A 227650-nucleotide genomic window follows, 5' to 3' on the forward strand; every position below is an offset into this window, starting at 1 on the left:
CGGCATAGGCCTGCACGCGCACTTCATCGAGGGCGTTAACAACATTGCCGGAGCGGGAGCGGCGCGATGGCTGGGTTTCGACGGGGTCGTCAGGAACGTCTGGCTTACGTTGGAAGGGTTGGTTGCCATGCTGGGCGGCACTTTGCCCAAGGACTATCCCGTATTTACGGCGGGGGGCGTCTACTACGCGCTACGCTTTTCTGCTGCGTTGGTCCTGATCGCGCTGATACCCGTACAGGGACTTGCTTTGCTGCGAGGCCAGGATCGCGATGCAAGGATGTACGCTGCCTTCGTCCTCAGCAGTTTCGCTTTGTTCCTGTTCGTGCAGGGCACGACCACCACGCCCGATATGAGCGACCCGGTAGTGAGCGGGCGATATCTCGTGCCCGCTATGGTTCTGGGGATCATCATGGTGGTCTCCCGCATCCAGGCGCTTGATCTAACCCGATGGGCGCCCATGCTGGCGTTGTTCGTTGCCGTGATGCTGGTGAGCAGCCCGGTGTCCTCTTTGAATCCCATGTCACGCGCTTACACGCCCTCGTCGATCGATCAGCGTATGGGCATGATCAAGGAGCTTGAGCGGCGCGGCCTCCGTTATGGGTACGCAAGCTACTGGAACGCCAGCGCACTGACCGTACTCAGTGGGCAACGGGTGAAGATCCGGCCAGTGGAGGTGCATAGAAAGCTACCTCAACCGCGGCGGCATCTGTCTTCCAATCATTGGTATCGGGACGATGCTTGGAAGGGTCCCGTCTTCCTTCTTCTGACTCCGGAAGAGTCCAGGGCGATGGATTGGGAAGCCATCTCAAGCCTGGCTGGTCCGCCGCTACAGCAGTTCCAGGTGGCGGGACTGGAAGTCCATACTTTCGCGACGAATTTTCCGGCGACAGAGTTGCCGGGCTGGCAGACGTCGGACACCGATGAGATCAGCGATTTAACGATCCGGATGAACCTAGCGACCGCCCATACCGCCGGCAAGCTTGAACAGGCTGGTCAGTCGAGGCGGATGGTTGCGCAGCAGGGAGAGTCGGGATACCTGCATTTCGGCCCTTATCTGCGCGTGTCGCCCGGCACCTACAGAGCTACCTTCAACATTGAGACCGGCTCGCAAGGCGAGGTAGGGGATGCCGACGCGGCTGCCTTGCAGGGCAGCAGGATCTTCGCTGCAACCAAGTTGAAGGCGGGCCCCAATACCATCGAGTTCGCTATCGATAAGGCTGTCGGAGATCTGGAATTGAGGGTGATCTCCAACGGCAGCGCCAAAGTTGCGCTATCGACTATCGAGATCCACAAACTGCCTCCGAAGTGAGGCAGTTTGTGGTTGGGATTGCGCGACTGAGCCTGGATCGCGGAGCGGTTCCAAGCCGAGAATGGTCATCAGTCGAGGCTGGCGAGCGCGCTGTCAGCGGCTGCCAAGACCTCTTCTAACCGCTCTTCGAGGCCGAGCCAAAGGGGTAAACGGACCAGCTGAGAACTGACCCGGTCTGTAACCTCCATGCTCCCGCTGGTGCGGGCACAAGCGATCCCCTGCGGTGCGGAATGCAGAGGGATGTAATGGAATACGGTGCCGATACCGGCGGCTCGCATCGCGTCGATGAACCGGGTTCTCGCGTCCAAGTCGGCCAACAGAAGGTAGTACATATGAGCGTTGTGCGAGCAATCGAGCGGCACGATGGGCCTGCGCAGTCGCCCGGCGCGCTCATGTGCTTCGGCCCAGGCGTGGTAACGATCCCATATCGCAAGACGACGGCGCGTAATCGCCTCGCCGTGCTCCATCTGTGCCTTGAGGAACGCGGCGATCAACTCGCTGGGCAGATAGGACGAGCCCACGTCGACCCATGTGTACTTGTCCACCTGGCCGCGCAAGAAGCGACTTCGGTTCGTACCCTTCTCACGAATGATCTCCGCGCGCGCTGACAGTTCAGCGTCGCGGACCAGCAGTGCGCCGCCTTCGCCCGAAATGATGTTCTTGGTCTCATGGAAGCTGAGGCAGCCGAAGTCGCCGATCGCGCCCAGCGGCCGCCCTTTGTAGCTCGAGAACACTGCTTGCGCTGCATCTTCCACAACCTTCAGGCTGTGGCGGCGCGCGATGGCCATGATTGCGTCCATCTCGCAGGCCACGCCCGCGTAGTGCACCACGCAGATCGCTTTGGTGCGCGAGGTGATCGCCGGCTCGATCAGTGATTCGTCGATATTCAGCGTGTCCGGCCGGATATCCACGAATACAGGCACGGCCCCGCGTAGCGCGAACGCATTGGCAGTGGAGACGAAGGTAAAGGAGGGCATGATCACCTCGTCGCCCGGCACGAGGTCAAGCAACAGAGCACTCATTTCCAGTGCCGCCGTGCAAGAGTGCGTCAGCAGAGCCTTGGCGCAACCCGTGTTGGCTTCCAGCCAGTTATGGCAAAACTTGGTGAAAGGCCCATCGCCGGACAGATGCCCGTTGCCATGGGCTTCGGCAATGTAGCCGAGTTCGTCGCCGGTCATGTAAGGCTTATTGAAGGGGATCGCCAAATCGGTGCTCGGATGGAGAGGCGGCGCGTCAGCGCGTGCACTCAAGGATGCAATGGGTATAGGGCACGAACAGCATGTCTTCGCGGACTGTCATCTGCACGTGATCGAAGCGGCGCTCCGCAATGGTTCGGTACCCCGCCGGTGAGCGGATGTTCTGCCCGCGATCCCGCAGGATCAACGAGCGCGCGGCCTTGGACTGCGTGTGGGTGAGCGTACCGTCGATCGTAATCAACCGCCCGCCCGGCTTGAGCTTGTCGTGCGCCGTCGAGATCAAAGCTTCCGCCAGGTCATCGTCGAGGTGGTGCAGGATGCCGATCGCCAGCACGATATCGGCACCCTGTACCGATGGGTCCTCGAAATGGGCCACGTCCATGCACTCGAAGCGTCCTCGATCGCCGTACCTTCTTCGAGCGGCGTCGATGTAGGGCTGCGAGAGGTCAAAGCCGACGTAATGGAGGCCGCGGGGAAGGTAGGGCAGCAACTCGGCGGTACCGCAACCTATGTCCAATAGCTGATCGCCATCCTTCGGCCGAATATACTCGCGCACCAGCTTCTGGCGAGACCTTCCAGCCCCGAGAATCTTCTGGGTGAGATCGTAGAAGTAAGGATGGGAAAGAATCGACCGAATCCCGTGAGTTACCTGGCTCATCAGACCCCCGACCTAGACAGTACCAACACGCCGACGATGACGATGGCCGTGCCCGCAATCTTGTACATATCAATGCGCTCGTGGAAGAGGAACGTAGCGGCCAGCGCGACCAGCGGAAAGCTCAATGCGGTGAAGGGATAAGCCTTGCTCAGCGGCATCCTGCTCAGCGCCGCCATCCAGAACAGCGAGGCCCCGAAGGCGGCGGCGAAAGCGCTAATGATCCAGGGGTTGGTCAGTAACCATGCGACAACCCGGACACTGAAGCCGTCGACAGCCATCTCCGGCTTCAGGCCGACCTGCCACTTGATGACGATCTGGCCGTAGACGGTCAGCAAGATCGTGCAGGCGATGAAGATGTAGCTCATTGACTACGTTTCCCTAAGATGCCGCCAGCGCTACCGCGCTAGCGGAGGAGGATATCGGTATTTGCGTAAACGCATACTCGCGACTCATCGTCGCGTATGTCGAAAACCGCGCGCATATGCCCGTTGGGCTTCACATCGCCGGCGATTCGCAGGCTGGCGCGATACTCCTTGCCGGCCAGGATGGGACGCAGGAATGCCATGTTCAGGTTGCCGAAAATAGTTCCAGGACCGGGAACCTCGGTGCCCAGAATGCGTGAGAGCTCGGCAGCAGCGAGCACGCCGTGCGAGATGCGGCCGGGGAAGCCCGCGGCCTTGGCAGCATCATCATCGAGATGGATCGGATTGACGTCGCCTGAGGCGGCAGCGAAGGCGCCGACCTGATCCTTGCTGAAGAGAAGGCCGCGTTCGTAGACGCTGTGCTTTCCTGAAAGCAGTGCATTGATATGATAGGTATCCCATGCCTCAAACAGATGGAAACCCTCTCGTGCCCATACCTTCTGCACGGCGAAGTTGTTGACCTGGGTGGAAACGCGCATGGACGAGAAACCGCGCGCGGCAAAATCGGCCTGCGTATGCCGGATCAAGTCGCCGTAAATGCCACCACCTGACTCACGTGGGGACACGCCGTAGAGGACGCCTTCGCCGGTAAGGCCATCGGCCGACTCCGAACATGCCGCGAACGCAGCGAGGCGCCCATTACGTTCGCCGATCCACAAAATGCGCCCAGGAGCGAGTGCATGGCCTTCGGCCCACTCTTGGTAGCCGGCGAGGATCCGCACGGGATCGAGCAGTGGGTTGGCGTGGTAATGACTCCTGTAGTGGCGAAACGTCTCAGAAATGAGTTCGCGCAGCGCCTCCATGTCTCCGGGCGCGGCCTTGCGGAACGTCAAGTCGGGGTTGCGCAATGGAGCCGGTGAGTATTTGCGTAGGTCACAGGTGTAATACACCAAGGTATCGGCATGGATCAGCGGTAGCGACCAGCGCGAAATGCCATGGATGCCGTTTGCGGCGCTAGGCACGCGGATGATGGCCAGGTCGCAGTCGTTCTCGAAGATGGCCTTCGCGATAGCCTTGCTGTCGGGTTCAAGCTGCTTGCCGCGGACCACGTCGAGATCGAAGCGCGCCGAGTCCAGCGGCGAAGGCGAAAGTAGATCACCGTCCATCAAGTTCCTCCGGCGCGTTTACTTGTTCGGAAACTAGGTAATAGGGCCTGCGCTTGGCATCGACGAAAAGCCTGCCCAAATACAGGCCGAGTATGCCCAAGCACGATATCACCACGCCTCCTACCAACCAGATGGAGGCGATGATGCTGGTAAAACCGGCGACTTGTGTGTCGCCCTCAAAGAAGCGCAAGAGCGTCCAGCCGACCATGCCAAAGGCGATTGCTGCGAATGCCAAGCCTACCTTGACTACCAGGCGTAACGGCTTATCGGAATAAGAGAGAACGATCTCAAGCGCCAGCCGTAGAAGCTTGCCGAAGTTGTAGCCACTCTCTCCGTCCTTGCGTGCTGTGTGGTTGACTGCGACAAACTCGGTAGCGAATCCCGTCCATTTGACCATCAGCGGAAAGCAGCGGTCGCGCTCGGGCATGCTGTTGACCACGTCGATGACCTTGCGGCTGTAAGCGCCGAAGTTGGCTGTGCTGTGGTCCTGCTTGACGCCGGTGAGCCAAGAGAGCAATCGAAAGAACATCCAAGAGAAAAAGCGCTTTGGGATGCTGTCTTGCCGCGCCGCTCTTTGCGCAAAGACCACATCCACGCCGTTGGCCAAGTGCGATACAAGTAAGGGTATCTCCTCAGGCGGATCCTGGAGGTCGCAATCCATGACCACCACGGTATCGCCGCGAGATTGTTCAATGCCGGCAGCGATCGCATAGTGCTGGCCGAAGTTGCGGGAAAGTCTGACGCCGCGCAGCCACGGACGGCTCTGCGCAAGTTCGACGATGCGAGACCATGAGCCATCCGGGCTGCTATCGTCCACCAGGATAACTTCGAAAGTGTGGTTCGAATGACGCAGCGCCGAGGAAATCCTATCAACCAGCTCCTCCAAGCAGCTTCTGCAGCCGTAGACCGGCGATACGATCGACAGCGAAATCCCATGTCCACCCCAGTCGGCTCGGGCCGATGCTCTTGGCTCGGGGCGTGCTGACGCTGTTGTCATCGTGTCATCCATTGGTGCGGCCGTACACGTCTTCGAGCCGGACAATGTCGTCCTCGCCCAGGTAGCTTCCGGATTGAACCTCGATGAGCTCCAGCGGCAGCTTGCCCGGATTCCTCAGGCGATGGGTTACGCCAAGTGGGATGTAGGTACTCTGATTCTCCGTAAGCAGAATTGTCTCTTCGCCGCGGGTCACTTCCGCCGTTCCGCTGACGACGATCCAGTGTTCGGCGCGGTGGTGGTGCATCTGCAGACTGAGCACTGCGCCGGGTTTCACGGTGATCCGCTTCACCTGAAAGCGTGCACCATTGTCTATGGAATCGTAAGCACCCCAAGGGCGATAGACCTTCCGGTGCGCGGCAGCCTCGCTCCGACCTTCACGCTTGATCCGATTAACCACTTCTTTGATGTCCTGTACGCGATCGCGACGGCCCACCATGACGGCATCGTCGGTTTCGACCACGACAACGTCTTCAAGGCCAACCATCGCAATCAGTCGCGATCCGTAAGCATAGGTATTGCGGCAATCGAGTTCGATGACGTCCCCGTGATGGGCATTGCCTTTGGCGTCCTTGTCGGAAACATCCCAAAGGGCGGACCAAGAGCCAACGTCGCTCCATCCCGCGTCAAGGGGTACCACGACCGCGTCTTGGGTCTTCTCCATCACTGCATAGTCGATAGAGTTGCTCGGACATTCAGCGAACGCTTCAGGGCTTAGTCGGATGAAATCCTGGTCGACGGATGCCCGCTGCAGTGCCTGCTCGCACGCTGACATCATCGAGGGGTCGAACTTGCGCAACTCGTCCAGATAGCGCGAAGCCTTGAAGAGGAACATACCGCTGTTCCAGAAGTACTCCCCGGATGCAACGTACTCCCGCGCGGTGGCCAGATCGGGCTTCTCGATAAAGCGTTCCACCGCACGCACGCCGTCGCCCGCTTGTGCCTTGACGTAGCCGTAGCCTGTTTCTGGCCCGGACGGGACGATGCCGAAGGTCACCAGCTTATCGGCTTGCGCGGCGGAGGCGCCTATTCCGACGGCGCGCTGAAACGCGCGCTCATCACGGATCTCGTGATCCGAGGGCAGGACAAGTAGCAGGGCATCCTCGCCCGAGCGCAGGGCCTGCAGCGCGGCGATGGCGATCGCTGGCGCAGTGTTGCGGCCCATAGGCTCAAGGATCAAGGCTTCAGGTTCCGCATTCGACTCCCGCAGTTGTTCCGCCGCCATGAACCGGTGCTCTTGATTGGCCACCACGATCGGCTTCCGTCCGGCGATGGGCGCGACGCGCAACCACGTCGCTTGCAGCATCGTGTTGTCGCCAACAAGCGGAAGAAACTGTTTTGGATAGGCCTCGCGCGAGAGCGGCCAGAGACGGCTGCCGGAACCCCCGGACAGGATGACGGGAAGAATGGGGAGCATCGGAGACTGTCCTTGAATCAATGGGATGGGGTCCCGCCGCCGATGAGAGCTGTCAACTCTCTGGTGCGTTCGGCGAGCAAATCGGCATTTCCACGCGTTTCAACGTTGAGTCGCAGCAGCGGTTCAGTGTTCGAACTACGCAGATTGAACCGCCAGTCGCCGAAGTCCGCGCTGACGCCATCTGTGTGGTCCAGCTGAGGATGGAGGGACGCATAGTGATCTAACACGCGTCGGATCTTAGCGGGTACATCTTCGACCCTGAAGTTGATCTCTCCACTGCAGGGGAAGGCGCGCATTCGATCAGCGACCAGCCCCGCCAGAGACTGGCCGGTGACCGACACCAGGCCTGCGATCAGTAGCCAAGGGATCATTCCCGAATCGCAGTAAGCGAAATCTCGGAAATAGTGATGCGCGCTCATCTCTCCACCGTAGATCGCGTCTTCGGCGCGCATGCGTTCCTTGATGAAGGCGTGGCCGGTCTTGCTCATCACAGGCGTGCCGCCGGATGCCAACACCATTTCGACGGTGTTCCAAGTCAAGCGCGGATCGTGAATGATCCGTCCGTGCGGGTTGCCTGCGAGCAGGGCCTGCGCCAGCAAGCCCACGAGGTAATAGCCCTCGATGAAGACGCCCTCGGCATCAAAGAAGAAGCAGCGATCGAAATCACCATCCCAAGCGATACCGAAATCGGCGCCGTGCTGCGTGACGGCGTCTGCCGTAGCGCTTCGGCTGTCGGGTAGGAGGGGATTGGGAATACCATTCGGGAAGCTCCCATCCGGTTCGTGCTGGATGCGGATGAACTCAAACGGCAGGTGCGGCGCCAAGAGGTCGATGATCAGTCCCGCGCCGCCATTGCCTGCGTTCACGACGATCTTCAAGGGCTTCAGCGCGCTGCAGTCTACGTAACCCAGCAGATGTTCGATGTAGGCCGACTTGTCCGGTGCATCGATTCTTCGCGCGCCAGTCAGCGCTGCAGTCTCCTGCGCGCTGGTGGCGAAGTCGCGGATGGCGAACAGGCCGCTGTCCCCGCTGATTGGGCGCGCACCCTTCCGGACCAACTTCATGCCGTTGTAGTCCATGGGGTTGTGGCTGGCCGTCACCATGACGCCGCCGGCAGCATCGCGATGAAATGTCTGGAAATACACTTCTTCCGTACCGCATAGCCCGATATCGATCACATCGCGCCCGGCATGACGGAAGCCGGCTTCCAGCGCTTGCTGCAAAGCGGGGCTGCTGAGGCGGACATCGCGGCCCAGCACGACGGGGCCTGGGTCGAGCAGCGCTGCCATTCCTATTCCGATCCTACGAGCGAGCGCCTCGTTCAGCTCTTCCGGAACGCGACCGCGAATGTCGTAGGCTTTGAAACACTTCTGCGACTGCATGTGATGGCTTCTGATTGACGAGAAACGATCGCTTCACGACGCCGAATCGCGACGAACATGCCCAGCCGGAATAGAATTGGAGCCTTCCCTGCCGCGAATGGTCGAAGCGCTTTCCCGCGCCGCGAAGCGATTCTGGGTGATACTTACTGGGACTGTACGCGATAACCGCTCACGCTGACGCGCGCTGTTTCCGACACAATCACGCGGACTTCGACGTCCGTAGCGTTTGCAGGAACAGTGGCCACGAAGGTCGCCAGCGGCGCACCGGCGGCCGGCGCTCCCGTGATTTCCGCGCTACCCAGCTTGCTGTTGCCCTGGTTGGAGACCATGTCCACGGTCGCATGCGCGCCCTCCGGCAGCGCTTCAACGGTACCGTCGAGGACGACCTGGTAGGTACCAGCATCCAGCGCGGCGTACGGGCCGTAAACCAAGTAGCCGGCCTTGCCGGTGCTGCTGATCTTGCCATCGGCCACGATACCAACACCTGGCTCCGACGGTAGTTCATCCTGGCCAATCACTCGGATGAGCGATGCAGAGGAGGTCACGGGCGCAGGTATTTCAGCGGGCGCAGGAACCGCTGCGGTGGTGTCCGCCGCTGCCGCATCGGCGTCAGCGGATTTGTCCTGGCAACCGACTAGGGTGAGGGTTGCGGCGAGAATGAGCGCGACAGGGGTCTTCATGGGCTGGTCGGTGTGGAGTGAGGGGGGCGGACTGGCATGCGTCAGATCGAGTGGAGGTACAACAAAAGCCACTTAGAGAGCAGCTTGGAGGTCTGGAAGCAGCGTAAACAAATCCCCCACCAGCCCGATATCCGCGATCTCGAAGATCGGCGCTTCGCCGTCCTTGTTGATGGCCACGATGGTGCCGGCGTCCTTGATGCCGGTCAGGTGCTGGATGGCGCCGGAAATGCCGACGGCCACGTAAAGCTCGGGGGCGATGATCTTGCCGGTCTGCCCGACCTGCAGCTCGTTCGGCACGTAGCCGGCGTCCACGGCGGCGCGCGAAGCGCCGACGGCGGCGCCCAGCTTGTCGGCCAGCGCATAGATGACCTTGAAGTTCTCGGCCGATCCCACGCCGCGACCGCCGGAGACGACGCGCTTGGCGCTCTGCAGGTCGGGGCGGTCGGACTTGCCGGCGGCCAGGCCGACGTAGCGGGTGTGCGTGGGCAGGGCAGCGTCCACGCTGGCGGCTTCGACTGTCGCGCTACCGCCCTTGGCGGCTTCCGGCCAGGAAGCAGTGCGCACGGTCGCGACCACGGTCTGGTCGGCCGGGGTTTCAACGGTGATGATCGCGTTGCCGGCGTAGATCGGGCGCTTGAAGGTGTGCGTGCCTTCCACGGCCATCAGGTCGGAGACCTGGTTGACGCCGAGCAGGGCGGCGACGCAGGGCAGCAGGTCCTTGCCGAACGTGGTGGACGGCGCGAACACGTGCGTGTAGCCCGCGGCGAGTTTGGCGATCTGCGGGGCCAGTACCTGGGCGATGGCGTTCGCATTGGCGGCATGGGCGACGGTCAGCACCTTGGCGACGCCGGCGATCTGCGCGGCGTCGGTGGCGATGGCGGTTGGGTCGGCCGCCAGCACGACCACGTCGATGGCGTCGGCGTTCACGGCGGCGGCGGCGCTGACGGTCTTGGCGGTGGAAGCGTTGAGCTTGCCGTCCAGGTGTTCGGCGATTACGAGAACCTTGGCCATTACAGCAACCCCTTCTGCTTGAGTGCGGCGACCAGTTCGGCCGCGTCCTTCACCATGACGCCCTTGCTGCGCTTGGCAGGCGGCGCGTAGTGCGTGGTCTTGTGCGTATCGGCGGATTCGACGCCGAGGTCGGCCAGCTGCAGCGTTTCCAGCGGCTTGCTCTTGGCCTTCATGATGTCGGGCAGCTTGATGAAGCGCGGTTCGTTGAGGCGCAGGTCGGTGGTGACGACCGCGGGCAGGTCGACCTCGAGCGTTTCCAGGCCGGCATCGACCTCGCGGACCACCGTGGCCTTGCCGTCGGCGATGTCGAGCCTGCCGGCGAACGTCGCTTGCGGACGGCCCCACAGCGTGGCCAGCATCTGGCCGGTCTGGTTGGCGTCGTCGTCGATGGCCTGCTTGCCGAGGATCACCAGGTCCGGGGATTCCTTTTCGACCAGCTTCAGCAGGGTGCGGGCGGCGGTCAGCGGCTGGATGGCCTGGTCGGTAACCACGTGGATGGCGCGGTTGGCGCCCATGGCCAAGCCGTTGCGCAGGTGGGCTTGGGCGTCGGCGGGGGCGATGGTGGCGACCACGACTTCCGTGGCGATGCCCTTGTCGCGCAAGCGCAGGGCTTCTTCCAGCGCGATCTCGTCGAAGGGGTTGGGGGACAGCTTGACGCCGTCGGTGACAACGCCGGACCCGTCCGGCTTGACCTGGATGCGGACGTTGTAGTCCACCACGCGCTTGTAAGCGACGAGAATCTTCATCCTGCGGGAATTCCTGTATGCGACGGTGAGGCCCGGCCGCGGCGGCTGGCCGAGGGCAGAACGCCGATTTTAGCCGTCAGGCCCTGTCCATGCGAGCCCGTACGGTGGCGTCTGCAAGCGGATCCGCCAGCAGCGCGGCAAACCGTGCGGCGCTGCCGGGAGCCTGGTCGAAGAACAGCGAGGGTTCGGTCAGTTCCAGCTCGAGCAGGCAGGGATGTCCGTCCGGACCGGGGAGCAGGTCGACGCGTGCATACGCCAGCGGGGCATCCAACTGTCGCAGGCGGGCCGTCGCTGCCAGGATGCGCTCGGCGAGGGCGAGTTCCGACGGCAGGGCATCGCGCGCGGTGATGTCGCCTGCGGCCATGGGGGCCTGTCGCGCCGATTCCCCGGGTGGCAGCTGTGCGCCCTTGCGAAGCGCATGGCTGAACCGTCCGGCGAAATAGACCAGGGCGGTTTCGCCAGCCGCGTCCACCGTGGCCACATAGGGCTGCAGCATGACGCTGCGATCCTGGTCGAGCAGGCGGGCGATATGGTTGCCGGCGGCGAACTGCTGATCGCGACGGTACCGCTGGGTGTCGCGCGCGCCCGCGCTGACCGCAGGCTTGACCACGAACTCCCCACTGTCCGGGAACGCCCCGAGGAAGCGCGCCAGGGCGTCCATCGGTTCGGCGTCCGGCTCCACGAATGACGTCGGCACCGTGGGGATGCCGATCGCGGCCAGGTCGGCCAAGTAATGCTTGTCGGTGTTCCAGCGCACCACGTTCAGCGGGTTCAGCAGCGCGCTCACGCGATCCACCTGTTCTGCCCATGCGAGAAATTCGGGCAGCCGTTCGGTGTAGTCCCAGGGCGAGCGCAGCAGCACCGTGTCGAAGCGTCCCCAATGCACGGTGGGATCGTCCCAGGCCACGGCGCGGGCATGCAGGCCGGCGTCGGCGCAGGCGTCCAGCAGGGGAGCGAGGTCATCGTCATGCCCGGTGGCAGCGACGGCGGTGACGAGGGCGATGGTTCTCATCCCGGAAGTGTACGCGCACGTCCCACAGGGGATTCCCATTGCCCGAAAGTACCTGTGTCGCCTCAGGGCGGCTGGGTAGAATGCGGGCTTTCCTCAATAATGGATCGCGCCATGGCGGGTACACCAGCCTCCGGAGGCAAGCAAAAGCTCTACCCCAGCGCAGCGGCCGCGCTGGAGGGCGTCGTGGCGGACGGGCAGACCCTGGCCGTCGGCGGCTTCGGCCTGTGCGGCATTCCCGAAGCGCTGATCGGCGCGCTCCGGGACAGCGGCGCGAAAGGGCTGACGGCGATCTCCAACAACGCAGGCGTCGACGGCTTTGGCCTGGGCCTGCTGCTGGAGACCCGGCAAATCAAGAAGATGATTTCGTCCTACGTGGGCGAGAACAAGGAATTCGAGCGCCAGTTCCTCTCGGGTGAACTGGAGTTGGAATTCAATCCGCAGGGCACGCTGGCCGAGCGCCTGCGCGCCGGCGGCGCAGGTATCCCCGCGTTCTTCACCCGCACCGGCTACGGCACGGTGGTGGCCGAAGGCAAGGAAACCCGCCAGTTCGGCGAGCACTGGTACGTCATGGAAACCGCGCTGGCCGCCGACGTGTCGCTGGTCAAGGCATGGAAGGCCGACAAGGCCGGCAACCTGGTGTTCCGCAAGACGGCGCGCAACTTCAACCCGGCCTGCGCCATGGCCGGCAAGGTCTGCATCGCCGAGGTCGAGGAGGTGGTGGAAGTCGGCCAGATCGATCCCGACCACGTCCATCTGCCCGGCATCTACGTGGACCGCATCGTCCATAACCCGACCCCCGAGAAGCGCATCGAGCAGCGCACCGTCCGCCAAGGAGACAAGTGATGCCCTGGACCCGCGATGAGATGGCGCAGCGCGCCGCGCGCGAACTGACCGATGGCGCGTATGTGAACCTGGGCATCGGCCTGCCGACGCTGGTCGCCAATCACATTCCCGCCGGCGTGGACGTCTGGCTGCAGTCCGAGAATGGCCTGCTCGGGATCGGCCCGTTCCCGAAAGAGGACGAAGTCGACGCCGACCTCATCAATGCCGGCAAGCAGACCGTCACCGCCCGCGCGGGTGCCAGCTACTTTGGCAGCCACGACTCCTTCGCCATGATCCGCGGCGGCCACATCGACCTGGCGGTGCTGGGTGCCATGCAGGTCACCGACAAGGGCGACCTGGCGAACTGGATGGTCCCGGGAAAGATGGTCAAGGGCATGGGCGGCGCCATGGACCTGGTCGCCGGCGTCAAGCGCATCGTCGTGCTGATGGAGCACGTGGCCAAGGATGGCAGCCACAAGATCCTGCCGCAGTGCGACCTGCCCCTCACCGGCGTGGGCGTGGTCGACCGGATCATCACCGATCTGGCGGTGTTCGACGTGACCCCGCAGGGCCTGGTGCTGGTTGAGGCGGCGGATGGTGTGACGGAGGCCGAACTGCAGGCCAAGACAGGCGTCACTTTCTCCGCCACAGTTTGACCGACTGCCTGAGCGTTGCGTGACGCACGTCAATTCCCGGTTCGTCACGGGGCCTGGACGCTTCTGACTTTCAGCTGTACGTCCTGCTGCCGATAAACAGCCAAGTAGACCGACTTGGCTGTTTTCATTTCCTCGGCCTGGGATATAGTGTCGTTTCAGGGGCTCCAACTGTTTTTTCTTGAGGGTACGTATGAAACTCCGCATTGGCGCTTGCGCCTTGGTATTGGCTTTGGCCGGGTGCAGTGGAGAAAGCCCCGATTCAGGGGTTGCAGGGATGCGGGGTGTCGCAGCGAGCAAGGCGACCGGCAAGCTGCCCATGGCGTTGCCGCTGGCCCGCGCAATTGGCGCATCCATCGCCAACGCTCCCGACAGGGGTGCACTGCTGTCCTATCCCAACAAGGCGACGCCTGCCAAGCAGGAAGGCGCCTATACGTGGTACCCGACCTCGATCAGTGAGGCGCACGCATTCAAGGGCATCGCCGACGGCGAAATGACCGTCCCGGCCCCGGACGGGAGCCAGGTGAAGCTGCGCTACGAGCGCCACGTGGAAGAGATCGATGGCAACTGGACGTGGATCGGCCGTGTGGTCGGCGGCGACCAGATGCAGGAAGCCATCATCACCTTCGGCGAGAAGGCGGTCTTCGGTTCCATTCCCCAGGCCAACGGCAAGCCGGCGCTGAGCCTGCAGACGCGCAACGGCACCGTATTCGCTGTCCAGACCGACCCGTCCAAGGTCGTCTCGGCCACGAAGGGCCATGTTGACGTCATGGTGCCGGAAGCGGCGGCGCTCCGTTCCTCGATGGGCGCAGCGGTGTCGCAGTCGGCGCAGGTGAGCCAAGGTGCGACCGCCGTCGCGCAGGGAGCGCCCCAGACGGCCGCAAACACGATCGACGTCGCCATCGGCTATACGCCCGAGTTCGCTACCGCCAATGGCGGCGCATCGGGCGCGGCGACGCGCCTGATCTATCTGATCCAGGTGGGCAACCAGGCGTTCGTCAACAGCGACATCAACGGCTACCTGCGCATCGTCAATGCGGTGCAGGTCAGCTACACCAACACCAACACCAACCAGACGGCGCTGTCCGAGCTGACGGGCAGCAATGGCCAGTCCGCGGTGACGGTCCCCGCGAGTCTTGCCCCGCTGCGGACTGCGCGCGACCAGTACGGCGCCGACATTGCCGTGTTGGTCCGCAAGTTCAACACTCCCGAGAACGAGGGCTGCGGTATCGCGTGGCTGAATGGCGCGAACCAGACGGCGATCACGGCCGCGGACGCCTCGTGGGGCTACGCCGTCATCAGCGACGGTTACGACCAGGGCACGGACGGGAAGACCTACTATTGCGCGGACGAAACACTGGTCCATGAGGCCGCGCACCTGATGGGTTCGGCACATGATCGTGCCAACTCGTTGAACTCTTCCAATGGCTTGCTGTATGGCCGTTACCCGTACTCCTTCGGTTACAAGACCGCCGCGAATGCTGGCAACTTCTACACCGTGATGGCGTATGGCGATACCGGTCAGCTCGCGCACCGCATCTTCTCTACCCCCTTAAAGAGTACCTGTGGCGCCAGTGCTAATCTGGCGTGCGGCGTGGCGAATAGCGAAGACAATGCGCGCAGCCTGAACCAGACAATCCCGATCGTCGCGCAATTCCGAGCCACGATTGTCCCCTTCACTGGCGGACTCAAAAATGACGCGAACGGAGACGGTCGCTCCGATCTCTTCTGGCACAGCACTACCGCGCAGTATCAGCAGACCTGGCTGATGAATGGGACGAGTTGGTCCTACGGGACTGCAAATGCGGTGAGCAGCGCCTACCGCGTCGGAGGGGTGGGTGATTTCAACGGCGATGGCTTGGCAGACGTGCTGTGGTACGACCAGGCGAAAACCTCTCTCTACGCGTGGCTGTCTGGTTCCACGGGTCAGTACTCCATCGTATTCCTGCGTAGCTACCCTGCGGGTTGGGACATCGCGGGTATCGAGGATGCCAACGGTGACGGGCGCTCGGATATCTTCTGGCATAACCCGACGGCGGGTGCGCTCGAGTATTGGCTGATGAACGGCTCTGCCTGGACTTACGGCGGGGCACGTTCGATCTCGAACATCTACCGTGTGTCGGCGATTGCGGATATCAACGGCGATAGCTACGCGGACATCGTCTGGCGCGACAGTGGCAACACGCAGCTCTGGGCGTGGATGGGTTCTTCGACTGGCGTTTTCGCGGCTCCCGTCCTACTGCGAAGCTACCCCCAAGGGTGGCAGGTGGTGGGCGCGGCCGATGTGAACAACGACGGTCGCGATGATCTTTTCTGGCACAACGCGACCACGGGCTCACTGGAATATTGGCTGATGAATGGCACGACGTGGACGTACGGCGGAGCTCGACCTGTTCCGACGAAATACGTGGTCGCGGCGCTCGGCGATTACAACGGCGACGGGTATGCGGACGTCATTTGGCGCGATAACGCCAAGACCGAGCTCTGGATTTGGCAGGGGCAGCAGAGTGGCGTGTTCACTTCCATCCAGCTTCCATTCCCTGGTGGATATCCCGCGGGTTGGGATATCGTCAAATAAGGTGTGACACGACATGCGTGAAAAAGCGCCGCGGGGGACCGCGGCGTTTTTTTTTGCGCGAGCTGGCGCAAGACTGTTGCTGGGACCCAAGAGGGGGATTTCTGGAGGCCACGGTTGCAGGGGCGGCTTCCGGGACGCGCCTCTCGATATCCCTTCTCCTACACCACCTTGTAGCCAGCGCCTCGAACGACTGCTGCGAACAGTCGCTCGACGGCATGTGCAGTGGTCCCGTCAATTTGCCCAGCCTCGGCTTCAAATTCTGACGGAACCAGGTCGCTTTCGATAAGGGGTGCCAATGAAGGAAGGCGGACCCAGAACATGCTGCCCGCCGCGAAGTGCGCATCGTAGTTAGAAATATCGACGCCGATGCGGATCGCCAGATCATTTGTTGCACGATCATTGCCGCCCATGCGGGCCTTAAGAGGCAAGAGGCTGTCTTCGGGTGCGATCATGCCCATGATCGGGTCGGCCCGCATGCGTGAGATGGCGCTGGCATAGGCGCCGTCGTCAATCAGGCTGCGAAGGAGACTCTCTCTCCACAGGTCGCCGTTGGAGAGATGCGGTGACCGTTTGGTATGTAGCTTGAGTACGAGATCCTCGCCTTCCAGCAAGAGACGGGATGCGGTCTTCAGAAAAGGAAGGATGTCGCGCCCACGATTTTCATGAAGATGCAGTTCGGCGGTAAGCGAAGCGTGTTCGATGACTTGCCTGACCTCTGCTTCGAGGTGATGGGCCGTCGTGACAACGAGCCGGCATCGGGGCGCGACGTTGGCGAGCCTCTCTAATATGTCTGCCAGTATCGATGGATACCATGCGTGGATCACAACGCAGGGCCGTTGCATCTTCCGGGCTTCTTCCTTCAGCCGTAGACTTTCGCGTGTTGCATGAAGCCACGCGTGACCCCAACGGAGGTCCGGCTCAAGCACCGCGCCTTCTGCCCACTCATTCCACGCGTTGATGAATATTGGCGGCTGAATCGCGTCGCTGGACGCACATCTCGTGAGTGCATGGCTGAGCCATCGGCCGTAGCCGTAAGGCGTAGCGCCAATGTATGCAACCCCTGAGCCAGGTCTCCTCCCTTGATTGTCCCAGGAAGGATTGATGCCCGGGTAGCGGGTATACCGCTGGCTCGGTCTTTCCATGAACGAATCTGCCATGGCCCTCCAGCTTTTCACTGAACCCGAGAATGCCGGATTAAGTAGCGACAATTGATCTGTTACAGCAGGGACGCCGCTGGAGTTAGGCGGAAATTCGATGGCAGAATCCAATCCGAAAGACGCAGGCGCTACATTGTCGAAGCTCTGTACGTATGCAAGTTCTATTGCACCCACGCCGTTCTCGAGACACCAGTTACGCCATCTCTCGGCGGTGGCTAGCATGTCGGGAAGCAGGCCCGGCCGGTAGATCACCAGGAGTGGGCGCCCATCCACCCGCAGATAACGCGGATCCCGCATGTACTCCGCCACGTACTCGATGAACGCGATATCGTCCTCGGGGGAGTGCTGCTGGTCGATCAGGATTTCATTGCCGCGGCCATCCCAGGTGCGGGTCCACTTCTCGTTCGCCCAGCACAGGCAGAACTTCAGGTCGATGGTCTTGTCGTTGAGCCAGTTGCGCAGCGGTGTTTCCAGTAGCGTCTTGCCGCCGAACCAGTAGAAGTAGAAGCAGAATGCGCTGATGCCGTACTCGCGTGCCAGGCGTGCCTGCTCGTGCATCACCTCGACATTGCGCAGATCGTAGAACCCGAGATCGCCGGGGAGTTTGGGCTGGTAGTGGCCCTCGAACTGGGGCAGGGCGCGGGTGACGTTGCGCCATTCGGTGAAGCCCTTGCCCCACCATGCGTCGTTCTCGGGAATGGTGTGGAACTGCGGCAGATAAAACGCGACCAGCGTGGCAGGCAAGGGATCCGGCAGTTCGCCCTTCTCGTAGGCCACGTAACCGATGGCGCGCTCATCCGAGCGGACATAGGGCCTGCGCGGCTGGGCGCCACTTTGCGCTTTGCCCTTCGGGCCTTCCGGGACCCAATCGCCGCGCGTGTCGAGGAAGCGCTGCCGCAACCGGTCACGCGTCGCTTCCGGCATCGGCGTGAGACGGAACGCGGCCCGCAGTGCGTAGAACAGGGTGGTGCGCACGCGGCGTGACAGGGGATTCGCCACAGGCTTCCTAGAGGTTCTGGTAGTTCGGCCCCGAACCGCCTTCCGGCGTCACCCAGTCGATGATCTGGTAGGGGTCCTTGATGTCGCAGGTCTTGCAGTGCACGCAATTGGCGGCGTTGATCTGCAGGCGCTTGCCGTCGCCGTCATCGACGATTTCGTAGACCCCGGCAGGGCAGAAGCGCGTGCAGGGGTTGTCGTACTCGGTGGCACAACGGCTGACGCACACCGACGTGTCGTGCACGCGCAGGTGCACGGGCTGGTCTTCGTCGTGTTCGGTGGCGGCGAAGTAGACGCCCTGCAGGCGATCGCGTGGCGCCAGCGAACGGTCCACGTAGTCGCGCTTGGGTTCTTCGTGTTCGCCGACCTTATCGAGCGAGGACCAGTCGGGCTTCACCTTCAGCGTCCACGGCGAGAGGCCGCCGGTGATGGTTTCCCAGGCCGCGTTGGCCATGCCGAACCACAGGCCCTTCTTGAAGCCCGGCTTGATGTTGCGCACGGACTTCAGCTCGGCCATCGCCTCGGAATCGCGCAGCTTCGCGTCGAACCCTTCCGGCGCCAACTGCGAGGCCACCAGATGTTCGGCCGCCAGCATGCCGCTGCGGATCGCCTGGTGCGTGCCCTTGATCTTCGGCACGTTGAGCAGGCCCGCGGTGTCGCCGATCAACAATGCGCCCGGCATCTCGACCTTCGGCAGCGATTGCCAGCCGCCGGTGACGATGGCGCGCGCGCCGGCGGACAGGATGCTGCCGCCTTCCAGGACCGGTTTGATCAGCGGGTGGTTCTTCCATTGCTGGAAGGCCTCCCACGGTTTGTATTCCGGATCCTTGTAGTCCAGCCCGCTGACGTAGCCCAGTGCGATCTGGTTGTTGTCCAGGTGGTACAGGAAGCTGCCGCCGTAAATGTCGTTGCTGGCCGGCCAGCCCAGGGTGTGCACGATCTTGCCCGGCGTGACGCGCCCTTCCGGCACCTGCCAGAGTTCCTTGATGCCGATCGAATACGCCTGCGGATCGCTGTCCTTGTCCAGGGCGAAGCGCTTCACCAGCCGCTTGGTCAGATGGCCGCGCGCGCCCTCGGCCAGCACGGTGACTTTGGCACGGATGTCGATGCCCTGCGTGTAGCCGGGCTTGTGGCTGCCATCCTTCGCGATGCCCATGTCGCCGATGCGCACGCCAAGGACCTTGCCGTCGTCATCGTGCAGCGTTTCGGATGCGGCGAAGCCCGGGTAAATCTCCACGCCCAGCGCTTCGGCCTGCGGCGCCAGCCAAGCGCACAGCGCGCCCAGCGATACGATGAAGTTGCCATGGTTGCGCATGCCCGGCGGCACCATGGGGAACTTGCGGCCGCCGTCCTTGCTGAAGTACCAGAACTCATCGTCCGCGGCCGGCACGCAGATCGGCGGCGGGTTGTCGCGCCAGCCGGGCAGCAGCGCGTCGAGTGGCTGGGGTTCGATCACGGCGCCGGACAGGATGTGCGCACCGATGGTGCTCGCCTTCTCGATCACGCAGACCGAGATGTCGGGGTTCAGCTGTTTCAGCCGGATCGCGAAGGCTAGGCCCGCGGGGCCTGCGCCGACGGTCACGACGTCGTATTCCATTACATCGCGTTCGACATCGGACATCGGTGCGGCTCCGGCATGGCATTAGGCTGCCGGTATTTTCGGCGTTTGCGCGGGAGGGGGCAAATCCGCGAGCATCGCCGGCATGACCATACCCTTGCCGCTGCCTGCGGATGGCATCGCCGCAGGGCTACCCGGCGCCACCTTGCGGTTCCAGCCCGCCTGGCTGGCGGGGGATGCCGCGGATGGCCTGTTCGAAGCGCTGACCGATGCCTTGCCGTGGAGCGTGCACCGCATCCGGCTATTCGGACGCGACGTGGATTCGCCCCGGCTCAGCGCGTGGATCGGCGACGCGGACGCGGTGTATCGCTACTCGGGCACGGCCTTCACGCCACTCGCCTGGACGGAGGCATTGTCCGCGTTACGGCTGCGGTTGCAGGCCGAGTTGGGCGTGCCGTTCAACAGCGTGCTGGCGAATCTCTACCGCGACGGGCGCGACGCGATGGGCTGGCACAGCGACGACGAACCGGAACTGGGGCCGCAACCGGTCATCGCGTCGGTCAGCCTGGGGGCGCCACGGCGGTTCCTGCTGAAACACCGGAAGGAGCCGACGCTGCGCGGGGCGATCGAGTTGCCGCACGGGAGCCTGCTGGTGATGTCGGGCGATACCCAGCGCCTCTATCGGCACGCCCTGCCGCGTACGGCGCGGCCGCTGGGGCCGCGGATCAACCTGACGTTCCGCTACGTGGATCCTGCTCGACGCCGCTGACGTTTCAGCGGCGCAGGGGCGCGTCGTCCCGGCCCGCCACCAACAACCAACCTACCAGGTCCGCGGTGGCGGCGGTCAGCGCGCCATCGAACGCCTGCGCCACCTGGGCCACCTCGACGGATGTGGCCGGCTGCTGCTGGAGGAAGGTGCGCGATGCCACCACGCGTTGGTCGCGACTGCTGACGAGCTTGGCGTTGATCTCCACCACCGCCGACGGCAGGGCGGCGCCGGCGTAATCGGCTTCGAAGCGGCGCACATCCATCACCAGCTTGTAGTCGCCGAGGATGCCGGCGTCGGCGCTGGCCACGGCGGGGATGCGGCCGGAATCCTCCAGCGTGCGCTGTACCGCGTCCTGCACCAATTCGGTCGCCGGTTGCGCCCACGACACGCCGCGGTAGACCTGCAACTCGCCGGGCGCGGGGCGCACCGAGATGCGCGGACTGTCGACCACGCGCGCGGCGGTGGGCTTGGCGATCACCAGGGACCAGCCGACCGTCGGCCATTCGGCCCGCGCGGGTACGCGGATGTCGGGTGCGTAGATCGTCACCGGGTCGCGCTGTTCGCTGCCGAGGATCGAGCAGCCGGCCAGCGCGAACGCCGCCAGGGAAGCACACAGGGAGATGCGCAGCGCTTTCATTTCGGTTCGAACTCCTTGGGTGCGTCGCGGCCCAGCAGGTAGCGCGCGGGATTGCCTTCGAGGCGGTCGCTGACGCGGCGCAGGTCGCGCACCAGTCCGCGCAGTTCGGTGAGCGTCGGGCCCAATTGGCCCAGTCCGTCGTTGGCGAAGCTGTTGATGGCCGCGCGGTTCTCGCCAATGATCGCGTCGGCGTTGCCGGCGGCGGAGTCCAGCTTGCCCAGCGTGCTTTCCAGCTTGGCCAGGATGTCGGGCAGCTCGCGTACCAGGTTCTGGTCCAGGCGCTCGATGGTGCCGTTGGTGGTGGTCAGCGTCTTGTCGAGGTTCTGCGCGGCGTCGCGCGCGCTGACGATCAGCGACTCCAGCCCGTCTTCGCGGCTGGCCAGCGAGTTGCTCATCGATTCCAGGTTCTCGAGCGTGGCGGTGATGCTGGCGACGTTCTTGTCGCTGAGCACCTGGTCGAGCCGCTCGACGATCCGGTTGGCGGTGTCGGTGATGTTCTGCAGCGCAGAGGGCGCTGTCTGGATCACCGGCGCTTCGCGCGTGTCCACGGTGGTCAACGCCGGCGCCTGCGGCGTGCCGCCGCTCAGTTGGATGATGGTGGGGCCGGTCAGGCTGGTGATGGCCAGCTTGGCGCGGGTATCGGTCTTCACCGGCGTGTACGACTCCACGCGGATGCGCGCGATCACCTGGCGCGGGTCGTTGGGCGCCAGCGACAACTTGGTGATCGAGCCCACTGCGATGCCGTTGTACTGCACCGGGCTGCCGACCGACAGGCCGGTGACGGCCTCGCGGAACACCACCTGGTACTCCTGCCAGGTGCGTTCGGACGAATACTTGGCCGCCCACAGCCCGAACAGCAGCAGCGCGGCCGCGATGATCAGCGTGAAGGCGCCGATGAGCACGTAGTTGGCACGGGTTTCCATCGATCAGACCGCCGTTTGCGTGTGGGGTGGCCGGTAGGCCGATTGTCCGTCGCGCGCGGCGCGTGCGCGCGGACCATGGAAATATTCCTGCACCCAGGGATGGTCGAAGCGTTCGACCTCGCTGAGCGGCGCCACGGTGACGACCTGCTGGTCGGCCAGCACAGCGACGCGGTCGCAGATCGCGTACAGCGTATCCAGATCATGGGTGATCAGGAACACCGTCAGTCCCAGCGCTTCCTGCAACGTCTTGATCAGCCGGTCGAACGCGGCCGCGCCGATGGGGTCCAGGCCGGCGGTGGGTTCGTCGAGGAAGAGCAGGGGCGGGTCCAGTGCGAGCGCGCGCGCCAGTCCTGCGCGCTTGCGCATGCCGCCCGACAACTGCGAAGGCAACTTGTTGAGCGCATCGGCAGGCAGGCCCGCGAGCTTGACCTTGAGCAGCGCCAGTTCGTAACGCCAGCTGTCGGGCAGTTCGGGATGATGCTCCTTCAACGGCACCTGCACGTTCTCGCCCACGGTCAGCGAGGAGAACAGCGCGCCGTCCTGGAACAGTACGCCGGTGTTGCGCTCGATGTGCTGGCGCGCGGCAGGGTCTTCGGAGCGTGCATCCTCGCCGAGCACCGTGATCTGCCCTTCATCGGGCTGGCGCAGGCCGAGGATCGAACGCATCAGCACCGATTTGCCGGTGCCCGAGCCGCCGACCACGCCGAGGATCTCGCCCCGGCGCACATCCAGGTCCAGGGCTTCGTGCACGGTCTGTTCGCCGAAGCGGTTGACCAGGCCACGCACGCGGATGATGGGACTGTCGTCGGTCATCGCCTCACCAGTCCATGTGCATGAACCACAACGCGGCGAGCGCGTCGATGATGATGACGAGCGAAATGGTCTGCACGACGCTGGAGGTGGTGCGTTCGCCCACCGATTGCGCGGTGCCTTCCACGCGCAGGCCCTCCAGGCAACCGATCAGGCCGATCACCAACGCGAACACCGGCGCCTTGGACAGGCCCACGAGGAAGTGCTTCACCTCGATGGTGTCGTGCATGCGCGCGATGTACATCTGCGGCGGAATGCCCAGGTCGAACGCGCCGACGGTGACGCCACCGGCCAGGCCCGCCATCATCGAGATGAAGGTCAGCAGCGGCAGCATGACGAGTAGGGCGAGCAGGCGCGGAATGACCAGCAGGTCGATCGGGTCCAGGCCGAGCGTGCGGATCGCGTCGATTTCCTCGCGGCTCTTCATCGCGCCGATCTGCGCGGTGAACGCGGAGGCGGTGCGGCCCGCCAGCACGATGGCGGTCATCAACACGGCGAACTCGCGCAGGAACGCGATGCTCACCAGTTCCACCACGTAGATTTCCGCGCCGAAGTCGCGCAGTACCGTGGAGCCGAGGAACGCGATCACCGCGCCCACCATGTACGACAGCAGGATCACCAGCGGCACGGCGTCCAGGCCGACGGCCTCCATGTGCGCCACGGTGGCCGTGGGGCGGAAGCGGCGCGGTTCCTTCACCATGCGCACCAGCTTGACCAGGTTCTCGCCGGTGAAGCTCAGCAGGGCGACGATCTCCTGCTTGTTCTCGTGCACGCGATAGCCCAGGCGCGACAGCGCGGCGAGCACGCCGTAGTCGCGCTTGCGCGGCGGGCGGTCATCGGCGACATCCTCGATGGTGCTGACCAGCGCCTGGTGGTCCTGGCGGAAGGCGATGTCGGACAGTTCCATGCCGCGGCGCTTGGCGAAGCGCAGCAGCTGCAGCACGCCGGCCGAATCGATGCGGTCGATGGCCGTCGCGTCGATGCGCGTCACCGCCTCGGGGAGGCCGCGCAATTCCTCGGCCACGACCAGCGCGCTCGAAAGCGTCCAGTCGCCGCCCAGCCGCACCTGGCCAGGCTCGGCGGGGTCGGCTTCGCAGTGCGGGCGGGCAAGGGTGGGGGTCATGGCATCGCTCGGCCAAGGAGCATACAGGCTATCCCGCTGAACGTGAGGACCACGCCGATGAACGCCCGCTTGCCCAGCGGCTCGCGCAACCACAGCGCCGCAAGCACCACCAGGAATACCGAAGCGGACTCGTTGAGGATCGCCGCGACCGAGGCCGAGGTGAACTTATAGCCGCCCAGCCATAACACCATGGACAGTCCCTGGCCGATCAGCGCGGCCAGCAGCAGGCGACGCCACGGGACATCCGCCGCGACGAAGCGCATGCGCGCGCGCATCGCGGGCAGGGTGGCGACCACCAGCAGGCCGACGACGGCGCCGGCCAGTCGCAGCAGGGTCACCCACAACAATGGTTGCGTTTCGAGCGTGCGCTTCACCATCACGATGGCGATGGCCATCAGCGCGATCGCAGAGAGTCCGATCATGATGCCGCGCGCCGTGTGCTGCGGATGGGTCTTCCATTCGCCCGGCGGTCGACTGACCAGCAGGACGCCCAGGCCCACCAGAGCGAAGCCGACCCATTGTCCGGCGCCGAGGCGTTCATCCAGGAACACGAATCCGAGCAGCAGTACCAGTGGGCTGTAGAGATTGCCGATCACGCCCATCCGGCCCGCGCCCAGTTCGTTGAGGGCGCGGAAATACAGCGTGTCCGCCAGCGCGATGCCGATCACGCCGCTGGCGACGACGATGGCGAGTTCGGCGGCCGGCAACGTGGGCCAGGCGTCGGCATGGACCACCAGCGCCACCGGCGCGAGCACCGCCAGCACCAGTCCGTTCTTGAGCAGGTTGAGCGAGAGCGGCGGCAGGTGCGCACCCAGCTGGCGCGCCAGGATCACGCCCACCGCCCACGTCGCTGCGCTGCCCAGCGCCATGGCTTCGCCGATACCCACCCGTCCCCCTGCCTGTCGTCGAGCTGCGTAGTGTAAGAGGGCCTCGATGAAGGCGACGACCCGCCGCTTCGGCGATACTGTGCCGATGCCTGACGAGACGCTCACCACTGCCACCTACGCCCAGCGGATCGCCTTCGTCTGCGAGATCGCGGGGCGCCTGCACAGCTACGGCACGACGGCGCAGCGCCTGGAGGGCACGGTCGTCGGCCTGTCCCAGCGACTGGGGCTGGATTGCGAACCGTGGTCGAATCCCACCGGGCTGATCCTGAGTTTCAGCGACCCGGCGCGGCCGCTCGGCGCCAGCGACAGCACCCGGGTGATCCGGCTCGCACCCGGCGAAACCGACCTGCACAAACTGAGTGAAGCCGACCGCATCGCCGATGCCGTGTCCGCCGGGGAGATGAGCATCGCCCAGGGCCACACCGCGCTGCGGGCGCTGGATCGCGCGCGCAGCGTGCGCTGGCGAGCGATGCAGATCTTCGCCTCCGGCCTGGCGGCGGCGGCCGTCGCCGGCCTGTGGCGGCTGCCATGGCTCGACATGGCGACCGCGGGACTGATCGGCGTGATCATCGGCGTGCTCGGCGAATTGATCGCGCGCCGTCCGCAGATGAAGGAAGCCAGCGATGCGATTTCGGCGCTGGTGGCGGGCTTCGTCGCGATCCTGATCGCGAATTTCATCGCGCCGCTGAACCTCAACACGGTGATCATCGCCTCGCTGATCGTGCTGCTGCCCGGCATGGCGCTGACCAATGCGGTGAACGAGCTCACCAGCCAGCACCTGGTCTCGGGCGTGGCCCGTTTTGCGGGCGCGCTGGCCACCGTGCTGAAGCTCACCGTCGGCAGCATGATCGCCGTGACGCTGGCCCAGCTGTTGGGGCTGTATCCGGAGGTGCGCGCCTTGCGTCCGCAACCGGAGTGGGTCGAATGGGCTTCGATGGTGGTGGCGGCCTACGCCTTCGCGGTGCTGTTCAAGGCGCACCGGCGCGACTACTTCTGGGTGATGGCGGCCGCCATCGCCGGCTACAGCATTTCGCGGTATGCGGGCGCGGCCTGGGGCAGCCCGGTGGGCATCTTCCTGTCCGCGCTGACGCTCACGGCCGCGGGCAATGCGTTCGCACGCTGGGCCAACCGGCCGGGCGCGCTGATCCGCGTGCCGGGCATCCTGATGCTGGTGCCGGGCAGCACCAGCCTGCGCGGCCTGCTCACGCTGGTGCAGCAGCAGGACGTGGGCGTCGGGCAATCCGCGCTGTTGGCCGTCACCAACGTGGTGATGGCGCTGATTGCGGGGCTGCTGTTCGGCAACCTGCTGATCTCCTCGCGCAAGAACCTCTGACGCGATCCACGCAAACGAAAAACGGGAGGCCAAGCCTCCCGTTCGTATTCGCTTCCAGTGCCGCTTACTTCTTCTTGATGAGGAAGTCTTCGGCCTTCTTGCCCTTGGCGATCAGGGCGGCCATCCAGCGTGGGTGCTTGCCGCGGCCGGTCCAGGTTTCCTTGGGGTTGGCCGGGTTGCGGTACTTCGGTGCCACCTTGCCCAGCTTGCGGCCGGCGCGTGAGGCGGCAGGCTTCGCGGGCGCCTTCGTGGTCGCGCGTCCGGAAGCGCCGAACAGTTCCTCCAGCGTGTAGCCCTCGGCCTTCGCGAACTTGGTGATCTTGCCGCGCACTGTGGCGATGGGCGTGCGCTTGGCCAGCTTGGTCTGTTGTTCCTTGGCCTTGGCGATCAGGGCGCCAAGTTCCTTGGCGGACAGGTTACGCAGGTCGATCGACATCAACTATCTCCAATCAGGAAGGGAAGGCCCGTCCATGGCGGTCGCCCGATCATAAGCGAGCGGGCGAGCGCGGTTCAAACCGCGCCGCCGCCGATGCTTACCCGCGCAGGCGGGCGAGCAGTTCGTCGCGTCCGATGTTCTCCGCGTCGGTCGCACGGCGTGCGCGGTACTCGAACGTGCCTGCCGCGAGGCCACGTTCGGACACCACCACGCGATGCGGGATGCCGATCAGCTCGATGTCGGCGAACATCGCACCGGGGCGCAGGCCACGGTCGTCGAGGACGGCTTCGATGCCGCTCGCCTGCAGGTCCGTCAAGAGTTGCTCGGCCGCCGTGTTCACTGCGGCGTCGTTCTTCGGATTGATCACGCAGACGGCCACGGCCCAAGGCGCCATCGGCACGGGCCAGATGATGCCGTTGGCGTCGTGGTTCTGCTCGATCGCGGCGGCGACGATGCGCGACACGCCGATGCCATAGCAGCCCATGGCGGGCGCGGCGGCCTTGCCGGCATCGTCCAGCACGGTGAACTTCATCGCTTCGCTGTACTTGCGGCCGAGCTGGAACACGTGGCCGACTTCAATGCCGCGCACGAGGCGGATCTCGCCGCCATCGGCAGCCTTGTCGCCTTCCACCACGTTGCGGATATCGGCGACGGTTTCCGGTTCGCCCAGGTCGCGGCCCCAGTTGACGCCTGCCAAGTGGTAGCCGGCTTCGTTCGCGCCGACGACGAAGTCCGCCATCGCGGCGACGTCGCGATCGGCCACCACGCGGATCGCCTGGCGTGCGTTCACCGGGCCGAGGAAGCCGGGCTCGCTGCCGAGGTGGGCGGCGATCTCCGCCTCGCTGGCCATGCGGTACTCGGCCAGGCCGGCGACCTTGCCCAGCTTGATCTCGTTGACGGCGTGGTCACCGCGCACCAGCGCCAGCACGAAGCCGTCGTCGGTCATCACCGCGATCGACTTCACCGTCCGCTGCAGCGGGATGCCGAGCAGCGCGGCGACGTCCTCGCAGGTCTTCTGCGTGGGCGTGGCGACCTTGTTCATCGTTTCCGATGCGGCCGCGCGCGGGCCGGGCTCCGCGGCCTGCGCCTTCTCGACGTTCGCCGCGTAGTCCGAGCCGGTGGAGAACGCGATGGAATCTTCGCCGGACTCTGCCAGCACGTGGAATTCCTGCGACGCGTCGCCGCCGATGGCACCGCTGTCCGCCTGCACGGCGCGGAAATCCAGGCCCAAACGGGTGAAGATGCGCGTGTACGCCGCATGCATGTTGCGGTACTCGCGCACCAGGTCCTCGTCGGTGATGTGGAAGGAGTACGCGTCCTTCATCACGAACTCGCGCGCACGCATCACGCCGAAGCGCGGGCGGATCTCGTCGCGGAACTTGGTCTGTATCTGGTAGAAATTGACCGGCAGCTGCTTGTAGCTCGACAGTTCCTGGCGCGCGAAGTCGGTGACCGCTTCCTCCGCCGTCGGGCTGTAGCAGAAGTGCTGTTCCTTGCGATCGGTGATCTTGAGCAACTGGCCGCCGAACTTCTCCCACCGCCCGGTCTCCTCCCACAGCTCGCGCGGCTGGATGGTCGGCATGATCATCTCGATCGCGCCCGCGCGGTCCATTTCCTCGCGCACGACGGTCTCCACCTTGCGCAGCACGCGCAGGCCCAACGGCGACCAGGTGTACAGGCCGGCGGCCAGCTTGCGGATCATGCCGGCGCGCAGCATCAGCTGGTGGCTGACCAGTTCGGCGTCGGCCGGGGTTTCCTTGGTGGTGCGGAGGTGGAACTGCGACAGGCGCATCGGCATCGGCGTTCAGGGGGACGAATCGCCTATTTTGCCAGCCTTGGCCGCGTGCGGGGCGCTATTCGTGTGTGTCCGTGCCGTCGCCGCTCACCCGGATGCCGGCGGGCGTGTCGCGCTCGATGCGCTCGTAACGCCGGCCCTTCGGTGGTTGTTCGGTGATCTGGAGGACGCCTGCGTCGTCACGCCAGCGGTGCAGCGAAGGGCGCGCTTCCACGGGAGCGCACCCTTGCCTCCCACCTCACGCAGGGCCTCGGATCCGTCGGCTTCATCCCGCGACAGCCACCAGGCCACGCCCCCGCCCACGGCCAGGCCCGCCACGATGGCCAGCCAGGCCCGCATGCAGGCTCAACCGCCGGCGGGCTTGCAGTACGCCTGGACACCTGCCTCGGCGAGCGCACGCTGGGTGGCGCGGCCGGCATCATCCAGCGTGGTGTCGGGCTTGCCGTCCCCGTCCGTGTCCTGTTGCACGGGCGCCTTGTTGCCCAGCACTTCCAGGTTCCGGCGCGCGGTGGCGCACTGCGGGTTCTCCACCGGCTTGCCGGCAGGTTGCGTTTCGCTGGTCGGCGCGCCGTACTGGTTGATGCGGCGGTTCTGGACCTGCTGGCTGGGCGGCGGCGTGTCCGAATAGTGGGTGACGCCGTTCTTGTCCTTCCACTGGTAGACCTGCTGGGCCTTCGTGGTGGCGACAACGGCGAGGCACAGCGCCAGCGCGGCGAGGCAGGGGACGAGGCGCATGGCCGGCTCCGGGATCGAGGAGCCCCGATTGCAGCACCCCTAGGGCGTGCAGGCAAGCCGGGGCGCGGACCGCTTGGGCTAAACTGCGACCCATGAACGAAATCAAGCCGCCCCCGCGCTCGCGCGGGATCTACCTGTTGCCCAACCTGTTCACCACCGCGGGCCTGTTCGCCGGGTTCTTCGCGATCATCGCCGCCGCCAACGGTCAGTTCGTCAATGCGGCCATCGCCGTGTTCGTGGCCGGCCTGATGGACGGCATCGACGGCCGCGTGGCGCGCCTGACCGGCACCAGCAGCGACTTCGGCGTGCAATACGACTCGCTGGCCGACCTGGTCAGCTTCGGTCTGGCGCCGGCGCTGGTGATGTACCACTGGTCGCTGTCGGCGCTGAAGTTCGATGGCGGCGTGATGGGACGGGTCGGCTGGGTGGTGGCGTTCCTGTATGCCGCGTGCGCGGCGCTGCGGCTGGCCCGCTTCAATACGCAGGTGGGCACGGTGGACAAGCGCTGGTTCATCGGCCTGGCCAGTCCGGCGGCGGCGGGACTGATGATGTCCTTTGTCTGGGCGTTCGCCGATGGCGAACTCGGCTGGACCGGCGAGGAACTGCGCTACGTGGCGCTGGCGGTGACGTTGGTGGCCGCGCTGTTGATGGTCAGCCGGATCCGCTTCTGGAGTTTCAAGGGCACGGGCGAAGGCGGTGCGAAAGCGGACCGCATTCCCTTCGTGGTGCTTGCCCTGGTGCCGTTGGTGTTGGCGATCCTCTTCATCGACCTGCCGCGCACACTGTTCGCGGTGGGCGTGGTCTACGCGCTGTCCGGGCCGGCCTATTGGCTGTGGCAGCGTAGCCGTCGCACGCGGGACGGCGCCGCATGATGCTGGCGGCGGACCGCTTGTGGTCGGCCGAGCAGCAGGGCTGGCTCGGCGCCCTCGGGCATACGGTCTACCTGCCGGCCGACTGGCCGACCGAAGCTGGCGCGCCGACGCAGGTTGCGGAGCCACCCGTTGAGCGCACCGAGCGCGCGCCCGTGGCGGCGCCATCGCGCGCCCGGCCACCGGCACACGACGCGGTGGAACGTCCGGCCCCTGCGCGCCCCGCGCCCGCGCCGCGCGCGCCCGGCTCGCGCGTGCCGGATCGCCTGCATTTCGCGCTGATCCGCGCGTCGGGCTGCAATCCGAACGCGCCCGGTGCGGCGGAGTTGTTCGCGCAATGGCCTTCTTCCGCGGAATTGCGCGGTAATCCGGCGGCCAAGCGGGCGTTGTGGCCCACCCTGCGCCGACTGCGGCGGGGTACGTCGGCATGAGTGCATTGGGCGTCGAGGCTTCACCGGCGTCCACCCCCAGCCTGCGGCCGATGCGCGAGGCCGATCTGGACGCCGTGCTGGCGATCGAGCAACGCGGTTATCCGTTTCCGTGGACGCGCGGCATCTTCCGCGACTGCCTCAAGGCGGGCTATCCGTCCTGGGTGCTCACCGAGCACAGCCTGGTCATCGGCTACGGCCTGTTGAGCATTGCCGCGGATGAGGCCCATGTATTGAACATCTGCATCGCGCCGGAGCGGCAGGGGCGCGGGCTGGGCCGCTACCTGTTGCGCGCGTTGGTGAAGATCGCCCGCGACCACCGCGCACAGCGCGTCTTCCTGGAAGTGCGTCCATCCAATCCGGGCGCGATCGCGCTGTACCACAGCGAAGGCTTCAACGAGATCGGCCGCCGGCCCCGCTACTATCCGGCCCGCGATGGTCGCGAGGACGCATTGGTGATGGCGATCGAACTGGTCGCCGACGACATCACCACGATGCCGCCGCTGTAGGGCGGGCCCTGGCCCGCCATCGCGATTACAGCTTCGCGCGCTGCCCGTGCAGGGCGGCGAGCTGGTTGCTCCAGTCGGCCAGGCGCTGGCGTTCCTGGTCGACCACCGCCGGCGGCACCTTGTCGGTGAACTTGGCCAGCTTGGCCTCGCTCTTCTCCTTCTCGCTGGCGACGCGGGCGATTTCCTTGTCCAGGCGCGCGCGTTCGGCATCGAGGTCGACCAGGCCCTCCAGCGGCACCAGCAGCTTCAGCTCACCGACGACCGCGGCGGCCGAGGCGGGCGCATCGGCGCTGGCGTCCAGCCACGCGATGTCTTCGAGCTTCAGCAGGAACGACAGCGACGACGCGAAGCGCGAGATGCGCGCACGGTCGTTGTCCTGGCCGTCCTGCAGCAGCAGGCGGACGGTTTTGCCCGGCGAGACGTTGAGCTCGCTGCGCACGCGGCGCAGCGTGGACACCATCGTCTTCAGCCATTCCACGTCGGCATCGGCCTGCGCGTAATCCTGGCCGGCGACATCGCTGGCGGCCGGGTAGGGACGCAACGACACGGTGCCGCCGTCGATGCCCAGCTTCGGCGCGACCTGCTGCCACAGCTCCTCGGTGACGAACGGGGTGAGCGGGTGCAGCAGGCGCAGCAGCGATTCCAGCACGTACAGCAGCGTGTGGCGGGTACTGTCGGCCGCGTCCTTGTCGCCGCCATTGAGCGCGGGCTTGGCGAGTTCGACGAACCAGTCGCAGAACTCGTTCCAGGCGAACTCGTACAGCGCCTGCGACAGCAGGTCGAAGCGGTAGGCGGCGAACTGCGTTCCGGCTTCGGCGACGACCTTGGCCAGGCGCGAGAGAATCCACTTTTCCGCATCGGTCTTTGGCTGCGGCGCGCCGCTGGCGGTGAAGCCGTCGGTGTTCATCAGCACGAAACGCGTGGCGTTCCAGAGCTTGTTGCAGAAGTTCTTGTAGCCCTCGGCGCGGCCCATGTCGAACTTGATGTCGCGACCGTGGGTCGCCAGCGCGGCGATGGTGAAGCGCAGCGCGTCGGCGCCGTGCGGCACGATGCCGTCCGGGAATTCCTTGCGCGTGGCCCTCTCGATCTTCGGCGCGTCACTGGGCTTCATCAGGTTCGTCGTGCGCTTCGTGACCAGATCTTCCAGCGAGATGCCGTCGATGATGTCCAGCGGGTCGAGCACGTTGCCCTTCGACTTGGACATCTTCTGGCCGTCCTTGTCGCGGATCAGGCCGGTCATGTAGACGTCGCGGAACGGCACCTGGCCGACGAAGCTGTCGGTGGCCATCACCATGCGCGCCACCCAGAAGAAGATGATGTCGAAGCCGGTGACCAGCACCGACGACGGCAGATAGCGGTCGAAGCCGCGCGCGGCCATCGCCTGCGTGTCCGGCCAGCCCATCGTGCTGAACGGCCACAGCTGCGAGGAGAACCAGGTCTCCAGCACGTCGCTGTCCTGGGTCAGCGCGACATCGGCGGAGAGACCGGCCTTGGCGCGCGCTTCGGCCTCGTCGCGGCCGACGTAGCAATTGCCCGCGCCATCGAACCACGCCGGGATGCGGTGTCCCCACCAGAGCTGGCGGCTGATGCACCAGTCCTGGATGTTCTCCATCCAGTGACGGTAGGTATTGATCCAGTTCGGGGGCACGAACTTCACCTCGCCGGACTCGACGAGTTCCAGGCCGCGCTTGGCCAGGCCGTCCATCTTCACGAACCATTGGTCGGTCAGGTAGGGCTCGATCACCTGGTTGGTACGGTCGCCGCGCGGCACCTGCAGCTTGTGCGGCTTGGTCTCGACCAGCAGGCCGAGATCCTCGAGATCCGCCAACACGACCTTGCGCGCTTCGTAACGGTCCAGGCCGCGGTATTTCTCCGGCGCGTTCTCGTTGATCGCCGCCGTCGGCGTCAGCAGGTTGATCAGCGGCAGGTCGTGGCGCAAACCCACCTGGTAATCGTTGAAGTCGTGCGCCGGCGTGACCTTCACCACGCCCGTGCCGAACTCGCGGTCGACATAGTCGTCGGCGATGACGGGAATTTCACGGTCGGTCAGCGGCAGCTTCACCGCCTTGCCGATCAGGTGCGCGTAACGCTCGTCTTCCGGGTGCACCATCACGGCGGTGTCGCCGAGCATGGTTTCCGGACGCGTGGTGGCCACGACCAGCGTACCGCTGCCGTCGGCCAGCGGGTATTCGATGGACCACAGGAAGCCGTCTTCCTCGACGTTCTCCACTTCCAGGTCGGAGATCGCGGTCTTCAGCACGGGGTCCCAGTTGACCAGGCGCTGGCCGCGGTAGATCAGGCCCTGCTCGTGCCAGCGCACGAAGGCTTCGATGACGGCCTTCGAGGCGTCCTCGTCCATGGTGAACGTGCTGCGCGACCAGTCGCCCGACGCGCCCATGCGGCGCATCTGCCGCTCGATGGTGTCGCCGGACTGCGCCTTCCATTCCCACACCTTGGCGATGAAGCCGTCGCGTCCCAGCGAGTCGCGCGTTTCGCCTTTGCCTTCCTGCGCCAGGTTGCGGCTGACAACCATTTCCGTCGCGATGCCGGCATGGTCGGTGCCCATCTGCCACAGCGTGTCGAAGCCGCGCATGCGGTGGTAGCGCACCAGCGCGTCCATCAGCGTGTGCTGGAACGCGTGGCCCATGTGCAACGTGCCGGTGACGTTCGGCGGCGGCAGCAGCACCGTGTAGGGCTGGCCCGTGCCACTGGGCGTGAAGTAGCCGGCGGCTTCCCACTGTGCGTACAGGCGGGATTCGAAGGATTTCGGGTCGTAGCTGGAGGCGAGGTCGGTCATCGTGTCGGTGTGGTTGCTGCGATCGCGCGAACGCGGATCGCGTGGCCGGCGGCAGCGCCGCCGAGGGCATTACATGTCGTGCTTGTTCACGTCGTAGCCGCGCGCCTTGTACTGCTTCCAGCGTTCGCGCAGCGGCTCGCGCGCGGACGGGTCGGCGGGCACCACTTCCAGCACGCGCTCGCAGGCGCCGGCGAAGGCGTCGTCGCGCAGGTTGATGACCAGCGCGCGGGCGGGCACGTCGACATCGGGCGTGGCGATCAGCACGGGCGTCAGCTCGTCCTCTTCATCGCCGGCGATCTGGTGCGGGATGTAGGCGTCCGGATCGAACTCCCACAACAGTTCGTCGAGCGCTTCGGCCTGCGCGGCATCGCGCGCCAGCACCAGCGTCCACTGGTTGCTGTCGTAAGCCTTGCGGGCCAGCTCGCAGACCAGTTTGAGGGGTTCCTCAAGGAAGCGCGGCTTTGCGATCAGGTAGAAATCCGCGCGGGCCATCAAGCAGTCGCACCGTTGTTGGGGTAAACGAAATCCAGGTCGAATTCTTCGTCGGTGTCGCTGAAGAGAATCTTCGCGTCTTGTTCCAACTCTTGCTCTAGGGCGAGCCGCGCGAACGCCATGGAGAGCGTCATTGCTTGCCAGCCATCTGAGCCATAGAGAGTGTGGGTTCCGTTAAAACGGGATCCACTCAGCCCGTTGATTTCAAGCTCGCACGACCAGCCAAGCTCGCCAAGCACAGGAACACTGATCCTGAGCAGGAAAGTATGGATGTCCCCTGCCAAACTCGCTTTCCTCAACGGGCGTTCGATGGCCAGCATTTAGGCGACGCGGTCCAGCAGCCACTGGCTCAGCAAGCCGACCGGTCGGCCGGTGGCCATGCCGCGCTTGCCTTCGTCGTTGGCCACGCCGGCGATGTCCAGGTGCGCCCAGCGCTGGCCTTCGGTGAAGCGCGCGAGGAAGCAGCCAGCGGTGATCGCGCCCGCCCAGCGACCGCCGATGTTGTAGACGTCGGCGAAGCTGGATTCCAGCTGGGTCTGGTACTCGTCCCACAGCGGGAGGCGCCAGGCGCGGTCGAACACGGTCTCGCCGGCACCCTGCAATTCGTTGCTGAGGTCGTCGTGCTTGCTCATCAGGCCGCTGGCGTAGCGGCCCAGCGCCACGATGCAGGCACCGGTCAGCGTGGCGACGTCGACCAGCGCGGCGGGCTTGAAGCGCTCGGCGTAGGTCAGGGCGTCGCACAGAATCAGGCGGCCCTCGGCGTCGGTGTTGCCGACTTCGATCGTCTTGCCAGACATGCTGGTGATGACATCGGAAGGCCGGTAGGCATTGCCGTCGATGGCGTTCTCGACCGCCGGCACCACTACCACCAGGTTCAGCGCCAGCTTCATTTTCGCCGCGGCCACGAACGTGCCGATGACGCTGCCCGCGCCCAGCATGTCGTACTTCATCTCCTCGATGCCGCCCTGGGTCTTCAGGTTCACGCCACCGGTGTCGAAGGTGATGCCCTTGCCGACCAGCACGTACGGCTTGGCGTCGCCGCCCCCGTTCCACTTCAGCACGATCAGGCGCGGGCGGTTGGCCGAACCGCGCGCCACCGCCAGCAGCGAGCCCATGCCGAGCGCTTCCATCTGCGTCTCGTCGAGGATCTCGGCTTCGGCGCCGTTCTCGCCCGCGTACGTCTGCGCCTGCTCGGCCAGGTAAGCCGGGGTGCAGATGTTCGGCGGCAGGTTGCCGAGCTCGCGGGTGGTCTGCACGCCGGCGGCGATGGCCACGCCCTGCGCCAAGGCCTGCGCGTCGTCGCCGCTGACGGCGAAGTGGGCCAGGCCCGGGTCATCGTTCTTCTTCTTGCCCAGCGTCGCGGTGTAGCGGTAGCAGGCGTGGTCGGCGGCGATCACGGCCTGGCGGATCTTCCACGCGGCATCGCGTTCCTTCACGTCCACTTCGGACAGGGTGAACAGCGCGGTCTTCACGGGGCCGATCTTCAGGGTGCGGGCAGCATCGCCCACGGCCTTCAGGTATTGCGCCACGCCGAACTTGGCGGCTTCGCCCAAGCCCACGACCAGCACGCGCGGCGCGGTCACGCCCGGCAGGTCGTGCAGCAGGGTGGTCTTGCCGGTCTTGCCGCCCACGTCGCCGCGCTGGACCAGGGCCGAGAGCTTGCCGCCACTGGCCGCGTCCACGGCCTGGGCCGCCGGCGTCAGGCTCTTGTCGGCGTAGGCGCCGACCACGACGCAATCGACGCCGGCCTGGGCGGGGGCTTCGTGGTTCAGGGTGAATTCCAGCGTCATTGATCAGATTCCCGGTTCAGTTACGTACAATCGCGGGCCGGATGAACGATGGCAGGCGCCATCCCGGACCGCAGAGACCGCCGCCGCAGGCGCGGCGCACAAGCCCGAGATTGTAAATCAAGCCCTCCTGATGCCGAAGCTGGACCGCTACCTCTTCCGGGAATTCACCCAGAGCTTCCTGGCCACCCTGATCATCTTGCTGATGGTCAGCGTGGGCGGCGTGATGGCGGACCTGCTGGGCGACGTGGCCGACGGCAAGGTGCCGGCCCGCCTGTTGCTGTCCCAGTTGGGCCTGCAGTTCCTCAACTACATGCCCTACATCATCCCGCTGGCCCTGATGCTGGGCCTGCTGCTGGCGTTCTCGCGCCTGTACCGGGATTCGGAAATGGCCGTGCTGACCGCGGCGGGCATCGGCCCGCGCCGGCTGCTGCGCCCGCTGATGATGCTGGTGGTGCCCGTGGTCCTCCTGGTGGCGACCTGTTCGCTGTGGCTTGGCCCCTGGGCGCTGCGCACGGCCCATCAGATGCTTGACCATGCCAACCGGAGCCTGGTCGTTTCCGGGCTGGACGCCGGCAAGTTCACCGTGCTGTCGAGTGGCGCGGTGGTCTACGTCAGCGCGCTCTCCCCCGACGGTACCGGGCTGAGCAAGGTCTTCATGCACCGGGCGAAGGACGGCCGGATCGACGTCGTGACGGCCAAATCCGGGCAGATGTTCTTCGAGGGCGAACGCAACCGCTATCTGCGCCTGGACGATGGTTTCCGGGTCGAAGGTCCCGATGGCGGCGGCCTGGATTACCGACTGATCCGCTACAAGTCGAATGAAGTCGCCTTGCCGGACCGCGCCGACACGCTGGACAAGGATGACCCCGAACTGCTCCCCACCCCGCAATTGCTGGCGGATCAGCGACCGGAAGCCAACGCCCAGATCCATGCGCGGCTCACGCCGCCGCTGCTGGCGCTCGCGTTCGCCCTGCTGACCCTGCCGCTCTCGCGCAGTTCGCCGCGGCAGGCCCGCTACGGGCGGGTGATGCTCGGCTTCCTCGCCTACCTCGTGGGCGTCAGCCTGATGTTCAACGGCACCCAGCTGCTGGCCGACGGCAAGCTGCCCGGGTTGGTCGGCCTGTGGTGGCTTACCCTGCCGTTGCTTGCCTTCGCCATCTGGTTCTACCTGCGCGATGGCCACCTGTCCCGTCCGCGGAGGCGCGCATGAGGCTCACGCCGCGCTTGCACGATGTCTACGTCGGCCAGGTGGTTCTGGTCACCGTGCTGCTCACCTGGGCAGTGCTGGTGGGGCTGGACGTGGTGATGGCGCTGTCGGGCGAGGTCAGCGACCTGGGGCAGGGCAACTACACCTTCGGCCATGCGGTCGCTTGGGTGCTGTACACCGTGCCGCGCCGTGCCTACACGATGTTCCCGACGGCCGCGGTGATCGGCTCGCTGATGGGTCTGGGCCAGCTGGCGGCCAGTTCCGAGCTGACCGCATTGCGCGCACTGGGTCTTTCGCGCCGGCGCCTGAGCATTTCCGTGGCGGCGGCCCTGGCCATCCTGACCGCGCTGATGGTGTTCAGCGGCGAGACCCTGGGCCCGTGGGGCCAGCGGCAGGCCGACGTGCTGAAGATGAGCGCCCGCACCGGCAACGTGGCGATGGACCGCTACTCGGGCCTGTGGGCGCGCGAGGGCAATACCTTCCTGTACGCGCAGAGCGGCGAGGAAAAAGACCAGGGCGGCGGCAAGATCGCACTGCAGTTGCGCGATGTACGCATGTACGAACTCGCCGAAGACGGCCGCCTGGCCTCGATCGCGCACGCCGCCACCGCCGAACACCTCGACGGCTATTGGCTGCTGAAGAACGTGCGCCGCACCACCTTCAACGAGCGCTCGGCCACCCAGACCACGGTGCTGGGCGAGCGTTGGGAGTCGGAATTGGACGCCGCCGTGCTGTCCTCCAGCCTGGTGCGCGCGCGCAACATGCCCAGCACCGAACTGAGCCAGAACATCGAGTACCGCAAGCGCAACGGCCTGGATGCGCGCGACTACGAAGACCAGTACTGGGGCCGGTGGTTCTATCCGCTCAACGTGCTGGCGCTGTGCCTGGCGGCGATCCCCTTCGCCTTCGGCAGCCTGCGCAGCGGCGGCATGGGCAAGCGCCTGTTCCTCGGCATCGTGTTCGCGGTCGGGTTCTGGGCGTTGCAGACGATGTTCGTGCGGTTGGCTGGCGCGTTCCGCCTGGATTACCGGATCGCCTACGCCGTTCCGCCGTTGGCGCTGCTCGCGATCTCGTGGGTCATGTTCGGCCGGCGAAGCCGTTAGCGCCCCAGGTCAGCGGCGCTTGGGCAGCCGGATCATGCGGGTGCTGCTGAAGCGGTCGTGGAAAGTCAGCCGGTCGCGATCGATCCAGGCCCACCAGAAGCCCAGCCCGCCCGCGAGCGTGGACAGCGTGGCCAGCGCATAACGGCGCCACAGCGCGCCCGTCGTGGGGGCCGCGCCATCGGCGGCCACCACTTTCAACCGCCACGGACGCATGCCCAGCGTCTGCCCGCCGCGCCGCCAGCTGAGTACGGCGTACAAGCCGGTGACCAGCCAGCAGCAACCCCATTGCAGCCACGCCAGCAGACTGAAGGGCTCGACGTTGTGGCGCACGTTGCCGCTGGCGGCGACGTCCACCAGCACGAACGGGATGGCGACGACGAACCACATGGCCAGCACGGGCCAGACGTCGTACAGCAGCGACAGCAGGCGCCATACGATCAGCGCGCGGGGTTTTTCGGCAACGGAAGCGGCATCGGTCATCCGCACAGGATAGCGTTCCGGCCATGCACTAAGCTTGCGACATGAGTGCACGCACCCCCGCCGAACGTCGCCAGCAGGCGAACGCGCTGCCGCCCGTTCCGGCGGACGACGCGCAGGCGATCGCCGCGTTCCTCGATGCGATCTGGGCAGAGAGCGGTCTGGCGCGCCCCACGCTGGAAAGCTACCGGCGCGACCTGGAGGGCTTCGCGCGCTGGCGGGACGGTCGTCAGGGCGGCCTGTGCGCGGCCGACCGCGCGGGCCTGTTCGACTACCTCGCTTGGCGCACGCGGGAGGGCTATTCGCCTCGAAGCAATGCGCGCCTGCTGTCCGCGTTGCGTGCGTTCTTCGCCCATCGCCTGCGCCTGGGCGAGCGCCGCGACGACCCCACCGCACTGCTCGACCCGCCGCGATTGCCGCGCTCGCTGCCCAAGGCGTTGTCGGAAACCGAGATCGACGCCTTGCTGGCCGCGCCCGACACCGACGCGCCGCTGGGCCTGCGCGACCGCGCGATGCTGGAGTTGATGTATGCCGCGGGGCTGCGCGTCAGCGAGCTGGTGAACCTGCCTGCGAATGCCGTGAACCTCCGCCAGGGCGTGCTGCGGGTGACCGGCAAGGGCAGCAAGGAACGACTGGTACCGCTGGGCGAAGAATCCCAGCATTGGCTGGAGACCTACCTGGCGCGGTCGCGCCCGGTGCTGGCGGGCAAGCGCAGCGTGCCGGCGCTGTTTCTGGAGCCGGAGGGCGAGGCGCCCACGCGGCAGCGCTTCTGGTCGCTGGTGAAGCGGTATGCGGGCACGGCCGGCATCGACCCGGTGCGGATCAGCCCGCACGGCTTGCGCCATAGTTTCGCCACCCACCTGCTGAACCACGGCGCCGACCTGCGTGCCCTCCAGCTGCTTCTGGGGCACAGCTCGCTGTCGACCACGCAGATCTACACGCTGGTGGCGCGCGAGCACCTCAAGCAGCTGCACGGACGCCACCACCCCCGGGCTTGAGCGGCATCACACTTGCGGACGGTTAAGCCGCCCGGCGCACCCGCTGTGCCAGAATTCCAGCCCTCGCCCCATGAAGTGGCTGCTGTCCGGATGCTGATGATGACCCGCCTGATTACCGCCGCCCTGCTGGGTGCCCTCAGCCTGACCGCCTGCGCGCAGGCGCCGCAGACGCCCGCCACCGAGAAGCCGGCCGCGGCCAAGCCCACCCCGGCATCGGCGGCCGCCAGCGGCTCGGCGGAAGACCGCGCCCGCGCGGCGATCGCCAAGCTCAACCCGCGCGCCAAGGTGGAGTACGTCGGCGCAGCCCCGCTGCCCGGCTTCCGCGAAGTCATCGCCGGTGGGCAGCTGCTGTACGTCAGCGACGATGGCCGCTACCTGATGCAGGGTGCCGTGCTGGACCTGGATCAACAGGAAGACCTGATGCAGAACAGCGTCGCGCTGGCGGGCTACCGCAGCAAGCTGATCGCCACCATTCCCAAGTCCGAGCGCATCGTATTCGCCCCGCCGAATGCGAAGTACACGATCACGGTCTTCACCGACATCGAGTGCGGCTATTGCCGCAAGCTGCATGGCGAGATCGGCGAACTGAACCGCCAGGGCATCGCCGTCGAGTACCTCGCGTTCCCGCGCATGGGTCTCGGCAGCCAGGACCACAAGGACATGATCTCGGTGTGGTGCTCGCCGGACCGCAAGCGCGCGCTGACCGACGCCAAGGCCGGCAAGCCGGTCGCCTCCCGCGACTGCAAGAACCCGGTGACGATGGAGTTCGACGTGGGCCAGCGCATCGGCGTCAGCGGCACTCCGGCGATCTATTCGGCCGAAGGCGTGCAGTTGGGCGGCTACCTCCCCCCGGCTGCCCTGCGGGCGAAGTTGGACGAGCTGGCGGCCCGGAAAGCCCCGTCGGCCGCCGGTGGCGCCGCCCCGTGAACCCAGGAAGCCGGCCTGGCGCCGGCTTCGCTACAATAGCGGGCCCCGTCCTGACGGCACGCCCCCACGGTTCCCGGACATGATCGTCCTCGAAGGCCAGCCGGCCTTGTCGCATTTCCGCCGCGCGCGGCTCGAATCCAAGCTCCAGTCCCTCGTTCCCGACGTCCGCGTCCTTGGCGCCTGGCACGTCTATTTCGTCGAAGCCGACCCGGGGACGACGCCAGACATGGCCACCCTGCGCCGCGTGTTGCAAGCGAGCGAAGGGGATGCGTCGCTAGCCGCCGGCGCCGTCTCCCGTTTCGTCACCCCGCGCCTGGGCACGCTGTCTCCGTGGGCCAGCAAGGCCACGGAGCTTCTGCGCGGGGCCGGCCAGCCGGTCAAGCGCGTCGAGCGCGGCTTGCGGATCGATCTCGCAGGCTGGGATGACGCATCGCCTGCGCTGGCCAAGGCGCTGCACGACCCGATGACGCAATCGCTGCTCGCGACCCGTGAGCAGGCGCAGGCGCTGTTCACCGCACCGACGCGCGGCACGCTGGAGCGCATCCCGCTGGCGCAGTTGGAAGCCGCCAACGCCCGCCTCGGCCTGGCGCTCGCCGACGACGAGATCGAGTACCTGCGCACGCGTTACACCGAGCTGGGCCGCGACCCGTCCGACGTCGAACTGATGATGTTCGCGCAGGCCAATTCCGAGCATTGCCGCCACAAGATCTTCAACGCCAGCTGGACCATCGACGGCAAGGAGCAGGATCGCTCCCTGTTCCGGATGATCAAACATACCCATGCGCAGACGCCCGAGCACACGCTCAGCGCCTACAGCGACAACGCGGCGGTGCTGGAAGGGTATCCGGCCGCGCGTTTCCGCCCGGACGGCGATGGACAGTATCGGATCGAGGCCACCGTCGATTCGGCGTTCTGCATCAAGGTCGAAACCCACAACCACCCGACCGCGATCGCGCCGTTCCCCGGCGCCAGCACGGGCGCCGGCGGTGAGATCCGCGACGAAGGCGCCACCGGTCGCGGTGGCAAGCCCAAGGCCGGCCTGACCGGCTTCTCGGTCTCGCACCTGCGCATCCCCACGCTGCCGCAGCCGTGGGAGGCGCCGCGCGCGCTGAATCCGCGCATGGCGCCGGCGCTGGAAATCATGCTCGACGGCCCTCTGGGCGGCGCCGCGTTCAACAACGAATTCGGTCGCCCGAACCTGCTGGGCTACTTCCGCAGCTTCGAACTGCCGGAGGGCGACGCACTGACGCGCGCCTATGACAAGCCGATCATGCTGGCCGGCGGCCTGGGTGCGATCGACCGCATCCAGGTGGAGAAGAAGACGCTGTCGGCGGGCGATGCCGTCATCGTGCTGGGCGGCCCGGCGATGCTGATCGGCCTGGGCGGCGGCGCCGCCAGTTCGGTGGCTTCCGGCGAGAGCGCCGAGGACCTCGATTTCGCCAGCGTGCAGCGCGACAACCCGGAGATGGAACGCCGCTGCCAGGAAGTCATCGACCGCTGCGTCGCGATGGGCGAGGACAATCCGATCCTGTGGTTCCACGACGTGGGCGCGGGCGGCCTGTCGAATGCGATTCCCGAATTGCTGCACGACTCCGGCGTCGGTGGCGTGATCGATCTGGGCAAGGTGCCCAGCGACGATCCATCGCTGTCGCCGATGCAGCTGTGGTGCAACGAATCGCAGGAGCGTTACGTGCTCGGCGTGCCGCAGGCGCGCCTGGCGGAATTCGCCGCGTTGTGCGAGCGCGAGCGTTGCCCGTTCGCCGCCGTCGGTGTGGCGACGAAAGAAGAACACCTGGTGGTCGCCTACGGTGCTACGCCCGGCAATGTTCCCGCCGATGCGCCGATCGACCTGCCGATGGACGTGCTGTTCGGCAAGCCGCCGAAGATGCATCGCGACACCGCGCACCCGGCGCCGCCGATGTGGCCGGCGCTGCAGACCGACGCGCTGGACCTGCATGAAGCCGGCCTGCGCGTGCTGGCGCACCCGACCGTGGCGGCCAAGCAGTTCCTGATCACCATCGGCGATCGCAGCGTCGGCGGTCTTACCGCGCGCGACCAACTGGTCGGCCCGTGGCAGATGCCGGTCGCCGATTGCGCGATCACGCTGAGCGGTTACGAAGGCTTCGTCGGCGAAGCGATGGCGATCGGCGAGCGCACGCCGCTGGCGCTGCTCGATGCCGCCGCGGCCGCCCGCATGGCGGTGGGCGAAGCGATCACCAACCTGTGCGCCGCACCGGTCGAGTCGCTGCATCGCGTGAAGCTGTCCGCCAACTGGATGGCCGCCTGCGGCCACCCGGGCGAAGATGCGCTGCTGTTCGACGCGGTGAAGGCTGTCGGCATGGAATTGTGTCCGGAGCTGGATATCAGCATTCCGGTCGGCAAGGACTCGCTGTCGATGCAGGCGCAGTGGCACGACCAGGGCGAGGCGCACAAATCGGTGTCGCCGGTCTCGCTCGTCATCAGCGCGTTCGCGCCGGTCACCGACGTGCGCCAACAGCTCACGCCGCTGCTGGCGCGCGAGGAAGACAGCGATCTGTGGCTGATCGGCCTGGGCGCCGGCAAGAAGCGCCTCGGTGGTTCGGTGCTGGCGCAGGTCTATCCGCAGTCCGGCGGGAACGCGGCGTGGCCGGCGTTCGCGGGCGAGGGCGTGCCCGACCTGGACGACCCCGAGCGCTTGCGCGACTTCTTCCACCTGATCGCCGATGCGCGCGAGTCTGGCGTGTTGCTCGCGTACCACGATCGTAGCGATGGTGGTGCTTTTGCCGCGCTTTGCGAAATGGCTTTCACCTCGCATGTCGGCCTGGACATCAATCTCGATGGATGGGGCGACGATCCGTTCCGCACGCTGTTCGCCGAAGAACTCGGCGCCGTCGTGCAGGTGGCGGCGGAAGATCGTGCCGCGTTCGCCGACCTGGTCGAGCGCCATGCGCTCACCGAATGCGCCCAGCGCATCGCGAAGCCGACCACTGCTGCGTCCATCCGCGTGCAGCAGGATGGCGAGGTGCTGGCTGACTGGCGCTGGGAAGACCTGTTCGATGCCTGGTGGTCGGTGACGCACGCCATGCAGACGTTGCGCGACAACCCCGATGCGGCCGACCAGGAGCGCGACGTCGCCCGCCAGTTCGGCCGCACCGGGCTGAAGCCAAAGCTGTCGTTCGATGCCGCCGAGGATGTCGCGGCGCCGTTCATCGCCACGGGCAAGCGCCCGAAGGTCGCGATCCTGCGCGAACAGGGCGTCAACGGTCAGATCGAGATGGCGTCGGCATTCACCCGCGCCGGCTTCGACGCGTTCGATGTGCACATGAGTGACCTGATCGCCGGTCGTGTCGCGCTGTCGGACTTCAGCGGTATCGCGGCCTGTGGCGGCTTCAGCTACGGCGACGTGCTGGGCGCGGGCCGCGGCTGGGCGACTTCGATCCTGGAGCGCAACGACCTGCGCGATGCGTTCGCGGCATTCTTCGCGCGCGACAACACGTTCTCGCTGGGTGTCTGCAACGGCTGCCAGATGATGAGCCAGCTGAAGGACATCATTCCCGGCGCGCAGCACTGGCCCAAGTTCCTGCGCAACCAGAGCGAGCAGTTCGAGGCGCGCGTCGCCTTGCTGGAAGTGCAGGAATCGCCATCGGTGTTCTTCCGCGGCATGGCCGGCTCGCGCATCCCGGTGGCGGTGGCGCATGGCGAGGGCCGCGCGGAGTTCGGCGGAGCGGTCGACCAGGCCGCGGCGCGCGTTGCGCTGCGCTATGTGGACGGCGATGGCCAGGTGGCCACGCTGTATCCGCAGAATCCCAACGGCTCGCCCGACGGCATCACCGGCCTGACCAGCGACGACGGTCGTGCCACGATCCTGATGCCGCACCCGGAACGCACGCCGCGTAGCGCCAACCATAGCTGGCATCCGGCCGGCTGGCCGGATGATTCGCCGTGGCTGCGCATGTTCCGCAACGCGCGGGTGTGGGTGGGCTGATCCTGCGCGCCCGCCGGCGACGGCGGGCCACGCCGGGGCAACGCGGCACCTGATAAAGTCCGGGCCTTCCAGGAGGCCCCCGTGAACGCAGCCGTGTCCGACCCCTCGCTTTCCGCCGACGAGCGCATCGTCGCCGCGCTGCTCGCGCGCGGACGGTTGAAGGAGACCGACCTGGCGCGCGCGCGCCGTCTGCAGGAAGAGACCGGCGGCAGCCTGCTCGCGCTGCTCTCGCGCCTGGGCCTGGTGTCCGAGCGCGACCACGCCGAGACCACGGCCGAGGTGCTCGACCTGCCGCTGGTCAGCGCGAAGGACGCACCGGATGCGCCGCCCGAATCGGTGGTGCTGTCGCAGCGCTTCATGAAGCAGTTCCACGTGTGCCCGGTGGGCGAGGGCGAATACCACGTGGACGTGCTGATGGCCGATCCGCAGGATGCGTATGCGCTCGATGCCGTGCGCCTGGCCACCGGTCGCGCCGTGCGCCCGCGCGTGGCGTTGCGCTCGGAGATCGATGACCTGGTCGAGCGCTACTACGGCCAGGGCCGCAGCGCGATGGGTGCCATCGTCGAGAACGCCGACGGCGATGCCACCGCCGACCTCGACGACGTGGAGCACCTGCGCGACCTCGCCTCCGAGGCCCCGGTCATCCGCCTGGTCAATCTGGTGATCCAGCGTGCGGTCGAACTGCGCGCGTCTGACATCCACATCGAACCGTTCGAAAACCGCTTGAAGGTGCGCTATCGCATCGACGGCGTGCTCGAAGAAGGCGAGAGCCCGCCGGCCAACCTCACCGCGGCGGTGATCAGTCGCGTGAAGATCATGGCCAAGCTCAACATCGCCGAGCGCCGCCTGCCACAGGACGGTCGCATCATGCTGCGCGTGCAGGGCAAGGAACTCGACCTGCGCGTATCCACCATGCCCACCGCGCATGGCGAGAGCGTGGTGATGCGCCTGCTCGACCGCGAAACCGTGGTCTTCGACTTCAAGCGCTTGGGCTTCACCGACGCGTTCCTGCCCCAGTTCCAGAAAGTGCTGGAGCAGCCGCACGGCATCCTGCTGGTCACCGGTCCTACCGGCTCGGGCAAGACGACCACGCTGTACACGGCGCTGAGCAAGCTCAACACCAGCGACGTGAAGATCATCACCGTCGAGGATCCGGTTGAATACCAGATCGAGGGCATCAACCAGATCCAGGCCAAGCCGCAGATCGGCCTGGATTTCGCCAGCGCATTGCGCAGCATCGTCCGCCAGGACCCGGACATCATCATGATCGGCGAAATGCGCGACCTGGAAACCGCGCGCATCGCCATCCAGTCCGCACTGACGGGGCATCTGGTGCTCTCGACGCTGCATACGAACAACGCATCGGGCGGCATCACCCGCCTGCTCGACATGGGCGTTGAGGACTACCTGCTCACCTCCACGGTCAACGGCATCCTCGCCCAGCGCCTGGTGCGCCGGCTGGAGCTCTCGCATGCCGAGCGCTATGCCGCTTCGCCGGAGGAAATCGAGAAATTCGGCCTGCGCCGCTACCAGCCCGAGGGCGAGATCTTCCTGTTCCGTCCACGTGCTTCGGCCGCGGCGCCCACGGGGTATCTGGGCCGCACGACGATCATGGAGTTCCTCGTGATGAACGACGAGATCCGTCGCGCCGTGATGCGACACGCGGGCATGGGCGAGATCGAACAGCTCGCGCGCGAGGCCGGCATGCGCACGATGTACGAGGACGGCATCGCGAAGGCGTTGGCGGGCGAGACGACCATCGAGGAAGTGCTGCGCGTTACCGAGGAGGGATGAGCCATGACGCATGCGTTGTTGCGTGTTTGTGTGCTGGGGGTGCTGCTGGCGAGCTTGCCTGTCGCTGCGAAGGACAAGGCCCCGCGTACCGTGACGCGGGCCGAACTTCCCTCTGGCTTCGCGATTGGCAGCGGCGCACCGGTGCTGGCGCTGCAGGTCGAGGTCGCCGATGGCAAGGTCGCGGCATGGGCGCCGGCGGGCGAGGGTGGCGGCAACCTGCGCGGCACCCGCAGCGGCGATGCGACGCAGACCACGCTGATGGTCTCCAGCGCGTTGCCGGACGCGATCAAGTTCGACCTGTATGTCTCTACCGACGGGGAGCGCTTCGAATACGCCAGTACCTGCGGCGTCACGCCCGGCGTGTCCTCGTTCGAGATGTGGGAGCGGCCGATCACGCTGTTCGCGATGGGCAATCCGCGGGTGCTGCCGAAAGGGCGCATGGACTGCGACTGAGCAGCCGGCCCTCCCGTCGCTGAATCCAGAAGCCCGGCCCATGCCGGGCTTTTCGCATGTGGGCGAAGCGTTCGCTGCAGTGCGGCTTTCCTGTGCTCCCCGCCTCGGGAACACTAGCGCCATGTAAACGGTTACACGGGGGCGGGATGGACGGGTTCCGACAGGCCGGCAAGGCTTGGCTGGCATGTGCGCTGCTGGGGATGACCGGCCTGGCCGCGGGCGCGGAACAGCGCACCTACGCCAACCCCATCGACATCGACTACCGCTACAACTTCGAACAGGAAAGCCGCGGCATTTCCTACCGCACCGGTGCCGATCCGGTCGTGGTCCGGCACGGCGATGCGTACTACCTGTTCCAGACGCTGGCCGACGGCTACTGGCGCTCCACCAACCTGGTGGACTGGGCGTTCATCTCGCCGAGCCGTTGGCCGTTCGACAGCATGGTGGCGCCGGCGGTGATCTCCGATGGCGACCGCCTGATCCTCATGCGTTCGCTGTTTTCGCCGGGCGCGGTGCTGGTCTCGCGCGATCCGGCGAAGGGCCGCTTCGATTTCCTCACCCGCATGCTGCCGGAACTGCCGCATGCGGTGCCACCGGGCCGCGACGTCGGTCTGCCCGGCTGGCGCAACGGCGATCCGCAGCCGGACAAGATCCCGCCCGGGCCATGGGACCCCGCGTTCTTCAAGGACGACGATGGCCGCTGGTATCTCTACTGGGGATCGTCGGACACGTTTCCGCTGTACGGCATCGAGCTCGACATGTCGAAGGGCATGCGCTACCTCGGCACGCCGCGCGCGTTGCTCGCACTCGATCCCGGGAAGCATGGCTGGGAGCGCTTCGGCCAGGATCATCGCGGCGCGTTCTTCCCCGACGGCGAACCCGTGGGCAACTACATGGAAGGCGCGTGGATGACGAAGGTGGGCGGGCGCTACTACCTGCAATACGGCGCGCCCGGTACCGAGCACAACGCCTACGCCACCGGCACCTACGTGGGCGACAGTCCGCTGGGGCCTTTCGAGTACGCGCCGTACAACCCGGTGGGCTACAAGCCCGGCGGCTTCGTGCAGGGAGCAGGCCATGGCTCCACGTTCCAGGATGCGCACGGCAACTGGTGGAATACCGGCACGCCGTGGCTGGGCCGCAACTGGACGTTCGAACGACGCATCGCGATGTTCCCGGCCGCCTTCAGCGCCGACGGGCAGATGTCGGTCAGTACGCGCTTCGGCGATTTTCCGCATTACGTGCCGGACGGTCCGAACGCGGATCCGGAGGCGCTGTTCACCGGTTGGATGCTGCTTTCCTATCGCAAGCGCGCGATGGCTTCGAGCACGCGCGAGGGTTTCCCCGCCGGCAACGTCACCGACGAAAATCCGCGCACGCTGTGGGTGGCGGGGAAGAACGAGGCCGGGCAGGCACTGGACGTGGACCTCGGTGCCGTGAAGACGGTGCGCGCGGTGCAGGTGAATTTCGGCGACTACGAATCCGGACGCTTCGGCGACGCCGACGACATCTACACCGAGTTCACGCTGGAGCATTCACTGGATGGCCGGCATTGGCAGCCGCTCGCCGCCACGCCGGTGCCGCGCCGCGACCGTCCCAACGCCTACATCGAGCTCCCCGCGCCGGTGCGGACGCGCCATGTGCGCTACGTGCACGGTCACGTGGGGGCCGCGCACCTGGCCATCAGCGACCTGCGGGTGTTCGGCAACGCAGACGGTCGCGTGCCGGCGACGCCGCGGCACGTCGCAGCGCGACGCGATACGGACCCGCGTAATGCCTTCGTGCGCTGGCGGCCGGTGAAAGGCGCAGTGGGCTACAACGTGCGCTGGGGCATCGCGCCGGACCGGCTGAACTCCACCTACCAAGTGTTCGCCGACCAGCCCACGCAGCTCGAGTTGCGCGCGTTGAGCGTCGGTGTGGGCTATCACGTGGCGGTGGAAGCCTTCGACGAGAACGGTGTGTCCCTGCCCAGTCCGGTGGTGGCGCTGCGGTAACTCGTCCACACGCTCGTCACGCTGCAGTCCGCGCATGACGCTGGCCGGGCGAATGCGGTAAGTTGGTGCATTCCCGGTCACCCCGTCCCGCATGCCGCTCTACCGCTACAAGGCCCTGAATGCGCATGGCGAAATGCTGGAGGGCCAGATGGAGGCCGCCAGCGACGCCGAGGTGGTGCTGCGTCTCCAGGAGCAGGGGCATCTGCCGGTGGAAGCGGCGCTCGCGGTCGCAGGCGCTGGCCGCAGCTGGGCGCAACTGTGGCGGCCGAATGCGTTTGCCGGGGATCGGTTGGTGCAGTTCACCCAGCAACTCGCGACGCTGTTGGGCGCGGGGCAGCCGCTGGATCGCGCGCTCGGCATCTTGCTCGACCTGCCCGAAGACGAGAAGGCGCGCCGGGTGATCACCGACATCCGCGACAGCGTACGCGGCGGTGCGCCGTTGTCGGCCGCACTGGAGCGGCAGCACGGCCTCTTCTCGCGGCTGTACGTCAACATGGTGCGTGCCGGCGAGGCGGGCGGCAGCCTGCACGAAACGCTGCAGCGGTTGGGCGACTACCTGGAGCGCACGCGTGCGTTGAAGGGTCGCGTGATCAATGCGCTGGTCTACCCGGCGATCCTGCTGGTGGTGGTGGGGCTGGCGCTGTTGTTCCTGCTGGGCTACGTGGTGCCGCAGTTCGCGGTGATGTACGAGAGCCTGGATGTGACGTTGCCTTGGTTCACCCGCGGCGTGCTGTGGGTCGGCAGCGTCGTCCGCGATTTCTGGTTCGTGCTGATCGCCGTGCCGGCGCTCGCGGTGCTGTGGTTCGACCGCCGTCGCCGCGACCCCGGCTTCCGCTCTCGGCTGGATGCCTGGCTGCTGGGTCGTCCGCTCGCCGGTCCGCTGCTGGCCCGCCTGGAGACGGCTCGCCTGGCCCGCACGTTGGGCACGCTGCTGAAGAATGGCGTGCCGCTGCTGACGGCGTTGGGCATCGCCCGCAACGTGCTGGGCAACCGCGCCCTGGCCGCCGATGTCGACGCCGCGGCCGACGACGTGAAGAACGGCCATGGTCTGTCCGCCTCGCTGGGCAAGGGCAAGCGCTTTCCGCGCCTGGCGCTGCAGATGATCCAGGTGGGCGAGGAATCGGGCGCCCTGGACAGCATGCTGCTGAAGACGGCCGAGACCTTCGAGCAGGAAACCGCTCAGGTGCTGGACCGTATGCTGGCCGCCCTGGTGCCTGCCATCACCCTGATCCTGGCCGCGGTGGTGGGCGTCGTCATCATCGCCGTGCTGGTCCCTCTGTACGATCTGACCGGCGCCATCAACTGAGTACACCGGAGAGCCCGAGACCATGTCCCGCACGCGTCCCAATCCCGCCTTCCGTTCCCCCCGTTCGCAGCAGGGTTTCAGCCTGCTGGAGATCATCATCGTGCTGGTCTTGATCGGCGGCATCCTGGTGCTTGTCGGCAGCCGCGTGATGGGCGGCGCGGACAGCGGCAAGGTCAAGCTGGCGCAGTCGCAGCTGCAGACGCTCTCCGGCAAGATCGAGACCTACCAGCTCGACACCGGCAGCTATCCCGCGCAGCTCTCCGACCTGGTCACCCAGCCCGACAATGCGACCGGCTGGCTGGGCCCGTATGCGAAGGAAAGCGAACTGAAGGATCCGTGGAAGAACGCCATCGAGTACCGGATCCCCGGCGAGTCGCAGCGCTTCGACCTGATCAGCCTCGGCGCCGATGGCAAGGCCGGCGGCGACAGTGTGAACGCCGACATCAAGAACGAGTAAGCGTCCACGTCCGCCGCCATGGCTGCCTGCGCCCCGCCATCGCGTCCTTCCGCGCGTGCCGTTGCAGGACATGTCATCGCAGGACGTGCCTCGCTGGCGGGTTTCACGCTGCTTGAAACGCTGCTCGTCCTGGCCCTGATGGCGGCTGCGGCCCTGCTGGCGGCGATGGCGTTCACCGGTGGCCTCGAGGGCATCAAGCTGCGTTCCGAATCCAAGGAGATCGCCGCGCAACTGCGCTATACCCGCGCGCGGGCGATCGCCACCGGCGAGCCGCAGCGCTTTCGCATCGATCCGCGCGGTCATCGCTGGGAGGCCGCCGGCGACCATCGCGGCCGCATCGATCCGGCGCTAGCGGTGAGCTTCACCGGTGCGCGGCAAGCGCAGGCGCGCGCCGGCGAAGGCGCGATCCTGTTCTTCCCCGATGGCGGCGCCACGGGTGGCCGGGTGACGCTGACGGCGGAACGCGCGGCATGGAGCGTCGATGTCGCCTGGCTCACCGGCGAGGTGCGAGTGTCGCGCGAGACGATCGGAGCAGCGCAGTGATGCCAGCGTCGCGCGCGCGCCAACAGGGCTTCACCCTGCTCGAAGTGCTCGTCGCTTTCGCGTTGCTGGCATTGGCGCTGACGCTCGTGCTCGGCGCGCTGTCCGGCGCGGCGCGGCAGGTCAGGCAGTCCGCCGACAGCAGTCGCGCCACCTTGCACGCGCAGTCGTTGCTGGCGCAGCTGGGTTCCGGCGAGGCGCTCAAGCCCGGACAGCGCGAAGGTGATTTCGACCGTGGGCGCTTCCAGTGGACGCTGGAGGTGTCGCCGTTTGCCGATCCCCTCGCGTCGCGCGCACAGCTGGATCCCGGCGCGCCTCAGCTCCTCGACGTGAGACTGCTCGTGCGCTGGGGCGCGGAACGCGGTCAGTCCCTGCAATGGCGCACGTTGCGGCTCGCGCCGCGCGACATCAACCAGGCGGCGCCACCATGATGCGACGGCATGCGGGCGGATTCACGCTGATCGAGGTGCTGGTCGCGCTGGTGCTGATGGCGGCCGGCCTCGCGCTCGCGTTCGCCACGCTGCGTTCGTCCACGGCCGTGGCGGCGCGCGGTGAAGACATGGCGCAGGCCAGCGAGCGCATGCGCGCCGTGCATGGCTACCTGCGCGCGCGACTCACCTCGGCGCAGCCGATCGTGTTCGCCACCGACCGCAGCACGCTGCGGCAGGCACGCTTCATCGGCACGCCGCAGCGCATGCGCTTCGTGACCGACCTGCCGGACTACCTCGGACACGGTGGCCCGTACCTTCATGACGTGGTGGCCGATGCCGACGGGCGGCTGCTCGTCGGCTTCTCGGTGGCGCAGCCGGACGCGTCGCTGGACGACCTCGAGCAGCGTGCCGAAGCGCAGCGCCCCGAGCGTCTGGCCGATGGCCTGCGGACGGTGCGCTTCCGCTACCGCGGACTGGATGCGGACAACCGCCTGGGTCCGTGGCAGGACCGCTGGGAAACCTCCGAGATGCTGCCGCTGCAGGTCAAGGTGGAAGTGGAGGCGGTGCGCGGCGGACGTTGGCCGGACCTTATCGTCACGCTTGCGCGCAGCGAAGGCGGCGCCGGTGGCGGCTTGCTGCCCGGCGACTCGAATCCGGTGCTGCCATGAAGCCCCAACGAGGCGCGGCCCTGTTGCTGGTGTTGTGGCTGGTGGCTTTGCTCACGGCGCTGGTCGGTGCCTTTGCATTGACCGCACGCATGGAGGCCATGCAGGGACAGGTGGGAAGCCGCGGCGCTGTCGCACAGGAGGTCGCGCGTGCCGGACTCGAGTACGCGCTGGTCCGCGTGGCCGATCGCAACCCGCAAACGCATTGGCAGCCCAACGGAAGGCCTTACGCATGGTCGTTCGATGGCCATGCGGTCGAAGTCCGCATCATCGACGAAACCGGCAAGGTCGACCTCAATCAGGCCGACGCGGGCTTGCTGTCCCGCCTCATGCAGGCGCTGGGCGAGGCGCCGGACGTTGCCGATGCGCTCTCGGGCGCCATCGTCGACTGGCGCGACGCTGACAACCTGAGCCAGCCGTCCGGCGGTGCCGAGGATGACGATTACGCTTCCGAAGGTCGCGATTACGGCGCGAAGGACGCACCGTTCGAGACGGTCGCCGAAGTCGAGCAGGTGCTGGGCATGACACCCGCGTTGTACGCACGGCTGGTGCCCTTCCTCACGCTGTATTCCGGGCGTGGCCAGCCTGACGCAACCTATGCGCAGGGTCCGGTGCTGGTCGCGATGGGCATGGATGCCGCCACCTGGCTGGCGCAGCGCAACGCCATCGGCGCAAGCGGGGACGCCCAACTCGTCGGCACCGGCAGCGGCACGTATAGTATCGAGAGCCGTGCGCGGCTGACCGATGGCCGCGAGGCGTCACTAAGGACGGTGGTGCGCGCAGGCGCCAATCCCGTGCCGGGATCGGCCTACACCTTGTTGCGCTGGGAGGAGGGAGCGTCACCACAATGAGCGGCGTACGCGACACCTTGCAGCAGTTCCGGGCGCGCCTGGGGCCGGGACCGAAGAGCTTCCTCGCCTGGTGGGGCCAGGCGTTGGCCAGTTGCCTGCCTGCGCGCTGGCGCGTGCTGCTCGGCCTGACCCGGGAGCGCCTGTTCTTCCAGCGCGAAGGCAACGAGATCGCCATGAGCTGGATGGAAGGGGCGACGCGCCGCGAACTGGCGCGCTTGCCTTCCACCGTGACCCCCGATGAACTCGCTGCCGTGCTGGGCAGCCGCCTGGCGGGGCTGCCTCGCTGGTGGCTGGTACCGGCGGGCATGACGCTGCGTCGGCGCCTGCCGTTGCCGGCCGCTGCCGCGGATCGCCTGCGGGATGTTGTGCGCTTCGAGCTGGACCGCCAGACACCTTTCACCGCGCAGGACGCCTGCTTCGATGCGCGGGTGGTCGGCGTGCGCGAGGACGGCCAACTGGACGTCGAACTCGCCGTGGTGCCGAAGCCCGCGTTCGACACTGCACTCGCCCAGCTGGGCGCACTCGCGCGTGTCCTCGCCGGTGCCGACGTGGAGGATGCCGCCGGCCTGCCCGCAGGCGTGAACCTGTTGCCGGAGAACGTCCGGACCGCGAGCCTGGCACCGAATCGCGGCTTGCACCTGGCCCTGGCGGCCGTGGCGGTGGTGGCCTTGGTGTTGGGTGCCTGGCTGGTGCTCGACAACCGGCGCGCGGCGGCCGACGCCTTCGCGACGCAGGTGGAAAGCCGTGCCGACGAAGCCCGCCGCGTGGCGGCCGGACGGCAGCAGCTCGTCGACCTGGTCGCCGGCATCACTACGTTGAACACCACGAGTGCGCGACGTCCCACCGCGTTGGAGGTCATGGCCGACGTGACCCAGCGGCTGCCCGACAACACCTATCTGGAAAAACTCGCCATCGAAGGCGACCGGCTGACCCTGATCGGCTTCAGTCCGGAAGCCTCCGGCCTGGTCGCACGGCTGCAGGGTTCGAAGCTGTGGCGCAATCCCGCCTTGAGCGGCGCGCTGCAGCCCGATCCGCGGACGCGCATGGACCGCTTCACGCTGACCGCCGAACTGCTGGGCAAGCAGGAGCCCGCCGCAGCAGGTGCCAACGGAGGGCCCAATGCCGCCGGCAACGACTGACCGCGATCGTGCGCTAGCCCTTGTGCTGCTCCTGGCGGCGCTGCTGCTGGGTTACTTCGTGCTGGTACACCCCTGGTGGACCGTGCCGATGCAAGAGGTGAACACGCGCGTCGGCGAGCTGCGCGATCGCGAATTGCGTATCCGCACCCAGCTGGCGCAGGCGCCGCAGGTGCAGCGCGAACTTGCCGCGGCGCTGGCACAGCAGGCGCAGCGCCCTGGCTTCCTGCCGGAAGCGACGGTGGAGCTGGCGACCGCCGGCTTGGTCCAGCGCCTCGAAGCCATCGTCAAGCAGGCCAGCCCCGGCAATCGCAGCTGCGCCATCGCCAACCAGTCGCCGCTGGCGCTCCCCGGGCGCGAAGTCTATCCGCGCGTGGTCGTGCAGGTGCGCCTGCGTTGCGGTGCGCCGGAACTCGCCTCGGTACTGCACCAGATCGAATCCGGCAGCCCGCGCCTGTTCGTCGAGAACCTCAACATCCTGGCCCAGCGCTACGCGTTCCAGGCCAGTGAGAGCGGCGCAGGCGGTCTGGATGTGAACTTCGACCTCTACGGCTACCTCAAGCCCGCGCCGGCGGCTCCCCGGGAGGCGCCCGATGCGCCGTGAAGCGTGGACCGCGCGCACATGGATCCTGGCGACAGTGACCGGATGGTCGGTACTGGTGCTGGCGCTGGCGGTGTTCGGCCTGGGCGGGCGGATCACGCCGCTCCCGGCCGACCCGTCGCTGGTCCAGGACCTGCCGAAGATGCCGCCCGCTCCGCCGGAGCGACTGGGCGGCATGCCGCAATATGCCGAGGTTGGCGAGCGGCCTCTGTTCTCCGAGGATCGCCGGCCCAAGCCATTCTTCCTATCAGGTGAGGAAGCTGCCGCGCCTGCCTTCGACCTGGTCCTCAGCAGCGTGCTGATCACGCCCGCACTGGAACTGGCGATCATCCAGCCGACCCAGGGTGGCGAGGGCCTGCGGGTCAAGGTAGGCGAGTCGCCGGACGGTTTCCCTGGCTGGCGGTTGACGGAACTGTCGCCGCGCCGGGCCGTGTTCGATGGGCCGGAAGGACGCCGTGAGCTGGAGCTGCGGGTGTTCAACGGCGCCGGTGGCCAGCCGCCTACTGCGGTCGCAGTCCCACCGGCATCCGGTGCCGCACCCAATGCGCCGGGCGTGCCGCCCGCGGCTCGTCCGACCGGCGGTAATGCAGGGCCTATCGCGATGCCGACCATGCCGTCGCCATCGTCCGCCACCCCAGCCGCGCCGGTTCCGGTTCCCGCACCGACGCCATCTTCGCAGCCGCCGAGCGCTCCCGCCACGACGACCGAACAGCAGATGGATGCGATTCGCCAGCGCATCGAGCAACGCCGTGCGCAGTTGCGCCAGCAGCAGGCCAACCCCAATCCGCCGCCGGCAACGCCCGGCAAGACACAGTAGAGTGCCGGCATGACGTCACGCGTGATCCTGTTTTCCCTCTGCCTGGGCCTGTTGGCCGGCTGCGCCAGCGCCCCTGTGCCCGACGTGCGCCGCACCTCGCCCGCGACGGCGGGAGAGGTCGTTCCCGGCACCGCGCAGACCGCGCCGCTCAAGGAGGCCGAAGCGCCCTCCAGTGGTCCGCAGGCGCAGATCCGCCGTGGCAACGGGCAGATGATCAACCGCAGCGCCGCCAGCGCGCCGCTGCCATCCCTGGGCGGCGCCAGCAGCGGCTCGGCCACCTTCAATTTCGAGGGCGAGTCCGTGCACGCGGTGGTGAAGGCCATCCTCGGCGACATGCTGGGCCAGAACTACGTCATCGCACCGGGCGTACAGGGCACCGTGACGCTGGGCACGCCGAAGCCGGTATCGCCGGCCGAGGCGTACAACCTTCTGGAGATGGTGCTGGGCTGGAACAACGCGCGCCTGGTCTACACCGGCGGCCGCTACAACATCATCCCCGCCGATCAGGCCTTGGCTGGCAGCGTGGCGCCGCGCACGGGTCCGGCGTCCAGCGCGCGCGGTTACGAGGCACGCGTGGTGCCGCTGCGCTTCATTTCCGCCAGCGAGATGAAGAAGGTGCTGGAGCCTTACGCGCGACCCAACGCGATCGTCAACGTCGACAGCACGCGCAATGTCATCACCCTGGCCGGTACGCGCAGCGAACTCGAAAACTACCTGCGCACCGTCGAGATCTTCGACGTCGACTGGCTGTCCGGCATGTCGGTGGGCGTGTTCCCGCTGCAGTCGGGCCGTGCCACTCGCGTAGTGGCCGACCTGGAGAACGTGTTCGGCAACGACAGCAAGACGCCCAGCGCGGGCATGTTCCGCTTCATGCCGCTGGAGGGCGCGAACGCGGTACTGGTGATCACGCCGCAGCCGGCCTACCTCGACCAGATCCAGCAGTGGCTGGAGCGTATCGATGGCGCGGGCGAGGGTAGCCGCCTGTATTCCTATGAGCTGAAATACATCAAGGCGCGCGAACTCGCGCAGCGCCTGGCCGAGGTGTTCGGTGCGTCCAGCGGCGGTTCGTCCAGTGATGGCCGTTCGACCGGCGGCACCGGCAACGTCTCGCTGATGCCGGGCACCGATCCGGTGCAGATCAACGACGGCGGCATGAGCAACAACAACAGCTCCGTCGATTTCGGCGGCAGCGGCGGTAGCAGCTCCGGGAGTAGCGGCCTGGGTGGCGGTTCGCTGTCGCTCAACCAGCGCGACAACGGCAACGGCGCGGTGACGCTGGAAGTCGACGGCGCGCGCGTGGGCGTGGCAGCGGTGGAAGAGACCAATACGCTGCTGGTGCGTTCCAGCGCCAGCGCCTGGCAGTCGATCCGCGAGGTGGTCGACAAGCTGGACGTAATGCCGCTGCAGGTCCATATCGAAGCGCAGATCGCCGAAGTGTCGCTGACCGGCGACCTGAGCTACGGCGTGAACTGGTACCTCGAGCGCGCGATGACGGACAACGGGCTTGGCCCCTTCGCTGACCCGAGCGCTGGTGGGCCGAGCCGCTGGAGCACGCTCGCCGGCAGCATCGGTGGCGTGAGTGGCGCAGGGGCCGTCTGGACGCTGGTGAAGAACGACGCTGCCGCCGTCATCACGGCGCTGGACGAAGTCTCCGACGTGCGCCTGCTGCAGACCCCGTCGATCTTCGTGCGCAACAACGCCGAAGCCACGCTCAACGTGGGCAGTCGCATCCCGATTTCTTCGGTGACCGTCAATCCGGGATTGGGCACCGACAACAGCTACAGCCAGGTGCAGTACCTGGACACCGGCGTGATCCTCAAGGTGCGCCCGCGCGTGACCAAGGACGGCATGGTGTTCCTCGATATCGTGCAGGAAGTGAGCTCGCCCGGTAGCGAGCCCGATGCCAACGGCAACGTGCGGATCAACACGCGCCGCTTCAAGACCGAGGGTGCGGTGCAGGCGGGCAACACGGTGATGCTGGCGGGCCTGATCAGCGACACCGCGACCCAGGGTTCCTCCGGCATCCCGGGCCTGAGTCGTTTGCCGATCATCGGTGGCCTGTTCGGCAAGAAGACCACCGGCACCGAGCGCAGCGAAGTCATCGTGCTGTTGACGCCGACCATCGTCAGCAACCCGCAGGAAGCCAACGACCTGACCGACGAGTACGGCAAGCGCTTCCGCGCGCTGGAACCGCTGAATACGCCGCGCTCCAAGTGACGCCGTCGGCCGCATCGTCCCTGCCCATCGTCCTGTTGCCCATCGGCACCGACGACGATGCGCTCGATGCCTGCCTGGGCGCGCTCGACGCCGGTACGCCGGAGGGCGCGCGGCTCTGGCTGGCCGATGATGCGCAGGCCGGCCCGCGCGGACTAGCGATCATCGAGCGCTGGCTGACGCGCACGCGCCTGCAGGCGGATTACACGCGACGTCCGCGCATGCTCGGCGAAGTGGCACACATGGATCAGATGCTGGCGGCCTGCGGCGATGCGGATGTCGTGGTGTTGTCACCCGACGCGCAACCGCTACCGGGTTGGTTGCAGCAATTGTCCGCATGTCTGGCCCGCGATGCTGCGATCGCGACGGCCACGCCCTGGTGCAACGCCGGCGAAACCACTGCCTGGCCACGGCTGGGGGAAGTAAGTCCCCCGCCTGGCGATATCGAACGCACCGCGCACGCCTGTGCGGCGATGCCGCCACTGCACCCGGAATTGCCCGCGGCCGTCGCCCATGCTGTCGCCCTGCGCGGCAGCGCACGCAAGCGCGTCGGCGGCCTGGATGCGGCGAGCTACGCGTCCTGGTACGCGGCATTGGTGGATCTGTCCCTGCGTCTGTCTGGCCTGGGCTGGCGCAACGTGTTGTGCGAGACCGCGTTCGTGGCGCGCGGTGGCGAGGGTGGCCCCGCCGACGGCGACATGGATGCCTTGAACGCCCGCTGGCCGGCTTTCACGCCTCGGCTGGCGACCTTCCTGATGGCCGATCCGCTGCGCGAGCCGCGCGAGCGCTTGGCCGCCCTGTATGCGGATGTCGGATCGCCGGAGCGCCAGCGTGACCTCTTCGGTTGAGCAGGGCGGCATTGCGGTCGTGGTGGTGACCTACGCCAGCGCGAGCACCATCGACGATTGCCTGATGCGCCTGCGGGTAGCCCGGGGCGTGGAGGAAATCCGCATCGTCGACAACGCTTCCACCGACGGCACGATGGAGGTCGTGCAGCGCCATGCGTTGCAGGACGCGCGCCTGCGTTTCATCGCCAATCCAGACAATCCGGGGTTCGCCGTGGGCTGCAACCAGGGCGCACGCGACACCGGCTCGCCGTGGATCGCGTTCGTGAACCCGGACCTGATGGTGGAGGTCGACACGCTGTCTCGCCTGCGTGCGCACGCGGCGGCGATCACGGGAGAGTCACTGCTCGGTGCGGACCTGGTCGACGAAGATGGCGTGCGCGATGCAGCGGCGCGCCGGCGTGAACCCGTGTTCGCGGCGATGCTCAGTTCGCCGGACGCCGCGTCCCGGCTGGGGGTGCCCGTGGACGAGAGCTGCGTGCTGCAACTAGTGGATATCGTGTCGGGCGCGCTGATGCTGTTGCCGCGAACGCTGTTCGATCGTCTGGGCGGCTTCGACGAAAAGTATCGACTGCACGCGGAGGACATGGATCTGTGTCGGCGCGCGCGCGAGGCCGGCGCGTGGCTGGCTGTCGCCAATGATGTTCGCGTGCTGCACATCCGCGGCGTGTCCAGCCGCTCGCGACCGCTGTTCGTGGAGTGGCACAAGCATCGTGGGCTGTGGCGCTACTTCCGCAAGTTCGAATCTCCGCAGCGCGGCATGCCTACCCGGCTGGGCGTGTTCGCCGCGATCTGGCTGCACTTCGGCGCGGTCCTCGCGCGCATCCTGCTGCGACGCCGCTAGATCGCCGGGTCAATCCTCGATGCGATGGCCGGCGCCCTGCAGCGCCGAAACGGCATCATCCAGTTGGTGTGTCTGCACCAGCACGTAGTCGGTGTCGTACGTCGACATCGCGAAGATGCCGACGCCCGCGACGGCGAGCGGATCCAGCACGGCCTTGAGGATGCCGGTCAGCGCGAAGTCGAACGGCCCCTGCAGTTTGAACATGCGCCAGCCGCGCTGGCAGCGCACATCATCGGGGACATGGCGCTCTTCGCAGACGAGCGACAGCTCGTCGTCCGTCCAGCCCGCATGGCGCATGCCCGCCGTCGGCCACCAGCCGGGCAGGGCGGCATCGGCAGGCAGCTGCGCGACGGCGTAGCGTACGGGCAGCAAGGACAGTGTCAGCCTCGGCGCCGTCATCCTGCGCGCCCGTTCCACCAGAACAGCGCGTTGACCGAGAGCACCACCACCACGGTATAGATCAGGGATAGCGGACCGCCCACGCGCCACAACTGGCGCGAGGTGTAGTTGGCCGGGCCCACGACCATCGAGATCACCGGGTTCGATGCCGTCATCAGGTTGTTGGACGCGGAGAGCGCGACGATCAGCGCGAACGCGGTGGGATTGCCGCCCGCCGCCAATGCCAGGTTGATCGCCATCGGCACCATCACGATGGTCGCGCCCACGTGGCTGATGACCAGCGAGAACGCGGTCGTCAGCAACGCGATGGCGATCTCGAGCACCCAGACCGGAATGCCGTCCGGCAGACGCTCCACCGTATGGCCGGCCACCCACGCCGCCGCGCCGCTGCTGTCCATCGCCCAGCCGAGCGGAATCAGCCCCGCCATCAGGAACACGGTCTTCCAGTTGATCGCGCTGTAAGCCTCGTCCATGCGCAGCACGCCGGTGAGCAGCATGCCGGCCACGCCGGTCATCAGCGTCAGCGCCACCGGAAGTTTCGATGTCAGCGCGATGATGATCGTGATCGCAAAGATCGTCATCGCGATCTTGAACTTGTGCGGACGCTGTTCGCCCTTCGGATAGTCGGTGACGACGACGAAATCGCGGCTCTCAGCCGCCAGTCCCAGGTCCTGCCAGATGCTGTGGAATACCAGCATGTCGCCGGCGCGGAGCTTCTCCTCGCGCACGTTCTCGCGAATGACCTTCTTGTCGCGATTGATCGCCAGCAGGCTGATGCCGTTCTGCTTGCGCAGGCGAAGTTCGCGCGCGGTCTTGCCGATGAAGCGCGACGTCGGCGGCACCACCGCTTCGGAAATGCCGGCGCGGCTGGGATTGAAGAGATCGCCGAAGTGGCGCAGGCGCGAGGACAGGCGCAAGAAATGGTTCTGCGCAAAATCGCCGACCTCCTGCCGCTTGCCCATCACGCCCAGCACGCTGCCGACCCAGATGCGCATGTCCGCGGGCGGCGCCAGGCGGGTGTCGTTGCCGGTCTGCAGTGCCAGCATCAACGGTGCATCGTGCAGCGCCTCGGCTTCGCCCAGCGACATGCCGACCAGCGGACTTTCGGCGGTGACGACCAGTTCGAACACATCGCCTTCGATGCCGTAGGTGTTGGCGAAGTAGCTCTCCGTGCGCGCCGGCGTCACGTTGGTCTCGGTCTCGTCGCGAAGCTTCTTGTCGCCGTAATAGCGGAAGTACAGCAGCGATGCGATCACCAGCACCAGGCCGATCGGCCACGGCGCGAACATCCGCAGTGGCTCCAGCGTGGCCATGCCCGAGGGCAGGTTGTTGTTGGCCGAAACCAGCAGGTCGTTGAGCAGGATCAACGGCGAGTTGCCGACCATGGTGAACGCGCCACCCATCACGATGGCCGCCGCGATCGGCAGCAGCAGCCGCTGCAGCGACAGGCCGGTACGTGCGGACAGGCGCGAGGCCACCGGCATGAACAGCGCCATGACCGACGGGTTCTGCATGAAGGACGAGTTGAGGCTGGCGATGGCGGTGGTCATCAGCAGCAGCCGCTGCTCGATGCCGTGGCCGCGCCGCAACAGCCAGGACGCCAGGCGGTTCAGCGCGCCGGTGCGGTCCAGGCCGGCACCGAGGATCATGGTGGCGATGATGCTCATGACCGCGTTGCCGGAGAAGCCGCCGAAGATTTCCTCCGGTGCGATCAGGCCGGTGATGCCCAGCACCACCAGCACGACCAAGGCGACCAGGTCCGCGCGGATGCGCTCGAACAGGAACATCGCCATCGTGAAGCCGACCAGCCCGAGGACGAGCTTCATGTCGTTGGTCAGCGTCAGCGCGTTTTCCATGTCGCAGTCGGGTTCCGTGGGGCCTGGGTATTACTCGCGGTCGTACAGAAGATCCCACACCCCGTGGCCGAGCTTCTGGCCGCGGGTCTCGAAATGGGTCTGCGGGCGCCACGCCGGGCGCGGCACGCTACCGCGCCGACCGGCGCGATTGGTCAGGCTCGGCGTCGCATCCAGCACGTCCCACATATGCTCGGCATAGGCTTCCCAGTCGGTGGCGCAGTGCAGGCGACCACCGGGACGCAGTTTGCGCGCGATCAGCGCGGCGAACTCGGGCTGCACCAGGCGGCGCTTGTTGTGGCGCTTCTTGTGCCACGGATCCGGGAAGTAGATGCGCACTTCATCCAGCGCGCCGTCCGCCACTTCGTGCTGCAGCACTTCCACCGCATCGTGGTGGTAGACGCGCACGTGGTCGCTGCCGTCCTCGGCCAGCGCGTTCAGCAAGCGGCCGACACCGGGAGCGTGCACCTCGAGGCCGAGGTAGTCGCGGTCCTTGTCGTGCGCAGCAGCGAAGCGCAGGGCCTCGCCGTTGCCGAAGCCGATTTCCAGCACGCGCGGTGCCGTGCGTCCGAACACCGCATCGTAGTCCCGCGGCGTACCGGTGTAGTCCAGCCCGAACCGCGGCCACTGCGTATCGAACGCCCGTTGCTGGGCATCGGTGAAGCGCCCCTGCCGGAGCACGAAGCTGCGGATTTCGCGCCGGCCTTCGCTAATCGTGAACGGCTTGGGCGGTGTCTTGGCGCCCGGGCTGGAAAACGGATCCGTCATCAGCCGATCAGTCCGTCGATCGGACTCGATGCCGACGCATTGCGCTTGCGCGGGATGCGGCCGGCCAGGAATGCTTCGCGGCCGGCTTCCACGGCCTTCTTCATGGCGCTGGCCATCAAGATCGGATGCTTGGCACCGGCGATGGCGGTGTTCATCAGCACGCCGTCGCAGCCGAGCTCCATCGCGATGGCGGCATCGGACGCGGTGCCTACGCCGGCATCGACCAGCACGGGGACCTTGGCGTTCTCGATGATCTCCAGCAGGTTGTACTTGTTCTGCACGCCCAGGCCGGAACCGATCGGCGCGGCCAGCGGCATCACCGCAACGCAGCCGATCTCTTCCAGGCGGCGGGCCAGGATCGGATCGTCGCTGGTGTAGACCATCACCTGGAAGCCGTCCGCGACCAGCTTTTCGGCAGCGGCCAGGGTCTGCACCACGTCGGGGTAGAGGGTCTTCGGGTCGCCCAGCACTTCCAGCTTCACCAGCGTATGGCCGTCGAGCAGTTCGCGGGCCAGCCGGCAGGTGCGCACGGCGTCGTCGGCGGTGTAGCAGCCGGCGGTGTTCGGAAGCAGGGTGTAGCGGTCCGGCGGCAGCACGTCGAGCAGGTTGGGCTCGTTCGGCGACTGGCCCAGGTTCGTGCGCCGGATGGCGACGGTGACGATCTCGGCGCCCGCGGCCTCGGTGGCCAGGCGGGTTTCCTCGAAATCCTTGAACTTGCCGGTGCCGGTCAGCAGGCGGGAACGGTAGGTCTTGCCCGCGATCACCAGCGGGTCATGGGGGACGGTGTTGGACATCCCTCGATTATCGCCGATGTTGGGGCAGGGTGGCATCGCGAAGCCACCGCATGCGCGCGGATCAGCCGCCGCCGAGGGCGTGCACGATCTCGACGCGGTCGCCGGCCCGCAGGTGCGCATGCGCGTGCTGGCCACGCGGAATGATCTCGCCGTTGACCTCGACGGCGACCCGGCGTTCGGCCAGGCCCTGCTGTTCGAGCAGTGCGAGGAGGGTGCTGTGCTCGGGCAGTGCGTGCGGCTGCCCATTCAACTGGATGTCCATGGCGGCATTGTCGCCGATGACGGTTGCCATTGCCGCATTGCAGCGTGTGCCGCGGCCGCCTTTGGTGGAAGGATGCGCGCCATGCGCAGCCGTACGGCAGAGCCGGCACGCAGCCCACCATCCAATGCCCCGGGAGAGTCCATGAAGCGTTCCAGTTCGCCCGTCCGTTCGTTGCTGGCCGTCGCGCTGGCGATGGCGGCAGTCCCCGCCCTGGCCGAGAACGGCCCCTACACGCAGACCGTGTTCTTCGGCGACAGCCTGACCGATGCCGGTTACTTCCGGCCGCTGCTGCCCGCCAACGTGCGCGCGGTGACCGGCCAGTTCACCACCAACCCCGGATTCGTCTGGTCCCAGTACCTGGCCGAGTACTACGGCACCAGCGCCTACGCCAACGGCAATGGACAGGTGGGCACCAACTACGCCGCCGGTGGTGCCCGCGTGGGCACCAACACCACGGGCGCGCTGGGTCCCATCCCTTCGCTGGCCACCCAGGTCAACACCTATCTGAGTTCGACCGGCGGCCGTGCCGATCCCAATGCGCTCTACACGGTATGGGGCGGTGCGAACGACCTGTTCGCCATCACCAGCGGCGGCGCCAACCCGACCACGACCATCGGTGCCGCCGTCACGGCGCAGGTGGGCATCATCGGTACGTTGCAGACGGCGGGTGCGCGCTACATCCTGGTGCCGACGATCCCGGACCTGGGCGTGACGCCCGGATTCCGCGCCCAGGGCACCGCAGCGGCGGCGGCGGGCACGCAGCTGTCGACGACCTACAACACCGCGCTGTTCGATGCGATCGACACCGCGGGTTTCCGGGTGATCCCGCTGGACACGTTCACCCTGCTGCGTGAGATCGTCGCCAGCCCGGCCGAATACGGTTTCGCCAACGTCACCGGCACGGCGTGCCAGCCGCAGATCACCGCCAACTCGCTGACCTGCAATCCGACCTCGTACGTCACTCCGAATGCACCCGATACCTACGCGTTCGCCGACGGCGTGCACCCGACCTCGCGCGCCCACAGCATCCTGTCGCAGTACGCAGTGGCGATGCTGGAAGGGCCGCGCCAGATCGCGCTGCTGCCGTACACCGCGTCCGTGCACGGACGTGCCCGTGCGGATCGCGTGGCTTCGCACGTCAACGGCAAGCCCGAGGCCGATGGCATGCGCTGGTGGGGCGACCTGCGCGGCGACTTCCTGCGCTACGGCCACGGCGACCTGTATGACGGCGCCGGCCCGATGGGCACCTTCGGCGTCGATTGGTCGAGCGGCTCGCTGGTCTACGGCGCGTTCGCCGGCTATGGCCGTGCGCAGTACGACTTCGGTAAGCGCAGCGGCAGCTTCGACGAATCGGATGCCACGCTGGGCGGTTTCGCGGGCTGGTACGGCGACCGCCTGTGGGCGAATGCGCAGGTCAGCTACAGCTGGATCTCCTACGACGTCGATCGCGAAGTGCAACTGGGCGATGTGACCCGCCGCCACAGCGGTTCGCCCGACGGCACCAACCTGAGCCTGGGCCTGAGCGCCGGCTACCAGTGGGGCGAGGGCGCGTTCCGCCACGGTCCCGTGATCAGCGTGGTGTCGCAGACGATCGAAATGGACGGTTACAGCGAGAGCAACGTCAATTCCAGCGCGCTGGCGTATCCGGACCAGGATTTCGATTCGCTGATCGGTAGTGCGGGTTACGAGGTCAGCTATGCGATCAACGATCACCTGCAGCCGTATGCGCGTCTGACGGTGGACAAGGAGTTCGAGGATCCGGCTGAGGAAGTGTTCGCGCAGGCGCTGTCGCTGCCCGGCACCAACCCCTATGCCGTGCCAGGCCTGGATACCGACACCGGCTACGGCACCCTGCTGATGGGTGCGCGCACGAAGCTTTTCGGCTTCGATGCCAACCTGGGCGTCACCACCACGGTGAACCAGGGAGGTGGCACGAATACCACGGCGTTCATGACGCTGGGCGGCAACTTCTGATGCACCTGAGCAATGCGGCGCCGGCCAACGGCGCCGCATTGCCTTGCCGCCCGGGCCGGCATAGACTGCGGCCGTCCGCGCGGGTGTAGTTCAATGGTAGAACTGCAGCTTCCCAAGCTGCTAGCGTGGGTTCGATTCCCATCACCCGCTCCACCCTCTCGTTTTTCGTCATCGTCCGGCCTTGCGGACGTGCGATGCTGTTCGCGACCCCGGTGATTCCGCGCCCATGAAGCTCGCCATCCTGTCGCGCAACAGCAAGCTGTACTCCACGCGCCGCCTCGTCGAAGCGGCGCGACAGCGCGGCCACACCGCGCGCGTGCTCGATCCGCTGCGCTGCTACATGCGCATCTCGTCCTCGGGCTTCCAGTTGCACTACAAGGGCAAGTCGCTCGCGGACTACGATGCGGTCATCCCGCGTATCGGTGCCTCCATCACCCGCTACGGTACCGCGGTGCTGCGGCAGTTCGAGTTGATGGGCACCTACAGCCCGAATCCTTCCGACGCCATCCTGCGCGCGCGCGACAAGCTGCGCGCGCACCAGTTGTTGGCGGCACAGGGCATCGACCTGCCGGTGACGGTGTTCGGCGACAACCCCGACGACACCACCGACCTGCTGTCGATGCTGGGCCCGCCACCGCACGTGATCAAGTTGAACGAGGGGTCGCAGGGTGCCGGTGTCATCCTCACCGAGAAACCCTCGGCATCTCGCAGCGTGGTCGAGGCCTTGCGGGGGCTGTACGCCAGTTTCGTGGTGCAGGAGTTCATCGGTGAAGCCGAGGGTGCGGACCTGCGCTGCTTCGTGGTCGGCGACGAGGTCGTCGCTTCGATGCGGCGCCAGGCACCCGAGGGAGACTTCCGTTCCAACCTTCATCGCGGCGGGACGGCCATGCGCATGGAGGCCACCGACGAGGAGCGCGCCGTCGCGGTTCGCGCAGCGCGGGTGCTCGGCCTGGGCGTGGCCGGCGTGGACCTGATCCGGGCCGCCCGCGGTCCGCTGGTCCTGGAGGTCAACTCCACCCCGGGGCTAGAAGGAATCGAGGCCGTCTGCGGGGTCGACGTGGCCGGAAGGATCGTGGACCACCTCGCGGCCAAGCCCTGAACAGGGGTGGGGCCGCGATGCCGGTCGAAAATTTCGGATTTCACGCGGATTTAACGCTGTCTTTAACGGCTGTTTAATCGATTTCCGCGTAGCCTTGTCCGGACCGCAGCTCTGCGTTCCTCCCGGTGATTCATCTGGAAAGCACAGGATTACGGTAATCGGGGCTTTATTTGGCCCAAGCGGGCGTCCACCCGCTTGGGCCTTTGTTTTTTTGCACGCCGCCATTGTCGCGTGCTATGACAGAATCCGAATTATCGCGGCGCCCGTGTCCGACCCTTGCCGGTGCGGTGCGCCATTCCTTCCGTGACGAACGAGGTGTTGAATGTACAAGGTGGTACTCGGCTCCATGCTGGCGTTGGCTGCTGTGACGGCGCACGCCAAGATCGATTCCGGCAGCGACGGCAGCCCCACGAAGCTGAACCTCAGCGGTTCGTTCGAGGAGCAGCGCACCGCCATCCTCAAGGACCTGGACGGCGGCAAGGTCTACGCCGAGATCACGGCCAAGGAGCGCGGCGACGTCAAGGAAGCGTTGGCCCGCATCTCGGGCGCACTGCAGGCGCCGAGCGGCGTGCAGGGCCTCAACGATGAGGAAAAGACGCGGGTGTTCAACGACCAGGAACTGGTCAACAGCATCCTGACCCGCGCGGGCGAGGACAGCAGGCTGGTCTGCACGCGTGAGAAGAAGGTCGGTTCGCACCGTCCGACCACCCAGTGCCTCACGGTGGCGGAACGTCGCCGCATGGCCGAGGCTGGGCAGGACCTGATGCGCCAGCAGAAGATCCCGCTCCGCGGCAACAACTAAGGGTTCCTGATGCGCATCCTCGTCATCGAAGACAACAGCGACATCGCCGCCAACCTCGGCGACTACCTGGAGGAGCGTGGCCACACCGTCGACTTTGCGGCCGACGGTGTGACCGGGCTGCACCTGGCGGTGGTGCACGAGTTCGACGCCATCGTGCTCGACCTCAATCTGCCGGGCATGGATGGGCTGGAGGTCTGCCGCAAGCTGCGCAACGAAGCGCGCAAGCAGACACCGGTCCTCATGCTGACCGCGCGTGATTCGCTGGACAATAAGTTGGCCGGGTTCGATTCCGGTGCGGACGACTATCTGATCAAGCCGTTCGCGCTGCAGGAAGTCGAGGTCCGCCTCAATGCACTCTCCCGCCGCGGCAAGGGCGTGCAGACACGCGTGCTTGAGGTGGGCGAACTCGAGTACAACCTGGACACGCTGGAAGTGCGTCGCCAAGGCAAGCTGCTGCAGCTCAACCCGACCGCGCTGAAGATCCTGCAGGCGCTGATGGAAGCCTCGCCCGCCGTGGTGACCCGCCAGGAACTCGAAACCCGTGTCTGGGGCGAAGAGTTGCCCGATTCGGATTCCTTGCGCGTGCACATCCACGGTCTGCGCGCCGTGGTCGACAAGCCGTTCGACTCGCCCTACATCCAGACCCGCCACGGCATCGGATACCGCATCGCCGCGCCCGATGCCAGCAACTGAGTCGCCTAAACCCCGCCGCCACCGCCGCTTCAGGCGGCGGCTGCGCACCCGCATCATCCTGTCGTTCGTCCTGTTGGGGTTCGGACTGACGGTGCTGTTTGCCTACGCGACCATCGTCGCGCGGCAGCGCGTCGAGGACCAACTGGTCGAAGACGTCATGAATCGCAATCTGGACGAGTCGTGGCGCCGGTTTGCGCAAAGCGAAGGCCAGGTGATCGGCGCGCCATTCGAGCAGGTGAAGGCGTACTACTATCTGCCCGACAAGTTCGAAAGCCTCAGGGTCAACAAGCCCGAGTGGTATGCGTTGCCGGATGGCATCCACAACATCACCGATATCGGCGATGACGGGAAGGCATATCCTTTCAAGCTCGGGGTAAGGAAAACGCCACAGATCTGGTTTTTCCTCGCCTACGACATGGGGCAGACCGCGCGTGCCGAAGTGCAGTTCAAGCGTGCCGTGTATGGATCGATTGTCGTGTTCACCGTCTTTTCGCTGGTGGTGGGCTGGTGGTCCGCGTCCCGCGTCATGAGTCCGGTTTCCGAGCTCGCGGCGCGCCTGCGTGCCTATCGCGGCAGCAGCAATCCGCGCGCCCTGGCACCGCACTTCCCGCAGGACGAAGTGGGCGAGTTGGCGAAGGCATTGGACGACTACTCGGAGCGGCTGACCGAAGTCGTCCAGCGCGACCGCGAGTTCAACGCCGACGTCAGCCACGAGTTGCGCACGCCGCTCGCCATCATCCGTGGCTCGGTGGAACTGATGCTGTCGCGTCCGGACATGGACGAGAAGACACGGACGCGCATCCAGCGCATCCAGCGCGCAGAACAGCAGTGCACCGATCTAATCAGCGCGCTGCTGCTGCTGTCGCGCAACGAGCGCGGCCATGGCAATACCGATGTAGCTCGCGTGGTTGACCAGCTGCTCGACTCCCACCGCGCCACGCTGGGCGGCAAGCCGCTCACCCTGCGCGTGGAAGGCGAAGAAGGCGCCCGGGTGGATTCGCCCGAGGCCGCGCTCTCCGTGGCGCTGGGCAATCTCATCGGTAACGCGGTGAAGTACACCAAGGAGGGCGAAGTCATCGTCCGTCTGCTGCCGGACGCGGTCGAAGTCGTGGATTCCGGACCTGGCTTGAGCAAGGAAGACGCAGCACGCTTGTTCGAGCGTGGTTACCGTGGAACGCATGCCGGCCATTCGCAGGGTGGCGGCATCGGCCTGTCCATCGTCAGCCGGCTGTGCGCGCTTTATGGCTGGCAGGTGGGCGTGCGGCCCGGCGAAACCAAAGGGGTGGTGGCGACGCTGCGGTTCTCGCCGATGCGGGATGCCTCGGTCGATGGTCCGGAACGCAGCTGAGTCCGCCAGACCGCGACGCGCTTAGAGCGTGATCCAGAAACAGTTGTAGGCCCGCCGCAATCCGAACGTGGTGTTCGAAGGCGTGGCGCTGTTCTTCAACGTCTGCACCACGCGCAGACCCACGGGCCGCGAACGCTGCGTGGTGGTGGGGTAGTAGCCGTCCTGGTTGGCGTCGACGACGGCGCCTTCTGCATCGATCACCGGCGCAGGGTCCGGCCGGATGGGCACGATGTCCACGAGCGGTCGCTGTGTAACCGCATCGAGCTGGTTGAGGATGCGCAGGGCGGCGGCATCGGACACACCGCTCCAGTGGTAGACGCCGGCCAGCCGATTGACGTCGCCCGCGCTGATCGCCATCGATACCTGCGCCACGAGGTCGCTCAACGTGCGCGAACACCCTCCGCGATAGAGCGCGCCTGCCGTTGAAGGCCCGGTGCTGCTGGCGGAAGGCAGCCGATCCATCGCCCCGATGTCTTCGCAGTTCTTGTCGGTGTAGACAGTGTCGCCACCCATGGTCGTGCAGCGTTGCACGCCCTGCTGCTGCGCTCGCGCAGGCGATGCATCGAATGCGGCCCACAGGCAGAGGCTGGCGAGGAGGAGAAGCGAAACGCGCATGTCCGCAGCGTAATCCGGGCATGGCGGCCGGTCACGATGCGCATGCGCGGATTGCGACCGCCGTTCACGTGCGGGTGGGGCGCGTGGCGCGCCCCGGCGTTCAGTCCGCCCAGCCCAGGCGCGACAGGACAGTCTGGGTGGGCTTGGCGAGGTTCAGTGTATAGAAGTGCAGCGACGGCGCGCCGCCGGCGACCAGGCGCTCGCACAGGTTGGCCACCACGTCGGCGCCGAAGTCGCGGATCGCGTCGGCGTCATCGCCGAGCGCCTGCATGCGCTTGCCGATCCAGCGGGGGATCTCTGCCCCGCACGCTTCTGAAAAGCGGCGCAGCTGGGCGAAATTGGAGATCGGCATGATGCCCGGGATGATCGGGATCTCCACGCCGAGCTTGCGTGCCGCATCCACGAAGTGGAAATAAGCGTCCGGGTTGTAGAAGTACTGCGTGATCGCGCCGTCGGCACCGGCATCGACCTTGGCCTTGAAGTGGCGCAGGTCCGTCAGCGCATCCTCGGCTTGCGGGTGCGTTTCAGGGTAGGCGCCGACCTCGATATGGAAGATGTCGCCGTGCTCGGCACGGATGAACTCGATCAGTTCCGAGGCGTAACGCAGGTCGCCGGGATGCCCCATGCCGGACGGCAGGTCGCCGCGCAGCGCGACGATGCGCTTGCAGCCCAGGGCCCGGTAAAGCCGCAGCAGTTCGCGGATCTCCTCGCGGCTGCCACCCACGCACGACAGGTGGGGCGCGGCATCGAAGCCGTGGTGCTGGTTGAGGTGGCGGACTGTCTCGGAGGTGTAGCTGAGCGTGGAGCCGCCGGCGCCGAACGTGCACGACACGTATTCGGGCGCATGCGCCTTCAGCTTGTCCGCGGTGCGGTCGAGCTGCGCGCGCTGCTCATCGGTCTTGGGCGGGTAGAACTCGAACGAAACCGGGATCGGCATGGAAAGGCCCCGAGGGGCAGGCGCATCCCCGCGCCTGCCGTGGATCGAGAGGGCGGCGTCGCGCCGCCCCCGTGCACTGCGTCGATCAGTAGCGGTAGTGGTCCGGCTTGTACGGGCCGTCGACCGACACGCCGAGGTAGTCGGCCTGGTCCTTGGTGAGCGTGGTCAGCTTCACGCCGATCTTCTCCAGGTGCAGGCGCGCGACTTCCTCGTCGAGCTGCTTCGGCAGGCGGTAGACGGTCTTCTCGTACACGTCCTTGTTCGCCCACAGGTCGATCTGCGCCAGCGTCTGGTTGGCGAACGAGTTCGACATGACGAAGCTCGGGTGGCCGGTGGCGCAGCCCAGGTTCACCAGGCGGCCTTCGGCCAGCAGGAAGATCGCGTTGCCGTTCGGGAATACGAACTTGTCGACCTGCGGCTTGATGTTGATGCGCTTGGCTTCCGACGCGTACAGCGCATCCACCTGGATCTCGTTGTCGAAGTGGCCGATGTTGCAGACGATGGCCTGGTCCTTCATCGCCTTCATGTGCTCGAGGGTGATGATGTCCTTGTTGCCGGTCGTGGTGACGTAGATGTCGGCCTGGCCCAGGCTGTCTTCGACGGTATTGACCTCGAAGCCTTCCATCGCCGCCTGCAGGGCGCAGATCGGGTCGATCTCGGTGACGATGACGCGGGCGCCGTACGCGCGCAGCGAGTGCGCCGAGCCCTTGCCCACGTCGCCGTAGCCGCAGACCACGGCGAGCTTGCCGGCCAGCATCACGTCCATCGCGCGCTTCAGGCCGTCGGCCAGCGACTCGCGGCAGCCGTACAGGTTGTCGAACTTGGACTTGGTGACCGAGTCGTTGACGTTGATCGCCGGCACCAGCAGCTTGCCCTGTTCGGCGATCTGGTAGAGGCGATGCACACCGGTGGTGGTCTCTTCGGACACGCCCTTCCAGTCCTTGACCACGCGCGTCCAGTAGCCGGGACGCTCTTTTGCGACGCGCTTCAGCAGGTCCTTGATCACCTGCTCCTCGTGGTTGCCCGAGGCGGTGTTGACCCAGTCGCTGCCATTCTCGAGCTCATAGCCCTTGTGGATCAGCAGGGTGACGTCGCCGCCGTCGTCCACCACCAGCTCCGGGCCCGTCTGGGTGCCATCGGCCAGGGTGAAGGTCAGCGCGTCCAGCGTGCAGTCCCAATACTCTTCCAGCGACTCGCCCTTCCAGGCGAACACCGGCGTGCCGCTGGCGGCGATCGCGGCGGCGGCGTGGTCCTGCGTCGAGAAGATGTTGCACGAGGCCCAGCGCACGTCGGCGCCGATGTCCTTCAGCGTCTCGATCAGCACGGCGGTCTGGATCGTCATGTGCAGCGAACCGGTCACGCGCACGCCCTTCAGCGGCTTGGTGGCGGCATGCTTGCGGCGGATGGACATCAGGCCGGGCATCTCGTGCTCGGCGATGTCGAGTTCCTTGCGGCCCCAATCGGCCAGGGAAATGTCGGCGACTTTATAGTCGCCCTCGGTGGAAAACTTGCGTACGGCGTTCATCAGTAGTGGCTCCGGGAAAGGTGGCGAGCGAGGCTCGCAGCTTGACCGGGCGCCGTTGCAATTCCTGCCGAGCCTGGCCGTGCTTGCCTGTTGAACAGACATCACGGTCGCAGCGCCCCTCGGCGGCCAACATTATATCTCTTGTTCCGGATGAAACGATGACGCACGCATTGGCCTGATCGGGTAGGCTTCGGAATGCTGCCCTGCAGCAGACCAATTGTCCGGAAAGACAATACCAATCCAGGCCAAATGAACGACGGGACCTCCGCAGCGCGCATGAACAGCCCCCGCAGCCTCGAATTCGCACCGCCCGATGTCCCGCTGCGTGAAGACGTCCGCAGGTTAGGGGCACTGGTCGGGGACATGCTGGCTGAGCAGGTCTCGCCGGAATTCCTCGCCGAGGTGGAGCGTGTGCGCACCACCGCCATCGCGCGCCGCCAGGCCGGTGAGCCCCCGCAATCGCTGGCGGGCCTGCTCGATGGCCAGTCCCCGGCGCAGGCGGAAGCGTTGATCCGCGCCTTCAGCACCTACTTCCAGGTGGTGAACATCGCCGAGCGCGTGCATCGCATCCGCCGCCGGCGCGACTACCAGCGAGCTGGCAGTGCGCGACCGCAGCCGGACGGCCTGCACGACGCGCTGGCACGACTGAAGGCGCAGGCCGTCGGCCTTGAGGAACTGGCCGACTGGCTGCCGCGCATCGACGTGGAGCCGGTGTTCACCGCGCACCCGACCGAAGCGGTGCGTCGCGCGCTGTTGGAAAAAGAACAACTGATGGTGGCCAGCCTGATCAACGGGCTGGACGGCACGCGCACGCCCGGCGAACTGGCGACCGACACCGCGCGCTTCCGCATGGCGCTGACGTCGGCCTGGCAGACGGCCGATTCCTCGCCGGTGCGCCCGGGTGTCGAAGACGAACGCGAGCATGTCGGCTTCTACCTGATCGAAGTGCTGTATCGGGTCATCCCGGTGCTGTACGAAACACTCGAAAGCGCGATCACCGACGTGTACGGCGCCGCGCCGGACGTCACTGCGCGGCTTCCGCGCGTACTGCGCTTCGGCACCTGGGTCGGCGGCGACATGGACGGCAACCCGAACGTCGACGCGCGCACTGTCACCGCCACGCTGGATGCGCAGCGACGCGCCATCCTCACGCGCTACCTCAAGGAGCTGCGCCAGCTCACCACGCTGCTCAGCCAGTCGAGCTCGATCATCGGGGTGTCCGATGACGTCGTCGCACGTGTCGATCGTTACCGTGCCCTGATGCCCGAGGCTGCGAAGAAGTCGCGGCCTCGCCATGGCGACCAACCGTACCGGCTGCTCAACGACCTGATGCGCGCCCGCTTGCAGGCCACGCTGGAAGATCGCCCCGAAGGCTATGCGTCGCCGGACGAACTCGCGCAGGACGTCGATCTCATCATGCACAGTCTGGAGGCCCACCGCGGCATCCACGCCGGCTGGTTCGCGGTGCGCAGGCTGGCGTGGCGCGTGCGTACGTTCGGGTTCCACCTCGCACGGCTCGACGTGCGCCAGGAGTCCAGCGTGCATGCGCGCGCGGTGGCGGCCGCGCTGGGCGATGGGGATTGGGAGCAGCGCGATGCGGTCGAACGCGCCGCGTTGCTGGGTCCGTACGCCAGCGGCGATGCGGTGCTGCCGGCGTCCGACCAGGAAGGCAACGAGCGCCTGGATGCGGTGTTCAAGGCCTTGGCCGATGCGCGCACGCGCCACGGCACGGATGCCCTGGGTACCTACATCATCAGCATGGCGCACAGCCGCGCCGACGTACTGACCGTGCTCGCGCTGGCGCGCCGGGGTGGACTGGTCGACGACCAGGGGCAGGTGCCGCTGGATATCGCGCCGCTGTTCGAAACCATCGACGACCTGGGCCACGGTACCGAGGTCTTGCGCGACCTGCTGGCCGATCCGGTCTACCGCGCCCACCTGGCCGCGCGTGGCAACGTGCAGATGGTGATGCTGGGGTATTCGGACAGCGGCAAGGACGGCGGCATCGCCGCTTCGCGCTGGGGCCTGCAACGCGCGCAAGTGGACCTGGTCGACGCGGCGCAGGAGCTGGGCATCCGGCTGACGTTCTTCCATGGCCGCGGCGGTTCGATCATCCGTGGCGGTGGCAAGACCACGCGTGCGCTGGAAGCCGCACCGCGCGGCAGCGTCGACGGTCGCCTGCGCGTGACCGAGCAGGGTGAAGTGATCCATCGCAAGTACGGCATCCGTGCGCTGGCATTGCGTTCGCTTGAACAATCGGTCGGCGCGGTGCTGCTGTCCAGCGTGCGGCCGCGCCCACCGGAGCCGCGCGAAGCGCGTTGGCGCGAGATCATGGCGCTTGTCGCACGCGAGAGTTCGCAGGCCTATCGCGCCTTCGTGCAGGCGCCGCGTTTCATGGACTATTTCCGCAGCGCTACGCCGATCGACGTGATCGAGCGGATGACGCTGGGCTCGCGCCCCTCGCGGCGATTGGGCCAGGATGCGGCGCTGGGCAACCTGCGCGCGATCCCCTGGGTCTTCGCCTGGAGCCAGGCGCGCGCCGTCATCCCGGGCTGGTACGGCGTGGGGACCGGTCTGCAGGCCGCAGCCGACGCTTATGGCGAAGAGGCGCTGCGCGAAATGGCGCGCGACTGGCCGTTCTTCAAGACCTTCCTCGACGACGTCTCGATGGTGCTCGCCAAAGGCGACCTGAGCATCGCCGAGATGTATTCGAAGATGGCCGGTGACCTGCACGGGGAGTTCTTCCCGAAGGTGCAGCAGGAACATGCCGCCGCGGTGCGCTGGGTGTTGGCGCTCAATGGCAACGAATGGCTGCTGCAGCACGACCAGCGACTGGCGCTGTCGATCCGGCTGCGCAATCCCTACATCGACCCGATCAGCGTGATGCAGGCCGACCTGCTGAAGCGCTGGCGCGCCAGCGAGCGCGAAGACGACGCGCTGCTGCATGCGCTCGTCGCCAGCATCAACGGTGTGTCGCAGGGCGTGCAGAACACCGGGTGAGCGCGAGATCTGTGGTGTGGGAGCGACGTAAGTCGCGATGAGGCGTTACTGGCGTGCCATCGCGACTTACGTCGCTCCCACATTGGCAGCACGGCGCTTCAACCATCCAGCTCCGACCAGCGCTGGTAGGCGAGGTCCAGTTCGGCCTGCCGGGCGGCGAGCTCGTCGTTCGCGCGCTGCAGGTCGGCCGGCGATTGCTGGTAGTACGCCGCATCGTTCATCGCGGCGGTGCGTGCGGCGATGTCGGTTTCCAGCGTCTCGATGCGCGCCGGCAGCTGCTCCAGTTCGCGCGCCTCCTTGAAGCTCAGCTTGCGCTTGGCGGCGACCGGTTCGGGTTGCTTCGACAGCATGGGTTTGGCGGGCGACGAAGCCGCCGCCGTCGCGGGTGCGCGGCGTTGCCGCAGCCAGTCCGTGTAGCCGCCCACGTAGTCGCCGAGCTTTCCTTCGCCCTCCAGCACGAGGGTGCTGGTGACCACGTTGTCGAGGAAGTCGCGATCGTGGCTGACCAGCAACAGCGTGCCCTTGTAATCCAGCAGCAGCTCTTCCAGCAGCTCCAGCGTCTCGACGTCGAGATCATTGGTCGGTTCGTCCATCACCAGCAGGTTGGAGGGCTGGGCGAACAGTTTGGCCAGCAGCAGCCGGTTGCGCTCACCGCCGGACAGGCGGGTGATCGGCGCGCGCGCGCGCTCGGGCGAGAACAGGAAATCCTGCAGGTAACCGATGACGTGCTTGCGGCTGCCGTTGATCTCGACGAAGTCGCTGCCTTCGGCGACGTTCTCCAGCGTGGTGCGCGATTCGTCCAGCTGGCTGCGGTGCTGGTCGAAGTACGCGATCTGGAGGCCGGTGCCCAGCTTCACCTCGCCGTGCTGCGGCGCAAGTTCGCCCAGCAGGATCTTCAGCAGTGTCGACTTGCCCGCACCATTGGGACCGATGATGCCAACGCGGTCGCCGCGCATGATCGTCGCGGACACGTCGTCCAGCAGCACGCGGCCATCGTAGGCCTGGGTGATGTGCTTGGCCTCGATGACCTTCTTGCCCGACGACTGCGCGGCGGCGGCTTCCATCTTCACGTTGCCGGACAGCTCGCGGCGTTGCGCGCGCTCGCGGCGCATCGCCTTCAATGCGGTGACGCGGCCCTCGTTGCGGGTGCGTCGCGCCTTGATGCCCTGGCGGATCCACACTTCTTCCTGCGCCAGCAACTTGTCGAAGCGCGCATTCTCCTGCGCCTCGGCGTGCAGGCGCTCTTCGCGGCGGCGCAGATAGTTGTCGTAGTCGCCCGGCCAACTGGTCAGCTGGCCGCGGTCGATCTCGAGGATGCGCGTGGCCAGCGAGCGCAGGAAGCTGCGGTCATGGGTGACGAAGACGATGCTGCCGCCGAAGGACTTCAGGAAGCCCTCCAGCCAGGCGATCGCCTCGATGTCGAGGTGGTTGGTGGGCTCGTCCAGCAGCAGGATGTCGGGGTCGCGCACCAGCGCCTGCGCCAGCAGCACACGGCGCTTCATGCCGCCGGACAGTGCGGCGAAGTCGGTTTCCTCCGGCAGTTCCAGCCGCTCGAGCACCTGCTGCACGCGGCGGTCCAGGTCCCAGCCGTTGCGCGCTTCGATCTGCGCCTGCGCTTCGCCCATCGCATCCATGTCGCCGTCGTGCAACGCGTGGTGATAGCGCGCCAGCAACTGGCCCAGGTCGCCCAGTCCCTCGGCGACCACGTCGAATACGGTGCCCTGCGTGTCCTGTGGCACTTCCTGCGCCATGCGCGCGACGACCACGCCGTTCTGCACGCGGATCTCGCCATCGTCGGGCTTGAGTTCGCCGGCCATCAGCCGCATCAGCGTGGACTTGCCCATGCCGTTGCGGCCGACGATGCAGACGCGCTCGCCGGGTTCGATGGACAGGTCGACGTGTTCTAGGAGGAGCGGCCCGCCGACGCTGAAGTCGACCCGCTGGAATTGCATCAGGGACATGTGCGTATTGTAGCCGGCACGGCGGGGTCCCCGCGCTGCCGTCGCGCGCTACTGGAAGCCGTAGCGGACGACGTGGAAGAACACCGGCGCGGCGAACACCACCGAGTCCAGCCGGTCGAGGGCGCCGCCATGGCCCTCGATCATCGTGCCCCAGTCCTTCGCGCCGAGGCTGCGTTTGGTGGCCGACAGCGCCAGCCCGCCCAGGAAGCCGCACAGGACGATCAGCAGCGACAGCAGCGCCGACTGCACGGGCGTGAACGGCGTCACCCACCACAACGCGGCGCCGATGGCGGCGGCAGACAGACCGCCCCCCACCAAGCCTTCAACGGTCTTGGAGGGGCTCACCTTGGGCGCCAGCAGGTGTTTGCCAAACAACTTGCCGAACACGTACTGCAGGACATCGCTCAGCTGCACCACCAGCAACAGGTAGAACAGCAGCATCAGGTTCTGGCCCTCGTAACCAGGGATGTTCAGCAACATCAGTGCCGGCGCGTGGCTCAGGCAGTAGACGGTGAGCATCAGGCCCCACTGCACCTTGGTGTTGCGCTCCAGGAAGTCCTCGGTATCGCCCTGCAGTGCGGTGACGGCGGGCAGCAAGAGGAAGCCGTACACCGGGATGCACATGACGAACAGGCCGTACCAGTCCACGCCGATCAGCCAGTACTGCAGCGGGATCGCGACGTAGAAGCAAAGGCACAGCGCGAGGTGGTCGCCGCGGCGCGTCGGCGTGAGGGTGAGGAACTCGCGCAGCGCGAAGAACGACAGCAGCGCGTACAGCACCAGGGTGGCGATCTTGCCGACCAGGAAGCACACCAGCAGCACGCCCACCATCACCCACCAGGCGTTGATGCGGGCGTTGAGGTTATCCACCACGGGTGAAGGCCTCCGCCTGCCCAGCACCCAGCCGATGGTCGAAGCCAGCACCAGCAGCGCGATCACGCCCCCGATCATCCACCAGAACTTGCCTGGGGCCTGCGCGATGGCGGTGCGGATGAAGCCGTTGAAGGGCAGGGTATCCATGCGTCGACGTGCTTCCTTGGTTCAGGGCGCCAGTGCCTGCACCGCATCACGCGCGCGCTGCAGGAAACCGGCCTTGTCTTCGCCAGGCGCCGCCGCCAGGGGCGCGCCGAAGCGCACGGTGCAGATCAGCGGCACCGGCAGCAGGCTGCCTTTCGGCATGCTGCGACGCGCATTGTCGAGATAGACCGGGATCAGCTCGACCCGTGGATAGCGTTGGGCCAGGTGATACAGGCCGGACTTGAACGGCAGAAGCGTGGCATCGGGATTGCGCGTACCTTCGGGAAACAGGATCAGCGACGTGCCTGCGTCAAGCGCTTCGTACAGGGGCTGCAGCGGATCGGCGTCGGGTTCTGTGCGCTGCCTGTCGATCAGCACCACGTTGAGGCCGGGCCCTGCGATCAGGCCCTTGAACCCGCCACCGCCCCAGTAGTCGCGCGCCGCCACCGGGCGGGTCTTGCGGCGCAGGAAAGGGGGCAATGCCGACCACAGCGCGACGGTGTCCAGATGACTGGCGTGGTTCGCGAAATAGATGCGCTGGCGCGCCTCGGGCTGGCTGCCCATCCAGCGCGGATAGGCCCCGATCAGGGCCTTGCTGACCGCGGCCAGCAGGCGGCTGATCATGCGCTGTCCCGCGCATGCAGTGCGGCCGAGATCGCACGGCTGCGGGTGAGGCAGGTCAACAGCGCGCCCAAGGCGATGATCCAAGCCGCGATGCGCAGGGCCCAGTACGTCTGTGCGAAGACCAGTTCGGCTGCGCCCAGCAGGCACGCGACCGTCAGCACGGCCATGCGGTGCTGCTTGGCCATCGGTCCTCTGAAATCCTGCGGCAATCCCAGGCTGCCGCCCGCAAGTCGCACGTAGGCCGTGAGTGCGGCCGCCAGTGCGCCAAGCCACCCCAGCCACGCCGCGCCGCAGGCGTATCCGAGGGCGACGATCAGCAGCGAATCGGCCACGCGGTCCGGGAACTCGTTGTACAGCGCGCCGGTCGGCGTCTTCTTGCCGCCCTCCATCGCGACCATGCCATCCAGCAGGTTACAGACCAGTCGCAGCTGGATGCATACCGCCGCGACGACCAGCGCAAACGGGGTGGCGAACCACAGCATCACCGCACCCAGAGCGGCGAAGACGATGCTCAGCATCGAGATCTGGTTCGGCGTGACGGACGAACGCGCCAATGCGGCACTGATCGAGCGGGCCCATCCACTGGCGCGGGCGGCGATGGGGCGCCGGTTGCTGTCGTCTGGCATACGGTCTTCCTGACGTGTGTGGCGATCCTAGCGGCAGACCGGAGGCATCGCCAGCCGCGCTAATTCAGGGGTTTTCCACGACCCGGCTGCCCAGTTCGGCATGCCGGCGTTCCATCTCTTCGCGCAACTGGCGCCGCAGGCGGGCGGCGGCGAAGCGGCGGATCTCGTCCGGCGTGGACGGCTCCAGCGGCGGGACCGGGGTGGTCCGGCCGTCGTCGTCGACCGCGACCATCGTGAAGAAGCAGCTGTTGGCATGGCGCACGCTCTGCTTGCGGATGTCCTCGGCCACGACCTTGATGCCGATTTCCATCGACGACGTACCGGTGTGATTGACCGAAGCGAGGAACGTCACCAGTTCGCCCACGTTGATGGCCTGGCGGAACATCACCTGGTCCACCGACAGGGTGACCACGTACTTGCCGGCGTAGCGGCTGCCACACGCGTAGGCCACCTGGTCGAGCAGCTTGAGGATCGCGCCGCCGTGGACCTTGCCGGAGAAGTTGGCCATGTCCGGCGTCATCAGCACCGTCATCGAGAGCTGGTGGCTCTTCAGCGATTCCATGGCGCGCCTCCTCGGGGTGAGGCGCGCAGGCTAACCGATCCCGGTGCGGCGCGCGCAGTGCCGCTTCCGAAAAGAAAACGGGCCGCTGGTGCGGCCCGTTCCTGTCGTCGCGAAGGTCGCGGCGGTTACTTCAGCTTGGCGTCCTTGCGGAGCGCTTCGGCGCGGTCGGTCTTCTCCCACGAGAAGGCGGTCGCGGTGTGCTTCTTGCCGGCGCCGTCCACGTAGCTGATCTCGCGCGGCTTGCGGCCGAAGTGGCCGTAGCTGGCGGTCGGCTGATAGATCGGGTGCTCCAGGTCCAGCATCTTGGTGATGCCGTACGGGCGCAGGTCGAAGTGCTTGCGGATCAGCTTCTCGATCACGTCGTCACCCACCTTGCCGGTACCGAACGTGGTAACCGAGATCGAGGTCGGCTCGGCCACGCCGATGGCGTAGGAGACCTGCACTTCGCACTTGTCGGCCAGACCGGCGGCCACGATGTTCTTGGCCACGTAGCGCGCGGCGTAGGCGGCCGAACGGTCGACCTTCGACGGATCCTTGCCCGAGAACGCGCCGCCGCCGTGGCGGGCCATGCCGCCGTAGCTGTCGACGATGATCTTGCGGCCGGTCAGGCCGCAGTCGCCCACCGGGCCGCCGATGACGAACTTGCCGGTCGGGTTGATGTGCACCTTGTTCTTCGGCAGCGCGTCCAGCCACTTCTTCGGCAGCACGGGCACCAGGATCTCGGCACGCACGGCCTCGATCAGGTCCTTCTGCTTGATGTCCGGGTCGTGCTGGGTCGACAGCACCACGGCATCCAGGCCCAGGACGGTGTTGCCGTCGTAGCGCAGGGTGACCTGCGACTTGGCGTCGGGGCGCAGCCACTTCAGCTTGCCCTTCTTGCGCACCTTGGCCTGCTGTTCCACCAGGCGGTGGCTGTAGTACAGCGGGGCGGGCATGAATTCCGGCGCCTCGTTGCAGGCATAGCCGAACATCAGGCCCTGGTCGCCCGCGCCCTGTTCTTCCGGCTTCTTGCGGTCGACGCCCTGGTTGATGTCCGGCGACTGCTTGCCGAGCATGTTGATGATGGCGCAGGTGTGGCCGTCGAAGCCGACGTCCGAATTGTCGTAGCCGATGTCGTTGATGACCTTGCGCGCCAGCGACTCGATGTCGACCCACGCGGTGGTGGTGACTTCGCCGGCGACGATGGCGGCGCCCGTCTTCACCAGTGTCTCGCAGGCCACGCGTGCGCGCTTGTCCTGGGCCAGGATCGCGTCCAGCACGGCGTCGGAAATCTGGTCGGCGATCTTGTCCGGATGGCCTTCGGAGACCGATTCGGAGGTGAACAGGTAGCTGGACATCAGGCTTATATCCTTTGATTCGGATGAAAAGATGGGCGCGCATGATACACGCCGGGAGCGGTGCGTGCATTCTGCGCTGTTCAGGGTTGTCCCGGGTTAAGCGGACATCAAGCGCTGCGCTGTCACCGGACTGCCAGAAAACGGAAACCGTGCTGTCGCCGGCCAGGCGCAGGCTGCGCGGCGAAACCCCGCCGCCAGCCCCTGCCCATGCACCCGCTGGAACGCCAGATCGCCGAACGCTATCCCCATTGGTTCCGCGGCCGCCGTGCGCGGCTGACCGGCCCGCTGCTGCGTACCCTGGGCCGGTGGTCCCGGCTGGACCAGGCCTACGCCTTCCTGGCCGACCACGGCCACCTGCAAGGCCTGGCCTTCATCGACGCGGCCATCGACCACCTCAACCTGCGCCCGGCCGTCGACGACCAGGACGCGCGCAGGATTCCGGCGCAGGGACGGCTGCTGATCGTGGCCAACCATCCGTCAGGCGCCCTGGATGCGCTGGCGCTGTTGCAGATGGTCGGCCGGGTGCGGCGGGACGTGCGCATCGTCGCCAACGACATGCTGGCCGGCATCACGCCGATCGCCTCGCTGCTCCTGCCCGTGCGCATCCTGGGCGGCAAGCCGAGTGCGGACAGCGTGCGGGCCGTCGAGCAGGCGCTGGAAGCCGAGCAGTGCGTCATCGTGTTCCCGGCCGGCGAAGTCTCCCGGCTGGGTCCGCGTGGCGTGCGCGATACCCGCTGGCGTCGCGGCTTCCTGCGCTTCGCGCGCGCCACCGGCGCGCCGGTGTTGCCGGTCCGCGTGGTAGCGCGCAACTCGGCGTTTTTCTACGGCGCCTCGGCGCTGTTCAAGCCGGCGGGCACCGCGCTGCTGGCGCGCGAGATGTTCCGCCGCAGCCAGCGCCGGCTGCAACTGCACGTGGGCCAGCCGCTGCGGCTGGATCCGGCCGTCGATCCCGCCACGCTCATCGGTCAGGTGCGCGAGGCGCTGTACGCGCTCGGGCGCCGCGAGGCCAAGCCCATAGGCCCGCCGGCCGAGGAGCAGGAGCCGCTGGTCGATGCGCTGGCACCTGACGCACTGGCGGCCTGCATCGATGCGCTCGACGTGCTCGGTGAGACGACGGACGGCAAGCGGATCTGCGTGGGCAAGCTGGCCGGCGGTTCGCCGCTGCTACGCGAGATCGGACGACTGCGCGAACTGACCTTCCGCGCGGTGGGCGAGGGTACCGGCAAGCGCATGGATGTGGATGCGTTCGATACCTGGTATGAACACATCGTGCTGTGGGATGCGGCGCAGCGGAAGATCGCCGGCGCTTACCGGCTGGCGCGTGGCGCGCCCGTCCTGGCCGCGCAGGGGCTGAAGGGGCTCTACACCGCCTCGCTGTTCGATTACGCGGACGATGCCCTGCCGCGCCTGGCCGCGGGCATGGAACTGGGGCGCAGTTTCGTGGTGCCCGACTACTGGGGCAGCCGCAGCATCGACTACCTGTGGCAAGGCATCGGTGCCTACCTGCGCCGGCATCCCCGCGTGCGCTACCTGTTCGGCGCGGTATCGATGAGCGCGGCGCTGCCGCTGCACGCGCGCGAACAGATCGTCGCGTACTACGCGCACTACTACGGCGACCCGAACGGCGAGGCGCGATCGCGCCATCCGTTCCGCTATACCGCCACGCCCCCTTGCTTCGACGCTCTCGAGGCCGACACCGCCTTCCGTGTACTCAAGACCAACCTCGACACGCTGGGGGCGACGGTACCGATGCTCTACAAGCAGTACACCGAGCTGTGCGAACCCGGCGGCGCGCGCTTCCTCGCGTTCGGCGTGGACCCGGACTTCAGCGATTCCATCGACGGTTTGATCGAAGTGGACCTGCATCGCATCCGGCCGAAGAAGCGGGAACGCTACCTGGGCGACGCGTGGCGCCCGACGGAGACCGCGGCATGAGTCCGCTGACCGCGCCACCCACGATGCGGCGCGCGGTCTTCGTCTCCGACGTGCACCTCGGGTCCAAGCATTGCCATGCGGCGGAGTTCGCCGACTTCCTCGCGGGATTGCGTTGCAGGCGGCTGTACCTGGTCGGCGACATCGTCGACCTGTGGTGGATGGCGCAGCGCCGCGCGTCCTGGGATGCGGCCCACAACCGCGTCATCGAAGCGCTGCATGCGCTGGCGCGCAACGGCACGGAACTCATTTACGTACCGGGCAACCACGACAGGCCGATCCGTCGCTTCTGTGGCCTGATGCTGCCCGCCATGCAGGTCCGTCGCCGAGCGATCCACACCACGCTCGATGGGCGCAGGCTGCTGGTCACGCACGGCGACGACTACGACGGCGTTACCCACTTCGGCGGGCTGCAGGAGAAGTTCGGCGACTGGCTCTACTACCGCATCCTCACCGGCAACCGCCTGACCAACCAGTTGCGTCGCCGCTTCGGCTTGCGCTACTGGTCATTGGCGGAATACCTGAAGCGCCAGAGCGACGCCGCCGAGCGCTACATCGCGCGCTTCGTCCACGCAGGCCTGGAGGATGCGCGGCGGCGTGGGCTGGATGGCATCGTCTGCGGACACATCCACCGCGCTTCGCTCCTCCAGCGCGATGGCTTGCTGTACGCGAACGACGGCGACTGGGTCGAAAGCCTGACCGCGCTCAGCGAAGAGGCGGACGGGACGCTGTGCCTGCTGTCCCACACCGGCCAGGTCCTGGCCGAAGTCGCGCCGCGGCTGCGCCTGGTTCCGCAGGACGTGCCTCGCGCGGCGTAAGGAACGGTCCGCGGCTGCTAGGATCGCCGCATGGATTCCCTCAGCCAGATCGTCCTCGGCGGCGCCCTCGCGGCCGCCATCGCTCCCGCTGCTCATCGTCGCGCTGCGCTGCTTGCCGGTGCGGCCCTCGGCACGTTGCCGGATCTCGACAGCCTGCCGATCGCGTTGTTCTCGGACAACCCGGTCACGCTGATGACGGTGCATCGCAGCTTCAGCCACTCGCTGTTCGTACTGCCGCTGGTCGGCTGGCTGCTGTGGTGGCTGTTCAGACGTTTCGGCAACGGGCGCGTCGCGGCCGCGCCCGCACGCTGGTTCTGGGCGATCCAGCTCGCGCTGGTCACGCACCCCTTGCTGGACGCATTCACCGTCTACGGCACGCAGCTGTGGTGGCCGTTGATGCCGGCCCCGGCGATGTGGTCCAGCGTCTTCATCATCGACCCGCTGTACACGGTCTGGCTGCTGGCCGCGTGCATCGCCGCGTGGTGGCTGCGCGAGCGCATCACCGCCCAGCGCGCGCTGGTGGCGGGGTTGGTGCTCAGTACCGCCTACCTGGGCTGGTCCCTGGTCGCGAAGGCGATGGTGGATCGCGAAGCCGAGCGCACGCTTGCGTCGATGGGCCTGGGCGACGCGCCGTACTTTTCGGTACCGATGCCGTTCAACACGCTGCTGTGGCGGGTGGTGGCGATGACGCCCTCGGGCTACGTCGAAGCCGAACGCTCTGTACTGGTCGACGAAGGCCGAATGCACTTTCGCGGCTATCCGTCCAACGTGCAGGCGCTCCGTCAGGCGCGCGGCATCCCCGCAGTGGACCGCCTGTCATGGTTCAACCGTGGCTTCATGCGTGCGCAGGTCCTCGAGAACCGACTGGTCTTGTCGGACGTGCGCATGGGGTTGGAGCCGAACTACACGTTCAACTTCGAGGTGGGCACCCTGCGCGACGGCCGCTGGCAGGCGATGCCGCCCCACCAGCGGCAATGGACGCCGCCGGTGTCGGACTATGCCGGCCTCAAGGCCTTGATGGCCGCGATGTGGCGGCGGATCGTCGATCCGTCATCGACGGCGTTGCAGGTCCCGGCCGTCGATGCGGAAGCGCCCGCCGCGCCGTGATCACGAACCGGCACCGGCCTCTTTCTTGTTGACGGCGGGTGCCTTGGCCGCTACTGCGCGCTTGTCGTTGTCGGGCGCTGTACGACGTTCCAGCACGATCTCTTCTCCGTTCATCAGTCGGCGATAGTTCTCGTTGCCGATCGCGCGCTTCAGATCCCACGTGACCCGGTCGAACTGGGTGCGGTACTCGACGTAGGGGGTACGGGCGCCCAACACCATCCGCAGGTTGCGTTCGGAAAGTCCGGTTTCGCGCGAGAGCTGGGCAACCGTGTCGTCTGCGTGTGCGGCGAGGGGAGCGATGGCCAGAACAGCCGCCATCAGGGATGCGGTTCTTGTGTTCATGGGTTCCTCCGGGGAGGTGATTACCGCGTGTGGCTGCGGTGTGCTGCAGGCCGGCAGGGGGACCGGCACGAACATCGTCGCGCTGCGTTACGGGGCGCCCCAGTGCCGGAACGCACGGTGACTCCGGTCATGTTTACCGTGCGGTTACCTTCGTCAGTAAACCGTTGCGCGCGCCTGCACGAAAGCATAGAAGAACACCGCATCAGGATCGTTCTGCACGTCGCGCATTTCTTGTCGCATGCCATCGACGACGTCCTGCGTGACGCGCCCGGCCTGCACCAGCGCATCGGCGGCCGACAGCAGCAACTCCTCCCAGAACGCGATCAGGTCCTTGCGCCGCGCGGGTTCGCGGTTGTCGAAATGCACCGTCTTGATCTCGGTGACGACGTCGCGGAAGCCGCCGGCCAGTAGCAGGTTTCCCAGTTTCGCGCCGATGAACGGGTCGCCGCCGTTGTCGTACTGGAAATCGTTGAACGCCATCCAGTAGCGCCATGTATTGGGCGAGTACGGATGCAGCAGGAACGACGAGTTCATCACTTCGGTGACATAGATGGACGAACCCGGCGCCAACACGCGACGTACTTCGCTCAGCACGCGCGCAGGATTGGGTACGTGCTCCAGGATCCAGCAGAGGAAGGCGCCGTCGAAGTCGCGCGCGCCATACGGCAGCCGGCTCGCATCGGCCTGTTGAAGCGTGTAGCGCTCGCGGCACCAGGGCATCTTGGCCAGGTTGTCGCGTGCGGCATCCAACTGCACCTGGTTGAGGTCCACGCACGTCACGTGCAGGTCGGGGAACCGCCGCAACAGGATCTCGGTCTGCGCGCCGACGCCGCTGCCGACTTCGAGCAGGCGGCGAACGCCCGTGTAGTCCACATGGTTGAACAGTGTGCTTTCGAGCAGTCTCGCCTGCTTCACCAGGCGTGCTTGCTCCACCGAAGAGAAGCCGTGCAGGTAAGGAGCGTCGGATTCCGTCATGGGAGTCTCCGGAAGAAGGAAGTCACGCAGCGGTCGGCAACCGCTCGCCGGCCACCAGGGCATCGAAGTAATCGCGGGTCAAACGCAACTGGTCCTCGGCCGTCTCCGCGCGGTTCACCACGGCACGAAACGCGAGGTTCTCGGGACGGTCCTTGGCGTACCAGCCGAGGTGCTTGCGCGCGATGCGCACGCCCTGGGGTTCGCCGTAGAACGCATGCAGCGCCTCAAGGTGGCCGATCAGGATGTCGCGCACTTCATGCAGGGACGGCGGGGCGAGCTGCTCGCCCGTGGCGAGGAAGTGCGCGATTTCGCGAAAGATCCAAGGACGGCCTTGCGCCGCGCGACCGACCATCACCGCATCGGCACCGGTCTTCGCCAATACCTGTGCAGCTTTCGCTGGCGAATCGATGTCGCCGTTGGCGACGACGGGAATGCGCAGCGCAGCCTTGATCGCCGCGATGGTCTCGTATTCGGCCGTGCCGGTGTAATGCTGGTCGCGCGTGCGGCCATGGACGGCCAATGATGCGATGCCGCTCTCCTGCGCGATGCGCGCGATGACCGGTCCGTTGCGATGGTCGCAATCCCAGCCGGTGCGGATCTTCAGCGTGACGGGCACGTCGACGGCCTTCACCACGGCCTCCAGGATGCGGCCCACCAGGGCCTCGTCGCGCATCAGCGCGGAGCCTGCCCAGGCGTTGCAGACCTTCTTGGCCGGGCAGCCCATGTTGATGTCGATGATCTGCGCGCCGTGGTCGGCGTTGTAACGCGCGGCATTCGCCAACTGCTCGGGCTCGGTGCCCGCGATCTGCACGCTGATGGGGCTGGGTTCGCCATCGTGGTCCATGCGGTGCAGGGACTTGGCGGTGTTCCAGAAGCGCGGATCGCTGATGGTCATTTCCGATACCGCCAGACCCGCGCCCAGCCGCTTGCACAGCAGACGGAACGGCTTGTCGGTGACGCCGGCCATGGGGGCCAGCATCACCGGCGGGTCGATGCGGTAGGGGCCGATCTGCATGGCGGCATTATCCGCCGTCGGCTCCGGCGGGGGAACCGCCGACTCAGTCGGCGAAACGCGCCAGGAGATCGGCCCGCAAGGGCATGGCCAGTGCCGCGCCCGGCCGTTCAGTCGACAGCGCCGCATACCGGTTGGCGAAGCGCACATGGTCCGCGAACGCGGGCGCGGTGTTTTCCGCCAGCGATGCGGCCAATGCGCCATTGAAGGCATCGCCTGCGCCGGTCGTGTCGACCGTCGTGGCGGCCTCGGCGGCGACGCGGTAGTGGGGACGCGGGTCGCCGCGCAGCGCTTCGTCCGGGTGGGACACGTAGACGCCGGTCGCACCCAGCGTCACCACCACCGTGCCATGCGGGAACAGCTGACGGCAGTGCTGGTGCAGGGTCACGCCGTCGAGCGTGGCGACATCGTCGGCGCTGATCCGCTCGCCGAGGTGGCGGGCGAGCAGGGCCGCGAATTCGGTTTCGTTGGGGGTGATGACGTCGGCGTGCGCGAGCAGTTCGGTCGTGGTAGCCGCATTGGCCGGCGCCGGGTTGAGCAGCGTGGTGATGCCGTGCTGGCGGGCGGCCTGCAATGCGGCGAGCACTGTGTCCGCCGGCGATTCGAGCTGCGCGAGCACGACGCCGGCCGCGGCGAGAACAGCGGACTGGGCATCCACGTGGTCCGTGGACAGGGCGGCATTGGCGCCTGCGCCGATGACGATGGTGTTGCGGCCGTGCGTATCCACATAGATGCCCGCGGTGCCGGTGGGTTCGTCACTGGCCTGGGCGCGAAGGTCCAAACCGTCGCTTGCGGCCAGGTCGCGGGCCCATCGGCCGCCGGCGTCATCGCCCAGTGCGCAGACGAAGGTCGTCTCCGCACCCGCGCGGACGGCCGCGATCGCCTGATTGAATCCCTTGCCGCCGGGGCCGCTGGCGTACCGCCCGGCAATGGTCGCGCCCGCTGCCGGCAATGCATCGCAGCGCCACACGTGGTCGACATTGAAGGAGCCCACGATGATGACGCGGGCAGGGGAGGGCGAGGACGTACTCATGGCGCGATACCTGAAGTCCGGGCCGCGGCAACGCCGCGGTCACGGGAAGGGAACGTAAAAGGAGGGAGGTGGGCGGCCGCAGGCCGCCCTTCCCCGATCAGCCGAAGTGCGAAAGCACGCCGGCGATGGTGGCCGTCATCAGCGTGGCGATGGTGCCGCCGAGCACGGCGCGCAGGCCGAACCGGGCCAGGTCCGAGCGGCGTTCGGGCGCCAGGCCGCCGATGCCGCCGATCTGGATCGCGATCGAGCTGAAGTTGGCGAAGCCGCACAGCGCGTACGTGGCGATCAGCTTGCCCTCGTCGGACAGCGACACGCCGGCCACCTTGCCATTCACGATGTCCGCCAACTGCAGGTAGGCGACGAACTCGTTGATGACCACCTTCTGGCCGATCAGCGAGCCCACGGTGGTCGCATCCTGCCACGGCACGCCGATGACCCACGCGATGGGCGCGAGCAGGTAGCCGAAGATCGTGGCCAGATCGGTCGGCTTGCCGAGCATGGCAGCCAGGCCGGTGGCTTCGCCGAACCACGTCAGCGGCCAGTTCAGCAGCGCGATCAGGGCGATGAAGGCCAGCAGCATCGCGCCGATGTTCAGCGCCAGCCTCAGGCCGTCGCCGGCACCGGCAGCGGCCGCATCGATGATGTTGCTGGAGGTCTTTTCGACCTCCATCTTCACCGTGCCGCGGGTCAGCGGCGTGCCCGTTTCCGGGATCAGCAGCTTGGCGACCACCAGCGTGGCCGGGGCCGCCATGATCGATGCGGCCAGCAGGTGCTTGGCATAGAAGGCCTGCTGCTCGGCATCGCCGCCGCCCAGCATGCCCACGTAGGCCGCCAGTACGCCGCCGGCGATGTGGGCCATGCCGCCGATCATCATGGTGATCAGCTCCGACTCGGTCATCTTCGGGATATACGGGCGCACCGTCAGCGGCGCCTCGGTCTGGCCGATGAACACGCTGGCGCAGACACTGGTGGTCTCGGCGCCGGACACCTTCATCACCTTGGTGATCGCCAGCGCCATGATCCGCACGATGAACTGCATCACGCCCAGGTGGTACAGCACGCCCATCAGCGCGGCGAAGAAGATGATCGTGGGCAGCACCTGGAACGCGAAGATGAACCCGTAGGTCTCGATGTTCATCAGGCCGCCGAAGATGAAGCTCGATCCAGCGTTGACGAAGCTCAGAACCTTTACGAAGCCATGTCCGAGCGCGTCGAACACCTGGCTGAAATAGGGCGCGACGAATAGGGCGGCGATGGCGGCAACGATGGCCAAGACACGGCGCAGCTTCTGCTGGAAGGCGGCAGGAGCGCCCAAGTGGCTGGCAATCAGCATAAGCGCAAGCAAGCCGATGGCAATGCCTGCGGACCAGCGTGCGGCGTAGAGCCACGCCACGGCTCGCCAATCCAGCCAATCCAAGAATGCACCGCCAAGCAGCACCAGGGCGGCGAAGGCGATCTGCAGGGTGACGCCCGTGGCGACCAGTTTCCAGTCGATGGCCTTCCGGTTGTTGGAAAACAGCCAGACGATGCCGATCAGCACCGCCAGACCGAACAGGCCGAAGCCGATCCGCCCCAAGACTTCCAGCATGTATTCCCCCAGACCTTGCATGTTGTTCTGACCGGGCAGTCTAGCAGCCGCCGGGGCCGGCCCAGGCCGTTCAGCCTATGCCGCGGAAGGCCACCCACAGGGCCAGGGCGAGGAACACGGCCGATGCCAGCCCGCGGGCCAGCTTCAGCGGCAGTTTGTCGGCGAAGCGGTGGCCCAGCCAGACCACCGGCAGGTTCGCCAGCAGCATGCCGATCGTGGTGCCGGCGATCACCTGCCACAGCGGCACGTACTTGGTGGCCAGCAAGACCGTCGCGACCTGGGTCTTGTCGCCGATCTCGGCCAGGAAGAAGGCCACCGTCGTCGCCAGGAAGGCGCCATGGGCCGGCAGGTTGTCGGCTTCGTCCTCCAGCGTGTCCGGCTTGAGCGTCCACAGGGCCACGGCCAGGAAGCTACCCGCCACGACCCAGCGCAGCACCTCGGGCGACAGCCAGTCGGTCAGTTCGGCGCCCAGCCAGGCGGAAATCGCGTGATTGACCAGGGTCGCGGCCAGGATGCCCAGCGCGATCGGCCACGGCTTGCGATAACGCGCGGCCAGCAACAGGGCCAGCAACTGGGTCTTGTCGCCGATTTCGGCCAGGGTGACGGTGCCGGTGGAGACCAGCAGGGCGTGCAGGGACAACATCAAGGACTCCGGGGCCAGGCGTTCGCGGATGGACGCGAAGGCAAACGACGCACTGCCCGGCCCGGGTTAGCGCGACGCCTGCCTTCGGTCTTGCCCGGCGAAGCGTTTCGCTTCGTCCCGCGCACCATGGTCGTCGACCAAGTGTGTTGATGCGCGGACCCCGTCGGGACGGGTGGGCTACTCCCCGGAGGAGGAAAGTGCGCACATTCTAAAGCGCGCTCGCAGGAGGTGGCGGAGCCATTCTCATTTGGCGCCGTGCCGGTGCCGGAAACGGGCGCTAGGATGGGGCGAACTGCCACGGGAGAACGCCATGCAGTACCGCCGCCTCGGCACGTCGGGACTCCAGGTCTCAGCCCTGTCCTTCGGCGCCTGGCTGACCTTCGGTCAGCAGGTCGGTGTTCGCGAGGCGGGCGAGCTGATCGCGCTGGCGTGGGACCACGGGGTCAACTTCTTCGACAACGCCGAGGTGTACGGCCATGGTGACGCCGAGCGCGTGATGGGCGAGGCGCTGCGCGCGCTGGCGCTGCCGCGGGATGGTTTCTGCGTGTCCAGCAAGGTGTGCTTCGGGGCGGTCGAGAATCCGCGGCCCACCCAACGTGGCCTCTCCCGCAAACATGTCACCGAGGCCTGCCACGACGCGCTTCGCCGATTGCAGGTGGACTACCTGGATCTGTTCTTCTGCCACCGCCCGGATCCCGACACGCCGGTGGAAGAGACCGTCTGGGCGATGGACACGCTGATCCGGCAAGGCAAGGTGCTGTATTGGGGAACGTCGGAATGGCCGGCCGCGCGCATCCGCGAGGCGGCCGCGATCGCGCGCAAGCACCACCTGCACGGGCCGACGATGGAGCAGCCGCAGTACAACCTGCTGCACCGGCAGCGGGTGGAACTGGAGTACGCGCCGCTCTATGCCGAGTTGGGCCTGGGTACGACGACCTGGTCGCCCCTGGCGTCGGGTCTGCTGACGGGTAAGTACGGTGGCGACATCACCGGCGATACGCGCCTGGGACGCACAGGGCACGAAGACCTGCGCCGGATGATCCTGGGCACCGCGGGCGCCAGGCGCCAGGAACGTGCCGCACGTTACGCCGCCGTGGCGACGGAACTGGGCGAGAAGCCGGCACCGCTCGCCATCGCGTGGTGCCTGCAGAACCCGCATGTTTCGACCGTCATCCTTGGCGCCAGCCGGCCCGAGCAGCTGCGCGAGAACCTGACGGCGTTGGACCTCGCGACTCGCTACGACGAGGCCGTCTGGGCGCGCCTGACGGCTGCCGCAGACTGACGGACGGGCGGCACTACGAAAGTGTTGACTCGCAAATAAGAATCATTATCATCAAGTTCCGTTCCACCCGGAGCTTCCCGATGATCTCGAACGTCACTGCATTGCCCATGGCCGATTCGCTGGCGCTGCGCGAGCGCCTTTCCTTGTCCAACAGCGAACCGCGCACCGAGGACATCCTCGACAGTGCCGCCCTGCTGAAGGGCCAGCGGGAAGTGCTGATCCGCCATGGCGACCGCGTGTACCGCCTGCGCCACACCAGCAACGACAAGCTGATCCTCACCAAGTAATCCGACGCATCGTCGCTATGTCGATGCGTCGCCGCAGTACAGCGCGGCGGAACACCCTCTCTCTCCACCGGGCGCCAGCCAAGGATTCTCCGGCCGCCAGCCTTCCGGGTCTGATCACCACCCACAGGAATGCTGTACGCCATGATGCGTCCCACGCTGCTCACCGCGGCCGTGTGGCTGGCCCTTGCCGGCCATGCCCATGCCGCTCCTGCCGCCGATGCGGCTTCACCCTCTTCCTCCAGCGCCGATGCGAATGAACTGGCGCGCATCCAGGTCACCGCCACGCGCAGCGAGCGCGCCGTCGCGGATGTGCCGAATACGGTCAGCGTCATCGATCGCGAGGAACTCGACGACCGCCTGGTCCGCGACATCAAGGCACTGGTGCGCTATGAGCCCGGTGTGACCGTGACCTCCAGCTTCGGCCGCTTCGGGCTGGGCGGCTTCCGCATCCGCGGCCTGGAAGGCAATCGCGTACGCATCCAGACCGATGGCATTCCGGTATCGGACGCGTTCTCGATCGGCAGCTTCTCCAACGCAAACCGCAACTTCGTCGACCTGGACACGCTGAAGCAGGTCGAGATCGTGCGCGGGCCGTCCAGTTCGCTGTACGGTTCGGATGCGCTCGGCGGCGTCGTTTCCTTCATCACCAAGGACCCTTCGGACTATCTCGAAGACGGCAAGGACGCGTACTTTGGTTTCCGTCTCGGCTTCGACAGCAGTTGGAACGGCTTGTTCGGCAACGCCACCGCCGCATTCGGTGGCGACCGATGGAGCGGCCTGGTCAGCGTGGGCCACCGCCAAGGCGAGGAAACCGAAAGCCAGGGCGAGGTCGCCGGTATCGGTGCGAACCGCACATTGCCGAACCCGCAGGAACGGGACGGCCGCAGTCTGCTGACGAAGCTGGTCTTCGCGCCGAGCGAAGGACAGCGGTTCCGCCTGACGGTGGAGGGCAACGAAGACAGCGCGGATACCGATCTGTTCACCCAGCAGGGATATCAATCGCTGACGCGCGCCACCAACGACCGTGTTCTCGCGCGCGACCACCAGACGCGGGCACGCGTTGCCTTCGCACATGAGTGGGACAACCTTTCGGCGGCGTTCGCCGACAGTCTGGACTGGCAGGTCTACCGCCAGGACAGCGAAACCACCCAGTACACGCGCGAGGAACGCACGCTGCCGGCGCCGACGCTGCGCGACATCCGCGAACGCGAGTTCAATTTCGACCAGCGGACCTATGGTCTCCAGGCGAATTTCCGAAAAGCGTTCGGTACCTCTGTTCGCCACGACCTGATCTATGGTCTGGACCTCGCGCGTACCGAGACGCGGCAGAAGCGCGACGGTCTGCGTACGTTCCCGCTGACCGGCGTGAGCACGCCGGTCATGTCGCCGGATACGTTCCCCGTGCGCGACTTCCCGGTGAGCAAGACCACCACGGCCGCGCTCTACGTGCAGGACGAGATCAGCTTCGCCGACGGTACGTTCCGGTTGGTGCCGGGCCTGCGCGTGGACCACTATCGCCTCGACCCGCAGCACGACGCGATCTTCGACGCCGACAATCCGGGCGTGGCGTTGGCGGACATCCGCGAGACCAGCGTGTCGCCCAAACTCGGCATGGTGTGGACGTTCGCGCCGGCGTGGTCGCTGTTCGGCGGGTACGCACACGGCTTCCGCTCACCGCCTTACAACGACGTCAACATCGGGTTCACCAACGTGCAGTTCGGCTACACCGCCATCGCGAACCCGGACCTGAAGCCGGAAACCAGCGACGGCGTCGAAGTGGGCGTGCGTTATGCAGGCGAAGTGGCGTATGCCAGCTTCTCGGGCTACTACAACCGTTACGACGACTTCATCGAATCGATGCGGCCCATCGGCTACAACGACGACGGGCTGATGGTCTACCAGTCGCAGAATATTTCCGAAGCGCAGATACATGGCCTTGAAGTGAAGGCGGGCCTGGACATCGGTGCGCTGTCCGATGCGTGGGCAGGCTGGTCGTTGCGCGGCGCGGCCGCGTGGTCGCGCGGCAAGGACCGCAGTACCGATACGCCGCTGGACAGCGTGGACCCGCTGACCGCGACGCTGGGCCTGGCATACGACGCTTCGTCGTGGGGCGCGGAACTGGCAGGCCGTTTCGTCGACCGCAAGCGCCGCGTGTCGGATCCCGACTACTACCGCCAGGCGGGTTATGGCGTGCTCGACTTGTATGCGCACTGGAATTTCGCGCCTGGCGCGAAGTTCAATGTAGGCGTCTTCAACCTGGCCGATCGTCGCTACATCGATGCGGGCGACATGGCACTCGTTGCCACCGGCAGCACCACGCTCGATCGCTACACCGCGCCGGGTCGCACGCTGTCGGCCAGCGTGGCGGTGAGCTGGTAACCGCCATGCCGATGCTGCGGGCACTCCCCGGTTCCGTCACGGGCGCATCCGCGGATGCGTTCCCGGGCGCCGCGCAACTCGCGGCGTTGGGACCGGTGTTGTGCCTGTATCGCACGCAGCACGGCAGCGAACTGGCCGGCTGGCAACAGGCGGTGCGGGTGGAGGCCCACGCCGGCGTGGGCAGCGACGGCCTGGACGAACGATTGCTGTTCTTCGACGCGCAGGGACGGTGCTGCTGGCGTCTGTGCCTGTTGCCGGACAGCGATTTCGTCGCCTGGGATCGCTTGGTCGCGTCGCTGCCGCAAGGCGCCGACGGTCAAGCCGCCGGGCTGGCCGACCGCCTGTGGCAACGCCTCGCAGGACGCTTGCTCGGCGGGCAATGGCGCGCCTGTGCGCTGCAACTCCATGCGGTGCCGCAACCCGCCTCGTTGCCCGTCCTTGCGGCCAGCCTGTCGTTGATGTCGGTGCTGGGCGTGAACACGGCGCGTCGCATCGCCCACTCGGAAGGCGCGGAACTGGAAAGCGGGTTGCACGACTGCTGCTGCGCAGCGTCGACCCGGTACAACGCGTCCCTGCCGGGCGCCGATCAACAAATCCCTATGGAGGCGGGCGACAAGGTCGTACCGCTGATCAGACTCAAATGAGAGAAGCCACCATGAAAACACCGGTCGCCACCCTGCTGTCCGCCACCTTGCTGCTGGCCGCAGGCCAGGCTTTCGCTGCCGATCCTGTCCGCGACCGCCAGTCGATCCTGGCGATGCAGGGCGACTACACCGTCGACTTCGCCTTCGACGAAACCGTCCTGCTGCAGCCGGGCTACGAACGGCAGGCGGCCATGCGCAGTGGCGGCGATGAGACCGTCATCGTCGTCGAAGACACGCCGAGCCGGATCGTGCTGCAGCACATCCTGGTGGATGCCAAGAGCGGCCACGTGACCAAGCACTGGCGTCAGGACTGGACGTATGAAGCGCCTACGCGCTTCGAGTTCACCGCCGACCAGACCTGGAATGTGCGCACACTCCCCGCCGACGTGACGCGCGGCGCCTGGACCCAGTGCGTGTACGAAGTCAGCGACGCGCCGCGCTACTGCGGCACAGGCCGATGGGACTACACCAACGGTGTCGCCACCTGGACCAGCGACCTGAGCTGGCGTCCGCTGCCCCGCCGCGAATACACCAAGCGCAGCGACTACAACGCGCTGTCGGTGGTCAATCGCCACACGCTGACGCCGAACGGCTGGACCCACGAGCAGTTCAATACCAAGGTCTTGCGAAAGCCTGACGGGACGCAGGTGGAACTGGCGCGCGAATTCGGCTTCAACGACTACCTCAAGACGACCGAGGTCGACTTCAAGCCCGCGCGCGATTACTGGCAGGCGACGGCCGGCTACTGGGCCAAGGTGCGCACGCACTGGGATCGATTCCTGTCCCACGCGCCCGGCGTCCACCTGAAAACCAAGGTGGATGGCATGGCGATGATCATTCCGTTGTTCACCCAGGCCAGCGAGGTGCAGCAAGGCAAGACTGTGGCGGATGCGGCCATCGCCAAGGTGTTCGCCGACTGGGTCGAACCTGCACCTGCAGAACGTGCCGCTACGGTCGGCCAACCACGCTGAAGGTTCTCTCCGGCACATGGAAGTGCCGATTCTGGGAAAAAAGACCCCCGCAGGTGCGGGGGCAGGGGATTCATCGGTTTCTCTTCTAGTAATGCGTGTCAGAGCAGTGTGCTGCCCTTGCCGGATGGCGGTACGGGCGCGGCGGGCGGCGGGGGAGGCAGCGGCATGTCGCCGCCATCGTCTTCGAAGGTCTGCACCTTGCCGTCCTGGTCGACGATCATCACGCGCCGACGCTCCACGACGTTGGGCGCCTTGCCGGCGGTCTCGGCCGTACGCGGCTTCACGACCACGCGCGATGTCGCCGGAAAACGGAACGCCGCGGCTTTCGGTACGGTCACGGTGCTGGTCCGGCTCTGGCGGTCCCGCAGGTATTCGATCGCGACCTTGGCGTCCTCCGCCTTGTCGCGGAGCGCCTGGGTGACGTCGCGGGGCGAGGTGACCGCTGCGCCGTCGACCTTGCGGATCACATCGCCCGCCTGCAGGCCCTCGAGTTCCTCGCCGACGGACAGCACGAGCACGCCGGCGTCGGTGCCGAAGTAGCGACCCAGCGACGCATCCACCGTCGCCAGGTTGAGGTTGCTCCAGCGGAAGGCCTGGGCGAGCGCGGGCAACTGGCAGTCCTCGCCCTTGCAGTCGCCCAGTCGCCCGAGCTTGCGGAGCTCGAGCTGGACCTCGGGTGCGATGACGGTGCTGATCTCGCCCATCGGCAGGGGCACGCCCTCGATCCTCGGCATGCCGCCTTCGGCGCTGCTGAAGAAGACGGCGCTCGGACCCTGGCCGGCGAACGCGACGCGCGGCGATACCTGGGTGGGCGTGACGCTCGCTTCGTGGGCTTTGCCGTCGCGCTGATAGGTGACCCGCACGGGCGTATCCGCCTTGAGGTTGGCCAACCGCGTGCGCGCGTCGGCCACGCGTGCGTCGGCGGTGGCACCACCGATCGTCTCGCCCGCCACCCGCACCAACCGATCGCCCGCCTTCAGGCCGGCCTTGGCCGCGCCGCTGTCCGGCGTCACGCCCGTGATGCGCACGCCTGCCGCGTCGTCGCCCGAGAGCAGCACGCCGAGGCGCGGCCGACGCACGACGATGTGATCGATGTCGACGGGTGTGCGCATGGCGCCGGCGTCCCGCGAGAGTTCGGCGACGCGTTTCGCGGCGCGCTGCAGGTCCGCGCGGGCGGCATCCAGTTCTTTCTGTTTCGCCGCATCGCCCTGCTGGGCCAACGCCGGCAGCGGTGCGATCAGTGCAAGGGCCAGCAGCGACCGGGAAAGGGGCTTGAGCATGGTAGGTCTCCTCGTTGCGTGTTCTGGATCAGTAGATGGCGCTATCGGCGGTGGTGTCGTTCAAGGCGACCTGCCAGCGTTGGGTGGCTTCCACGCCGGTGAGCTGGCGCAGCGTGTCGACGCGTTCTTCCCACAGCGCGGTGCGCGTGGCCTCGGACAGGGCGGGTTGCGAGAGGGCCAGGTCGATGTGGCTGACCTGGTCCTGCAGGTCGGCGCTGACGGTGAGGGCCGCCACGTTGCCGGTACTGCTGTCGGGTAGTTGCGCCAGCACGGCTTCGAGTCGCGCGGATTCGGTGTAGAGCGCATCGAGACGGGCGGGTTCTGCGAGCGCACGGGCAGGCAGAGGGCGCGCAACGGCTGGACGCGCCGACGGCGCGTCAGCGATCCGTTGCGTCGTGGAGACATCCACGGGCGTGGTGGCGGCGGGTTCGGCATCAGCGGATCGCGCCGGAGTGTCTGTAAGCACCGGTGCCGTGGCCGCGACCGCGGGCGTGCGTTGCGACGGCGGCATCGGAGTCTGTGCACCCCGCCAGTGCATCAACGGGATCACGGCGGCGAAGAAGGCCGTCGCGGCCAGCGCGAGGGCTAGACGGCGCCAGCGCACGGGATGCGCGGGCACGCGCGCTGGCGGCAGCGCGGCGGCGACACGCTGCCACGCGCCGTGAGGCGGCGTCTCCAGCGGCAGGGTGCCGAAGGCGTCGCCCCAATCGCGCGGCACGGGTTCGCGGGAACGGGAATCAGGCATGGACGGTTTCCTCGATGTTCAACAGCGCCCGCAGCCGGCGCGTGCCGCGGGAGACCTGCGATTTGGAGAAGCTCGGCGTGCGCTGCATGAGCCCGGCGATCTCCTCGTGGGTGTAGCCCTCGGCGTGGTAGAGCCACAACACGCTGCGCGTCGCCGCGGGTAGCGCTTCCAGTGCGCGCTGCAGCAGCGCCGCGTCGGCCGCGGCTGAAGGGGGCAGGCCCTGGTCCTGGGGCAGGTCGTCTTCCTCCACCGAGATCTCGGCGACCAGTCGCTTCTGCCGACGCAGGCGCAGCAACGCCTCGTTGACGGCGATCTGCCGCAGCCAGCCCCAGAAGGGGCAGTCGCCGCGGTAGTCGGGAAGGTGGTGGAACAGCTTCAGCATGGTGTCCTGCAGCACGTCGCCCGCTTCCTCCCGGTCGCCGCAGATCCTGAGCGCGAGCGTGAACACCGGGCGTTCGAAGCGCCGGTAGATCTGCTCGAACGCCTCCCGGCAGCCCGAGCGCGCGCGGGCGACCAGGCTGTCGGGGACGTCGATGGCGAACTGCGATCGGCTCAAGCGGAGGATTTCGTGGGGCTGTCGGGAATAGGGATGCCGCAGCGGGCAATACCGTCGCAGCGGTCGGAAAGTTCCTTCCGGTCGCCGGGTCCGGGCGTGCCTATAATCGGATCTACATCACAGGAAGGGGGTCAGCATGGAGTTCGGTCTTTCGACATTGGTGGTCGCGGCGGTGGTGCTGTTCATCGTGGTCACCTTCTTTAAAGGTGTGCGCGTGGTGCCGCAGGGCTACGAGTTCACGGTGGAGCATTTCGGCAAGTACACCCACACGATGTCCCCCGGCCTGCACTTCCTGATCCCGTACATGCAGAGCATCGGCCGCAAGGTCAACATGATGGAGCAGGTGTTCGAAGTGCCCTCGCAGGACGTCATCACCAAGGACAACGCGGTGGTGAAGGTGGACGGCGTGGTGTTCTTCCAGGTGCTCGACGCGGCCAAGGCGGCCTATGAAGTGTCCAGCCTGGACCAGGCGATGATCGCCCTGGTGCAGACCAACATCCGTACCGTGATCGGCTCGATGGACCTGGACGAGTCGCTCAGCCAGCGCGAGACGATCAACGCCAAGCTGCTCGGCGTGGTGGACCATGCGACCAGCCCGTGGGGCGTGAAGGTCAACCGCATCGAGATCAAGGACATCCAGCCGCCGCGCGACCTGGTCGATGCGATGGCCCGGCAGATGAAGGCCGAGCGCGACAAGCGCGCCTCGATCCTGGAAGCGGAAGGCGCGCGGCAGTCGGAAATCTTGCGCGCCGAAGGCGACAAGCAGAGTGCGATCCTGGAAGCGGAAGGCAAGCGCGAGGCCGCTTATCGCGAGGCCGAGGCCCGCGAGCGCCTGGCCGAAGCGGAAGCCAAGGCGACCGAGTTGGTCTCCAACGCCATCGCGCAGGGCGACGTGCAGGCGATCAACTACTTCATCGCGCAGAAGTACGTGGAAGCCTTCAAGGAGCTGGCGACGGCACCGAACCAGAAGTTCGTGCTGATGCCGATGGAAGCCACGGGCATCATCGGCTCGATCGCTGGCATCGCCGAGCTTGCGAAGGGCGCACTGGACAAGCAGCAGGCCGCTGCACCGCCCCGTCCGCCGCGCGTCCCGGGAGGCTGACATGAGTTTCAAGTTCGCGTTCTGGGCGATCGGGGCGCTGGTGCTGTTCGCCGCGGAGGCGATGGCGCCGGGCGCCTTCATGCTGTGGTTCGGTTTCGCCGCGGTGGCCATGGCGGTCGTGGTGCTGGCGGCACCGGGACTCGGCTGGCTGGCGCAGGCGGTGCTGTTCTCGGTGCTGGCGCTGATCTCCGTGGCCGTCTACCGGAAGTGGTTCCGCGGCAAGGGACGGCAGAGCGACAAGCCGCTGTTGAACCGGCGTGCCGAACAGTTGGTCGGTACCGTTGCCGTGCTCGACCAGGCGATCGCGGCCGGCCGCGGCCGGGTCAAGATCGACGATGCGTTCTGGACGGTGGAAGGCCCCGACCTGCCGGTCGGCACCCGCGTGCGGGTGGTGGCCGTGGATGGGATGACGCTGAAGGTCCAGGAGGCCTGATCGCATGGGGCAAGGCGTGGCGCTGGCGGCGTGGTTGGGCATGCTGTTGCCGGCCGCGCCGGTCGGCGGCCAGCAGCTTGTCGGCCTGACGGTGCCGCCCTATCCCGATGCGCTGGAGGACATGGGCGGCAGCTGCGTGTCCGATTCCAACGCGTACGAACACGTATGCGACTACTCGGTGTCGGTGCTGGCGGCGCCATCGACCGATCCCGAAGCGGCGCCGGTGCCACGCTTCGTCGTGGCCGGGAAGATGGCGGGCCGCGACGGCAATCGCGCGCGCTGGCGGATCACCGACGCGCAGCCGTATCCGAAGGGGCGGCAGGACTACTACCTGCAGTTCGGCAACTGCCGCATCGACCGCCAGCCGGACGCACGCGTGGCGGCCCTGGTGCGCCAGCACGACGATGATGGCGAATGGTTGCGCGACGTCGCCTGGGCCGGTCGCATCGAACTGCCTGCCGGACGCTTCACCCCGCTGGATGCCGGTTCCGTGGACTGCATCAACACGGCCTACGAAGGCCTCTGACGGCGGCGCACCGCGCTGGTGCGTTCTGGGATAATGGCCCTCTTTGCCTGTCCCAGGACCTGCCATGACCCAGAAGACCATCCTCAACGACACCCATCGCGCGCTCGGCGCCAAGATGGTCGACTTCGGCGGCTGGGACATGCCGATCCACTACGGCTCGCAGATCGAGGAGCACCACCAGGTGCGCCGCGACGCCGGCATGTTCGACGTCAGCCACATGACCGTGGTGGACCTGCGCGGCGACCGCACGCGCGACTTCCTTCGCCACCTGGTGGCCAACTCCGTCGACAAGCTGCAGAAGCCGGGCAAGGCGCTCTACACCGCCATGCTCGACGAGGCGGGCGGCGTGATCGACGACCTCATCATCTATTACATGGCCGAAGACTTCTTCCGCCTGGTGGTCAACGCCGCCACCCGCGAGAAGGATCTCGCATGGATCGGCGCGCAGGCCGCTCCGTTCGCCGTCGCCGTCACCGAACGCCCCGAGTTCGCCATGGTCGCCGTGCAGGGCCCGACCGCGCGCGATCGCGTGCACGGCCTGCTGCGCGAGGAAGATCGCGCCAAGGTCGGCAAGCTGACGCGCTTCGCCGCCGCCGAGGCCAACAGCCTCGCCGGCGCGCCGTTGTTCGTGGCGCGCACCGGCTACACGGGCGAGGACGGCTACGAGATCGTCCTGCCGCAGGAGCAGGCGGTGGCGTTCTGGAACGCGCTCCTCGACGCCGGCGTGAAGCCTGCCGGCCTGGGCGCGCGCGACACGCTGCGCCTGGAGGCCGGCATGAACCTGTACGGCCAGGACATGGACGAAACCGTCTCGCCCTACGAAGCCGCCCTGGCCTGGACGGTGGCGCTCGACGAAGGGCGCGCCTTCAATGGCCGTGCCACGCTCGAAGCGCAGAAGGCCGCTGGTGCGCCGCGCCAGATGATCGGCCTGGTGATGGACGAGAAAGGCGTGCTGCGCCACGGTCAGAAGGTGCTGACGCCGTACGGCGACGGCGAGATCCTCTCGGGCACCTTCTCGCCGACGCTGGGCAAGGCCATCGCTTTCGCGCGCGTCCCCGCCGGCGACATCCCGCTGGGTGCCGCCGGCAACGTGCGCGTCGACATCCGCGGCCGCGAGGTGCCGGTGCGTGTGGTCAAGTTCCCGTTCGTGCGCGACGGCCAGCCGCAGCCGGGCGTGATCGAGTGATCCGCGCGCCGCTTCCTTCACCCGCGCATTCCTCCGCTAAACTATCGTCTCTTCCCCGACCCACCGCATTTTTCCGGAGTACCCCATGAGCGAAATTCCTGGCGATCTGAAGTTCCTCAAGTCCCACGAATGGGCCCGCCCGGAAGGCGGCGGCCGTGTCACGGTCGGCATTTCCGACCACGCGCAAGGCCTGCTGGGCGACCTCGTCTACGTCGAACTGCCCAACGTCGGCGACCGCATCGAAGCCGGCAATGCCAGCGCCGTGGTCGAGTCGGTCAAGGCGGCGTCCGACGTCTATAGCCCCGTGACCGGCACCGTGCTCGAGGTCAACGCCTCGCTCGCCGACAAGCCCGAGACCATCAACGAGGATGCGTACGGCGACGGCTGGATCTTCGTGATCCAGGCCGAGGAGCCGGAACAGCTCAACGAGCTGCTCTCGCCCGACGACTACGCCGAACTGATCGAAGACGAAGACCACTGAGCCAGCCCGACAGGCTGTCTCCCTGCGGGGAGCCGGTGGCGACGGAGCGGATCCGTCGTCGCCGGCTCCCCGCTTCGTTTCCGCCGCCGCGATCGGACGCGTGCTCGACGCGTGACCGATGGCACGGGGAGTAGAGCCCGAGAACGACACGTCGGAATCCCGACGCGGTCTCCGACCGTGACCGACGAACGGCAAAACGGAATGCGCGGTACACCTCGATCGCGATGGTCGTGGACGGCGGATCCGGATGTCGGTGCATGGCTGCATGCGCGTTGTTCGTGTGCCCGAGGTGGCGAAGGCATCGCCAACAGGCGGGAAAATTTTTGCGCAAATCGGCGCATTCGGGCTTGTGCGACACGGAATCTGGCGCCTCCCGCGGAAGTTTTTTTAGCCTGCGTTCAAGCCGCTCCAGCGTCCATTCGAGCGTTGTCCGGCAACAACATGCAGGCATGCCGCCCGCGCCGATTCGCGAACAGCGCAAAAAAATATGCGCGTTTTCCCGATGTTTTTTTCATGCGTGCTTTTCCGAAGCGCAATGCACGACGGCATCGGCGGCAATCGACGGGGTGTGCCGGTACCGGTCGCCGCCGACGCACGCAGCGGGCAGGATGAAAAAAAGTTGCGGCCAGGTGTTGACACCTTGAAAAACCGTGATTAGGTTTCGCCCCAAGCAGAGCATGCTGCGGAAGCGAGTGAGTCGAATCAACACGACAGCGCGAGAGACAACACAGTCCATCGTCACCCGGATCGGGGTGGACGCCGGCCTCGCTTCCCCCGGAAAAACGCAACGCACCCAATCCAAGACACCCGCGTCGCCGAGCGACGCGGGTGTTTTCGTATTTGTAGGGAGCCGGGTTTCGCACGCCCGGTCCCCTGGGGAATCCGCTTCGCCGCGCGTGTCGCGGCGGCGGCTGCCGACGGGTCCGACTCCCGCGGCGTTTCTTGCAGCTGGGCCTGCCTTCGGGCAGATGTGCTGTAACCAGACGTAAAAATCCATAGTTCACTGACGAGGAGCCATCACATGGCAACGAAGAAAGCTGCGAAGAAAAAACCGGCCGCCAAGAAGGCCGCCAAGAAGGCCACCAAGAAGTCTGCTGCCAAGAAGACCGTGAAGAAGGCAGCCAAGAAGGTCGCCAAGAAGGTCGCCAAGGCCAAGAAGGCGGTGAAGAAGGTCGCCAAGAAGGCCGCTAAGAAGGTAGCCAAGAAGGTCGCCAAGAAGCCGGCGAAGAAGGCCGCCAAGAAGTCCGTGAAGAAGGCTGCCAAGAAGGTCGCCAAGAAGCCTGCTAAGAAGGCTGCCAAGAAGACCGCGAAGAAGGCCACGAAGAAGGCCGCCAAGAAAGTAGCCAAGAAGCCGGCCAAGAAGGCTGCGAAGAAGGCTGCCAAGAAGCCCGCCAAGAAGGCTGCCAAGAAGTCCAAGAAGAAAGCGGCCCCGGTCGCGCTGCCGGCAACCCCGGCTCCGCTGATCTAAGCCAACCCCGATTAGCCGTAACACCATGGACTCTCTCCCTGTGCCCAGCGGGGGGAGAGTTTTTTTATGGGCGGCCGGCTAGGCTGTCGTCCTCGCGATTCCCCAGGAGAGAGGCATGAAGTTCATCAAGTGGGTGCTGGCCGTCATCGTCGGCATCGGGTTGGTACTGACCGTGGGCGGGCTGCTGTTGCCGTCGGCGACGCATGTCGAACGCAGCACCGTCATCGCGCGCAGCCCCGAGCAGGTGTTCGCTACGCTGGATTCGTTCGAACGCTTCAATGCCTGGTCCCCGTGGGCCGAGTACGACCCGCAGGCGAAGTACACGTTCGAAGGGCCGTCCCGCGGCGTCGGCGCGAGGATGCGCTGGGTGGGCAACCGCTCCGTCGGCAGCGGCAGCCAGGAAATCACGGCCAGCGAGCCGCACCATCGCATCGTGGTGGCGCTGGACTTCGACGGCAGCAAGGCGAACGCGAGCTACGTGCTGGCGCCGGACGGGCAGGGCACGCGGGTTACGTGGGCGTTCGACAGCGAGCACGGCATGAACCCGTTCAAGCGCTGGCTGGGCCTGCTGTTCGACAAGATGATCGGTGCGGACTACGAGAAGGGCCTCGCCAAGCTCAAGGCGATGGAAGAGGGCGTGCAGCCCTGAGAGGCAACAGGTGGCCGTCGCGGCCACCCAGGACGATCAGCGCGGCGACGCCGTGCCGCGCTGCGATGAGGTGCCGCTGTCCTTCGGCGCGTCGGCTGGCGATGCGCCCGGCGATTCCGCCAGCATGAGGTCGTAATCGGCCGGCGTTTCGACCCATGGCTGGCCGGGCAGGCCCATCGCGCGATCGAGGATCGTCGGCAGCAGTCCCGAGGGCAGCGAGCTGTCGCTGTTCCAAACCAGCGCGATGCCGAGATCCTGGCCCGGCACCAGTGCGACCAGGCCGCGATAGCCTTGCACGGCGCCGGCATGGAACACGACTTCATGGCCCGCGTAATCGAACACGCGCCAGCCCAGTGCGTAACTGGCGGAATGGACGCGCTCGCGACGCCAGCCGCCACGCATCTCGCCCGGCGTGGTCACCACGGGCGCGTGCAGCGTGGCCAGCAGCGGCGCCGGCAGCACGTCGGGCCGATGGCCGGTCTGTGCGATCAACCACTGCGCCAGATCGCTGGCGCTGGCATTGACGCCGGCCGCAGGCGGCAAACGGTAGTAGGTCGGCTTCGGCGTGGACGACACCCAGCCATTGCGGCTGCGCACGTGCGGACGCGCCCAGCGGGTGCTCGCCTGGATGCCGGCCAAACCCATGCTGGCGTCGTTCATGCCCAGCGGCTTGAAGATGCGGCGATCCACGGCCTGGTCGTAGAAGGTTCCCGATGCGGCGAACACCACATCGCCGATCAGGCTGAAGGCGACGTTCTGGTAGGCATAGCAGTCGCCGGGCGCGCACTTCAACGGCGCGTAGGCGAGCTTGCGGGCGACGTCGTAGTACTCGCCATTGGCTTCGATGTCGCGGTCGAACGCGTTGTGCGCCTGCAGGCCGACGCTATGGCTCAGCACGTCCGCCACGGTCACGTGCGAGGTGGCATTCGCATCGCTGAGCTGGAAGCCGGGCACGTACTGGCTGACCTTGCTGTCCCAACGCAGCGAACCGTCCTGCACCATCAGGCCCGTCAGCGTGCTGGCGAATGCCTTCGACAACGAGGCCAGGCGGAACACGGTGTGCGCATCGACCGGCTGCGGTGCCGCCACGTCGGTGACGCCGTAGCCGCGCGCGCTCAGCACCCGGCCGTTGTGCACGATCGCCATCGCCAGGCCGGGCACGCGCTGGCCCACCGTCAGATGCTCGGCCATGGTCTCGAACGCGGCGACATCGAAGCCGACCGCCAGCGGCTGGACCTTCTGGTCCGACAGCGAAGCGAGGTAAGGACGCGGTTGCGTGGGCGAGCCGTAATGCGCGGCCGTCGGCACCGTGGTGGGCGCCGGTGCGTCGGCACGCGCGGGCGAGGTCCAGCGCAACGGGGTCTGCGCTGTGGACGACAGCGTCAGCGGCAGCAGCAGACCGACCAGGCCGATCCGGAAGGTGGAGCGCAGCCGCCGACGGCTTGCCTTGTCTTTCATCGTGCGTGACGCCTGCGTAAGCTCTGTCGAGGGGATCATAACGCCGCTTTTTTCGATTGCACAAACAGGGAGAAGTTCCATGTCCATGTTGTTCATCCTGCTTCTGATTGTGGGTGTGGCGGTCGTCGCAGTTCTGTGGGGCGTGGGCATCTACAACGGGCTGGTGACCGCCCGGAATGCGTTCAGGAATGCATTCGCCCAGATCGACGTGCAACTTCTGCGCCGTTTCGACCTGATCCCCAACCTCGTGGAGACCGCCAAGGGCTACATGAGCCATGAACGGGAGACGCTGGAGGCTGTCGTGGCGGCGCGTTCAGCCGCGCAGGCGGGCCTGTCGGCGGCGAAGGCCAACCCGGGCGATCCCGATGCCATGGCGCACCTGGCCGCCGCGCAGGGTCAGCTGAATGCGGGATTGGGGCGCCTGCTTGCCGTGGCGGAGGCCTACCCGGACCTGAAGGCCAACCAGAACATGATGCAGCTGACCGAGGAACTGACCTCCACCGAGAACAAGGTGGCGTTCGCGCGGCAGGCCTACAACGACGCGGTGATGGCGTACAACAACAAGCGCGAGATGTTTCCCTCCAGCCTCGTTGCCGGCGCGTTCAACTTTGCACCGGCGGCCCTGCTGGATGTGCCGGCGGAGAAAGCCGCACAGGTGCGCGAAGCACCGAAAGTGCAGTTCTGAACAGGGTGCCGCGTGCTCGCGCATGCGGTTGGAGGGGACGGCGCGGGTGGGGGCTTGCGCCGTGATGATCGTGGCATGAAGGGGCGTGCATGAACTTCTTCGAACACCAGGCCGCGGCGCGGCGCGGCTCGTTCCGCATGGTGATGCTGTTCGCGCTGGCCGTCGCCGGCATCGTGCTGGTCATCGATCTGATCGTGCTGCTGCTCGTGGGCCTGCAGAGGGAGGACGCGGGCAGCGGTTCGCTGATCGGCTTGATGGTCGTGTCGACGCTGGCCACGCTGGCGGTGATCGGGCTGGGCTCGTTGTATCGCGTGGCCAGCCTGCGCGCCGGTGGCGAAGCGGTCGCGCAGCAGATGGGCGGCAGCGAGGTGTCGCACGACACCCAGGAGCCGTCGCTGCGCCGGTTGCGCAACGTCGTCGAGGAAATCGCGATCGCCTCCGGCGTGCCCGTGCCGAGGATCTTCGTGCTGGAGCATGAGGCCGGCATCAATGCGTTCGCCGCCGGCTACGCGCCCGCCGATGCGGTCGTTGCCGTCACCCGCGGCGCGCTGGACCGCCTCAATCGCGACGAGTTGCAGGGCGTCATCGCGCATGAGTTCGGTCACATCCTCAATGGCGACATGCGCCTGAACATCCGGCTGATGGGCGTTCTGTTCGGCATCATGATGCTGGGCATCATCGGCCAGCGGATACTCGTCTACGGGCGCGGCAGCCGAGGAAAGGATGCCCTGCCGGTGTTCGCGATCGCGGGAGCAGCGGCCCTCGCCGGGTTCGTGGGACTGTTCTTCGGCCGGATGATCAAGGCGGGAGTCAGCCGCCAGCGCGAACTCCTCGCCGACGCGTCCGCGGTGCAGTTCACCCGTCAGTCCGCCGGACTCGCCGGTGCGCTGAAGAAGATCGCCGGGTTGAGTAGCGGCTCCGCGCTCGAGGACAAGGGCAAGGCGGAAGAAGTGAGCCACATGCTGTTCGGCGAAGGCCGCGCCTATTCGCGCCTGTTCGCCACCCATCCCCCGCTGCTCCAGCGCATCCGCCTGCTGGATCCGCTGTTCGGCCAGCACCAGTTGGATGAACTTGCGCGTCGCTGGGCCGTTGCGCCGCCCGATGGACTGCTGGAAGACCACACCCTGCGCGTGGCGCCGGGCGGACCGCCGCCGTTGCCGACGGCGACGGCCGTGCTCCCGCTGACACCGCCGAAGGTGGTCGCACAGGTCGCCACGCCGACGCCGGACGACTACGGCCGCGCGCGCATCATCGCCGCGACGCTGCCCGAACCGTTGCAGCTGCTGGCGAAACAGCGCGAACAGGTCATGCCGCTACTGCTGGCGCTGGTGATCGACGGCGTGCCCAGCGTGGCGGCGCGGCAGCGCTTCGAGATCGCAGCGCGCCTGGGCGAAGCCATGGCAGCGCGCGTGATCCAGCTGCGCGAGGCGTACCTGCGCGACCTGCATCCCGCGCACCGCCTGCCGTTGGCGGCGCTGGCGTTTCCGGTGCTGCGGCGTTTTCCACGCCCGGAACTGGATGCTTTCATCGACACTGTCGATGCCGCGGTACACGCCGACGGGAAGGTCTCGCTGTTCGAATACTGCCTGGCGCGGTTGCTGCAGGTGCAGGTGCGCGAAGCGCTGTCGCCTGCGCAGGGCCGGCCCTTCGGGCGCCGCAAGCCGCACGATGTGCGCGGGCCGTTCGCCACCCTGCTCGCCGTCGTCGCGCAGGCGGGCCACGACACGCCGACGAAGGCGCAACACGCGTATCTGGCCGGGTTGCAGCGCGTGCTGCCGCGCGATCACCTCCCCTATGCGCCGCCGACGCAAGGCGTGTTGGCGCTGGATGATGTCTGGGAGCCGCTCGACGCGCTGGATCCGCTGGCCAAGCAACTGTTGGTGGAGGCCGTGACCGCGGCCGTCAGCCACGACAACCAGGTGCGCGTGGCCGAAGCGGAACTGCTGCGCACGATCTGCGGCGTGCTGCATTGCCCGCTGCCGCCGATGCTCGAAAAGGGCTGACTGGCCGATTGTCCGGCGGGCTCCCGTTGGATTCGGAGCCCCGGGAACATGCTGCAAGTGAGGCTGGCTGCAAGTGAGGCTGGCGGCAGGCGAGGCCGGGGCGCCTCACCGTCGTGTGCTGTTCCTTCGTTGTCCGTCCGGATGCCAGGAGCCCCGCCATGCGTCGCACGGTCCCGTCCCCGATCGTCCAGCGGCTGCTGATCGTTAGCCTCATCGTCCTGCTCGCGGCGCTGGCCGTCGTGCGCTCGTGGTACGGCACACGCCTGGACAGCTTCACCGTCGACGAGCCTTGGCACATCGTCGCCGGTACGGTCTACGTGCGCGGTGGCGACCGGCATCTCAATCCCGAACATCCACCGCTGGCCAAGCTCTGGGTCGGCCTGTGGATGCCAACGGACTTCCATGTCGGTCCCGAGCCGGGCCTGCGCGAAAAGGCGCAGGAACGCGAGTGGGTCGAGCAGACGATGTTCGAAGAGAACGATCCCGAACGCACGCAGCAACGTGCCCGGATGGCGATGTGGAGCTTGAGTGCCATGCTCCTCGTCGCGCTCGGCCTGCTGCTGTGGCGTGCCGCCGGTGTCGCATGGGCCGTCGGTACGCTCGCCTTCTTCGCGCTGGAGCCCACCGTCGGCGCGCATCTGCCCGTCGTGATGACCGACGGACTCCTCGCCTTGACGTTCTCGCTCGTCACCGTGGCCGCGGGCGTGCTGGCGGCGACCTGGCAATGGCGATGGGTCGCCGTCTTCGGCATCGCCGTTGGATTGGCGCTGGGCGCGAAACACTCGGCGCTGGCCGGGCTGATAGGCATCGGCTGCGTGCTCGTCATGGCGGCGGGTGCAGGCATCCGAACGAATGGCTGGCGCGAGGGCCTGCAACGATGCGCAAAGCTGGTGGCGGCGGTCCTGCTGGGTGTCGCGCTGCTATGGGCGCAGTACGGCTTCCGCTTCCATGCGGATGGCGATGGCGGCGACGCCTTCAACCTGTCGATGGACGCCAAGGTCGCGGAAGTCACCAAGCCCGCGCTGCGCAGCGTGATCGCGTTCTCTGACGAACTCCATCTGTTGCCGCGCGCCTATCTCTGGGGGTTGGCGGACACGGTGCGCACCGGCATCGAAGGTCGCGGCGGCGCCCTGCACCTGGTGTGGGGCAAGGTGTTCGAAGGACGCACGCCGTGGTTCACCTGGCCCGCCATCCTTGCTGCAAAGATCCCCCTCGCATTGACCGCGCTGGCGCTACTGGGTCTTGTGCTGGCGCTGCGCGCGCCCCTCGCGCCGGCCGCACGATGGATGCTGGCCGCGCTCGCGGCGGGCAGCGTGCTGCATTTCGCCGCGCTCGCCGTTTCGCCTCAGGCCTGGGGCGGCGTGCGTCACGCGACACCGCTGCTGGCGGCCGCGGCCATGCTCGGTGGCGGTGCGGTGGCCGAGGGCTGGCGGCGCCGATCGCGCCTGTTGATGGGGATAGTCGCCGCGCTCTTCGTAGCAGCCTTCGTCATGACGATCCGCGAACCGCGCCTGTGGGAGTACCACAACGAACTCGTCGGAGGGACGACGGGTGGCTACCGCGCGTTCCGCAACGAGGGCGTGGACCTGGGCCAGCGCTTCGGCGAGATCCGCGACTTCCACCGCCGTGTCATCGCAGCGACCGGCGAACCGGTGTATCCCGACTACTGGGTGATGGAGCGCCAATGGCGTGCCGCGCACCTGGAGTACCACCGTTTCGTCGAGGATCTCGACGACACCAATGCCGCGGGCGTGTGGGAGGGCTGGTTCGTGTACACCGTCGTCGATGAGCTGCCGTGGCCGCAGTTCGAGTGGGACCCGGCGAAGGTGTTCAAGGACATGGACAAGGTCGCGCAGCTGGGCTACATCGGCGTCTGGCGGGGTCGGCTGACGCGGCCCGAAACGCGCGCGTCGGGTATCGGCGTGAAGGTGATGGAGTACCTGTACGAAGAGAACGGGCAGGACTACGCCCTGGTGGCGCGACGCCTCGAGGAAGTCGCCGTCATACGTCCGCAGAACGTCGGCGTGGGCGTCGAACTGGGCAATGCCTACCTGCGGTTGGGCCGGGGCGAGGATGCGCTGCGCGCCTACCGCCGCCTGCTGGAACAGACGCGGGTGAAGCTGGATCGCAAGGTCGAGCGCCAGCTGAGGGATCAGGTCGCCCGCATCCAAGCCGGCGAGGACCCGACGAAGATCCCCCCGATGCGCAATCCGTGGATGGAGTGACCGTGCGCGGCGGGTCAGCGCTGGTGGATCATGTCCGCCGCTTTCTCCGCGATCATGATGGTGGGCGCGTTGGTGTTGCCGCCGATCAGCGTGGGCATCACCGAGGCGTCGATGACGCGCAGGCCTTCCAGGCCATGGACGCGTAGCGCCGGATCCACCACGGCGTCGTCGTCGGTGCCCATCCGGCAACTGCCGACCGGGTGGTAGACGGTCTCCGCCTTGGCGCGGATGAAGGCGACCAGTTCGGCGTCGGACAGGTCGCTGCGGGAGGGATGGATCGGCGCACCGCGGTAGGCATCGAACGCAGGCTGGGCGAACAGTTCGCGGGAGAGCTTCGCGCACTCGACCATCATCTTCAGGTCGAACCCTTCCGGGTCGCCCAGGTAGTTCGCTTCGATGCGCGCATCCGCACGCGGGTCCGCGCTGGCCAGCAGGATGCGGCCGCGGCTGCGGGGGCGCAGGAAGCAGGCATGCGCGGTGTAGCCATCGCCCTCGAGCCGGTGACGGCCATGGTCGTCGAGCATGGCCGGCACGAAATGCATCTGGATGTCAGGCCGGTCGTCCGACGCCAGCGGCGAACGCACGAACGCGCCGGCCTCGGCGATATTGCTGCTGCCCGGCCCGCGATGCCCGCGCAGGAAATAATCGAACGCGGTCTTCAGCTCGCTGGTGCGGTCGTAGGTGACGCGCTGGGTGCTGTGCTGCAGCGTGCAGATGTCCAGGTGGTCCTGCAGGTTCCGGCCCACGCCGGGCAGGGAATGCCGCGCGGTGATGCCATGCGACGCCAGGTGGTCGGCGGGGCCGATGCCGGACAGCATCAGCAATTGCGGCGAGTTGATCGCGCCGCCGCTCAGCAGCACTTCGCCTTCGCAGCGCACGACGATCTCGTGCCCGCCGCGCGCATACGCCACGCCGATCGCGCGTCCCTTCTCCAGCAGCACGCGGCGGACGAGCGCGCCGGTGACGATGTCCAGGTTCTGCCGGTCGCGCGCCGGGTCCAGGTAAGCCACGGCGGAGGAACACCGTGCGCCGTTCTTCTGGGTGACCTGGTAGAGGCCGAACCCTTCCTGGGCTGGGCCGTTGAAGTCGGCATTGCGCGCGTAGCCGGCCTGGGCACCGGCCTCGATGAAGGCGGCCGACAGCGGATTGGTGTAGCGCAGGTCGGAGACGTACAGCGGGCCGTCGGCGCCATGCAGCGCGTCGCCGCCGCGTCCGTTCCTTTCCGAGCGGCGGAAGTACGGCAGCACGCTGGCCCAATCCCAGCCCTCGGCGCCGGCGTCGGCCCAGTCGTCGTAATCCCGTGGCACGCCGCGGATGTAGCACATGGCATTGATCGAACTGGAGCCGCCCAGCACCTTGCCGCGCGGCCACCAGAGACGGCGGTTGTCCAGGTGCGGTTCGGGCGCGGTGTCGTAACTCCAGTTCACGCCCTTCTGGCCGACCAGTTTGGCCAGGCCGGCAGGCATGTGGATGAAGGGGTGCCAGTCGCGCGGGCCGGCTTCGAGCAACAGCACGCGGCAGGCGGGGTCTTCGCTCAGGCGGTGGGCCAGCACGCAGCCGGCGGAACCGGCGCCCACGATGATGTAGTCGTACACGTGCAACCCAATGGCGAAGACCGGCCGAACCTAGCGGCGGGGGATAGAGCAAATGCTCTGTCGCACTGACTTCGCGCGGGGCCTTCGGCCAGCGTGGGGCCTGGATGGCGCGTCATCGGCAAAAACGCTGGCGATGTTGCAGTGCATCGGATACCTTGCGCGCCACAGGCGGGCCTTGCCCGCGCCGTTGACGCGATCGCAGGCCGCCGACCATGGACCCGTCTTCCTCCGCGACCACCCGGTTCGGCCGGTTCCGCATGGCGATGTCCGAGTCGCCGCCGCTGCTGTGGGCCTTCGTCTACTTCTTCTGCCTGCTGTCCGGCTATTACGTGCTGCGGCCGGTGCGCGAGGCGATGGGTGCGTCCAATGACGTGCAGGCGGTATTCCCGCCCGCGATGATCGAGTTCTTCGCCGCGCGCGGCATGGCGTTGAAGGACTTCACGCTGCAGGTCCTGTTCACCTGCACCTTCATCATCATGCTGCTCCTGCAGCCGGCCTATGGCTGGCTGGTCAGCCGTTACCCGCGCCGCGTGTTCCTGCCGGCGGTATATGGGTTCTTCATCGGCACGCTGCTGCTGTTCTACCTGCTGTTCGACAGCGGGATGCCCGGTCGCGGGATGGCGTTCTTCCTGTGGATCGCGGTGTTCAACCTGTTCGCGGTGGCCGTGTTCTGGAGCTTCATGGCCGATGTGTTCAGCAACGCCGAGGCGCGCAAGTACTACGGCTACATCGGTGCGGCGGGCACGGTCGGTGCGATCCTCGGCCCGGTGCTCACGCGCACCTTCGTGGAGAGGATAGGTATCGCCAACCTGATGCTGGTTTCGGCCGGCTTCCTGATGGTGTGCGTGTTCTGCCAGTTGCGCCTTCGCCTGTGGGCGGTCGCCCGCGAGCAGGAACGCAAGGCGGTGAGCGGCGAGCAGCCGATGGGGGGCGAGATCCTCGCCGGCCTGAAACTCATCGCGCGCGAACCGTTGCTGCGCTGGCTGGCGTCGCTGGTCGTCATGGGGGTCGGCGTGGGTACGCTGCTGTACAACGAGCAGGCCGCCATCGTGCGCCAGTACTACACCGATCCGGCCGCCAGCACCGCGTACTACGCGACCATCGACACGGCGGTGAATGTGCTGACCCTGCTGGTGCAGCTGCTGCTGACGCGCTGGCTGCTGCGCAGTTTCGGGATCGGCCCTGCGTTGCTGATCCCCGGATGCGCGATCATCCTCGGATACTCGATCCTGACCGCTTCGCCGCTGCCGCTGATGGTCGCCATCGTGCAGGTCGTCACCCGCGCCAGCGAGTTCTCACTGGCCAAGCCGGCGCGCGAGACCATCTACACGCGGGTCGGCCGCGAGTGGCGCTACAAGGCGGGGGCGGCGATCGACACGGTCATCTATCGCGGCGGCGACCTGAGCTTCGTCTGGCTGCACAAGTTCCTGTCCGCGTTCGGTTCGAACGTCGTGTTCGGCGCCGGCCTGCTGGTCGCCAGCGCGATGACCTTCAGCGCGTGGCGGTTGTTGCGCGAAGAGTCCAAGTTGCCCTCCGAACGTGCGACAACCGGCACATCGCAGGCCGCAAAGACCTCCTGACGTCCTTGTGCGATGCCGTTATGCTGCCCGGCACATGACGGGAGGCCTGGATGGACGTGATCGCTGCGGTGCTGGTGGTGTTGGTGGCGGTGTTGCACGCCTGGTTCCTGGTGCTGGAAATGTTCCTCTGGACCAAGCCCGCCGGCCTGAAGACTTTCCGCAACACGCCCGAGAAGGCCGAGACCACCCGCGTGCTGGCGGCCAACCAGGGGCTCTACAACGGCTTCCTTGCCGCCGGCCTGTTGTGGGGACTGTTAACGGCGCAATGGAACGTGGTGGTGTTCTTCCTGCTCTGTGTCGTGGTGGCCGCGCTGTACGGCGCATGGAGCGTGAGTCGGCGCATCTTCTACGTGCAGGGGCTGCCGGCAATCGCGGCGTTGGCGGCGGTGTGGTTCATCTAGTCGCGGCTCCCGCGCCGCGCTGAACGCGGTACAGCGGTTGCGCGATCAGCGCATCGACCATGCCAGCATCAACCCACCCGAGGCGAACAGCACGAGCCATGACAGGTGGCGGCCGCGCGTGATGATCAGCGGCAGCAGGCCGGAAACCACGAGGGTGATGGCGAGGATAAGGGCGATGCGGCGTCCGTCGGCATCGGGCAGATCGCCGACCTGCAACACCACGGCCGCCAGTCCCCACGCGATCACCGTGGTCAGGTGCCAGGCGAAGCGCAGCGTCCGCGTGGTGAATGCGGTACCGCCGAACAGCTTGGGCAAGTCGGGACGACGGAACAGGCGGATGAGCAGGTAGCGCTCGCCCAGCACCGAATGCGCCAGGCCGAGCAGGATCATCAGCGCGGCCGCGGCGACCAGCATGTCAGCCGTCCTTCTGCGGACGCGGCGATACCCACATGCCGATCCGCGCACGGAACACCGGTTCGCCCTGCGGGTTGCTGACCAGCACGTCCATGGGCAGGTCGTAACCCTCGGCCGACTCGTGCGGTTCGAACGCCGGCGTGGCGACCGCATGCATCGTGCCCACCGCCTTCTTCAGATACTCGACGGTCATGCCCTTGGGGATCCAGCGCATCGAACGCGGGATGCTGACGTCGGTGGTGAGGCCGCCAACGAATTCGGCCAGGTTGCACAGCGCGATCGCATGCACGGTACCCAGGTGGTTGGTGACCGAACGGCGATGGCGGATGGTCGCTTCGCCACGGCCGGGTTCCAGTCGCACCATGCGTGGACCGATGCTGCCGAAGTAGGGCGCCTTGAAGCAGATCAGGCGCGAGAACAGCCAGTGGCCGAGGGGTTTGCGGCTCAGGCTGCGGTAGATCTTCAGGACGTCGGCGCTCATCGTGGGCTCCTGTCGCGACGACGGCGGGACATGCCCGCCGTCGTCGTGTCTTTCGTGGTGGCGTCAGGCCGCTTCGCGCGGCTGCCGCTGGGTCTGCGGCAGGTCGTAGTAGCTGGCGGCGCGCAGCTCGTGCACGTCGAAGTCATCTACGGTGATGGTGTCCAGCGTGATCGCACGCAGCTCTTCCAGCTGCTTGCGCTCTTCCACGGTGATCCAGCCCTCGCGCACGCCTTCGTCCAGCTGCGCGCTGTAGTCCAGGGCTTCGATGTCCTTGGTCTTCAGCGCCTTCAGGAACTTGCGCTCGACCGGCTCGGCGGCGACGGCCGCGGCCAGGTAGCTGTCGATGCGGCCACCGGGGTTGTTCTCGCAGGGGGTCAGGAACACGCCCTGGCCCAGGCGATCACGCGCTTCGTTCGGCGCCATTAGCAGCATGGCGACGCGATGGCTCAGGCGGTCGCCCGGGGCCACGGCACGGCGGCCGAACGGGAACACCACCGGCCACAGCAGCCAGCCCAGCGGCTTGATCGGGAAATTGCGCAGCGCCTGCGACAGCGCCAGTTCGATCTCGTAGGCGCTGTTGTGGAAGGCCCAGGCCAGCAGCGGCTTGTCGGCTTCCGGCGTGCCTTCGTCATGGTGGCGCTTCAGCACCGCGCCCATCATGTACAGGTGGCTGAGCACGTCGCCGAGGCGACCGGACAGCGATTCCTTGAACTTCAGCTTGCCGCCCAGCGCGCCCAGCGAGATGTCGGTGAGCAGCGCCAGGTTGGCCGCATAGCGGTCGAGCTTGCGGAAGAACTTCTTCGTGTACGCATCGCCCGGCGCGGCGCCGATCTTCGAGCCGGTGACGCCGAACCAGAACGAACGCACGGCATTGGAGATTGCGCCGCCGATGTGCGGGTACAGTGCGGCGTCCAGCGCGTTGACGCCGGCCTTGGTGTCCGGGTCGGTCGCGGCGCGCATCTCCTTCATGATGTACGGATGGCACAGGATCGAGCCCTGGCCGAAGATCAGCAGGCTGCGCGTCATGATGTTCGCGCCTTCCACCGTGATCGCGATCGGCGAGGCCTGCCATGCGCGGCCGGCGAAGTTGCGCGGGCCGAGGATGATGCCCTTGCCGCCGACGATGTCCATCACGTCCTTGGCGATGTCGCGGCCCATGTTCGTGCAGTGGTACTTGGCGATGGCCGACGGCACCGACGGCACGTCGCCGCGGTCCACGGCGGCAGCGGTGGCCTGCGACAGCGCGCTGATCGCGTACGCCTTGCCACCGATGCGGGCCAGGGCTTCTTCCACGCCCTCGAAGCGGCCGACCGACAGGCCGAACTGCTTGCGGATGCGCGCATAGGCACCGGTGACGCGCGCGCCGGCCTTCGCGCCGCCGCTCGCGGTGGAGGGCAGGGTGATCGAACGGCCCACGGCCAGGCATTCGTTGAGCATGTTCCAGCCCTTGCCGGCCATCTCCACGCCACCGATCAGCTGGCTCAGCGGGATGAACACGTCCTTGCCATGGATGGGGCCGTTCTGGAACGGCGAATTCAGCGGGAAGTGGCGACGGCCGACGTCGACGCCGGGGGTGTCGCGGGGCAGCAGCGCCAGGGTGATGCCGATGTCGCGCGTATCGCCGAGCAGACCGTCCGGGTCGTACATGCGGAAGGCCAGGCCGATGATCGTGGCCACCGGCGCCAGGGTGATGTAGCGCTTGTCGAAGGTCAGGCGCAGTCCCAGTACGTTCGCGCCGTTCCACTCGCCCTTGCAGACGATGCCGTAGTCGGGGATCGAGGTCGCGTCGGAACCGGCGAACGGACCGGTCAGGCCAAAGCAGGGGACTTCCTGGCCGATCGCCAGGCGCGGCAGGTAGTAGTCCTTCTGTTCCTGCGTGCCGTAGTGGTTGAGCAGTTCACCCGGGCCCAGCGAGTTGGGCACGCCGACGGTGGAGCTGACCACGCTGCTGACCGAAGCGATCTTCTGGATCACCTTGTGGTGCGCCAGCGCAGAGAAGCCCAGGCCGCCGTACTGCTTCGGGATGATCATGCCGAAGAACTTGTTCTTCTTGATGTAGTCCCACAGCTCCGGCGGCAGGTCGGCGTGGATGTGGGTGATTTCCCAGTCGTTGGTCATCTTGCACAGCTCTTCCACCGGGCCGTCCAGGAAGGCCTGTTCTTCGGCGGTAAGTTGCGGCTTAGGATAGGCGAGCAACTTGTTCCAGTCCGGGTCGCCGGTGAACAGGTCGCCTTCGAAACCGACCGAGCCGGTTTCCAGCGCGATGCGCTCGGTCTGCGACAGCGGCGGCAGCGCGCGGCGCAGGAAACCCAGCGCGGGTGCGGTGATCAGCGGCTTGCGGATCGCCGGGATCAGCAGCGGCACCGCGATCGCCAGTACCACCAGCGCGGCGACCAACGTCGCCGTCGGGTTGGCGCCCAGCAGCCAGCACGCCACCAGCAGGCTGGCGGTGATGGCGGCCCAGTAGGCGAGCCGCAGCCGGTGATAGGCGGCGAACGCGCCCGCCAGCAGGAACGCGAGGAAGGGGATGGCGATGCTCATGGGGTTGCTCCGGACACGGATTCGGTTACATCGGATTCGGCATTACCCGGCGTGGCCGACAGGCCTGCCAGATATTCCAGCACGGTGGCGGTAAATGCGTCGTTGTCGTCGCCGGCCACCATGTGGGTGGCCTGCGGCAGGTGCACGTGGCGCGCGTGCGGCACCAGCGCCTTGAATTCTTCGACGGTCTTCTCCGAGACCAGGTCGCTGCGCCCGCCGCTGATCAGCAGCACCGGGCACTGCACGCGGCGCGCGGCCTCGGCGATGGCGTCCTGGTGCTGGGCGCTGTCGCGCGCGAGTTCGTCGACCAGGCGCGGATCCCAGTGCCAGCGCCAGCGGCCGTCGGTGCCTTCGCGCAGCAGTTCGCGCAGGTCGTCGGGCGATTTGCGCGTGCGCCGCTGCGGCTGGTACGCGGCGATGGCATCGGCGGCCTGCTCAAGCGAGTCGAAGCCGTCCGGGAAGGCCGTCATGAAGGCGAGGATGCGCTGCAGGCCGGCGTGTTCCCAGCGTGGGGTGATGTCCACCAGCACCATGGCGCGGAACAGGCCGGGCCAGCGTGACTCAGCGATCAGCCCAAACAGCCCGCCCATCGACGCGCCGACCAGCACCGGCGGTTCCGGCTGCTCGCCGGCCACCACGATCAGGTCGTCGGCGAACTGGTCGCCGGCATAGGGCAGGTCGGCCGCGTTTCGATCCGACTCGCCGTGGCCCCGCGCGTCATACGCGAGCCCGCCATATCCCTGCGCCGCCATCAGTTCGCCAGTGCGATTCCAGGCGCCGCGGGTCTGGCCGAAGCCATGCGCATAGATAAGTGCAGGGTGCCCCTGCAGCGCGCGCGGCGACGGGAAGCGGCGGATCGCCAATGCGACATCCCCTTGTCCGTTCAGCACGCGATCCGATCCCGCGCCGGTGACGCTGGAAGAGGCTGTGAAGGCAGGAGAGGTGTGTGTCACCATACGGGCTAGTATGGGCTGTCGCATTTAGAGCAGTCAATCGGTTCGGGCATTCGGGTTTCACATGCAACCGATTGATTTGGCTTTATTTGTTGTGCGGCGCAGCATACATACCGCTACACACCGCGCCGTATGGTTAAATGCGGAACATGAACACACCCAGCCCCGACAGCTCCTCCTCCACGCCCACCCGCAACGCGCGCCTCAGCGCCGACGACTGGGCGCAGGCCGCCCTCGACCTGATCGCGGAGCAAGGCGTCTCGGCGGTGGCGGTGGAACCGCTGGCGCGCCGGCTCGGTGTCACCAAGGGCAGCTTCTACTGGCACTTCCCGTCACGCGACGCGCTGTTGCAGGCCGCGCTGGAACGCTGGGAAGCCGTGGAACAGGAAAGCATCTTCGGCAGCCTGGAGCAGGTGGCGGATCCCCGCGAACGCCTGCGCGCGCTGTTCCAGCTGGTCGGCCACGAAGTGAAGCCGCACATCATCTACAGCGAGTTGTTGAAGGCGCTGGACCATCCGTCCGTGCAGCCGGTCATCGACCGCATCTCACAGCGCCGCCTGGAATACCTGGTCGCGATGTTCCGCCAGGCTGGCCTGCAACGCGGCGACGCCATGCACCGCGCGCGCCTGACCTACGCGGCCTATGTCGGCTTCCTGCAGCTGTCGCTGCAGTTGCAGCAGCCGCGGATGACCTCGGAAGAATTCGAGACCTACCTCGAACACGTCATCTCGACGTTGATCCCGACGTAACGACGTTCAAGCGGCCGACGGCCGCACGCACCGGAGCTGGTCCGGCGACAGCCATTCGGCCCGCAGGTACGCAGGCTTGCCCTCGAACTCCACCGGCGTCGGGCTGACCTCCACCTGATAGTCGATCCGGCGTCCCAGGCAGTTCGTGCAGACGCGTGCCGCAACAATTCGCATGCGGGTGCCAGGCTCGAGGATCCGCAGGAATGTCATTTCGGGTCCCGTGAATCCGGGGTTCCAGATCGATACGTAGTCGGTCTGCCGATACGGCGACGCTGGCAGGGTGACACCGTGGGCACGCGTGAACGTCGTCAGTTCGCAATCCTGTCCGATCCATGCGCGATGGTCCTGGCGATCGGACACATCGCGATACCGGGCCTCGCACGCGACCAGGCACGCCACCGCGACGAAGAGGAGCAATGCGCGGATGCTTCGACCGATCATCCTTCAGGGCGCCGTCGTGCCGCTCGCTGCGCCGTCGGACGGTAGCGTGCCCGCGACGTTGCTCCGCTTCAGCTCCGACAGCCTGACAATTACGTACGCCAGCAGCGCGACGGCGAAGAACGCCAGCAGCATCCACGCGATGCCCTGCAGCGTCTCGATCACCGTGCGGTAGACCTCCAGCACCCAGCGCTCGGTAGTCAGCGCGATGATCCGCGCCTTGTCCTTGTCCATCCATTGCGGCGCGGTGATGTAGCGCTCAAGTTCGTGGATGCGCACCCCGGACGACACGCCGACCACCAGCGTGGCGAACTGCATGTAGCGCAGCCACGCCTTGCTGATGTCGTCGGCGATGATGCGGGTGAGGATGCGCTCGATCGGCTTGGAGAACATCCACGTGACGCCCCAGGCGACCGCGGCGGACAGCAACAGGGTGACGGCGAGCAGGGTCAGGAACATGTCGTTCTCCTCGTGGAAGGGGTTACGCCGGCCCCATCGCCGCCTGCCGCACGCCGCCGCGCCATTCGCGCTGCTCGCGCACGTAGCCGCTGCGCTCCAGCCAGCGGAAGATCGAGCGCACGGTGACGACGGGGTAGTCGCCGGCGAGGCGCGTGCCGACCGGGTGATCGGTGAAGTCGGTGTTGGCGGAGAACAACCCGCCCAGCACGCGCTTGGAATAGGCGATATGCACCGTGTCGGGCACGAAGCCGTCGCCGCGGGCGAAGGCGTAGGCACTACGGCGGTCGTAGATGCCACGGTCGGCGAGGGCGGCGGCCATCACTTCCACGATCCATGCGGTGGAGTTCTGGTAGTCCTCGCTGCCGGGTCGCGCGATCAGGTTGTAGCGCGGGTGGTGCAGGCTGTGGCGTGGCATCTGCTGCACCCGCGCTGCCAGGCGGTCGGCGATCTCCGGGGTGAACCAGACGATGCGCAGGTCCTGGTTCACCAGGTCGTCGGCGAAGAAGTTCACCAGCCCCTGCGCATACAGGCCGGAGCGGTCGCTGCCGCATTCGTTGAGCAGGTGCACCACCGTCCACCGTCCTTCGGCGTGGTCCCGTACCGCGAAACCGGCGTGGCTGTAGACCAGGCCCTGCTTCGACAGGTCGGTGCCGACGCGAGCGATCAGCGCCACCGGCGCATCCACCTCGTCGAGTTGCTGCGCCGCCAGCAACGCGGTGCGCGCGGCGTCCGCCACCTTGTGCGGCGGCATCTCCAGTTGCTTGCAGGCATCGCCCGCGCGTGCCGTCCCTGGCAGCGCGAGGACGAAGGCGAAGAGGCATGCCGCGAACGCGCGCATCACGCGATCACCCGCCATAGCGGTGGCTGTGGATGTGCGGGCGCGCGGCGTCGTTGGCGATGAAGCACAACGCTTCGCCGGCTGCGCTGAGGATCCACCCCGTGGCCACCACGGCAACGCTGATCGCCGTGCCCACGGCGATCCCCAAACGCCGGGTCGCTTCCACGCTCAGGTAGACCACGAACGACGCACCGGCCACTACACCCGCCGCCGCGACCGACACGGTCACCGCCACGCTGCCGGCCACCACGGCCACGCCGGTGACTACCGCGGAGGCGCCGTGGCCGAGTGCGTGGATCACCGCCACCGGCACTTCGATCGAGGCCTCCAGGCTGGCTTGCGACATCCGGCTGGCACCGTCGGACTGCGGGGCCGCGTGGGCGGGGAGGGCCATGCCACCGGACAGGGCGGTGGCCAGGGCGAGGGTCAGCGAGCGGGCGATCAGGCGGGGCATGCGGGGTCCTCCAGGGTGCCGCAGCCTTGCGCCCGGCCGGCGCACGGTTCAACCGGCATCGACGAGGTAAGCTCCCACGCATCACCCGGTATAGGAATGCGCTACCGATGGCCGTCTCGGTGGACCTGATTGATGCACTGAAGCGTTGCTTGCGCGCGCAGAACCTGACCTATCGCGAGCTGGCCGTCCGCATCCGGATGAGCGAAGCGGCGGTCAAGCGCATGTTCTCGCGGCGGGCGATGAGCCTGCAGCGGCTGGAGCAGATCTGCGAAGTGCTCGACGTCGGCCTGGCCGAACTCAGCGCGGAAGCCTCGCGCGGGCGCAAGGCGATGGCGTTGCTGAGCGAGGCGCAGGAGCAGGCGCTGGTCGACGAACCCACCCTGCTGCTCGCCCTGTTCCTCACCCTCAACCGCTGGCGCGAGGACGACGTGATGGGCCACTTCGGCTTCACCCCGGCGCAGTGGACCGGATTGCTGGTGAAGCTGGACCGGCTGGGCATCATCGAGCTGATGCCCGGCAATCGCGGCCGCGCGCTGACCTCGCGCAACTTCCGCTGGCGCGCGGACGGGCCGATGGAGCGCTACTTCCGCCACACCCTGCTGTCGGACTACTTCGCCGACGCCTTCGACGGCGAGCAGGACGCGCTGCTGCTGCTCAGCGGCAGCCTCAGCATCGACGGCGTGAAGCAGCTCCGCCAACGCCTGGAAGAAGTGGCGCGCGAGTTCGACGCCCTGCTGGCCCGCGATGCGACCCTGCCGGCCGAAGACCGGGTGGGTGTCAGCCTGGTGCTGGCGCAGAAACCCTGGCTGCTGCAGCTGTTCAACCCCTACCGACGTTCGCGCGAGGCCTGAGCGGCGCAGTGGAGCTCGGGCTCCGAGGGCCGACCGCCAGGCTCCGAGCCGCATCTCCTGTGATTCTCTTCCGTCGGTGAGATCCCGCGCGCATGCCTGTCGCCCCTGGACCCACCCATCTGGTCCCGCCATCGGCTGACCGTCCGCCGACCTCGTCCGCGTTCTCCTCGTCAGCGGGACAAGACATTGGTATCATTTTGGTCTGACTTTTCGAGGGTGGCGCATGAACGCAGCGGTCGATGTTTTCAAACGCAACGAATTTCCGGGCAGTTCACTGGCTGCGTTGAACGCCTGGGTCGCCGAGGTCGCCGCGCTCACCCAACCCGACCACATCCACTGGTGCGACGGCAGCGATGCCGAGAACGCGCTGCTGATGAAGCAGATGCTGGCCGACGGCACCCTGCTGCCGTTGAATCCCGAAACCCACCCGCACAGCTGGCTGCACCGCTCCAGCCCGAGCGACGTGGCACGCGTCGAACACCTGACCTTCGTCTGCACCGTGCAGCAAGACGATGCCGGCCCCAACAACCACTGGATGGCTCCGGCCGAGGCGCACGCGAAGATGGACGCGCTCTTCGCCGGCTGCATGCGCGGACGCACGCTGTACGTGATCCCGTACTGCATGGGCCCGATCGATTCGCCGCTCTCGCGCTGCGGCGTGGAGATCACCGATTCGCCGTACGTGGTGGCGAACATGCGCATCATGACCCGCATGGGCGCACCGGCACTGGCGCGGATCGAGCGCGAAGGCGCGTTCGTGAAAGGCCTGCACTCCACCGGCGAGCTCGACCCGGACCGCCGCTTCATCATGCATTTCCCCGACGAGCTGACCATCAAGAGCTTCGGCTCCGGCTACGGCGGCAACGCGCTGCTGGGCAAGAAGTGCCACGCCCTGCGCATCGCCTCGCACCAGGCCCGCCATGAAGGCTGGCTGGCCGAGCACATGCTGATCGTCGGCATCGAGAACCCGCAGGGCGAAACGCATTACATCGCCGCCGCGTTCCCGTCGGCGTGCGGCAAGACCAACCTGGCCATGCTGATTCCGCCGGAAGGCTATCGCCAGGCCGGCTGGAAGGTGTGGACCGTCGGCGACGACATCTGCTGGATGCGCCCCGGTGCCGATGGCCGCCTGTATGCGATCAATCCGGAAGCCGGTTTCTTCGGCGTCGCCCCGGGTACTTCGGACAGTTCCAACCCCAACGCGCTGGCCACCATCAGCCACCACACCATCTTCACCAACGTCGCTGTCACCGACGAGCAGGAGCCGTGGTGGGAAGGCCTGGACACGCGCACGCCGGCGCTGGACTGGCAGGGCCGCAAGTTCGACCCGGCCAACGGCCCGGCCGCGCACCCCAACTCGCGCTTCACCGTGTCCGCACGCCAGTGCCCGAGCTACTCGACCAAGGCCGAGGATCCGCAGGGCGTGCCGATCAGCGCCATCGTCTTCGGTGGCCGCCGCGCCTCGCTGGTGCCGCTGGTGTTCGAAGCGCGCGACTGGACGCACGGCGTGCTGGTCGGCGCGGCGATGGGCTCGGAAACCACGGCCGCCGCGACCGGCGCGGTCGGCGTGATGCGCCGCGACCCGATGGCGATGAAGCCGTTCTGCGGCTACAACTTCGCCGACTACTTCGCCCACTGGCTGTCGTTCGACCAGGCGGGCGCGAAGCTGCCCAGGATTTTCCACGTGAACTGGTTCCGCAAGGGCGGCGACGGGAAATTCCTGTGGCCGGGCTTCGGCGAGAACCTGCGCGTGCTGGAGTGGATGATCCAGCGCGTCGAGGGCAAGGCCGACGCGGTGGAAACCCCGATCGGCCACCTGCCGCGCGCCGAGGACTTGAACCTGGAAGGCGTGGCGCTGAGCGATGAAGCGCACGACCTGCTGTTCGGCTTCGACCGCGCCGGCTGGCAGGCCGAGTTCGCCGGCATCGGCGACTACCTCGAGGAATTCGGCGCCCGCACCCCGCAAGCGCTGAAGGACGAGCAGCAGCGCATCGCCGCTCGCCTGGCCCACTGATTCCCCGCCTCGCGCATCCTGTTTCCTGCGCAGCCCCGCGCGCGTCCCGGACGCCGCGGGGCTTTTTTATGCGCGCCCGCCCGATGCGCGGTGTCTGGGATAATGGCCGGGTTCGCTCCCACCGAAGGCCGACATGACCCAGACCCTCCGCATCGCGATGGCGCAGTTCGATTTTCCGGTCGGCGCGGTCGCGCAGAACAGCGAGCGCATCCGCCGCATGATCGCCGAGGCGCGCGACGAGTACGGGGCCGACGTGGTGCTGTTCCCCGAACTGGCGGTCAGTGGTTATCCACCGGAGGATCTGCTGCTGCGGCCGCGCTTCCTCGCCGATTGCGAAACCGCACTGACCGAGATCGCCGCCACCACGCACGGCATCGTCGCCGTGGTCGGCTGGCCGCAGAGCGCGGGCAGCGTGGTGTACAACGCGGCCAGCGTACTGCGCGACGGCGCGGTCGAAGCCACCTACCGGAAGCGTGAACTGCCCAACTACGCGGTGTTCGACGAGCGCCGCTACTTCGACGTGGACCCGGATGGCGGCGCCTGCACCTTCGAGGTGAACGGCGTGCCGCTGGGCCTGGTGATCTGCGAAGACCTCTGGTTCCCCGAGCCGTTGGCCGACACCGCCGAAGCGGGCGCCGTGCTGACACTGGTGCCCAATGCGTCGCCGTTCGACCGCGACAAGCATGCGCAACGCGATGCGCTGATCGCCGAGCGCACGCGCGAGACCGGCATGGCGCTGGCGTACCTCAACGTGGTGGGCGGGCAGGACGCGGTGGTGTTCGATGGCGCCTCGGTCGTCGCCGATGGCGACGGCACCGTGCATCCGGCGGCGGCGGCCTTCACCGACCAGTGGCTGGTGGTCGATTTCGACGTGGCGTCGCGGAAATTCAGTCCGGTGGTGTGGATGGACGACGGCGACGAGAGCCGCGACGCGCTGGCCTGGCGCGCGATCGTGCGCGGCATCCGCGACTACTGCGCCAAGAACGGGTTCTCGAAGGTATGGCTGGGCCTGTCCGGCGGCATCGATTCGGCCATCGTGCTGGCGCTGGCGGTGGACGCGCTGGGCGCGGACAACGTCACCGCGGTGCGGTTGCCCTCGCGCTACACCGCCGGCCTGTCCAACGACCTGGCCGCCGAACAGTGCGCGGCGATGGGCGTGAAGCTGGAAGCCATCTCGATCGAAGCGCCGTTCAGGGGCTTCCTGGATGCGCTCGGACCGATCTTCGGCGACAAGCCCGCCGACACCACCGAGGAGAACCTGCAGTCGCGCAGCCGCGGCGTGATCCTGATGGCACTGAGCAACAAGTTCGGCGGCCTGCTGCTGACCACCGGCAACAAGAGCGAATACGCGGTGGGCTACGCCACGATCTACGGCGACATGTGCGGGGGCTACGCGCCGATCAAGGACCTGTACAAGACCGAGGTGTTCGCGCTGGCGCGCTGGCGCAACACGGTGGGCGGCGCGCCGGTGATCCCGCCGGCCGTGATCGACCGACCGCCGTCCGCGGAACTGCGCGAGAACCAGAAGGACCAGGACTCGCTGCCGCCGTACGACGTGCTGGACGCGATCCTGTTCCGCTACGTGGACCTGGAGCAGTCGCGCGACGAGATCGTCGCCGCAGGCTTCGATGCCGCCACCGTGGACCGCATGCTGCGGCTGGTGCGCATCAACGAGTGGAAGCGCCACCAGGCCGCGCCCGGACCGAAGGTCTCGCGCCGCGCCTTCGGCCGCGAACGCCGCTATCCGATCACGAACAAGTACACGCTGTAGCCGGACGCCGGTTCCGCAGGAAAAGAAAAAGGGCCTCGCGGCCCTTTTTCGCTGCTGACCGCGTGGCGATCAGTCCTTGTTGCGCTTGTCGACGGTGTTGCTGGACTTCTCGCCGGCGAACGGATTCAGGCGGCGGACCATCCACGGGTACTTCGGGAAATCACCGGTCAGCCACGGGTGCTGCGGGTCGTTGAGTTGCAGCACGCGCTTGGCGTCGGCGGCCAGTGCCTCGTTGCCCAGCTGCGTGTAGGACTCGGCCAACACGGCGATGGCGTCGTTCTGGTAGACGCTCTGCGGATAGGTTTCCAGCAGGTACTTGGCGCGGCTGGCGGCGGACACCCAGGCGTCGCGGCGCAGGTAGTAGATCGCGGTGTCCAACTCGTGCAGGGCGAACTGGTTGCGCAGCTCGACCATGCGGTTGCGGGCATCGGCGGCGTAGCGGCTGTTCGGGTAACGCTCGGCGACGGTGTTGAAGTCGCTGTAACCCTGCATCGGCGTGGCCAGGTCGCGGCGGCTGGCGTCGAGGCGCCAGACCTTCTGCAGGAACACCGTGTCGCGGTTGGAATTGGCCAGCCCGCGCAGGTAGTACATGTAGGGAATGTTGCGATGCGTGGGATAGGTGCGGATGAAGCGGTCCACCGTGGTGACCGTGTCGTCGAGCTTGCCCGCCTTGTACTCGGCGTAGGCCGTTTCCATCAGCGCCTGCTCGGTGTATGGACCGTAGGGATACTGGGCGATCAACTGGCGGAAGCGGACCACGCCGCGGTCCCAGTTGTTCACCTTCATGGCCTGGTGGGCCTCCTGGTACATGACCTCGACCGGCTGGTTCTCGGGCGCTTCCTTCTTCTTGAAGATCTTGCCGCAACCGGTCCCGGTGAAGGCGACCACCAGCGCCAGCAGGGCGAGGCGGGCGGGTGCGGAGAGGCGGGCGGAGCGGGGAAGGGCACGCTGGGTCATGGGCTGGCGGCAGGCCGCGGCAGGGAAACAGGCCGTCGATGATAGCCTAGGCGCCGCCCTCGCCATGAACATTCGGCCAATAGGACCGAAGTCGAGGCTTCCCTGGACGCTCCCCCGCATGACCGACACCGACTCTCCCGACACGCCCGACTCCCCCCGCACGGCCATCGTGCCCGCCAGCGCCGCCGGCCGCCGCTTCGATGCTGCCCTGGCGGAACTGTTCCCCGAATTCTCCCGTTCGCGCCTGACCGAGTGGATCAAGTCCGGCAACGCGCTGCTGGACGGCCAGGTCGTGCGTCCGCGCGACCCCGTGCGCGGCGGTGAAACCGCCAGCCTGGACGTGGTGCTGGATACCCAGACCCACGCCGAGCCGGAAGACATCCCGCTCAACATCCTGTACGAGGACGAGCACGTCTTCGTGCTGGACAAGCCCGCCGGCCTGGTGGTGCACCCTGGCGCCGGCAATCCGACCGGCACGCTGGTCAATGCGCTGTTGTTCCGCGATCCGTCGCTGTCGGCGCTGCCGCGGGCGGGCATCGTGCACCGGCTGGACAAGGACACCTCCGGTGTCATGGTGGTGGCGCGCACCTTGCCGGCGCACACCTCCCTGGTGGCGCAGCTGGCCTCGCGCGACGTGCACCGCCAGTACCTGGCCGTGGTGGTCGGCGCGATGGTCTCCGGCGGCACCGCCGATGCGCCGATCGACCGCCACCCGCGGGATCGCCTGAAGATGGCCGTGCGCGACGACGGCCGCGACGCCGTCACCCACTACCGCCTGCGCGAACGCTTCCGCGCGCACACCGCGCTGGAATGCCGCTTGGAAACGGGCCGCACCCACCAGATCCGCGTGCACATGGCGCATATCAAGTACCCGATCGTCGGCGACCCGCTGTACGGCGGCCCGCTGCGCCTGCCGAAGGGCGCCAGCGAGGACCTGGTGGCGGTGCTGCGCGGCTTCCGCCGGCAGGCCCTGCATGCCGAGACGCTGGAGTTCGCCCATCCGGTGAGCGGCGAACCGGTGCGCGTCACCGCGCCGGTGCCAGCCGACATGGTGGCCCTGCTGGCGGCCCTGCGCGCGGACACCCAGGCGCAACGCAAGTGAATCGCGCACCCGCCGTCGCGGCCGACTGGTCCGCACCGGCGGGGGTGCACGCCTTCACCACGCTGCGCCATGGCGCGGGCATGTCGCAGGCGCCGTTCGACCACTTCAACCTGGGCAACAAGTACGCGGCCGATGGCGATGACCCGGCCGTGGTGACCCGCAACCGCGCGCAACTGGCCGCGCTGGCCGGGCTGCCTTCCGCGCCGCACTGGTTGAAGCAGGTGCACGGCACGGATGTCGTGCGCGTGGACGTGCCTGCCGACCCCGCCGCACCGGAGCCCGTCGCCGATGCGCTGGTGACCTCGGAGCCCGGCGTGGTGCTCGCCATCCTGACGGCCGATTGCCTGCCCGTGGTGTTCGCGGCGAAGGACGGCCGCGAGATCGCCGCCGCGCATGCGGGCTGGCCGGGCCTGTCCAAGGGCATGCTCGAAGCGACGCTCGCCGCGATGCGCACCCCGGCCACGGAGGTGATCGCATGGATCGGCCCGGCGGCCGGGCCGCAGCGCTATGAAGTCGGCGAGAACGTCTTCGACGCTTTCGTGACCCAGGATGCCGGTGCGGCGGCGGCTTTCGCGCCCACGCGCCCCGGCCACTGGCTGGCCGACCTGCCCACGCTCGCGCGCCGCCGCCTGGTCGCGCAGGGCCTGGCGGCCGATGACATCCACGGCGGTGATCTCTGCACGATCAGCGAACCCGACCGCTTCTTCTCCCACCGCCGCGACGGCCGCAGTGGCCGTATCGCCACCCTGGCGTGGATGCAGCCGTAAGCCCGCTGTTCGCGGCATTGCTGGGGCCGGCGTTCGCTGCGCTGCCGGCGCCCGTGCGCGCACTGCACGCGGCCCAGGGTCTGCGGCGCTACGCAGGCGAGGTGCAGGTCGAACGCGGATCCGGCGTGCTGTCCCGACTCATTGCCGCTGCCACGCACCTGCCCCCCGCGGGCACTGGCCCGCTGTGCGTCGAGATCGACGCGTCGCCCGACCACGAACGCTGGACGCGCTTCATCGGTGGGCGCGCGATGCCGTCGCGGCTGTGGCGCGACGGTGACGTGCTGTGCGAGCGCTTGGGCCTGGCGACGTTCGGCTTCGCGCTCGACGTCGTGGACGGTGCCATCGCGTGGCGGGTCGTGCGGGTCCGCGCGTTGGGCGTGTCGTTGCCGGCGCGCTGGTTCGCCGGCGTCGGCGCGCGCGAATCGGCCGAGGACGGGCGCTATCGGTTCGACGTCTGGGCGTCGTTGCCGCTCGCCGGTTTGCTGGTGCACTACCGTGGGTGGCTCGATGTCGGGTGAGCGCATCCCCGATGATGGCCCGGTCATCGTCTTCGATGGCGTCTGCGTGCTGTGCAACGGCTGGGTGCGCTTCCTGCTGAAGCATGATCGCGTCGGGCGTTACCGGTTCGCGGCGATGCAGACCGACGCGGGTCGCGCGCTGCTGGCGAGGCATGGTCTCGATCCCGACGATCCGGCGTCGTTCCTGCTGGTGGACGGCGCGCAGGCATGGACCGACAGCGATGCGATCCGTCGCGTGCTGACGGGATTGGGCGGTGCGTGGCGGCTGGCGGGCGCGATGGCAGTGGTGCCGCGCGTCGTGCGCGATCCGCTGTACCGCTGGGTGGCGCGGAACCGGTACGGCTGGTTCGGGATGACGGCGTGCCATGTGCCGACGGACCAGGAGCGTCGGCGCTTCCTGTAGGAGCGACGTGAGTCGCGACCGTGGCAGAGAGGCGCGGTCTGACCGTCCGGGCGCCGGCGCGCAGCTGGCCAGCCAGCCGCTCCGCGCGACGGTTGCCCGCCCGTTCCCGTGCCGCGGCGCCCGTCCGATCAGTAGGTGGCCGCCCCCCTGCGGAGGCGGCGATGCACGTGGATGTCAGAAGGTGTAGCGCACCCGGGTGTAGTAGTACGCGCCGTTGCTGCCGATGGGCGACAGCACGTCGTAGGGCAGGTTGCCGAAGTAGTAGATGTCTTCGTTCGACAGGTCCGGGTACTCGTCGGTCAGGTTCAAGCCACCCAGCGCCACGCTCCACTTCGGCGAGAAGCGGTATTCGACTTCCGCATCCAGCTGCCACTCGGCGGCGTAGGTCTGTTCCGGCTCGAAGCCGCCGCCGAAATTGAACACGCGCTTGGCACTGCCATGGCGGCTCACGCGGCCCAGCAGCGACCAGTGCGTGTTGTCCCAGGTGGCGGTGAAGGTGCCACGCGTCCGCGGTGCGGCGTCGGTCAGCGTGTTGCTCTCCTCCACGCCGAACAAGACGTAGCTCGGGTCGATGGCGAGCAGTTCGGCCGGCGTGGACGCGATGTTCTTCAGCTCGGTCTTGGCGTAGCTGTAAGCGCCGGTCAGCAGCAGGTTGCCGTCGCCCAGCGCCTGCCGCCAGTTGGCCACCACTTCGGCGCCTTCGGTGCGGGTGTCGGCGGCGTTGATGAAGAAGTTGGCGCTCTGCACGCCGGGCACGCCGAAGTTGTCCAGCACGAAGTCCGTCAGCGCGTCGCCGCCGATGCGCTCGGTGAGCGCCACGCGATCGTCGATGTCGATGCGGAACACGTCCAGCGAGACGTCGAAGTGCTCGCCGATCCGGCTGGTGAAACCCAGGCTGAGGTTCAGCGACTTCTCCGGGTCCAGGTCCTGCGCGCCGAGTGCGCGGGCGATGGGATTGTTCACCGACAACAGGCGGCCCTGGGTGAGCTGGCCGGACGCGTCGTAGCCGGTTGAGGTCGACTCGAACCCGATCTGGCTCAGCGATGGAGCGCGGAAGTTGTTCGACACCGAGCCGCGCAGGGCGAATGCGGGCGCGAATTCGTAGCGGGCGGCGAGCTTGCCGGTCAGCTCGCCACCGAAGTCGTCGTAGTGCTCGTAGCGCGCGGCGATGTCGGTGGTGAATTTCTCGCCCCACTGGCTGCTGAGGCTGGCGTAGACGCTGGATACGTCGCGGTCGAGGTCGGCGGTGTCCTGCGGCGTCAGTCCGCCACCGGCCTGCGAACCGGTCGGACGATCGGTGTAGGGGCCGGCTGCGTACGAAGCCGGATCGCCGGCACCGGTCTCGAAGGTCTCGTGGCGGACCTCCACGCCGGTGGCGAACGTATGCGCGCCGAACACGCGGCTGATGTCCAGGTTCAACAGGGTCTGGCCGGATTCGTAATCGCCGGTCTTGAAGCGCGTCGGGCTGGTCGGGCCGAGCGATGCGTTGAGTGAATTGCGCAGGCGGTAGGTGAATGCATTGCGGCCGTGGTTGAGGCTGGCGTCGTAGTCCCAGTCGCCCCACTGTCCGCGCACGCCGGCCACGCCGGCCAGGTCCAGGTTGTCGCCTTCCGAGATCGGGCGGTAGCCGTTCGGATACACCTCCTTCCAGTTCGCCACGCCATCGGGGTAGCGGAAATAGTTGGCGCCCTCGGTATCGCTCTGGTGGTAGGTGCCGAAGGCGTACAGCTCGGCCGATTCGCCCAGCGGCACGGCCGCGTTGAGCCATGCGTTGATGTCGCGCGAACTGCCGTCGCCCAGCACGTAATTGCGCTGGCCGGCCAGGGCCAGGTTGTCGGGCGTCTGCTCCTCGAAGGACGGAATCTGGTCGAAGCCGGCGCGATTGGTGCCCTCGCGCTGCTTGTACTCCAGGCCGACCCGGAAGAAGCCGCCGTCGCCGATGCGGTCGCCGACCTGCGCGCTGAAGAAGCCGCTCTGGCCGTCGGTGACGGTCTGGTCGATCGGTTCCACCTTCGTGTGGTGCGCGCCATAGCTGGCTTCGAAGGCGCCGCCTTCCGGTGCGTCGTTGAGGATCACGTTGATGACGCCGGCCACGGCATCGGAGCCGTACTGGGCGCCTGCGCCGTCGCGCAGCACTTCGATGCGCTTGATCGCGCTGACCGGGATGGCGTTGAAGTCCACCGGGGTGTTGCCCTTGCCGATCTTGCTGTCGGTATTGACCAGCGCACTGGTGTGGCGGCGCTTGCCGTTGACCAGCACCAGTACCTGGTTGGGGCTCAGGCCGCGCAGCTGCGCGGCGCGGATGTGGTCGGCGCCGCCGGAGTTGGACTGGCGCGGGAAGTTCAGCGAAGGCAGCAGCGCCTGCAGCGCGCTGCCGAGTTCGCCGTTGAGCACGCCCGCCTTGCGGATGTCCTCGGCGGTCAGCACGTCGATGGGCGAGGTGGATTCCAGCGCGGTGCGGTCGGTGGCGCGGGTGCCGGTGACGATCACGGCGTCCAGGTCGGTGGCGCCCTCGGCGGGGGCTTGCTGGGCAAAGGCGGGAAGGGCGAGCGCGAAGGCGATGGCAGCGCCGAGCGGCGCCACGGTAAGGCGGGACATGGGAACTCCTGGGGGGCTGGCTACGGAAGAATGCGGACGACGGATGCGTTCAGCGGCAACGACAGCCGCAGCCGCCGGTCCCACGGGGGGAGAGACCAGGAGGGACGCGGGCGGCTACGGGTCGTGCGATCGGCATCGGGACAAGAAGTGTCGTGTGGGTCGTCGTTCCCGGTCTGTGGATTGCGCCGGGGTGACGGCACCATACCGCGCCGGTTCCCTGGCATGACCGTCATCGACCATGGCGTGATCCCATGTCGTCATTCCCAGCGGTTATTTCGATGCGCGATGATGTCCGTCGACAGTACGCGTCCCCCCTGGAGTTCCCCATGCTGTTGAGAAGTCTTTTCCTGGCCACCGCGTTGCTGGCCGTGTCCGGATGCGCCAGCGTGCGCAGCGCCGATGCGTCGTCGGCCACCTCGTCGTTGCAGGGCGATGCCCTGCGCCCCGCGCAGGCCGCCGGCTGGGTGCGCAGCGAGCTGTATTTCGGCGTGGGCGAAGAAACCGGCCCGGCGGACCGGCCGCAAGCCGAACCGATCAGCGAAGCGACCTGGCGCGCCTTCCTCGACAAGGAAGTGACCGCGCGCTTCCCCGACGGGCTGACCGTCTTCGACGCGTATGGCCAGTGGCTGTTCCGCGGCGCGGGCGAGCCGAACCGCCTGAAGACCAAGGTGCTGGTGGTGCTGCACGAGGACACGCCGCAGCGCCGCGCCGACATCGAGGCAATCCGCCTGGCGTGGAAGCAGGCCACCGGCCACCAGTCGGTGCTGTGGTCGCGCCACGCGGTGGACGTATCGTTCTGAACCCGGTGCGCCCGCCGATCGCGCGGGCGCTTATGCTGGCGGCTTCCCGCCCACCCCACTGATTCCCGACTCCATGACCGCATCGGCTTCTCCCGTGCGCCGCTGGTTCGTACCCGGCGACCTCAACGGCTTCTTCGGCCTGGTGGTGGACAACCTGTCCATCCTCGGTTTCATCGCCGCCGCGCTGATCGGCATCTTCCAGTTCCCGGCCGAGGTGGTGTTCACCCGGATGTTCCCGGGCACCGCGCTGGGCGTGCTGGTCGGCAACCTGATCTACACGTGGATGGCGCATCGCCTGGCCGCGAAGACCGGCCGCGATGACGTCACCGCGATGCCGCTGGGCCTGGATGCGCCGACCAGCATCGGCATGGCGCTGCTGGTGCTGGGCCCGGCCTTCGTCGGCTTCAAGCAGGCAGGCATGGACGAGCAGACGGCGGCCACTGCCACCTGGCAACTCGGCATGGCCGCGCTGGTGGTGATGGGCGTGCTGAAGCTGGTGCTCTCGTTCTTCGGCGATGCGGTCACGCGCGCGGTGCCGCGTGCGGGCCTGCTGGGGTCGATCGGGGGCGCGGCGCTGACGTTGCTCGGCTTCCTGCCGCTGATCGAAACCTTGCGCCAGCCCATCGTCGGCTTCGTCACCTTCGGCCTGCTGCTGTACGTGCTGGTGGCGAAGGGCAAGCTGCCGGTGAAGCTGCCCGGCGTGCTGCTGGCCTTCATCGTCGGCACCGCGCTGTACTACGGGCTGGGTCTCGCCGGCCTGGGCGCGCCCGGCTTCAAGGTGCCCGATGCGGTGCCGCTCGCGCTGACACTGCCGTTGCCCACGCTGGGCTGGCTGGACGGTTTGGGCTACACCGTGCCGTACCTCCCGCTGCTGCTGCCGTTCGGCCTGCTGATGGTCGTTGGCGGCATCAACGTCAGCGAGAGCGCGCGCGCCGCGGGCGACGACTACCGCACGCGCGACGTGCTGCTGGCGGAAGCGGTCTCCACGCTGGTCGCCGGTGTCTGCGGCGGCGTGGCGCAGACCACGCCTTATATCGGCCAGCCCGCGTACAAGCACATGGGCGCGCGCAAGGGCTACACGCTGCTGACGGGCATCTTCATCGGCCTCGGCGGCGTGCTCGGCTACGTGTCGGGCCTGGTGCAGTGGCTGCCGGTGGCGGTGCTGGCGCCGATCATCGTCTACGTGGGCCTGGACATCACCGTGCAGGCGTTCACCGAAACCCCGCGGAAACATGCCATCGCCGTGGCGCTGGGCTTCCTGCCGTCGGTGGCGTACCTGCTGACGATCAAGTTCGGCAACCCGGCGTGGATCGCGCCCGACCACTTCGCCGGCCTGTACGAAGGTGTCGACGGGCACGGGTTGCCGGACCTGGCCACCATCGTCACCCTGGGCAACGGCTTCATCATCACCGCGATGATCTGGACCACCGCGCTGGTGGCGATGATCGACGGCCGCAATGGCCGCGCGGTCGTCGCGTTGCTGGTCGACGCAGTGCTGACATTGTTCGGCATCATCCATTCGGTCGATCCGCGCGGCGGCATCTACCTGCCATGGGACGTCGAAGGCCTGCGCGCGACCATCCTGTGGCAGTTCACCGGGGCGTACGCCGCGCTGGCGGTGCTGCTGGCCGCGCTGTCCCTCCAGAAGAAGCCGTAGGGCGGGCCTTGGCCCGCCGTTCCGGTACGTGCGCAAGCGGTGGGCCAAGGCCCACCCTACGGTGAACCCTGGTCTCAGCAGGTCTTGAAACACCGGCGCTTAACCGCATCTGGGTAGCATCGGCTGGCGTTCGCCGGCCTCCACTTCCCTTGAGATTCTTCCGATGCGGATGGACAAACTGACCTCGCGTTTCCAGCAGGCGCTGGCCGACGCGCAGTCGCTGGCCGTGGGCCGCGACCACACCATGATCGAACCGGTGCACGTGCTCACCGCGCTGCTGGAACAGCAGGGCGGCAGCACGCGCCCGTTGCTGGCGCAGGCCGGCGTCAACGTGCCCGTGTTGCGCGAGCGGCTGGGCGAAGCGCTCGACAAGCTGCCGAAGGTGACCGGCCAGGCCGGCAACCTGTCCATCGGCAACGACCTGGCGCGCTTGCTCAACGTCACCGACAAGCTGGCGCAGGACAGCGGCGATACCTACATCGCCAGCGAATGGTTCCTGCTGGCCGCGCTGGACGACAGCGGGGCGGCGGGCCAGGAACTGAAGGCCAGCGGCGCCGACAAGCAGAAACTGCGCGCCGCCATCGACCGCCTGCGGGGCGGCGAGAAGGTGCAGTCCGAGAATGCCGAGGACCAGCGCCAGGCGCTGGAGAAGTACACCATCGACCTGACGGAGCGCGCCGAGATCGGCAAGCTGGACCCGGTGATCGGCCGCGACGAGGAAATCCGCCGCACCATCCAGGTCCTGCAGCGCCGCACCAAGAACAATCCGGTGCTGATCGGCGAGCCCGGCGTGGGCAAGACCGCCATCGTCGAAGGCCTGGCCCAGCGCATCGTCAACGGTGAAGTGCCCGAGGGCCTGCGCGGCAAGCGCGTGCTGTCGCTCGACATGGGCGCGCTGATCGCCGGCGCCAAGTTCCGCGGCGAGTTCGAGGAACGCCTGAAGGGCGTGCTCAATGACCTGGCCAAGAACGAAGGCCAGATCATCCTCTTCATCGACGAGCTGCACACGATGGTCGGCGCGGGCAAGGCCGAGGGTTCGATGGATGCCGGCAACATGCTGAAGCCCGCGCTGGCGCGTGGCGAACTGCACTGCATCGGCGCGACCACGCTGGACGAGTACCGCAAGTATGTCGAGAAGGACGCCGCGCTGGAGCGCCGCTTCCAGAAGGTGTTCGTGGGCGAGCCCAGTGTCGAGGACACCATCGCCATCCTGCGCGGCCTGAAGGAAAAGTACGCGGTGCACCACGGCGTCGAGATCACCGACCCGGCCATCGTCGCGGCCGCGCAGTTGAGCCACCGCTACATCGCCGACCGCCAGCTGCCCGACAAGGCCATCGACCTGATGGACGAAGCCGCCAGCCGCATCCGCATGGAGATCGACTCCAAGCCGGAGGAAATGGACCGGATGGAGCGGCGGCTGATCCAGCTCAAGATCCAGCGCGAGGCGCTGAAGAAGGAGAAGGACGCGCAGTCGAAGCAACGCCTGGCCGATCTGGAAACCGAGATCGAATCGCTGCAGCGCGAGTTCAACGATCTGGAGGAAATCTGGAAGGCCGAGAAAGCCACGCTGACCGGTGCGACGAAGATCAAGGAGCAGATCGAGCGCGCGAAGCTGGAGCTTGAGGCCGCGCAGCGCAAACAGGACTACGCGCGGATGAGCGAGCTGCAGTACGGCCAGCTGCCGGAGTTGGAGAAGCAGCTGTCGGCCGCGCAGGAGGCCGAGCAGAAGGGCTTCCGCCTGCTGCAGGACAAGGTCACCGACGAGGAGATCGCCGAGGTCGTCAGCCGCTGGACCGGCATCCCGGTCAGCAAGATGCTGGAGGGCGAGCGCGAGAAGCTGCTGCAGATGGAGCAGTCGCTGCGCGGCCGCGTGATCGGCCAGGAAGAGGCGATCAAGGTGGTGTCCGACGCGGTCCGTCGTTCGCGCGCCGGCATTTCCGATCCGGACCGTCCGAGCGGCTCGTTCCTGTTCCTCGGCCCGACCGGTGTCGGCAAGACCGAGCTGTGCAAGGCGCTGGCCGAGTTCCTGTTCGACAGCAGCGACGCGATGGTCCGCATCGACATGAGCGAGTTCATGGAGAAGCATGCGGTGAGCCGCCTGGTCGGCGCACCCCCGGGCTACGTGGGCTACGAGGAAGGTGGCTACCTGACGGAGGCCGTGCGTCGTCGTCCCTACAGCGTGATCCTGCTCGACGAGGTCGAGAAGGCGCACCCGGACGTGTTCAACATCCTCCTGCAGGTGCTGGACGACGGTCGGCTGACCGACGGGCAGGGCCGCACGGTGGATTTCCGCAACACGGTCATCGTGATGACCTCCAACCTGGGCTCCAGCCTGATCCAGGAGCTGTCGGACGACACGCCCGAGAGCTACACGCAGATGAAGGCGGCGGTGATGGGCGTGGTGCAGGCGCACTTCCGGCCCGAGTTCATCAATCGGCTGGACGACATCGTCGTGTTCCATCCGCTGGACAAGGCGCAGATCCGCGAGATCGCGCGTATCCAGACGCGTTACCTCGCCAAGCGCCTGGCCGAACGCCAGATCGTGCTGGAGTTGGACGACTCGGCGCTGACGCTGCTGGGCAACGTCGGTTTCGACCCGGTGTATGGCGCGCGCCCGCTGAAGCGCGCGATCCAGGCGCAACTGGAAAACCCGCTGGCGCAGAAGATCCTGTCGGGCGAGTTCGGTCCCGGCGACAGCGTGCGTGTGCATGCCACGGGCGGCCACCTGCAGTTCGATCGCGCAGCACGCTGAGGTCGTGATCACCGGCGGACCGATGAACGGTCCGCCGGCATGTTTGGGTAATGCGTGAAGGTGCTGCGCCACACAGCAGCACTCCCCGCATTCGCGTTTCCGTGTCAGGATGCACGGCGCCGGGGGGAGGCAACATACAGGATCCGCATGCATGGGTGACCACGCCGACAGCCAGGCGCGTGGCCTGGGCGTCAGCACGAGAGTGCTGTTGCTCGGCGGCCTGTGCCTGTTGCTGCAGCAGGTGCCGGTCAGCTACCGCATCGACTTTTTCGGACAGCAGTCCGACGCTTCTCTGATCCATCTCCATGCCGGCCTGCTGCTGGCGATCGCCATGCTCGAGCGCGATCGCCGCGTGGTCGCCGGCTGTTTCCTGCTGACGTTCGCGGGCTGGACGGTGCGCCAGCTCCATTTCGATGCCTGGCAGCCGAGCCTGATATTGGCCTGGGGCGCGGCCAGCTACCTGTTCACCTTTGCCTGGAGTCTGATCTGCGCCCACTGGGCGGGGTGGCCGCGCGAGCCGGGCCAGCGCGTGCAACGGCGCGACCTGATCCGCTTCGCCGCGATCGGCCTGCTGCTGTATCCGCTGATGCTCGCGTTGGTGGGCTTCAGCATTGCGGCGGTGTCCACATCGACCGCAGCGATCAGCACCGTCTTCCAGATGTTCTTCGCCAAGCAGTTCGGCGTGGCCGTGGTGACGCTGCCGCTGGTGGTGGCGTGGCGCGAGCGAGGGCATCCCGCGCCGCGCATGGATGCGGCCTCGCACTGGCTGTGGCCCATCGCATTGGGGGCGGGCCTTGCGGCCAGCGTGTGGGCGGCGGTGCTGGTGCGCCGCGCCTTCAATACCGGCGTGGCGGCACCCGAGCTGGTGTTGATGGACTACCGCTTCGCCCTGCTGCTGGTCCTCGGCTGGGGCATGCTGCGGTTGTCGTCCCGCTGGGCGATGGCGGCGCTGTCGTTGACCCTCTTGCTGCTGGTGGGAATGGTGGCGGGCACCGCGGAGTACGCCAACAGCGCGGTGGGTTTCTTCAACCTGCTGCACATCACGCTGGAAGTGAACATCCTGCTGCTGGCGATGATGTACCTGTGGCTGACCCATCGCGACCGCTACGAGTTGGCCGAGCGCCTTTCGGCCGAGACCCTGCGCGACCAGATCACCGGCCTGCCCAACCTCAAGGCGCTGCGTGAGCGCGTGGCCAAGCCGTTGTCGCGCACCGAGCTCGGCTACCTGCTGCTCGACCAGACCGACACGCTGGTGGCCGGTTTCGGCCTGGATACGCAGGCGCAGGCGATGAATGCCGTGGCGCGCCGGCTGGAGGACCAGGTCGAAACCTATTACGTGGGTACCGGCCAGTTCGCCCTGCTGCCCAAGCCCGGCGGCGATCCGGACCTGTGGGAACGCGTGATGGCGCGCGTCGAACACGCCGAAATCGATGTCGGCGGCCAGCCCATCCGACTGCTGCCGTACCTGGGCGTGGCCGCCTTCAACGGCACCCAGGCGAGCGTCGTGGACAACGCCGTGGTCACCGCGTCGCACCTCGCCTTCGAGGCGCGCCACCATGGCGAACTGCGCCCGCGCTACAGCGATGTCGGCGACACGCAGATGCGGCGCTCGCATCGCCGCCAGCTGCACGACGCCACCGAAGCGCTGGCCAGCCTGCGCAACGAACGCGTGGTGCTGTACTTCCAGCCGATCCGCGACCTGGCGCCGGGTGGCGACGCCGATCCGCGCGCACTGAGCGGCGAGGTGCTGTGCCGGTTGCTGGACGAACGCGGCGAGATCATGTCGCCGGCCCGCTTCATGGCGCCGCTCGAGGCGGCGGGTCGTGGCGCCGAGCTCGACCTGGCGGTGGTGCGCGCGCTGTTCCGCTTGTTGCGCAAGTCGCCGTCGGCGCTGCCGCACTGCCGGGAGATCGCGATCAACCTCACCGGACAGAGTCTTGCCTCGATGAGCTTCCAGGTGGAGCTGCGCACGTTGCTGGCCGGCTCGCCGTTGCCGATGAGTGCGCTGTGCTTCGAAGTCACCGAGACGGCGGCCATTTCCAACACCGCGGCGGCCAGCCACCTGCTGGCCGACCTGCGTGCGCTGGGTTGCCGGATCGCCATCGACGACTTCGGCACCGGCATGCAGAGCTTCGCGCGCCTGCGCGAACTGCCGGTGGACGTCATCAAGATCGACGGCTCTTTCGTGCGCAACGTGGCGCAGCTGGGCAAGGACTACGCCGTGGTGCAGGCATCCGTGGCCGTGGCGAGGGCCTTCGGTGCGGAAACCGTGGCCGAGTTCGTCGAAGACGAAGACACCGAATATTGCCTGCGCAAGATCGGCGTGCAGCGCGTGCAGGGCTATCTGTACGGCGCCCCGCGACCGTTGTCGGAAGTGCTCGCCGAAACCACGGCCGAGGCGGCCGCGTCCGGGGAGTAGCCCGCGGAATCAGCCCGCGGAATCAGGCCGCGGGGCGCTGCGGGCGGTAGGGCGGGGTGGACATCACCATTTCCGCCAGCGAGAACGCCAGTTCGCGTTCGGCGAGCACCGCGCCGTCGGCACCGTGTTCCAGCAGGTGCTTCACTTCGCCTTCGCTGTGGGCGCGCGCCAGCAGCGTCAGCGAGGGATTGATCGCGCGCAGTTTCGCCAGCGCCTCGCCGGCTTCCAGCGGTTGCGGGATCGCCAGTACCGCGATCTTCGCGCGCTCGGGATGCGCTTCGGCCAATACGCGGTCGGCGGCGGCGCTGCCGCGGATCGCGGGGATGCCGGCATCGTGCGCACGCGCGACATGGTCGCCGTTGTCGTCGATGACGATCAACGGTACGACGCGGTCGCGCAGGACGCGCGCCAGCTCGCTGCCCACGCGGCCGTAGCCGATGATGATGGCGTGGTCGGTGACGTCCAGCGACGGGCCGGGTGGCACCTCGGGTTCGGCGGGCAGCGGCGCCAGGGCTTCCTGTTTCTTCTGCCAGCGGTCCAGCCACGAGAACAGGAACGGGTTGGCGATGATCGACAGCAGCGAGCCGGCGAGGATCAGGTCGCGGCCATCCGGCGGCAGGATCTTCAGCGACACGCCCAGGGCGGCGAGGATGAAGGAGAACTCGCCGATCTGCGCCAGGCTGACCGAGATCGTCAATGCCGTGCCGGTCGGGTGCTTGAACGCGCGCACGATGAAGAACGCCGCCAGCGACTTGCCGATGACGATGATGCCGAACGTGGCCAGCACCTGCCACGGATGCGCCAGCAGGATCGCGGGGTTGAACAGCATGCCCACCGAGACGAAGAACAGCACCGCGAACGCGTCGCGCAGCGGCAGCGAGTCGTTGGCGGCCTTGTGGCTGAGCTCCGATTCGTTGAGCAGCATGCCGGCGAAGAAGGCGCCGAGCGCGAACGACACGCCGAACAGCGTGGCCGAGCCGAACGCCACGCCCAGCGCGATCGCCAGTACCGACAGGGTGAACAGCTCGCGCGAACCGGTGGCGGCGATCTTCTCCAGCGTCCACGGGATCACCCGCCGCCCGACCAGCAGCATGAAGGCGACGAACGCGCCGAGCTTGATGAGCGTCCACGCGATCGCGACGATGAAGCCACCGAAGGTCGCTTTCTCGCCGCCGTTCTCCGGGCCGAACGTGGAGGCCAGCACCGGCAGCATGACCAGCGCCAGCACCATCACCAGGTCTTCGACGATCAGCCAGCCCACCGCGATCCGGCCGCGCTTCGTTTCCAGCAGGCGACGCTCCTCCATCGCGCGCAGCAGCACCACGGTGCTCGCCACCGACAAGGCCAGGCCGAACACGAACCCGTTGAGGGGCGTCCAGCCCATGCCCCAGGCCAGCGCCCAGCCGAGCCCGGTCGCGACCACGATCTGCGCGATGGCGCCGGGAATGGCGATCGCCTTGACCTCCAGCAGGTCCTCCAGCGAGAAGTGCAGGCCCACGCCGAACATCAGCAGCATCACGCCCAGTTCCGACAACTGGTTGGCCAGTTCCTGGTCGGCGACGAAGCCCGGCGTGAACGGCCCGACGAAGATGCCTGCGATGAGGTAACCGACCAGCGGCGAGAAGCGCAGTTTGTGCGCGAGCGCGCCCAGCACGAAGGCCAGGGCGAGGCCTACCGCGATGATGTTGATCAGGTCGGTGTCATGGTGCATCGAATGGCGCGGTTCCTCGGCGTGATCGGTCGAGTGTCGCCGATGCGGCGGCCATGCCGCAAACCGGCGCGGATGCGTCGTTGCGACGGTGGAGGCCCGCCATAACGGAAACGCCCCGCGCGGGGCGGGGCGTTCCGGTATCGCGTGGTGCGCTTGGCTCACCAGGTATAGCTGATCCGGCCGTAGGCGTAGGCGCCGTTGAATCCGAACGGACTCTGGGACGGGTAAGGCAACTGGCCGGTGGTCGAGGTGTTCAGTGCCGGGGAGATAAACAGGCTCTCATCCGGATACTCGTCCAGTACGTTGTCGCCACCCACCGTGAACTGCCAACCGCCGGTCTTGTAGCTGAAGGCCAGGTCGAGCAGCCACTTCGCGCCGAAGGTCTGGTCCAGCACCGGGTTGGCGTTGAGGATGGTGAACTCGCCATAGCGCGTGGCGGTGGTGCTGACGCTGAAGCCGCCCTTGGTCCAGATGCCGTTGAGGAAGAACTTGTCGCGCGGCGAGCCCACTTCGAACCGGCCCAGCTCCACGCGGCCGAAACGCAGCGCGGTCGGGTCGATGGCTTCAAGCGCGGCAGGATTCTCCGCCACGCGGTCGATCGAAGTCTTGTTGTAGTTGTAGCCTGTGGTGAAGTCGAGCGTGCTGCTTGCCAGCGCCCACTTGTAGGTACCGACGATGTCCACGCCCTTGGTGGTGGTGTCCAGCGCGTTGGTGAAGTAGCGGCCGCCTGCGACGTCCGGGAAGCCGTGCGTGTTGAGCCAGGTGCGTACCGCGGTGCTGGTCAGGTTTTCCGACAGCGTGATGCGGTCCTTGACCTTGATGTGGTACGCGTCGATGGTCACGTACAGGTTCTCGATCGGCGTGAGCACCAAGCCGAGGCTGAGATTCTCGGATTCCTCCGCTTTCAAGGGTTCGGCGCCGAGCGAGATGCCGGCCGGGTTGGTCACCCGGAACGTCACCAGGTCGAAGGGCAGGCCGCCGATGAAGTTGGTCGACGTGGTCTGGTAGTACTGCTGCTGCAACGACGGCGCGTGGAAACCGGTCGAGACGGTTGCGCGCAGCGCGACCGCGTCGGTGAACGCATAGCGGCCGGTCAGCTTCCCGGTGGTGGTGTCGCCGAAGTCGCTGTAGTCCTCGTAGCGCACGGCGACGCCCGCCGACAGCTTCTCGGTCAGGTCGCCTTCCAGGCCTGCATAGAACGAAATGTTGTTGCGGTCGAAGCTGCCGCTGTCGCTCGGTCGGAAGCCCGGGAACACCTGCGCGCCGGAGGGCGCCGGCGCACCGCCGATCAGTACGCCGCCATTGATGTACGAGCCGGGTTCGCCCGCGCCGATGGTGAACTTCTCGCCACGCCATTCCGCGCCGTAGGACAGCGTGACTGGATAGGCCAGGCCCCAGTCCAGCTGCTTGTTGAAATCGAAGTTCAGCACGTGCTGCTTGAGTTCCAGGGCGCCGGCGTAGAACTGCGTCGGCGAAGTCGGGCCCAGGCTGCGGTTGAGGGTGTTGCGGATGTCGAACTCCAGCTCGTTGGAGCCGAAGGTGTAACTGATGTCGATGTTGGTGCCGCCATCGGTGGACGTCTTGATGCCGCTGGAAACGCTGACGTCGGTGGAGGTGTTGAAGATCTGCGGCAGGAAGCCGTCCGGGTAGATCGACGGGATGTTGCGCGAGTCGCCGGCCGGGCGGAAGAAACCGTTGGAGAGCGTTTCGCGCCGGGTGTACAGGCCGTAGGAATAGAAGCTCAGGTAGTCCGTGATATCGACGTCGCCGTTGTAGAGGAACGAAGCGTTGTCGACTTCCGGATCGCCGTAGCGCTGCACTACCTTGCCGCCCGGTGCACTCGTGGCCGTCACCGTGCCCAGGAAGGGACGGGCACGGTCGGTCTGGTCCTGGTGGCCGGCCTGCGCGGCGAAATGCACCTTGCCACTCTCGCCGAGCTTGAAGCCGGCATCGGCCAGGGCCTGGTACTGGCGGCCGTCGCCTGCGCTGTAGCCGCCGCCGGTCAGACTGACGCTGCCGCCGCTGCCCGCGCCCTTCAACACGATGTTGATCACACCGGCGATGGCGTCGGAGCCGTACTGCGCGGAGGCACCGTCACGCAGCACTTCCACGCGCTCGATGGCGGAGATCGGGATCGAGTTGAGGTCGACCGGCGAGGAGCTGCGCCCCTGGCTGCCGTTGACGTTGACCAGCGCACCCGGGTGGTAGCGCTTGCCGTTGACCAACACCAGCGTGTGGTCGGGCGCCAGGCCGCGCAGCTGCGCGGGCCGCATCGCGTCGGTGCCATCGTTGATCGCGGCGCGCGGGAAGTTCAGCGAGGGCACGGCGCGCGACAGCGCCGTCGCCAGTTCCACGGTGCCCGTCGATTCCAGGACGTCGGGCGTGATTATGTCGATCGGTGCAGTGGATTCGGCCACCGTGCGGTCGGCCACGCGGGTACCGGTGACGATCAGGGTGTCGAGGGTCTGGGCTTCGGACGGCGGGCTGGTCTCCTGCGCCAGGGCGGCAGGCGCGGCGAGCGCCAGGGCGATGGCGAAGGTGAGTGGCGAAAGCTTGCGGGTCATGGTGGCTCCAACGGGATGGAAGGACGGCGCAGCGAGGCTGATGGTGGCAGGAAAGTTGCGGCTGAAATCACTTTTGTGCGGTGCATCAACGTCTTTGTTACCGCCCTATGACATGGATGTCAATGGATTCTTAACAACTGTGATGCGGCCCGCTACCGATAAACTACGCGGCCGCTCTCCCCCAAATCCCCGTAGGTTGTTTCTTGATTGCCCTTCGTAATTTCGCGCTCCGCCGTGGTGAGCGCCTGCTGCTGTCCAACGTCGACCTGACCCTGCACGCGGGCTACCGCGTGGGCGTGGTGGGGCGCAATGGCGCGGGCAAGTCCAGCCTGTTCGCCGCCGTGCAGGGCGAGCTGGAAGCCGACAAGGGCGACCTCGACCTGCCCGGCAAGGTACGCATCGCCAGCGTGGCGCAGGAGACCCCGTCGTTGCCCGACCCCGCGCTGTCGTTCGTGCTGGGCGGCGATACCGAAGTCGCGGCGGTGCTGCAGGCCGAGGCCGATGCGACCGCGCGCGAGGACTGGGAGGCGGTCGCCAACGCGCACCAGAAGATGGCCGAACTCGGTGCCTACGACGCCGAGGCGCGTGCCGGCAAGCTGCTGCACGGCCTAGGCTTTCCGGCCGATACGCACCATCGCCCGGTATCGTCGTTCTCCGGCGGCTGGCGCGTGCGCCTGAACCTGGCGCGCGCGCTGATGATGCCCAGCGACCTGCTGCTGCTCGACGAACCCACCAACCACCTCGACATGGACGCGGTGCTCTGGCTGGAGCAGTGGCTGCTGAAGTATCCCGGCACGCTGCTGCTGATCTCGCACGACCGCGAGTTCCTCGACAACGTCGCGACCCACACGCTGCACCTGCATGGCGGAGGCGCGAAGCTGTACACCGGCGGCTACACCGACTTCGAGCGCCAGCGCGCCGAACAGCTGCGCCAGCAGCAGATCGCGCACGAGAAGGAACAGGCCGAGCGCGCGCACCTGCAGAGCTTCATCGACCGCTTCAAGGCCAAGGCGTCGAAGGCCGCGCAGGCACAGAGTCGCATGAAGCGCCTTGCGAAACTGGCGGGCACCGAGGCCGTGCGCGCGGAGCGCGAATTCCGCATCGAGTTCGCCGAACCGGCCAAGCTGCCGTTCTCGCTGATCCGCCTCAACCATGTCGAGGCCGGTTACGGCGGCGACGCCGTCATCCTCCACGATGTCGGCTTCGGCCTCGAAGCGGGCCAGCGCATCGGCCTGCTCGGTCCCAATGGCGCGGGCAAGACCACGCTGGTGAAGACCCTGGTCGGCGAGCTGCCGACGATGGCGGGCGACCGCATGGCGCACCCGGACCTGCGCATCGGCTACTTCGCGCAGCACACGGTGGAGTCGCTGCATGAAGGCCAGTCGCCGATGGACCATTTCCGCGACATCTCGCCGGACGGCAGCAACCAGTCGTTCCGTGATTTCCTCGGCAAGTGGAATTTCCCCGGCGATCGCGCGTTCGAGCCGGTGGACGGATTCTCCGGTGGCGAGCGCGCCCGCCTGGCACTGGCGCTGATCGCCTGGCAGCAGCCGAACGTGCTGCTGCTCGACGAACCCACCAACCACCTTGACCTTGAGATGCGCGAAGCCTTGGCCGAAGCGCTCAGCGATTTCGACGGTGCCATCGTGATGGTGTCGCACGACCGCCATCTGATCGGCCTGGTGTGCGACACGTTCTGGCGCGTGGCCGATGGCGTGGTCGAGCCGTTCGATGGCGACCTGGACGAATACGCCGCCTGGTTGCGCACGCGCGCCTCCGCGCAGGGCAGCAAACCGCTGCGCAGCGAACCCGCGCCTGCGCCCAAGCCGGCCCCAGCGCCCGCACGCAAGGTCAATCCGGTGAAACTGGCCGCCGCCGAGGCGAAGGTCGCCGAGCTGGAAGGCAAGCTGGCCGAGGTGGACGCGCAACTCGCGGATCCGAAGAGCTATGCGGACGCGGACCTCGCCGCACGCCTGGGCCGTGATCGCGAAGCGCTGCAGCAGCAGCTGGCCAAAGCCGAGGAAGCCTGGTCCGCGCTGTACGACGACGCTTGATCCGGCCCGCCTCCAACCCCATACCCGCCCTCGTCACGACGCCTTTTAACCGCCATGCCCATCTACGCCTTCGAATGCACCCAGTGCGGCCATAGTTTCGACCGCCTGCAGAAGCTGTCCGATCCCGACCCCGATACCTGCCCGTCGTGTGGCGCACCGTCGGTGAAGCGGCAGCTGACGGCGCCGTCGTTCCGCCTCGCGGGCAGCGGCTGGTACGAGACCGACTTCAAGAAGGATGGCGACAAGAAGCGCAACCTCGCCGATGGCGGCGAAGGCGCAAAGCCGTCCAGCGAGTCCAAGCCCGCCGAGTCGGCGCAGGCGAAGACCGAAAGCGCGCCGGCGAAGACGGAATCGAAACCGGCGACGCCGTCGTCTTCGTCCTGAGGCGACGCGGTAAGGTGGCGTCCTTCATCCGACAAGGGAACGCCATGAACGGGATTCACGCGCTGGTGCTGTTGGCGTTATGCACCGCGGGTTGCAAGGCCGAGCCGGAGCCACGCTACGGCGTGTCGGAGAAGTTCGATCAGTCTCCGTTGCCTCTTTACGTCACCGAGCCTTCCGCCCAGTTCTTCTCCAATCTGCAGCCTTTGTGCGGCAAGGCCTTTGCCGGCCGCATCACGGCCAACCAACCTGCGTCGACCACCCCTGACCCCTTCGAGGGCAAGGCGCTGGTCATGCATGTGCGTGGATGCAGCGACCCGACGCGCGAGATCCGCATTCCCTTCCACGTCGGCGATGACCATTCGCGCACCTGGGTGCTGACGCGCACGGGTACCGGCCTGCGGTTGAAGCACGATCACCGCCACGAAGACGGCAGTGCGGACGCGGTGACGATGTACGGCGGCGACACGGACGAGCCGGGTAGCACGCAGCGGCAGGCGTTCCCGGTGGATGCGGATTCGATCGTGATGTTCAAACGGGAAGGCCTGGCGGCCTCGGTGACGAATACCTGGGCGATGGAACTGGTGCCCGGCAAAACCTTCGTCTACGAACTGAGCCGGCCGAACGGCCGGTTGTTCCGGGTGGAATTCGACCTCACCGCGCCGGTCGAACTGCCGCCGGCGCCCTGGGGCGCCGGCGGTTGAATCCGTAGGGATCGCTCAGCGCGGCCCGAAGCGGCCGCGGCAGCCGCGGTCCACCCACACCTGCGTACCGGTGTAACCCCAGCTGTAGCCTTCACGGCAACTGGTATTCGAGATCTGCTGCAACAGGATCGGCCGGCCCTGGCGCGGGTCGTAGGCACAGGTCTTGCGGCGGTTGTCTTCGCTGCTGCAGGTCACCGAGTAGTTGCTGGAACCGCCACCGCTGCCCACGCGTGGCGCGAACTCGGCGCGGCAGCCATTGCCGACGTACACCTGGCCCTGCTGCGATTGCCAGCTCCGGCCCTCGACGCAGGCGGCGCTCGACAACTGCCGGGTCAGGCGCGAATGACCGCTCCACGGTGTACGGCAGGTACGGCCGCGGCCGTCGGTGCTTTCACAGCGGATCGTTCCGCCGGCAGCGACGCCCTGGGCGAACTCGCCCCGGCAGCCCTTCCACACTGTGATCAGGCCATCCTGCGAACTCCAGGTCGCGCCCTCCTCGCAGCGGCTGTTGGAGAGCTGCCGCACCAAGCGCGATTGTCCGCGCCACGGCGGCGTGCAGCGCTTGGCGTCGCCGCTCTTGCTCTCGCACAGGATGGTGTTGCCGTTGGAAGGCGGATTCGGGTTCCATCCGCCGCTGTTGCCGCCGAGCGACTGTGCGATGTCCTGCTTGATCCGGCTGAAGGTCCAGTTGGATCGGTTGACCTGGTCGAGGTAGAAGCGGAGCTGGTCGTCCGGAATGCGGCGACCGCGGGACTGTTCGGAGTACTCCAGGCTGATCACGCGCGTCTGGTCCTGGACGGACAACTGGCGCAGGTTCTCGGGCGCATAGGCCCGCGTACCGACCTGAGCGACGGCGCTGCCGGCCACCAGGGCCAGCAACAGTACGAGCACGGACTGCAACAACGGCTTCTTCATGGTGGCACCCTCCTAGGGAGGCGCCAGCATACGCCGGGGTCGTTAAGCCCGTGCAGGGGTGGGGCCGGCGGGCGGGGGACGGGGTAAACTACGCGGCTTGACCGGCCTGTCCCGGCCGCGGAATGTCCCGGCCCCGGTCCGAACCCCAGTGGAGCCCCCATGCGTACCCATTTCTGCGGCCTCGTCGACGAGGCCATGATCGGCCAGACCGTGACCCTGTGCGGCTGGACCGATGTCGCCCGCAACCTCGGCGGCGTCTGCTTCATCGACCTGCGCGACCACGAAGGCATCGTGCAGGTGACGGTGGACCCGTCCAATGCCGAGGTGTTCAAGGTGGCCGCTTCGCTGGGCTACGAGGACGTGCTGCAGATCGAGGGCGTCGTGCGTGCGCGCGAGGCCGTCAACACCAAGATCCGCACCGGCCAGGTGGAAGTGATCGCCACGAAGATCACCGTGCTCAACAAGGCCGATCCGCTGCCCTTCCACCACCACGAGAACCCGGGCGAGGAGACGCGCCTGAAGTATCGCTACCTGGACCTGCGCAGCGCCGACATGCAGCGCAAGCAGCGCACCCGTATCAGGCTGGTGCAGGCGTTGCGCCGCTGGCTGGATGCGCGCGGCTTCCAGGACATCGAAACGCCCATCCTCACCAAGGCCACGCCCGAGGGTGCGCGCGACTTCCTGGTGCCGGCGCGGATGCACCCGGGCGAGTTCTACGCACTGCCGCAGTCGCCGCAGCTGTTCAAGCAGATCCTGATGGTGGCCGGCTTCGACCGCTACTACCAGATCGCGCGCTGCTTCCGCGATGAAGCGCTGCGCGCCGACCGCCAGCTCGAGTTCACCCAGCTCGACATGGAGTTCGCGTTCGTGCGCGAGCGCGACGTGCAGGACGCCGTGGAAGGCATGATCCGCGACATCTTCGCCGAGGTGATGGACGTGCAGCTGGACGCGCAATTCCCGCGCATGACCTGGGCCGAAGCGATGCGTCGCTACGGCTCGGACAAGCCGGACCTGCGCATCGCGCTGGAGCTGGTCGACGTGGCCGAACTGGTGAAGTCCAGCGAGTTCGCCGTGTTCACCGCCGCGGCGAACGATCCGGACGGCCGCGTGGCTGCGCTGCGCATCCCGGGCGGGGCGTCGCTCAGCCGCAAGCAGATCGACGAGTACGCCGCGCACGCCGCCAAGTACGGCGCCAAGGGCCTGGCCTACATCAAGATCGACGAGGCTGGCGCGGTCAGCTCGCCGATCCAGAAGTTCTTCGCCGAAGACGCCTTTGCGGCGCTGGTGAAGCACGTGGGCGCAGGCAACGGCGACATCGTGTTCTTCGGTGCGGGCGGCTACAACAAGGTCAGCGACTTCATGGGCGCGCTGCGCCTGAAGGCCGGCAAGGACTTCGGCCTTGTCCAGGACGGCTGGAAGCCCCTGTGGGTCACCGACTTCCCGATGTTCGAATGGGACGACGAGGCGCAGCGCTATGTCGCGCTCCACCATCCCTTCACCGCGCCCGCGGTGGACGACATCGGCGATCTGCGTGCGAACGCGAAGACGGCGGTATCGCGCGGTTACGACATGGTGCTGAACGGCAACGAGATCGGTGGTGGTTCGATCCGTATCCACCGCCCCGACATGCAGAGCGCGGTGTTCGAGCTGCTTGGCATCGGTGCGGAAGAGGCGGAAGCCAAGTTCGGCTTCCTGCTGGACGCGCTGCGCTTCGGCGCGCCGCCGCATGGCGGCATCGCGTTCGGCATCGACCGTATCGCGGCGCTGATGGCGGGCACCGAGTCGATCCGTGACGTCATCCCGTTCCCCAAGACCACCAGCGCGCAGTGCCTGATGACCGGTGCGCCGTCGCCGATCCCGGACGAGCAGCTGGCTGAAGTCCACATCCAAGTACGTCCGAAGAAAGACTGAGAGAGAAACACGCAATGACGGAATACGCTTTTTCGCTGGAATGGGAACGCCTGGGCAATGAAGGCGCCGATGCGGGCTTGGTGACGGAACGCGCGCGCGTGTTCGGTGGCTGGCTGGTGCGCGTCGGCACGTCGCCGGCCGCGATGGCGGTGACCTTCGTACCGGACGGCCAGGGCCGCTGGGACGGCGAGGACTTCGGCGAAGACGACTACGAAGAAGAAGACGAAGAAGAGTACGAAGAGGAAGAAGACGAGGACGCCGACGAAGAAGACGAGGCGGACGAAGAGGAAGAGGAAGAAGAGGACGCGTAAGCGTGCAGATCCGCCGCGCCACCGCCGATGACGCCGCGGTCCTGTCGGACCTGGCGTCGCGCACCTTCACGGAAACCTTCGGGCATCTGTATCCGGCGGAAGATCTTTCGGCATTCCTCACCGACGCCTATGACGTCGACAAGCAGCGGATCATCCTGTCGCACCCGGATTACGCGGTGTGGCTGCTCGAAGCCGATGGCGTGGCCGTGGGGCATGCAGCCGCCGGGCCATGCGGGTTGCCGCATGCGGACGTGGTGAAGGGCGATGGCGAGCTGAAGCGGTTGTACGTGCTGGCGTCCCACCAGAACGGTGGGTGGGGCGGGAAGCTGTTCGCCGAGGTCGAGCGGTGGTTGTTGAAGGACGGGCCGCGGACGCTGTGGATCGGGGTGTGGTCGGAGAACTTCGGTGCGCAGCGGTTCTATGAGCGGCAGGGGTTCGAGCGGGTGGGGGGATACAAGTTCGCGGTGGGGAAGACCTTGGATGACGAGTTCATCCTGCGGCGTGAAGCCTCCGCGGAGTCGTGACGCGAAGAGCGTTCCGCTGGCCCTGCGGTCCAGCGGGTAACTTTTCTTTGGTGACGCAAAGAAAAGTCACCAAAAGAAAGCGTCTTTCTCGACGAAGCAATCCCATCCGGTCACCGCTATCGGGATTTTCCGACTCGCCCTCCTGGCGAGGCGGAAAACGGCGGACATCCTTGTCCGCCGCCCTTCGGGTCTGGCGACGACACGGGTGTTGAAAGTAAAAAAGCAAACGGCCGCGTTAGCGGCCGTTGCTGTTTTCGGTGTTCCGCTTACTTCTGGAGGAAAGTCAGCAGGTCCTGGTTGACGCGGTCCTTGTGGGTATCGGTCAGTCCGTGGGGTGCGCCGGGGTAGACGATCAGCTGGGCGCCCCTGATCAGCTGGGCCGAGGCCTTGCCGGAGGCGTCGAGGGGGACGATCTGGTCGTCGTCGCCGTGGATCACCAGGGTGGGGATGTCGAACTTCTTCAGGTCTTCGCGGAAGTCGGTGGCCGAGAACGCGGCGATCGAGTCGTAGGTGTTCTTGTGGCCGGCCTGCATGCCCTGCGCCCACCAGCTGTCGACCAGGCCCTGCGAGGGCTTCGCGCCGGGGCGGTTGAAGCCGTAGAACGGGCCCGAGGCGATGTCCTTGTAGAGCTGCGCGCGGTTGTCCAGCGAGCCTTTGCGGAGGCCGTCGAAGACCTCGATCGGCAGGCCACCCGGGTTGTCGGCGGTCTTCAGCATCAGCGGCGGGACGGCGCTGATCAGCACGGCCTTCTTGACGCGGCTGGTGCCGTGGCGGCCGATGTAGCGCGCCACTTCGCCGCCGCCGGTGGAGAAGCCGACGAGGGTCACGTCCTTCAGGTCCAGCGTGTTGATCACCGTGGCTAGGTCGTCGGCGTAGTGGTCCATGTCGTTGCCGTCCCACGGCTGGCTCGAACGGCCGTGGCCGCGGCGGTCATGGGCGACCACGCGGTAGCCCTTCGACGCCAGGAAGATCATCTGCGATTCCCAACTGTCCGAGGACAGCGGCCAGCCGTGGCTGAAGGTGACGACCGGGCCGTTCTTCGGGCCCCAGTCCTTGTAGTACAGCTGCACGCCGTCGGCGGTGGTGAGGGTGCTCGCGGTGCGTTCGACGGCGACCGGGGCGGTGGTGGGCGCGGACTGTGCGGCGAAGCTGGCCTGGGTGGCGACGGCCAGCAGCGTGGCGGCGATCGTGCGGGTGAAAACGTTCATGGGTGCGGTTCCTGCAAAGGGTGGTGGGTCAGGAAGGAGGATCAGTCGGCCAACACCAGCGTCACGTCGATGTTGCCGCGCGTGGCGTTGGAGTACGGGCAGACGATGTGGGCGGCGTCGACCAGGGCCTGCAGCTGTTCGCGTTCGATGCCCGGGGCGGCGATGGTCAGTTCGGCCTGGATGCCGAAACCGGTGGGGATCTGGCCGATGCCGACCTTGCCGGTGACCGTGGTGGAGGCGGGCAGGGCGACCTTCTGCTTGCCGGCGACGAACTTCAGCGCGCCCAGGAAGCAGGCCGACCAGCCGGCCGCGAACAACTGTTCCGGGTTGGTGCCGTCGCCGCCGGCGCCGCCCAGCTCGCGCGGGGTGGACAACTTGACGGCCAGCACGCCGTCGGACGAGGTGGCCTGGCCTTCGCGGCCGCCGGTGGCGGTAGCGGTGGCGGTGTAGAGGATCTTTTCGATGGACATGGCGGTGCTCCTGGGAAGGTGGGTGGTCCGGGGCGGGTGGCCGTCCGGTGAGGTGTACTTTGCGCCCCCAAATGGGACTGTTGGTGATGTAGAATCCTGAAAACTTGATCTGGAGTATTGCCATGGTCGACCGGCTTGAGGTCCTGCTGGAGCGGTTCTCGGTGTCGGCGGAGGTCTTCCACGCCGGTGCGCTGTGCGGCATCAACACGCTGGAGGCGGAGCCCGGCGTGGGCCAGCTGCACCTCATCCAGCGCGGGCCGCTGGAGGTGTTCCATGGCGCCACCTCGCTGCGCATCGATGCGCCCAGCCTGCTGCTCTATCCACGCGCGATGACGCATCGCTTCGTCAGCGATGCGACGCGCGGGGCCGAGATGGCCTGCGCCAACGTGCGGTTCGAAGGCGGCGCGCAGAATCCGATCAGCGCCGCGCTGCCCGACGTGGTGTGTCTGCCGCTGGAAACCCTGCACGGGGCGCAGGACGTGCTGCCGCTGCTGTTCGAAGAAGCCTTCACCCAACGCTGCGGACGTACGGCGCTGGTCAACCGGCTGTTCGAGGTCGTGATGATCCAGGTGCTGCGCCAGCTGATGGAGACCGGCGAAGTGAAGGGCGGCATGCTGGCCGGTCTGTCGCACCCGCGCCTGCGCAACGCCATCGTGGCGATGCACGAAGCACCGGCGAATGAGTGGACCCTGGACGAGCTGGCACGCGTGGCCGGGATGTCGCGCAGCGTATTCGCCACCCAGTTCCGCGAAGCGCTCGGCACGACGCCGGGCCAGTACCTGCAGGGCTGGCGCGTGGGCCTGGCGCAGCAAGCGCTGCGCCACGGCAAGCCGTTGAAGGTGGTGGCCGCCGATGTGGGCTATGGCAGCGAAGCAGCGCTGTCGCGCGCCTTCAAGGCGCACAGCGGGTTGTCGCCGCGCGCGTGGAAGCAGCAGGCCGCCGCGCATTGAGCCACGCTGGCAGGCCGCCATCCCTTCGACGACACTTCTGCGCATGACGAACAGACGAGACTCGGCGCCGCGCGTGGTGCTGGTGCACGGCATCTGGAATGCGAAATCCTGGCTGACGCCGCTCGCGCGGCGCTTGCGGCATGAAGGCTTCGAAGTGGACGTGTTCGGTTATCCGAGCATCCTCGGCGGGCCGGAACCCGCCATCGCTGCACTGATCCAGCGTCTGCAGGGCGGGCCGCCGACCCACTTGGTCGGCCACAGCCTCGGCGGATTGATCGGGCTGGAAGCCTTGCGGCGAGCGCCCGACCTGCCGGTGCAGCGCATGGTCTGCCTGGGTTCTCCCTTGCTCGGCAGTGGTGCCGCACGCAGCCTGGGCCAGCGCGCCTGGACCTCGCCGATCCTCGGGCGCAGCGGCGCGCTGCTGCAGGCCGGCTGCCCGCCCTGGCAGGGCGCGGTTCCGGTGGGCATGGTGGCGGGCGACGTCGCGCGTGGCATCGGCCGGCTGCTCACCCGCTTCGACGGGGCGTCCGATGGCACGGTGGGCCTGGACGAAACCCGGCTGCCGGGATTGGCGGCGCACTGCGTGGTGCCGGCCAGCCATACCGGGCTGGTGTTCTCGGCCGATGCGGCCCGCCAGGCGGCGCATTTCCTGCGCGAAGGGCGCTTCACGGACGCATGACCGGGGCCCGCATGGGGACGCGTATAATCCGCGCCCTTGTCTGAGCACTCCGGAAGTCACCATGGGCAGAGGCCCGTCCATCGAAGCCCGCAAGAACGCCACCGACGCCAAGCGCGGCAAGATCTTCACCAAGATCATCCGCGAGATCGGCGTGGCGGCCCGCGCCGGCGGTGGCGACCCTGCCAACAACCCGCGCCTTCGGGTGGCGGTGGACAAGGGGTTGGCGGCGAACATGTCGAAGGACGTGATCGAGCGCGCCATCAAGAAGGCGACCGGCGAACTCGAAGGCGTGGTCTACGAAGAGATCCGCTACGAAGGCTACGCCCCCGGCGGCGTTGCGGTGATCGTCGACTGCCTCACCGACAACCGCGTGCGCACCGTGGCCGAAGTGCGCCATGCCTTCGGCAAGCACGGCGGCAACATGGGCACCGAAGGCTCGGTGGCTTTCATGTTCAAGCGCCTCGGGGTGTTGAGCTACGCGCCGGGCGCCGATGATGCGTCCTCATTTGAGAGCCGGATCACCGAGGCGGCCATCGAAGCGGGTGCCGATGACATCGTGGTCTATCCCGACGACGGTTCGATCGACGTGGTCACCACGCCGGATGCCTTCCAGACAGTGAAGGACGCGATGACGGCCGCCGGCCTGCAGCCGGGCCACGCCGAGATCACCTTCCGTGCCGACAACGACATCAGCGTGGAAGGCGAGACGGCCCTGCAGGTCAAGAAGCTGCTGGACATGCTGGAAGACCTGGACGACGTGCAGGACGTCTATTCCAACGCCGACCTGGGCGCCGACGCGTACGCGTAAGCCGACCCCGTGACCCGCATCCTCGGCATCGACCCCGGTTCCCAGCGCACCGGCATCGGCATCATCGATGTCGATGCGGCGGGCAAGGTGAGCCATGTCCACCATGCGCCGCTGGTGCTGCTGGGCGCGGAGGATTTCCCGCAGCGCCTGCGCGTGCTGCTCGATGGCCTGACCGCCATCATCACCACCTGGCAGCCGGACGAAGTCGCCATCGAGAAGGTGTTCATGGCGCGCAATCCCGATTCGGCCCTCAAGCTGGGGCAGGCGCGCGGCGCCGCGATCAGCGCGGTGGTGCTGCGCGACCTGCCCGTGCACGAGTACGCGGCCAAGGAAGTGAAGCTGGCCGTCGTGGGGCGCGGCAGCGCCGAAAAGACCCAGATCCAGCACATGGTCGGCATCATGCTCAACCTGCATGGCAAGTTGCAGGCCGATGCCGCCGATGCGCTGGCCGTCGCCATCACCCATGCGCACGTGCGCGCCACGGCGAAACGCCTGGGCGTGAGTTCGAAACTGGCCTGGAGCAGGAAATGATCGGACGTCTTCGCGGCATCCTGGCGTACAAGTCGCCCCCGTGGCTGGTGATCGACGTGGGCGGCGTGGGCTACGAGCTGGAAGCGCCGATGAGCACGCACTACGACCTGCCCGACGTAGGCCGCGAAGTGCTGCTGTTCACCCATTACGCGCAGAAGGAAGACAGCGTGTCGCTGTACGGTTTCCTGCGCGAGGGCGAGCGCCGGCTGTTCCGCGATGTGCAGAAAGTCAGCGGCATCGGCGCGAAGATCGCGCTGGCCGTGTTGTCCGGCGCCAGCGTCGACGAGTTCGCGCGCATGGTGCAGGCCGGCGACATCACCGCACTGACGCGCATCCCGGGCATCGGCAAGAAGACCGCCGAGCGCATGGTGGTGGAACTGCGCGACCGCGCCGCCGATCTGATGGGCACTGGCGTGGGCGGCATCAGCGCCTTGCCCGCCGATCCGCAGTCCGAGGCGACCATCGCCCTGCAACAGTTGGGTTACAAGCCGGCCGAGGCGACCCGCATGGCGCGCGATGCGACCGCGCCGGGCGACGATGCCGCCACGATCATCCGCAAGGCGTTGCAGTCGGCCCTGCGCTGACCGCGGCTCTAGAGCACCCCTTCACTTCCGCAGCGCTACCCTTCCGGCCGCCATGTCCACCCCTACATCTCCGCACGACGCCGGGCATCACGGCCATTCGAAGGCCGGCAAGGTCGCCCTGGTGGCCGGCGCCGTCGGTGTCGTCTTCGGCGACATCGGCACCAGCCCGCTGTACACCATCAAGGAGATGTTCCACCCGCACTTCGGCCTGACCCCGGATCCGGACACGGTGCGTGGCCTGCTGTCGCTGGGTTTCTGGTCGCTGCTGCTGGTGGTCACGCTGAAGTACGTCATCGTGATCATGCGCGCCGACAACGACGGCGAGGGCGGCATCATGGCGTTGACCGCGCTGGCGCAGCGCAGCCTGGCCAAGGGCTCACGGCTGAGCTACACGGTGGGCATCCTCGGCATCTTCGGCGCGGCGCTGTTCTTCGGCGACGGCATGATCACGCCGCCCATCACCGTATTGGGCGCGGTCGAAGGTCTTGAAGTGGTCTCGCCCGTGTTCAAGCAGTGGGTCGTGCCGATCAGCCTGGTCATCCTGACCGGCCTGTTCGCCGCGCAACGCTTCGGCACGGCGAAGGTGGGCAAGGCGTTCGGACCGGTGATGATCACCTGGTTCATCGTGCTGGCCGCGTTCGGCGTCTACAACATCGCCCAGAACCCCTCGGTACTGGCCGCGTTGAATCCGTACTGGGCCTGGAACTTCTTCGTCACCCACGACTGGCACGCCGTGCTGATCCTTGGCGCGGTGGTGCTGACCGTGACCGGTGGCGAGGCGCTGTATGCCGACATGGGCCACTTCGGCAAACAGCCCATCCGCTGGGGCTGGTTCGGTTTCGTGCTGCCGGCGCTGGTGCTGAACTATTACGGTCAGGGCGCCGTGCTGCTGCGCCACCCTGAGGCGGTGGCGAACCCGTTCTACATGTCGATCCCGGACTGGGCGCAGATCCCGATGCTGGTGCTGGCGACCACCGCGGCGGCGGTTGCATCGCAGGCCGTCATCACGGGCGCGTTCTCGGTCACCCGCCAGGCGATCCAGCTGGGTTACCTGCCGCGGCTGGCCATCAAGTACACCTCGAAGGACACGATCGGCCAGATCTACGTGCCCTCGATCAACATGATGCTGTACCTGGCGGTGATCGTGCTGGTGCTGAGCTTCCAGAGCTCGGGCGCGCTGGCGACGGCGTATGGCCTGTCGGTCACCGGCACCATGCTGATCGACACCTTGCTGCTGGCGATCGTGGCGTACACGCGCTGGCCGGATTCGCGTCGCTGGGTGCTGCCGCTGTGCGGCGTCTTCCTGGTGATCGACCTGGCCTTCCTGTTCGCCAACGGCGCCAAGCTCGTCACCGGCATCGGTGCCTGGGTGCCGCTGTTCATCGGCATCACCGCCTTCACCATGATGCGCACCTGGCGTCGCGGCCGCGAGTTGCTGCATGGCGAAGTACAGAAGGAAGGCATCCGCCTCGACACCTTCCTGCCGGGCCTGATGCTGGCGCCGCCGGTACGCGTGCCGGGCACGGCGATCTTCCTCACCGCCGACAAGGGCGTGGTGCCGCACGCGCTGCTGCACAACCTGAAGCACAACAAGGTGCTGCACGAACGCAACGTGTTCCTGACGGTGGAAACGCTGACCGTGCCGTACGCGCCGAAGAAAAAGCGCCTGAAGATCGAGCCGATCGGCGACGATTTCTATCGCGTGGTGATCAGCTACGGCTTCGCCGAGACGCCGGACGTGCCGCAGGCACTGATGGGTTCCTGCGACCAGGGCGGCGTCTACTTCGATCCGATGGAAACCACCTACTTCGCCAGCCGCGAGACCGTGGTGGCGAGCCGGCAGGGCGGCATGCCGATCTGGCGCGACAAGCTGTTCGCGGCCATGCATCGCAATGCGGCGCCTGCGACCGGTTTCTTCCGCATCCCGGGCAACCGCCTGGTCGAGTTGGGCGCGCAGGTCGAAATCTGACGGGACGAATGGGCGGCGGTTTCGTCCATAATCCCGTCATGACCGCCGACCGCATCATCGATTCCTCCGCCACCCGCGAAGACGACGCCATCGAGGCCAGCATCCGGCCGAAGCGGCTGGACGAGTATCTCGGCCAGAAGCCGGTGCGCGAACAGCTGGACATCTACATCCAGGCGGCGAAGGGGCGCGGCGAGGCGCTGGACCACGTGCTGATCTTCGGGCCGCCCGGCCTCGGCAAGACAACGCTGAGCCATGTGATCGCCAACGAGCTGGGCGTGAACCTGCGCGTGACCTCGGGCCCGGTGATCGAGAAAGCCGGCGACCTGGCGGCGCTGCTGACCAACCTGCAGCCGCACGATGTGCTGTTCGTCGACGAGATCCATCGCCTCTCGCCCGTGGTCGAGGAAGTGCTGTATCCGGCGATGGAGGATTTCCAGATCGACATCATGATCGGCGAGGGCCCTGCAGCCCGGTCGATCAAACTCGACCTGCCGCCGTTCACCCTGATCGGCGCCACCACCCGCGCCGGTCTTCTGACCGCGCCGCTGCGGGACCGCTTCGGCATCGTGCAGCGACTGGAGTTCTACACGCCGGAAGAGCTCACCCGCATCGTGCAGCGTTCCGCGCGCATCCTCGGCATGGACTGCGAGCCCGACGGTGCGGCCGAAATCGCCCGTCGTGCACGCGGCACCCCGCGCATCGCCAACCGCCTGCTGCGTCGTGTGCGCGACTATGCGCAGGTCAAGGCCAACGGCCACATCGACGTGGACGTCGCCCGTGCCGCGATGCAGATGCTGAAGGTCGATCCGGAAGGCTTCGACGAGCTCGACCGTCGCATGCTTCGCACCATCATCGACAGCTTCGATGGCGGGCCGGTGGGTGTGGAGTCGCTCGCGGCCGCGCTCAGCGAAGAGCGCGGCACGCTGGAGGACGTCATCGAGCCCTATCTGATCCAGCAGGGCTTCCTGATCCGCACGGCACGCGGCCGCATGGCCACGCGCAAGGCCTACCTGCACCTGGGGCTGACGCCGAAGGGGCGGGTGCCGGAGTCGGGCGAGTCCAGCGGCGAACTCTTCTGATCCACTGGTCGCAGGTTGGTATGCACGATTCCGTGCGGGAGCGCATGTTTTGACGACGGATTCCACGATGATCGCCGCGGATGCGGCCCCGTTCATCTTTCCGACACGCGTCTATTGGGAAGATACCGACGCCGGTGGCGTGGTCTACCACGCGCAGTACGTCGCCTTCCTGGAGCGCGCCCGCACCGAATGGTTGCGGGCCCGCGGGCATCACCAGGAGCAACTGCGCCAGACCCACGACCTGGTGTTCGCTGTCCGTGCGATGCGCCTGGATTTCCTGCGCCCCGCGCGGCTGGACGACCTGCTGCAGGTGACCGCGCGCATCCACCAGTGCAAGCGGGCCAGCGTGGTGTTCGCCCAGACGATCGAGCGCGACGGTGAGCGGCTGCTCACCGCCGAGGTCAAGGTCGCGGCGCTGAGCGCATCCGGGTTCAGACCCGTTGCGCTCCCCGATACGTTGTACGAAGAGTTCCGCCGGCTGGAGACACCCGGCCCACCGCTTTAACCGACACGCAAGACAACACGAGAATCGAGGAACGACGGATGATCGCAACGCTGCTGGCCTTCCAGGACACCGTGGTGGAGGCGCTGCCGCCGGAGACCGCTGCCGCGGCCGCCCAGGCGACCGCCGAAACCGTGCACAGCGGGATCAACTACATCGACCTGATGCTCAAGGCCAGCCTGCCGGTCAAACTGATCGTGCTGTTGCTGCTGGCCGGTTCGCTGATCAGCTGGATCATCATTTTCCGCAAGGCGCGGGTGTTCAAGACCGCCAACCGCGACGCCGACGAATTCGAAGGCCGGTTCTGGTCCGGTGCCGAACTGCACAAGCTCTACGCCGGCGCCGCCGACCGCAATCGTGTCGTCACCGGGCTCGAGGCGATCTTCGAAGCCGGCTTCCGCGAGTTCACCCGCCTGCGCGACAAGCGCGGACTGGACGGGCGCGCACAGCTCGAGGGCGCGCAGCGCGCGATGCGCGTGACTTACACGCGCGAGGTCGACCAGTTGGAACGCAACCTGGAACTGCTCGCCAACATCGGCTCCACCGCCCCCTACGTCGGCCTGGTGGGTACCGTGTTCGGCATCATGGTCACCATGCACGACATGCTCAACAGCGGTGAGCAGGCCGGCATCGCAGCGGTGGCGCCTGGCATTTCGGAAGCGTTGTTCGCGACGGCGATCGGCCTGTTCGTGGCGATTCCCGCGGTGTGGGCCTACAACCGCTTCACCACGCGCGTCGAGCGCCTGTCGGTGCGTTACGAAAGCTTCGCCGAGGAATTCAGCTCGATCCTGCAGCGCCAGAGCTCGGGCGAGTAAGCGGAGCGCCCCATGGCCGGAAGCATCTTCCATCGCAAGCGCCGCAAGCTGAAGTCCGAGATCAACGTCGTGCCGTACATCGACGTGATGCTCGTGCTGCTGATCATCTTCATGGTCACCGCGCCGCTGCTGACGCTCAGCGTCGACGTCAAGCTGCCGTCTTCGAACGCCAAGGCGGTCGAGACGCGCAACGAACCGATCATCGTCATCGCCTATCCCGACGGCCGCTTCGGCCTCAAGCTGCCTGAAGCCAAGCAGCCGGAAGTGCTGGACGCGGCCGGGCTCGAGGCCAAGGTCGCCGCGATCCGGGGCGAGCAGGGCAACGAGCTGCGCATCATGGTGGCCGCCGAAGGTTCTGCGCCGTACCAGAAGGTGCTGGATGCGATGGACGTGCTCCGCCGCGCCAAGGTCAGCAACGTCAGCCTGATGACCAACGCGGGTGGCAATGCACGCTGACGTCGCCCCGCGCCATCCGGCCCAACGCGACGAAGGGCTGGGCAGGGCGGTCGCCTGGGCGGTCGGCCTGCATCTGTTGCTGGCCGTGCTGCTGATCGTGTCCCCGCTGCTGACGTGGGACCGGGACCGCCTCAATGCAGCCGGCGCACCGACGATGGAAGCCACGCTGGATGCTTCCGCCGCCGACCAGCGCGCGGTCGAACGCGCGCTGGACTTCACGCCTGCACCGATGCCCGAGCCCGTGGAAGAGCCGGCGCCCGAGGACACCGTGCCGCCGCCGCAGCCGATCCCCGAGCCCGCCCCGCAGGATGCGCCGGTCGAACGCCAGGCCGAGGCGCAGGAGCGCGTGCCCGTTCCCGACACCACCGAGCAGGACGAGGCGCGGCTGGACGCGATCTCGCAGGAAAAGGCGCGCCAGGAGCAGGAAGCCAAGCGCCGCCAGGAACAGATCGACCTGACCGAACGCAAGCGCCAGGAGCAGGCCGAGCAGCAACGCCGCCTCGCCGCGCAACAGGAAGAAGACCGCCAGAAGCGCATTGCGACCGAGGCGCAGCAGAAGGCCGAGGCCGACAAGAAGCGGCTGGAGGAAATCCGGCGCCAACGCGCCCAGGCGTCGCGCGAAGCCCAACTGGCCGAACAGAAGCTGCGCCAGCTGGCCGATGCGCGTGCGCGCCAGGCGGCGAGCGCCAACCAGTCCCAGTACAGCCAGCCCGCCGCTCCGGCCGGAAATGGCGGTACGGACGAGGATCTTCGCGGTCGCTACGCCGCTGCGATCCAGGAAGCAGTGCTCCGGCAGTGGACCCGGCCCGAATCCGTGCCCGTCGGGACCCGTTGCAAAGTGGTGATCCGCCAGTTGCCTGGCGGAGAAGTCGTCAGTGCCGAAGTCCAGCCGGGCTGCGCAATGGATGCCGCGGGCCAGGATTCGGTCGAGCGCGCGGTGCTGAAAGCCCAGCCGCTGCCGTATCGTGGCTACGAATCCGTGTTCGCCCGCACCCTGACCTTGAACTTCGAGGCCCGGGACCGCTGACTTCACGCGGCGTTTCGGCGCCCCTCGTTCACAATTGTTAAAACGTTCACGCGGAGACTGGTATCCCTTTCCAGCCCCGCCCAACCGCAGAGTTGCCGTGCCCATGATGAAGTCGCTGCGCTGGTTCGCCCTGGTTCTCTTCACGCTCGCCCCGGCCCTGGCCGCTGCCCAACAGCAGGGTCTGGAGATCGACATCATTGGCGGCAACGCCTCCGCGCTCCCGATCACGGTCGTTCCGATGCCCTACCAGGGCTCGGCCGCTGCGCCCCCTACCGACGTCGCCGATGTGGTCCGCTCCGACCTCGAACGCTCCGGCGCCTTCCGCACCTTGCCGGAAGCCAGCGTCACCGAACGTCCGACCCGTGGCGGAGAAATCCAGTACCCGACGTGGCGCGCGCTGCGCCAGGACTACATCGTGGTCGGCCGCGTAGCGGATGCCGGCGATGGCAGCTACCGCGTGGAGTACGAGCTGTTCGACGTGGCCAAGCAGGAACGCATGCTTGGCCTGGCGATGACCGCCCGCGCCAACGCCATGCGTGACGTCGCCCACCAGATGGCCGATGCCATCTACGAGAAGATCCTCGGCGTGCGCGGCGCGTTCTGGACCCGCATTGCCTACGTGACCGCCGCCGGCACCGGCAAGGCGACGCGCTATGCGCTGATGGTGGCCGATTCGGACGGCTACAACCCGCAGACCGTGGTGCGCTCGGCCGAGCCGCTGCTGTCGCCGTCGTGGAGCCCGGATGGTCGTCGGCTGGCGTATGTCAGCTTCGAAGGCGGCAACTCGGCCATCTACATCCAGGACATCTCCACCGGTGCGCGCGAGAAGGTGGCCAGCTTCCGCGGCATCAACGGCGCGCCGTCGTTCTCGCCGGATGGCCGCCAGTTGGCGCTCACCCTGTCGCGCAGCGGCAACCCCGAAATCTACGTGATGGACCTGGGCAGCCGCTCGCTGCGCCAGCTGACCAATACCTCCGCCATCGACACCGAGCCGGTGTGGAGCGCGGACGGCGGCACGATCTACTTCACTTCCGACCGTGGTGGCCGCCCGCAGATCTACCGCGTCGCTGCCGCCGGCGGCAGCGCCAGCCGCGTGACCTTCGAAGGCACCTACAACGCGACCGCGAGCATCTCCTACGACGGCAAGAGGATCGCCGTGGTGCAGGGCTCGGGCAACAACTACCGCATCTCCCTGATGGACAGCAGCCTGGGCGGCGCCCGTTGGTCGTCGCTGTCGCCGGGCTCGCTGGATGAATCGCCGAGCTTCGCCCCGAACGCCAGCATGGTGCTCTATGCGGCGCGCGAGGGCGGGCGGGGCGTGCTGTACGCCGTCTCGGCGGATGCGCGCGTACGCCAGCGTCTGGTCGTGGCCAATGCCGACGTCCGCGAACCGGCGTGGTCGCCTTATCGCACTGCGCGTTAAGTTTGTGTCTACAATACTGAACCCCTGATCCCCCTGTTCCAACGACGCAAGGAATGACCATGAACAACACCACCCGTGTTCTGATGCTGTCCCTGATGTCGGTCGCTGTGCTGGCCGGCTGTAAGAAGGACGTCAAGCCGACTCCGCCGGCCGATACCACCACCACGACGCCGACCACCCCGACCACCCCGACCACCTCGGGCGTGTACGGCCCCGGCGACCTCGACACCGACGCCTGCCTGCGCCAGCGCGTGGTGTACTTCGACCTCGACCAGGACGCCCTGAAGCCGGAGTTCCAGGCCATCATGGGTTGCCACGCCAAGTACCTGCGCGACCGTCCTTCCTCGCGCATCTCGCTGGAAGGCCACGCCGATGAGCGCGGCAGCCGCGAGTACAACCTGGGCCTGGGCGAGCGCCGCGGCAACGCCGTGAACTCGGCCCTGCAGGCTGCCGGCGGTTCGGCCAGCCAGCTGACCGTGGTCAGCTACGGCGAAGAGCGTCCGGTCTGCACCGACTCCAGCGAGTCCTGCTGGTCGCAGAACCGTCGCGTCGAGATCGTGTACACGGCGAAGTAAGCCGTCGTCACCACGATGATCGCGAAGAAGTACATGCTGGTCCTCGCGGCGGCCCTCGTGGCCGCCGCACCCGCCCACGCGCAGCGCGTGAGCCTGGCCGACCGCGTCGCGGCGCTGGAAGCGAAGGCCAACAACCCGCAGCAGAACCTCGATCTGCTCAACAAAGTCACGCAGCAGGAATCCGAGCTGCGCGAACTGCGGGCGCAGCTGGAGCAGCTGCAGAACGAAAACGAGCAGCTCAAGCAGCGCAACCGTGACCAGTACCTGGATCTCGACGGCCGCTTGAACCGCCTGGAAGGCGGTGCTGCACCCGCAGCCCCCGCGCCCGCCACGACGACTCCGCCGCTGGGTACCGCCCCGAAGCCGGCCACCGCGCCGGCGCCCGCCGCCACGACCGAACGTCCGCCGAGCGTGCATGGCGACATGGGCGCGATGTCCGCGACCGGCGACGAGCGCACCGCCTACAACGTCGCGTTCGACAAGCTGAAGGCCGGCGACTACGCCGACGCCGCGCAGCTGTTCACCAGCTTCCTGCAGATCTATCCGACCGGTGTCTATGCGCCCAACGCGCTGTACTGGCTGGGCGAGAGCTACTACGTCACCCAGAATTACGCGCTGGCCGCGGACCAGTTCCGCGCGCTGCTGGCGCAATACCCGACCCACGACAAGGCACCCGGCGCACTGCTGAAGCTGGGCCTGTGCGACTACGGGCTGGGCAAACTGCCCGAAGCCGAGCGCACGCTGGGCGAGGTCATGGCCAAGTACCCGGGCACCGACGTCGCCCGCACGGCCGACGACCGCCTGCGCGCCATCCAGCTCGGCCGCCTGCGCTGAGTCGCTGTGTCCGGCGCCCGTAGGGGCGACCGGTTCGACAGGGCGTATCATGCGCACCCCATGAACGACGCCGCCCGCCCCAGCGAGATCGTCCAGTCGCCGCTGGAACGTCTCAAGATCACCGAAATCTTCCTCTCGCTCCAGGGCGAGGCGAATGCGGTCGGCTGGCCGACGGTGTTCGTGCGCCTGACCGGCTGCCCGCTGCGCTGCCAGTACTGCGACACCGCCTACGCCTTCCACGGCGGGCAATGGTGGGAGATCGACGACATCGTCGCCGAGGTCGCGCGCCAGGGCGTGCGGCACGTCTGCGTGACCGGCGGCGAGCCGCTGTCGCAGAAGCGCTGCCTGCTGCTGCTGCAGAAACTTTGCGATGCCGGTTTTGACGTTTCGCTGGAAACGTCCGGCGCCATCGACATCGCCGGCGTGGACCCGCGGGTGTCGCGCGTGGTCGACCTGAAGACACCGGGCTCGAAGGAAATGGCGCGCAACCGGCTGGATAACCTGCCGCTGCTGACCGCGCGCGACCAGGTGAAGTTCGTGCTGTGCGGACGCGAGGACTACGAGTGGGCGCGCGGCATGCTGGCGGAACATCGCCTGGCCGAACGCTGCGACGTGCTGTTCTCGCCCAGCAAGAGCGAGCTCGATCCGCGCGACCTGGCCGACTGGATCGTCGCCGACCGCCTGCCCGTGCGCTTCCAGATGCAGCTGCACAAGCTGCTGTGGAACGACGAACCGGGGCGCTGACGCAGCGCCTGCGGTAGCCTACCCATTACCTCACGAAGCACCACTCCATGAAGAATGCCGTCGTCCTGTTGTCCGGAGGGATGGACTCCGCCGCCGTCGTCGCGATCGCCCGGGAACAGGGCTTCGCCGTGCACGCGCTCAGCGTGCGCTATGGCCAGCGGCACACTTCCGAGCTCGACGCAGCCGCGCGCGTGGCGCAGTCGCTCGGCGCCGTCGCGCACAAGATCGTGCATGTGGACCTGCGCAGCATCGGCGGTTCTGCACTGACCGACGATATCGACGTGCCCGAGGCCGGCGGCCCTGGCATTCCCGTCACCTACGTGCCGGCACGGAACACGATCATGCTGTCCGTCGCGCTTGGCTGGGCCGAAGTGCTGGGCGCCAGCGACATCTTCTGCGGCGTCAACGCGGTGGACTATTCCGGCTATCCGGATTGCCGTCCGGAGTTCATCGATGCCTTCGAGAAGCTCGCCAACCTCGCCACCAAGGCGGGCGTGGAGGGCGCCGGCCTGCGGATCCATGCACCGCTGCTGCGCATGAGCAAGGCCGACATCGTGCGCGAAGGCCTGCGCCTGGGCGTGGATTTCTCCCAGACCGTGTCGTGCTATCAGGCCGACGCGGAAGGCCGCGCCTGCGGGCACTGCGATGCCTGTCGCCTGCGTGCCGCGGGCTTCGCCGACGCGGGCGTACCGGACCCCACGCATTACGTGTGAATCGGGCGGATTTCGTCCCTCGCGGGCGATGCGCTAGAATGCGCGTCCCGGTGCAAGGCCGGGATGCGTTTCCGGGCCGTTAGCTCAGTCGGTAGAGCAGAAGACTTTTAATCTTTTGGTCGAAGGTTCGAATCCTTCACGGCCCACCAAACATTCGCTGCCTGCGAACCGTGTCCTTCGGCGATCAGCCTTGATCGCGTTCGTGGGGCAGGTACATGCACCACAGCGTCGCGCCTCCCATCGTCCCACGACCGGCTTCGACGAATCCCGCGCGCTCGTAGAACCTGACGTTCGACGGCGCTGCCGTCTCGAGGTACACGCCATGGGAGAGTCCATCGGCGGCGGACAGGTCGCGGAACGACGACAGCAGGCGCATGCCGATGCCATGGCCATGCAGGGCCGGATCGACGCCGATGACGCCCAGGTAGTAGTGCGGCACGGCGGGGGCGTGCGCTGAGGCAATGCCTTCGTAGATCGCCATCCGGTCGGTCAGTCCGGGAACGGACCTCTCGAAGCCTTGCCAGTCTTCGGCGAGGTCGGCAGGCCATGCGGGCGGGGCGGTGGTGTAGCCCATCACCATGCCGTGGATGTCGGCGCTGTTGCGTGCGACGAGGACCGGCATGTCGAGCGCGATACGCGCGCGCATCAACAGCGAGAAAAAACGCGTGAGGCGTTCCCGGTACGCAGGTCCTGTCTGCAGCAGGAAGCCCGTGATCGGATCGTGGGCGAAGGCATGGGTCAGCCGGTCCACGGTCTGGACCAGATCGGCAGGCGTCGCGCGCGTGATCTCCATGACGTCGGATGGCCTGGTGGCGGAATGCCGGAAGTGGCTTGTATGCCACATCCAGCGCGCGATGGGTCGACCGTCCGGCTGGGCGCCGGCCGCCCCTGAGGCGCTACTGCCCGGTAAAATGCGGCGCCAACCTTTGCGGGTGCTTCCGGCGCCCCCATATCGAGGTCCAGGGTGGGCTGGCCGATGCCGCGACGTTCTCCGTCCCCCACGCCCTCACACGATCGACTTTCCCCAGGTGTTCCCATGACCAATCCGTTGCTCGACTTCTCCGGCCTGCCGCGTTTCGACGAGATCCGCGCCGAGCACATCGCGCCCGCCATCGACCAGTGGCTGGCCGAGGCGGAAGCCGCGGTCGCCACGGCCGAAGCCGTCGCACCGGTGACGTGGGAGACCTTCGTGGTGCCGCTCGACGATGCGACCGAGCGCCTTGCGCGTGCCTGGAACCAGGTGACCCACCTGGAGGCGGTGGTGAACACGCCGGCGCTGCGCAGTGCGTACAACGCGCTGCTGCCCAAGGTGACGCGCTTCTGGAGCGCGCTGGGGCAGAACCTGGCGCTTTACCGCCAGTACCGCGCGTTGGGCGACGCGCCCGAGGCCGCGCTGTACGACGATGCGCGGCGGAAGGTGCTGGAGAACGCGCTGCGCGATTTCCGCCTGGGTGGCGCGGAGTTGCCCGAGGCGCAGAAGGCGCGCTTCGGCGCGGTGAAGGAAGAGCTCGCCGGTCTGTCGGCGAAGTTCTCGCAGAACGTGCTGGACGCCACCGACGAGTACGAGTTCTGGATCAAGGACAAGCAGCACCTCGGCGGCCTGCCGTCCGACGTGGTCTCTGCGGCGCGCGCCGCTGCCAAGGCCGACGACGAGCCCGGCTGGAAATTCACCCTGCAGATGCCGTGCTACCTGCCGGTGCAGACCTATGCCGACGACCGCGCGCTGCGCGAGACGCTGTACCACGCCAACGCGGTGCGCGCCTCGGAACTAGCCGACAACGAAGCGCTCGACAACTCCGCGCTGATCGACCGCATCCTGGCGCTGCGCGCCGAGCTGGCGTCGCTGCTGGGCTTCCCCAGCTACGCGGCGTATTCGTTGGCTACCAAGATGGCCGATACACCGGACGAAGTGCTGCATTTCCTCCGCGACCTGGCCGCGCGCGCCAAGCCGCATGCGCAGCGCGACCGCGCTGAGTTGGAAGCCTTCGCAGGCGAACACCTCGGACTGGACACGGTCGAAGCCTGGGACCTGGCGTACGCCAGCGAAAAGCTCAAGCAGGCGCGCTACAGCTTCTCCGCGCAGGAAGTGAAGCAGTACTTCACCGAACCGGCCGTGCTGAAGGGCTTGTTCGGCGTGATTGGCGACCTCTACGGGCTGCGGGTGGAGCAGGACACGGCGCCTACCTGGCACCCGGACGTGCGCTTCTACCGGCTGGTGGATGGCGCGGGCGCGCTGGTGGGCCAGTTCTATCTGGATCTGTACGCGCGCGAGGGCAAGCGTGGGGGTGCGTGGATGGACGATTGCCGCAACCGTCGTACGACGGTGCGCGGCGAGCAGACGCCGCTGGTCTACCTGGTCTGCAATTTCGGCAAGGGCGTGGACGGCAAGCCGGCGACCTTCAGCCACAACGACGTGACCACGCTGTTCCACGAAATGGGGCATGGGCTGCACCAACTGCTCACCCAGGTCGGCGAACTCGGCGTGGCCGGCATCAACGGCGTGGAGTGGGATGCCGTGGAGCTGCCCAGCCAGTTCATGGAGAACTTCTGCTGGGAATGGGCGCGCGTGCAGGCGATGACCGCGCACGCGGACAGCGGCGAACCCTTGCCGCGCGCGTTGTTCGACAAGATGGTCGCGGCGAAGAACTACCAGAGCGGCATGGCCACGGTCCGGCAGTTGGAGTTCGGCCTGTTCGACATGCAGCTGCATAGCGGCTTCGACGCTGCCGGCGATACGGTATTGGCGCTGCTCGATCGGGTACGTGCCGAGGTTGCCGTGAACCTGCCGCCGGAATGGAACCGCTTCCCCCACCAGTTCAGCCACATCTTCGCGGGCGGCTATGGGGCGGGCTACTACAGCTACAAGTGGGCCGAAGTGCTGAGTGCGGACGCCTACGAGGCGTTCGAGGAGGCACCCGACAAGGTGGCCGAGACGGGTGCGCGCTTCCGCCATGAAATCCTGGCCCGCGGTGGCAGCCGCGGCGCGGCGGAGAATTTCAGGGCGTTCCGGGGCCGGGCGCCGCGGATCGACGCGCTCCTGCGCCACGCCGGCATGGCGGGTTGAGCCCCTTGCGGCGGGTCCGGGATGGCCAATCCGGGCTCCCGAAGCGGGTTTGACCGTGACTGTAAACGTTTTCATAATGGCTCCCCCGTAACACCCGCGTTCCCGGGAGGACCGCTTACATGCCGCATCAGCGCAGGATCGAAGGACTGATCGCCGAGATGACGCTGGACGAGAAGATCGGCCAGCTGGGCGCGTTCGCCGATGCGCTGCGGCCGTTCGCCTTCGAGGTCAACCCGGAGACGTTCGCGCGCGATGCCGAGCAGGTCCGCCAGCAGATCCGTGCCGGTCGCGTCGGCGCCCTGTTCAACGGTGTGGGTGCGGCGGAAGGCCGCGAGGCGCAACGCATCGCGGTGGAAGAAAGCCGACTCGGCATCCCGCTCTTGTTCGGTGCCGACGTCATCCATGGCATGCGCACCGTGTTTCCGATTCCGTTGGGCGAAGCGGCCAGCTTCGAGCCCGACCTGGCCGAGCGCACGGCGCGTGCCACCGCGAAGGAAGCCACCGCGACCGGCATCCACTGGACGTTCGCGCCGATGGTGGACATCGCGCGCGACCAGCGTTGGGGCCGGGTGGCGGAAACGTCGGGCGAGGATGTGCACCTGTCGTGCGAATTCGCCGCGGCCCGCGTGCGCGGTTTCCAGGGCGAGGACCTGACCGCGCCCGATTCGCTGCTCACCACGCCGAAGCATTTCGCCGCCTACGGCGCGATCTCCGCCGGCCTGGACTACAACTTCGTCGACATGGCGCCGCAGACGCTGCGCGATGTGCACCTGCCGCCGTTCAAGGCCGCCCTCGATGCCGGCGCGCTGACGTTGATGAGTTCGTTCAACGACATCAACGGCGTACCGGCGTCGGCCAGCCGCGAACTGCTCACCGACATCCTGCGCGGCGAGTGGAAGTTCGAAGGCTTCGTCGTGTCCGACTACACCTCGGACCTGGAACTGATCGCGCACGGTTATGCGGCCGATGAGGCCGATGCCGCGCAGAAGGCGCTGTCGGCCGGGTTGGACATGAGCCTGCAGAGCGGCGTCTACGCCAACCACGTGGCTGCGCTGGTCGAGCAGGGCAGGCTTTCGCTGGCCGAGGTCGATGAAGCCGTACGCCGCGTGCTGCACGTCAAAGCCGCCGCTGGCCTGTTCGACGATCCGTATCGTTGTCTGGATGCCACACGCGAAGCGGACCAATCGCACATCGAGGCGCATGATGCGCTGGCGCGCGATTGCGCGCGCCGTTCGATCGTCCTGCTGAAGAACGAAGGCGACGTGCTCCCCCTGAAGAAAGCCGGCCAGCGCATCGCGTTGATCGGTCCGTTCGCGCAGGACACCGCCAACCTCGGCGGCTGCTGGAATATCTTCGGCGATGCCTCGCGCATGGTCGATCTGGAAACCGGCCTGCGCGCAGCGCTGGAGGATCCGTCCGCGCTCGTCGTCGTGCCGGGCAGCGGCATCGAAGACACGATCGAGGGTGGCATCGACGCCGCCGTCGCGGCCGCGCGCCAGGCCGATGTCGTCTTGCTGGCCCTGGGCGAGCCGCACGAATTCTCCGGCGAGGCGCAGTCGCGCACGCAGATCGTCATCCCCGCCGTGCAGCAGGCGTTGGCCGAGGCGGTCGCCGCGACCGGTACGCCCGTCGTCGTCGTGCTGCGCAATGGCCGTGCGTTGGCGCTGGAAGGTGCCGTGCGCGATGCACAGGCGGTGCTGGTCGGCTGGTTCCTCGGTACGCAGACCGGCCCGGCGGTGGCCGACGTGGTGTTCGGCGACTACAACCCATCGGCGCGCCTGCCGGTGAGCTTTCCGCAGGACGCCGGCCAGCAGCCGTATTTCTATAACCATCCTGCGACCGGCCGTCCCAACGTGCCGGGCACCCCGCGTTTCTTCCAGACCCGCTGGCGCGAAGTCAGTCATGCCGCGCTGTATCCGTTCGGCCATGGCTTGTCGTACACGCGTTTCGACTACGGCGTGCCGCAGCTCGACACCGCACAGCTCGGCTGGGACGACACGTTGACGATCCGCGTGCGCATCACCAACAGCGGCGCGCGTGATGGCGAGGAAGTCGTGCAGCTTTACCTGCGGGACCGCACTGCCAGCCGCGTGCGGCCGGTGCGCGAGCTGAAGCGGTTCCAGAAGATCGCGCTGGGTGCCGGGCAGTCGCAGGATGTCGTGTTCACCCTGGCCCGAGCGGATTTCGCATTTCACGGCGTGGACAACCAGCTCGTGGCCGAGCCCGGCCTGTTCGACCTGTGGGTCGCGCCGTCCGCGACCGCGGGCGATGCGGTGCAGTTCGAATTGCTCGCTCCCTGATCCGGCATGTCGATTCCCGAAGGCGCCGCCGCCGATGGCGGCATGACCGCGGACGCGCCCGGTGTGCGTGAGCGCATCGCCACGCGCATCGCCTTCTTCATCGGCGGTTTCGCGGTGTCCGCCTGGGCGCCGCTGATTCCCTTCGCCAAGCGGCGCCTCGCGCTGGACGACGCGCAACTCGGCCTGATGCTGCTCTGCCTCGGCGTCGGCTCCGTGATGATGATGCCGCTCGCCGGTGGCCTGGCCGCGCGGTTCGGTTGCCGGCGCGCGATCCTCGCGGCTGGCATCGTGATCGCGCTGTGCATGCCGGCGCTGATGCTCGCGCCCTCGATTCCGGTGCTCGCGGTGACGCTGGCCGTGTTCGGCGCCAGCGTGGGCGTGCTGGACGTGGTGATGAACGTGCAGGCGGTGATCGTCGAACGCGCGAGTGGGCGGGCGATGATGTCTGGCTTCCATGGCATGTACAGCGTCGGCGGCATCGCCGGTGCCGGCGGCGTGGCGGCTGCGTTGGCGTTGGGCGCGACGCCACTGGTCGCCATCGCGTGCACCGCCGTGCTGGCCGCCTTACTGCTGGCGATGGCGCGCAGCGGCCTGCTGGCGCAAGGCGGCGAAGGCGACCAACCGGCGTTCGTGCTCCCGCGCGGCCGCGTGTTGCTGGTGGGCGCAGTCTGCTTCGCGATGTTCCTGTCCGAAGGCGCGGTGCTGGACTGGAGCGCGGTCTTCCTCAGCACGGTGCGCCAGGCGGATCCCGCCACCGCTGGCTTCGGCTATGTCGCTTTCGCGGTAACGATGACGCTCGGCCGCCTGACCGGCGATCGCATCGTGCAGGCGTTGGGCGCATTCCGCGTGGTGGTCTGCGGTGCGCTGGTCGCCGCCGCGGGATTCACCCTGGCCATCCTGTCCACATCGCCGATGGCGGGCCTGGCGGGATTCGCGCTGGTCGGTGCCGGTGCGGCGAACGTGGTGCCGGTGATGTTCTCGGCCGCCGGGCGCCAGCGCGACATGCCCACCCACCTGGCGGTGGCTGCGGTAACGACGATGGGCTATGCGGGCGTGCTGCTGGGGCCGGCGGCGCTGGGCTTTGTCGCCAAGGCGACATCGTTGCCGATGGCGTTCGGCCTGCTGGTCGCATTGCTGCTGTGCGTGGCCGGCGCTGCGCGCCAGGCGACGCGCAGCTGAAGAAGGCGGATCAGGGGCGCGGCGCGCCCCGCATCATCGGTCCCGGGCCATAACCGGGACCGTAGTAGTAACCGGGCCCATCGGAACGGCTGACGTTGATGTCGAGGTTGAAGGTGCGCGGCTTGCCTTCGTCGTTGTACGTCGTCTTGCACAGGTTGAGGTTGGCCGCGTTGTAGGTGCTGCGGCCATGGCCCTTGCTGTATCCGATGCCGGTGGTGATGCTGCCGGACACGCCATCGCCGTCGTCATCGCCGTACCAGGCGCAAGGATCGGTCGGCGCCTCGGCTTGCCGTCCCTTCGGCGTGGCGACCTGGCGATCGCCGTACCAGGTGCCTGGCGCGTCGTTCGCATAGGTGCTGGCGTTGGGCAGGGCGAGATCCAGTGCCTCGGCGCTCTGCTGCGCCCACGCCGGCGCGGTCATCAGGGCCAACAAGGCGAACGGCAACGTCTTCATGGAAGCTCCTGGAGAGGGCGTGTCGGTGGGGGCACCTGCACCGCACGCTAGCAGCCGCGGATTGAACGCCGGCTGATGCGTGGCCGGCTGCCGCAGGAACGTCAGCCCGCGGCGCCCAGGGCTTCCAGCACGCGCTCGCCGTAACGCGCCAGCTTGGCGCCGCCGATGCCACCGACCCGCGCCAGATCGTCGAGCGTGGCCGGCTGTTGTTCGGCGATGTTGCGCAGCGTGCTGTCGTGGAAGATGACGTAGGCCGGCACGTTCTGCTCGCGCGCCAGTTGCGCGCGCAGGTCGCGCAGGGCCTGGAAGCGGGGCAGGTCGACGACCTCCACGGCCACGCCGCTGCGAGGGCTGCGGTCGCGTTCGCGACGTTCGCGCTGCTCCTTGCGCAACTGCAGACGGCGCTCGCCCCGCAGCACCGCGCGGCTGCCCTCGGTCAGGCGCAGGCTGCCGAACTCGGCCTCCACCTCCAGCAAGCCGCAGGCGACAAGCTGGCGGAACACGCTGCGCCAAGCAGTGGCATCCAGATCCTTGCCGATCCCGTAGGTGGTCAGGTGGTCGTGCCCGCACTGGCGAATGCGCTCGCTCTCGCTGCCGCGCAGCACGTCGATCACGTGGTTCACGCCGAAGCGCTGGCCGCTGCGGTACACACAGCTCAGCGCCTTCTGCGCAGACTCCGTGGCGTCCCAGGTTTCGGCCGGGCTCAGGCAGTTGTCGCAGTTGCCGCAGTCGTGCGGGTACACCTCGCCGAAACCGGCCAGCAGCACCTGCCGGCGGCACTGAGTGGATTCGCAGTAACCCAGCAGCTGGTCCAGCTTGCGTCGCTCCAGGCGCTTGCGCTCCTCGCCGGCTTCGCCCTGCTCGATCATCTGCTTCAGCAGCACCACGTCGCCCAACCCATAGCAGAGCCAGGCTTCGGCGGCCTCGCCGTCGCGGCCGGCGCGGCCGGTTTCCTGGTAGTAGCCTTCCATCGACTTGGGCAGGTCAACGTGCGCCACGAAGCGCACATCGGGTTTGTCGATGCCCATGCCGAAGGCGATCGTCGCCACCATGACGATGCCGTCCTCGCGCAGGAAGCGCCGCTGGTTGTGCGCGCGGATCTCCGCATCCAGGCCAGCGTGGTAGGGCAGGGCATTGAAGCCCTGTTCGGCCAGGTAGTCGGCGAACTGCTCGACCCGCTTGCGCGACAGGCAGTAGACGATGCCGGCTTCGCCACGGTGCTTGCGAAGGAAGTCCCTCAGCTGGTGGCGGGCGTTGTCCTTCTGCACCACGGTGTAACGGATATTGGGACGGTCGAACGAGCTGACGAATTTCTCGGCCTCGACCAGGTTCAGCCGCTCGGCGATCTCCCGCTGGGTGGGCGGGTCCGCGGTAGCGGTCAGCGCGATGCGCGGCACGTCGGGCCAGCGCTCGTGCAGCAGGGTCAGTTCCAGGTATTCGCGACGGAAGTCGTGGCCCCAGGCCGACACGCAGTGGGCTTCGTCGATGGCGAACAGCGCGATCCGGCTGCGGTCCAGCAGCGACAGGAAGCGCCCCGTCAGCAGCCGTTCCGGCGCCACGTACAGCAGGTCCAGCTCGCCGCGCAGCAGGGCCTGCTCGACCTGGGCGGCTTCGTCGGCGGCCAGTGAGGAGTTCAGGAACGCCGCGCGCACACCCAACTGGCGGAGCGCGTCCACCTGGGCCTGCATCAGGGCGATCAGCGGCGAGACGACGATGCCGGTGCCCTCGCGCAACAGCGCCGGCACCTGGTAGCACAACGACTTGCCGGCGCCCGTGGGCATCAGCACCAGGGCATCGTGGCCGGCGGCGAGGTGTTCGACGATGGCCTGCTGGTGGCCACGGAAGGCGCTGTAGCCGAAGACGCGCTGCAGCGTTTCAAGTGCGGGGGACGACATGGGTACAGGATACCGCGACGGGCCCCGGCGGCCCTGCGCGATGGACGCGCCGCGGGGTCGGAATTCTCCGGCCATGAACGCAGACGCCCGGCCGAAGCCGGGCGTCCAGGCCGCCACGAGGCGCGTTACTGGAGCAGCGAACGCAGCATCCAGGCGTACTTCTCGTGGGTCTGCAGGCGCTGGGTGAGCAGGTCCACCGACGGGTCGTCGCCGGCGTCGTCGGCCACCTTCAGCACCTTGCGGGCCGTGCGGCAGACCGCTTCGTTGCCGACGGTCAGCTGGCGGACCATTTCGCGCCAGTCGGCGCTGTCGGTCAGGCCGGGCTCTTCCGGGATCGAGGTCAGGCTGACGAACTCGCGGTACGAGCCGGGCGCGTTGTAACCCAGGGCGCGGATGCGCTCGGCCACTTCGTCCAGTGCCGTCCACTGCTCGGTGTACTGGGTCTCGAACATGTTGTGCAGCGAGTTGAACATCGCGCCGGTGACGTTCCAATGGAAGTTGTGGGTCTTCAGGTACAGCGTGTACGCATCGGCCAGGTAGCGCGACAGGCCGTCGGCGATCTTCTTGCGGTCGCCCGTGCTGATCCCGATGTCGATGTTGGGCGCGGTCGGCGCCGAGGGGATGGGCGCGGTGACGGCCGGGGCCTTGGCCGGCTTGGACTTCGTCTTGGCCATGCGGATTCTCCTGAGGGTGGGTTGAAGCGGCACAATAGACACACTAGAACATGTGGCGTGAGCAAAAAGTTTCAACCGCTTGCTGAAGAATGAATATCCCTCGTGACCCATCCCCTGCCTCCCCCGACCGCACCGCCCTCGAGCAGGGCCGGCGTGCGCTCGACCGCGCGCTGAGCCACGACCGCGGCCGCCTGCACGGGCTGTGGTCGCGCTGGCAGGGCAAGCCCGCGGATGCCGGCGCGCGGCAGGCCTTCGAACAGGCATTGACCGCGTCGATCGCCGCCCGCGAGCGCCGTCAATCGACCGTGCCGGCGGTGACGCTGGATGCGTCCCTGCCGATCGCACGCGAAGGCGAGCGCATCGTCGAACTGATCCGCCACCACCAGGTGGTGGTGATCGCCGGCGAGACCGGCTCGGGCAAGACCATCCAGCTGCCCAAGCTCTGCCTGGCGGCCGGGCGCGGCGTGGCCGGCATGATCGGCTGCACGCAGCCGCGCCGGATCGCCGCGCGCGCGGTGGCGCGACGCGTCGCCGAGGAATTGAAGACGGAGATCGGCCGGGGCGTCGGCTTCCAGGTGCGCTTCAACGACCAGGTGGGCGACGACACCCACATCAAGTTCATGACCGACGGCATCCTGCTGGCGGAGATCGCCAGCGACCGCTGGTTGTCGGCCTACGACACGATCATCGTCGACGAGGCGCACGAACGCAGCCTCAACATCGATTTCCTGCTCGGCTACCTGAAGCAGCTGCTGCGCAAACGCCGCGACCTCAAGGTCATCGTCACCTCGGCCACCATCGACACCGAGCGCTTTGCGAAGCACTTCGACGATGCGCCGGTGATCAGCGTGGAAGGCCGGACGTATCCGGTCGACGTGCATTACCGGCCTCTGGAGGGCGAGGGTGGCGGCGACGAGGAAGGCCGCGCTGGCGACCGCACCGTCAACGACGCCATCGTCGGCGCCATCGACGAGATCACCCGGCAGGATCCGCGCGGCGATGTGCTGGTGTTCCTGCCGGGCGAGCGCGAGATCCGCGATGCGCACCAGTCGCTGGAGCGCCGCAAGTATCGCCAGACCGAGGTGCTGCCGTTGTACGCGCGCCTGTCGAACCAGGACCAGGACCGCGTGTTCAACCCCGGTCCGAACCGGCGCATCGTGCTGGCGACCAACGTGGCCGAGACATCGCTGACGGTGCCGCGCATCCGCTACGTGGTCGATCCCGGCTTCGCGCGCGTCAAGCGCTACAGCCCGCGCAACAAGCTGGACCGCCTGCACATCGAGCCGATCTCGCAGGCCAGCGCCAACCAGCGCAAGGGTCGCTGTGGCCGTATAGCCGAAGGCATCTGCTATCGCCTGTATGCGGAAGCGGATTTCCAAGCGCGCGCGGAGTTCACCGATCCCGAAATCCGGCGCTCGAGCCTGGCCGGCGTGATCCTGCGCATGCTGCAGCTGGGACTGGGCCGGATCGAGGATTTTCCGTTCCTGGAAGCGCCCGACGAACGCGCCGTCGCCGACGGCTGGCAGCAGCTGGCCGAGCTGGGAGCGATCGATGGCGATCGCCGCCTGAGCGCCATCGGCAGGCAGATGGCGCGGCTGCCGGTGGACGTGAAGCTGGCGCGCATGCTGGTCGCCGCGCAGGCCGCCGGCTGTTTGCGACCGATGCTGGTGATCGCGTCGTTCCTGGGAATCCAGGATCCGCGCGAACGTCCGGCCGATGCGCGCGGCGCGGCGGACACAGCGCATGCCCAGTTCGCCGATGGGCGCTCCGAGTTCGTCGGCGTGCTGCGCCTTTGGGACGCGTATCGGCAAGCCCACGAAGACTTGACCCAGTCCAAGCTGCGCGACTGGTGCGGTCGCCATTTCCTCGGCTTCCTGCGGATGCGCGAGTGGCGCGAGCTGCATCGACAGTTGCGCCTGCTCTGCGAAGAGCTGGGCTGGAAGGAAGAAGACGCCGATGCCTCCCTGTCGCCGCTGCTGGCCGGCAGCCGTGCGCCGGTTGCCGTGCGCGATGATGCCGCAGCAGTGAAGGCGACCCGTGGCCAGCTGCATCGCGCGGCACGATTGGCCCGCGAAGGAAAAGCCGAAGCCGCACCGGCGCCGGTGGCCGCGCGCGCCCAGAACGACCAGGCGCAGGACGGGGGCTACAGCGAGCGGCAGCGCGCCAACGCTTACCAGGCCCTGCATCGCGCGCTGGTCGCCGGCCTGCCGACGCAGATCGGCCATCGCACCGAGAAGGGCGACTACCAGGCGCCGCGCCAACGCCGTTTCCTGCCGTTTCCCGGCTCGGCGCTGTCCAAGCGCCCGCCCCCGTGGCTGCTGGTGGCCAATCTGCTGGACACCCAGAAGGTGTGGGGCATGACGCTGGCCGCGATCGAGCCGGACTGGGTGATCGCCGAACTGCCGCATTTGCTGCTGCGCAAGCATTTCGATCCGCATTGGTCGCGTGCGCAGGGCCAGGTGCTGGCATCCGAGCAGATCAGCTTGTTCGGGTTGGTGCTCGCGCCGAAGAAGCCCGTGCACTACGGCCGTATCGCACCGGTCGAGGCGCACGACATCTTCGTCCGGCAGGGATTGGTCACCGGCGAGGTCAACACGCGCGCCGGCTTCGTCGCCGACAACTTGAAGACGCTCGAACAGGCGCGCGAAGAAGAGGCCAAGCTGCGCCGCGCCGGCCTGGTCGCCGACGACGATTGGCAGGCGCGCTGGTACCTGGACCGCGTGCCGCCGGAGATCCATTCCGCGGCCGGGCTGGATGCCTGGTGGAAGACGCTGCCGGCTGACAAACGTCGCGCGCTGCACTGGTCACTGGTAGACCTGCTGCCGGGCGAAGGCAGTGAGGAAGACAGGTTTCCGAAGTACTTCGCCCTCGGCGATGCGCGGCTGCCGCTGCACTACAAGTTCGAGCCGGGCGCGACCGATGACGGCGTGACACTCGACGTGCCGCTGCACCTACTCAACGCACTCGATCCTGCGCGCCTGTCATGGTTGGCGCCCGGCTTCGTCGCGGACAAGGCTTCGGGCCTGATCCGCAGCCTGCCGAAGGCGATGCGGCGCAACTACGTGCCGGCACCGGATTTCGGGCGTGCGTTCTTCGAAGCCTTCCCGAAGCCGAGCGCCGACGACATCCGCGGTGAACTGGCGCGCTTCCTGTCCCGGGCGACCGGGGTGCCAGTGGCCGCGCTCGATTTCGATGAAGCCGCACTGGAACCGCACCTGCGCATGAACCTGCGATTGCGCGAAGACCCGCGTGGCGGAGGAGAGGGACGGGTGCTGGCCGAATCGCGCGACCTGGATGCGCTGCGCGCACGCTTCGGTGCGAAGGCGGGACAGGCCTTCGCGGCACGGGCCGGTCGCGAGATGGCCGCCACCGGCCTGCGCGATTTTCCGGCGCAGACCATCCCGCGTGAGGTTCCCGGTGAGGCCGGCGTGCCGGCCTATCCGGCGTTGCGGGACGACGGCGATACGGTTGCATTGCAGGTGTTCGCCGATCGGGCCGAGGCGAATGCCGCGCATCCCGGCGGCGTGCGCCGCTTGCTGGAGATCGCGCTGACCGACAAGGTGAAGCAGGCGCGCAAGCAGCTGCCGGTATCGCCCAAGACCGGCTTGCTCTACGCGGCCATCGAATCGCAGGAGCGGCTGCGGGGCGATATCGTCGATGCGGCGATGAACGCCGTTCTCGCCGAGGGGCTGGAGGCGATCCGTGACCGTGCAGCGTTCGAGCAACGCCGCGACGATGCCGGCAAGCGGCTGTTCGGCGAAGCGATGGAGCGGTTGAAGCTGGCCGAGGCCATCCTGTCCGCGGTTGCAGAGCTCAAGCCGCAGTTGGAAGCGCCATTGATGGGCTGGGCGCGCGGCAACCTCGACGACCTGCGCGCGCAACTTGCAGCCCTGGTGCATCCGGGCTTCCTGCGTGAGACACCTGCCGACGCCCTGGCGCAACTGCCGCGCTACGTGAAGGCAATGCGGCTACGCGCCGAGCGCGCAGTGCGCGACCCGACCCGCGACCAGGCCCGCATGCTGGAAATCAAGCCGTTCGCCGACGCGCTGGCGCAAGCGGTGGAGGAAGGCGTCGCCGGATCGGTGGACTGGCAGGCTCTGCGTTGGGACCTGGAGGAGCTGCGCGTCTCGATGTTCGCCCAGGAGCTGGGCGCGCGCGCCGGCATTTCACCGAAGAAGCTCGCGCAGCGCCTGCAGGCGCTGCGCGGTTGACAACGTTTACTTGATGCGACGCACCTTGGCGGCCGTGTTGTAACCGTCGATTTTCAGGAACCAGTTGTTGAACAACCCGGGCTTGATGGTCACGGCCGGGTTGGTCTTGCGGACGCCGGACAGGCTCGCGGGCTCGATCTGTTCCCACACCTGTCCGTTGGCCAGCGTGTAGCGGTTGCCTCTGGCGAAGCCCTTGAACTCGCCATCCAGCGTGCTGCTGATGGGTTCGTCCGAACCAAAATCGAAGAAGCCACGGTTCTCCTGCTCGACCCGTTTGCGCGTGTCCGCCTGGGCCTGTGCCACGGCGGTCTGCGTTTCCTGCCGCGCCTGTTCCACGGCGCGCGCGGTCTCGGAACCGACCTTCCGGTTCAGCCACGCGCTGAGCGCCGAGAGTTCGGCATCGCTGAGTTTGTCCAGGCCGGCGGCCTTGAACTCTTCCGCCGTCATCGATGCGCGCAGGTCGGCGAACCGTGCATCCGAAGCGGCGTCCTGCGCGAATGCGAACAGCGGGGCGGTCAGCAACACGAGGGATAGAAACAAGCGGCTCATCTTCATGGTTGTTCCTGCGGGCGACTGGCCGGTAGTGTAGTCATTCCGGCGGCGCTTGACCGCCTCGCTCCCTTGCCATGGTGTCCCCCGTTCACGACATCGCCACGTTGCTGCGAAGGCCGGCCCTGCAGGTGCTGCCAGCCCCGCTGCGGGACGCGCTCGCCGAAGCGGCGACACGCGAGGGCGCGGATGCCGGCATGCCCGATGCGCCAAGCGTGGCAGCCGACACACTGGATACGCTCGTCGCGCTGTCGGCGGACGGGGATGTCCTCGTGGCGGCGCTCCTGTATGCGATTCCTGCCCTGCAGAAGGCGGCCCCGGCAGGCAAGCCGTCCGCGGGCCTGGCCGATCTCCTGGAAGGCCAGGCCGCCGCAGCGCAGGTCTGGGCGTTGCATGCGGAACAAGCGCGCGGCGCGAATACCGAAGGGCTGCGCCGGCTCCTGCTGGCGATCGTGCGCGATCTCCGTGTGGTGCCGATCCTGCTGGCGCGCCAGTTGGCCCGCATGCGGGCGGCGGGCAGCCTGCCCGAAGACCAGCGACAGGCCCTGGCGCGGCTTACCCGCGACATCCATGCGCCGCTGGCCAACCGCCTGGGCATTTGGCAGCTGAAATGGGAGCTCGAAGATCTTGCATTCCGTTACCTGCAGCCGCAGACCTACAAGCAGATCGCGTCCCAGCTCGATGAGAAGCGCACCGGCCGCGAGCGCTACATCGCGGCGGTGATCGGCAGCCTGCAGGCGGCGTTGGCCGAGCACGGCATCCAAGCCGAGATCAGCGGCAGGCCGAAGCACATCTACAGCATCTGGCGGAAGATGCAGCGCAAGCAGGTTTCGTTCGACGAGCTTTACGACCTGCGCGCGGTGCGCATCGCGGTAGGCGACGTGGCCTCGTGCTATGCCGCGCTAGGTATCGTGCACGCGCTGTGGGCGCCGATTCCCAGCGAGTTCGACGACTACATCGCACGCCCGAAGGCCAATGACTACCGGTCGCTGCATACCGCCGTGGTCGGCCCGGAGGGGCGCACGCTGGAAGTGCAGATCCGGACGCACGAGATGCATGCGCAGGCCGAACTGGGTGTGGCCGCGCACTGGAAGTACAAGGAGGGCAAGGCGGGCGGCGACGCCTTCGATCGCAAGATCGCGTGGATGCGCCGGCTGCTCGACAGCGCCAGCGATGCGCAGGGCGACAGCTCGCTGGCCGGCGACCTGGATGCGGAACTGGTCGAGGATCGCGTCTACGCGCTGACGCCGAAGGGCGAGGTGGTGGACCTGCCGCAGGGCGGCACCGTGCTCGATTTCGCTTACCACGTGCATACGATGGTGGGCCACCGCACACGCGGTGCGAAGGTCAACGGCCGCATCGTCCCGCTGAATCATGTGCTGGTCAGCGGGGACCGGGTCGAGATCATGACCTCGAAGGAGCCCGAACCGCGCCGCGACTGGTTGCTGCCGGCCAATGGCTTCCTCGCCAGTGGGCGTTCCCGCGACAAGGTGCGTGCGTGGTTCCACAAGCTGGATCGCACGCGCAACCTGCACGCCGGTCGGGAGTTACTGGAGAAGGAACTCAAACGTCTGGGCCTGCACCAGGCAGACCTTGCGGGCGTGGCGAAGAAATTCCATGCCGAGAGCATCGACGATCTGTACATCCAGGTCGCGCTGGGCGACGTGGGGCCGCACCAGGTGGGCCGTGCGCTGCACGAAGAGCAGCGTGCCGCCGCCGAGCCCGACGTCGCCGCGTTGCCGGTCCGCAGGCCGCCGCGCAAGGTGGCCGCGCCCGGCAAGTCGAAATTCACGGTCGAAGGCGTCGGCAACCTATTGGTACAGCTGGCCCGTTGCTGCCAGCCCGTTCCCGGCGAGGCCATCGCCGGCTACCTCACCCGTGGGCGCGGCGTCACCGTGCATCGCACGGACTGCCCTTCGTTCGTGCGGCTCGCGGCCATCAGCCCGCAGCGCGTGCTGCCGGTGGAGTGGGGCCAGGCGGGGGGTGGTTACGAAGTCGATGTGCAGGTCACGGCGATCGACCGCAAATGGCTGCTCAAGGACATCACCACCCTGATCGCGCAGGAAGAGGCCAACGTGCTGGAGATCAACAGCCAGGGCAACCGTGCCAGCGGTCGCGTCCACCTGCGCCTGCGCTTGAAGGTGGCTGATTTCGGCCAGCTTTCCACCCTGTTGGGCAAGCTCGACGCGCTGCCGGGCGTGGAAGACGCACGGCGTTCAGGCTGAGCCGCTATCCTGCGGGAGTGACCCGCGAAGACCGCCCCGACGACGGCCGCGATCGCCGCATCGAACCGCGCATCGACTGGACGCGCGTGATCGCGGCGGCCCGTACGCAGCACGAAGATCACGCGCCCACCTTGCGCGATCGACGCCATTGGCGATGGGGCTCCGCGATAGCAATGTTGCTTGCCGTGTTGGTTCTGGCTTTCCGGGGGCCATTGGCGGACATGCTGTGGCCCGAAACGCGGGTGCAGGCATTGCTCGACCAGGCCGGTCGCGCACTGGCCGACGGGCGTCTTGACGCCGATGATGGCACCGGCGCACGGCAGCTGTACGAAGCCGCGCAAGCCCTCGATACCGACCGCAACGAGGCGGCCGTCGGCCTGCGGCGCGTGGCATCGGCGGCCTTGCAACAGGCTTCGACGGCACTTGAACAGAACCGCTTCGAGGAGGCGCGGGCGCGTCTGGACCTCGCGCGGGAGCTGCAGGTACCGCGCGCGCAGGCGGATGCGTTCGCGGCGCGAGTACGTGCCCGTGAGGCTGAACACGCCGGTCTCGATGGCGTGCTGCAGGCGGCAACGCAAGCGCACGCGGCCGGCCATCTGGTCGGCGGCGAAGATGCCGCGCTTCCGCTCTACCAGCGGGTTCTGACGCTGCAGCCGACACGCCTGGAAGCACTGGAAGGTCGCGAAGACGCATTGTCGGATCTGCTGCAGGAGGCAGGTCGACGCTTGGCGCGCCATGAGCTGGGAGAAGCCTCCACGCTGATCGGCCAGGCGCAGGTGTTCGATCCAGGGCATGTCGACCTGCCTCAGGCGCAGGCCGCGCTCGCGACGGCACTCGAGTCGCGTCGTCGGGCGGCCGCGCGCGATATCGCCAAGGGGAGACTGGTTCCCGCGCGCGCAGGTTATGAGGCGGTCCTGGCCGCGATGCCGGACGATGCAGCGGCGCGCCAGGGTCTTGAGCAGGTGGGCGCGGCCCACGCTGCGCTCGCGGAGCGGCAGGCTGCGGATTTTCATTTCGAGCAAGCCAGGCGCGAACTGTCGGAGGCGCGCGCGCTCGCGCCGCAATCTCAGCGCGTGGCGCAAGCGGAGCAAGCCGTTACCCGTGCGGAACAGGCGCGTGGCCGGCTAGGTACTGCTCTGCCGGCGCGCGAGCGTGACCGCCGCGTACAGGCATTGCTGGCCGCGATGGCAGATGCCGAGGCCAAGGGCCAATGGCTCACGCCGCCCGGCGAAAGCGCCTACGACAAGCTGCGCGCCGCACAAGCGCTCGCGCCGGATGCAGCCGTGGTCCAACAAGCATCGGCTCGCCTGTTGCCCGCCGTGCGCAGCTGCTATGAAGACGAACTGCGCGCCAATCGCATTCGCCGCGCGCAAGCCTGCCAGCAGGCGTGGCAAACGCTCCAGCCGCGCGATGCGGGCTTGCCCGACGCAAAGCGGCGATTGGCCGAGAAGTGGATCGCCGTGGGGAGCGAGCGACTGGGGGCCGGCGATGTCGCGTTCGCAGTACAGGCCCTGAGCGAGGCGCAGCGTCTCGATACGCAGGCATCAGGATTGGATGCGTTCGCAGAACGCGTCAAAACCGCGAAGGTTGGGCAGACGCCGTAGCGCGCAACACCAAGCGCCATGACGGACAGATGGGGCCTCAATAAGTGTGACTGCAAAAGCACACATCTGCGTCGACGAATGACCTAGCATCGCCATACGCCCTCGGCATGGAGCCTTTATGCGCGTATCGCTGCTCGCGACGATGCTTCCGCTCGCGCTATCTCTGTCGTCCTGCACGCCATTCGGAAACGATGCGGGTTCGCGCCCGCCCCTGACTCAACGCAATCCACATCCCGTGCGGGCATATCGCGTCACCTTGAAACTGGATGATGCGCCGGGCCCTTTCCGAGCGGTCGAGGGCCTTGCCAATTACACGGCAAAGTACCGTGATGAACCCATCAGGATCTGCGGATACATGGCCGGAGGGGTCGGCGCCTTTATTCCCTTGAGCTGGAGCGAGTCCTTCCAGCTGAAGAAGACCTCGGACGACACCTACGAGGGCGTGGTCCATGCGGACGCGGTGCTGGACGAGGACTACAACGGCGAAGGCGTCTGTCACTGGGAGATGATCGAAGTTCGGGCCCGGCTGCGAGCGAACGACAACCAGACCGACACGCGGTTTGCGCCGTTCCTGTCGATGTGGTCCGGCCTTACGGAGAAATCGGAGGAGCGATATTTCTGGAAGGGGATGTACGCCAACCCCGACTTCAGCAACCACACAAGCTTTGGGCAGACCGACTCTAGGAAGATCAATCGTAGCCAGGATGAGTTATTTGTGATCACCATAGCTATCAGCGAGATTCGGCCATGACCGTCTCAAAACAGCAGTATGCGGGTCTTGCTGCCGACTCATACGAAAAGCGCGTGTCCGGCGCGACTCGTCCCGTAGATGAGAGGCCCGTCCTCATCGACGGCGTTCAGTTCAAGATTCGAGAGTGCTACGACAACCCGACGACTGGATATCAGGGGACGATTTATCAGCGTACAGATACGGGAGAGGTCGTCGTCGCCCACCGCGGTACCGAATTCGATCGCGAAGCCAAGCAGGATGGCTTGATAGCGGATGGTGGCATGGTGTTGGGTCGCGTCAACCCGCAAGCCAAGGAGGCCATCGCGCTGACTCAGCGGGCTCAAGACTATGCAAATAGATATGGCGAAGAGAATCGGGTCCCACCGCCCGAAGTCACCGTCACCGGTCACTCCCTCGGCGGCACGCTGGCGCAGATCGCAGCGCATCGCTTCCACTTGCGTGGAGAGGCTTTCAATCCCTACGGCACTGTCAGTCTCGACTACGGCGTGCCAGAGGGCGGTGAGCGCTTCATCAATCATGTGATGGCCGGCGATACCGTGAGTGCGGCCAGCCCCCAGTACGGGCAGGTCCGCATGTACGCCAAGCTGGGCGAAGTGGCCGCCGTGACAGCCGCGGGGTATGGCCGGTTCAACCCGATTCCCGACAGCCCTCTGACCGCCACCGCCCTGACCATGGGGGCGGCCGGATCGCACAACATGGACAACTTCCTCGACATCGACGGCAAGCAGAAGCCGGATCGGTCCGTACTGAGTGATCCCGCCAGCCGGCAGCTTGCCCAGGACCACGCTGCGATATTCAGCGCTTACCGCAATGACGTACGCCTGATGCGGGGCGGCATGAGTACGGTGGGGGACGCTTCAATGGAGATGGCGCGGCGTACGGTGCCGGTCCCGGAAAGCGAAGCGGCTGCTCGCGCGGAGGGCCTCAGGGAGCAGTGGGCCGATCTGCCCAGGCAGATGAAAGCGGGCAACAGCGCCGACCAGTCGATAGGCGTCCTGCGCGCGCCGCCCGCCGATGCCAAGCCCGGCGAGTTGTTCCAGTACTTGCACGCGAGCCTTAGGAGCGGCGACCCGATCACCATCGATCGGGGACTCTCCAGCATTGCAGCGACCGATCTCGGCCGCGAGTTCCGTGCCGACATCAATGCGCATGTCGATCGGCAAGAGCAGCATGCTGCTAGGCAATGGGCAGAGCAACAACAGGAGCAACAGCGCGCTATCCAGGTCGCGCCCCGCAGTCATTGAAGGAAGGACGAACCGGCATATGGATATGGAGAAGCTTCAAACATTGCTGCTGCAAACGGCCGAAGTGCTGGAGCAGTTTCGTCGGCAGAGCGAGCAGGCCAACCAGCGGCATCATCAGAGTGGACAGCAGTTGCAACAGCTGGCGGACACCGTGCCTACCATTCTCCGTAACGCGGCGGATGGCAGTTTCTCCGCGTTGGCCGCGCAGATTCGGCAGGAAATCGGGAGAGGGCTGGGTCAGACGGTCGATGGCGTACAGCAGGCAATGCAGGAAGCAGGCCAACAGCTCTCGCGCAGTAGTGATCAATCCCGCCTCGCAGCCGGGCAGTTGGACCGTGTCAGCCGTGCCCTGTGGCTATCCACCGCGTGTTCCATCGTGCTGCTGATGGTGGCAGCCGGTGCTGGCGCATGGTTGTCGAGCCACTACTACGATGAGATTCGCCGCAACCAGATCTCTGCGGACCTGCTGCGTGCCTATGACGCGGCTGACGTCACACTGTGCGACGGTGCGTTGTGCGCCAATGTCGATGTGTCTGCGAGGGGTGTGGGGAGCGAGCAGCAGTACAGGCCGGTGCGCCCCCGCAAGCCCTGACGTGGGCAACGGGCGCAGGCGCCGGGGAAATGCACTCAGTCCAGGAAAACGCGTCGCACCACGTCGCGCGCTGCGTCAAGTGAGAAGTGTTGGCGTATGTTCTCGCGTCCGTTCACCGACATGCGCTCCCACAGCGGTGCGTCCTCGTACAGGCGAATCACCGCGGCGGCGAAGGCATCGGCGGCCTCTGCGACGAGTACGTCATGTCCGTCCACGAGATGCATGCCTTCGACCGCGCAGGGCGTCGCCACCACGGGTTGGCCATGCGCCATGCTCAGGTTCACCTTGCCCTTCACGCCGGCGCCGAAGCGCAGCGGCGCGACGGCGATGCGGGCGCCTTCCATGTAGGGCGTGATATCCGGCACGTGTCCGTGCACGACGATGCCCGGCTGGTCCTGCAGTGCGCGAACCTCCGCCGGAGGCTCGGCACCAATGCAGTGGAAGCGAAGGCCGGGTAGCCGGGCGCGGATACGAGGGAAGATGTCACGGCCGAACCACAACACGGCGTCGACATTCGGCGGATGGCGGAAACCCCCGACGAACACGATGTCTTCGCGCTGAGCGAAGGGTGCGCCACCATCTGCGAGTTCGTGCAGGTTCGACAGTACGTCGACCTGCGCCGTGGGCAGCAGCGCGGACAGCATGTCGCGCTCCGCAGGACTGACGACCAGCGTCGTGTCCGCCTTGCGCATCAGCGCGAGCTCGCGTTCCCGCGTCTTCTGTGCGCTGCGGCGAAGCGTCTCATCGTCGGCCACATCCGCCCCGCGCGCTTCGCGAAGGAAATGCAGGTCCACGGTGTCGAACACGATCCGTGCCTGCGGTGCGAACCGGCGCACCAGCGGCAGGAACTCGGCGGCGACGTAGTGGCGGGACAGCACCACCACGTCGAAGCGTGGGCCGTGTTCGCGCAGCCAGGATGCCACGCTACTGACGAACGGCGCATGCCAGGTTTCGACGCCATGCTGGCGGAGCGCTGCGGTATCGCCACCGGCATGGTGCAGGTCCGCCGGCAGGAAGACCACATGCACGCCCTCACCGATCAGCATGCGCATGAGGTTGGCCATGCGCAGCGATGCGGAATCATGCTGGGGTCGAGGCGTTTCGGAATCCACGATGAGCACTTGCCGTCGCCCGCGAGCCAGCATGGCCGGCGAGGGCAGCGTGCCCGCCGCCGGTTGCCGAGTGAGCGCGTCGGCCCACTTCTGCGCGAATACGCCGCGGTTGCGAACCTGGTAGGCCTTCGCGCCGCTCCCGGTATCGGTGCCGGCGGTAATGCCTTCCAGATGCACCACGCGCGAGGCGGGCTGGTAGAGCACGCGATGGCCGCAAGCGCGCACGGCGAACGCGAGATCGGTGTCTTCGTAGTAGGCCGGCGCGTAGCGTGTGTCGAAGCCGCCGATCTCGCGGAACAGCGCGGTGGGCAGCATGATGGCCGCGCCGGAGCAGTAGTCCGCATCGCGCACACTGGTGTAGCGCGGGTCGTCGGGCGACTCGAAGCGCCCGTAGTTCCATGCCGATCCGTCGTCGAAGACCACGCCGCCCGCTTCCTGCAATCGGCCATCGGGGTAGACCAGCTGCGCACCGACAAGGCCTGCTTCGGACCAGGCCCCGAACGTGTCGAGCAGCGCATCCAGCCAGCCCGGTTGCGGGAAGGTGTCGTTGTTGAGGAAGACGAGGTAGGTGCCGCGAGCCAGCGCAGCCCCGTCGTTGCACGCGGCGATGAAGCCGCCATTGGTGGCGCGCAGGTGGTAGCGCAGCCCGTCGATCGCGTGCATCCATGCATGGGTTTCGTCCTGCGATCCATCGTCGACGACGATGATTTCGCAGGCGGCCGTCGGCGGATGCTCGGCCAATGCGCGCAGGCAGCCCAGCGTATGCAGGGCCTGGTTGTAGACCGGGATCACGATGCTGACGCGTGGTGCGTCGCTGGATGGAACCGTGAACGGTGCGAACGCCGCCTCGGCGGGGCGGTAGAGCGCGCCGGGCGGAAGCCTCGGATGCTGCGCGAACTGGCGTCTTACCCGCGCCCAGGTCGCCGAGAGGCCCCGCGTGCGCAGGCTGGCCAGCCCGCGCCGGAACAAGCCGCGGGTGCGTTCCAGCATGAAGCGCAGGTCCGCCCACGACATCGACATTCCGTTGCAACTCCAGCTGAGTGAGGGGGCCTGTGGGCCGGGCGCGCCCTTGGCGGCTGCGCTAGACTCGCCCGAATTCCCATTGTCGCATCCCCTGTGGCCCGCAACGACTACGACGACGAAGCGCTGGACGAAGACGACATCGACGACGGTGACGGCAGCCCGCCGGTCTGGCGGCAACGCCTGCTGAGCTGGGGACTGGCGGCGGCGGGGCTGGGTCTCGGTTTCCTGATCCCCTATACGCTCTATCTGAACCACCAGGTCACCCAGCGTTTCGGCGAACTGCAATGGCAGATCCCGACGCGCGTGTACGCGCGCCCGCTGCAGTTGGCGCCGGGGCTGGCGATGGATGCGCAGACGCTGAAGACCGAGCTGGATGCCGCGTCCTATCGCGACGATGGCACCGGACAGAGTCCGGGCACGTACGTGCGCGAAGGTGGGCGATTCACGATCTCCAGCCGCGGTTACGTCGATGTCGATGGTCGCGTGGCGCCGCGTCGCCTCCAGGTGAGCCTGTCGGGTGGCCGCGTGGCCGCCGTGCGCGACATCACGCGCAAGCAGTCGTTGAAGGCGGCACGATTGGATCCCGCACGCATCGCGACGCTGTACGGACAGAAGCAGGAAGAGCGGCGCCTGGTACGGCTGGAAGAAGTGCCGGACCTGCTGGTGACCGGCTTGCAGGCGGTCGAGGATCGCGACTTCAAGGACCACCACGGCATCGACCTGTCGGGCATGGTGCGCGCGGCATGGCTGCTGGTGAAGTCCGGCGGCGACACCCGCCAGGGCGCCAGCACGCTGACCCAGCAGCTCGCACGCAGTGGTTTGCTGGGCATCGGCAAGGAACAGACGCCGACCCGCAAGTTCAACGAGATCCTCTATGCGCTGATCCTGGAGGCGCGCTACGACAAGCGCACGATCCTGGAGGCGTACTTCAACCAGGTGTACCTGGGGCAGCGCGGCAGCCAGGCCATCCATGGCGTCGCGGCGGGTGCGGAGTTCTGGTTCGGTCGCGACCTGGACAGCCTGAGCACCGAGCAGGTGGCGTTGCTGATCGGCATGGTGAAGGGGCCGTCGTACTACGACCCGCGCCGCAATCCGGAGCGTGCGAAGGAGCGTCGCGATTACGCGCTGCTGAAGCTGCACGAGACCGGCCTGATCGACGATGCCGAGTACAAGCGTGCGCTGGCCGCCCCGCTGGGCGTGACCAAAACGCCGGGCATGGCCGCGGCGAACCGTTTCCCCGCCTACGTGGACCTCGTGCGTCGGCAGCTGGCGCGCGATTACCCCGAGAGCGCGCTGCAGGGCGCGGGCCTGACCGTGCTGACCGGCATGTCGCCGTCCGCGCAGGCTTATGCGGAAGCGTCGGTGACGCGAACGGTGAAAGCGCTGGAGAACAAGCGCCGACCGCCGTTGCAGGCCGGCATGGTGGTCACCGACGTGCACGACGGTGATGTGCTCGCCGTGGTCGGCAGCCGCAATGTGTCCGAACAGGGCTTCAACCGCGCGGTGGAAGCGCAGCGTCCGGTGGGATCGTTGCTCAAGCCGTTCGTCTACCTGCTCGCGCTCGCGCAACCCGACGAGTATTCGCTTGCCAGCTGGGTCGACGACTCACCGGTGACCGTGCAGCTCGGCAAGAACAAGCGCTGGACACCGGCCAATTCGGACCGCCGCAGCCACGGCACCGTGCGCCTGGTCGATGCGCTGGCGCAGTCGTACAACCAGGCCACCGTCCGCGTGGGCATGAAGGTCGAACCGGACCGCCTGGCGCAGTTGATCCGCGTACTGGCCGGCATCCAGGCCGAGCCGAATCCGGCGCTGATCCTCGGGTCCACCGACCAGAGCCCGTATGCGATGGCGCAGCTGTACCAGTTCCTGGCGTCCGGCGGCGAAATCCAGCCGCTGCACGCGGTGCGTGGCGTGCTCGATCCGAATGGCAAGCTGCTCAAGCGCTACGACAAAACGCCGGCGCCGGCGCAGGAAGGCGATTCCATTGCCGCGAACCTGATCACCGTCGCGCTGCAGCAGGTGGTGTCCAACGGGACCGGCCGGCAGTTGCTCGGCGACGGCCTTGGCCGCCTGCAGTCCGCGGGCAAGACCGGCACCAGCAACGATGGTCGCGACAGCTGGTACGCCGGCTACACCGGCGATCACCTGGCCGTGGTGTGGATGGGCAACGACAAGAACGAGCAGACCGGCCTGTACGGCGCGACCGGCGCGATGCGCGTGTGGTCGGGCCTGTTCGCACGCCTGCCGAGCGCGCCGCTCAAGGCCTCGGGCAAGGGCCTGGACTGGCAGTGGGTGGTGTCGTCGAACAGCACCGACCCGGGTTGCCCGGGTGCGCGCCAGCTGCCGTTCGTGTCCGGCTTCGCGCCGGCCTACGCGGCCTGCGTGGTCGAACAGCCGCCGCTCGAAGGCGAAGAGGCCGACAGCGGTGGCGGCTGGCGCAGCTGGTTCGGCCTGGACCGCAAAGAAGAAGCACCACCGCCCCAGGATCCTCCCCCGCAGCAGCCATGATGATGAAGTACGCCGTTCCCCTGTTGCTGCTCGTCCTCGCCGGTTGCGCCTCCGCACCGGCGCCCGAACCCCCCGCCGCGAACGATCCGGTCACGCCCGAGCAGCGCGTGGCCGCCGTCCGTGCCGCTGCCGGCGCCGACGATCGCGAGCTGGCCGTGCAGCCGCTGCGCGATCCCGAAGTCGACGACCTGCGCGAGGACGCGCAGCGTGCGATCGCCGCGCGCGATCTGGCCGCCGCGGCGACTGCGCTCGACCGCGCGGTCGCGATCGTGCCGGAAGATCCTGCCATCCTGCAGGAGCGTGCCGAGCTGGCCCTGCTGCAAGGCGACTACGCCCGCGCCGACGCGTTGGCACAGCGTGCCTTCGAACTGGGGTCGCGGGTCGGTCCGCTGTGCCGGCAGCACTGGGAAACCGTGCGCCAGGTACGCCAGCACCAGCGGGCGGTGCTGCCCCCGCTCCCGGTCCGGCATACCCCGGAAGATGCCGCCCAATATGCGGCACGCGCCGCCACCCAGGATGCGTCCATCGGTGACGCCGAGCGCCAGCGCGATGCCTGCACGGTGCCGGTGATCGAGCGCATGTAAGGCACGGGTCGGTCGCGACGCGGTACCCTTGCCGTCGCAACCGCCCGATGTTTCCCCGATGTCCCAGCTCGCCCAGGCCAGCCGCGACGCCCTCAGCGAGGGTGGCGCACTGGCGGACCGCCTCGACGCCTTCGTACCCCGCGACGCCCAGCAGCGCCTGACGGCGGCGATCGCCGACGCCTTCGATGCGCGCGACGTGCTGCTGGCCGAAGCCGGCACCGGGACGGGCAAGACCTTCGCGTACCTCGTGCCTGCGCTGCTGTCGGGGCTGAAGACGATCATCTCCACCGGCACGCGCGCGCTGCAGGACCAGCTGTACCACCGCGACCTGCCGCGCGTGCGCGATGCATTGGGTGTGTCGGGGCTGAAATCGGCGCTGCTGAAGGGGCGCAGCAACTACCTCTGCCGCTATCGCCTCAACCAGGCCAAGGGCGATCCACAGACCCTACGCACCACCTTCACCAGCCGCGAGCAGGTGGACCAGTTCCAGCGCATCGTCGCGTGGGGTGGCCGCACGCAGTTCGGCGACATGGCCGAACTCGCCGCATTGCCGGACGATTCGCCGTTGGTGCCGTTGGTCACATCGACTATCGACAACTGCCTGGGCAGCGAGTGCCCGTTCTGGGACGACTGCTTCGTCGTGCAGGCGCGGCAGCGCGCGCAGGCGGCGGACATCGTGGTGGTGAACCACCATCTGCTGCTGGCCGATCTCGCGCTCAAGCAGGAGGGCTTCGGTGAAATCCTGCCGGGTGCGCAGGCCTTCGTGATCGACGAAGCGCACCAGCTGCCCGAACTGGCGGCGAACTTCTTCGGCGAAGGCTTCGGCATGCGTCCGCTGCAGGAGCTGGCGCGCGACTGCCTGGCCGAGTGCAAGGACGTCGCCGGTGCGTTGTCCGCCCTCCAAACGCCGGTGCGTGCCTTGGAACAGGCCTTGCGCGAGGCACGCGCGGCGATGGAAGGCATGCCCGCGCGCGGTACGCGCGAGCGCTTGCTGGCCAAGCCCGAGGTGGCGGCCGGATTCGACGCCATCGAGCACGCGCTCGCCGAGCTGTCCGCCGCGCTGGCGCCGCTGGCGCCGGCATCCCTGGGACTCGAAGCCTGCGCTGCGCGCGCCACCGAGTTCGCCAAGCGACTGTCGCGCTGGCATGCCGCGCCGACCGGTAGCGGGGCGTTCGACGATACGGAGGCTGCATCCCACGCCGACGAGGGCGATGTGCTCTGGTACGAACTCACGCCGCGCGCATTCCGCTGCCAGCGCACGCCGCTGGATGTGTCCGGCCCGCTGCGCCAGCATCGCGAGCAGTCGCGGGCGGCCTGGGTGTTCACCTCGGCGACGCTCGCCGTCGGCGGTCGCTTCGACCACCTGGCGCTGCGCCTCGGCCTGGAAGATCCGCCGACGCTGTTGCAACCCAGCCCGTTCGACTGGCCGCACCAGGCGCTCTGCTACCTGCCGACAGGCCTGCCCGATCCGAATGCGCCCGCGTTCGGGAAGGCGTTGATCGCGACGTTGCGGCCGGTGCTGGAAGCATCGCAGGGCCGGGCCTTCCTGCTGTTCGCCTCGCACCGCGCGCTGCGCGAGGCCGCCGACGCATTGCGCGGCGGGCCCTGGCCGCTGTTCGTGCAGGGTGAAGCACCGCGCGGCACGCTGCTGCAGCGGTTCCGGGAGTCCGGCAACGGCGTGCTGTTGGGTGCGGCGAGTTTCCGCGAGGGCGTCGACGTGGTCGGCGATACCTTGAGCGTCGTCGTCGTGGACAAGCTGCCGTTCGCCGCGCCGGACGATCCGGTGTTCGAAGCCCGCCTGGAAGCAGTGCGCCGCGCCGGTGGCAATCCGTTCCGCGACGAACAACTGCCGCAGGCCGTCATCGCGCTCAAGCAGGCGGTCGGCCGCCTGATCCGCAGCGAGACCGATCGCGGCGTGCTGGTGCTGTGCGATCCGCGCCTGACCGGCAAGCCTTATGGCCGCATTTTCCTGGATTCGCTGCCGCCCTTCGCACGTACGCAACGGGTGCAGGACGTGCAGGGATTCTTCGGCGCCGCGATCAGCGAGGACGAGGTGGCCGCGAAGGCGCCGACCGCCGACGACTGGTTCGCCGACGCCCGGTTCTGAGCCGCACGGGTATCCTTGTCCCATGAACACCGGTCGCCCCGCATGAAACTGCTCGCCTTCGAAACCGCCACCGAGGCCTGTTCCGTCGCTGTCTACGTCGATGGCGAGGTGCGTGAGCGCTTCGAGATCGCGCCGCGTCGCCATGCGGAGCTCGCGTTGCCATGGGCCGAACAGCTGTTGGCCGAGGCCGGCCTCGCGCGCTCGCAACTCGATGCGGTGGCGCTGAGTCGCGGCCCTGGCGCTTTCACTGGCGTGCGCCTGGCGATTGCGATCGCGCAGGGCATCGCGTTGGCACTCGATCGCCCGTTGCTGGCGATTTCCACGCTTGCCGTGCTGGCCGCGCGGGTGCCGCCGCCCGCGGTGCTGGCGGGCGAGGGCGGCTGCGACGTGGGCGCGCCTCACGCCATCCTCGCGGCCATCGATGCGCGGATGGGCGAGATCTACACCGGCACCTTCGTCCGCCAGGGCGACGGCCTGCAGGCGACGACTGATGAAACCGTCATCGCGCCGGCCGAGTACCGCTTGCCCGGCGACGCCGTGGGCTGGATCGGCGTGGGCACCGGCTTCGCCGCGGCCGAAGGCGCGCTGGCGACATCGCTGCAGGCGCGCTTCGCCCGTATCGATGCGCACGCACTGCCGCACGCCGCCGACCTGGCGCACCTGGCCGTGGACGCCTGGCATCGCGGGGAAGCCATCGCGCCCGAGCGCGTCGAACCGGCCTACCTGCGCAACAACGTCGCCCTGACCCTGGAAGAACAGAAAGCCCTGCGCGCCCGAGGCTAAGGCGGCGTCCCGGAGGGGTGCCGTCGGTCAGGGTTGACGGCTTCCGTTCCAACTGTACTATGTGTGTTAGTACAGTTGCCTGGAGGCTGCCATGGCCCGCACGACCCCGTTGATGTTGCAGATCGCCACCGGCGATCCACGGCCCATCGTTCGCCAGATCGTCGATGGCGTGCGCATGCAGATCGCCACCGGCGGGTTGCGGGCGGGCGACCAGTTGCCCAGCGTGCGCGGCCTGGCCCAGCAGTTGGCCATCAACCCCAACACGGTGGCCAAGGCCTATGCCGAGCTCACCACGGAAGGGTGGCTGGAATCGCGCCAGGGCATGGGCCTGTATGTGGCCGCACCGCGCCAGCGGCTGTCCGATGCCGAGCGCGAGCGCCGGCTCGATGACGCCGTCGGCCGCTTCGTCAACGACGTGATCCCGCTCGACTTCGCCGCCGACGAGGTGGAATCGCGCGTATCGCACGCCCTGCGCCGCCTGGCGCCGCGCCGCATCGCCTGAGCCGGGAGCCCGACATGTCCGATGACTATGTGATCGAAACCCGGGCGCTGACCCGACGCTATGGCGCGAAGCTCGCGCTGGACCACCTGGACTTGGCGATTCCGCGCGGGCGCATCCACGCGATCGTCGGTGCGAACGGCGCGGGCAAGTCGACGCTGTTCCGCATCCTGCTGGGATTCCTGCCACCGACGTCCGGCACGGCGAACATCCTGGGCCGCGACAGCCAGCGACTATTGCCCGCCGATCGCGCGCGCGTCGGCTTCGTCAACGAAGAACACACGCTGCCGGGCTGGATGCGCGTGGAGCAGGTGCGTGCGATGCAGCAGCACCAGTACCCGCGCTGGAACGCGCGCGCCTACGAGGACGTGATCGGCCACTACCACGTGCTGCCGCAGCAGAAGGTCTCGCAGCTGTCGCGCGGCGAGCGCGCCGGGCTCAACCTGGCCCTGGCGCTCGCGCAGACGCCGGAACTGCTGGTGCTCGATGAGCCGACGCTCGGGCTGGACGTGGTCGCCAAGCGCGCCTTCCTCGAATCGTTGATGTACAGCAACGCGGCGGAGCAGTGCACGGTCGTCTACTGCTCGCACCAGATGGAAGAGATCGAGCGCGTCGCGGACAACCTCATCATCCTCGAACGGGGACAGTTGAAGAACATGTCCGCGCCGGAAGACTTCACCTCGCGCGTGGCGTTGTGGGTGGCCGACATCCCCTTCAAGGGACCCGATCCGCAGAGCGTGCCCGGTCTGCTGGAAGTGCAGCGCCTGGACGGATTGCACCACTACCTGGTGCTCGACCAGGACGAAAGCTTCGCCGACTACCTGCGCGCGCAGGGTGCGCGCTCCATCCGCAGCATGCCGGTGAGCCTGGACCGCGCGGTCAACGGCTTCCTGGCCAAGAACCACGCCGCGCCGGCCGCCGCCTGAGGAACGACCCCATGTACGACTTCTTCAAGAGCGAACTGATCCGCTTCCGCGGCTGGGCCCTGTTGGCGGCCATCGTGCACCTGCTCGCGCTGGCCTTCATGGCACGGGTGGTGGACCTGGCCCAGCAACCGCTGGTGGTGCACCGGGTGATCGGTGGCGTATACGCACTGTGCGGGCTGCTGCTCGGGCTGTACCAGATGGGCAGCTACCGCAAGCCCAGCCAGTGGTTGAGCCTGTTGCACCGGCCGATGGCGCCGGCGCGGGTGGCGTTCGCCCTCGCCGCGGCCGCGGCGGTACTGCTCACCGTTGCCGTGGCGCTGCCCTTGCTGCTGGTTGCGCTCTGGCAGCACGCGCTGACGCCGCGCGTGGTCGACCTGCGCCACTGGCTGCTGCCGTTGTCGGGCGCGCTGATCGCGACGGCCGCGTATCTGGCGGGAGCGTTCTGCAGCTTGCGCGGATGGCGTTGGGCCGGTGCAGCGCTGGTGCTGCTGGTCTGGTTGCTGGTCAGCCGTGCCTACGGTTTCGGGATGATCGCGATCGAGCTGATCGTGATGGCCTGGCTGGCGGTGCTGCTGCGCGTGGCGTTCGTCGCCGACCTGGACTCGCCGCCGCGCGGACTGTTCGCCACGGCCGCCGTCGCCCTGCCGCTGCAGGTCGCGGTCCATGTGATGGCGCTCGTGCTGCTGTTCGGCCTGGAGATGCTGTGGATCGCGCAGGGCAGCCATCCGAACAACACCCCGGTGCCGCCCGTGGGGGGGCACAACGAAGTGGAGAAGATGGATCCGCGCGAACGCATGATCGCCGGCCTGCGCGATAGCCAGCATCCGGATGCGCCGTTGTTGCGCGAGCAGATTCGCCTGTCCGAACCCGACGGGCTCGGCGTGCAGGTGCCGAAGCTGCCGCAGTACCAGGAGTTGGGCAATTTCAGGCCGATGGAGTTTGACGACGGCGAACGCCGCGAGCGCTGGGTGTTCAGCCACGACGACATGCGCCTGCATGGTTACCGGCTGGCCGACAACCGCGCGGTGGGTGTCCTCGGCATCGGGGCGGAACAGGCCGCGTTCCCCGCGGTGGTGTTGCCGGGCGATGCGCTTCCGGGCATGGAGCCGGGCGATGCGGTGCTGGTCGGTGGCGACACCCTCTACCAGTACGTGAGCGCCGAGCATCGCGTACTGCCGCGCGTGCGCGTCGACGCGGGCGAAACCCTGATGGGGGGAGGGCCCCTGGGTCAGGGCATCGGCATGCTCAGCGATCGCGCGCTGTACTTCTACGATGCCCGGCCGCTGGTGGAAGGCCAGGGACTGCTGACACCGCGCTTGCGCGTACCGCTGCCGGGCGAGATGGGTGACCTGCGCAACCTGGACCTGGTGGAACTGGTCGATGGCCACCTGATCTCGATCGCATTCTCGGCGCGCTCGCACGCCAGCGATGGCGCCGCACCGACGCAGGTCACGCTGCGCACGCACGATGACGGCCGCATCGAAACCGTGCACCGTCGCGCGCTCGCCTTCGACTATCCGCCGGTATACCGCTACCGCGGCGTGTGGCCCTCGCCGGCGTTGCATGCCATCACGGAAGCCGCGCGCAACCTGTTCGCGCCGCCGCTGCCACTGGACGTCACCCGGCCTGCCGCGATTCCCGCTTCGATGCTGTGGCTTGCGGCGGTGTTGTCGCTGTTGTCGCTGGCCGGCGCGGTGTGGCTGACGGCGCGTTCGCCACTGTCGACGATGGGCCGCTGGGCCTGGGTCGCCGCGTGTGCGGTGATCGGCCTGCCCGCCTTGGCGAGCTTGTGGTTGCTGGTGCCGCGCCGCGAGGACGTCCGCATGCCGCTGCCACAGCCCGCCGCGGCCTGATCGCGCGAATAGCGCCGAGGAGAGGATCATGAGTCTGTTCCCGCTGCGCGCCGGGGCGCGCATGGCCGTGGCCGCATGCGCCCTGTTGTCCGCTATTCCGTGCGCGGTGGCCGCGCCCGGATTGCAGGACTACGTCGTCGCTGAGCGCGCTCGACCGGTTGCGCCCGTGCTGCCGCGCAGTGCTTTCCTGCAGCGCGGAGCGGTCGTCGCGATCCGGCTGTCACCCGACGGCAAGCACGTAGCCTGGTTGCGCGATCGCGGCGAGCGGCGCGAAGTGTGGCTGCGTGCGACGGCCGCCGGCACGCCGCGGCGGATCCTGGGCGATACCCGGGCGGACACGCTGGACTGGAGTCGCGACGGCGCCTGGTTGCTGCTGCGTTCGTCGCGGGATCTGCAAGCGCTGGCCGTGAACGGACAGGCTGGATCCGGAAGGGTCGCGACGCTGGGCGGCACGGCGTCGCCCGCCATGCTGGACACCGACCCCAGCCAACCGGCCGCCGTGCTGCTGGTGGAACGCGAGGGACCCGCTGCGGCGCCCCGCAGCTGGCGATTGCTGCGCGTGGACATGCGCGGTCGGCGCACGACGCTGTGGCAGGACCGCCAGCGCATCGTCGACGCCGTGATCGATGCGCAAGGCCGTTTGGCTTGGCTGCAGCGCGTGGAAGGCGGCGAACTGGTGATCCATCGGCTGGTGCGCGGCGCGCCGCAGCCCGTCCTGCGCTGCGATCCCAGCCGGCGCTGCGCACTGCGCGGGCTCGCGCCCGGCGGTGGCGCCTGGCTGCGCACCGACGTGCAGGGCGACCTGTCGCGGTTGGTGCGGCTGCAGGTGGACGGACGCATCGTCGAGGTGCATACCGATCCGCAGCGCACGGCGGATGTGGACGAGATCATCGAGGATCCCGTCGAACGCCAGCCGCGCTTCGTCGCTTACCGCAGTACGACCTCACAGCTGTACGCACTTACCCCCCACGATGACGCGCATCTGGCGACGCTGCGCGCGGCGCTGCCGGGGCGCGACCTCGATCTGCAGCCGGGCGTCGGCATCGGCGCGCGCTGGCTGGTGGAAGCCGCATCGCCGCAGGCTCCGCTGCGCCGCTGGCACCTGTACGACCCCGCGACGCGCTCGGTTACCCCCTTGCTGGACGACGTGCCACTGGACCGGCGTTCGGGCGAGCAGGGCGCCGTGTTGGACGCCGCCGCATTGGCACGACCGACGGCGGTGACCTGGCGCGCGTCCGATGGTCGCCGCGTGCACGGGTTCCTCTGGCTGCCGCCGGGCCGCGATGCCGCGCGCGTGCCGTTGGTGGTGGTGCCGCACGGCGGGCCCTGGAATCACTGGAAGCCCGAGTACCGCGCGCTCAGCCAATTGTTCGCCAACCGTGGCTACGCCGTGTTCGAGCCGAACTTCCGCGGCTCCACCGGCCATGGTCGCGACTACGTGCTGGCGGCTCGCGGCGACTTCGGCTACGGCCGCGTCCAGGCCGACATCGTCGAAGGCACGCGCTGGCTGCTGGACCAGGGCGTCGGCGATCGCGAACGCGTGGGTATCGTCGGTGCATCGTTCGGCGGCTACTCCGCGCTGCTGGGTGCGACCTTCGATCCCGACCTGTTCAAGGTGGCGGTGGCCACCGTGCCGCCGCCGGATTTCGGCTGGGTCTTGCGCTGGGTGCTGCGCAATCCGGAGGCGCTGGAGATCGGTCGCGTGGTGCCGATGGAAACCTGGTTGCTCGGCCAGGGCATCGACGTCGCCGACAAGGCGACCATGGCGCGCCTGCACGCGCAGTCGCCGCTGGCCAACGTGGCTCGGTTGCGACGGCCTGTCCTGTTGGTGGCCGGAGGCGAAGACCGGCGCGTGGGCCTGGCAGGTGTCATCGAGTACGCGGCGCGATTGAAGCTGGCGGACAAGGACGTGGCCTTGCTGGTCGACGAGCAGGCCGGCCACGACGGCGGCTCGCCGCTGGCGCGCGAAGCGCGCGCCTACCTGATCGAAACGATGCTGCACCGCTCGCTGGGTGGCGCGGCACCGGTAGCTCCGTCTACCGAAGTGCGCACCTATCTGCGGCGCAACCTGCGATTGCCGGGTGGACTGGCGCCACCCTGAGCCGCTCAGTCGTCGCGTACCTCGCCACCCGGCAGGAAGCGCCAGGTGCGGGTGACGTGCAGGATGTCCACGTTCTCGCTGGTTTCGGGTAGCGGCGGGAAGGGCGCGGCGAGCTGCACGATCCGCTTCGCCGTGGAATCCAGCAGCGGGACGCCGCTGGACTGGATGATGCGCGTCTGCTCCACGCTGCCGTCGCGGCGCACCGCCACGCTGATCACCAGCGTGCCGGCCAGGCGCTTGCGGCGCGCCTCGTCGGGGTAGTTGAGGTTGCCGACGCGCTCGGCGCGGTCCACCCACGCGCGCAGGTAGTTCGCGTAGACGTACTCCTTGGTGCTGGCCGAAACGAACTTGCGTTTCGGCCGCTTGGCGTACAACTCCGAACGCAGGTGGTACTCGGCCGCCAGGCGCGCCATCTCGGCGTCGCGCTGCACCTTCTGCTCGCCCTGCGGCAGATCGGGCTGGTCCGGTTGCGGGCGGGCCTCCGGTGTCGGCGTGCGGGTCTCGCTGTCGCGCGTGGTGACCACGCGGCTCTCCGGCGGCGGCACGGATGCGGTGGTCTGCGCACGCAGCGGCTGCGGCGCCAGGCCGGTGTCGGGTTGCGGGATCCAGCCCGCCTGGCTGTCGCGCGGCCGCTTGGCCTGCTCGCTTTCCCCGCCGCCTTCCTGGTTGGCGGCGGCAAGGAAGTCTGCTTCCTTCGGCGTCAGCGGAGTGCTGGTCTGGCTGAGGATCACGTCCAGGGTGGGCATCACCGGCGCTGCATCGTCGAGGGCGAAGCCGACGCCCAGCACCAGCAGCCCGTGCACGATCAGCGACAGCGCCAGGGTGGCGCCGAGGCGTTCGTTCGCGCCGATCTTCGGCGGGGTCACCGGAACGGCGGACATCTCAGGCCAGCTTCTTCTCGATGACGTCGAACAGCAGGCCGGCAATGTTCAGGCCGAACTGCGCGTCCAGCTCGCGCACGCAGGTCGGGCTGGTGACGTTGACCTCGGTCAGGTAGTCGCCGATGACGTCCAGGCCGACGAACAGCATGCCGCGGCGCTTCATCTCCGGGCCCACCTGGGCAGCGATCCAGCGGTCGCGGTCGCTCAGCGGGCGTCCTTCGCCGCGACCACCGGCGGCCAGGTTGCCGCGGAACTCGTCGCCCTGTGGAATGCGGGCCAGGGCGTAGTCCACCGGCTCACCGTCCACCAGCAATACGCGCTTGTCGCCGTCCTTGATGCCGGGGATGAAGCGCTGCGCCAGCGTCAGGTGGCCGGGGCCGACCAGGGTTTCCAGGATGACGTTAGTGTTGGGGTCACCGGCTTTCACGCGGAAGATCGAGCGCCCGCCCATGCCGTCCAGCGGCTTCAGCACCGCCTCACCGTGCTCGGCGACGAAGGCCTTCAGCGCGGCGGTGTAGCGGCTGACCAGGGTGGGCGGGCAGCACTGCGGGAAGAGCAGGGCGGCCAGCTTCTCGTTGTAGTCGCGCAGGCCCTGCGGATCGTTGACGATCAGCGCGCCGGCCTGCTGGGCGATGCCGAGCACGTGGGTGTCGTAGAGGTACTGGTCGTCGACCGGCGGGTCCTTGCGCATCAACACGACCTGGCCGGGGCCGAAGGCAAGCTCGTGCGGCTCGCCCAGGGTGAACCAGCCGGCCTTGTCGTCCTTCACGGTCAGCGGGGCGACGTCGGCGAAGGCGCGGCCGTCGCGCAGGGTCAACCGGCCGGGCGTGACGTAATGCAGCCGGTGCCCGCGCCGCTGGGCCTCCAGCAGCATGGCGAAGGTGGTGTCCTTGGCGATCTTGATGGACCCGATCGGATCCATGACGACGACGATGTCCAGCGGCATGGGGGCGGTTCTGCGGATGACCGCGTGATGGTATCAGGCGGCACCGCGCGGCCCTCCCGGCGCCCGCGGAACGAGGCATTCCGCGGATGGCCGGAAATTGAGACGCAGTTCGCATCGCGCCGTTCAGCCGAATGGCCCACGGAGGCGCGGCTTGACAGTCCGCGCCGGGATAGGGGATATAAGCAGGCAACGCAGCGCGGCCAGTTCGTCAATGAAGCCGCGCGCGCATGGGGAAATCAGGTAATGACGCAGAATGAAGGCCAGGCCGGCGGACTCAACGGCCTACGGGTCATGGTGATCGATGACTCGAAAACCATCCGCCGCACCGCGGAAACCCTGCTGAAACGCGAGGGTTGCGAGGTGGTGACGGCGACGGACGGGTTCGAGGCGCTCGCCAAGATCGCCGACCAGCAGCCGCAGATCATCTTCGTGGACATCATGATGCCGCGGCTGGATGGCTATCAGACCTGCGCGCTCATCAAGAACAACCAGGTCTTCAAGTCCACGCCGGTCATCATGCTCTCGTCCAAGGACAGCCTGTTCGACAAGGCGCGCGGACGGATCGTCGGCTCGGAGCAATACCTGACCAAGCCGTTCACGCGCGAGGAACTCCTCGACGCCATCCGCGCCCACGTCAGCACCTGAGGGGCTGGCGACATGGGGACCAATCGCACTGAGTGCACAGGGGGCGGGCGATGATCCGCACACCGTTCGATACGCTGGCCGAATACGAGCGCCGCAGCCTGGCGCATGCCGTGGTACAGCCTGCGCGCGAGGTCGCGCAGGACCAGTACCGCGGCGTCGGCTACCGGGTAGGCAAGCGCCGGCTCATTTCCAACTTCGGGGAAGTGGTGGAAATCGTGCCGATGCCGCCGGTAACCCCGGTGCCGGGGGCGCAGCCGTGGTTGTTGGGGATCGGCAACCTGCGCGGCAACCTGTTTCCGGTCGTCGACCTGAAGCAGTTCCTCGAAGGCGAACGCACCGTGCTGCACGAAGGCCAGCGCGTGCTGGTCATGCGGCAGTCCGGCGGGGACGTCGCGCTGACCATCGACGAGCTTTACGGCCAGCGCAGCTTCCACGAATCGCAGCAGGTCGAGCCGGGGGATCTGGCGGACGGCCGCTACGCGCATTTCATCGAGCGGGCATTCGCCAGCGACGATCAGCAATGGGGTGTATTCGCGCTGGGATTGCTCGCGCGTACGCCCGAGTTCCGCCAAGCCGCGCTCTGAGCGCGGACGACACGCTATTTTCCAGGGGTTGAAAAATGAGCACTGCGTCGGATTCTCCTAGCGCCAGCAAGATCGGCAGCTTCAGCAACAGCTTCTGGCTGGCGCTGCTGGCGATCTCGGTGATCGTGTTCGGTGCGAACACCGGCGTGGCCACCTACCAGGGCAGTCGCCTGTCGGGCGCCAGCACGGGCGCATCGGACATGCGCGTGCTCTCGCAACAGCTGACCAACCAGGGCCGCGAAGCGGTCGCCGGCAACGCGTCCGCGTTCAAGGCATTCAAGGAAACCAAGCAGTCGGTCGAGTCCACGGTCTCCGACCTGCAGGCGCGCTTCAGCAACGAAGGCGCCGTGGCCGACCCGCTGGAGAAGCTGGCCGCCACGTGGGCACCGCTGGGCAAGAACGCCGACCAGATCATCGCGTCCGAAGCCGCCGTGCTGGCGCTGGCCGGCAACGCCGACCGCTTCGCCGCCCAGGTGCCGAGCCTGCAGGCGCAGCTCAACGAAGTGGTGCGCGCGATGTCGGCGGGCGGTGCGCCCTCCTCGCAGATCTACAGCGCCCTGCAGCAGGTCGTGCTGGCGGGCACCATGGCCCGCCGCGTGACGGAAATCCGCGCCGGTGGCGCAGGCGCCTCGACCGCGGGCGAGGCGCTCGGCCGCGACGCCGTGCTGTTCGGCCAGGTGCTGGAAGGCCTGCGCGGCGGCAACAACGAACTCGGCATCGCCGCCGTCCGCAACGGCGCGGCGCTGGCCGCGCTGCAGAACTCGCAGACGTTGTGGGCGACGATGAAGAAGGATCTGGACGCCATCCTCGCCAGCTCCCGCAACCTGTTCGCCGCGCAGGGCGCGGCGGCCGCGCTGACCAACGGCTCCGGCCAGATGCTCCAGGACAGCACCAACCTGTTCCAGGCATTCTCGGCCTTCGGTTCGGTGCGCGACACGCGCCTGTTCCCGAATTTCTGGCTGGGCATCGCCTCCGGTGCCGCGGCGCTGATCTCCATCATCGGTCTGTTGTATTCGTTGTACCGCACCCGCCAGCGCGAGCAGGAAGTGCGTTACCAGACGCAGGTGGAGTACAACAGCCGCAACCAGCAGGCGATCATGCGGTTGCTGGACGAAATCAGCTCGCTGGGTGAAGGCGACCTGACGGTGAAGGCCTCGGTGACCGAGGACATGACCGGCGCCATCGCGGACGCCATCAACTACGCCGTGGACGAACTGCGCAACCTGGTGACCACGATCAACGACACCTCGGTGCAGGTGGCGGCGTCGACGCAGGAGACGCAGGCCACCGCGCTGCAACTGGCCGAGGCCGCCGGCCACCAGGCCGACCAGATCACCACCGCGTCGGATCGCATCAGCGAAATCGCGACCAGCATCGACCAGGTGTCGAAGAACTCCACCGAGTCCGCCGAAGTGGCGCAGCGCTCGGTGCAGATCGCGACCGAGGGCGCGGGCGTGGTGCGCGAGACGATCCGCGGCATGGACCAGATCCGCGACCAGATCCAGGAAACCTCCAAGCGCATCAAGCGCCTGGGCGAGTCCTCGCAGGAAATCGGCTCGGTCGTGGAACTGATCAACGACATTTCCGAGCAGACCAACATCCTGGCGTTGAACGCCGCCGTGCAGGCGGCCTCGGCTGGTGAAGCGGGCCGCGGTTTCGCGGTCGTGGCCGACGAAGTGCAGCGCCTCGCCGAACGCACCTCGGGCGCGACGCGCCGCATCGAATCGCTGGTGCAGACGATTCAGGCCGATACCAACGAGGCCGTCAGCTCGATGGAGCAGACGACGGCCGAAGTGGTCTCCGGTGCGCGCCTGGCCGAGGACGCAGGCACCGCGCTGGGCGAGATCGAACGCGTGTCGAACGACCTCAACAACCTCATCAAGAACATCTCCTCCGCCGCGCAGCAGCAGTCCACCGCCGCACTGGACATCACCCAGACCATGGGCGTGATCCGGCAGATCACCTCGCAGACCTCGCTGGGTGCGGGCCAGACCGCCGAATCGATCGGCCACCTGGCGCAACTCGCGTCGGACCTGCGCCGCTCGGTCGCCGACTTCAAGCTGCCGGGCTGAGGACGGGACGTACCGCATGAACTTCCTACGCCATCCCGCCCGCCTGCAGCGCGAGGCTGACGGTTCCGCCGTTGCCGCGGGGATCCGCCGATGAGTGCGCTGCGCGAGGCCATGAGCCATGCCGTACTCGGCTGGGTGAAGCCCGAACTGGACGAAACCCTGCGCCTGGTGCGGCAGGAGATCGAATCCTTCGTCGAGGCGCCCGCCGATACCAGCCGCATGCGGTTCTGCGCCGGCTACCTGCACCAGGTGCAAGGCACGCTGCGCATGGTGGAACTGTATGCGCCCGCGATGGTGGCCGAAGAGCTAGAACTGCTCGCCAAGGCCCTGCAGGACGGTGGCGTAAACGATCGCGACGAGGCCTGTGCCACGCTGATGCGCGGCGCCGTGCTGCTGCCCGACTATCTGGAGCGGTTGCAGGAAGGCCATCGCGACATTCCGATCGTGCTGTTGCCGCTGCTCAACGAGATCCGTGCCGCGCGTGGCGCGTCGGGCCTCAACGAGAGCATGTTGTTCCCAGGCGGCGCCAGCGAGGAGGCGACGCCCAGCGAAGCCGAGATCGACCACGCGCGCAGCAGCCTGAGCGGTCGCAACCGCGAGTTGCTCGATACCGTCGGCAATGCGGTGAAGGAAGAGCTGCTTCGGGTGAAGGACGCACTCGACCTGCACCTGCGTACCGGCAATGCGGCCGACGAACTCGAGCCGCAGGTCGCCGAACTCGGCAACGTCGCCGATACGCTCGGCATGATGGGCCTGGGCGTGGCGCGCGACGTGGTCATGCAGCAGCGCGACACCCTGCGCGAAGTCGTCTCGGGCAGCCGCCCGGCGGACGAGGGAACGTTGCTCGACGTCGCGGGAGCGTTGCTGTACGTGGATGCTTCGCTGGACGACCAGGTCGCCCGGCTGGGCAGCGCCGGCGATGCCGGCCCCGACCCCAGCGCCGCGGAATCGCAGCGGACCGTCGAAGTGCTGGCCCAGGAGGCCATCATCAACTTCGCCGGCGCACGCGAACGCTTCGTCGCGTTCATCGAGACCAACTGGGACCACGCCGAACTGTCCGACGTGCCGCGCCTCCTCGACGAGGTGGCAGGTGCCCTGCGCATGCTCGAACTGGGCCAGGCCGGCGACTACGTGGTCGGTGTGCGCCGTTACGTCAGCGGCGAACTGATCGGCAAGAAGCGCGTGCCCGGCGGCCAGCAGCTGGACACGCTGGCCGATGCGATGGCCAGCCTCGAGTACTACCTGGAAGCGCTGCGCGAGCGCCGCCCGAACCGCGAAGACATCCTGGAGATCACGCGCGGCAGCCTCGAGGCCTTGCGCTACTGGCCGCTGCCGCCCGAAGCGCCGGCGGCTGTCGAGCCCGCGATCGCGGCCGTTGCGGCCGTCCCGCGCGTGGTCGAACCGGAGCCTGCGCAAGCTGTCGCAGAACCGACGCCCGTCGAAGCGGCGGCCGCAGATGCGGGTGCTCCCGCATTCGGCGCACTGACGCTGGAACCCATCGACGCCGCGCCGGTGTTGGCCGATGCGAGTGCCTTTGATCCGGTCGGCTTCGAAGAGGCCGACATGGGCGTCGAGGCTACGGACTTCGTCGTCGAACTTGAAGACCGAGAGGCTGCTCCGGCGTCGATCGATGCGCTTGCAGAGATAGAAGCTCCGGCAGAGATCGAGGCTCCGGCAGAGATCGAGGCGGCAGGCGAGCACCTCGCGCCCTCCGCGCCCTCCGCGCCGTTCGAGCCCGAAGAAGAAACGCTGCCCGACCTGAGGCACGAGATCGCAGCGGCGGCCGCCGCGTTGCCGGCCGCGACCGTGATCGGCGGTTTCGACAGCGACGCCACCGACATCGACGATGAGATCCGCGAGGTGTTCCTCGAGGAATTTGACGAAGAGATCGTCAATCTGCGCCAGTTGCTGCCCGCATGGCGCAGCAATCCGGAAGACCTGGAGCGCCTGCGGCCGATCCGTCGCGTGTTCCACACGCTGAAGGGCAGCGGGCGCCTGGTCGGCGCCAAGACGCTGGGCGAGTTCAGCTGGAAAGTCGAGAACATGCTCAACCGCGTGCTGGATCGCACGCGTGAGCCGAGCCATGCCGTCGAGGCCCTGCTCGAATTGGCGTGCGATGCCCTGCCGCAGCTCAACGCCGCACTGCGCGGCCAGGGCGGCGTTACGGCCGACCTGGCAGGCATTCAGGATGTCGCGGATCGCCTGGCAGCCGGCGAAGAGGCGTACTACAGCGCCCAGCCGACCGTGATGGACGAAGACGAGGGCGCCGGGTTCGTGGAGCCCGCGAACGCCGCGATCGCCACGCCGGTGATCGAGGATGTCCCCGCGGTATTCGAACCCGAAACCGAAGGCACGCCGGCGTCCGTCGACGCGGTGCTACGCGAGATCCTGGAAGCGGAGGTCGACAACCACCTCGACACCGTCGACACCTGGCTGCTGAAAGCGCAGGTCAATGCGGTACCGGTGAACGAGGAACTGCTGCGCGCCGTGCATACGATGAACGGTGCGCTGGCGATGGCCGACGTGCCGGAAATCACCGAAGTCACCTCGGCGGCCGAACAGTACGTCAAGCGATTGCTCGCGGCCAGCGAGACGCCGACGCCGGAAGGCGTGTCCGCCATCGCGGACACCGCGCAGGCGATCCGCCGCAGCGTCGCCGCGTTGCAGGCGCCTTCGCCGCGCATTCCCGTGTTCGCCTCGCTCGCCGGCCAGCTGGTCGCGTTGCGCGACAGCCTGCCCGAACAGCGCCAAGGTGCACAGATCGTCGACGACGCGCGCCAGGGCACCTACACCGAGCAGATGCCAACGATCGCGCCGCCGGTCGCTCCCAGCGATATCGAACTCGCCGCGCTGGACCTGTCGGCCTACCTGGACGATACCGCGCGCGGCGCCGGTGGCGATCTGGTGCCGGACGTCGCCGCGGCCGAAAATGCCGAACAGAGCGTGGCTGCAGGCGCCGAAACGCCGGCGGCGCAGTCTCCGGAAGTGACGTTCTACGACATCGACTACCGCATCCTGCCGCGTACCCACGTAGAAACGACGGGCACCGCGACCGACACGGTCGATGGTGAACGCGTGCAGGCCGATACAGGCGAAACATCCGTCGAAGGCGCACCTGAAGGGGCCGCCATCGACGACGCGCTTGTCGTCGATGCCGACCTCCCGGCCTTCCTGTCCGATACGATCGAGCCCGCCACCGACGTGGCCGCGCCTGCCGAAGACGCCGATGTCGAAGACGCCGCTGTCGAAGACGCGCCGGCGCAAGATGCCGCCGTCCACGAACGCGTGGTTGAAGAGGTCGACGATTCGATCGCGATCGAGGAGATGGCGATCGAGCTGGCCGCCACCGGGGAGGGCGTCATCGAGCCTGCCGGGGCCGAGGAGATCGCGATCGAAGAGATCGTGCTCGAGGACGCGGCCGAGGTTGCCGTGCCCGTCGAAGACGTGGTCGTTGTCGAGATCGCCACCGAAGACGCCGCTGTCGAGGATGTCTCTGCCGAAACGGCGCCCGTGGAAGAAGTCGTCGTCGAGGACGTGGTGGCCGAAGCGCTGCCTATCGAGGACGAAGCTGCCGTCGAGGAAGCCGTCATCGACGACATCGCGGTGCTCGAAGCGTCGGCCGAGACGCTGGAAACCAGCGAATCCGCCGAGCCAGAAGTCGTCGCCTCCGCCGAAGCCGAGGAGTCTGCTGTGACCAGTGCGCCCGCCGACATGCCGGAGCCGGAAGAGGCCCTCGACCTGACCGGTCTGGACCTGGACCTGGTGGAGATCTTCATCGAGGAAGGCAACGACCTGCTCGACCACTCCGACGATCTGCTGGCCAAACTACGCGAAACCCCCGAGGACCGTACGCTGCTCATCAGCCTGCAGCGCGATCTGCATACGTTGAAGGGCGGCGCGCGCATGGCGGGCATCCATGCCGTCGGCGACCTGGGCCATGCGATCGAATCGATGCTGGAGTCGATCGTCGGCCAGCGGACCGAACTCGATCGTCGCGCGATCCAGTTGCTGGAGCGCGGATTCGATACGTTGCACGGACAGTTGGCGCGCGTCACGGCGCGCCGCGCAGTGACCATCCCCGATGGGATGATCGCCGAGTTCAACGCGCGCGCCCGCGGCATCGAATTGCCGGAGGCGCCGGTGGCAAGCGAAGCGCCGGCTGCACCGGTGGAATTGGCGCCGTTGTCGGCGCCGATCGAGACGGACCTGACGGCACACGCGGAGGAAGAATTCTTCCCGATGGGCCAGCAGGAACAGGTGCGCGTCCGCGCCGACCTGCTGGACCGGCTGGTCAACCACGCCGGCGAAGTCGCCATCTACCGCGCACGCCTGGAGCAGCAACTTGGCGCGTTCCGCGGCGCGATGGCCGAGCTCGACCGCACCAACATTCGTTTGCACGACCAGTTGCGTCGCCTCGACCTCGAAACGGAAGCGCAGATCGTCGCCCGCTACCAGCGCGAGCACGATAAGCAGGACCCGACGTTCGATCCGCTCGAGCTGGACCGCTTCTCCACGCTGCAGCAGCTCAGCCGCGCGCTGGCCGAATCGGCCGCCGACATCAGCGGCCTGCAGGGCGTACTGGACGACCTGTCGCGCCAGTACGACAGCCTGCTGCAACAGCAGTCGCGCGTCAGCTCGGAGCTGCAGGACGGCCTGATGCGCGCGCGCATGGTGCCGTTCGAAGGCATCGTGCCGCGCCTCCGTCGCGTGCTGCGCCAGGCCGGTACCGATACCCACAAGCAGGTCAACCTGCAGCTGTCGGGTACGCACGGCGAAATGGACCGCAACGTGCTGGAGCGCATGACAGCGCCGTTGGAGCACTTGCTGCGCAACTCCGTTGCCCACGGCCTGGAATCGCCGAAGGACCGTCGCAAGGCCGGCAAGCCCGAAGAGGGCACCGTGCAGGTGGCGCTGCGGCGTGAAGGTTCGGAAATGGTGCTGGTCGTCTCCGACGACGGTGCCGGCCTCAACCGCGATGCGATCCGCCGTCGCGCCGAACAGCGCGGCTTGATCCAGCCGGGCGCCACGCTGGCCGACGCCGACCTGGACCGCCTGATCCTGGAGTCCGGCTTCAGCACGTACGACAAGGTCAGCCAGCTGGCAGGCCGTGGCGTCGGCATGGACGTGGTCCACAACGAAGTCCGCCAGCTCGGCGGTTCGCTGGACATCGCGTCCACGCCGGGCAAGGGTGCGATCTTCACCCTGCGCTTGCCGCAGACGCTGGCGGTCACGCAGGCGGTGTTCGTGCAGATCGGCGAGGCCCAGTTCGCCGTGCCGGTCGCGGCGGTCAGCGGCATCGGCCGCATCAGCCACGCGCGCTTCAACGCCGGAGCCGGTAGCTACCACTACGCGGGCGAGGACTACCCGCTGTACAACCTCGGCCATCTCGTGGGCCACAGTCCCGCGAAGGCGGAAGGCCAGGCACAGGTGCCGCTGTTGCTGGTGCGCGCGGGTGACCTGCGCGCTGCCGTCGCCGTGGACCAGGTGCTGGGCAACCGCGAAATCGTCGTCAAGCCGGTGGGCCCGCAGATCGCCTCCATCCAGGGCATCTACGGCGCGACCATCACCGGCGACGGCAGCGTCGTGGTGATCCTGGACGCCGCTCCGCTGGTGCGTCGCCATCTTGCGCAGCCGGCACAGCCGGCGCAGCCGGCCACGGCCGTCGAACAGCGACGCGTGCCGCTGGTGATGGTGGTGGACGACTCGCTCACCATGCGCAAGGTGACCAGCCGCGTGCTGGAACGCCACAACTTCGAAGTCGCCGCCGCGCGCGACGGCGTGGAAGCGCTGGAGAAACTGGAGGAGCGCGTTCCCGACCTGATGCTGCTCGACATCGAGATGCCGCGCATGGACGGCTACGAGCTCGCCACGGCGATGAAGGCCGACCCGCGCTTCAAGGACGTGCCGATCGTGATGATCACGTCGCGTACCGGCGACAAGCATCGCCAGCGCGCGTTCGACATCGGCGTGCAGCGCTACCTCGGCAAGCCGTACCAGGAACTCGACCTGCTGCGTAACGTCTACGATCTGCTGGGAATCGCCCGTGTCCGTGAGTGAAGCCAAGCGCGTTGCCCTGTTGGCCCGCCCGGGTGAGGCGCGCGAGCGCCTGCGGGTGGCCCTGCACGAAGCCGGCGCGGAGATCGTGCTGGAAGACGATCCGAACACGCTCGATGCCGATGCGCTGGGCACCAGCGCGCCGCAGGTGGTGCTGGTCGCACTCGAGCCGGCGATCGAGGACAGCCTCGAACGTTTCGACGGCGTGCTGCACGACCCTGCGGTCTCGGTGATCTTCGATGAAGCGGAACTGGCCGCGCGTCGCCAGGGCTGGGAAGCCCAGCGATGGGCGCGCCACCTGGCGGCCAAGCTGCATGGGCACCAGGACGTGCTGCCGCCCGGCCGCGAGGAAGAAGTCAGCCTGCAACTGGAGCCGGGCTTGCCGGTGACGCCCGCGCAGCTTCACCAGGATGCGGAGATCTCGCTGCACCTGGAAGAAGCCGCCGACATCGCGCAGGAATTGCCGCGCGACGATTTCGCCTATACCGGCGGGCTGGCGCGACAAGGCGGCGACAACGTGATCGATGCGGACGACTGGCTGCGCAACGCCGCGCAGACGTCGAGTCCTGCAGCCGAGACGCCTCCACCGCTTCCGCCGCCGCTGCCCGAGCCGTCAGCGGCGACGCCGCCTCCGCTGCCGAGCCCCAAGTTCGACCTGTCCTCGCTCTCGCTGGAGCCTTTGGACGCCGCGGGTGGCAAGACCGCGGAGCGCGTGCAGGGCGCCGTGCTGGTGTTCGCCGGCATCGGCGGCCCGGATGCCGTGCGCAAACTGCTGGCCGAACTGCCCGACGGCTTTCCCAAGCCGGTGCTCGTGCATCTGCGCCTGGATGGCGGTCGCTACGACAACCTTGTGCGGCAGATGGAGCGCGTGGCGCACATGCCGGTGGCGCTGGCGGAAGCAGGCACCGCCGCAGAGCCTGGCCACATCTACGTGATGCCGGGCGACGTCGTGCCGCTGGTCGACGGAGGCGTGGTCGGTTTCCGTCCCGGCGCCGTCATCCACACCATGATTCCGCAACTGCCCCCCACCGACAGCGCCGTGTTGCTGCTCAGCGGCAGCGACACCGCACTGGTCGAACCGGTCGCCGCGCTCGCCGCACAGGGCGCGCTGGTGCTCGGTCAGTCGCAGGACGGTTGCTACGATCCCGCCGCGCCGCGCGCGCTGGCCGCCCGTGGCGCCGAACTGGGCTCGCCCGCGCAACTCGCGCAGCGCCTGACCGACCGCTGGTTCTGAGGAACACACGATGGCCCATTCCAACGACGAAATCCGCGGCGTCCTGATCCAGGCGGGCGAGTACCGCTTGCTGTTGCCGAACGCGACGGTCGCCGAAGTGTTGACGCGCGCGCCGGTCGAACCGATCGAGGGCATGCCGGACTGGCTGCCCGGCCGGATCGATTGGCACGGTTGGTCCGTGCCGCTGGTGGCCTTCGGCCGCCTGAGCGGCAATCCGAACGACCCGGTCGCACTCAACAGCAAGATCGTGGTGCTGAAGGCGTTGAGCGGCGACAAGGATCGCCCTTATTTCGCCTTGCTGACACCCTCGTTCCCGCGCTTGGTCTCGGTGCCGCGCGATGGCCTGCTGGCGGACGCGACGGAAGAGGATCTGCCGGTCGGCGTGAAGGTCCGCGTGCTGCTCGGTGATGAAGCCGCCGTGCTGCCGGATCTGGAAATCGTGGAAACGATGATCGGCGACGCACTGGCCAACGCGGCCTGACGCACTGCCCGCGTAGGGTGGGCCTTGGCCCACCTTTACTCGATCCAACGGCCGGTATTCCGGCCTACCCGATCCCGCTCGCGGCGGACGGGTGCTTGCGTTAAAGGTCGCCGAACCGCGATTGCAATGCCGCGATAGCCGCCAATCCGGCGGTTTCGGTGCGCAGGATGCGCGGCCCCAATCGCAACCCGATGAAGCCGGCCGCCGACAGGATCTCGCGGTCGCGAGGCGACCAGCCACCCTCCGGACCGATCGCCACCACCACCGCGCCTGTTGCGATCTGCACCGTCGCCAGCGATACCTCGCCCGTGGGGTCCAAGGTCAAGCGCACCGCGTCACCTTCGAGGCCGCGTGCCGCGTCGTTGAGCGCCGTCGGTGCTGCCAACGCAGGCAGTCGCGCGCGTCCGCTTTGTTCGCAGGCGGACGCGATGACGCTGCGCCAGTGCGTCACGCGCTTCTCGGCGCGTTCGGCATCCAGCTTTACTTCGGTGCGTTCGGCGACGACTGGGATGACCGCGGCGACGCCGAGCTCGGTCGCCTTCTGCAAGATCAGGTCCATCTTCTCGCCGCGCGCGATGCCCTGCAGCAGCGTGACGTGCAGCGGTGATTCGGTATCCACTGCGCGCGAACCCTGGAGTTCGACGACGACCTCGCGCTTGCTGATCGCTTCGATGCGGGCGTCGTAGTCGTTGCCGTCGCCGTTGAACAGCACGCAGGCGTCGCCTTCGCGCAGGCGCAGCACGCGAGCGAGGTGGTTGGCGTTCGCGTCCGGGAGGGCGATGCGCGTGCCGGAGCGCAGCGGCAGATCCACATAACAGCGGGTCAGGCGCATGCGGTGGCCTCGTCGATAGCCTGGAGGGTGACGTCGGCGAGCTGCTGCAGGTCGTCGGGTTCCACGCAATACGGCGGCATCCAATACAGCACGTCGCCCAACGGGCGTAGCACCACGCCGCGTTCGAGTGCGGCACGGTAAGCCTTCAGGCCAACGCGCGCGGCCGTGGGGAAGGGCGTGGCCTTGTCGCCGTCGCGGGTGAGCTCGAAGGCCAGCACCATCCCCGCCTGGCGCACGTCGGCGACGTTGCGGTGCCGTGCCAGCGGCTCGGCCAGCGCGGTCATCGCGCGCGCTGTCGCGCGGTTGCGCGCGAGGATGTCGTCGTCGCGGAAGATATCCAATGAGGCAAGCGCGGCCGCGCACGCCAACGGATTGCCCGTGTAGCTGTGCGAGTGGAGAAACGCGCGCTCGCGCGAGTCGTCCAGGAAGCCGTCGTAGATCGCCTGCGTCGCCAGCACGGCCGCCAGCGGCATGAAACCGCCCGTTAGGCCCTTCGACAGGCACATCAGATCGGGCATCACGCCACTCTGCTCGCTGGCGAACAACGTGCCCGTGCGGCCGAAGCCGACCGCGATCTCGTCGGCGATCAGGAACGCACCGCTCGCATCGCAGAGTTCGCGTACCCGCGCCAGGTAATCGGGATGGTGCATGCGCATGCCGCCCGCGCATTGCACGCGCGGCTCGACGATGACCGCGCAGATCTCGCCGGCGTGCTGGTCCAGCAACGCCGCCAGGGCATCGGCGGCACGCGCGGCGCAGTCTGCGGGTGATTCGCCGTCGCGGGCCAGGTAGGCGTCGGGCGAGGGCGCGAACACGGCCTCGGTGAGCAGCGGTGCATATACGCGGCGGTAGAGCGGGATATCGCCCACCGCGAGTGCGCCGAGGGTTTCGCCGTGGTAGCCGTTTTCCAGTGCGATGAACTTGGTGCGCCGGTGGTCGCCACGGTTGTGGAACCAGTGGAAGGCCATCTTCAGCGCCACTTCGACACCGGCCGAGCCGTTGTCGGCGTAGAACACCTTCGCCAGCGGCGCGCGGTCCGGCTGGCGCGGGGCGAGGGCCAACAGGCGCTCGGCCAGTTCCACCGCCGGCGCATGGGTGAAGCCGGCCAGCATCACCTGCTCCAGTGCGCCGGCCTGGGCGGCGATGGCGGCCCCGATGCGCGGCTCGGCATGGCCGAACAGGTTCGTCCACCAACTGCTGACGGCGTCCAGGTAGCGCGTGCCGTCGTGGCCGACCAGCCAGGCCCCTTCGCCGCGTGCGATCGGCACCAGCGGCAAGGTGTGCGGGTGTTCACGCATCTGGGTGCAGGGGTGCCATACCACCGACAGGTCGCGGGCACGCCATTCGTCGGGCTCTGTTAGCATGCTGGCTTGATGATCCGTTTGTCGCATCCCCCCATGATATCGGCCCCCGCCCCCTGCCGTCGCCGCGCCCTGCGCGCCTGGCGTGGACGCCGTTTCCCCGCATGAGCCGCCTGCCGATCATCCACGGGATCACCCAGCGCACCGACGGGCCGGACCGCCATGTCGAAGAGCTGGACCTGGAGTTCAGCAATGGCGAACGCCGTCGCTATCACCGGTTGCGTTCGCAGGGCCACGGCGCCGTGGTCGTGGTGCCGATGCGCGATGACGACACCGTGCTGCTCGTGCGCGAATACGCGGCCGGCATGCACCGCTATGAACTGGGCCTGGTGAAAGGCCGCATCGACGCGGGGGAAACGCCGGAGCAGGCGGCCGACCGTGAACTGAAGGAAGAAGCCGGCTTCGGCGCGCGACGTCTCGACGTGCTGCGCAGCCTGACCCTGGCGCCCACTTACATGAGCCACCAGTCCTGGCTGGTGGTGGCAAGAGACCTGTACCCCGAGCGCCTGCCGGGGGATGAACCCGAGGAGTTGGAAGTAGTGCCCTGGAAGTTGCAAGACCTCGACCAGCTGATGCTGCGCGAGGATTTTTCGGAAGGTCGTTCGCTGGCGGCTCTGTTCATCGCCCGCGAATGGTTGAAAGAGCGGACATGAGCCGCATGACCGCAGACCTGCACGAAGCCGTCATCGTCATCGCCCGCGAAGCGGGCCAGGCCATCATGGCCGTGTACGAAGGCGCCTTCGACGTGCAGCACAAGAACGACGACAGCCCGCTGACCGCCGCCGACATGGCCGCGCATCGCGTCATCACCGATGGCCTGCGCCGGCTGACGCCGCAGTGGCCGGTACTGTCGGAAGAAGCGTCGGACATCCCGTGGGCCGAGCGTAGCCAATGGCCGACGTACTGGCTGGTGGATCCGCTGGACGGCACGCGCGAGTTCATCAAGCGCAATGGCGAGTTCACCGTCAACATCGCGCTGATCGAACAGAACGAACCGATCTTCGGCGTGGTGCATGCGCCGGTGACCGGTGAGACCTGGCATGCGCGCCAGGGCCGCAACGCCTATCGCCGCGTCGGCGACGTGGACACGCAGATCCGCACGCGTTCGCCCGCCACCGCGCCGCTGAAGGTCGCCGCCAGCCGCTCGCACCGCGATGCGCGCACGCAGGCCTTCCTCGACGCCATGGGCGGCATCGAGGAAATGTCGCTGGGGTCGTCGCTGAAGTTCTGCCGCATCGCCGAAGGCACGCTGGATGTCTATCCGCGCTTCGGTCCGACCAGCGAGTGGGATACCGCTGCCGCGCAATGCGTGCTGGAAGCCGCGGGCGGCGCGCTGTTGGCGCCGGACGGCCGTGCGTTCCGCTACAACCGCCGCGAGACGCTGCTCAACGGCGACTTCGTCGCGATGGGCGACATGACGCTGCCGTGGCGCACATGGTTGGCCAGTGCGCTCGGGGACGAGCATGGACATGTCCTCAGCGCCTGAAGCGGGCATCGCGCGGCTGCTGGCCATCATGGCCCGCCTGCGCGATCCCGACGGGGGCTGCCCGTGGGACCTGGAGCAGGATTTCTCGACGATCGCGCCGTACACGGTCGAAGAGGCCTACGAAGTCGCCGATGCGATCGACCGAGGCGACCTGCCCGCGCTGAAAGATGAGCTCGGCGACCTGCTGCTGCAGGTCGTCTTCCATGCGCAGATGGCGCGGGAGCAGGGCGCTTTCGCGTTCGACGATGTCGTCACCGCCATCTGCGACAAGATGGTGCGCCGGCACCCCCACGTGTTCGGCGACGCCTCGTTCGCCGATGCCGAGGCGCAGACCGTCAACTGGGAAGCCATCAAGGCCGCCGAGCGCAAGGCCGCTGGCGAAGAAGATGCGTCCGCACTGGCCGGCGTGTCGCGCGGACTGCCGGAATGGCAGCGCGCGGTGAAGCTGCAGTCGCGTGCGGCGCGCGTGGGCTTCGACTGGCCCGGCACCGCGCCGGTGATCGACAAGCTGCACGAAGAGATCGACGAAGTCCGTGTCGAGCTCGCCGCGGCGCCGTCGCCGGAACGCGATGCGCGGCTGGAAGACGAGATCGGCGACCTGCTGTTCGTCGCCGCGAACCTGGCGCGCCACGCGAAGGTGGACGTGGGCGGCGCATTGCGCCGGGCCAACCTGAAATTCGAGCGCCGCTTCCGCGCCATGGAAGCGATCGCCGCCGCGGAAGGCACCACCATGTCCGCCCTGGACCTGGATGCGCAGGAAGCATTGTGGACGCGGGTGAAGGCAACGGAGCGGAACCCGGCGTGACCCGCGCCTGCGGTAGGCTTGCCGCATGAAGACCCTGCTGCTGTTCCTCGTCACCGCGCTGGCCGAGATCGTCGGCTGCTACCTGCCGTACCTGTGGCTGCGGAAGGGCGGGAGCGCCTGGCTGATGGTGCCGGCCGCGGCGAGCCTGGCGCTGTTCGCCTGGTTGCTGACGTTGCACCCCACGGCCTCGGGCCGCGTCTACGCCGCCTATGGCGGCGTCTACATCACGATGGCGATCTTCTGGCTGTGGGCGGTGGACGCAGTGAAACCCACGCGCTGGGACCTGCTGGGCGCCGGCTTGTGCCTGGCCGGCATGGCGGTGATCATGTTCTCGCCACGCGCCGCCTGACCCTGTGGGAGGGGACATGAGCCGCTTCGCCAGTTTCCGCGAGTTCTATCCGTTCTATCTCAACGAGCACAGCAATCGCACGTCGCGACGCCTGCATTTCATCGGCAGCTGCGGCGTATTGGCCCTGCTGGCGTGGGCCATCGTCGAACGCAACGCGTGGTGGCTGCTCGCCGCGTTGTTCTGCGGCTACGGCTTCGCCTGGATCGGCCACTTCTTCTTCGAGAAGAACCGGCCCGCGACCTTCAAGCATCCGTTCTATTCCTTCGCCGGCGACTGGGTGATGTTCAAGGACATCCTCACCGGCAAGATCCGGTTCTGACCGGCACATGAGCCGCGTGGCCCGGCATACCGTCCACGCAGTGGCATTGCTGGTCGGCTTGCCGTTGGCCGGACTGTTCGCGTACGACCTGGTGGCGGTCAGGCCGCACGTAGCCGAAATCGAGGCCCTGCTTACGGAGGCGGAGCCGCTCGACGCATCGCCTCCGAAGCTCGTCCGCGATCTCATCGATGCGGGCGTGAGTTCGCCGGAGGCCTACGGTGCGCGTCTGGCGATGTCGCACGTGGATAGCGAGGCGGGACGAGGATCCCTGCGCCGGCATGCACGTGAACTGCTGTGGCGGATACTGCTCCCGCTGCATCTGGAAGATGGCGCGATGTACGGCCTCATCGCATCCCGGACCTACAACGGTATCGATCACGGTCTGACGGCATTCGCCCGCCGCGAACATGGCAAATCCCTCGATGCTTTGTCGCCCCTCGAAGCGGCGCGCACGGTCGCTGTCATCCAAGGTTCCTATGTGCTACGGGACAGAGGGCGGCTGGAGGCGCGTGCGGCGTGGTTGCTGACGCGCTCTGGACACGCCCGTTGAACCCGGGCGACGCCCCTTACTCGTAGAACATCAGGAAGGCCGCGCCCACGATCAGGGCGAAGGCGGCGTAGTGGTTCCACTTCAGGGGCTGGCCCAGGTACCAGGTGCTGAAGCCGGCGAAGACCAGCAGGGTCAGGATCTCCTGGATGGTCTTCAGCTGGACCACCGAGTACACCGCGCTGCCCATCCGGTTGGCCGGCACCATCAGGGTGTACTCGAAGAAGGCGATGCCCCAACTGGCCAGGATCACCACGAACAGTGGCGACGACTTGTACTTCAGGTGCCCGTACCAGGCGAACGTCATGAAGACGTTGGAGGCCAGCAGCAGGAACAGGGGCAGGACGCGTTCGATCATGGCGGGGCGGTCTGGGGAAGGATGGCGAAGCCTAATCCCAACTGCCGGCTGAATGCAGCGGCCATCTTCACATGACGTCTACCCGCGCCCGGGTAGTTTCACAAACCTGAAGCTTTTAGAAGGAGCCGTCATGCGACACAGTCAGGAAACCGCAGGTCTCGTGCTGGTGGTGGAAGACAACCGCAACATCTCCGAGATGATCGGGGAGTACCTGGAAGGGCGCGGATTCGAGGTCGACTACGCCACCGACGGACTGGACGGTTACCGCCTGGCCGTGGAAAACAGCTACGACGTGCTCGTCCTGGACCTCATGCTGCCGCGCCTGGACGGCATGGAAGTCTGCAAGCGCCTTCGCAACGAAGCGCGCAAGTCCACGCCGGTGCTGATGCTGACCGCGCGCGACACACTCGACGACAAGCTCACCGGCCTCAGCTCCGGTGCCGACGACTATCTGACCAAGCCTTTCGCGATCCAGGAACTGGAAGCCCGCCTGCGGGCCCTGATCCGCCGCGAGCGCCGCCAAGTCGGTGCCGAGGTGCTGAAGGTCGCCGACCTGGTGCTGGACCCTGTCAGCATGCGCGCCACCCGCGGGGGCACCGAGCTGATGCTGTCGCCCATCGGCCTGCGCCTGCTGACGATCCTGATGCGCGAGTCGCCGCGTGTGGTGACCCGCCAGGAAATCGAGCGCGAGATCTGGGGCAACGGGCTGCCGGATTCGGACACGCTGCGCAGCCACCTGTACAACCTGCGCAAGGTCATCGACAAGCCGTTCGACAAGCCGCTGCTGCACACCGTGCAGAGCGCGGGCTACCGCATCGCCGACATCGGCTGACCCCGGGCGTCGGCGCGCGGCATACTCCGCCCTTCGCCCGACGACACGCCGATGCGCCACGGACTGCCCCGCAAGCTCAGGATCGCCTTCATCCTGCAGGCCGTCATGGTCAGCCTGGCCATCGTGCTGGGCGTGTACCTGATCTCTGCGGTGATCAAGCACAGCCTGATGAACACCGCGCTGCAGGAAGAGGCCACCCATTTCTGGGAGCTATACAGCGCGTCCACCGCGCAGCCGCCACCGAACACCCACAACCTCCGCGGCTATCTGGTACTCAAGGGCCACTCCAACCTGGTACTGCCGGAGAACCTGCGCGAGCTGAAGCCCGGATTCCACGAGCTCAAGGCCGACGACCTGCTGGTGCTGGTGGACGAGCAGCCCGCCGGCCGGCTCTACCTCGTGTTCCTGCGCTCGCAGGCCGAGCGGCTGGCGTTCTACTTCGGCACCGTGCCGATCATCATGACGCTGGTGGCGATCTACCTGGTCTCGTGGCTGACCTACCGGGCGTCCAAACGGCTGGTTTCACCGGTCAGCTGGCTGGCGCGTCAGGTCGCCGAATGGGATCCGCGCCGTCCCGATGTCAGCGGCCTGGCCCCGGACCGCTTGCCCAACGACGTGCAGGGCGAGGCCCGCCAGCTGGCCTCCGCCCTGCATGGCCTGGCCCAGCGCGTCACGGCGCACATCGCGCGCGAGCGCGACTTCACCCGTGACGCCAGCCACGAGCTGCGCACGCCGTTGACGGTGATCCGCGTGGCCACCGACATGGGCATGGCCGAGGACGCCCCGCCGAGGGTGGCGAGGGCGCTGCAACGCATCCAGCGCGCCGGCCGCGACATGGAAGCGGTGATCGACGCCTTCCTCATCCTCGCCCGCGAAGCCGAGGTCGAACCGCAGAGCGAGGACTTCGACGTGGCGGACATCGTCATGGACGAGGCCGAGAACGCACGCGCGCTGTTGCTCAACAAGCCGGTGGACCTGGAAGTGACCCTGCACGCCCGCCCGCGCCTGCACGCGCCGCCGCGGGTGTTCCAGGTGGTGGTCAGCAACCTGCTGCGCAACGCTTGCGCGTACACGGACCGGGGCCGGATCGACGTGATCCTCGAGCCGGACCGGGTGATCGTGCGCGATACCGGCATCGGCATGTCGGCCGAATCGATGGTCCGGGTCTTCGAGCCCTTCTACCGTGCCGATCCCAACCGTCCCCACGGCAGCGGGCTTGGCCTGTCCATCGTCAGCCGCCTGTGCGACCGGTTCGGCTGGAAGATCGAGCTCGACAGCGAGCTGGGACGCGGAACTACAGCGACGATCCGCTTCGTTCCGTAATCTATACGGGAACTGACGGGTGCCCGGGGCTGTCAACGCCGCGGCCCCTGGCGCGTTCCCCTTCCCGATTCCCCACCTTCCGAGCCGACTCACTGCATGAGCCAGCCTGCACGTTCCTCCCTCCGCAAGAAGTCCATCGTCCCCAACGTCCTGCTAGGCATTGCCGTGCTCGCCCTCCTCGGCGGCGGCGCCTGGTGGTGGACCAGCCGCAAGGGCGATACCGCGGAGAGCGCCTACCGCACCGCCACCGTCGAGCGCGGCGACATCCGTGTGGCCATTTCCGCCACCGGCACGCTCAGTGCGATCTCCACCGTCACCGTCGGCAGCCAGATCTCCGGCCAGGTGACCGACGTGCTGGTCGACTACAACAGCGAGGTCAAGAAGGGCGAGGTACTCGCGCGTATCGACCCCAGCACCTACGAGGCGCAGATCGCGCAGGGCAATGCGCAGATCGCCAACGCGCAGGCCAACCTCAAGCAGTCGCAGGCCACCCTGGCCAACGCCGAACTCGACTACAGCCGCAAGGCCGACCTGGGCAAGCAAAAGCTGGTCGCGCAGAGCGACGTGGACCTGGCCCGCGCAGCCCGCGACCAGGCCCGCGCGCAGGTCAATGCGGCGCAGGCCTCGATCCGCCAGCAGACCGCCTCGACCCAGACGACCCGCGTCAACCTGGACCGCACGGTGATCCGCTCGCCGGTGGACGGCGTGGTGCTGACGCGCTCCATCGAGCCCGGGCAGACCGTTGCCGCGAGCCTGCAGGCGCCGGAGCTGTTCACCATCGCCGAAGACCTCTCGAAGATGAAGATCGAGCTGGCCGTCGACGAAGCCGACATCGGCCAGGTCAAGGTGGGCCAGAGCGTGTCCTTCACCGTCGATGCCTTTGCCGACCGCCAGTTCCGCGGCGAAGTGCAGCAAGTGCGGCTCTCGGCAACCACCACGAACAACGTGGTGACCTATCCGGTCGTCGTCAGCGTGGACAACACCGACGGCACGTTGCTGCCCGGCTTGACCGTCAACGCCGAGATCGAGGTCAGCAAGCGCGACAACATCCTGAAGATCTCCAACGCCGCGTTGCGCTACAAGCCGACCGGCGAGGAGGCGAACGCCGCCGCCGCAGCCACGCAGGCGCCGCAGGCCGGACAGAACCGCGGCAGTGGCGTCAGCGATGACCTGGTGCGCGTGGCCGGCAGCCTGCAGCTCAAGCCCGAGCAGCAGGCCGCCTTCGATAGCGCGCTGGCGGCACTCCGCGAACGCCAGGCCGCACGCATGGCGCAAGCGCAGCAGCGAGGCGGTGCCAGCATGTTCGGCGGCGGTCCGGGTGGCGGTCCGCGCGCGGGCGGCAACACCGGTGGCGGAGGTGCCATGCAGGCGCAGATCCGCCAGCGCATGGCCGAACGCATGCAGCAGGACTTCGCGCCGTTCCGAAACACGCTCGACGATGCGCAGCAGCAGCGTTGGGATGGCGAATTGCGCACGCTGCTCGGCGCCAAGCGCGCGCCGATCTACAAGCTGGTCGATGGCAAACCGGAGATGGTGCAGCTCCGCATCGGCGCCAGCGACGGCACCAGCACCGAGGTATCCGGCGGCGTGAAGGAAGGCGACGTCGTGGTCGTGGGCGAGCGCGCGAAGGAATGAGCACGTCGTCCCCGACCACCGGCGAGCGCGTACCGGTCATCCAGACGCACACGCTGGGCAAGGTCTATTCCGCGGGTACCGAGGCGGAAGTGGTCGCGCTCAGGGGCGTTGACATGCGCGTGGACCGCGGCGACTTCGTCGCGATCATGGGCCCGTCCGGCTCGGGCAAGTCGACCCTGATGAACCTGATCGGCTGCCTGGACACGCCCACCGACGGCCGCTACCTGTGCGATGGCATCGACGTGGCCACGCTCGATGCCGAACAGCTGGCGGTCCTGCGCCGCGAGAAGATCGGTTTCGTGTTCCAGGGCTTCCACCTGCTGCCGCGGATGACCGCGCTGGAGAACGTCGCGATGCCGCTGGGCTACGCGCAGATACCGCCTGGCGAGCGCACCGAACGTGCCCGGCAGGCGCTGGCCGCGGTCGGCCTGGCCGAGCGTGCGGGCCATCGTCCGAACGAGCTGTCGGGCGGCCAGCAGCAGCGCGTGGCGATCGCGCGCGCGCTGATCAATCAGCCGCCGATCCTGCTGGCCGACGAGCCCACCGGCGCGCTCGACAGCAAGACCGGTGAGGAGATCCTCTCGCTGTTCAAGCGCCTGCGCGATGACGGCCACACGGTCATCCTGATCACCCACGACGCCGAAGTCGCCGCGCACGCCGACCGCATCCTGGTGATGCGCGACGGCGAGCTGCACGAAGACCTCGAACACGCAGGAGGCCGTCCATGAAGTTCTCCGACATCCTGCGCACCGCGCTGCACGCGTTGCGCGGCAACTGGATGCGCAGTGCACTGACCTCGCTCGGCGTGATCATCGGCATCGCGGCCGTGATCGTGATGGTGTCGGTGGGGCAGGGCACGCAGGCCGAGATCGATAAGCTGGTCTCCGGCCTCGGCTCGCAGCGGCTGGACATCAGCCCCGGTGCCGGCCGTGGCCCCGGCGGTGGCGGCGTGCGCATGAGCTCGAGCAGCTTCTTCACCCTCAAGGAGGGCGACGTCGACGCGATCCGCAACGAGATCCCGGAAGTGCAGTACGTCGCCGGCGCACTGCGCGGCAACACGCAAGTGGTGTTCGCCGAGAACAACGCCTCCACCAGCTGGCAGGGCGTGCAGGCCGATTTCTTCGACATCAATAGCTGGGTGATCGCCAACGGCGAAGGTTTCGACGCGCAGGACTATTCCAGCGCCGGCAAGGTGGTGATCCTCGGCGAAACCGTGCGTCGCACGCTGTTCGGCGAAGACAGCGGCGTGGGCCAGACCGTGCGCCTGGGGCGTGTGCCGTTCACGGTGGTCGCCACGTTGGCGCCCAAGGGCCAGGGTGGCTTCGGCCAGGACCAGGACGACGTGATCATGGTGCCCTTGGAAACCGCGCGCCGCCGACTGATGGGCTCGATGGGCCTGCCGCCGGGTGCGGTGATGCAGGTGGCGCTGACCGTTTCGGACGCGAAGGACCTGAGCTACGTGCAGGGCGAAGTGGAAGCGCTGCTGCGCCAGCGGCACAAGATCAATCCGGGTGAAGAGGACGACTTCAACGTCCGCAACATCTCGGAGATCGTGGCCACGCGCACCGCGACGACCAAGCTGATGTCGTTGCTGCTGGGCGCGGTGGCGACCATCTCGCTGATCGTCGGCGGCATCGGCATCATGAACATCATGCTGGTGTCGGTGACCGAGCGCATCCGCGAGATCGGGTTGCGGATGGCGGTGGGCGCGGGACCGAGCGACGTGCGACGGCAGTTCCTCGCCGAAGCCATGCTGCTGTCGCTGGGCGGCGGCGTACTGGGTATCGTCATCGGCATCGTCGGTGCGTTGCTGGTCGGCAAGTTCAGCGAGCTGCCGGTGGCGTTGAATGGACAAGTCATCGGCTTGGCCGCCGGGTTCTCGATCGCAACAGGCTTGTTCTTCGGCTACTACCCGGCGCGCAAGGCCTCGCAGCTGGACCCGATCGAAGCGCTCCGTTCGCAGTAGCGCGGAGTATGCTGGCGCCATCGGGTCCCGCACACCGGAGGCGCCATGAGCACGCAATCCCCGCGCAGGCCGCTCGCGCTGGCTATCCATGGCGGGGCGGGCGTGATCGACATGGCGACGCTGGGCGAAGCGACTGCGCAACGCATCCATGCGGACCTGGAGCGGGCGCTCGATGCCGGCCACGCGGTGTTGACCTCCGGCGGGAGCGCGCTGGACGCCGTGGAGGCGACCGTCTGCGTTCTGGAAGATGCGCCCTATTTCAATGCAGGGCATGGTGCGGTGTTCACCGCCGACGGTCGCCATGAACTCGATGCGTCGATCATGGACGGCCATCACCGGCGCGCCGGCGCGGTGGCGGGCGTGTCCAGCGTGCGCAATCCGGTGCGGCTCGCACGGCGCGTGCTCGAGGATTCTCCGCACGTCTTCCTGGTGGGGGACGGCGCGGAACAGTTCGCCGATCTGCACCCGGAAATCGAGCGCGTGCCGAACGACTGGTTCTCCACCGAAGCGCGCCGCCTGCAGTTGCTGGAGGCGCAGCGGCAGGAACAACAGACCTGGCAAGCCAACCAGGACCTGCGCGGACGCTATTTCGGCACGGTGGGCGCGGTCGCGCTCGACAGTCGCGGTCATCTCGCCGCGGCCACCTCGACAGGCGGCATGACGAACAAGCGCTGGGGGCGCGTCGGGGATTCGCCGCTGATCGGCGCGGGTACCTGGGCCGATGCGCAGTGCGCCGTGTCCTGCACGGGATGGGGCGAGTACTACATCCGCAACGTCGTCGCCCATGACATCGCCGCGCGCGTGCGGTACCGCGGCGACCGCCTGCGCGATGCCGCCGAGGATGTGGTGCTGGGCGAAGTCCCCGCGCATGGCGGCGACGGTGGCGTGATCGCACTCGACCGCGACGGCAACGTGGTGCTGGTCCTCAGTACGCGTGGGATGTACCGCGGTTGGATCCGTCCCGACGGCAGCCGCGGCACGGCCATCCATCGGGACGACTGAGTGCCGGCGGCGACGGAACAGGATGCGGACAAGCCGCTGACGCTGGCTGCTTATCGCCAGTTGCGTGCACAGGCGCTGCGCCT

201 protein-coding genes, 2 tRNA genes, 3 pseudogenes and 1 riboswitch (1 of these 207 cut by a window edge) are annotated in these 227650 nt (G+C 67.4%); of the genes and pseudogenes, 128 read left to right on the forward strand and 78 right to left on the reverse strand.

Annotation, left to right across the window (positions count from 1 at the left end; all coding sequences use genetic code 11):
* Positions 1-1309 (forward strand): hypothetical protein (locus tag ACSION_RS15570; protein ID WP_435306732.1); only part of this gene is annotated, 1309 nt, incomplete at its 5' end.
* Between the two features lie 68 nt (positions 1310-1377).
* On the opposite strand, the gene rffA is transcribed toward ACSION_RS15570, so the two are convergent.
* The 11 genes from rffA to ACSION_RS15625 all read right to left on the reverse strand — a co-directional run bounded on the left by rffA (position 1378) and on the right by ACSION_RS15625 (position 11933).
* Positions 1378-2559: a dTDP-4-amino-4,6-dideoxygalactose transaminase gene (rffA, locus tag ACSION_RS15575; protein WP_435306733.1), complete on the reverse strand. Its 1182-nt coding sequence runs from the start codon at positions 2557-2559 to the stop codon at positions 1378-1380.
* The gene (locus tag ACSION_RS15580) at positions 2543-3163 is read right to left on the reverse strand and encodes a class I SAM-dependent methyltransferase (RefSeq protein ID WP_435306734.1); all 621 of its coding nucleotides are present in this window, start codon (positions 3161-3163) and stop codon (positions 2543-2545) included. Before ACSION_RS15580 ends, rffA begins: the two co-directional genes overlap by 17 nt.
* Positions 3163-3528, reverse strand: coding sequence for an EamA family transporter (locus tag ACSION_RS15585; RefSeq protein ID WP_435306735.1), 366 nt, complete (start codon positions 3526-3528; stop codon positions 3163-3165). The genes ACSION_RS15580 and ACSION_RS15585 overlap by 1 nt, the downstream gene beginning before the upstream one ends.
* A 38-nt stretch (positions 3529-3566) precedes the next feature.
* On the reverse strand, positions 3567-4691 hold the full coding sequence (locus tag ACSION_RS15590) for a GNAT family N-acetyltransferase (RefSeq protein WP_435306736.1): 1125 nt from the start codon (positions 4689-4691) through the stop codon (positions 3567-3569).
* Positions 4681-5622 carry a glycosyltransferase family 2 protein gene (locus ACSION_RS15595; protein WP_435306974.1) on the reverse strand — a complete coding sequence of 314 codons (942 nt, stop codon included), beginning with the start codon at positions 5620-5622 and terminating at the stop codon, positions 4681-4683. Before ACSION_RS15595 ends, ACSION_RS15590 begins: the two co-directional genes overlap by 11 nt.
* Before the next feature lie 70 nt (positions 5623-5692).
* Positions 5693-7102: a mannose-1-phosphate guanylyltransferase/mannose-6-phosphate isomerase gene (locus ACSION_RS15600; RefSeq protein WP_435306737.1), complete on the reverse strand. Its 1410-nt coding sequence runs from the start codon at positions 7100-7102 to the stop codon at positions 5693-5695.
* Positions 7103-7119: 17 nt separating this feature from the next.
* Positions 7120-8484 (reverse strand): phosphomannomutase, encoded by a 1365-nt coding sequence (locus ACSION_RS15605; RefSeq protein ID WP_435306738.1) that lies wholly within the window; start codon positions 8482-8484, stop codon positions 7120-7122.
* Between the two features lie 143 nt (positions 8485-8627).
* Entirely contained in the window at positions 8628-9164 is a 537-nt protein-coding gene (locus ACSION_RS15610) for a hypothetical protein (protein WP_435306739.1), read from the reverse strand.
* A 72-nt stretch (positions 9165-9236) separates the two neighbouring features.
* Positions 9237-10175, reverse strand: a complete 939-nt coding sequence (locus ACSION_RS15615) for an electron transfer flavoprotein subunit alpha/FixB family protein (protein WP_435306740.1) — start codon at positions 10173-10175, stop codon at positions 9237-9239.
* On the reverse strand, positions 10175-10921 hold the full coding sequence (locus ACSION_RS15620) for an electron transfer flavoprotein subunit beta/FixA family protein (RefSeq protein ID WP_435306741.1): 747 nt from the start codon (positions 10919-10921) through the stop codon (positions 10175-10177). Before ACSION_RS15620 ends, ACSION_RS15615 begins: the two co-directional genes overlap by 1 nt.
* A 76-nt stretch (positions 10922-10997) precedes the next feature.
* Positions 10998-11933, reverse strand: coding sequence for an ATP-grasp domain-containing protein (locus ACSION_RS15625; RefSeq protein ID WP_435306742.1), 936 nt, complete (start codon positions 11931-11933; stop codon positions 10998-11000).
* A 111-nt stretch (positions 11934-12044) separates the two neighbouring features.
* Here ACSION_RS15625 and ACSION_RS15630 point away from each other — a divergent pair, with 111 nt between their 5' ends.
* The 3 genes from ACSION_RS15630 (at position 12045) to ACSION_RS15640 (ending at position 15986) form a co-directional block, all read left to right on the forward strand.
* Positions 12045-12776 carry a CoA transferase subunit A gene (locus ACSION_RS15630; RefSeq protein WP_435306743.1) on the forward strand — a complete coding sequence of 244 codons (732 nt, stop codon included), beginning with the start codon at positions 12045-12047 and terminating at the stop codon, positions 12774-12776.
* Positions 12776-13411 carry a CoA transferase subunit B gene (locus tag ACSION_RS15635; protein ID WP_435306744.1) on the forward strand — a complete coding sequence of 212 codons (636 nt, stop codon included), beginning with the start codon at positions 12776-12778 and terminating at the stop codon, positions 13409-13411. Before ACSION_RS15630 ends, ACSION_RS15635 begins: the two co-directional genes overlap by 1 nt.
* Before the next feature lie 190 nt (positions 13412-13601).
* Positions 13602-15986, forward strand: coding sequence for an FG-GAP-like repeat-containing protein (locus ACSION_RS15640; RefSeq protein ID WP_435306745.1), 2385 nt, complete (start codon positions 13602-13604; stop codon positions 15984-15986).
* 158 nt (positions 15987-16144) lie between these two features.
* Here the strand turns inward: ACSION_RS15640 and ACSION_RS15645 are convergent, their stop codons facing one another.
* Together ACSION_RS15645 and ACSION_RS15650 are read right to left on the reverse strand one after the other, a co-directional pair.
* The gene (locus ACSION_RS15645) at positions 16145-18118 is read right to left on the reverse strand and encodes a glycoside hydrolase family 99-like domain-containing protein (protein WP_435306746.1); all 1974 of its coding nucleotides are present in this window, start codon (positions 18116-18118) and stop codon (positions 16145-16147) included.
* 31 nt (positions 18119-18149) lie between these two features.
* Positions 18150-19760 carry an electron transfer flavoprotein-ubiquinone oxidoreductase gene (locus ACSION_RS15650; RefSeq protein WP_435306747.1) on the reverse strand — a complete coding sequence of 537 codons (1611 nt, stop codon included), beginning with the start codon at positions 19758-19760 and terminating at the stop codon, positions 18150-18152.
* Between the two features lie 82 nt (positions 19761-19842).
* Between ACSION_RS15650 and ACSION_RS15655 the strand changes: the two genes are divergently transcribed.
* Positions 19843-20466 (forward strand): alpha-ketoglutarate-dependent dioxygenase AlkB family protein, encoded by a 624-nt coding sequence (locus ACSION_RS15655; protein WP_435306748.1) that lies wholly within the window; start codon positions 19843-19845, stop codon positions 20464-20466.
* 4 nt (positions 20467-20470) lie between these two features.
* Here ACSION_RS15655 and ACSION_RS15660 read toward each other — a convergent pair whose 3' ends face one another.
* From ACSION_RS15660 to ACSION_RS15680, 5 genes are read right to left on the reverse strand one after another with little or no spacing between them, the layout of a single operon-like run.
* Positions 20471-21103: an ABC-type transport auxiliary lipoprotein family protein gene (locus ACSION_RS15660; RefSeq protein ID WP_435306749.1), complete on the reverse strand. Its 633-nt coding sequence runs from the start codon at positions 21101-21103 to the stop codon at positions 20471-20473.
* Positions 21100-22026: an MlaD family protein gene (locus ACSION_RS15665; RefSeq protein ID WP_435306750.1), complete on the reverse strand. Its 927-nt coding sequence runs from the start codon at positions 22024-22026 to the stop codon at positions 21100-21102. The genes ACSION_RS15660 and ACSION_RS15665 overlap by 4 nt, the downstream gene beginning before the upstream one ends.
* Before the next feature lie 3 nt (positions 22027-22029).
* Positions 22030-22839 carry an ABC transporter ATP-binding protein gene (locus ACSION_RS15670; protein WP_435306751.1) on the reverse strand — a complete coding sequence of 270 codons (810 nt, stop codon included), beginning with the start codon at positions 22837-22839 and terminating at the stop codon, positions 22030-22032.
* A gap of 4 nt (positions 22840-22843) precedes the next feature.
* On the reverse strand, positions 22844-23959 hold the full coding sequence (locus tag ACSION_RS15675; RefSeq protein WP_435306752.1) for an ABC transporter permease: 1116 nt from the start codon (positions 23957-23959) through the stop codon (positions 22844-22846).
* Complete coding sequence (locus tag ACSION_RS15680; protein WP_435306753.1) at positions 23956-24828, reverse strand: DMT family transporter; 873 nt, start codon at positions 24826-24828, stop codon at positions 23956-23958. The genes ACSION_RS15675 and ACSION_RS15680 overlap by 4 nt, the downstream gene beginning before the upstream one ends.
* A 103-nt stretch (positions 24829-24931) precedes the next feature.
* On the opposite strand from ACSION_RS15680, the gene ACSION_RS15685 reads away from it, so the two are divergent.
* Complete coding sequence (locus ACSION_RS15685) at positions 24932-26179, forward strand: threonine/serine ThrE exporter family protein (RefSeq protein ID WP_093489564.1); 1248 nt, start codon at positions 24932-24934, stop codon at positions 26177-26179.
* 70 nt (positions 26180-26249) lie between these two features.
* Here ACSION_RS15685 and ACSION_RS15690 read toward each other — a convergent pair.
* The 4 genes and pseudogenes from ACSION_RS15690 to ACSION_RS15705 all read right to left on the reverse strand — a co-directional run.
* Positions 26250-26615 (reverse strand): annotated as a pseudogene (locus tag ACSION_RS15690) (H-NS histone family protein); the annotation flags it as partial.
* A gap of 97 nt (positions 26616-26712) precedes the next feature.
* Entirely contained in the window at positions 26713-28407 is a 1695-nt protein-coding gene (locus tag ACSION_RS15695) for a proline--tRNA ligase (protein ID WP_435306975.1), read from the reverse strand.
* A gap of 61 nt (positions 28408-28468) precedes the next feature.
* Positions 28469-28624, reverse strand: a complete 156-nt coding sequence (locus ACSION_RS15700; RefSeq protein ID WP_435306754.1) for a DUF4124 domain-containing protein — start codon at positions 28622-28624, stop codon at positions 28469-28471.
* Positions 28625-28755: 131 nt separating this feature from the next.
* Positions 28756-29145: a DUF4124 domain-containing protein gene (locus ACSION_RS15705; RefSeq protein WP_435306755.1), complete on the reverse strand. Its 390-nt coding sequence runs from the start codon at positions 29143-29145 to the stop codon at positions 28756-28758.
* Between the two features lie 92 nt (positions 29146-29237).
* Here ACSION_RS15705 and pssA point away from each other — a divergent pair, with 92 nt between their 5' ends.
* Genes pssA through rimI form a run of 3 tightly spaced genes read left to right on the forward strand, consistent with a single transcriptional unit; the run spans position 29238 to position 30951 of the window.
* A complete protein-coding gene (gene pssA / locus ACSION_RS15710) occupies positions 29238-30017 on the forward strand; it encodes a CDP-diacylglycerol--serine O-phosphatidyltransferase (RefSeq protein ID WP_435306756.1) in 780 nt (259 codons plus the stop codon).
* Positions 30014-30445 (forward strand): alanine acetyltransferase, encoded by a 432-nt coding sequence (locus tag ACSION_RS15715; protein ID WP_435306757.1) that lies wholly within the window; start codon positions 30014-30016, stop codon positions 30443-30445. Before pssA ends, ACSION_RS15715 begins: the two co-directional genes overlap by 4 nt.
* Entirely contained in the window at positions 30442-30951 is a 510-nt protein-coding gene (rimI, locus tag ACSION_RS15720) for a ribosomal protein S18-alanine N-acetyltransferase (protein WP_435306758.1), read from the forward strand. Before ACSION_RS15715 ends, rimI begins: the two co-directional genes overlap by 4 nt.
* Positions 30952-30976: 25 nt before the next feature.
* On the opposite strand, the gene ACSION_RS15725 is transcribed toward rimI, so the two are convergent.
* The 4 genes from ACSION_RS15725 to ACSION_RS15740 form a co-directional block, all read right to left on the reverse strand.
* Positions 30977-33748: a valine--tRNA ligase gene (locus tag ACSION_RS15725; RefSeq protein ID WP_435306759.1), complete on the reverse strand. Its 2772-nt coding sequence runs from the start codon at positions 33746-33748 to the stop codon at positions 30977-30979.
* A gap of 69 nt (positions 33749-33817) precedes the next feature.
* A complete protein-coding gene (locus tag ACSION_RS15730) occupies positions 33818-34240 on the reverse strand; it encodes a DNA polymerase III subunit chi (protein ID WP_093487848.1) in 423 nt (140 codons plus the stop codon).
* Positions 34240-34560 carry a DUF6968 family protein gene (locus ACSION_RS15735; RefSeq protein ID WP_435306760.1) on the reverse strand — a complete coding sequence of 107 codons (321 nt, stop codon included), beginning with the start codon at positions 34558-34560 and terminating at the stop codon, positions 34240-34242. The genes ACSION_RS15730 and ACSION_RS15735 overlap by 1 nt, the downstream gene beginning before the upstream one ends.
* A complete protein-coding gene (locus ACSION_RS15740) occupies positions 34561-36030 on the reverse strand; it encodes a leucyl aminopeptidase (protein ID WP_435306761.1) in 1470 nt (489 codons plus the stop codon).
* 130 nt (positions 36031-36160) lie between these two features.
* Between ACSION_RS15740 and lptF the strand changes: the two genes are divergently transcribed.
* Positions 36161-37240, forward strand: a complete 1080-nt coding sequence (lptF, locus tag ACSION_RS15745) for an LPS export ABC transporter permease LptF (RefSeq protein ID WP_435306762.1) — start codon at positions 36161-36163, stop codon at positions 37238-37240.
* Positions 37237-38340 (forward strand): LPS export ABC transporter permease LptG, encoded by a 1104-nt coding sequence (lptG, locus tag ACSION_RS15750; protein ID WP_435306763.1) that lies wholly within the window; start codon positions 37237-37239, stop codon positions 38338-38340. The genes lptF and lptG overlap by 4 nt, the downstream gene beginning before the upstream one ends.
* Before the next feature lie 9 nt (positions 38341-38349).
* On the opposite strand, the gene ACSION_RS15755 is transcribed toward lptG, so the two are convergent.
* Positions 38350-38820 carry an RDD family protein gene (locus tag ACSION_RS15755; RefSeq protein WP_435306764.1) on the reverse strand — a complete coding sequence of 157 codons (471 nt, stop codon included), beginning with the start codon at positions 38818-38820 and terminating at the stop codon, positions 38350-38352.
* 41 nt (positions 38821-38861) lie between these two features.
* Between ACSION_RS15755 and xerD the strand changes: the two genes are divergently transcribed.
* From xerD to ACSION_RS15845, 18 genes are all read left to right on the forward strand, one after another.
* Positions 38862-39815 carry a site-specific tyrosine recombinase XerD gene (gene xerD, locus ACSION_RS15760; protein WP_435306765.1) on the forward strand — a complete coding sequence of 318 codons (954 nt, stop codon included), beginning with the start codon at positions 38862-38864 and terminating at the stop codon, positions 39813-39815.
* Between the two features lie 99 nt (positions 39816-39914).
* The gene (locus ACSION_RS15765) at positions 39915-40742 is read left to right on the forward strand and encodes a DsbC family protein (RefSeq protein ID WP_435306766.1); all 828 of its coding nucleotides are present in this window, start codon (positions 39915-39917) and stop codon (positions 40740-40742) included.
* A gap of 79 nt (positions 40743-40821) precedes the next feature.
* A complete protein-coding gene (purL, locus tag ACSION_RS15770; RefSeq protein ID WP_435306767.1) occupies positions 40822-44706 on the forward strand; it encodes a phosphoribosylformylglycinamidine synthase in 3885 nt (1294 codons plus the stop codon).
* Positions 44707-44787: 81 nt separating this feature from the next.
* Positions 44788-46500, forward strand: coding sequence for a type II secretion system ATPase GspE (gene gspE, locus ACSION_RS15775; protein WP_435306768.1), 1713 nt, complete (start codon positions 44788-44790; stop codon positions 46498-46500).
* 3 nt (positions 46501-46503) lie between these two features.
* Positions 46504-46953 (forward strand): hypothetical protein, encoded by a 450-nt coding sequence (locus ACSION_RS15780; protein ID WP_435306769.1) that lies wholly within the window; start codon positions 46504-46506, stop codon positions 46951-46953.
* A gap of 146 nt (positions 46954-47099) precedes the next feature.
* Positions 47100-48947, forward strand: a complete 1848-nt coding sequence (locus tag ACSION_RS15785; protein WP_435306770.1) for a family 43 glycosylhydrolase — start codon at positions 47100-47102, stop codon at positions 48945-48947.
* A 91-nt stretch (positions 48948-49038) separates the two neighbouring features.
* Positions 49039-50253: a type II secretion system protein XpsF gene (gene xpsF, locus ACSION_RS15790; RefSeq protein WP_435306771.1), complete on the forward strand. Its 1215-nt coding sequence runs from the start codon at positions 49039-49041 to the stop codon at positions 50251-50253.
* A 22-nt stretch (positions 50254-50275) separates the two neighbouring features.
* Positions 50276-50710, forward strand: a complete 435-nt coding sequence (gene gspG / locus ACSION_RS15795) for a type II secretion system major pseudopilin GspG (protein ID WP_435306772.1) — start codon at positions 50276-50278, stop codon at positions 50708-50710.
* Positions 50711-50728: 18 nt separating this feature from the next.
* Complete coding sequence (gene xpsH / locus ACSION_RS15800; RefSeq protein ID WP_435306773.1) at positions 50729-51253, forward strand: type II secretion system protein XpsH; 525 nt, start codon at positions 50729-50731, stop codon at positions 51251-51253.
* On the forward strand, positions 51253-51681 hold the full coding sequence (gene xpsI / locus ACSION_RS15805) for a type II secretion system protein XpsI (RefSeq protein WP_435306774.1): 429 nt from the start codon (positions 51253-51255) through the stop codon (positions 51679-51681). Before xpsH ends, xpsI begins: the two co-directional genes overlap by 1 nt.
* Positions 51678-52349 (forward strand): prepilin-type N-terminal cleavage/methylation domain-containing protein, encoded by a 672-nt coding sequence (locus tag ACSION_RS15810; RefSeq protein WP_435306775.1) that lies wholly within the window; start codon positions 51678-51680, stop codon positions 52347-52349. The genes xpsI and ACSION_RS15810 overlap by 4 nt, the downstream gene beginning before the upstream one ends.
* Positions 52346-53197 carry a general secretion pathway protein GspK gene (locus ACSION_RS15815; protein ID WP_435306776.1) on the forward strand — a complete coding sequence of 284 codons (852 nt, stop codon included), beginning with the start codon at positions 52346-52348 and terminating at the stop codon, positions 53195-53197. The genes ACSION_RS15810 and ACSION_RS15815 overlap by 4 nt, the downstream gene beginning before the upstream one ends.
* Positions 53194-54336, forward strand: coding sequence for a PilN domain-containing protein (locus ACSION_RS15820; protein ID WP_435306777.1), 1143 nt, complete (start codon positions 53194-53196; stop codon positions 54334-54336). The genes ACSION_RS15815 and ACSION_RS15820 overlap by 4 nt, the downstream gene beginning before the upstream one ends.
* A complete protein-coding gene (gene gspM / locus ACSION_RS15825) occupies positions 54317-54937 on the forward strand; it encodes a type II secretion system protein GspM (RefSeq protein WP_093487814.1) in 621 nt (206 codons plus the stop codon). Before ACSION_RS15820 ends, gspM begins: the two co-directional genes overlap by 20 nt.
* Positions 54927-55751, forward strand: a complete 825-nt coding sequence (locus ACSION_RS15830) for a type II secretion system protein XpsN (protein ID WP_435306778.1) — start codon at positions 54927-54929, stop codon at positions 55749-55751. Before gspM ends, ACSION_RS15830 begins: the two co-directional genes overlap by 11 nt.
* Positions 55752-55760: 9 nt before the next feature.
* Positions 55761-57968: a type II secretion system secretin GspD gene (gene gspD, locus ACSION_RS15835; protein ID WP_435306779.1), complete on the forward strand. Its 2208-nt coding sequence runs from the start codon at positions 55761-55763 to the stop codon at positions 57966-57968.
* The gene (locus tag ACSION_RS15840; protein WP_435306780.1) at positions 57965-58813 is read left to right on the forward strand and encodes a glycosyltransferase family 2 protein; all 849 of its coding nucleotides are present in this window, start codon (positions 57965-57967) and stop codon (positions 58811-58813) included. The genes gspD and ACSION_RS15840 overlap by 4 nt, the downstream gene beginning before the upstream one ends.
* Positions 58797-59654 (forward strand): glycosyltransferase family 2 protein, encoded by an 858-nt coding sequence (locus ACSION_RS15845; RefSeq protein WP_435306781.1) that lies wholly within the window; start codon positions 58797-58799, stop codon positions 59652-59654. Before ACSION_RS15840 ends, ACSION_RS15845 begins: the two co-directional genes overlap by 17 nt.
* Positions 59655-59663: 9 nt before the next feature.
* Here ACSION_RS15845 and ACSION_RS15850 read toward each other — a convergent pair whose 3' ends face one another.
* From ACSION_RS15850 to thiS, 5 genes are all read right to left on the reverse strand, one after another.
* Complete coding sequence (locus ACSION_RS15850) at positions 59664-60053, reverse strand: ACT domain-containing protein (RefSeq protein ID WP_435306782.1); 390 nt, start codon at positions 60051-60053, stop codon at positions 59664-59666.
* Positions 60050-61909: an SLC13 family permease gene (locus tag ACSION_RS15855; protein ID WP_435306783.1), complete on the reverse strand. Its 1860-nt coding sequence runs from the start codon at positions 61907-61909 to the stop codon at positions 60050-60052. The genes ACSION_RS15850 and ACSION_RS15855 overlap by 4 nt, the downstream gene beginning before the upstream one ends.
* Before the next feature lie 30 nt (positions 61910-61939).
* On the reverse strand, positions 61940-62674 hold the full coding sequence (gene trmB / locus ACSION_RS15860; RefSeq protein WP_435306784.1) for a tRNA (guanosine(46)-N7)-methyltransferase TrmB: 735 nt from the start codon (positions 62672-62674) through the stop codon (positions 61940-61942).
* A complete protein-coding gene (locus ACSION_RS15865; protein WP_435306785.1) occupies positions 62674-63468 on the reverse strand; it encodes a thiazole synthase in 795 nt (264 codons plus the stop codon). The genes trmB and ACSION_RS15865 overlap by 1 nt, the downstream gene beginning before the upstream one ends.
* Positions 63469-63529: 61 nt before the next feature.
* Positions 63530-63730, reverse strand: coding sequence for a sulfur carrier protein ThiS (gene thiS, locus ACSION_RS15870; protein ID WP_435306976.1), 201 nt, complete (start codon positions 63728-63730; stop codon positions 63530-63532).
* Between the two features lie 174 nt (positions 63731-63904).
* On the opposite strand from thiS, the gene ACSION_RS15875 reads away from it, so the two are divergent.
* The 6 genes from ACSION_RS15875 (at position 63905) to ACSION_RS15900 (ending at position 69646) form a co-directional block, all read left to right on the forward strand.
* Positions 63905-65704 carry an autotransporter outer membrane beta-barrel domain-containing protein gene (locus ACSION_RS15875; protein ID WP_435306977.1) on the forward strand — a complete coding sequence of 600 codons (1800 nt, stop codon included), beginning with the start codon at positions 63905-63907 and terminating at the stop codon, positions 65702-65704.
* A gap of 79 nt (positions 65705-65783) precedes the next feature.
* Positions 65784-65857: transfer RNA gene (locus ACSION_RS15880), tRNA-Gly, on the forward strand.
* A gap of 73 nt (positions 65858-65930) precedes the next feature.
* The gene (gene rimK, locus ACSION_RS15885) at positions 65931-66803 is read left to right on the forward strand and encodes a 30S ribosomal protein S6--L-glutamate ligase (protein WP_435306786.1); all 873 of its coding nucleotides are present in this window, start codon (positions 65931-65933) and stop codon (positions 66801-66803) included.
* A gap of 322 nt (positions 66804-67125) precedes the next feature.
* Positions 67126-67605 (forward strand): hypothetical protein, encoded by a 480-nt coding sequence (locus tag ACSION_RS15890; RefSeq protein ID WP_435306787.1) that lies wholly within the window; start codon positions 67126-67128, stop codon positions 67603-67605.
* A 9-nt stretch (positions 67606-67614) separates the two neighbouring features.
* Positions 67615-68298 (forward strand): response regulator transcription factor, encoded by a 684-nt coding sequence (locus ACSION_RS15895; RefSeq protein ID WP_093487792.1) that lies wholly within the window; start codon positions 67615-67617, stop codon positions 68296-68298.
* A complete protein-coding gene (locus tag ACSION_RS15900; RefSeq protein ID WP_435306788.1) occupies positions 68285-69646 on the forward strand; it encodes a sensor histidine kinase in 1362 nt (453 codons plus the stop codon). The genes ACSION_RS15895 and ACSION_RS15900 overlap by 14 nt, the downstream gene beginning before the upstream one ends.
* Before the next feature lie 21 nt (positions 69647-69667).
* On the opposite strand, the gene ACSION_RS15905 is transcribed toward ACSION_RS15900, so the two are convergent.
* The 3 genes from ACSION_RS15905 to ahcY form a co-directional block, all read right to left on the reverse strand.
* Positions 69668-70261, reverse strand: coding sequence for a hypothetical protein (locus tag ACSION_RS15905; protein WP_435306789.1), 594 nt, complete (start codon positions 70259-70261; stop codon positions 69668-69670).
* A gap of 100 nt (positions 70262-70361) precedes the next feature.
* The gene (gene metF / locus ACSION_RS15910) at positions 70362-71198 is read right to left on the reverse strand and encodes a methylenetetrahydrofolate reductase [NAD(P)H] (RefSeq protein ID WP_435306790.1); all 837 of its coding nucleotides are present in this window, start codon (positions 71196-71198) and stop codon (positions 70362-70364) included.
* A gap of 85 nt (positions 71199-71283) precedes the next feature.
* On the reverse strand, positions 71284-72723 hold the full coding sequence (gene ahcY, locus ACSION_RS15915) for an adenosylhomocysteinase (RefSeq protein WP_435306791.1): 1440 nt from the start codon (positions 72721-72723) through the stop codon (positions 71284-71286).
* A gap of 40 nt (positions 72724-72763) precedes the next feature.
* Positions 72764-72850: riboswitch (S-adenosyl-L-homocysteine riboswitch) on the reverse strand.
* Positions 72851-72999: 149 nt separating this feature from the next.
* On the opposite strand from ahcY, the gene ppc reads away from it, so the two are divergent.
* Positions 73000-75723: a phosphoenolpyruvate carboxylase gene (gene ppc / locus ACSION_RS15920; RefSeq protein WP_435306792.1), complete on the forward strand. Its 2724-nt coding sequence runs from the start codon at positions 73000-73002 to the stop codon at positions 75721-75723.
* A 98-nt stretch (positions 75724-75821) separates the two neighbouring features.
* Here ppc and ACSION_RS15925 read toward each other — a convergent pair whose 3' ends face one another.
* The 6 genes from ACSION_RS15925 to metK all read right to left on the reverse strand — a co-directional run bounded on the left by ACSION_RS15925 (position 75822) and on the right by metK (position 81850).
* Positions 75822-77684: an ATP-binding cassette domain-containing protein gene (locus tag ACSION_RS15925; protein WP_435306793.1), complete on the reverse strand. Its 1863-nt coding sequence runs from the start codon at positions 77682-77684 to the stop codon at positions 75822-75824.
* Between the two features lie 48 nt (positions 77685-77732).
* Positions 77733-78635 carry a phosphatidate cytidylyltransferase gene (locus ACSION_RS15930; protein WP_233210847.1) on the reverse strand — a complete coding sequence of 301 codons (903 nt, stop codon included), beginning with the start codon at positions 78633-78635 and terminating at the stop codon, positions 77733-77735.
* A 90-nt stretch (positions 78636-78725) separates the two neighbouring features.
* On the reverse strand, positions 78726-79325 hold the full coding sequence (locus tag ACSION_RS15935) for a lysophospholipid acyltransferase family protein (protein WP_435306794.1): 600 nt from the start codon (positions 79323-79325) through the stop codon (positions 78726-78728).
* Positions 79322-79951 (reverse strand): CDP-alcohol phosphatidyltransferase family protein, encoded by a 630-nt coding sequence (locus tag ACSION_RS15940; RefSeq protein WP_435306795.1) that lies wholly within the window; start codon positions 79949-79951, stop codon positions 79322-79324. Before ACSION_RS15940 ends, ACSION_RS15935 begins: the two co-directional genes overlap by 4 nt.
* A gap of 64 nt (positions 79952-80015) precedes the next feature.
* Entirely contained in the window at positions 80016-80513 is a 498-nt protein-coding gene (locus ACSION_RS15945) for an acyl-CoA thioesterase (RefSeq protein ID WP_435306796.1), read from the reverse strand.
* Positions 80514-80638: 125 nt separating this feature from the next.
* Positions 80639-81850 carry a methionine adenosyltransferase gene (gene metK / locus ACSION_RS15950; RefSeq protein WP_192311209.1) on the reverse strand — a complete coding sequence of 404 codons (1212 nt, stop codon included), beginning with the start codon at positions 81848-81850 and terminating at the stop codon, positions 80639-80641.
* Positions 81851-82057: 207 nt separating this feature from the next.
* On the opposite strand from metK, the gene ACSION_RS15955 reads away from it, so the two are divergent.
* The 3 genes from ACSION_RS15955 to ACSION_RS15965 are packed head-to-tail and all read left to right on the forward strand — an operon-like array spanning position 82058 to position 85707.
* Positions 82058-83785 carry a GNAT family N-acyltransferase gene (locus ACSION_RS15955; RefSeq protein WP_435306797.1) on the forward strand — a complete coding sequence of 576 codons (1728 nt, stop codon included), beginning with the start codon at positions 82058-82060 and terminating at the stop codon, positions 83783-83785.
* Positions 83782-84600, forward strand: a complete 819-nt coding sequence (locus tag ACSION_RS15960; RefSeq protein WP_435306798.1) for a UDP-2,3-diacylglucosamine diphosphatase — start codon at positions 83782-83784, stop codon at positions 84598-84600. The genes ACSION_RS15955 and ACSION_RS15960 overlap by 4 nt, the downstream gene beginning before the upstream one ends.
* A 30-nt stretch (positions 84601-84630) precedes the next feature.
* On the forward strand, positions 84631-85707 hold the full coding sequence (locus tag ACSION_RS15965) for a metal-dependent hydrolase (protein ID WP_435306799.1): 1077 nt from the start codon (positions 84631-84633) through the stop codon (positions 85705-85707).
* Here ACSION_RS15965 and ACSION_RS15970 read toward each other — a convergent pair whose 3' ends face one another.
* The 6 genes from ACSION_RS15970 to ACSION_RS15995 form a co-directional block, all read right to left on the reverse strand.
* A complete protein-coding gene (locus tag ACSION_RS15970) occupies positions 85708-86049 on the reverse strand; it encodes a hypothetical protein (RefSeq protein WP_435306800.1) in 342 nt (113 codons plus the stop codon).
* A 153-nt stretch (positions 86050-86202) separates the two neighbouring features.
* Positions 86203-87024: a class I SAM-dependent methyltransferase gene (locus ACSION_RS15975; RefSeq protein ID WP_435306801.1), complete on the reverse strand. Its 822-nt coding sequence runs from the start codon at positions 87022-87024 to the stop codon at positions 86203-86205.
* Between the two features lie 22 nt (positions 87025-87046).
* The gene (gene dusB, locus ACSION_RS15980) at positions 87047-88039 is read right to left on the reverse strand and encodes a tRNA dihydrouridine synthase DusB (RefSeq protein ID WP_435306802.1); all 993 of its coding nucleotides are present in this window, start codon (positions 88037-88039) and stop codon (positions 87047-87049) included.
* Positions 88040-88082: 43 nt separating this feature from the next.
* A complete protein-coding gene (locus ACSION_RS15985; RefSeq protein WP_435306803.1) occupies positions 88083-89069 on the reverse strand; it encodes a ribokinase in 987 nt (328 codons plus the stop codon).
* Positions 89070-89166: 97 nt separating this feature from the next.
* Positions 89167-90657: a NupC/NupG family nucleoside CNT transporter gene (locus ACSION_RS15990; RefSeq protein ID WP_435306978.1), complete on the reverse strand. Its 1491-nt coding sequence runs from the start codon at positions 90655-90657 to the stop codon at positions 89167-89169.
* A gap of 70 nt (positions 90658-90727) precedes the next feature.
* Positions 90728-91300, reverse strand: coding sequence for a TMEM165/GDT1 family protein (locus tag ACSION_RS15995; RefSeq protein WP_217645168.1), 573 nt, complete (start codon positions 91298-91300; stop codon positions 90728-90730).
* Between the two features lie 310 nt (positions 91301-91610).
* On the opposite strand from ACSION_RS15995, the gene ACSION_RS16000 reads away from it, so the two are divergent.
* The 5 genes from ACSION_RS16000 (at position 91611) to ACSION_RS16020 (ending at position 96863) form a co-directional block, all read left to right on the forward strand.
* Entirely contained in the window at positions 91611-92582 is a 972-nt protein-coding gene (locus ACSION_RS16000) for an aldo/keto reductase (RefSeq protein WP_435306804.1), read from the forward strand.
* Between the two features lie 107 nt (positions 92583-92689).
* The gene (gene hemP, locus ACSION_RS16005) at positions 92690-92869 is read left to right on the forward strand and encodes a hemin uptake protein HemP (RefSeq protein ID WP_435306979.1); all 180 of its coding nucleotides are present in this window, start codon (positions 92690-92692) and stop codon (positions 92867-92869) included.
* Between the two features lie 141 nt (positions 92870-93010).
* Positions 93011-95248 (forward strand): TonB-dependent hemoglobin/transferrin/lactoferrin family receptor, encoded by a 2238-nt coding sequence (locus ACSION_RS16010; RefSeq protein ID WP_435306805.1) that lies wholly within the window; start codon positions 93011-93013, stop codon positions 95246-95248.
* An 11-nt stretch (positions 95249-95259) separates the two neighbouring features.
* Positions 95260-95892, forward strand: a complete 633-nt coding sequence (locus ACSION_RS16015; protein WP_435306980.1) for a Hemin transport protein — start codon at positions 95260-95262, stop codon at positions 95890-95892.
* A gap of 11 nt (positions 95893-95903) precedes the next feature.
* A complete protein-coding gene (locus tag ACSION_RS16020) occupies positions 95904-96863 on the forward strand; it encodes a DUF6607 family protein (protein ID WP_435306806.1) in 960 nt (319 codons plus the stop codon).
* A gap of 98 nt (positions 96864-96961) precedes the next feature.
* Here the strand turns inward: ACSION_RS16020 and ACSION_RS16025 are convergent, their stop codons facing one another.
* The 3 genes from ACSION_RS16025 to ACSION_RS16035 are packed head-to-tail and all read right to left on the reverse strand — an operon-like array spanning position 96962 to position 99444.
* A complete protein-coding gene (locus tag ACSION_RS16025; RefSeq protein WP_435306807.1) occupies positions 96962-98143 on the reverse strand; it encodes a PDZ domain-containing protein in 1182 nt (393 codons plus the stop codon).
* 28 nt (positions 98144-98171) lie between these two features.
* Entirely contained in the window at positions 98172-98888 is a 717-nt protein-coding gene (locus tag ACSION_RS16030) for a hypothetical protein (RefSeq protein ID WP_435306808.1), read from the reverse strand.
* Positions 98881-99444, reverse strand: a complete 564-nt coding sequence (locus ACSION_RS16035; RefSeq protein ID WP_435306809.1) for an RNA polymerase sigma factor — start codon at positions 99442-99444, stop codon at positions 98881-98883. The genes ACSION_RS16030 and ACSION_RS16035 overlap by 8 nt, the downstream gene beginning before the upstream one ends.
* A gap of 136 nt (positions 99445-99580) precedes the next feature.
* Here ACSION_RS16035 and ACSION_RS16040 point away from each other — a divergent pair, with 136 nt between their 5' ends.
* The 7 genes from ACSION_RS16040 to ACSION_RS16070 all read left to right on the forward strand — a co-directional run bounded on the left by ACSION_RS16040 (position 99581) and on the right by ACSION_RS16070 (position 105289).
* The gene (locus ACSION_RS16040; protein ID WP_435306810.1) at positions 99581-100546 is read left to right on the forward strand and encodes an SPFH domain-containing protein; all 966 of its coding nucleotides are present in this window, start codon (positions 99581-99583) and stop codon (positions 100544-100546) included.
* 1 nt (position 100547) lies between these two features.
* The gene (locus tag ACSION_RS16045) at positions 100548-100979 is read left to right on the forward strand and encodes an NfeD family protein (RefSeq protein ID WP_435306811.1); all 432 of its coding nucleotides are present in this window, start codon (positions 100548-100550) and stop codon (positions 100977-100979) included.
* Positions 100980-100983: 4 nt separating this feature from the next.
* A complete protein-coding gene (locus ACSION_RS16050) occupies positions 100984-101505 on the forward strand; it encodes a hypothetical protein (protein ID WP_435306812.1) in 522 nt (173 codons plus the stop codon).
* Between the two features lie 64 nt (positions 101506-101569).
* Positions 101570-102691 (forward strand): glycine cleavage system aminomethyltransferase GcvT, encoded by a 1122-nt coding sequence (gene gcvT, locus ACSION_RS16055; protein ID WP_435306813.1) that lies wholly within the window; start codon positions 101570-101572, stop codon positions 102689-102691.
* 85 nt (positions 102692-102776) lie between these two features.
* A complete protein-coding gene (gene gcvH, locus ACSION_RS16060) occupies positions 102777-103172 on the forward strand; it encodes a glycine cleavage system protein GcvH (protein WP_435306814.1) in 396 nt (131 codons plus the stop codon).
* Between the two features lie 1021 nt (positions 103173-104193).
* Positions 104194-104640: a histone gene (locus ACSION_RS16065; RefSeq protein ID WP_093487732.1), complete on the forward strand. Its 447-nt coding sequence runs from the start codon at positions 104194-104196 to the stop codon at positions 104638-104640.
* Positions 104641-104755: 115 nt separating this feature from the next.
* On the forward strand, positions 104756-105289 hold the full coding sequence (locus ACSION_RS16070; protein ID WP_435306815.1) for an SRPBCC family protein: 534 nt from the start codon (positions 104756-104758) through the stop codon (positions 105287-105289).
* Between the two features lie 36 nt (positions 105290-105325).
* Here the strand turns inward: ACSION_RS16070 and ACSION_RS16075 are convergent, their stop codons facing one another.
* On the reverse strand, positions 105326-106747 hold the full coding sequence (locus ACSION_RS16075) for a serine hydrolase domain-containing protein (RefSeq protein WP_435306816.1): 1422 nt from the start codon (positions 106745-106747) through the stop codon (positions 105326-105328).
* 79 nt (positions 106748-106826) lie between these two features.
* Here ACSION_RS16075 and ACSION_RS16080 point away from each other — a divergent pair, with 79 nt between their 5' ends.
* From ACSION_RS16080 to ACSION_RS16090, 3 genes are all read left to right on the forward strand, one after another.
* Complete coding sequence (locus ACSION_RS16080) at positions 106827-107432, forward strand: LemA family protein (RefSeq protein WP_435306817.1); 606 nt, start codon at positions 106827-106829, stop codon at positions 107430-107432.
* Between the two features lie 89 nt (positions 107433-107521).
* On the forward strand, positions 107522-109435 hold the full coding sequence (locus ACSION_RS16085) for a M48 family metalloprotease (protein WP_435306818.1): 1914 nt from the start codon (positions 107522-107524) through the stop codon (positions 109433-109435).
* A gap of 158 nt (positions 109436-109593) precedes the next feature.
* On the forward strand, positions 109594-111660 hold the full coding sequence (locus ACSION_RS16090; protein ID WP_435306819.1) for a hypothetical protein: 2067 nt from the start codon (positions 109594-109596) through the stop codon (positions 111658-111660).
* A 14-nt stretch (positions 111661-111674) separates the two neighbouring features.
* On the opposite strand, the gene ACSION_RS16095 is transcribed toward ACSION_RS16090, so the two are convergent.
* On the reverse strand, positions 111675-113255 hold the full coding sequence (locus ACSION_RS16095; RefSeq protein WP_435306820.1) for a GMC family oxidoreductase: 1581 nt from the start codon (positions 113253-113255) through the stop codon (positions 111675-111677).
* A 212-nt stretch (positions 113256-113467) separates the two neighbouring features.
* On the opposite strand from ACSION_RS16095, the gene ACSION_RS16100 reads away from it, so the two are divergent.
* Both ACSION_RS16100 and ACSION_RS16105 read left to right on the forward strand, forming a co-directional pair.
* Complete coding sequence (locus ACSION_RS16100) at positions 113468-114835, forward strand: NTP/NDP exchange transporter (RefSeq protein WP_435306821.1); 1368 nt, start codon at positions 113468-113470, stop codon at positions 114833-114835.
* A 50-nt stretch (positions 114836-114885) separates the two neighbouring features.
* Complete coding sequence (locus tag ACSION_RS16105) at positions 114886-115236, forward strand: DUF1304 domain-containing protein (protein WP_435306822.1); 351 nt, start codon at positions 114886-114888, stop codon at positions 115234-115236.
* 45 nt (positions 115237-115281) lie between these two features.
* On the opposite strand, the gene ACSION_RS16110 is transcribed toward ACSION_RS16105, so the two are convergent.
* From ACSION_RS16110 to ACSION_RS16125, 4 genes are all read right to left on the reverse strand, one after another.
* Entirely contained in the window at positions 115282-115650 is a 369-nt protein-coding gene (locus tag ACSION_RS16110; RefSeq protein WP_435306823.1) for a hypothetical protein, read from the reverse strand.
* A 1-nt stretch (position 115651) separates the two neighbouring features.
* Positions 115652-116131, reverse strand: a complete 480-nt coding sequence (locus ACSION_RS16115; protein WP_435306824.1) for a hotdog fold domain-containing protein — start codon at positions 116129-116131, stop codon at positions 115652-115654.
* A 63-nt stretch (positions 116132-116194) separates the two neighbouring features.
* Positions 116195-118672, reverse strand: a complete 2478-nt coding sequence (locus ACSION_RS16120; RefSeq protein ID WP_435306825.1) for an acyl-CoA dehydrogenase — start codon at positions 118670-118672, stop codon at positions 116195-116197.
* The gene (locus tag ACSION_RS16125; RefSeq protein ID WP_435306826.1) at positions 118669-119628 is read right to left on the reverse strand and encodes an alpha/beta fold hydrolase; all 960 of its coding nucleotides are present in this window, start codon (positions 119626-119628) and stop codon (positions 118669-118671) included. The genes ACSION_RS16120 and ACSION_RS16125 overlap by 4 nt, the downstream gene beginning before the upstream one ends.
* Before the next feature lie 146 nt (positions 119629-119774).
* Between ACSION_RS16125 and ACSION_RS16130 the strand changes: the two genes are divergently transcribed.
* Positions 119775-120374: a TetR/AcrR family transcriptional regulator gene (locus ACSION_RS16130; protein WP_435306827.1), complete on the forward strand. Its 600-nt coding sequence runs from the start codon at positions 119775-119777 to the stop codon at positions 120372-120374.
* Positions 120375-120380: 6 nt separating this feature from the next.
* On the opposite strand, the gene ACSION_RS16135 is transcribed toward ACSION_RS16130, so the two are convergent.
* From ACSION_RS16135 to ACSION_RS16150, 4 genes are read right to left on the reverse strand one after another with little or no spacing between them, the layout of a single operon-like run.
* Positions 120381-120815: a hypothetical protein gene (locus ACSION_RS16135; protein ID WP_435306828.1), complete on the reverse strand. Its 435-nt coding sequence runs from the start codon at positions 120813-120815 to the stop codon at positions 120381-120383.
* Positions 120816-120818: 3 nt separating this feature from the next.
* Positions 120819-121271 (reverse strand): hypothetical protein, encoded by a 453-nt coding sequence (locus tag ACSION_RS16140; protein WP_435306829.1) that lies wholly within the window; start codon positions 121269-121271, stop codon positions 120819-120821.
* Between the two features lie 22 nt (positions 121272-121293).
* Positions 121294-122109, reverse strand: coding sequence for a DUF2145 domain-containing protein (locus tag ACSION_RS16145; protein ID WP_435306830.1), 816 nt, complete (start codon positions 122107-122109; stop codon positions 121294-121296).
* A 7-nt stretch (positions 122110-122116) separates the two neighbouring features.
* On the reverse strand, positions 122117-122563 hold the full coding sequence (locus ACSION_RS16150; RefSeq protein ID WP_435306831.1) for a hypothetical protein: 447 nt from the start codon (positions 122561-122563) through the stop codon (positions 122117-122119).
* A gap of 107 nt (positions 122564-122670) precedes the next feature.
* On the opposite strand from ACSION_RS16150, the gene ACSION_RS16155 reads away from it, so the two are divergent.
* The 3 genes from ACSION_RS16155 (at position 122671) to ACSION_RS16165 (ending at position 127199) form a co-directional block, all read left to right on the forward strand.
* A complete protein-coding gene (locus tag ACSION_RS16155; protein WP_435306832.1) occupies positions 122671-123414 on the forward strand; it encodes a helix-turn-helix domain-containing protein in 744 nt (247 codons plus the stop codon).
* Positions 123415-123637: 223 nt separating this feature from the next.
* Positions 123638-125428, forward strand: a complete 1791-nt coding sequence (locus ACSION_RS16160; RefSeq protein ID WP_435306833.1) for a phosphoenolpyruvate carboxykinase (GTP) — start codon at positions 123638-123640, stop codon at positions 125426-125428.
* Between the two features lie 133 nt (positions 125429-125561).
* Positions 125562-127199, forward strand: coding sequence for an NAD+ synthase (locus ACSION_RS16165; RefSeq protein ID WP_435306834.1), 1638 nt, complete (start codon positions 125562-125564; stop codon positions 127197-127199).
* 69 nt (positions 127200-127268) lie between these two features.
* On the opposite strand, the gene ACSION_RS16170 is transcribed toward ACSION_RS16165, so the two are convergent.
* On the reverse strand, positions 127269-128156 hold the full coding sequence (locus ACSION_RS16170; RefSeq protein ID WP_435306835.1) for an outer membrane protein assembly factor BamD: 888 nt from the start codon (positions 128154-128156) through the stop codon (positions 127269-127271).
* A 118-nt stretch (positions 128157-128274) separates the two neighbouring features.
* On the opposite strand from ACSION_RS16170, the gene rluD reads away from it, so the two are divergent.
* From rluD to ACSION_RS16190, 4 genes are read left to right on the forward strand one after another with little or no spacing between them, the layout of a single operon-like run.
* Positions 128275-129258 carry a 23S rRNA pseudouridine(1911/1915/1917) synthase RluD gene (gene rluD / locus ACSION_RS16175; protein ID WP_435306836.1) on the forward strand — a complete coding sequence of 328 codons (984 nt, stop codon included), beginning with the start codon at positions 128275-128277 and terminating at the stop codon, positions 129256-129258.
* Positions 129255-130025 (forward strand): peptidoglycan editing factor PgeF, encoded by a 771-nt coding sequence (gene pgeF, locus ACSION_RS16180; RefSeq protein WP_435306837.1) that lies wholly within the window; start codon positions 129255-129257, stop codon positions 130023-130025. The genes rluD and pgeF overlap by 4 nt, the downstream gene beginning before the upstream one ends.
* Complete coding sequence (locus tag ACSION_RS16185) at positions 130010-130543, forward strand: DUF4166 domain-containing protein (RefSeq protein WP_435306838.1); 534 nt, start codon at positions 130010-130012, stop codon at positions 130541-130543. Before pgeF ends, ACSION_RS16185 begins: the two co-directional genes overlap by 16 nt.
* Positions 130533-130946, forward strand: coding sequence for a thiol-disulfide oxidoreductase DCC family protein (locus tag ACSION_RS16190; RefSeq protein ID WP_435306839.1), 414 nt, complete (start codon positions 130533-130535; stop codon positions 130944-130946). Before ACSION_RS16185 ends, ACSION_RS16190 begins: the two co-directional genes overlap by 11 nt.
* A gap of 174 nt (positions 130947-131120) precedes the next feature.
* Here ACSION_RS16190 and ACSION_RS16195 read toward each other — a convergent pair whose 3' ends face one another.
* Complete coding sequence (locus ACSION_RS16195) at positions 131121-133544, reverse strand: TonB-dependent receptor plug domain-containing protein (RefSeq protein WP_435306840.1); 2424 nt, start codon at positions 133542-133544, stop codon at positions 131121-131123.
* Between the two features lie 326 nt (positions 133545-133870).
* On the opposite strand from ACSION_RS16195, the gene ACSION_RS16200 reads away from it, so the two are divergent.
* The 4 genes from ACSION_RS16200 (at position 133871) to ACSION_RS16215 (ending at position 141172) form a co-directional block, all read left to right on the forward strand.
* The gene (locus tag ACSION_RS16200; RefSeq protein ID WP_435306841.1) at positions 133871-134344 is read left to right on the forward strand and encodes a DUF3574 domain-containing protein; all 474 of its coding nucleotides are present in this window, start codon (positions 133871-133873) and stop codon (positions 134342-134344) included.
* A gap of 73 nt (positions 134345-134417) precedes the next feature.
* On the forward strand, positions 134418-136001 hold the full coding sequence (locus tag ACSION_RS16205; protein WP_435306842.1) for a hypothetical protein: 1584 nt from the start codon (positions 134418-134420) through the stop codon (positions 135999-136001).
* Between the two features lie 163 nt (positions 136002-136164).
* The gene (gene clpB, locus ACSION_RS16210) at positions 136165-138753 is read left to right on the forward strand and encodes an ATP-dependent chaperone ClpB (RefSeq protein WP_435306843.1); all 2589 of its coding nucleotides are present in this window, start codon (positions 136165-136167) and stop codon (positions 138751-138753) included.
* 151 nt (positions 138754-138904) lie between these two features.
* A complete protein-coding gene (locus tag ACSION_RS16215) occupies positions 138905-141172 on the forward strand; it encodes an EAL domain-containing protein (RefSeq protein ID WP_435306844.1) in 2268 nt (755 codons plus the stop codon).
* A 22-nt stretch (positions 141173-141194) separates the two neighbouring features.
* Here ACSION_RS16215 and ybaL read toward each other — a convergent pair whose 3' ends face one another.
* Positions 141195-142883 (reverse strand): YbaL family putative K(+) efflux transporter, encoded by a 1689-nt coding sequence (ybaL, locus tag ACSION_RS16220; protein WP_435306845.1) that lies wholly within the window; start codon positions 142881-142883, stop codon positions 141195-141197.
* A gap of 158 nt (positions 142884-143041) precedes the next feature.
* On the reverse strand, positions 143042-145447 hold the full coding sequence (locus ACSION_RS16225) for a TonB-dependent receptor plug domain-containing protein (RefSeq protein WP_435306846.1): 2406 nt from the start codon (positions 145445-145447) through the stop codon (positions 143042-143044).
* Between the two features lie 203 nt (positions 145448-145650).
* Between ACSION_RS16225 and ACSION_RS16230 the strand changes: the two genes are divergently transcribed.
* From ACSION_RS16230 to ACSION_RS16240, 3 genes are read left to right on the forward strand one after another with little or no spacing between them, the layout of a single operon-like run.
* Entirely contained in the window at positions 145651-147501 is a 1851-nt protein-coding gene (locus tag ACSION_RS16230) for an ABC-F family ATP-binding cassette domain-containing protein (RefSeq protein ID WP_435306847.1), read from the forward strand.
* 54 nt (positions 147502-147555) lie between these two features.
* Positions 147556-147885, forward strand: coding sequence for an FmdB family zinc ribbon protein (locus tag ACSION_RS16235; RefSeq protein ID WP_435306848.1), 330 nt, complete (start codon positions 147556-147558; stop codon positions 147883-147885).
* Positions 147886-147929: 44 nt separating this feature from the next.
* Positions 147930-148586, forward strand: a complete 657-nt coding sequence (locus ACSION_RS16240) for a hypothetical protein (RefSeq protein WP_435306849.1) — start codon at positions 147930-147932, stop codon at positions 148584-148586.
* A gap of 15 nt (positions 148587-148601) precedes the next feature.
* Here the strand turns inward: ACSION_RS16240 and ACSION_RS16245 are convergent, their stop codons facing one another.
* Positions 148602-149501: a DUF3011 domain-containing protein gene (locus ACSION_RS16245; RefSeq protein WP_093487658.1), complete on the reverse strand. Its 900-nt coding sequence runs from the start codon at positions 149499-149501 to the stop codon at positions 148602-148604.
* 159 nt (positions 149502-149660) lie between these two features.
* On the opposite strand from ACSION_RS16245, the gene aspS reads away from it, so the two are divergent.
* Genes aspS through ACSION_RS16260 form a run of 3 tightly spaced genes read left to right on the forward strand, consistent with a single transcriptional unit; the run spans position 149661 to position 152247 of the window.
* Positions 149661-151412, forward strand: coding sequence for an aspartate--tRNA ligase (gene aspS, locus ACSION_RS16250; protein WP_435306850.1), 1752 nt, complete (start codon positions 149661-149663; stop codon positions 151410-151412).
* A gap of 14 nt (positions 151413-151426) precedes the next feature.
* On the forward strand, positions 151427-151723 hold the full coding sequence (locus ACSION_RS16255; RefSeq protein WP_435306851.1) for a DNA primase: 297 nt from the start codon (positions 151427-151429) through the stop codon (positions 151721-151723).
* A 2-nt stretch (positions 151724-151725) separates the two neighbouring features.
* Positions 151726-152247: a GNAT family N-acetyltransferase gene (locus tag ACSION_RS16260; RefSeq protein WP_435306852.1), complete on the forward strand. Its 522-nt coding sequence runs from the start codon at positions 151726-151728 to the stop codon at positions 152245-152247.
* Positions 152248-152513: 266 nt separating this feature from the next.
* Here ACSION_RS16260 and ACSION_RS16265 read toward each other — a convergent pair whose 3' ends face one another.
* Positions 152514-153455, reverse strand: coding sequence for an alpha/beta fold hydrolase (locus ACSION_RS16265; RefSeq protein WP_435306853.1), 942 nt, complete (start codon positions 153453-153455; stop codon positions 152514-152516).
* Positions 153456-153496: 41 nt separating this feature from the next.
* Positions 153497-153925, reverse strand: a complete 429-nt coding sequence (locus ACSION_RS16270) for an organic hydroperoxide resistance protein (RefSeq protein WP_056879650.1) — start codon at positions 153923-153925, stop codon at positions 153497-153499.
* Between the two features lie 122 nt (positions 153926-154047).
* Here ACSION_RS16270 and ACSION_RS16275 point away from each other — a divergent pair, with 122 nt between their 5' ends.
* From ACSION_RS16275 to ACSION_RS16355, 17 genes are all read left to right on the forward strand, one after another.
* Positions 154048-154875: a cupin domain-containing protein gene (locus ACSION_RS16275; protein ID WP_435306854.1), complete on the forward strand. Its 828-nt coding sequence runs from the start codon at positions 154048-154050 to the stop codon at positions 154873-154875.
* A 43-nt stretch (positions 154876-154918) separates the two neighbouring features.
* Complete coding sequence (locus ACSION_RS16280; protein WP_435306855.1) at positions 154919-155554, forward strand: esterase/lipase family protein; 636 nt, start codon at positions 154919-154921, stop codon at positions 155552-155554.
* 61 nt (positions 155555-155615) lie between these two features.
* Complete coding sequence (locus ACSION_RS16285) at positions 155616-156362, forward strand: YebC/PmpR family DNA-binding transcriptional regulator (RefSeq protein WP_435306856.1); 747 nt, start codon at positions 155616-155618, stop codon at positions 156360-156362.
* 9 nt (positions 156363-156371) lie between these two features.
* On the forward strand, positions 156372-156893 hold the full coding sequence (gene ruvC, locus ACSION_RS16290) for a crossover junction endodeoxyribonuclease RuvC (RefSeq protein WP_435306857.1): 522 nt from the start codon (positions 156372-156374) through the stop codon (positions 156891-156893).
* Positions 156890-157477, forward strand: coding sequence for a Holliday junction branch migration protein RuvA (gene ruvA, locus ACSION_RS16295; RefSeq protein ID WP_093487640.1), 588 nt, complete (start codon positions 156890-156892; stop codon positions 157475-157477). Before ruvC ends, ruvA begins: the two co-directional genes overlap by 4 nt.
* A 52-nt stretch (positions 157478-157529) precedes the next feature.
* Entirely contained in the window at positions 157530-159446 is a 1917-nt protein-coding gene (locus tag ACSION_RS16300; RefSeq protein WP_093487638.1) for a potassium transporter Kup, read from the forward strand.
* Between the two features lie 38 nt (positions 159447-159484).
* Positions 159485-160525 carry a Holliday junction branch migration DNA helicase RuvB gene (gene ruvB, locus ACSION_RS16305; protein WP_093487636.1) on the forward strand — a complete coding sequence of 347 codons (1041 nt, stop codon included), beginning with the start codon at positions 159485-159487 and terminating at the stop codon, positions 160523-160525.
* 67 nt (positions 160526-160592) lie between these two features.
* Complete coding sequence (gene ybgC / locus ACSION_RS16310; RefSeq protein WP_435306858.1) at positions 160593-161030, forward strand: tol-pal system-associated acyl-CoA thioesterase; 438 nt, start codon at positions 160593-160595, stop codon at positions 161028-161030.
* A 38-nt stretch (positions 161031-161068) separates the two neighbouring features.
* Entirely contained in the window at positions 161069-161842 is a 774-nt protein-coding gene (tolQ, locus tag ACSION_RS16315; protein WP_093487632.1) for a protein TolQ, read from the forward strand.
* Positions 161843-161854: 12 nt separating this feature from the next.
* Positions 161855-162298 (forward strand): ExbD/TolR family protein, encoded by a 444-nt coding sequence (locus ACSION_RS16320; RefSeq protein WP_093295958.1) that lies wholly within the window; start codon positions 161855-161857, stop codon positions 162296-162298.
* Positions 162288-163325, forward strand: coding sequence for a cell envelope integrity protein TolA (gene tolA / locus ACSION_RS16325; RefSeq protein WP_435306859.1), 1038 nt, complete (start codon positions 162288-162290; stop codon positions 163323-163325). Before ACSION_RS16320 ends, tolA begins: the two co-directional genes overlap by 11 nt.
* A 103-nt stretch (positions 163326-163428) precedes the next feature.
* Positions 163429-164748, forward strand: a complete 1320-nt coding sequence (gene tolB / locus ACSION_RS16330; protein ID WP_435306981.1) for a Tol-Pal system beta propeller repeat protein TolB — start codon at positions 163429-163431, stop codon at positions 164746-164748.
* Positions 164749-164807: 59 nt separating this feature from the next.
* Complete coding sequence (gene pal, locus ACSION_RS16335; RefSeq protein ID WP_093489535.1) at positions 164808-165323, forward strand: peptidoglycan-associated lipoprotein Pal; 516 nt, start codon at positions 164808-164810, stop codon at positions 165321-165323.
* Between the two features lie 15 nt (positions 165324-165338).
* Complete coding sequence (gene ybgF / locus ACSION_RS16340) at positions 165339-166157, forward strand: tol-pal system protein YbgF (protein ID WP_435306860.1); 819 nt, start codon at positions 165339-165341, stop codon at positions 166155-166157.
* Between the two features lie 60 nt (positions 166158-166217).
* Positions 166218-166901 (forward strand): 7-carboxy-7-deazaguanine synthase QueE, encoded by a 684-nt coding sequence (queE, locus tag ACSION_RS16345; RefSeq protein ID WP_435306861.1) that lies wholly within the window; start codon positions 166218-166220, stop codon positions 166899-166901.
* Between the two features lie 47 nt (positions 166902-166948).
* A complete protein-coding gene (gene queC, locus ACSION_RS16350) occupies positions 166949-167614 on the forward strand; it encodes a 7-cyano-7-deazaguanine synthase QueC (RefSeq protein WP_435306862.1) in 666 nt (221 codons plus the stop codon).
* 73 nt (positions 167615-167687) lie between these two features.
* Positions 167688-167763: transfer RNA gene (locus ACSION_RS16355), tRNA-Lys, on the forward strand.
* Between the two features lie 35 nt (positions 167764-167798).
* Here ACSION_RS16355 and ACSION_RS16360 read toward each other — a convergent pair.
* Entirely contained in the window at positions 167799-168260 is a 462-nt protein-coding gene (locus tag ACSION_RS16360; RefSeq protein ID WP_435306863.1) for a GNAT family N-acetyltransferase, read from the reverse strand.
* A gap of 390 nt (positions 168261-168650) precedes the next feature.
* Here ACSION_RS16360 and ACSION_RS16365 point away from each other — a divergent pair, with 390 nt between their 5' ends.
* The 3 genes from ACSION_RS16365 to ACSION_RS16375 all read left to right on the forward strand — a co-directional run bounded on the left by ACSION_RS16365 (position 168651) and on the right by ACSION_RS16375 (position 174157).
* Positions 168651-170678: a M3 family metallopeptidase gene (locus tag ACSION_RS16365; RefSeq protein ID WP_435306864.1), complete on the forward strand. Its 2028-nt coding sequence runs from the start codon at positions 168651-168653 to the stop codon at positions 170676-170678.
* 119 nt (positions 170679-170797) lie between these two features.
* Positions 170798-172978, forward strand: a complete 2181-nt coding sequence (locus tag ACSION_RS16370; RefSeq protein ID WP_435306865.1) for a glycoside hydrolase family 3 N-terminal domain-containing protein — start codon at positions 170798-170800, stop codon at positions 172976-172978.
* Between the two features lie 42 nt (positions 172979-173020).
* Positions 173021-174157 carry an MFS transporter gene (locus tag ACSION_RS16375; RefSeq protein ID WP_435306982.1) on the forward strand — a complete coding sequence of 379 codons (1137 nt, stop codon included), beginning with the start codon at positions 173021-173023 and terminating at the stop codon, positions 174155-174157.
* A 10-nt stretch (positions 174158-174167) separates the two neighbouring features.
* Here ACSION_RS16375 and ACSION_RS16380 read toward each other — a convergent pair whose 3' ends face one another.
* The 3 genes from ACSION_RS16380 to ACSION_RS16390 all read right to left on the reverse strand — a co-directional run bounded on the left by ACSION_RS16380 (position 174168) and on the right by ACSION_RS16390 (position 177180).
* Complete coding sequence (locus ACSION_RS16380) at positions 174168-174611, reverse strand: hypothetical protein (protein ID WP_435306866.1); 444 nt, start codon at positions 174609-174611, stop codon at positions 174168-174170.
* Between the two features lie 101 nt (positions 174612-174712).
* The gene (gene recQ / locus ACSION_RS16385) at positions 174713-176506 is read right to left on the reverse strand and encodes a DNA helicase RecQ (RefSeq protein WP_435306867.1); all 1794 of its coding nucleotides are present in this window, start codon (positions 176504-176506) and stop codon (positions 174713-174715) included.
* A 125-nt stretch (positions 176507-176631) separates the two neighbouring features.
* Complete coding sequence (locus ACSION_RS16390; RefSeq protein ID WP_093487607.1) at positions 176632-177180, reverse strand: Dps family protein; 549 nt, start codon at positions 177178-177180, stop codon at positions 176632-176634.
* A gap of 89 nt (positions 177181-177269) precedes the next feature.
* Between ACSION_RS16390 and hrpA the strand changes: the two genes are divergently transcribed.
* On the forward strand, positions 177270-181391 hold the full coding sequence (hrpA, locus tag ACSION_RS16395) for an ATP-dependent RNA helicase HrpA (protein ID WP_435306868.1): 4122 nt from the start codon (positions 177270-177272) through the stop codon (positions 181389-181391).
* A 6-nt stretch (positions 181392-181397) separates the two neighbouring features.
* Here hrpA and ACSION_RS16400 read toward each other — a convergent pair whose 3' ends face one another.
* Entirely contained in the window at positions 181398-181946 is a 549-nt protein-coding gene (locus ACSION_RS16400) for a hypothetical protein (RefSeq protein ID WP_435306869.1), read from the reverse strand.
* A gap of 71 nt (positions 181947-182017) precedes the next feature.
* On the opposite strand from ACSION_RS16400, the gene ACSION_RS16405 reads away from it, so the two are divergent.
* The 5 genes from ACSION_RS16405 to ACSION_RS16425 all read left to right on the forward strand — a co-directional run bounded on the left by ACSION_RS16405 (position 182018) and on the right by ACSION_RS16425 (position 188356).
* On the forward strand, positions 182018-184165 hold the full coding sequence (locus tag ACSION_RS16405) for a RelA/SpoT family protein (protein ID WP_435306870.1): 2148 nt from the start codon (positions 182018-182020) through the stop codon (positions 184163-184165).
* 173 nt (positions 184166-184338) lie between these two features.
* Complete coding sequence (locus ACSION_RS16410; RefSeq protein ID WP_435306983.1) at positions 184339-185769, forward strand: hypothetical protein; 1431 nt, start codon at positions 184339-184341, stop codon at positions 185767-185769.
* Between the two features lie 118 nt (positions 185770-185887).
* Positions 185888-186520, forward strand: coding sequence for a hypothetical protein (locus ACSION_RS16415; protein WP_435306871.1), 633 nt, complete (start codon positions 185888-185890; stop codon positions 186518-186520).
* The gene (locus ACSION_RS16420; protein WP_435306872.1) at positions 186517-187764 is read left to right on the forward strand and encodes a lipase family protein; all 1248 of its coding nucleotides are present in this window, start codon (positions 186517-186519) and stop codon (positions 187762-187764) included. The genes ACSION_RS16415 and ACSION_RS16420 overlap by 4 nt, the downstream gene beginning before the upstream one ends.
* 19 nt (positions 187765-187783) lie before the next feature.
* Entirely contained in the window at positions 187784-188356 is a 573-nt protein-coding gene (locus tag ACSION_RS16425; protein WP_435306873.1) for a hypothetical protein, read from the forward strand.
* 35 nt (positions 188357-188391) lie between these two features.
* Here ACSION_RS16425 and ACSION_RS16430 read toward each other — a convergent pair whose 3' ends face one another.
* A complete protein-coding gene (locus ACSION_RS16430; RefSeq protein WP_435306874.1) occupies positions 188392-190488 on the reverse strand; it encodes a glycosyltransferase in 2097 nt (698 codons plus the stop codon).
* Positions 190489-190584: 96 nt separating this feature from the next.
* Here ACSION_RS16430 and mrcB point away from each other — a divergent pair, with 96 nt between their 5' ends.
* From mrcB to ACSION_RS16470, 8 genes are all read left to right on the forward strand, one after another.
* Positions 190585-193002 carry a penicillin-binding protein 1B gene (gene mrcB / locus ACSION_RS16435; RefSeq protein WP_435306875.1) on the forward strand — a complete coding sequence of 806 codons (2418 nt, stop codon included), beginning with the start codon at positions 190585-190587 and terminating at the stop codon, positions 193000-193002.
* On the forward strand, positions 192999-193586 hold the full coding sequence (locus tag ACSION_RS16440) for a hypothetical protein (protein WP_435306876.1): 588 nt from the start codon (positions 192999-193001) through the stop codon (positions 193584-193586). The genes mrcB and ACSION_RS16440 overlap by 4 nt, the downstream gene beginning before the upstream one ends.
* A gap of 58 nt (positions 193587-193644) precedes the next feature.
* Positions 193645-195693 carry an ATP-dependent DNA helicase gene (locus ACSION_RS16445; RefSeq protein WP_435306877.1) on the forward strand — a complete coding sequence of 683 codons (2049 nt, stop codon included), beginning with the start codon at positions 193645-193647 and terminating at the stop codon, positions 195691-195693.
* Positions 195694-195735: 42 nt separating this feature from the next.
* Positions 195736-196476, forward strand: a complete 741-nt coding sequence (tsaB, locus tag ACSION_RS16450) for a tRNA (adenosine(37)-N6)-threonylcarbamoyltransferase complex dimerization subunit type 1 TsaB (protein WP_435306878.1) — start codon at positions 195736-195738, stop codon at positions 196474-196476.
* 91 nt (positions 196477-196567) lie between these two features.
* The gene (locus ACSION_RS16455) at positions 196568-196978 is read left to right on the forward strand and encodes a GntR family transcriptional regulator (RefSeq protein ID WP_056879683.1); all 411 of its coding nucleotides are present in this window, start codon (positions 196568-196570) and stop codon (positions 196976-196978) included.
* A 14-nt stretch (positions 196979-196992) separates the two neighbouring features.
* On the forward strand, positions 196993-197901 hold the full coding sequence (locus ACSION_RS16460; protein ID WP_093487585.1) for an ABC transporter ATP-binding protein: 909 nt from the start codon (positions 196993-196995) through the stop codon (positions 197899-197901).
* Positions 197902-197912: 11 nt separating this feature from the next.
* A complete protein-coding gene (locus ACSION_RS16465) occupies positions 197913-199754 on the forward strand; it encodes a hypothetical protein (RefSeq protein WP_435306879.1) in 1842 nt (613 codons plus the stop codon).
* 28 nt (positions 199755-199782) lie between these two features.
* Positions 199783-201855, forward strand: coding sequence for a S9 family peptidase (locus ACSION_RS16470; protein WP_435306880.1), 2073 nt, complete (start codon positions 199783-199785; stop codon positions 201853-201855).
* A gap of 5 nt (positions 201856-201860) precedes the next feature.
* Here ACSION_RS16470 and ACSION_RS16475 read toward each other — a convergent pair whose 3' ends face one another.
* Positions 201861-202736: an energy transducer TonB gene (locus ACSION_RS16475; protein WP_435306881.1), complete on the reverse strand. Its 876-nt coding sequence runs from the start codon at positions 202734-202736 to the stop codon at positions 201861-201863.
* A 1-nt stretch (position 202737) separates the two neighbouring features.
* The gene (gshB, locus tag ACSION_RS16480) at positions 202738-203682 is read right to left on the reverse strand and encodes a glutathione synthase (RefSeq protein WP_435306882.1); all 945 of its coding nucleotides are present in this window, start codon (positions 203680-203682) and stop codon (positions 202738-202740) included.
* A gap of 243 nt (positions 203683-203925) precedes the next feature.
* Here gshB and ACSION_RS16485 point away from each other — a divergent pair, with 243 nt between their 5' ends.
* From ACSION_RS16485 to ACSION_RS16515, 7 genes and pseudogenes are all read left to right on the forward strand, one after another.
* Positions 203926-204327, forward strand: a complete 402-nt coding sequence (locus tag ACSION_RS16485; RefSeq protein WP_056879689.1) for a response regulator — start codon at positions 203926-203928, stop codon at positions 204325-204327.
* Between the two features lie 53 nt (positions 204328-204380).
* Positions 204381-204911 (forward strand): chemotaxis protein CheW, encoded by a 531-nt coding sequence (locus tag ACSION_RS16490; protein WP_056879859.1) that lies wholly within the window; start codon positions 204381-204383, stop codon positions 204909-204911.
* A 35-nt stretch (positions 204912-204946) separates the two neighbouring features.
* The gene (locus tag ACSION_RS16495) at positions 204947-206983 is read left to right on the forward strand and encodes a methyl-accepting chemotaxis protein (RefSeq protein WP_435306883.1); all 2037 of its coding nucleotides are present in this window, start codon (positions 204947-204949) and stop codon (positions 206981-206983) included.
* Between the two features lie 90 nt (positions 206984-207073).
* Positions 207074-209731, forward strand: a pseudogene (locus tag ACSION_RS16500) (Hpt domain-containing protein); the annotation flags it as partial.
* A 483-nt stretch (positions 209732-210214) separates the two neighbouring features.
* Positions 210215-213040 (forward strand): annotated as a pseudogene (locus ACSION_RS16505) (response regulator); the annotation flags it as partial.
* Positions 213027-214271: a chemotaxis protein CheB gene (locus ACSION_RS16510; RefSeq protein WP_435306884.1), complete on the forward strand. Its 1245-nt coding sequence runs from the start codon at positions 213027-213029 to the stop codon at positions 214269-214271. The pseudogene ACSION_RS16505 and the gene ACSION_RS16510, both read left to right, overlap by 14 nt.
* A gap of 10 nt (positions 214272-214281) precedes the next feature.
* On the forward strand, positions 214282-214752 hold the full coding sequence (locus ACSION_RS16515) for a chemotaxis protein CheW (RefSeq protein WP_093487567.1): 471 nt from the start codon (positions 214282-214284) through the stop codon (positions 214750-214752).
* 100 nt (positions 214753-214852) lie between these two features.
* On the opposite strand, the gene ACSION_RS16520 is transcribed toward ACSION_RS16515, so the two are convergent.
* Both ACSION_RS16520 and bioA read right to left on the reverse strand, forming a co-directional pair.
* On the reverse strand, positions 214853-215584 hold the full coding sequence (locus tag ACSION_RS16520; RefSeq protein WP_435306885.1) for a 16S rRNA (uracil(1498)-N(3))-methyltransferase: 732 nt from the start codon (positions 215582-215584) through the stop codon (positions 214853-214855).
* Positions 215575-216948: an adenosylmethionine--8-amino-7-oxononanoate transaminase gene (gene bioA, locus ACSION_RS16525; protein WP_435306886.1), complete on the reverse strand. Its 1374-nt coding sequence runs from the start codon at positions 216946-216948 to the stop codon at positions 215575-215577. The genes ACSION_RS16520 and bioA overlap by 10 nt, the downstream gene beginning before the upstream one ends.
* Before the next feature lie 101 nt (positions 216949-217049).
* On the opposite strand from bioA, the gene nudE reads away from it, so the two are divergent.
* From nudE to ACSION_RS16555, 6 genes are read left to right on the forward strand one after another with little or no spacing between them, the layout of a single operon-like run.
* Entirely contained in the window at positions 217050-217598 is a 549-nt protein-coding gene (gene nudE / locus ACSION_RS16530) for an ADP compounds hydrolase NudE (RefSeq protein WP_435306887.1), read from the forward strand.
* Positions 217595-218431, forward strand: a complete 837-nt coding sequence (cysQ, locus tag ACSION_RS16535) for a 3'(2'),5'-bisphosphate nucleotidase CysQ (protein WP_435306888.1) — start codon at positions 217595-217597, stop codon at positions 218429-218431. The genes nudE and cysQ overlap by 4 nt, the downstream gene beginning before the upstream one ends.
* Positions 218415-219236: a nucleoside triphosphate pyrophosphohydrolase gene (mazG, locus tag ACSION_RS16540; RefSeq protein ID WP_435306889.1), complete on the forward strand. Its 822-nt coding sequence runs from the start codon at positions 218415-218417 to the stop codon at positions 219234-219236. The genes cysQ and mazG overlap by 17 nt, the downstream gene beginning before the upstream one ends.
* A 25-nt stretch (positions 219237-219261) precedes the next feature.
* Positions 219262-219585, forward strand: coding sequence for a YnfA family protein (locus tag ACSION_RS16545; RefSeq protein ID WP_435306890.1), 324 nt, complete (start codon positions 219262-219264; stop codon positions 219583-219585).
* Positions 219586-219601: 16 nt separating this feature from the next.
* Positions 219602-219904 carry an Mpo1-like protein gene (locus ACSION_RS16550; RefSeq protein WP_435306891.1) on the forward strand — a complete coding sequence of 101 codons (303 nt, stop codon included), beginning with the start codon at positions 219602-219604 and terminating at the stop codon, positions 219902-219904.
* A gap of 7 nt (positions 219905-219911) precedes the next feature.
* Positions 219912-220454, forward strand: a complete 543-nt coding sequence (locus ACSION_RS16555; RefSeq protein ID WP_435306892.1) for a hypothetical protein — start codon at positions 219912-219914, stop codon at positions 220452-220454.
* Positions 220455-220470: 16 nt separating this feature from the next.
* Here ACSION_RS16555 and ACSION_RS16560 read toward each other — a convergent pair whose 3' ends face one another.
* Positions 220471-220809, reverse strand: a complete 339-nt coding sequence (locus ACSION_RS16560) for a DMT family protein (RefSeq protein WP_056879701.1) — start codon at positions 220807-220809, stop codon at positions 220471-220473.
* Between the two features lie 130 nt (positions 220810-220939).
* Between ACSION_RS16560 and ACSION_RS16565 the strand changes: the two genes are divergently transcribed.
* From ACSION_RS16565 to ACSION_RS16595, 7 genes are all read left to right on the forward strand, one after another.
* Positions 220940-221641: a response regulator transcription factor gene (locus ACSION_RS16565; protein ID WP_056879702.1), complete on the forward strand. Its 702-nt coding sequence runs from the start codon at positions 220940-220942 to the stop codon at positions 221639-221641.
* 51 nt (positions 221642-221692) lie between these two features.
* Positions 221693-222964 (forward strand): sensor histidine kinase, encoded by a 1272-nt coding sequence (locus ACSION_RS16570; protein ID WP_435306893.1) that lies wholly within the window; start codon positions 221693-221695, stop codon positions 222962-222964.
* A gap of 96 nt (positions 222965-223060) precedes the next feature.
* On the forward strand, positions 223061-224599 hold the full coding sequence (locus ACSION_RS16575; protein WP_435306894.1) for an efflux RND transporter periplasmic adaptor subunit: 1539 nt from the start codon (positions 223061-223063) through the stop codon (positions 224597-224599).
* Positions 224596-225327, forward strand: coding sequence for an ABC transporter ATP-binding protein (locus tag ACSION_RS16580; RefSeq protein ID WP_435306895.1), 732 nt, complete (start codon positions 224596-224598; stop codon positions 225325-225327). Before ACSION_RS16575 ends, ACSION_RS16580 begins: the two co-directional genes overlap by 4 nt.
* Positions 225324-226565 (forward strand): ABC transporter permease, encoded by a 1242-nt coding sequence (locus ACSION_RS16585; RefSeq protein WP_435306896.1) that lies wholly within the window; start codon positions 225324-225326, stop codon positions 226563-226565. The genes ACSION_RS16580 and ACSION_RS16585 overlap by 4 nt, the downstream gene beginning before the upstream one ends.
* Before the next feature lie 45 nt (positions 226566-226610).
* Positions 226611-227567 (forward strand): isoaspartyl peptidase/L-asparaginase family protein, encoded by a 957-nt coding sequence (locus tag ACSION_RS16590; protein WP_435306897.1) that lies wholly within the window; start codon positions 226611-226613, stop codon positions 227565-227567.
* Positions 227568-227650, forward strand: the 5' portion of a protein-coding gene (locus ACSION_RS16595) for an RNA polymerase sigma factor (protein ID WP_435306898.1). It continues 613 nt past the right edge of the window; the window shows 83 of its 696 coding nt (coding positions 1-83); the start codon lies at positions 227568-227570; its stop codon lies beyond the right edge, outside the window. It begins immediately after the preceding gene.

The sequence above is a fragment of the Pseudoxanthomonas sp. LjRoot125 genome, from assembly GCF_964252705.1.
Lineage (GTDB): Bacteria > Pseudomonadota > Gammaproteobacteria > Xanthomonadales > Xanthomonadaceae > Pseudoxanthomonas_A.

Excerpts from the sequence above, each read along its gene's own strand:
- ACSION_RS15970 (WP_435306800.1), bottom strand. The coding sequence starts at position 86,049 with ATGAACACAAGAACCGCATCCCTGATGGCGGCTGTTCTGGCCATCGCT.
- rimI (WP_435306758.1), top strand. The coding sequence starts at position 30,442 with ATGAGTGCATTGGGCGTCGAGGCTTCACCGGCGTCCACCCCCAGCCTG.
- lptF (WP_435306762.1), top strand. The coding sequence starts at position 36,161 with ATGCCGAAGCTGGACCGCTACCTCTTCCGGGAATTCACCCAGAGCTTC.
- ACSION_RS15995 (WP_217645168.1), bottom strand. The coding sequence starts at position 91,300 with ATGTTGTCCCTGCACGCCCTGCTGGTCTCCACCGGCACCGTCACCCTG.
- queC (WP_435306862.1), top strand. The coding sequence starts at position 166,949 with ATGAAGAATGCCGTCGTCCTGTTGTCCGGAGGGATGGACTCCGCCGCC.
- ACSION_RS15865 (WP_435306785.1), bottom strand. The coding sequence starts at position 63,468 with ATGTCCAACACCGTCCCCCATGACCCGCTGGTGATCGCGGGCAAGACC.
- ACSION_RS16045 (WP_435306811.1), top strand. The coding sequence starts at position 100,548 with ATGAGTTTCAAGTTCGCGTTCTGGGCGATCGGGGCGCTGGTGCTGTTC.
- ACSION_RS15635 (WP_435306744.1), top strand. The coding sequence starts at position 12,776 with ATGCCCTGGACCCGCGATGAGATGGCGCAGCGCGCCGCGCGCGAACTG.
- gcvH (WP_435306814.1), top strand. The coding sequence starts at position 102,777 with ATGAGCGAAATTCCTGGCGATCTGAAGTTCCTCAAGTCCCACGAATGG.
- ACSION_RS15905 (WP_435306789.1), bottom strand. The coding sequence starts at position 70,261 with ATGCGCGTTTCGCTTCTCCTCCTCGCCAGCCTCTGCCTGTGGGCCGCA.
- tolA (WP_435306859.1), top strand. The coding sequence starts at position 162,288 with ATGCACGCTGACGTCGCCCCGCGCCATCCGGCCCAACGCGACGAAGGG.
- ybgF (WP_435306860.1), top strand. The coding sequence starts at position 165,339 with ATGATCGCGAAGAAGTACATGCTGGTCCTCGCGGCGGCCCTCGTGGCC.
- ACSION_RS16120 (WP_435306825.1), bottom strand. The coding sequence starts at position 118,672 with ATGAGCATCGCCATCCCCTTCCTCGCGTTCCTGCTGGCGGGCGCGTTC.
- ACSION_RS16520 (WP_435306885.1), bottom strand. The coding sequence starts at position 215,584 with ATGCGCCTGACCCGCTGTTATGTGGATCTGCCGCTGCGCTCCGGCACG.
- ACSION_RS16215 (WP_435306844.1), top strand. The coding sequence starts at position 138,905 with ATGGGTGACCACGCCGACAGCCAGGCGCGTGGCCTGGGCGTCAGCACG.
- ACSION_RS15780 (WP_435306769.1), top strand. The coding sequence starts at position 46,504 with ATGACGCATGCGTTGTTGCGTGTTTGTGTGCTGGGGGTGCTGCTGGCG.
- ACSION_RS16065 (WP_093487732.1), top strand. The coding sequence starts at position 104,194 with ATGGCAACGAAGAAAGCTGCGAAGAAAAAACCGGCCGCCAAGAAGGCC.
- ACSION_RS15765 (WP_435306766.1), top strand. The coding sequence starts at position 39,915 with ATGACCCGCCTGATTACCGCCGCCCTGCTGGGTGCCCTCAGCCTGACC.
- ACSION_RS16410 (WP_435306983.1), top strand. The coding sequence starts at position 184,339 with ATGTTGCTTGCCGTGTTGGTTCTGGCTTTCCGGGGGCCATTGGCGGAC.
- ACSION_RS15610 (WP_435306739.1), bottom strand. The coding sequence starts at position 9,164 with ATGAAGACCCCTGTCGCGCTCATTCTCGCCGCAACCCTCACCCTAGTC.
- recQ (WP_435306867.1), bottom strand. The coding sequence starts at position 176,506 with ATGTCGTCCCCCGCACTTGAAACGCTGCAGCGCGTCTTCGGCTACAGC.
- ACSION_RS15740 (WP_435306761.1), bottom strand. The coding sequence starts at position 36,030 with ATGACGCTGGAATTCACCCTGAACCACGAAGCCCCCGCCCAGGCCGGC.
- hemP (WP_435306979.1), top strand. The coding sequence starts at position 92,690 with ATGGCCGATTCGCTGGCGCTGCGCGAGCGCCTTTCCTTGTCCAACAGC.
- ACSION_RS16495 (WP_435306883.1), top strand. The coding sequence starts at position 204,947 with ATGAGCACTGCGTCGGATTCTCCTAGCGCCAGCAAGATCGGCAGCTTC.
- ACSION_RS16200 (WP_435306841.1), top strand. The coding sequence starts at position 133,871 with ATGCTGTTGAGAAGTCTTTTCCTGGCCACCGCGTTGCTGGCCGTGTCC.
- ACSION_RS16145 (WP_435306830.1), bottom strand. The coding sequence starts at position 122,109 with ATGCGCGCGTTCGCGGCATGCCTCTTCGCCTTCGTCCTCGCGCTGCCA.
- ACSION_RS15830 (WP_435306778.1), top strand. The coding sequence starts at position 54,927 with ATGCGCCGTGAAGCGTGGACCGCGCGCACATGGATCCTGGCGACAGTG.
- ACSION_RS16485 (WP_056879689.1), top strand. The coding sequence starts at position 203,926 with ATGACGCAGAATGAAGGCCAGGCCGGCGGACTCAACGGCCTACGGGTC.
- aspS (WP_435306850.1), top strand. The coding sequence starts at position 149,661 with ATGCGTACCCATTTCTGCGGCCTCGTCGACGAGGCCATGATCGGCCAG.
- ACSION_RS15615 (WP_435306740.1), bottom strand. The coding sequence starts at position 10,175 with ATGGCCAAGGTTCTCGTAATCGCCGAACACCTGGACGGCAAGCTCAAC.
- ACSION_RS16090 (WP_435306819.1), top strand. The coding sequence starts at position 109,594 with ATGCGTCGCACGGTCCCGTCCCCGATCGTCCAGCGGCTGCTGATCGTT.
- ACSION_RS16515 (WP_093487567.1), top strand. The coding sequence starts at position 214,282 with ATGGCCCATTCCAACGACGAAATCCGCGGCGTCCTGATCCAGGCGGGC.
- ACSION_RS15955 (WP_435306797.1), top strand. The coding sequence starts at position 82,058 with ATGCACCCGCTGGAACGCCAGATCGCCGAACGCTATCCCCATTGGTTC.
- ACSION_RS15725 (WP_435306759.1), bottom strand. The coding sequence starts at position 33,748 with ATGACCGACCTCGCCTCCAGCTACGACCCGAAATCCTTCGAATCCCGC.
- ACSION_RS16155 (WP_435306832.1), top strand. The coding sequence starts at position 122,671 with ATGGCCGTCTCGGTGGACCTGATTGATGCACTGAAGCGTTGCTTGCGC.
- rimK (WP_435306786.1), top strand. The coding sequence starts at position 65,931 with ATGAAGCTCGCCATCCTGTCGCGCAACAGCAAGCTGTACTCCACGCGC.
- ACSION_RS15785 (WP_435306770.1), top strand. The coding sequence starts at position 47,100 with ATGGACGGGTTCCGACAGGCCGGCAAGGCTTGGCTGGCATGTGCGCTG.
- ACSION_RS15890 (WP_435306787.1), top strand. The coding sequence starts at position 67,126 with ATGTACAAGGTGGTACTCGGCTCCATGCTGGCGTTGGCTGCTGTGACG.
- ACSION_RS16430 (WP_435306874.1), bottom strand. The coding sequence starts at position 190,488 with ATGTCGATGTCGTGGGCGGACCTGCGCTTCATGCTGGAACGCACCCGC.
- ACSION_RS16050 (WP_435306812.1), top strand. The coding sequence starts at position 100,984 with ATGGGGCAAGGCGTGGCGCTGGCGGCGTGGTTGGGCATGCTGTTGCCG.
- ACSION_RS16425 (WP_435306873.1), top strand. The coding sequence starts at position 187,784 with ATGGATATGGAGAAGCTTCAAACATTGCTGCTGCAAACGGCCGAAGTG.
- ACSION_RS15925 (WP_435306793.1), bottom strand. The coding sequence starts at position 77,684 with ATGTCCCTGATGCAATTCCAGCGGGTCGACTTCAGCGTCGGCGGGCCG.
- ACSION_RS16105 (WP_435306822.1), top strand. The coding sequence starts at position 114,886 with ATGGACGTGATCGCTGCGGTGCTGGTGGTGTTGGTGGCGGTGTTGCAC.
- ACSION_RS15895 (WP_093487792.1), top strand. The coding sequence starts at position 67,615 with ATGCGCATCCTCGTCATCGAAGACAACAGCGACATCGCCGCCAACCTC.
- ahcY (WP_435306791.1), bottom strand. The coding sequence starts at position 72,723 with ATGAACGCCGTACGCAAGTTTTCCACCGAGGGCGACTATAAAGTCGCC.
- ACSION_RS16075 (WP_435306816.1), bottom strand. The coding sequence starts at position 106,747 with ATGAAAGACAAGGCAAGCCGTCGGCGGCTGCGCTCCACCTTCCGGATC.
- ACSION_RS15670 (WP_435306751.1), bottom strand. The coding sequence starts at position 22,839 with ATGACCGACGACAGTCCCATCATCCGCGTGCGTGGCCTGGTCAACCGC.
- ACSION_RS16440 (WP_435306876.1), top strand. The coding sequence starts at position 192,999 with ATGATGATGAAGTACGCCGTTCCCCTGTTGCTGCTCGTCCTCGCCGGT.
- ACSION_RS16555 (WP_435306892.1), top strand. The coding sequence starts at position 219,912 with ATGAGCCGCGTGGCCCGGCATACCGTCCACGCAGTGGCATTGCTGGTC.
- bioA (WP_435306886.1), bottom strand. The coding sequence starts at position 216,948 with ATGCTAACAGAGCCCGACGAATGGCGTGCCCGCGACCTGTCGGTGGTA.
- ACSION_RS15675 (WP_435306752.1), bottom strand. The coding sequence starts at position 23,959 with ATGACCCCCACCCTTGCCCGCCCGCACTGCGAAGCCGACCCCGCCGAG.
- ACSION_RS15735 (WP_435306760.1), bottom strand. The coding sequence starts at position 34,560 with ATGCTGGCCATCGAACGCCCGTTGAGGAAAGCGAGTTTGGCAGGGGAC.
- metF (WP_435306790.1), bottom strand. The coding sequence starts at position 71,198 with ATGCCGATCCCGGTTTCGTTCGAGTTCTACCCGCCCAAGACCGATGAG.
- ACSION_RS16205 (WP_435306842.1), top strand. The coding sequence starts at position 134,418 with ATGACCGCATCGGCTTCTCCCGTGCGCCGCTGGTTCGTACCCGGCGAC.
- ACSION_RS16195 (WP_435306840.1), bottom strand. The coding sequence starts at position 133,544 with ATGTCCCGCCTTACCGTGGCGCCGCTCGGCGCTGCCATCGCCTTCGCG.
- ACSION_RS15600 (WP_435306737.1), bottom strand. The coding sequence starts at position 7,102 with ATGCTCCCCATTCTTCCCGTCATCCTGTCCGGGGGTTCCGGCAGCCGT.
- xpsH (WP_435306773.1), top strand. The coding sequence starts at position 50,729 with ATGGCTGCCTGCGCCCCGCCATCGCGTCCTTCCGCGCGTGCCGTTGCA.
- ACSION_RS16420 (WP_435306872.1), top strand. The coding sequence starts at position 186,517 with ATGACCGTCTCAAAACAGCAGTATGCGGGTCTTGCTGCCGACTCATAC.
- ACSION_RS16190 (WP_435306839.1), top strand. The coding sequence starts at position 130,533 with ATGTCGGGTGAGCGCATCCCCGATGATGGCCCGGTCATCGTCTTCGAT.
- ruvA (WP_093487640.1), top strand. The coding sequence starts at position 156,890 with ATGATCGGACGTCTTCGCGGCATCCTGGCGTACAAGTCGCCCCCGTGG.
- ACSION_RS15660 (WP_435306749.1), bottom strand. The coding sequence starts at position 21,103 with ATGAAAGCGCTGCGCATCTCCCTGTGTGCTTCCCTGGCGGCGTTCGCG.
- ACSION_RS16115 (WP_435306824.1), bottom strand. The coding sequence starts at position 116,131 with ATGAGCGCCGACGTCCTGAAGATCTACCGCAGCCTGAGCCGCAAACCC.
- ACSION_RS15605 (WP_435306738.1), bottom strand. The coding sequence starts at position 8,484 with ATGCAGTCGCAGAAGTGTTTCAAAGCCTACGACATTCGCGGTCGCGTT.
- ACSION_RS15640 (WP_435306745.1), top strand. The coding sequence starts at position 13,602 with ATGAAACTCCGCATTGGCGCTTGCGCCTTGGTATTGGCTTTGGCCGGG.
- ACSION_RS15730 (WP_093487848.1), bottom strand. The coding sequence starts at position 34,240 with ATGGCCCGCGCGGATTTCTACCTGATCGCAAAGCCGCGCTTCCTTGAG.
- gcvT (WP_435306813.1), top strand. The coding sequence starts at position 101,570 with ATGACCCAGAAGACCATCCTCAACGACACCCATCGCGCGCTCGGCGCC.
- ACSION_RS16380 (WP_435306866.1), bottom strand. The coding sequence starts at position 174,611 with ATGAAGACGTTGCCGTTCGCCTTGTTGGCCCTGATGACCGCGCCGGCG.
- ACSION_RS16150 (WP_435306831.1), bottom strand. The coding sequence starts at position 122,563 with ATGCCCCGCCTGATCGCCCGCTCGCTGACCCTCGCCCTGGCCACCGCC.
- ACSION_RS15855 (WP_435306783.1), bottom strand. The coding sequence starts at position 61,909 with ATGGAAAACGCGCTGACGCTGACCAACGACATGAAGCTCGTCCTCGGG.
- ACSION_RS16390 (WP_093487607.1), bottom strand. The coding sequence starts at position 177,180 with ATGGCCAAGACGAAGTCCAAGCCGGCCAAGGCCCCGGCCGTCACCGCG.
- tsaB (WP_435306878.1), top strand. The coding sequence starts at position 195,736 with ATGAAACTGCTCGCCTTCGAAACCGCCACCGAGGCCTGTTCCGTCGCT.
- ACSION_RS16085 (WP_435306818.1), top strand. The coding sequence starts at position 107,522 with ATGAACTTCTTCGAACACCAGGCCGCGGCGCGGCGCGGCTCGTTCCGC.
- rluD (WP_435306836.1), top strand. The coding sequence starts at position 128,275 with ATGACCGACACCGACTCTCCCGACACGCCCGACTCCCCCCGCACGGCC.
- ACSION_RS15820 (WP_435306777.1), top strand. The coding sequence starts at position 53,194 with ATGAGCGGCGTACGCGACACCTTGCAGCAGTTCCGGGCGCGCCTGGGG.
- ybaL (WP_435306845.1), bottom strand. The coding sequence starts at position 142,883 with ATGCACCATGACACCGACCTGATCAACATCATCGCGGTAGGCCTCGCC.
- xpsI (WP_435306774.1), top strand. The coding sequence starts at position 51,253 with ATGCCAGCGTCGCGCGCGCGCCAACAGGGCTTCACCCTGCTCGAAGTG.
- lptG (WP_435306763.1), top strand. The coding sequence starts at position 37,237 with ATGAGGCTCACGCCGCGCTTGCACGATGTCTACGTCGGCCAGGTGGTT.
- ACSION_RS16140 (WP_435306829.1), bottom strand. The coding sequence starts at position 121,271 with ATGTTCCTGACCCTGCTCGCCGTCACCCTGTTGCTGTCCGCCGCGGTC.
- ACSION_RS15940 (WP_435306795.1), bottom strand. The coding sequence starts at position 79,951 with ATGCCAGACGACAGCAACCGGCGCCCCATCGCCGCCCGCGCCAGTGGA.
- gspM (WP_093487814.1), top strand. The coding sequence starts at position 54,317 with ATGCCGCCGGCAACGACTGACCGCGATCGTGCGCTAGCCCTTGTGCTG.
- ACSION_RS16320 (WP_093295958.1), top strand. The coding sequence starts at position 161,855 with ATGGCCGGAAGCATCTTCCATCGCAAGCGCCGCAAGCTGAAGTCCGAG.
- ACSION_RS16360 (WP_435306863.1), bottom strand. The coding sequence starts at position 168,260 with ATGCGCGCGCGTATCGCGCTCGACATGCCGGTCCTCGTCGCACGCAAC.
- dusB (WP_435306802.1), bottom strand. The coding sequence starts at position 88,039 with ATGCAGATCGGCCCCTACCGCATCGACCCGCCGGTGATGCTGGCCCCC.
- ACSION_RS15630 (WP_435306743.1), top strand. The coding sequence starts at position 12,045 with ATGGCGGGTACACCAGCCTCCGGAGGCAAGCAAAAGCTCTACCCCAGC.
- ACSION_RS16460 (WP_093487585.1), top strand. The coding sequence starts at position 196,993 with ATGTCCGATGACTATGTGATCGAAACCCGGGCGCTGACCCGACGCTAT.
- ACSION_RS15590 (WP_435306736.1), bottom strand. The coding sequence starts at position 4,691 with ATGGACGGTGATCTACTTTCGCCTTCGCCGCTGGACTCGGCGCGCTTC.
- ACSION_RS15715 (WP_435306757.1), top strand. The coding sequence starts at position 30,014 with ATGATGCTGGCGGCGGACCGCTTGTGGTCGGCCGAGCAGCAGGGCTGG.
- ACSION_RS16375 (WP_435306982.1), top strand. The coding sequence starts at position 173,021 with ATGACCGCGGACGCGCCCGGTGTGCGTGAGCGCATCGCCACGCGCATC.
- ACSION_RS15685 (WP_093489564.1), top strand. The coding sequence starts at position 24,932 with ATGCCTGACGAGACGCTCACCACTGCCACCTACGCCCAGCGGATCGCC.
- ACSION_RS16405 (WP_435306870.1), top strand. The coding sequence starts at position 182,018 with ATGGTGTCCCCCGTTCACGACATCGCCACGTTGCTGCGAAGGCCGGCC.
- gspG (WP_435306772.1), top strand. The coding sequence starts at position 50,276 with ATGTCCCGCACGCGTCCCAATCCCGCCTTCCGTTCCCCCCGTTCGCAG.
- ACSION_RS15580 (WP_435306734.1), bottom strand. The coding sequence starts at position 3,163 with ATGAGCCAGGTAACTCACGGGATTCGGTCGATTCTTTCCCATCCTTAC.
- ACSION_RS16545 (WP_435306890.1), top strand. The coding sequence starts at position 219,262 with ATGAAGACCCTGCTGCTGTTCCTCGTCACCGCGCTGGCCGAGATCGTC.
- ACSION_RS16550 (WP_435306891.1), top strand. The coding sequence starts at position 219,602 with ATGAGCCGCTTCGCCAGTTTCCGCGAGTTCTATCCGTTCTATCTCAAC.
- ACSION_RS16270 (WP_056879650.1), bottom strand. The coding sequence starts at position 153,925 with ATGTCCATCGAAAAGATCCTCTACACCGCCACCGCTACCGCCACCGGC.
- ACSION_RS16470 (WP_435306880.1), top strand. The coding sequence starts at position 199,783 with ATGAGTCTGTTCCCGCTGCGCGCCGGGGCGCGCATGGCCGTGGCCGCA.
- ACSION_RS16240 (WP_435306849.1), top strand. The coding sequence starts at position 147,930 with ATGAACGGGATTCACGCGCTGGTGCTGTTGGCGTTATGCACCGCGGGT.
- ACSION_RS15755 (WP_435306764.1), bottom strand. The coding sequence starts at position 38,820 with ATGACCGATGCCGCTTCCGTTGCCGAAAAACCCCGCGCGCTGATCGTA.
- ACSION_RS15705 (WP_435306755.1), bottom strand. The coding sequence starts at position 29,145 with ATGCGCCTCGTCCCCTGCCTCGCCGCGCTGGCGCTGTGCCTCGCCGTT.
- ACSION_RS16465 (WP_435306879.1), top strand. The coding sequence starts at position 197,913 with ATGTACGACTTCTTCAAGAGCGAACTGATCCGCTTCCGCGGCTGGGCC.
- ACSION_RS16265 (WP_435306853.1), bottom strand. The coding sequence starts at position 153,455 with ATGAACGTTTTCACCCGCACGATCGCCGCCACGCTGCTGGCCGTCGCC.
- ACSION_RS15625 (WP_435306742.1), bottom strand. The coding sequence starts at position 11,933 with ATGAGAACCATCGCCCTCGTCACCGCCGTCGCTGCCACCGGGCATGAC.
- ACSION_RS16225 (WP_435306846.1), bottom strand. The coding sequence starts at position 145,447 with ATGACCCGCAAGCTTTCGCCACTCACCTTCGCCATCGCCCTGGCGCTC.
- ACSION_RS15810 (WP_435306775.1), top strand. The coding sequence starts at position 51,678 with ATGATGCGACGGCATGCGGGCGGATTCACGCTGATCGAGGTGCTGGTC.
- mazG (WP_435306889.1), top strand. The coding sequence starts at position 218,415 with ATGTCCTCAGCGCCTGAAGCGGGCATCGCGCGGCTGCTGGCCATCATG.
- xerD (WP_435306765.1), top strand. The coding sequence starts at position 38,862 with ATGAGTGCACGCACCCCCGCCGAACGTCGCCAGCAGGCGAACGCGCTG.
- ACSION_RS16560 (WP_056879701.1), bottom strand. The coding sequence starts at position 220,809 with ATGATCGAACGCGTCCTGCCCCTGTTCCTGCTGCTGGCCTCCAACGTC.
- ACSION_RS15815 (WP_435306776.1), top strand. The coding sequence starts at position 52,346 with ATGAAGCCCCAACGAGGCGCGGCCCTGTTGCTGGTGTTGTGGCTGGTG.
- ACSION_RS16575 (WP_435306894.1), top strand. The coding sequence starts at position 223,061 with ATGAGCCAGCCTGCACGTTCCTCCCTCCGCAAGAAGTCCATCGTCCCC.
- ACSION_RS16135 (WP_435306828.1), bottom strand. The coding sequence starts at position 120,815 with ATGATCGGTCGAAGCATCCGCGCATTGCTCCTCTTCGTCGCGGTGGCG.
- ACSION_RS16125 (WP_435306826.1), bottom strand. The coding sequence starts at position 119,628 with ATGGTGACACACACCTCTCCTGCCTTCACAGCCTCTTCCAGCGTCACC.
- ACSION_RS16300 (WP_093487638.1), top strand. The coding sequence starts at position 157,530 with ATGTCCACCCCTACATCTCCGCACGACGCCGGGCATCACGGCCATTCG.
- ACSION_RS16245 (WP_093487658.1), bottom strand. The coding sequence starts at position 149,501 with ATGAAGAAGCCGTTGTTGCAGTCCGTGCTCGTACTGTTGCTGGCCCTG.
- ACSION_RS15585 (WP_435306735.1), bottom strand. The coding sequence starts at position 3,528 with ATGAGCTACATCTTCATCGCCTGCACGATCTTGCTGACCGTCTACGGC.
- ACSION_RS15665 (WP_435306750.1), bottom strand. The coding sequence starts at position 22,026 with ATGGAAACCCGTGCCAACTACGTGCTCATCGGCGCCTTCACGCTGATC.
- ACSION_RS16000 (WP_435306804.1), top strand. The coding sequence starts at position 91,611 with ATGCAGTACCGCCGCCTCGGCACGTCGGGACTCCAGGTCTCAGCCCTG.
- ACSION_RS16255 (WP_435306851.1), top strand. The coding sequence starts at position 151,427 with ATGACGGAATACGCTTTTTCGCTGGAATGGGAACGCCTGGGCAATGAA.
- nudE (WP_435306887.1), top strand. The coding sequence starts at position 217,050 with ATGAGCCGCCTGCCGATCATCCACGGGATCACCCAGCGCACCGACGGG.
- ACSION_RS16585 (WP_435306896.1), top strand. The coding sequence starts at position 225,324 with ATGAAGTTCTCCGACATCCTGCGCACCGCGCTGCACGCGTTGCGCGGC.
- pssA (WP_435306756.1), top strand. The coding sequence starts at position 29,238 with ATGAACGAAATCAAGCCGCCCCCGCGCTCGCGCGGGATCTACCTGTTG.
- ACSION_RS16285 (WP_435306856.1), top strand. The coding sequence starts at position 155,616 with ATGGGCAGAGGCCCGTCCATCGAAGCCCGCAAGAACGCCACCGACGCC.
- ACSION_RS16130 (WP_435306827.1), top strand. The coding sequence starts at position 119,775 with ATGAACACACCCAGCCCCGACAGCTCCTCCTCCACGCCCACCCGCAAC.
- ACSION_RS16160 (WP_435306833.1), top strand. The coding sequence starts at position 123,638 with ATGAACGCAGCGGTCGATGTTTTCAAACGCAACGAATTTCCGGGCAGT.
- metK (WP_192311209.1), bottom strand. The coding sequence starts at position 81,850 with ATGTCCAGCTACCTGTTCACCTCCGAATCGGTCTCCGAAGGCCATCCG.
- queE (WP_435306861.1), top strand. The coding sequence starts at position 166,218 with ATGAACGACGCCGCCCGCCCCAGCGAGATCGTCCAGTCGCCGCTGGAA.
- ACSION_RS16475 (WP_435306881.1), bottom strand. The coding sequence starts at position 202,736 with ATGTCCGCCGTTCCGGTGACCCCGCCGAAGATCGGCGCGAACGAACGC.
- gshB (WP_435306882.1), bottom strand. The coding sequence starts at position 203,682 with ATGCCGCTGGACATCGTCGTCGTCATGGATCCGATCGGGTCCATCAAG.
- gspD (WP_435306779.1), top strand. The coding sequence starts at position 55,761 with ATGACGTCACGCGTGATCCTGTTTTCCCTCTGCCTGGGCCTGTTGGCC.
- ACSION_RS16170 (WP_435306835.1), bottom strand. The coding sequence starts at position 128,156 with ATGACCCAGCGTGCCCTTCCCCGCTCCGCCCGCCTCTCCGCACCCGCC.
- tolB (WP_435306981.1), top strand. The coding sequence starts at position 163,429 with ATGATGAAGTCGCTGCGCTGGTTCGCCCTGGTTCTCTTCACGCTCGCC.
- ACSION_RS15960 (WP_435306798.1), top strand. The coding sequence starts at position 83,782 with ATGAGTCCGCTGACCGCGCCACCCACGATGCGGCGCGCGGTCTTCGTC.
- ybgC (WP_435306858.1), top strand. The coding sequence starts at position 160,593 with ATGATCGCCGCGGATGCGGCCCCGTTCATCTTTCCGACACGCGTCTAT.
- ACSION_RS16235 (WP_435306848.1), top strand. The coding sequence starts at position 147,556 with ATGCCCATCTACGCCTTCGAATGCACCCAGTGCGGCCATAGTTTCGAC.
- ACSION_RS15900 (WP_435306788.1), top strand. The coding sequence starts at position 68,285 with ATGCCAGCAACTGAGTCGCCTAAACCCCGCCGCCACCGCCGCTTCAGG.
- ACSION_RS15945 (WP_435306796.1), bottom strand. The coding sequence starts at position 80,513 with ATGGAATCGCTGAAGAGCCACCAGCTCTCGATGACGGTGCTGATGACG.
- purL (WP_435306767.1), top strand. The coding sequence starts at position 40,822 with ATGATCGTCCTCGAAGGCCAGCCGGCCTTGTCGCATTTCCGCCGCGCG.
- ACSION_RS16165 (WP_435306834.1), top strand. The coding sequence starts at position 125,562 with ATGACCCAGACCCTCCGCATCGCGATGGCGCAGTTCGATTTTCCGGTC.
- ACSION_RS15965 (WP_435306799.1), top strand. The coding sequence starts at position 84,631 with ATGGATTCCCTCAGCCAGATCGTCCTCGGCGGCGCCCTCGCGGCCGCC.
- ACSION_RS16370 (WP_435306865.1), top strand. The coding sequence starts at position 170,798 with ATGCCGCATCAGCGCAGGATCGAAGGACTGATCGCCGAGATGACGCTG.
- ACSION_RS15655 (WP_435306748.1), top strand. The coding sequence starts at position 19,843 with ATGACCATACCCTTGCCGCTGCCTGCGGATGGCATCGCCGCAGGGCTA.
- ppc (WP_435306792.1), top strand. The coding sequence starts at position 73,000 with ATGAACAGCCCCCGCAGCCTCGAATTCGCACCGCCCGATGTCCCGCTG.
- tolQ (WP_093487632.1), top strand. The coding sequence starts at position 161,069 with ATGATCGCAACGCTGCTGGCCTTCCAGGACACCGTGGTGGAGGCGCTG.
- ACSION_RS15620 (WP_435306741.1), bottom strand. The coding sequence starts at position 10,921 with ATGAAGATTCTCGTCGCTTACAAGCGCGTGGTGGACTACAACGTCCGC.
- ACSION_RS16455 (WP_056879683.1), top strand. The coding sequence starts at position 196,568 with ATGGCCCGCACGACCCCGTTGATGTTGCAGATCGCCACCGGCGATCCA.
- ruvB (WP_093487636.1), top strand. The coding sequence starts at position 159,485 with ATGACCGCCGACCGCATCATCGATTCCTCCGCCACCCGCGAAGACGAC.
- pal (WP_093489535.1), top strand. The coding sequence starts at position 164,808 with ATGAACAACACCACCCGTGTTCTGATGCTGTCCCTGATGTCGGTCGCT.
- ACSION_RS16365 (WP_435306864.1), top strand. The coding sequence starts at position 168,651 with ATGACCAATCCGTTGCTCGACTTCTCCGGCCTGCCGCGTTTCGACGAG.
- ACSION_RS16020 (WP_435306806.1), top strand. The coding sequence starts at position 95,904 with ATGAAAACACCGGTCGCCACCCTGCTGTCCGCCACCTTGCTGCTGGCC.
- ACSION_RS15985 (WP_435306803.1), bottom strand. The coding sequence starts at position 89,069 with ATGAGTACGTCCTCGCCCTCCCCTGCCCGCGTCATCATCGTGGGCTCC.
- ACSION_RS16100 (WP_435306821.1), top strand. The coding sequence starts at position 113,468 with ATGGACCCGTCTTCCTCCGCGACCACCCGGTTCGGCCGGTTCCGCATG.
- ACSION_RS16080 (WP_435306817.1), top strand. The coding sequence starts at position 106,827 with ATGTCCATGTTGTTCATCCTGCTTCTGATTGTGGGTGTGGCGGTCGTC.
- ACSION_RS16400 (WP_435306869.1), bottom strand. The coding sequence starts at position 181,946 with ATGAAGATGAGCCGCTTGTTTCTATCCCTCGTGTTGCTGACCGCCCCG.
- ACSION_RS16025 (WP_435306807.1), bottom strand. The coding sequence starts at position 98,143 with ATGCTCAAGCCCCTTTCCCGGTCGCTGCTGGCCCTTGCACTGATCGCA.
- ACSION_RS16110 (WP_435306823.1), bottom strand. The coding sequence starts at position 115,650 with ATGCTGGTCGCCGCGGCCGCGCTGATGATCCTGCTCGGCCTGGCGCAT.
- ACSION_RS15680 (WP_435306753.1), bottom strand. The coding sequence starts at position 24,828 with ATGGCGCTGGGCAGCGCAGCGACGTGGGCGGTGGGCGTGATCCTGGCG.
- ACSION_RS16415 (WP_435306871.1), top strand. The coding sequence starts at position 185,888 with ATGCGCGTATCGCTGCTCGCGACGATGCTTCCGCTCGCGCTATCTCTG.
- cysQ (WP_435306888.1), top strand. The coding sequence starts at position 217,595 with ATGAGCCGCATGACCGCAGACCTGCACGAAGCCGTCATCGTCATCGCC.
- ACSION_RS16580 (WP_435306895.1), top strand. The coding sequence starts at position 224,596 with ATGAGCACGTCGTCCCCGACCACCGGCGAGCGCGTACCGGTCATCCAG.
- ACSION_RS16275 (WP_435306854.1), top strand. The coding sequence starts at position 154,048 with ATGGTCGACCGGCTTGAGGTCCTGCTGGAGCGGTTCTCGGTGTCGGCG.
- ACSION_RS16280 (WP_435306855.1), top strand. The coding sequence starts at position 154,919 with ATGACGAACAGACGAGACTCGGCGCCGCGCGTGGTGCTGGTGCACGGC.
- ACSION_RS16590 (WP_435306897.1), top strand. The coding sequence starts at position 226,611 with ATGAGCACGCAATCCCCGCGCAGGCCGCTCGCGCTGGCTATCCATGGC.
- xpsF (WP_435306771.1), top strand. The coding sequence starts at position 49,039 with ATGCCGCTCTACCGCTACAAGGCCCTGAATGCGCATGGCGAAATGCTG.
- ACSION_RS16565 (WP_056879702.1), top strand. The coding sequence starts at position 220,940 with ATGCGACACAGTCAGGAAACCGCAGGTCTCGTGCTGGTGGTGGAAGAC.
- ACSION_RS16445 (WP_435306877.1), top strand. The coding sequence starts at position 193,645 with ATGTCCCAGCTCGCCCAGGCCAGCCGCGACGCCCTCAGCGAGGGTGGC.
- ACSION_RS15850 (WP_435306782.1), bottom strand. The coding sequence starts at position 60,053 with ATGACGGCGCCGAGGCTGACACTGTCCTTGCTGCCCGTACGCTACGCC.
- ACSION_RS16570 (WP_435306893.1), top strand. The coding sequence starts at position 221,693 with ATGCGCCACGGACTGCCCCGCAAGCTCAGGATCGCCTTCATCCTGCAG.
- ACSION_RS15930 (WP_233210847.1), bottom strand. The coding sequence starts at position 78,635 with ATGATCGGGGGCGTGATCGCGCTGCTGGTGCTGGCTTCGACCATCGGC.
- ACSION_RS15695 (WP_435306975.1), bottom strand. The coding sequence starts at position 28,407 with ATGCGCCTGTCGCAGTTCCACCTCCGCACCACCAAGGAAACCCCGGCC.
- ACSION_RS15990 (WP_435306978.1), bottom strand. The coding sequence starts at position 90,657 with ATGCTGGAAGTCTTGGGGCGGATCGGCTTCGGCCTGTTCGGTCTGGCG.
- thiS (WP_435306976.1), bottom strand. The coding sequence starts at position 63,730 with ATGGACATCCAGTTGAATGGGCAGCCGCACGCACTGCCCGAGCACAGC.
- trmB (WP_435306784.1), bottom strand. The coding sequence starts at position 62,674 with ATGACGGATCCGTTTTCCAGCCCGGGCGCCAAGACACCGCCCAAGCCG.
- ACSION_RS16030 (WP_435306808.1), bottom strand. The coding sequence starts at position 98,888 with ATGCCTGATTCCCGTTCCCGCGAACCCGTGCCGCGCGATTGGGGCGAC.
- ACSION_RS15650 (WP_435306747.1), bottom strand. The coding sequence starts at position 19,760 with ATGTCCGATGTCGAACGCGATGTAATGGAATACGACGTCGTGACCGTC.
- ACSION_RS16015 (WP_435306980.1), top strand. The coding sequence starts at position 95,260 with ATGCTGCGGGCACTCCCCGGTTCCGTCACGGGCGCATCCGCGGATGCG.
- ACSION_RS15975 (WP_435306801.1), bottom strand. The coding sequence starts at position 87,024 with ATGACGGAATCCGACGCTCCTTACCTGCACGGCTTCTCTTCGGTGGAG.
- ACSION_RS16040 (WP_435306810.1), top strand. The coding sequence starts at position 99,581 with ATGGAGTTCGGTCTTTCGACATTGGTGGTCGCGGCGGTGGTGCTGTTC.
- hrpA (WP_435306868.1), top strand. The coding sequence starts at position 177,270 with ATGAATATCCCTCGTGACCCATCCCCTGCCTCCCCCGACCGCACCGCC.
- ACSION_RS16010 (WP_435306805.1), top strand. The coding sequence starts at position 93,011 with ATGATGCGTCCCACGCTGCTCACCGCGGCCGTGTGGCTGGCCCTTGCC.
- ACSION_RS16070 (WP_435306815.1), top strand. The coding sequence starts at position 104,756 with ATGAAGTTCATCAAGTGGGTGCTGGCCGTCATCGTCGGCATCGGGTTG.
- clpB (WP_435306843.1), top strand. The coding sequence starts at position 136,165 with ATGCGGATGGACAAACTGACCTCGCGTTTCCAGCAGGCGCTGGCCGAC.
- ACSION_RS15935 (WP_435306794.1), bottom strand. The coding sequence starts at position 79,325 with ATGATCAGCCGCCTGCTGGCCGCGGTCAGCAAGGCCCTGATCGGGGCC.